199 protein-coding genes, 6 pseudogenes and 1 riboswitch (2 of these 206 running past the window's edge) are annotated in these 227782 nt (G+C 70.7%); of the genes and pseudogenes, 87 read left to right on the plus strand and 118 right to left on the minus strand.

Annotated elements, in window-relative coordinates; genetic code table 11:
- Nucleotides 1-101, plus strand: partial view of an SMC family ATPase gene (locus tag QFZ58_RS31070; protein ID WP_307128187.1) — the final stretch only. Its footprint begins 3043 nt before the window's first position; the window shows 101 of its 3144 coding nt (coding positions 3044-3144); the start codon falls outside the window, past its left edge; the stop codon is at nucleotides 99-101.
- Nucleotide 102: 1 nt separating this feature from the next.
- Nucleotides 103-456, plus strand: a pseudogene (locus QFZ58_RS31075) (rhodanese-like domain-containing protein); the annotation flags it as partial.
- Nucleotides 457-481: 25 nt separating this feature from the next.
- Here QFZ58_RS31075 and QFZ58_RS31080 read toward each other — a convergent pair.
- The 3 genes from QFZ58_RS31080 to QFZ58_RS31090 all read right to left on the minus strand — a co-directional run bounded on the left by QFZ58_RS31080 (nucleotide 482) and on the right by QFZ58_RS31090 (nucleotide 3826).
- A complete protein-coding gene (locus QFZ58_RS31080) occupies nucleotides 482-1354 on the minus strand; it encodes an ATP-grasp domain-containing protein (RefSeq protein ID WP_307128188.1) in 873 nt (290 codons plus the stop codon).
- Nucleotides 1355-1462: 108 nt separating this feature from the next.
- Complete coding sequence (locus tag QFZ58_RS31085; protein ID WP_307128189.1) at nucleotides 1463-3148, minus strand: DUF885 domain-containing protein; 1686 nt, start codon at nucleotides 3146-3148, stop codon at nucleotides 1463-1465.
- Between the two features lie 150 nt (nucleotides 3149-3298).
- The gene (locus QFZ58_RS31090; RefSeq protein ID WP_307128190.1) at nucleotides 3299-3826 is read right to left on the minus strand and encodes an Lrp/AsnC family transcriptional regulator; all 528 of its coding nucleotides are present in this window, start codon (nucleotides 3824-3826) and stop codon (nucleotides 3299-3301) included.
- Between the two features lie 59 nt (nucleotides 3827-3885).
- Between QFZ58_RS31090 and QFZ58_RS31095 the strand changes: the two genes are divergently transcribed.
- Entirely contained in the window at nucleotides 3886-5136 is a 1251-nt protein-coding gene (locus tag QFZ58_RS31095) for a PLP-dependent aspartate aminotransferase family protein (RefSeq protein WP_307128191.1), read from the plus strand.
- Here QFZ58_RS31095 and QFZ58_RS31100 read toward each other — a convergent pair.
- From QFZ58_RS31100 to QFZ58_RS31110, 3 genes are all read right to left on the minus strand, one after another.
- Complete coding sequence (locus tag QFZ58_RS31100; RefSeq protein WP_307129056.1) at nucleotides 5036-6460, minus strand: GNAT family N-acetyltransferase; 1425 nt, start codon at nucleotides 6458-6460, stop codon at nucleotides 5036-5038. The genes QFZ58_RS31095 and QFZ58_RS31100 overlap by 101 nt on opposite strands.
- A gap of 272 nt (nucleotides 6461-6732) precedes the next feature.
- Nucleotides 6733-8337 carry an alkaline phosphatase gene (locus QFZ58_RS31105; RefSeq protein ID WP_307128192.1) on the minus strand — a complete coding sequence of 535 codons (1605 nt, stop codon included), beginning with the start codon at nucleotides 8335-8337 and terminating at the stop codon, nucleotides 6733-6735.
- 134 nt (nucleotides 8338-8471) lie between these two features.
- Nucleotides 8472-9929: a PLP-dependent aminotransferase family protein gene (locus tag QFZ58_RS31110; protein ID WP_373428616.1), complete on the minus strand. Its 1458-nt coding sequence runs from the start codon at nucleotides 9927-9929 to the stop codon at nucleotides 8472-8474.
- A gap of 47 nt (nucleotides 9930-9976) precedes the next feature.
- Here QFZ58_RS31110 and QFZ58_RS31115 point away from each other — a divergent pair.
- Nucleotides 9977-10822, plus strand: a pseudogene (locus QFZ58_RS31115) (DMT family transporter); the annotation flags it as partial.
- Between the two features lie 141 nt (nucleotides 10823-10963).
- Here the strand turns inward: QFZ58_RS31115 and QFZ58_RS31120 are convergent.
- Nucleotides 10964-11794 (minus strand): alpha/beta fold hydrolase, encoded by an 831-nt coding sequence (locus QFZ58_RS31120; RefSeq protein ID WP_307128193.1) that lies wholly within the window; start codon nucleotides 11792-11794, stop codon nucleotides 10964-10966.
- Between the two features lie 145 nt (nucleotides 11795-11939).
- On the opposite strand from QFZ58_RS31120, the gene QFZ58_RS31125 reads away from it, so the two are divergent.
- Both QFZ58_RS31125 and QFZ58_RS31130 read left to right on the plus strand, forming a co-directional pair.
- Nucleotides 11940-12824 (plus strand): RNA polymerase sigma-70 factor, encoded by an 885-nt coding sequence (locus QFZ58_RS31125; protein WP_307128194.1) that lies wholly within the window; start codon nucleotides 11940-11942, stop codon nucleotides 12822-12824.
- A 372-nt stretch (nucleotides 12825-13196) separates the two neighbouring features.
- Entirely contained in the window at nucleotides 13197-13970 is a 774-nt protein-coding gene (locus QFZ58_RS31130; RefSeq protein WP_307128195.1) for a GntR family transcriptional regulator, read from the plus strand.
- Nucleotides 13971-14122: 152 nt separating this feature from the next.
- Here the strand turns inward: QFZ58_RS31130 and QFZ58_RS31135 are convergent, their stop codons facing one another.
- The 3 genes and pseudogenes from QFZ58_RS31135 to QFZ58_RS31145 form a co-directional block, all read right to left on the minus strand.
- Nucleotides 14123-15280 (minus strand): ROK family protein, encoded by a 1158-nt coding sequence (locus QFZ58_RS31135; RefSeq protein ID WP_307128196.1) that lies wholly within the window; start codon nucleotides 15278-15280, stop codon nucleotides 14123-14125.
- Between the two features lie 106 nt (nucleotides 15281-15386).
- Nucleotides 15387-15568: pseudogene (locus QFZ58_RS31140) on the minus strand (DNA-binding response regulator); the annotation flags it as partial.
- Nucleotides 15556-15753: a hypothetical protein gene (locus QFZ58_RS31145; RefSeq protein ID WP_307128197.1), complete on the minus strand. Its 198-nt coding sequence runs from the start codon at nucleotides 15751-15753 to the stop codon at nucleotides 15556-15558. The pseudogene QFZ58_RS31140 and the gene QFZ58_RS31145, both read right to left, overlap by 13 nt.
- 132 nt (nucleotides 15754-15885) lie before the next feature.
- On the opposite strand from QFZ58_RS31145, the gene QFZ58_RS31150 reads away from it, so the two are divergent.
- Nucleotides 15886-16353 (plus strand): hypothetical protein, encoded by a 468-nt coding sequence (locus QFZ58_RS31150; protein WP_307128198.1) that lies wholly within the window; start codon nucleotides 15886-15888, stop codon nucleotides 16351-16353.
- Between the two features lie 390 nt (nucleotides 16354-16743).
- On the opposite strand, the gene mug is transcribed toward QFZ58_RS31150, so the two are convergent.
- From mug to QFZ58_RS31180, 6 genes are all read right to left on the minus strand, one after another.
- Entirely contained in the window at nucleotides 16744-17292 is a 549-nt protein-coding gene (mug, locus tag QFZ58_RS31155; protein ID WP_307128199.1) for a G/U mismatch-specific DNA glycosylase, read from the minus strand.
- A 22-nt stretch (nucleotides 17293-17314) separates the two neighbouring features.
- Complete coding sequence (gene purB / locus QFZ58_RS31160) at nucleotides 17315-18757, minus strand: adenylosuccinate lyase (RefSeq protein ID WP_307128200.1); 1443 nt, start codon at nucleotides 18755-18757, stop codon at nucleotides 17315-17317.
- A 117-nt stretch (nucleotides 18758-18874) separates the two neighbouring features.
- The gene (locus QFZ58_RS31165) at nucleotides 18875-19711 is read right to left on the minus strand and encodes an SGNH/GDSL hydrolase family protein (RefSeq protein ID WP_307128201.1); all 837 of its coding nucleotides are present in this window, start codon (nucleotides 19709-19711) and stop codon (nucleotides 18875-18877) included.
- A gap of 225 nt (nucleotides 19712-19936) precedes the next feature.
- On the minus strand, nucleotides 19937-20956 hold the full coding sequence (locus tag QFZ58_RS31170; protein ID WP_307128202.1) for a hemolysin family protein: 1020 nt from the start codon (nucleotides 20954-20956) through the stop codon (nucleotides 19937-19939).
- On the minus strand, nucleotides 20953-22290 hold the full coding sequence (locus QFZ58_RS31175) for a hemolysin family protein (RefSeq protein ID WP_307128203.1): 1338 nt from the start codon (nucleotides 22288-22290) through the stop codon (nucleotides 20953-20955). Before QFZ58_RS31175 ends, QFZ58_RS31170 begins: the two co-directional genes overlap by 4 nt.
- 488 nt (nucleotides 22291-22778) lie before the next feature.
- Nucleotides 22779-23246 (minus strand): GNAT family N-acetyltransferase, encoded by a 468-nt coding sequence (locus QFZ58_RS31180; RefSeq protein ID WP_307128204.1) that lies wholly within the window; start codon nucleotides 23244-23246, stop codon nucleotides 22779-22781.
- 220 nt (nucleotides 23247-23466) lie between these two features.
- On the opposite strand from QFZ58_RS31180, the gene QFZ58_RS31185 reads away from it, so the two are divergent.
- Nucleotides 23467-23694: an antitoxin gene (locus tag QFZ58_RS31185; RefSeq protein WP_307128205.1), complete on the plus strand. Its 228-nt coding sequence runs from the start codon at nucleotides 23467-23469 to the stop codon at nucleotides 23692-23694.
- Complete coding sequence (locus QFZ58_RS31190; RefSeq protein WP_307128206.1) at nucleotides 23691-24062, plus strand: fic family toxin-antitoxin system, toxin component; 372 nt, start codon at nucleotides 23691-23693, stop codon at nucleotides 24060-24062. The genes QFZ58_RS31185 and QFZ58_RS31190 overlap by 4 nt, the downstream gene beginning before the upstream one ends.
- Before the next feature lie 16 nt (nucleotides 24063-24078).
- On the opposite strand, the gene QFZ58_RS31195 is transcribed toward QFZ58_RS31190, so the two are convergent.
- Genes QFZ58_RS31195 through bioB form a run of 4 tightly spaced genes read right to left on the minus strand, consistent with a single transcriptional unit; the run spans nucleotide 24079 to nucleotide 28032 of the window.
- The gene (locus tag QFZ58_RS31195) at nucleotides 24079-24756 is read right to left on the minus strand and encodes a class I SAM-dependent methyltransferase (RefSeq protein ID WP_307128207.1); all 678 of its coding nucleotides are present in this window, start codon (nucleotides 24754-24756) and stop codon (nucleotides 24079-24081) included.
- Nucleotides 24757-24814: 58 nt separating this feature from the next.
- Nucleotides 24815-25522: a dethiobiotin synthase gene (gene bioD, locus QFZ58_RS31200; protein ID WP_307128208.1), complete on the minus strand. Its 708-nt coding sequence runs from the start codon at nucleotides 25520-25522 to the stop codon at nucleotides 24815-24817.
- Between the two features lies 1 nt (nucleotide 25523).
- Nucleotides 25524-26828: an adenosylmethionine--8-amino-7-oxononanoate transaminase gene (locus QFZ58_RS31205; RefSeq protein WP_307128209.1), complete on the minus strand. Its 1305-nt coding sequence runs from the start codon at nucleotides 26826-26828 to the stop codon at nucleotides 25524-25526.
- Entirely contained in the window at nucleotides 26821-28032 is a 1212-nt protein-coding gene (gene bioB, locus QFZ58_RS31210; protein ID WP_307128210.1) for a biotin synthase BioB, read from the minus strand. Before bioB ends, QFZ58_RS31205 begins: the two co-directional genes overlap by 8 nt.
- A 143-nt stretch (nucleotides 28033-28175) precedes the next feature.
- Between bioB and QFZ58_RS31215 the strand changes: the two genes are divergently transcribed.
- The gene (locus tag QFZ58_RS31215) at nucleotides 28176-29324 is read left to right on the plus strand and encodes an 8-amino-7-oxononanoate synthase (RefSeq protein WP_307128211.1); all 1149 of its coding nucleotides are present in this window, start codon (nucleotides 28176-28178) and stop codon (nucleotides 29322-29324) included.
- Between the two features lie 478 nt (nucleotides 29325-29802).
- A complete protein-coding gene (locus tag QFZ58_RS31220; RefSeq protein WP_307128212.1) occupies nucleotides 29803-30234 on the plus strand; it encodes an ATP-binding protein in 432 nt (143 codons plus the stop codon).
- A 45-nt stretch (nucleotides 30235-30279) separates the two neighbouring features.
- Here QFZ58_RS31220 and QFZ58_RS31225 read toward each other — a convergent pair whose 3' ends face one another.
- Nucleotides 30280-31194, minus strand: a complete 915-nt coding sequence (locus QFZ58_RS31225) for a LysR family transcriptional regulator (RefSeq protein WP_307128213.1) — start codon at nucleotides 31192-31194, stop codon at nucleotides 30280-30282.
- A gap of 72 nt (nucleotides 31195-31266) precedes the next feature.
- Here QFZ58_RS31225 and QFZ58_RS31230 point away from each other — a divergent pair, with 72 nt between their 5' ends.
- On the plus strand, nucleotides 31267-31908 hold the full coding sequence (locus QFZ58_RS31230) for a LysE family translocator (protein WP_307128214.1): 642 nt from the start codon (nucleotides 31267-31269) through the stop codon (nucleotides 31906-31908).
- A gap of 105 nt (nucleotides 31909-32013) precedes the next feature.
- Here QFZ58_RS31230 and QFZ58_RS31235 read toward each other — a convergent pair whose 3' ends face one another.
- From QFZ58_RS31235 to QFZ58_RS31245, 3 genes and pseudogenes are all read right to left on the minus strand, one after another.
- Entirely contained in the window at nucleotides 32014-32484 is a 471-nt protein-coding gene (locus QFZ58_RS31235) for a C40 family peptidase (protein ID WP_307128215.1), read from the minus strand.
- A 3-nt stretch (nucleotides 32485-32487) separates the two neighbouring features.
- Nucleotides 32488-32665, minus strand: a riboswitch (cyclic di-AMP (ydaO/yuaA leader).
- 365 nt (nucleotides 32666-33030) lie between these two features.
- Nucleotides 33031-33339, minus strand: a complete 309-nt coding sequence (locus QFZ58_RS31240; RefSeq protein WP_307128216.1) for a hypothetical protein — start codon at nucleotides 33337-33339, stop codon at nucleotides 33031-33033.
- A 6-nt stretch (nucleotides 33340-33345) separates the two neighbouring features.
- A pseudogene (locus QFZ58_RS31245) lies at nucleotides 33346-33651 on the minus strand (ATP-dependent Clp protease proteolytic subunit); the annotation flags it as partial.
- A gap of 755 nt (nucleotides 33652-34406) precedes the next feature.
- Between QFZ58_RS31245 and QFZ58_RS31250 the strand changes: the two are divergent.
- From QFZ58_RS31250 to QFZ58_RS31280, 7 genes are all read left to right on the plus strand, one after another.
- Complete coding sequence (locus QFZ58_RS31250) at nucleotides 34407-34709, plus strand: urease subunit gamma (RefSeq protein WP_104790628.1); 303 nt, start codon at nucleotides 34407-34409, stop codon at nucleotides 34707-34709.
- A gap of 13 nt (nucleotides 34710-34722) precedes the next feature.
- Entirely contained in the window at nucleotides 34723-35034 is a 312-nt protein-coding gene (locus QFZ58_RS31255) for an urease subunit beta (protein WP_307128217.1), read from the plus strand.
- Nucleotides 35027-36748, plus strand: coding sequence for an urease subunit alpha (locus QFZ58_RS31260; RefSeq protein ID WP_307128218.1), 1722 nt, complete (start codon nucleotides 35027-35029; stop codon nucleotides 36746-36748). Before QFZ58_RS31255 ends, QFZ58_RS31260 begins: the two co-directional genes overlap by 8 nt.
- Nucleotides 36749-36765: 17 nt before the next feature.
- Nucleotides 36766-37431: an urease accessory protein UreF gene (locus tag QFZ58_RS31265; protein WP_307128219.1), complete on the plus strand. Its 666-nt coding sequence runs from the start codon at nucleotides 36766-36768 to the stop codon at nucleotides 37429-37431.
- A 33-nt stretch (nucleotides 37432-37464) separates the two neighbouring features.
- Nucleotides 37465-38142 (plus strand): urease accessory protein UreG, encoded by a 678-nt coding sequence (ureG, locus tag QFZ58_RS31270; RefSeq protein ID WP_307128220.1) that lies wholly within the window; start codon nucleotides 37465-37467, stop codon nucleotides 38140-38142.
- On the plus strand, nucleotides 38139-38906 hold the full coding sequence (locus tag QFZ58_RS31275) for an urease accessory protein UreD (protein WP_307128221.1): 768 nt from the start codon (nucleotides 38139-38141) through the stop codon (nucleotides 38904-38906). The genes ureG and QFZ58_RS31275 overlap by 4 nt, the downstream gene beginning before the upstream one ends.
- Before the next feature lie 325 nt (nucleotides 38907-39231).
- Nucleotides 39232-40809 carry an alpha/beta hydrolase gene (locus QFZ58_RS31280; protein WP_307128222.1) on the plus strand — a complete coding sequence of 526 codons (1578 nt, stop codon included), beginning with the start codon at nucleotides 39232-39234 and terminating at the stop codon, nucleotides 40807-40809.
- A 119-nt stretch (nucleotides 40810-40928) separates the two neighbouring features.
- On the opposite strand, the gene QFZ58_RS31285 is transcribed toward QFZ58_RS31280, so the two are convergent.
- The 7 genes from QFZ58_RS31285 to QFZ58_RS31315 form a co-directional block, all read right to left on the minus strand.
- Nucleotides 40929-41978 carry an NAD(P)-dependent oxidoreductase gene (locus tag QFZ58_RS31285; protein WP_307128223.1) on the minus strand — a complete coding sequence of 350 codons (1050 nt, stop codon included), beginning with the start codon at nucleotides 41976-41978 and terminating at the stop codon, nucleotides 40929-40931.
- 65 nt (nucleotides 41979-42043) lie between these two features.
- Nucleotides 42044-42757: a 1-acyl-sn-glycerol-3-phosphate acyltransferase gene (locus QFZ58_RS31290; protein ID WP_307128224.1), complete on the minus strand. Its 714-nt coding sequence runs from the start codon at nucleotides 42755-42757 to the stop codon at nucleotides 42044-42046.
- Nucleotides 42758-43325: 568 nt separating this feature from the next.
- A complete protein-coding gene (locus QFZ58_RS31295) occupies nucleotides 43326-43484 on the minus strand; it encodes a hypothetical protein (protein WP_014157621.1) in 159 nt (52 codons plus the stop codon).
- Nucleotides 43485-43550: 66 nt separating this feature from the next.
- Nucleotides 43551-44501: a cytochrome c oxidase assembly protein gene (locus QFZ58_RS31300; protein ID WP_307128225.1), complete on the minus strand. Its 951-nt coding sequence runs from the start codon at nucleotides 44499-44501 to the stop codon at nucleotides 43551-43553.
- A 111-nt stretch (nucleotides 44502-44612) separates the two neighbouring features.
- Complete coding sequence (locus tag QFZ58_RS31305) at nucleotides 44613-45638, minus strand: 6-phosphofructokinase (protein WP_307128226.1); 1026 nt, start codon at nucleotides 45636-45638, stop codon at nucleotides 44613-44615.
- A 203-nt stretch (nucleotides 45639-45841) separates the two neighbouring features.
- A complete protein-coding gene (locus QFZ58_RS31310) occupies nucleotides 45842-46570 on the minus strand; it encodes a type 1 glutamine amidotransferase (protein WP_307128227.1) in 729 nt (242 codons plus the stop codon).
- Between the two features lie 34 nt (nucleotides 46571-46604).
- Nucleotides 46605-47843 carry a MurT ligase domain-containing protein gene (locus QFZ58_RS31315; RefSeq protein WP_073750015.1) on the minus strand — a complete coding sequence of 413 codons (1239 nt, stop codon included), beginning with the start codon at nucleotides 47841-47843 and terminating at the stop codon, nucleotides 46605-46607.
- 114 nt (nucleotides 47844-47957) lie between these two features.
- On the opposite strand from QFZ58_RS31315, the gene def reads away from it, so the two are divergent.
- A complete protein-coding gene (def, locus tag QFZ58_RS31320; RefSeq protein ID WP_307128228.1) occupies nucleotides 47958-48503 on the plus strand; it encodes a peptide deformylase in 546 nt (181 codons plus the stop codon).
- Between the two features lie 14 nt (nucleotides 48504-48517).
- On the opposite strand, the gene QFZ58_RS31325 is transcribed toward def, so the two are convergent.
- Nucleotides 48518-49168 (minus strand): TetR family transcriptional regulator, encoded by a 651-nt coding sequence (locus tag QFZ58_RS31325; RefSeq protein ID WP_307128229.1) that lies wholly within the window; start codon nucleotides 49166-49168, stop codon nucleotides 48518-48520.
- A 179-nt stretch (nucleotides 49169-49347) separates the two neighbouring features.
- On the opposite strand from QFZ58_RS31325, the gene QFZ58_RS31330 reads away from it, so the two are divergent.
- Nucleotides 49348-50574, plus strand: coding sequence for an acyl-CoA dehydrogenase family protein (locus QFZ58_RS31330; protein WP_307128230.1), 1227 nt, complete (start codon nucleotides 49348-49350; stop codon nucleotides 50572-50574).
- Nucleotides 50575-50623: 49 nt separating this feature from the next.
- Here the strand turns inward: QFZ58_RS31330 and QFZ58_RS31335 are convergent, their stop codons facing one another.
- From QFZ58_RS31335 to QFZ58_RS31345, 3 genes are all read right to left on the minus strand, one after another.
- The gene (locus QFZ58_RS31335; protein ID WP_307128231.1) at nucleotides 50624-51115 is read right to left on the minus strand and encodes a glutathione peroxidase; all 492 of its coding nucleotides are present in this window, start codon (nucleotides 51113-51115) and stop codon (nucleotides 50624-50626) included.
- A gap of 32 nt (nucleotides 51116-51147) precedes the next feature.
- A complete protein-coding gene (locus QFZ58_RS31340; protein WP_307128232.1) occupies nucleotides 51148-51690 on the minus strand; it encodes a GNAT family N-acetyltransferase in 543 nt (180 codons plus the stop codon).
- 64 nt (nucleotides 51691-51754) lie between these two features.
- On the minus strand, nucleotides 51755-52330 hold the full coding sequence (locus QFZ58_RS31345) for a helix-turn-helix domain-containing protein (protein WP_307128233.1): 576 nt from the start codon (nucleotides 52328-52330) through the stop codon (nucleotides 51755-51757).
- A gap of 145 nt (nucleotides 52331-52475) precedes the next feature.
- On the opposite strand from QFZ58_RS31345, the gene QFZ58_RS31350 reads away from it, so the two are divergent.
- Nucleotides 52476-52910 (plus strand): hypothetical protein, encoded by a 435-nt coding sequence (locus QFZ58_RS31350; protein WP_373428617.1) that lies wholly within the window; start codon nucleotides 52476-52478, stop codon nucleotides 52908-52910.
- On the opposite strand, the gene QFZ58_RS31355 is transcribed toward QFZ58_RS31350, so the two are convergent.
- From QFZ58_RS31355 to QFZ58_RS31365, 3 genes are all read right to left on the minus strand, one after another.
- Nucleotides 52864-54198 (minus strand): chloride channel protein, encoded by a 1335-nt coding sequence (locus tag QFZ58_RS31355; RefSeq protein ID WP_307128235.1) that lies wholly within the window; start codon nucleotides 54196-54198, stop codon nucleotides 52864-52866. The two genes, QFZ58_RS31350 and QFZ58_RS31355, sit on opposite strands and share 47 nt — an antisense overlap.
- 292 nt (nucleotides 54199-54490) lie before the next feature.
- Nucleotides 54491-55441, minus strand: coding sequence for a DUF389 domain-containing protein (locus tag QFZ58_RS31360; protein WP_307128236.1), 951 nt, complete (start codon nucleotides 55439-55441; stop codon nucleotides 54491-54493).
- Nucleotides 55442-55816: 375 nt separating this feature from the next.
- The gene (locus tag QFZ58_RS31365; protein ID WP_307128237.1) at nucleotides 55817-56509 is read right to left on the minus strand and encodes a hypothetical protein; all 693 of its coding nucleotides are present in this window, start codon (nucleotides 56507-56509) and stop codon (nucleotides 55817-55819) included.
- A 48-nt stretch (nucleotides 56510-56557) separates the two neighbouring features.
- Between QFZ58_RS31365 and QFZ58_RS31370 the strand changes: the two genes are divergently transcribed.
- Nucleotides 56558-56788, plus strand: a complete 231-nt coding sequence (locus QFZ58_RS31370) for a DUF6011 domain-containing protein (protein WP_373428618.1) — start codon at nucleotides 56558-56560, stop codon at nucleotides 56786-56788.
- Between the two features lie 84 nt (nucleotides 56789-56872).
- Here the strand turns inward: QFZ58_RS31370 and QFZ58_RS31375 are convergent, their stop codons facing one another.
- Nucleotides 56873-57748: an acyl-CoA thioesterase II gene (locus tag QFZ58_RS31375; RefSeq protein ID WP_307128238.1), complete on the minus strand. Its 876-nt coding sequence runs from the start codon at nucleotides 57746-57748 to the stop codon at nucleotides 56873-56875.
- A 35-nt stretch (nucleotides 57749-57783) separates the two neighbouring features.
- Complete coding sequence (locus QFZ58_RS31380) at nucleotides 57784-60297, minus strand: RNA helicase (protein ID WP_307128239.1); 2514 nt, start codon at nucleotides 60295-60297, stop codon at nucleotides 57784-57786.
- Nucleotides 60298-60451: 154 nt separating this feature from the next.
- Here QFZ58_RS31380 and QFZ58_RS31385 point away from each other — a divergent pair, with 154 nt between their 5' ends.
- Together QFZ58_RS31385 and QFZ58_RS31390 are read left to right on the plus strand one after the other, a co-directional pair.
- Nucleotides 60452-61243, plus strand: coding sequence for a metal-dependent hydrolase (locus tag QFZ58_RS31385; protein WP_307128241.1), 792 nt, complete (start codon nucleotides 60452-60454; stop codon nucleotides 61241-61243).
- A 72-nt stretch (nucleotides 61244-61315) separates the two neighbouring features.
- A complete protein-coding gene (locus tag QFZ58_RS31390) occupies nucleotides 61316-62851 on the plus strand; it encodes an ATP-dependent DNA ligase (protein WP_307128242.1) in 1536 nt (511 codons plus the stop codon).
- A 45-nt stretch (nucleotides 62852-62896) separates the two neighbouring features.
- Here the strand turns inward: QFZ58_RS31390 and QFZ58_RS31395 are convergent, their stop codons facing one another.
- From QFZ58_RS31395 to QFZ58_RS31415, 5 genes are all read right to left on the minus strand, one after another.
- Nucleotides 62897-64258 carry an NAD(P)/FAD-dependent oxidoreductase gene (locus QFZ58_RS31395; RefSeq protein ID WP_307128243.1) on the minus strand — a complete coding sequence of 454 codons (1362 nt, stop codon included), beginning with the start codon at nucleotides 64256-64258 and terminating at the stop codon, nucleotides 62897-62899.
- 170 nt (nucleotides 64259-64428) lie between these two features.
- Entirely contained in the window at nucleotides 64429-66210 is a 1782-nt protein-coding gene (locus QFZ58_RS31400; protein WP_307128244.1) for an ABC transporter ATP-binding protein, read from the minus strand.
- The gene (locus QFZ58_RS31405; protein WP_307128245.1) at nucleotides 66207-68207 is read right to left on the minus strand and encodes an ABC transporter ATP-binding protein; all 2001 of its coding nucleotides are present in this window, start codon (nucleotides 68205-68207) and stop codon (nucleotides 66207-66209) included. The genes QFZ58_RS31400 and QFZ58_RS31405 overlap by 4 nt, the downstream gene beginning before the upstream one ends.
- A 254-nt stretch (nucleotides 68208-68461) precedes the next feature.
- Nucleotides 68462-69886, minus strand: coding sequence for a Gfo/Idh/MocA family protein (locus tag QFZ58_RS31410; protein ID WP_307128246.1), 1425 nt, complete (start codon nucleotides 69884-69886; stop codon nucleotides 68462-68464).
- Nucleotides 69887-70171: 285 nt separating this feature from the next.
- Nucleotides 70172-70615 carry a MarR family winged helix-turn-helix transcriptional regulator gene (locus QFZ58_RS31415; protein WP_307128247.1) on the minus strand — a complete coding sequence of 148 codons (444 nt, stop codon included), beginning with the start codon at nucleotides 70613-70615 and terminating at the stop codon, nucleotides 70172-70174.
- A gap of 128 nt (nucleotides 70616-70743) precedes the next feature.
- Here QFZ58_RS31415 and QFZ58_RS31420 point away from each other — a divergent pair, with 128 nt between their 5' ends.
- Nucleotides 70744-72549, plus strand: a complete 1806-nt coding sequence (locus tag QFZ58_RS31420; protein WP_307128248.1) for an ABC transporter ATP-binding protein — start codon at nucleotides 70744-70746, stop codon at nucleotides 72547-72549.
- 72 nt (nucleotides 72550-72621) lie between these two features.
- Entirely contained in the window at nucleotides 72622-73263 is a 642-nt protein-coding gene (locus QFZ58_RS31425) for a hypothetical protein (RefSeq protein ID WP_307128249.1), read from the plus strand.
- A 322-nt stretch (nucleotides 73264-73585) separates the two neighbouring features.
- On the opposite strand, the gene QFZ58_RS31430 is transcribed toward QFZ58_RS31425, so the two are convergent.
- Nucleotides 73586-74647 carry an NAD(P)-binding domain-containing protein gene (locus QFZ58_RS31430; RefSeq protein WP_307129059.1) on the minus strand — a complete coding sequence of 354 codons (1062 nt, stop codon included), beginning with the start codon at nucleotides 74645-74647 and terminating at the stop codon, nucleotides 73586-73588.
- An 88-nt stretch (nucleotides 74648-74735) separates the two neighbouring features.
- Between QFZ58_RS31430 and QFZ58_RS31435 the strand changes: the two genes are divergently transcribed.
- Together QFZ58_RS31435 and QFZ58_RS31440 are read left to right on the plus strand one after the other, a co-directional pair.
- Complete coding sequence (locus QFZ58_RS31435) at nucleotides 74736-75158, plus strand: secondary thiamine-phosphate synthase enzyme YjbQ (protein ID WP_307128250.1); 423 nt, start codon at nucleotides 74736-74738, stop codon at nucleotides 75156-75158.
- Nucleotides 75159-75225: 67 nt separating this feature from the next.
- Nucleotides 75226-76770 carry a recombinase family protein gene (locus QFZ58_RS31440; protein ID WP_307128251.1) on the plus strand — a complete coding sequence of 515 codons (1545 nt, stop codon included), beginning with the start codon at nucleotides 75226-75228 and terminating at the stop codon, nucleotides 76768-76770.
- Nucleotides 76771-78056: 1286 nt separating this feature from the next.
- On the opposite strand, the pseudogene QFZ58_RS31445 reads toward QFZ58_RS31440, so the two are convergent.
- A pseudogene (locus tag QFZ58_RS31445) lies at nucleotides 78057-79243 on the minus strand (dihydrofolate reductase family protein).
- Nucleotides 79244-79448: 205 nt separating this feature from the next.
- Between QFZ58_RS31445 and QFZ58_RS31450 the strand changes: the two are divergent.
- Nucleotides 79449-81515: a hypothetical protein gene (locus QFZ58_RS31450; RefSeq protein WP_307128252.1), complete on the plus strand. Its 2067-nt coding sequence runs from the start codon at nucleotides 79449-79451 to the stop codon at nucleotides 81513-81515.
- Nucleotides 81516-81714: 199 nt separating this feature from the next.
- Here the strand turns inward: QFZ58_RS31450 and QFZ58_RS31455 are convergent, their stop codons facing one another.
- Nucleotides 81715-83115, minus strand: a complete 1401-nt coding sequence (locus QFZ58_RS31455; RefSeq protein ID WP_307128253.1) for an endonuclease NucS domain-containing protein — start codon at nucleotides 83113-83115, stop codon at nucleotides 81715-81717.
- A 424-nt stretch (nucleotides 83116-83539) separates the two neighbouring features.
- Between QFZ58_RS31455 and QFZ58_RS31460 the strand changes: the two genes are divergently transcribed.
- Entirely contained in the window at nucleotides 83540-84217 is a 678-nt protein-coding gene (locus tag QFZ58_RS31460) for an SLATT domain-containing protein (RefSeq protein ID WP_307128254.1), read from the plus strand.
- Nucleotides 84218-84505: 288 nt separating this feature from the next.
- On the opposite strand, the gene QFZ58_RS31465 is transcribed toward QFZ58_RS31460, so the two are convergent.
- The 6 genes from QFZ58_RS31465 to QFZ58_RS31490 form a co-directional block, all read right to left on the minus strand.
- A complete protein-coding gene (locus QFZ58_RS31465) occupies nucleotides 84506-84742 on the minus strand; it encodes a transposase (RefSeq protein WP_307128255.1) in 237 nt (78 codons plus the stop codon).
- A 255-nt stretch (nucleotides 84743-84997) separates the two neighbouring features.
- Nucleotides 84998-86455 carry a hypothetical protein gene (locus QFZ58_RS31470; protein WP_307128256.1) on the minus strand — a complete coding sequence of 486 codons (1458 nt, stop codon included), beginning with the start codon at nucleotides 86453-86455 and terminating at the stop codon, nucleotides 84998-85000.
- A gap of 649 nt (nucleotides 86456-87104) precedes the next feature.
- Nucleotides 87105-88385: a TIGR02679 family protein gene (locus tag QFZ58_RS31475; RefSeq protein WP_307128257.1), complete on the minus strand. Its 1281-nt coding sequence runs from the start codon at nucleotides 88383-88385 to the stop codon at nucleotides 87105-87107.
- Complete coding sequence (locus QFZ58_RS31480) at nucleotides 88382-92638, minus strand: TIGR02680 family protein (protein WP_307128258.1); 4257 nt, start codon at nucleotides 92636-92638, stop codon at nucleotides 88382-88384. The genes QFZ58_RS31475 and QFZ58_RS31480 overlap by 4 nt, the downstream gene beginning before the upstream one ends.
- Complete coding sequence (locus tag QFZ58_RS31485; protein WP_307128259.1) at nucleotides 92635-93960, minus strand: TIGR02678 family protein; 1326 nt, start codon at nucleotides 93958-93960, stop codon at nucleotides 92635-92637. The genes QFZ58_RS31480 and QFZ58_RS31485 overlap by 4 nt, the downstream gene beginning before the upstream one ends.
- Nucleotides 93957-95585, minus strand: coding sequence for a TIGR02677 family protein (locus QFZ58_RS31490; RefSeq protein WP_307128260.1), 1629 nt, complete (start codon nucleotides 95583-95585; stop codon nucleotides 93957-93959). Before QFZ58_RS31490 ends, QFZ58_RS31485 begins: the two co-directional genes overlap by 4 nt.
- 711 nt (nucleotides 95586-96296) lie before the next feature.
- Between QFZ58_RS31490 and QFZ58_RS31495 the strand changes: the two genes are divergently transcribed.
- Nucleotides 96297-97292 (plus strand): hypothetical protein, encoded by a 996-nt coding sequence (locus QFZ58_RS31495; protein WP_307128261.1) that lies wholly within the window; start codon nucleotides 96297-96299, stop codon nucleotides 97290-97292.
- Nucleotides 97293-97588: 296 nt separating this feature from the next.
- Here the strand turns inward: QFZ58_RS31495 and QFZ58_RS31500 are convergent, their stop codons facing one another.
- The 3 genes from QFZ58_RS31500 to QFZ58_RS31510 form a co-directional block, all read right to left on the minus strand.
- A complete protein-coding gene (locus QFZ58_RS31500) occupies nucleotides 97589-98605 on the minus strand; it encodes a hypothetical protein (RefSeq protein WP_307128262.1) in 1017 nt (338 codons plus the stop codon).
- Between the two features lie 178 nt (nucleotides 98606-98783).
- On the minus strand, nucleotides 98784-99185 hold the full coding sequence (locus tag QFZ58_RS31505; protein WP_028442535.1) for a hypothetical protein: 402 nt from the start codon (nucleotides 99183-99185) through the stop codon (nucleotides 98784-98786).
- Between the two features lie 7 nt (nucleotides 99186-99192).
- Complete coding sequence (locus tag QFZ58_RS31510) at nucleotides 99193-100356, minus strand: hypothetical protein (protein ID WP_307128263.1); 1164 nt, start codon at nucleotides 100354-100356, stop codon at nucleotides 99193-99195.
- 145 nt (nucleotides 100357-100501) lie between these two features.
- On the opposite strand from QFZ58_RS31510, the gene QFZ58_RS31515 reads away from it, so the two are divergent.
- Nucleotides 100502-100693 carry a hypothetical protein gene (locus tag QFZ58_RS31515; RefSeq protein ID WP_307128264.1) on the plus strand — a complete coding sequence of 64 codons (192 nt, stop codon included), beginning with the start codon at nucleotides 100502-100504 and terminating at the stop codon, nucleotides 100691-100693.
- Nucleotides 100694-101054: 361 nt separating this feature from the next.
- Here the strand turns inward: QFZ58_RS31515 and QFZ58_RS31520 are convergent, their stop codons facing one another.
- Complete coding sequence (locus QFZ58_RS31520) at nucleotides 101055-101858, minus strand: endonuclease I family protein (RefSeq protein ID WP_307128265.1); 804 nt, start codon at nucleotides 101856-101858, stop codon at nucleotides 101055-101057.
- Between the two features lie 665 nt (nucleotides 101859-102523).
- Entirely contained in the window at nucleotides 102524-103987 is a 1464-nt protein-coding gene (locus QFZ58_RS31525; protein WP_307128266.1) for an amino acid permease, read from the minus strand.
- 715 nt (nucleotides 103988-104702) lie between these two features.
- Here QFZ58_RS31525 and QFZ58_RS31530 point away from each other — a divergent pair.
- The 5 genes from QFZ58_RS31530 to QFZ58_RS31550 all read left to right on the plus strand — a co-directional run bounded on the left by QFZ58_RS31530 (nucleotide 104703) and on the right by QFZ58_RS31550 (nucleotide 108547).
- A complete protein-coding gene (locus QFZ58_RS31530; RefSeq protein ID WP_307128267.1) occupies nucleotides 104703-104849 on the plus strand; it encodes a hypothetical protein in 147 nt (48 codons plus the stop codon).
- 26 nt (nucleotides 104850-104875) lie between these two features.
- Complete coding sequence (locus tag QFZ58_RS31535) at nucleotides 104876-105283, plus strand: FhaA domain-containing protein (RefSeq protein WP_307128268.1); 408 nt, start codon at nucleotides 104876-104878, stop codon at nucleotides 105281-105283.
- A 224-nt stretch (nucleotides 105284-105507) separates the two neighbouring features.
- Nucleotides 105508-105672 (plus strand): DUF4158 domain-containing protein, encoded by a 165-nt coding sequence (locus QFZ58_RS31540; protein ID WP_307128269.1) that lies wholly within the window; start codon nucleotides 105508-105510, stop codon nucleotides 105670-105672.
- Nucleotides 105673-105696: 24 nt separating this feature from the next.
- Nucleotides 105697-107106, plus strand: coding sequence for a DUF4158 domain-containing protein (locus QFZ58_RS31545; protein WP_373428619.1), 1410 nt, complete (start codon nucleotides 105697-105699; stop codon nucleotides 107104-107106).
- 28 nt (nucleotides 107107-107134) lie between these two features.
- On the plus strand, nucleotides 107135-108547 hold the full coding sequence (locus QFZ58_RS31550) for a transposase (protein ID WP_307128271.1): 1413 nt from the start codon (nucleotides 107135-107137) through the stop codon (nucleotides 108545-108547).
- 121 nt (nucleotides 108548-108668) lie between these two features.
- Here QFZ58_RS31550 and QFZ58_RS31555 read toward each other — a convergent pair whose 3' ends face one another.
- Nucleotides 108669-109502: a zinc-binding dehydrogenase gene (locus tag QFZ58_RS31555; RefSeq protein WP_307129060.1), complete on the minus strand. Its 834-nt coding sequence runs from the start codon at nucleotides 109500-109502 to the stop codon at nucleotides 108669-108671.
- A gap of 189 nt (nucleotides 109503-109691) precedes the next feature.
- Here QFZ58_RS31555 and QFZ58_RS31560 point away from each other — a divergent pair, with 189 nt between their 5' ends.
- A complete protein-coding gene (locus tag QFZ58_RS31560; protein WP_307128272.1) occupies nucleotides 109692-110267 on the plus strand; it encodes a TetR/AcrR family transcriptional regulator in 576 nt (191 codons plus the stop codon).
- A gap of 313 nt (nucleotides 110268-110580) precedes the next feature.
- Here the strand turns inward: QFZ58_RS31560 and QFZ58_RS31565 are convergent, their stop codons facing one another.
- Entirely contained in the window at nucleotides 110581-111003 is a 423-nt protein-coding gene (locus QFZ58_RS31565; protein WP_307128273.1) for a nuclear transport factor 2 family protein, read from the minus strand.
- A gap of 184 nt (nucleotides 111004-111187) precedes the next feature.
- On the opposite strand from QFZ58_RS31565, the gene QFZ58_RS31570 reads away from it, so the two are divergent.
- Nucleotides 111188-112072 carry a helix-turn-helix domain-containing protein gene (locus QFZ58_RS31570; protein ID WP_307128274.1) on the plus strand — a complete coding sequence of 295 codons (885 nt, stop codon included), beginning with the start codon at nucleotides 111188-111190 and terminating at the stop codon, nucleotides 112070-112072.
- Between the two features lie 570 nt (nucleotides 112073-112642).
- Here QFZ58_RS31570 and QFZ58_RS31575 read toward each other — a convergent pair.
- Nucleotides 112643-113281, minus strand: coding sequence for a TetR/AcrR family transcriptional regulator (locus QFZ58_RS31575; RefSeq protein ID WP_307128275.1), 639 nt, complete (start codon nucleotides 113279-113281; stop codon nucleotides 112643-112645).
- Between the two features lie 194 nt (nucleotides 113282-113475).
- On the opposite strand from QFZ58_RS31575, the gene QFZ58_RS31580 reads away from it, so the two are divergent.
- Nucleotides 113476-114438 carry a zinc-binding dehydrogenase gene (locus QFZ58_RS31580; RefSeq protein ID WP_307128276.1) on the plus strand — a complete coding sequence of 321 codons (963 nt, stop codon included), beginning with the start codon at nucleotides 113476-113478 and terminating at the stop codon, nucleotides 114436-114438.
- Nucleotides 114439-115058: 620 nt separating this feature from the next.
- On the opposite strand, the gene QFZ58_RS31585 is transcribed toward QFZ58_RS31580, so the two are convergent.
- Nucleotides 115059-115427 carry a helix-turn-helix domain-containing protein gene (locus QFZ58_RS31585; protein ID WP_307128277.1) on the minus strand — a complete coding sequence of 123 codons (369 nt, stop codon included), beginning with the start codon at nucleotides 115425-115427 and terminating at the stop codon, nucleotides 115059-115061.
- A gap of 109 nt (nucleotides 115428-115536) precedes the next feature.
- Between QFZ58_RS31585 and QFZ58_RS34590 the strand changes: the two genes are divergently transcribed.
- Nucleotides 115537-116301 (plus strand): LLM class flavin-dependent oxidoreductase, encoded by a 765-nt coding sequence (locus QFZ58_RS34590; RefSeq protein ID WP_373428683.1) that lies wholly within the window; start codon nucleotides 115537-115539, stop codon nucleotides 116299-116301.
- Between the two features lie 72 nt (nucleotides 116302-116373).
- Nucleotides 116374-116724: a DoxX family protein gene (locus QFZ58_RS31595; protein ID WP_307128279.1), complete on the plus strand. Its 351-nt coding sequence runs from the start codon at nucleotides 116374-116376 to the stop codon at nucleotides 116722-116724.
- 338 nt (nucleotides 116725-117062) lie between these two features.
- On the opposite strand, the pseudogene QFZ58_RS31605 reads toward QFZ58_RS31595, so the two are convergent.
- From QFZ58_RS31605 to QFZ58_RS31625, 5 genes and pseudogenes are all read right to left on the minus strand, one after another.
- Nucleotides 117063-117473, minus strand: a pseudogene (locus QFZ58_RS31605) (hypothetical protein); the annotation flags it as partial.
- Nucleotides 117474-117783: 310 nt separating this feature from the next.
- Complete coding sequence (locus tag QFZ58_RS31610; RefSeq protein WP_307128280.1) at nucleotides 117784-118188, minus strand: FKBP-type peptidyl-prolyl cis-trans isomerase; 405 nt, start codon at nucleotides 118186-118188, stop codon at nucleotides 117784-117786.
- A gap of 373 nt (nucleotides 118189-118561) precedes the next feature.
- Nucleotides 118562-120079 carry a glycerol kinase GlpK gene (gene glpK, locus QFZ58_RS31615; RefSeq protein ID WP_307128281.1) on the minus strand — a complete coding sequence of 506 codons (1518 nt, stop codon included), beginning with the start codon at nucleotides 120077-120079 and terminating at the stop codon, nucleotides 118562-118564.
- 27 nt (nucleotides 120080-120106) lie between these two features.
- Complete coding sequence (locus QFZ58_RS31620; RefSeq protein ID WP_307128282.1) at nucleotides 120107-120952, minus strand: MIP/aquaporin family protein; 846 nt, start codon at nucleotides 120950-120952, stop codon at nucleotides 120107-120109.
- Between the two features lie 506 nt (nucleotides 120953-121458).
- On the minus strand, nucleotides 121459-121632 hold the full coding sequence (locus tag QFZ58_RS31625) for a hypothetical protein (protein ID WP_307128283.1): 174 nt from the start codon (nucleotides 121630-121632) through the stop codon (nucleotides 121459-121461).
- 454 nt (nucleotides 121633-122086) lie between these two features.
- Here QFZ58_RS31625 and QFZ58_RS31630 point away from each other — a divergent pair, with 454 nt between their 5' ends.
- The 5 genes from QFZ58_RS31630 (at nucleotide 122087) to thpD (ending at nucleotide 128032) form a co-directional block, all read left to right on the plus strand.
- On the plus strand, nucleotides 122087-124048 hold the full coding sequence (locus QFZ58_RS31630; RefSeq protein ID WP_307128284.1) for an acyl-CoA dehydrogenase: 1962 nt from the start codon (nucleotides 122087-122089) through the stop codon (nucleotides 124046-124048).
- Nucleotides 124049-124772: 724 nt separating this feature from the next.
- Nucleotides 124773-125336, plus strand: a complete 564-nt coding sequence (ectA, locus tag QFZ58_RS31635) for a diaminobutyrate acetyltransferase (protein WP_307128285.1) — start codon at nucleotides 124773-124775, stop codon at nucleotides 125334-125336.
- A complete protein-coding gene (gene ectB / locus QFZ58_RS31640) occupies nucleotides 125336-126604 on the plus strand; it encodes a diaminobutyrate--2-oxoglutarate transaminase (RefSeq protein WP_307129061.1) in 1269 nt (422 codons plus the stop codon). The genes ectA and ectB overlap by 1 nt, the downstream gene beginning before the upstream one ends.
- Before the next feature lie 123 nt (nucleotides 126605-126727).
- Nucleotides 126728-127126: an ectoine synthase gene (locus QFZ58_RS31645; RefSeq protein ID WP_307127669.1), complete on the plus strand. Its 399-nt coding sequence runs from the start codon at nucleotides 126728-126730 to the stop codon at nucleotides 127124-127126.
- A gap of 3 nt (nucleotides 127127-127129) precedes the next feature.
- A complete protein-coding gene (gene thpD / locus QFZ58_RS31650) occupies nucleotides 127130-128032 on the plus strand; it encodes an ectoine hydroxylase (protein ID WP_307128286.1) in 903 nt (300 codons plus the stop codon).
- A gap of 284 nt (nucleotides 128033-128316) precedes the next feature.
- Here the strand turns inward: thpD and QFZ58_RS31655 are convergent, their stop codons facing one another.
- The gene (locus QFZ58_RS31655; protein WP_373428684.1) at nucleotides 128317-129198 is read right to left on the minus strand and encodes a SigB/SigF/SigG family RNA polymerase sigma factor; all 882 of its coding nucleotides are present in this window, start codon (nucleotides 129196-129198) and stop codon (nucleotides 128317-128319) included.
- Between the two features lie 269 nt (nucleotides 129199-129467).
- Between QFZ58_RS31655 and QFZ58_RS31660 the strand changes: the two genes are divergently transcribed.
- On the plus strand, nucleotides 129468-130649 hold the full coding sequence (locus QFZ58_RS31660; protein ID WP_307128288.1) for a PP2C family protein-serine/threonine phosphatase: 1182 nt from the start codon (nucleotides 129468-129470) through the stop codon (nucleotides 130647-130649).
- Between the two features lie 51 nt (nucleotides 130650-130700).
- On the opposite strand, the gene QFZ58_RS31665 is transcribed toward QFZ58_RS31660, so the two are convergent.
- A complete protein-coding gene (locus QFZ58_RS31665; protein ID WP_307129062.1) occupies nucleotides 130701-131192 on the minus strand; it encodes a MarR family winged helix-turn-helix transcriptional regulator in 492 nt (163 codons plus the stop codon).
- 306 nt (nucleotides 131193-131498) lie between these two features.
- Between QFZ58_RS31665 and QFZ58_RS31670 the strand changes: the two genes are divergently transcribed.
- Nucleotides 131499-131891: an STAS domain-containing protein gene (locus tag QFZ58_RS31670; protein WP_307128289.1), complete on the plus strand. Its 393-nt coding sequence runs from the start codon at nucleotides 131499-131501 to the stop codon at nucleotides 131889-131891.
- Here QFZ58_RS31670 and QFZ58_RS31675 read toward each other — a convergent pair.
- The 7 genes from QFZ58_RS31675 to QFZ58_RS31705 all read right to left on the minus strand — a co-directional run bounded on the left by QFZ58_RS31675 (nucleotide 131888) and on the right by QFZ58_RS31705 (nucleotide 140567).
- Nucleotides 131888-132664 (minus strand): class I SAM-dependent methyltransferase, encoded by a 777-nt coding sequence (locus QFZ58_RS31675; protein WP_307128290.1) that lies wholly within the window; start codon nucleotides 132662-132664, stop codon nucleotides 131888-131890. The genes QFZ58_RS31670 and QFZ58_RS31675 overlap by 4 nt on opposite strands.
- A gap of 159 nt (nucleotides 132665-132823) precedes the next feature.
- The gene (locus tag QFZ58_RS31680) at nucleotides 132824-133237 is read right to left on the minus strand and encodes an SRPBCC family protein (protein WP_307128291.1); all 414 of its coding nucleotides are present in this window, start codon (nucleotides 133235-133237) and stop codon (nucleotides 132824-132826) included.
- A 242-nt stretch (nucleotides 133238-133479) separates the two neighbouring features.
- Entirely contained in the window at nucleotides 133480-136266 is a 2787-nt protein-coding gene (locus tag QFZ58_RS31685; RefSeq protein WP_307128292.1) for an FUSC family protein, read from the minus strand.
- Entirely contained in the window at nucleotides 136263-136733 is a 471-nt protein-coding gene (locus tag QFZ58_RS31690; RefSeq protein ID WP_307128293.1) for a MarR family winged helix-turn-helix transcriptional regulator, read from the minus strand. Before QFZ58_RS31690 ends, QFZ58_RS31685 begins: the two co-directional genes overlap by 4 nt.
- A 522-nt stretch (nucleotides 136734-137255) precedes the next feature.
- A complete protein-coding gene (locus tag QFZ58_RS31695; RefSeq protein ID WP_307128294.1) occupies nucleotides 137256-137537 on the minus strand; it encodes a hypothetical protein in 282 nt (93 codons plus the stop codon).
- A 282-nt stretch (nucleotides 137538-137819) separates the two neighbouring features.
- Nucleotides 137820-139148, minus strand: coding sequence for an enolase C-terminal domain-like protein (locus tag QFZ58_RS31700; RefSeq protein WP_307128295.1), 1329 nt, complete (start codon nucleotides 139146-139148; stop codon nucleotides 137820-137822).
- Between the two features lie 81 nt (nucleotides 139149-139229).
- Entirely contained in the window at nucleotides 139230-140567 is a 1338-nt protein-coding gene (locus QFZ58_RS31705) for a gluconate:H+ symporter (protein WP_307128296.1), read from the minus strand.
- A gap of 184 nt (nucleotides 140568-140751) precedes the next feature.
- Between QFZ58_RS31705 and QFZ58_RS31710 the strand changes: the two genes are divergently transcribed.
- From QFZ58_RS31710 to QFZ58_RS31720, 3 genes are all read left to right on the plus strand, one after another.
- Nucleotides 140752-141540 carry an IclR family transcriptional regulator gene (locus QFZ58_RS31710; RefSeq protein ID WP_307128297.1) on the plus strand — a complete coding sequence of 263 codons (789 nt, stop codon included), beginning with the start codon at nucleotides 140752-140754 and terminating at the stop codon, nucleotides 141538-141540.
- Nucleotides 141541-141828: 288 nt separating this feature from the next.
- Entirely contained in the window at nucleotides 141829-143385 is a 1557-nt protein-coding gene (locus tag QFZ58_RS31715) for a glycoside hydrolase family 43 protein (protein WP_307128298.1), read from the plus strand.
- Nucleotides 143386-143560: 175 nt separating this feature from the next.
- Nucleotides 143561-144157, plus strand: coding sequence for a DUF998 domain-containing protein (locus QFZ58_RS31720; protein ID WP_307128299.1), 597 nt, complete (start codon nucleotides 143561-143563; stop codon nucleotides 144155-144157).
- Nucleotides 144158-144220: 63 nt separating this feature from the next.
- Here the strand turns inward: QFZ58_RS31720 and QFZ58_RS31725 are convergent, their stop codons facing one another.
- From QFZ58_RS31725 to QFZ58_RS31740, 4 genes are all read right to left on the minus strand, one after another.
- Complete coding sequence (locus QFZ58_RS31725) at nucleotides 144221-144784, minus strand: DoxX family protein (RefSeq protein ID WP_307128300.1); 564 nt, start codon at nucleotides 144782-144784, stop codon at nucleotides 144221-144223.
- A gap of 149 nt (nucleotides 144785-144933) precedes the next feature.
- Nucleotides 144934-145305, minus strand: coding sequence for a VOC family protein (locus tag QFZ58_RS31730; protein WP_307128301.1), 372 nt, complete (start codon nucleotides 145303-145305; stop codon nucleotides 144934-144936).
- Nucleotides 145306-145439: 134 nt separating this feature from the next.
- A complete protein-coding gene (locus QFZ58_RS31735) occupies nucleotides 145440-146921 on the minus strand; it encodes an aminotransferase class I/II-fold pyridoxal phosphate-dependent enzyme (protein WP_307128302.1) in 1482 nt (493 codons plus the stop codon).
- Between the two features lie 100 nt (nucleotides 146922-147021).
- Nucleotides 147022-147909, minus strand: coding sequence for an SDR family oxidoreductase (locus tag QFZ58_RS31740; protein WP_307128303.1), 888 nt, complete (start codon nucleotides 147907-147909; stop codon nucleotides 147022-147024).
- Between the two features lie 229 nt (nucleotides 147910-148138).
- On the opposite strand from QFZ58_RS31740, the gene QFZ58_RS31745 reads away from it, so the two are divergent.
- Nucleotides 148139-148336 (plus strand): hypothetical protein, encoded by a 198-nt coding sequence (locus QFZ58_RS31745; protein WP_307128304.1) that lies wholly within the window; start codon nucleotides 148139-148141, stop codon nucleotides 148334-148336.
- Nucleotides 148337-148605: 269 nt separating this feature from the next.
- Here QFZ58_RS31745 and QFZ58_RS31750 read toward each other — a convergent pair whose 3' ends face one another.
- The 12 genes from QFZ58_RS31750 to QFZ58_RS31805 all read right to left on the minus strand — a co-directional run bounded on the left by QFZ58_RS31750 (nucleotide 148606) and on the right by QFZ58_RS31805 (nucleotide 160256).
- Nucleotides 148606-148782 (minus strand): hypothetical protein, encoded by a 177-nt coding sequence (locus QFZ58_RS31750; RefSeq protein WP_307128305.1) that lies wholly within the window; start codon nucleotides 148780-148782, stop codon nucleotides 148606-148608.
- A 217-nt stretch (nucleotides 148783-148999) separates the two neighbouring features.
- Nucleotides 149000-150631 carry an NAD(P)/FAD-dependent oxidoreductase gene (locus tag QFZ58_RS31755; protein ID WP_307128306.1) on the minus strand — a complete coding sequence of 544 codons (1632 nt, stop codon included), beginning with the start codon at nucleotides 150629-150631 and terminating at the stop codon, nucleotides 149000-149002.
- Nucleotides 150632-150725: 94 nt separating this feature from the next.
- Nucleotides 150726-151196 (minus strand): SRPBCC family protein, encoded by a 471-nt coding sequence (locus QFZ58_RS31760; protein WP_307128307.1) that lies wholly within the window; start codon nucleotides 151194-151196, stop codon nucleotides 150726-150728.
- Nucleotides 151197-151266: 70 nt separating this feature from the next.
- Complete coding sequence (locus QFZ58_RS31765; protein ID WP_307128308.1) at nucleotides 151267-152076, minus strand: SDR family oxidoreductase; 810 nt, start codon at nucleotides 152074-152076, stop codon at nucleotides 151267-151269.
- Nucleotides 152077-152179: 103 nt separating this feature from the next.
- Nucleotides 152180-153130, minus strand: a complete 951-nt coding sequence (locus QFZ58_RS31770; protein WP_307128309.1) for a polysaccharide pyruvyl transferase family protein — start codon at nucleotides 153128-153130, stop codon at nucleotides 152180-152182.
- Complete coding sequence (locus QFZ58_RS31775) at nucleotides 153127-154224, minus strand: FUSC family protein (RefSeq protein WP_307128310.1); 1098 nt, start codon at nucleotides 154222-154224, stop codon at nucleotides 153127-153129. Before QFZ58_RS31775 ends, QFZ58_RS31770 begins: the two co-directional genes overlap by 4 nt.
- 133 nt (nucleotides 154225-154357) lie before the next feature.
- Entirely contained in the window at nucleotides 154358-155152 is a 795-nt protein-coding gene (locus QFZ58_RS31780) for a SigB/SigF/SigG family RNA polymerase sigma factor (RefSeq protein ID WP_307128311.1), read from the minus strand.
- Nucleotides 155153-155363: 211 nt separating this feature from the next.
- Nucleotides 155364-156026: an HAD family hydrolase gene (locus QFZ58_RS31785; RefSeq protein WP_307128312.1), complete on the minus strand. Its 663-nt coding sequence runs from the start codon at nucleotides 156024-156026 to the stop codon at nucleotides 155364-155366.
- A 115-nt stretch (nucleotides 156027-156141) separates the two neighbouring features.
- A complete protein-coding gene (locus tag QFZ58_RS31790) occupies nucleotides 156142-156612 on the minus strand; it encodes a DUF5709 domain-containing protein (RefSeq protein ID WP_307128313.1) in 471 nt (156 codons plus the stop codon).
- Nucleotides 156613-156658: 46 nt separating this feature from the next.
- Nucleotides 156659-156985: a plasmid stabilization protein gene (locus QFZ58_RS31795; RefSeq protein ID WP_307128314.1), complete on the minus strand. Its 327-nt coding sequence runs from the start codon at nucleotides 156983-156985 to the stop codon at nucleotides 156659-156661.
- A 293-nt stretch (nucleotides 156986-157278) separates the two neighbouring features.
- Nucleotides 157279-157767, minus strand: a complete 489-nt coding sequence (locus QFZ58_RS31800) for a hypothetical protein (protein ID WP_307128315.1) — start codon at nucleotides 157765-157767, stop codon at nucleotides 157279-157281.
- Complete coding sequence (locus tag QFZ58_RS31805) at nucleotides 157764-160256, minus strand: molybdopterin oxidoreductase family protein (RefSeq protein ID WP_307128316.1); 2493 nt, start codon at nucleotides 160254-160256, stop codon at nucleotides 157764-157766. Before QFZ58_RS31805 ends, QFZ58_RS31800 begins: the two co-directional genes overlap by 4 nt.
- A 257-nt stretch (nucleotides 160257-160513) precedes the next feature.
- On the opposite strand from QFZ58_RS31805, the gene QFZ58_RS31810 reads away from it, so the two are divergent.
- From QFZ58_RS31810 to QFZ58_RS31820, 3 genes are all read left to right on the plus strand, one after another.
- A complete protein-coding gene (locus QFZ58_RS31810) occupies nucleotides 160514-161299 on the plus strand; it encodes a VOC family protein (protein WP_307128317.1) in 786 nt (261 codons plus the stop codon).
- Between the two features lie 160 nt (nucleotides 161300-161459).
- Nucleotides 161460-162548 (plus strand): glutamate--cysteine ligase, encoded by a 1089-nt coding sequence (locus QFZ58_RS31815; RefSeq protein WP_307128318.1) that lies wholly within the window; start codon nucleotides 161460-161462, stop codon nucleotides 162546-162548.
- Between the two features lie 167 nt (nucleotides 162549-162715).
- A complete protein-coding gene (locus QFZ58_RS31820) occupies nucleotides 162716-163555 on the plus strand; it encodes a class II glutamine amidotransferase (protein WP_307128319.1) in 840 nt (279 codons plus the stop codon).
- A 37-nt stretch (nucleotides 163556-163592) separates the two neighbouring features.
- On the opposite strand, the gene QFZ58_RS31825 is transcribed toward QFZ58_RS31820, so the two are convergent.
- Complete coding sequence (locus tag QFZ58_RS31825) at nucleotides 163593-164114, minus strand: hypothetical protein (RefSeq protein ID WP_307128320.1); 522 nt, start codon at nucleotides 164112-164114, stop codon at nucleotides 163593-163595.
- Nucleotides 164115-164428: 314 nt separating this feature from the next.
- On the opposite strand from QFZ58_RS31825, the gene tkt reads away from it, so the two are divergent.
- Nucleotides 164429-166621 carry a transketolase gene (tkt, locus tag QFZ58_RS31830; protein WP_307128321.1) on the plus strand — a complete coding sequence of 731 codons (2193 nt, stop codon included), beginning with the start codon at nucleotides 164429-164431 and terminating at the stop codon, nucleotides 166619-166621.
- Nucleotides 166622-166628: 7 nt separating this feature from the next.
- On the opposite strand, the gene QFZ58_RS31835 is transcribed toward tkt, so the two are convergent.
- The 4 genes from QFZ58_RS31835 to QFZ58_RS31850 form a co-directional block, all read right to left on the minus strand.
- The gene (locus QFZ58_RS31835) at nucleotides 166629-169490 is read right to left on the minus strand and encodes an NHLP bacteriocin export ABC transporter permease/ATPase subunit (RefSeq protein ID WP_307128322.1); all 2862 of its coding nucleotides are present in this window, start codon (nucleotides 169488-169490) and stop codon (nucleotides 166629-166631) included.
- Complete coding sequence (locus QFZ58_RS31840) at nucleotides 169491-171764, minus strand: NHLP family bacteriocin export ABC transporter peptidase/permease/ATPase subunit (protein ID WP_307128323.1); 2274 nt, start codon at nucleotides 171762-171764, stop codon at nucleotides 169491-169493.
- Nucleotides 171761-172567, minus strand: a complete 807-nt coding sequence (locus QFZ58_RS31845; protein ID WP_307128324.1) for an HlyD family efflux transporter periplasmic adaptor subunit — start codon at nucleotides 172565-172567, stop codon at nucleotides 171761-171763. Before QFZ58_RS31845 ends, QFZ58_RS31840 begins: the two co-directional genes overlap by 4 nt.
- Nucleotides 172568-172645: 78 nt before the next feature.
- Entirely contained in the window at nucleotides 172646-172873 is a 228-nt protein-coding gene (locus QFZ58_RS31850) for a type A2 lantipeptide (RefSeq protein WP_307128325.1), read from the minus strand.
- 804 nt (nucleotides 172874-173677) lie between these two features.
- Between QFZ58_RS31850 and QFZ58_RS31855 the strand changes: the two genes are divergently transcribed.
- Entirely contained in the window at nucleotides 173678-176383 is a 2706-nt protein-coding gene (locus tag QFZ58_RS31855) for a cellulose binding domain-containing protein (protein ID WP_373428620.1), read from the plus strand.
- 13 nt (nucleotides 176384-176396) lie between these two features.
- Nucleotides 176397-176687: a hypothetical protein gene (locus tag QFZ58_RS31860; RefSeq protein ID WP_307128326.1), complete on the plus strand. Its 291-nt coding sequence runs from the start codon at nucleotides 176397-176399 to the stop codon at nucleotides 176685-176687.
- A gap of 71 nt (nucleotides 176688-176758) precedes the next feature.
- Here QFZ58_RS31860 and QFZ58_RS31865 read toward each other — a convergent pair whose 3' ends face one another.
- On the minus strand, nucleotides 176759-178939 hold the full coding sequence (locus QFZ58_RS31865) for a discoidin domain-containing protein (protein WP_307128327.1): 2181 nt from the start codon (nucleotides 178937-178939) through the stop codon (nucleotides 176759-176761).
- Between the two features lie 697 nt (nucleotides 178940-179636).
- Here QFZ58_RS31865 and QFZ58_RS31870 point away from each other — a divergent pair.
- The 3 genes from QFZ58_RS31870 to QFZ58_RS31880 all read left to right on the plus strand — a co-directional run bounded on the left by QFZ58_RS31870 (nucleotide 179637) and on the right by QFZ58_RS31880 (nucleotide 181647).
- Complete coding sequence (locus QFZ58_RS31870) at nucleotides 179637-180368, plus strand: hypothetical protein (RefSeq protein ID WP_307128328.1); 732 nt, start codon at nucleotides 179637-179639, stop codon at nucleotides 180366-180368.
- Between the two features lie 160 nt (nucleotides 180369-180528).
- Entirely contained in the window at nucleotides 180529-181233 is a 705-nt protein-coding gene (locus QFZ58_RS31875; RefSeq protein WP_307128329.1) for a class F sortase, read from the plus strand.
- Nucleotides 181234-181473: 240 nt separating this feature from the next.
- Nucleotides 181474-181647, plus strand: coding sequence for a hypothetical protein (locus QFZ58_RS31880; RefSeq protein WP_307128330.1), 174 nt, complete (start codon nucleotides 181474-181476; stop codon nucleotides 181645-181647).
- A 39-nt stretch (nucleotides 181648-181686) separates the two neighbouring features.
- Here the strand turns inward: QFZ58_RS31880 and QFZ58_RS31885 are convergent, their stop codons facing one another.
- Both QFZ58_RS31885 and QFZ58_RS31890 read right to left on the minus strand, forming a co-directional pair.
- Nucleotides 181687-182241 (minus strand): DNA polymerase ligase N-terminal domain-containing protein, encoded by a 555-nt coding sequence (locus QFZ58_RS31885; RefSeq protein WP_307128331.1) that lies wholly within the window; start codon nucleotides 182239-182241, stop codon nucleotides 181687-181689.
- Nucleotides 182242-182397: 156 nt separating this feature from the next.
- Nucleotides 182398-182925 carry a DUF4232 domain-containing protein gene (locus QFZ58_RS31890; protein WP_307128332.1) on the minus strand — a complete coding sequence of 176 codons (528 nt, stop codon included), beginning with the start codon at nucleotides 182923-182925 and terminating at the stop codon, nucleotides 182398-182400.
- A 72-nt stretch (nucleotides 182926-182997) separates the two neighbouring features.
- Between QFZ58_RS31890 and QFZ58_RS31895 the strand changes: the two genes are divergently transcribed.
- Nucleotides 182998-183990: an aldo/keto reductase gene (locus QFZ58_RS31895; RefSeq protein ID WP_307128333.1), complete on the plus strand. Its 993-nt coding sequence runs from the start codon at nucleotides 182998-183000 to the stop codon at nucleotides 183988-183990.
- Between the two features lie 9 nt (nucleotides 183991-183999).
- Here the strand turns inward: QFZ58_RS31895 and QFZ58_RS31900 are convergent, their stop codons facing one another.
- The 3 genes from QFZ58_RS31900 to QFZ58_RS31910 all read right to left on the minus strand — a co-directional run bounded on the left by QFZ58_RS31900 (nucleotide 184000) and on the right by QFZ58_RS31910 (nucleotide 186666).
- Nucleotides 184000-185196 carry a serine/threonine-protein kinase gene (locus QFZ58_RS31900; RefSeq protein WP_307128334.1) on the minus strand — a complete coding sequence of 399 codons (1197 nt, stop codon included), beginning with the start codon at nucleotides 185194-185196 and terminating at the stop codon, nucleotides 184000-184002.
- Between the two features lie 273 nt (nucleotides 185197-185469).
- Nucleotides 185470-186159, minus strand: a complete 690-nt coding sequence (locus tag QFZ58_RS31905) for an HAD family phosphatase (RefSeq protein WP_307128335.1) — start codon at nucleotides 186157-186159, stop codon at nucleotides 185470-185472.
- Nucleotides 186160-186183: 24 nt separating this feature from the next.
- Nucleotides 186184-186666, minus strand: coding sequence for an Lrp/AsnC family transcriptional regulator (locus tag QFZ58_RS31910; RefSeq protein WP_307128336.1), 483 nt, complete (start codon nucleotides 186664-186666; stop codon nucleotides 186184-186186).
- Between the two features lie 153 nt (nucleotides 186667-186819).
- Here QFZ58_RS31910 and nadE point away from each other — a divergent pair, with 153 nt between their 5' ends.
- From nadE to QFZ58_RS31925, 3 genes are all read left to right on the plus strand, one after another.
- A complete protein-coding gene (nadE, locus tag QFZ58_RS31915) occupies nucleotides 186820-187662 on the plus strand; it encodes an ammonia-dependent NAD(+) synthetase (RefSeq protein WP_307128337.1) in 843 nt (280 codons plus the stop codon).
- A 307-nt stretch (nucleotides 187663-187969) separates the two neighbouring features.
- Nucleotides 187970-189499: an FUSC family protein gene (locus QFZ58_RS31920; protein ID WP_307128338.1), complete on the plus strand. Its 1530-nt coding sequence runs from the start codon at nucleotides 187970-187972 to the stop codon at nucleotides 189497-189499.
- Between the two features lie 147 nt (nucleotides 189500-189646).
- A complete protein-coding gene (locus QFZ58_RS31925) occupies nucleotides 189647-190726 on the plus strand; it encodes a lactonase family protein (protein ID WP_307128339.1) in 1080 nt (359 codons plus the stop codon).
- A gap of 361 nt (nucleotides 190727-191087) precedes the next feature.
- Here the strand turns inward: QFZ58_RS31925 and QFZ58_RS31930 are convergent, their stop codons facing one another.
- The 5 genes from QFZ58_RS31930 to QFZ58_RS31950 all read right to left on the minus strand — a co-directional run bounded on the left by QFZ58_RS31930 (nucleotide 191088) and on the right by QFZ58_RS31950 (nucleotide 196327).
- Complete coding sequence (locus tag QFZ58_RS31930; protein ID WP_307128340.1) at nucleotides 191088-192014, minus strand: sirohydrochlorin chelatase; 927 nt, start codon at nucleotides 192012-192014, stop codon at nucleotides 191088-191090.
- Between the two features lie 137 nt (nucleotides 192015-192151).
- Nucleotides 192152-193168: a BadF/BadG/BcrA/BcrD ATPase family protein gene (locus QFZ58_RS31935; RefSeq protein ID WP_373428685.1), complete on the minus strand. Its 1017-nt coding sequence runs from the start codon at nucleotides 193166-193168 to the stop codon at nucleotides 192152-192154.
- Complete coding sequence (locus tag QFZ58_RS31940; protein ID WP_307128342.1) at nucleotides 193153-193830, minus strand: uracil-DNA glycosylase; 678 nt, start codon at nucleotides 193828-193830, stop codon at nucleotides 193153-193155. Before QFZ58_RS31940 ends, QFZ58_RS31935 begins: the two co-directional genes overlap by 16 nt.
- A 56-nt stretch (nucleotides 193831-193886) precedes the next feature.
- Entirely contained in the window at nucleotides 193887-194972 is a 1086-nt protein-coding gene (locus tag QFZ58_RS31945; protein WP_307128343.1) for an exo-alpha-sialidase, read from the minus strand.
- Between the two features lie 296 nt (nucleotides 194973-195268).
- On the minus strand, nucleotides 195269-196327 hold the full coding sequence (locus QFZ58_RS31950; RefSeq protein WP_307128344.1) for a LacI family DNA-binding transcriptional regulator: 1059 nt from the start codon (nucleotides 196325-196327) through the stop codon (nucleotides 195269-195271).
- Between the two features lie 212 nt (nucleotides 196328-196539).
- Between QFZ58_RS31950 and QFZ58_RS31955 the strand changes: the two genes are divergently transcribed.
- The 12 genes from QFZ58_RS31955 to QFZ58_RS32010 all read left to right on the plus strand — a co-directional run bounded on the left by QFZ58_RS31955 (nucleotide 196540) and on the right by QFZ58_RS32010 (nucleotide 212475).
- Complete coding sequence (locus QFZ58_RS31955; RefSeq protein WP_307129064.1) at nucleotides 196540-197784, plus strand: ABC transporter substrate-binding protein; 1245 nt, start codon at nucleotides 196540-196542, stop codon at nucleotides 197782-197784.
- A 2-nt stretch (nucleotides 197785-197786) separates the two neighbouring features.
- Complete coding sequence (locus QFZ58_RS31960) at nucleotides 197787-198716, plus strand: carbohydrate ABC transporter permease (RefSeq protein WP_307128345.1); 930 nt, start codon at nucleotides 197787-197789, stop codon at nucleotides 198714-198716.
- Between the two features lie 4 nt (nucleotides 198717-198720).
- Complete coding sequence (locus tag QFZ58_RS31965; protein WP_307128346.1) at nucleotides 198721-199617, plus strand: carbohydrate ABC transporter permease; 897 nt, start codon at nucleotides 198721-198723, stop codon at nucleotides 199615-199617.
- 52 nt (nucleotides 199618-199669) lie between these two features.
- On the plus strand, nucleotides 199670-202084 hold the full coding sequence (locus tag QFZ58_RS31970) for a glycoside hydrolase family 3 N-terminal domain-containing protein (protein WP_307128347.1): 2415 nt from the start codon (nucleotides 199670-199672) through the stop codon (nucleotides 202082-202084).
- 161 nt (nucleotides 202085-202245) lie between these two features.
- Nucleotides 202246-203349: an endo-1,4-beta-xylanase gene (locus QFZ58_RS31975; RefSeq protein WP_307128348.1), complete on the plus strand. Its 1104-nt coding sequence runs from the start codon at nucleotides 202246-202248 to the stop codon at nucleotides 203347-203349.
- A 35-nt stretch (nucleotides 203350-203384) separates the two neighbouring features.
- Nucleotides 203385-204653, plus strand: a complete 1269-nt coding sequence (locus tag QFZ58_RS31980; protein ID WP_307128349.1) for a glucarate dehydratase family protein — start codon at nucleotides 203385-203387, stop codon at nucleotides 204651-204653.
- A gap of 67 nt (nucleotides 204654-204720) precedes the next feature.
- Nucleotides 204721-206259: a sodium:solute symporter family protein gene (locus tag QFZ58_RS31985; RefSeq protein WP_307128350.1), complete on the plus strand. Its 1539-nt coding sequence runs from the start codon at nucleotides 204721-204723 to the stop codon at nucleotides 206257-206259.
- A gap of 84 nt (nucleotides 206260-206343) precedes the next feature.
- Entirely contained in the window at nucleotides 206344-209538 is a 3195-nt protein-coding gene (locus QFZ58_RS31990; protein WP_307128351.1) for a glycosyl hydrolase 115 family protein, read from the plus strand.
- 25 nt (nucleotides 209539-209563) lie between these two features.
- Complete coding sequence (locus QFZ58_RS31995; RefSeq protein WP_307128352.1) at nucleotides 209564-209968, plus strand: hypothetical protein; 405 nt, start codon at nucleotides 209564-209566, stop codon at nucleotides 209966-209968.
- A 211-nt stretch (nucleotides 209969-210179) separates the two neighbouring features.
- On the plus strand, nucleotides 210180-211286 hold the full coding sequence (locus QFZ58_RS32000) for an NADH:flavin oxidoreductase/NADH oxidase (protein WP_307128353.1): 1107 nt from the start codon (nucleotides 210180-210182) through the stop codon (nucleotides 211284-211286).
- A 29-nt stretch (nucleotides 211287-211315) separates the two neighbouring features.
- Nucleotides 211316-212044 carry a class I SAM-dependent methyltransferase gene (locus QFZ58_RS32005; protein WP_307128354.1) on the plus strand — a complete coding sequence of 243 codons (729 nt, stop codon included), beginning with the start codon at nucleotides 211316-211318 and terminating at the stop codon, nucleotides 212042-212044.
- Between the two features lie 44 nt (nucleotides 212045-212088).
- Nucleotides 212089-212475 carry a helix-turn-helix transcriptional regulator gene (locus tag QFZ58_RS32010; protein ID WP_307128355.1) on the plus strand — a complete coding sequence of 129 codons (387 nt, stop codon included), beginning with the start codon at nucleotides 212089-212091 and terminating at the stop codon, nucleotides 212473-212475.
- Nucleotides 212476-212537: 62 nt separating this feature from the next.
- On the opposite strand, the gene QFZ58_RS32015 is transcribed toward QFZ58_RS32010, so the two are convergent.
- Both QFZ58_RS32015 and QFZ58_RS32020 read right to left on the minus strand, forming a co-directional pair.
- Entirely contained in the window at nucleotides 212538-213914 is a 1377-nt protein-coding gene (locus QFZ58_RS32015; protein WP_307128356.1) for an FAD-dependent oxidoreductase, read from the minus strand.
- 71 nt (nucleotides 213915-213985) lie between these two features.
- Nucleotides 213986-214672, minus strand: a complete 687-nt coding sequence (locus tag QFZ58_RS32020; protein WP_373428621.1) for a DUF305 domain-containing protein — start codon at nucleotides 214670-214672, stop codon at nucleotides 213986-213988.
- A 157-nt stretch (nucleotides 214673-214829) separates the two neighbouring features.
- Between QFZ58_RS32020 and QFZ58_RS32025 the strand changes: the two genes are divergently transcribed.
- Nucleotides 214830-216320 (plus strand): LVIVD repeat-containing protein, encoded by a 1491-nt coding sequence (locus QFZ58_RS32025; protein ID WP_307128358.1) that lies wholly within the window; start codon nucleotides 214830-214832, stop codon nucleotides 216318-216320.
- A 201-nt stretch (nucleotides 216321-216521) separates the two neighbouring features.
- On the opposite strand, the gene QFZ58_RS32030 is transcribed toward QFZ58_RS32025, so the two are convergent.
- The 5 genes from QFZ58_RS32030 to QFZ58_RS32050 all read right to left on the minus strand — a co-directional run bounded on the left by QFZ58_RS32030 (nucleotide 216522) and on the right by QFZ58_RS32050 (nucleotide 219961).
- A complete protein-coding gene (locus QFZ58_RS32030) occupies nucleotides 216522-216716 on the minus strand; it encodes a hypothetical protein (protein WP_307128359.1) in 195 nt (64 codons plus the stop codon).
- Between the two features lie 161 nt (nucleotides 216717-216877).
- On the minus strand, nucleotides 216878-217579 hold the full coding sequence (locus QFZ58_RS32035) for an HAD family hydrolase (RefSeq protein WP_307128360.1): 702 nt from the start codon (nucleotides 217577-217579) through the stop codon (nucleotides 216878-216880).
- A gap of 29 nt (nucleotides 217580-217608) precedes the next feature.
- On the minus strand, nucleotides 217609-218301 hold the full coding sequence (locus QFZ58_RS32040; RefSeq protein WP_307128361.1) for a phosphatase PAP2 family protein: 693 nt from the start codon (nucleotides 218299-218301) through the stop codon (nucleotides 217609-217611).
- 34 nt (nucleotides 218302-218335) lie between these two features.
- A complete protein-coding gene (locus QFZ58_RS32045) occupies nucleotides 218336-219271 on the minus strand; it encodes a M56 family metallopeptidase (RefSeq protein ID WP_307128362.1) in 936 nt (311 codons plus the stop codon).
- A gap of 87 nt (nucleotides 219272-219358) precedes the next feature.
- The gene (locus tag QFZ58_RS32050) at nucleotides 219359-219961 is read right to left on the minus strand and encodes a DUF5134 domain-containing protein (RefSeq protein ID WP_307128363.1); all 603 of its coding nucleotides are present in this window, start codon (nucleotides 219959-219961) and stop codon (nucleotides 219359-219361) included.
- 196 nt (nucleotides 219962-220157) lie between these two features.
- On the opposite strand from QFZ58_RS32050, the gene QFZ58_RS32055 reads away from it, so the two are divergent.
- Entirely contained in the window at nucleotides 220158-220706 is a 549-nt protein-coding gene (locus QFZ58_RS32055) for a GNAT family N-acetyltransferase (protein WP_307128364.1), read from the plus strand.
- A 69-nt stretch (nucleotides 220707-220775) separates the two neighbouring features.
- On the opposite strand, the gene QFZ58_RS32060 is transcribed toward QFZ58_RS32055, so the two are convergent.
- On the minus strand, nucleotides 220776-221459 hold the full coding sequence (locus tag QFZ58_RS32060; RefSeq protein WP_307128365.1) for a glycerophosphodiester phosphodiesterase family protein: 684 nt from the start codon (nucleotides 221457-221459) through the stop codon (nucleotides 220776-220778).
- A 247-nt stretch (nucleotides 221460-221706) separates the two neighbouring features.
- Here QFZ58_RS32060 and QFZ58_RS32065 point away from each other — a divergent pair, with 247 nt between their 5' ends.
- Genes QFZ58_RS32065 through QFZ58_RS32075 form a run of 3 tightly spaced genes read left to right on the plus strand, consistent with a single transcriptional unit; the run spans nucleotide 221707 to nucleotide 224956 of the window.
- The gene (locus tag QFZ58_RS32065; protein WP_307128366.1) at nucleotides 221707-223104 is read left to right on the plus strand and encodes a DUF6421 family protein; all 1398 of its coding nucleotides are present in this window, start codon (nucleotides 221707-221709) and stop codon (nucleotides 223102-223104) included.
- Nucleotides 223105-223130: 26 nt separating this feature from the next.
- Nucleotides 223131-223898, plus strand: a complete 768-nt coding sequence (locus tag QFZ58_RS32070; RefSeq protein WP_307128367.1) for an SDR family NAD(P)-dependent oxidoreductase — start codon at nucleotides 223131-223133, stop codon at nucleotides 223896-223898.
- Nucleotides 223895-224956, plus strand: coding sequence for a low specificity L-threonine aldolase (locus QFZ58_RS32075; RefSeq protein ID WP_307129065.1), 1062 nt, complete (start codon nucleotides 223895-223897; stop codon nucleotides 224954-224956). Before QFZ58_RS32070 ends, QFZ58_RS32075 begins: the two co-directional genes overlap by 4 nt.
- Before the next feature lie 100 nt (nucleotides 224957-225056).
- On the opposite strand, the gene QFZ58_RS32080 is transcribed toward QFZ58_RS32075, so the two are convergent.
- Nucleotides 225057-225779, minus strand: a complete 723-nt coding sequence (locus QFZ58_RS32080) for a 1-acyl-sn-glycerol-3-phosphate acyltransferase (protein WP_307128368.1) — start codon at nucleotides 225777-225779, stop codon at nucleotides 225057-225059.
- A gap of 219 nt (nucleotides 225780-225998) precedes the next feature.
- Between QFZ58_RS32080 and QFZ58_RS32085 the strand changes: the two genes are divergently transcribed.
- The 3 genes from QFZ58_RS32085 to QFZ58_RS32095 form a co-directional block, all read left to right on the plus strand.
- Nucleotides 225999-226325 carry a thioredoxin family protein gene (locus QFZ58_RS32085; protein WP_307128369.1) on the plus strand — a complete coding sequence of 109 codons (327 nt, stop codon included), beginning with the start codon at nucleotides 225999-226001 and terminating at the stop codon, nucleotides 226323-226325.
- 196 nt (nucleotides 226326-226521) lie between these two features.
- Nucleotides 226522-227028, plus strand: a complete 507-nt coding sequence (locus QFZ58_RS32090; RefSeq protein WP_307128370.1) for a flavin reductase family protein — start codon at nucleotides 226522-226524, stop codon at nucleotides 227026-227028.
- Between the two features lie 200 nt (nucleotides 227029-227228).
- On the plus strand, nucleotides 227229-227782 hold the 5' portion of the coding sequence (locus QFZ58_RS32095; RefSeq protein ID WP_307128371.1) for an electron transfer flavoprotein subunit beta/FixA family protein. It continues 232 nt past the right edge of the window; 554 of the gene's 786 nt are visible here — the first part of the coding sequence; its start codon is at nucleotides 227229-227231; its stop codon lies beyond the right edge, outside the window.

Consider the following 227782-nt stretch of genomic DNA (forward strand, 5'->3'; position numbering starts at 1 on the left):
TGGCCGACCTGCGCCGCCGGATCCCGACGCAGCTCGAAGTGGTGAAGGAGAGGCACGGATCGACGGTCCGCCACCGGGCTGCCGGCACACCTAACGCCTGATTCCGCCGGCGGTGATTCCGGCTTCGTCGTCCTGGACTCGCGGTCGGCCGCTGCCTGGGACCAGGGTCACCTGCCGGGAGCCGTTCACCTGCCGACGGCCCTCGTCACCGAGCAGGCGGCCGGTCTGCTCGACCCGGCCGTCCCGGTGGTCACGTACTGCTGGGGGCCGGGCTGCAACGGCGCCACCCGTGCCGCGCTCGCCCTCGCCGAGCCCGGCTACCAGGTCAAGGAGATGCTCGGCGGCTACGAGTACCGGGTGCGGGAGGGGGTCACCTTCGAGACCGCGGAGGGGCAGGAGCGGCGCACGGCCGACCAGCTCACGGCTCCGGTCGACGCCGAGGACTGCGGCTGCTGAGCCGGAAGACGGCGCGCTGCGCGGCTCAGGCGCCCAGGAGGGCGGTGAACAGGCTTGCGCCGCTCTCACCGGCGGGCAGCCCGCTGACCTGACCGTCCCCCACCTCCACCACCCGCCACACGCCGTCCTCGCGCAGGGCCAGGTCGGTCGTCACCCAACGGCAGCCGAGACGGCGCACGGCCTCGCCGACGGCGTCGAGCGCGGGTGTTCCGACCCGGCCGGGCGTGTCCGGGTGGGCGGTCACCAGTACCGGTGATCCGTCCACCCACCACACGCGAGCCTCACCGCCCGCCACGAACGGCTCGTAGGCACGCAGCCCCACGCCACCGGCCAGGTACTCGCCCTGCAGTCCGACGAACCGGCCGACGACGGAGGCGAGCTGCCCCGTGTCGGACAGCTCCGGGACGAAGCACGCCTCCAGCCACTCGTGCTTGCGGGACTTCACGAAGTCCTTCACGATGCCGGGCCCGGGGCCCAGCCGCCCGGCGAGCCGGGACCAGGCGGCGGCTTCGGGCAGGGTGGCGCCGGCCGGCAGCGCGCACCAGACGCTGCGCGGAGTCAGGGACTCGAACGTGTCGTACCAGCCCGGGAGTTCGTGGGCGGTGCGGTAGGCGGCGGTACTCGTGAGGAGGGAGCACCCACGTGCGGCGAGCGCCTGCTCCAGGTCCTCGTAACGGCCTGCCGGGATCATCCAGCCCCGGTACCAGTACGGCCCCGGGTCCCGCCGTCCGGCCCGGCCCAGGGCCTCGTCCACGTCCCCGGAGAGCAGCGCGTCGTGATCGACCAGGGTGACCTGGGCGCCGGCCTCGCGCGCCGCGACGGCCTCATGGGCGAACGCGGGGTCCGGGCGACCCGGGTGCAGAGGGTCGCGGCAGAACAGGAAGGCGGGCGGCACCATGAGGGACTCGTTCCTCGATCCGTCGGGGACGCGGGAAGAAGGGGCGGGCTGACGGGCAGGCGGGCCCGGCCCGGGCCCGCGCACCCGACCGGACCCGCCACCCCGTGATCAGAGCCGGGACAGTTCCTCCACCAGGTCGTCCAGCCCGAGCGACCCCTGCGAGAGGGCTGCCATGTGCCAGGCCTTGAGGTCGAACGCGTCGCCGTGCGCCTTGCGGGCGTTCTCGCGTCCCAGCAGCCAGGCCCGCTCGCCCAGCTTGTACCCGATGGCTTGCCCGGGCATCGACAGGTAGCGGGTCAGCTCGCTCTCCACGAAATCGGCCGGGCGGCCGCTGTGGCTGCCGAAGAACTCCTGGGCCAGGTCCGGTGTCCACCGCTCACCCGGGTGGAACGGCGAGTCTGCGGGGATCTCCAGCTCCAGGTGCATGCCGATGTCCACGATCACCCGGCAGGCCCGCATCATCTGGGCGTCCAGATAGCCGAGCCGGCGCTCGGCGTCGGGCAGGAAGCCCAACTCGTCCATCAGGCGCTCCGCGTACAGCGCCCAGCCCTCGGCGTTCGCGCTGACCTGGCCGATCGACGCCTGGTACCGCGAAAGGCTCTCGGCGACGTGCGTCCACTGCGCGATCTGCAGGTGGTGGCCCGGCACGCCCTCGTGGTACCAGGTGGACACCAGGTCGTACACCGGGAAACGGGTCTCACCCATGGTGGGCAGCCAGGTGCGGCCGGGGCGCGAGAAGTCCTCGGACGGGCCGGTGTAGTACGGGGCGGCGGCCCCTCCCGCAGGGGCGATCCGGGACTCCACCTTGCGTACCCGCTCGGCGAGCTCGAAATGCGTGCCGTCCAGGGCCTCGATCGCCTCGTCCATGAGGCCCTGCAGCCAGGCCCTGACCTCCTCCACGCCCTCGATGTGCTTGCCGTGCACGTCGAGGTGGGCGAGTGCCTCCCAGGGCCCCGCGCCCGGGAGGATCTTGCCTGCCTCCGTCTTCATCTCGGCCAGCAGACGGTGGTACTCGGACCAGCCGTACGCGTACGCCTCGTCCAGATCCAGGTCCGTGCCGTTGAACGAGCGCGCCCAGCGGGCGTAGCGCTCACGGCCCACGGTGTCGGGAGCGCCCTCGATCGCGGGGGCGTACACCTCGCGCATCCAGTCGCGCAGAGCGATGAGCCCCCCGGCGGCCTGACCGGCGGCCTCGTCCAGCTCCGCCCGCAGCGCGTCCGGTCCCTGGGAGACGATGTCCTGGAAGAACCCGGGGCCGTCTTCCCCGGCCCAGGCGCCCAGCTGTCCGATGAAGGTGGCGGTGGGACGCGGGCCCGCGTACAGCTTGCGCTCCAGGCCGAGCGCCAGCGAGGCACGGTACCCCTCCAGCGCGCCGGGGACCGCCCGCAGGCGTGCCACGACGTCCGCCCAGTCCTCGTCGGTGGCGGTCGGGGTGGAGGTGAACACCTCACGGAGGCTGTGCACCGGTGAGTGGATGTTGGAGACGGCCCGCAGGCCCTCCTCCGAGTCGAGGATGGCGAGTTCGGCCGTCAGCCGCTCCCGCAGCAGCCGGGCGCAGCGCCGCTCCGCCTCGGCCTCGGCGCCGGGGACCCGCTCGGCCGCATCGAGCTCCGTCAGGGTGCTCCGGATGAGCCCGGCCATGGCGGCCTGGCCGGCGGGCGAGAAATCGGGCAGCCGGCGAGAGCTTTCTGCGACACCGAGGTACGTACCGGTGATCGGGTCGAGTTCGATGAACGCGTCGACGTAGGCGTCGGCGACCTGGCGCGGCAGCGCGCTGCTCGGTGTATCTGACATGAAGACATTCCTCGTACGGCGGAGGCCTCTGCGTCACGGGTATGGAAATGAGGCCCGGGAAGATTCCTTCGGCGTATCGGGGCTCCTGCAGGAAAGAGCGCAGGAGGACCCTTGCGGCGACGGAGGGTCCCGCGCCGCCCGCGGGGTTCTCTACGATGCCGAGGCGTCGGGCTGTGAGGGCGCCCCCGCCGGGCCCTGCGCATCCCCTGCCGGCGGCAGCAGGGGGCCGCACTCCCACTGCTGGAAGATCAGCCGGGTCTCCACCCGTGCCACCTCGCGGCGCGAGGTGAACTCGTCCAGCACCAGCCGTTGCAGATCCGCCGTGCCGGCGACGGCCACGTGGACCAGGTAGTCGTCCGGACCGGTGAGGTGGAAGAGCGCGCGGGACTCCGGAAGCGCCCGGATCCGTTCGACGAACGGACCGATGAGTTCCCGGCGGTGCGGACGGACCTGGACGAGGAGCAACGCCTCCAGGCCACGGCCGAGCCGCGCCGGGTCCAGCCGCAGTTGGTGCCCCAGGATCACCCCGGCGCGGCGCAGCCGGGCCACCCGGTCCAGACAGGTCGACGGAGCCACCCCCACCTCGGCGGCGAGCTCCCGGTACGTCGTCCGTGCATCGTTTTGCAGGAGTCGCAGAATGTGGAGATCCACCGGGTCCAGAGCGACAGATTCGGACATCTGTCGAACGTAGCACGGGCTACGCCCCCCAATGGCCGGTTCTTGTTCAAAGTAGTGACATGGACACCGAAGCCTCCTCGCTGACATCCTCGGCCCCCCTCCGGTCCAGGGCGCTCGCCACCGAAGCCGTGCACGCCGGACGCGACGATCTCGCCTCTCTCGGTCTGCACGCCGCGCCGATCGATCTGTCCACCACCTACCCGTCGTACGACTCCCGCGGCGAGGCGGAGCGCATCGACGCGTTCGCCTCCACCGGAGCGAGGCCGGACGGACCGCCTGTCTACGCCCGTCTGGACAACCCGACGACGGCACGCTTCGAAACGGCACTGGCCCGGCTGGAGGGTGCCGCGAGCGCCGTCGCGTTCGCCAGCGGAATGGCGGCGCTGACCGCCGTACTGCTGGCCCGTGCGAGTGTGGGCCTGCGCCACGTCGTGGCGGTGCGCCCCCTGTACGGCTGCAGCGACCATCTGCTGAGCGCGGGGCTGCTCGGCACCGAGGTCACCTGGACGGACCCGGCGGGGATCGCCGAGGCGATCCGCCCGGACACGGGTCTGGTGATGGTGGAGACGCCCGCCAATCCGACGCTCGCCGAGATCGACATCCGGGCCGTGGCCCACTCCTGCGGCTCCGTGCCCCTGCTCGTCGACAACACCTTCGCCACGCCCGTACTGCAGCGGCCGGTCGAACACGGTGCCCGGATCGTGCTGCACAGCGCCACGAAGTACCTCGGCGGTCACGGTGACGTGATGGGCGGTGCCGTCGCCTGCGACGAGGAGTTCGCGGCGACGCTGAGGCAGATACGGTTCGCCACCGGTGGTGTCCTGCATCCGCTGGCCGGCTACCTGCTGCTGCGTGGCCTGTCCACGCTGCCGGTGCGCGTCCGCGCCGCGTCGGCGGGCGCGGCCGAACTCGCCCGCAGGCTCTCGGCCGACCCCCGCGTCGCCCGGGTGCACTATCCGGAACTGGGCGGGGCGATGGTGTCCTTCGAGGTGTACGGCGATCCGCACCGGGTGATCGCGGGGGTCCGGCTCATCACTCCGGCCGTCAGCCTCGGCAGCGTCGACACGCTGATCCAGCATCCGGCCTCCATCAGCCACCGCATCGTGGACGAGGGAGACCGGCAGGCCGCGGGCGTCGGGGACCGTCTGCTGCGCATGTCGGTCGGTCTCGAGGACGTGGAGGATCTCTGGGCCGACCTCTGTCAGGCGCTCAGCGAGGGAGCCGAGGGGCCTGTTCCGCCGGCTCGTGAGGGGAAAGCGGCCGTGCGGGAGAGGGAGCCGGGACGGGCGACGCGGCCAGCCTGGCGGTGATGACCAGGGTGCCCTCCTCGATCTGGTAGTCGAGCGGCAGCGAGAGCGCGCGCATGGCCGCGACCATTCCCGTGTTGCGGGCCTGGGTGACGGCGTACACGCTCTCGCAGCCGGCCTCGACGGCCAGGGCCACCAGCCGGCCGAGGAGTTCGGAACCGATGCCGCGGCGCTGCCAGTCGTCCTCGACGAGGAGGGCGACCTCCGTCTCGTCGCCGTCCCACAGCAGGTGGCCGAGCCCCACCAGCCTGCCGGAGGCCGTCTGCACGGCCAGCGTGCGGCCGAAGCGGGGGCTCAGCAGGTGGTCCAGGTAGCGGTCGGCGTCACCGACCGGGCCGTGGTACCGCAGACCGAGGGTCTGCTCCGAGCAGCGGTCGTGCATCGCGCGGGCTGCGGCGAGGTCGCTGCGGTCCGCGCGCCGCACGGTGATCTCGTTGCCCTCGGGGAGGGTGAGGACGTGCTCACTGCGCGGCACCCGCGGGCCGAGTCGCGCGTCGAGCTCGACCAGGGCACGCGCGCGGGCGAATTCGGTCGGCGTGAAGGGGAGGTACGGGCGCTCCACGGTGATGACCCCGCCCGAGGGGTCGCGCAGCCGCATCACGGTCTCCTCCAGGACACCTTCCACGGGTGCACTCTCTCCCGTGGCACGGCCGGTGATCGACAGGGCAGGCAGCGAGTGGATGGTGCAGCGGCCGAGGAGCTGACGCAACGCAAGTGGCAGCTCGGCCGCGTCCAGGGCCGTGCGGGTGGCCAGGCCCAGCACCCGGGTGGGCGTGTCCACCAGGTCGTGCGCGTCCGCCCGCTCGATCCAGGTGGAGGAGCCGCCGGCTGCGGAGATCTCCCGGGTGAGCTGCTGGGCCGGCAGCGCCGCGGGCGCCCGCAGCAGGAATTCGTCCACCGTCCCCTGGGCGAGCGGGTGGGTCTGCAGGGTGAGGATGTCGATCCGGTGCCGGGCGAGAGCGATGCAGAGGGCGGCCAGGGCCCCGGGGGTGTCCCGCACCGTGGTCCGCATCCGCCACAGCACCGTCTCGGCCGGCTCTCCGGCCTCGGAGTGCGCGTCCGCGCCGGCGGGCCCCGGATCCCACCCGGTGCCCGTACCGGCGGCCGGGGGCGGGGCGTGGCTGTGCCGCCGTGCCCACCACGTGTGGAACGCCGTCGTGGCGACCAGGGCCGCCGCCGAGGCCATGAGCAGGTACGGGCCGTCGGGCTGGTGGCCGATCAGGTTGGCGATCGCGTCTGCCACGGCAACCGCCGTGAAGAGGGCGGCGAGTTCGATCAGATCCCGCCGCCAGTGGTGCGGACGGCGGGTGCTCTTCGCGGATGTCACATCAGTCATGGCCCCACTGTGACCGAACGGTGTTGCCTGATCACGAACGCGTTGTGACTGATGGGTTACGCGTCGATCCGGTCGCCTTCCGGCGCCTTTCGCGCGTCCCCGGAAGGGGTCCGGCGTCCCGGGCCCCTGCCGGGGACGCGGCCGGCACAGCGGCCTGCCGCACCAGCGGGGGGCCGTCGTCGGCGGCGTACACCGAGAGAAGGCATCGGCCTGGCCGCGGTCCTCCCGCCGTCCTGGGGGACAATCACGACCCACGTCCCGGCTCACTGGCCCGTGCGACCCGGCTGCAGCACCTTGCTGAACAGGACCGTGCCACCCTGCGCCCGCAGCCGGACCGTCAACTCCCCGCTGCCGCCGTCGATGTCGACCTCGCCGAAGAACTGCGGCGACTCCATCGGTGAGACGTTCGCGCGGTCGGGCGCCCGGACGAAGACCCGCTCGGGGCCGAAGGTGCCGTCGAGCGCGTTGGCCGGAAAGCCGCCCGCGGCCAGAGGCCCGGACACGAACTCCCAGAACGGTGCGAAGTCCTTGAAGGCCGCCCGCTCCGGCGCGTAGTGCTGAGCGGAGGTGTGGTGCACGTCGGCCGTCAGCCAGACGGTGCCGGTGATCCGCCGGTGCTTGATGTGCCGCAGCAGCTCGGCGATCTGCAGCTCCCGGCCCAGCGGCGCTCCCGGGTCCCCCTGGGCGACAGCCTCGAAATCCATGGCACCGTCCGGAACGACCAGTCCCAGGGGCATGTCGGCGGCGATCACCTTCCACACCGCACGCGACCGCGACAGTTCGCGCTTGAGCCAGTTCAGCTGCTCGGCGCCGAGGATGCCCGTCGTGTCGTCGGCCTGCCTGCCGGGGGAGTTGGCGTTGCGGAACGACCGCATGTCCAGGACGAACACATCGAGCAGCGGGCCGTGGCGCACGACGCGGTGCATGCGTCCGAGCCGTGAGGAGCCCGGCGACAGCGGGGGGCGCGGGGCCGACAGCCCCGAGACGGGGAAGTACTCACGGAACGCCCGCATCGATCGTCCGGCAAGGACGTCCACATCCTTCTCGGCGTAGCGGTCGTCGTCGAGGATCTGCCCCGGGTACCAGTTGTTGCGCACCTCGTGGTCGTCCCACTGGATGACCGAGGGCACCTGTGCGTTGAAGGCCCGCAGGTTGCCGTCGAGAAGGTTGTACCGGAAGTTCCCGCGGTACTCGTCGAGGGATTCGGCGACCTTGGACTTCTCGGGGGTCGTGATGTTCCGCCAGGTCCGCCCGTCGGGCAGCGTCACGCTGGGCTCGAGCACGCCGTCCGCGTAGATGTTGTCGCCGCTGCACAGGAAGAAGTCCGGGTCGCGCCGCCGCATCTCGTCGTACACCCGGTAACCGCCGATGTCGGGGTTGATGCCCCAGCCCTGGCCCGCGATGTCGCCGGACCACAGGAAGCGCACCCCGTCCCGGCGCCTGGCGGGGGCGGTACGGAAGGTTCCGTACACCGGCCTGCCGGTGCGGCGCGGGTCGTGCGGGTCGGCGAGCGTCACGCGGTAGTGCACCTGCTCGCCGGCCGGCAGGCCGTACAGCGGTGTCGTCCCGGTGAAGTCCGTGCCGGCGCCGATGAGGGGGCCGTGCCATGTGCGGGCCCGCCGGAAGGACTCGGTCGCGGACGTCTCGACCAGCATCCGGGCCGGACGGTCAGAGCGCACCCATACCAGCGCGGACGACGCCGTCACGTCGCCCACCTGGACGCCCCAGTCCGCGCTCGGTCGGCCCGAGAGTGCGAAAGCGGGCGCCGCGGTGAGAGCGGCGGGGAGAGCGGCCGCGGCCGGGACGAGGAGTGAGCCACGCAGTACGGTGCGGCGGCCGGGGACCGGTGTACGAGGTCCGTGTGACATCGGGTACGCCTCCAGAGGCGACAGAACTGGCGGGCCGCCGGAACGGCGGGGCAGTCGGTGCTGGTTGCCGGTACATGCCTAGTCCCCTCCGGCGGCCGGCACGCCAACCCCGGGTGAACAGCGGGGCCGCGCCCTCAGCCCGCAGTGACAGCCGCGGACAGCAGTGCGAGGCCCTGCCGGATGACGGCCGGGGTGAGATGCGCGTAGCCGAGGACCAGCGGGATCGTGTCGTCCTCGGGGCCGGCCGATCCGTAGTCGCTCAGCGGGCGCAACGCGATCCCGGCCCCGGCAGCCTTGCGCAGGAAGTCCGGCCGGGGACCGAACCGTCCCGGCAGGCGGGCGATGATGTGCAGGCCCGCCGCGATGCCGCTGACCTCCGCCCCGGGGAAGTGCTCGGTGAGCGCCGCCGTCATGGCGTCCCGGCGCTCCCGGTAGGCGCGCTGGCACCGCCGCAACTGGCGGTCGTACGCGCCCCGGGCGACGAAGTCCGCGAGCACGGCCTGATCGATGGAGGGGTTGCCGAGGTCCATCGTGCGCTTGCGCGCGACGAGGTCGTCCGTCATCGACGCCGGGGCGACCAGCCAGCCCAGCCGCAGACCGGGGGCGAGTGACTTGCTGACCGACCCGGTGTACACGACGTGCTCCGGGTCCAGCCCCTGCAGCGCTCCGACCGGGGCCCTGTCGTAGCGGAAGTCGCCGTCGTAGTCGTCCTCCAGGATCACACCCGAGGTGCTGCGGGCCCAGTCGAGCAGCGCTCCGCGCCGCTCGGCGGAGTAGGCGATACCGGTGGGGAACTGATGTGCGGGGGTCGTGACCGCGGCGCACGCGCCGGAGCGCAGCAGCGGCGCGACGGCCAGCCCCTCGTCGTCGAGCGGCAGTGGCGTCGTCGTCAGTCCCGTGGAGGCGAAGAGCGACGCGTGTTCGGGGCTGCCGGGGTCCTCCACGCCGACCACCGAACCACCACGACCCCGTAGGACGAAGCCGAGCAGCGTCGTCGCCTGCGCCACGCCCGAACACACCACCAGGCGCTCCGGATCGGCGACCACCCCGCGTCGCCTGGCCAGCAGAGCGGCCAGCGCTTCGCGGAGCTCCGGCAGACCGCGTGGATCCGGGTAGCCGAGTGAGCTGTGCGGAAGCCGGTCCAGGACCGCACGCTGGGTGGCCGACCAGGCGCTCCGCGGGAAGAGGGAGAGGTCCGGGGTGCCGGGCCGGAAGTCCACCCGCGCGCCGGGCGCGCGGGGTGCGAGGTCTCGCGCCCCCTGGGCGGCGGGCCGCACGGCACCGCTGACCCAGGTGCCCGAACCGCGGCCGGAGCGCAGGTAGCTCTCCGCCGTCAGCTGCTCGTACGCCTCGGTCACCAGGCCGCGCGAGACCCCCAGGTCGGCGGCGAGCTCGCGGCTGGCCGGAAGACGGGTCCCCGCCCGCAACCGGCCCGAGCGCACCGCGTCACGCAGCGCGGACTGCAGTGCCCGCCCACGCTGACGCGCCGGGACGGAGACGGAGGGCAGGAGCAGCTCCCAGGCTGCGGAGACGGGCGGGCGGTGCGCGTCCTCATTCCCGGCGTGCGGTGGATTGGTCCCCGAAGAGGTCATGGAAGTGGACCTTAATCCGGTCCACGCACCTGCCTAGCGTCGTTTCCATGAACGCCACCTCGCTCCGCGGAGCACTCCTCGCCGCCTTCGCCTGCATCCTGGTGGGCGCGTCCTTCACAGCGAACAGCGTCCTCGGCGACTATCCGTACGCGGGCGGCCAGGCGCTGAGGTACGGCCTCGCCGCACTGCTGCTCCTGCCGGTCCTCCGTCGGGGAGGCGGCCCGGGCCTGACTCCGCTGCGCACGTTGACGGGTGGGCAGTGGGGCCGCCTGGGCGCTCTCGCCGCCATCGGCATGCTGGGCTTCAACCTCGCCGTACTGGCGGCAGAGCGCTCGGCGGAACCGGCTGTCCCCGGGGTGTTCGTGGGCTGTGCGCCCATCGTGGTGAGCGTCGTCCTCCCCGTCATGGAGGGACGCCGTCCCTCCCGGGCGGTCCTGTACGCCGCCTGTCTCGTCGCCGCCGGTGCCTTCACCGTGCAGGGCTGGGGCCGGACCGATCCGGCGGGCATCCTCTTCTCCGTGGGAGCGCTCGCCGGCGAGGTCGGCTTCGCGGTACTGGCCGTGCCGGTGCTGCGCCCGCTCGGCCCGGCGCTGCTCTCGGCGACCGTCTGTGTGATCGCCGCGGTGGAGTCGGCACTGCTCGGCCTGATGGCCGACGGGGCGGGCTTCCTGCCGGCTCCCACCACGGAGGAGGCGCTGGCCCTGCTGTGGCAGGCAGCCGTGGTGACGGTGGTCGGCTTCGTCTGCTGGTACAGCGGGATGCGACGCATCGGTGCCGAGCGCGCCACACTCTTCTCCGGGCTGATCCCCGTCTCGGCCGCGCTCACGGCCCCCCTGGTCGGGGCCGGGACGTACGGAGTGGGGCAGGGTGCCGGGAGTCTTATGGTCGGGGCGGGGGTGGCCCTGGGCTCAGGCGTCCTGGGACGACGCGCGGGCGGCGCCGCCGGCCGCGTGCCCCGGAGGAAGGGGAGGAACGCCGCGGTCCTCGGAAGCGTGCCGGGTGAGCGGGAGCGGTGTGCTGCGGGCCGCGGCGCCTCAGCGACTGGTGTCGAGAATGATCCGCGCCACCGCCGCGGGGTCGTCGTTCATGGGGACGTGGCCGCAGCCGGGCAGACGCACGAGCCGGGCGTGCCGGATGACGCGCCCGGCCCGCAGGCCCTGCCGGCGCGGGAGCAGGCGGTCCTGGCTGCCCCAGGCGATGGTGACGGGAACACCCGGCACATCGTCGGTGAAGGCGGCCCCTCGACCGGCCGTCAGGGTCTGGTGGAAGCCGGTGGCTCCGCGCAGAGCAACGGTTTCCGCCACGACGGCCTCAGGTGAGCGCCGTCCGGGCCGTGTGTAGATGGTGCCGGTCAGCGCGGCCCGGCCGGGGGCGCTGCGCGCCAGCCGCTCGATCAGGGGCATCGGCAGGGTGAGCGCGGCCCCGCGCATCGCACGCAGCACTCCGAAGGCGTAACGGCGTTCGTGTCCGGTCCAGAAACCGGCGGGCGACAGCGCGGTGACGGAGCGTACGAGCCTGCCGCGGCCCAGCACCAGGGCGAGCAGGCCCCCGAGCGAATTCCCCGCCACGTGCGGGCGCACCACGCCGAGTGCGTCACAGAACGAGGCGAGCACCCGGGCCACGGCCGCCACGTCGTACGAGAGACCGCCCGACAGCCCCGGCGACGCACCGAATCCGGGCAGGTCCACGGCTATGACATCCCGCTCGGCGGCCAGGATCCCGAGCACGGGCCCCCACGCCTGGTGGTGGTGGCCGATGCCATGGAGCAGCAGCAACGGAGCGCCGGTGCCGCTCCGTTCGTACGCCAGGGAAACCGTGCGCCGGCCGACGGCCGAGTCGACCGCGAACGAGACCGTGGTGGCCATGCTGCTCCTCAGGACGAACCGGCCACCTCTACGGAGCCGGGTAGTAGACACTCCGTCAGCAATACCTACCGCCGGGTAGCCCGGAGTTCAAGGGGTGGGGTGATACCTGCTGGACATCGCACGGTGTCTCGGCTGGGATGGGGGAGTGACCGCCGACACCCTGACGGAACTCTTCGAGGAGCACCGACCCGTCCTCACCGGAGTTGCCTACCGCATGCTCGGGCGCGTCGCCGATGCCGAGGACGTGGTGCAGGAGGCGTGGTTGCGCTGGTCCACGGCGGATCGCGACGCCGTGCGCGAGCCCCGCGCGTTCCTGGTCCGGATCACCACCCGGCTGGCCATCGACCGTCTGCGCCATCTGCGGTCCAGGCATGAGACCTATGTGGGGCCCTGGCTGCCCGAGCCGGTGATCACCGATTTCGGGCCCTCCGTCCCCGACACCGCGGAACAGGCACTTCTGGCCGACTCCGTGTCCCTCGCCGTGCTGGTCGTCCTGGAATCCCTCTCCCCGCTGGAACGCGCGGTCTTCGTGCTGCGCGAGGCCTTCGGCTTCCCGTACGCGGAGATCGCCGCCACCCTGGATCGTTCCGAGGCGGCGGTACGGCAGCTCGCGGGCCGGGCCAAGCGGCATGTGGAAGAACGCAGGCCCCGGTTCGACGTGGATCCGGACGTACGCCGCAACCTCACCGAACGGTTCCTCGCTGCCTCGTCCGGCGGGGACCTCGGTGCGCTCCTCTCCCTCTTGGCCCCGGACGTGCGGCTGGTCAGCGACAGCGGCGGCAAGTCGAAGGCACCCCGCCGGATCATCGAGACCGCCGACAAGGTCGGCCGCTTCCTTCACGCCGTGGGAGGGAACCGGCACCCGGACATGGAATTCTCGATCGTGGAGCTCAACGGTGCTCCGGCCCTCCTGACGGTCGTCGGCGGGAAGCCCGACACGGTCTTCCAGCTGGAAGTCAGGGGAGGGCGCATTCAATGCGCCTATATCATCCGAAATCCTGACAAGTTCGCTGGACTGTCCCGAGGCTGAGGCACGGGCTGCCCTGAGCGGCGGCTCGAGGGCGGCGTGCAGGGCGCGACGCGGCGAGATGCTGCGGTCGTCGTCGGCGCACCTCGGTCCGTTTCCGGCCCGTTTCCCCCGGTGGTCCTCGAGGCCCTCACGATGCCGTCGGCTGCGCACGCCCGGGCAAGCCCGGCCGGACATGGGGCTTTCCGCTGTCGAGGGCCACCGCCATGCGAACGCCCTGTGAACGCTCTGCGCCAACGGCCCGTTCCCCTCCGTTACCGCGCGACGATTGGTCTTGACCAAGGTGGTACGCCGTCCTAAAGTCTGAGCGTTAAGGCAAGAACCTTTAATAAATAACGTGGCGGAAAAGCCGCTGGGCGATTGCGGAGGACAAGGGTGGGGACCACGCAGCTGGAATCGGTACAGGAGCCGAAGTACTGGCACCTCAAGACCGTGCTCAGTGAGGCGCTCGACTCGGACTTCGCGGTGGGCGAGGTCCTGCCCAACGAGCGGGACCTCGCGGCGCGTTTCGGTGTCGCAAGGGCCACGCTCCGCCAGGCGCTGGAGCAGCTCGAGCTCGAAGGCAGGCTGCAGCGGCGCCGCGGGGTGGGCACGACCGTCGCCCCGCCCCGTGTCGGGGTGGCCGTCTCCACGGCGCAGCAGGACTGGGCGGGCGGCGGAACGGACGAGGCATGGCAGCCCGTCGAGTGCACGACCGCGACCGCTCCTGCCTCGGTTTGCGCCGTCCTCGACGTCGACGCCGAGGAAGCGGTGCACGTGGTGCGCCGCATCCGGGTGAGCCACGGCCAGGCGGTGGCAGCCGAACTGCTCTACGTCCCGAAGTCGTCCGTGCCCGAGCTCTCGGCGATCGACGCCCCCTCCGGCTCGGCCCGGGCCCGAAGCGTCCTGCGCGAACTGCACCGGCTCGGTCTGGACGGGCAGGACCGTTCGGTCGAGCTCGGCTCCGCCCGAGCGGACGACGCGAAGGAGCTGGACCGCCTCCCGGGGGCGCCGGTGCTCGTGGTCACGACGCGGTACTTCGCCGCCTCGGGAACTGCGGCGGTATCCGTGGCCACATACCGGGCCGACACCTGCCGACTGACATTCGGGGACTCAGGGGACCTCGAGATCAGCCACGAGAGCCAGGAACAGCAGCGGCAGGCCTCCTGACCCGCCTCCGCGCCGGGACCGGAACGCAGGCCCGGAACGCGGGTCCGAAGCTCAGGCCCGGAGCGTGCCTGCGCCCTGAGTTCCCGGGCCCGGACCTCCCACTCCCGGGCCGGGGGCTCGGAACAGGACCTGGTGGGTGCGGTGTGCCGCCGTCACCGGCGGGCCGTCACCGTCCCGTCCACGGCGAAGAGCTGCTCCTCGACGTGGTCCAGCGCCAGGCGCAGGGCTCCGGTGGCGACGGCTGCCTCGCCCAACAGCGAGAGAGCCACCCGGGGCGGCCGCAGACAGTAGCGGGCCAGTTCGTCGCGGAGCGGACCGAGTACGCCGTCCAGGCCGGCGGCCCAGCCACCGATCACCACGAGTTCGGGATCAAGTGCAAGGACCAGAGCCGCGACATCGTGGACGAGCCGCTGGATGAACCGCTCGACCGCGGCCTGCGCCCCGGCATCACCGTGACGAGCCTTGGCGAACACGGCAGCGACGGCGCGCTCGTCCAGCGGGTCCAGCGGGGTGTCCGTCGTGGAGAGCAGGTGCTCCGGAGTGACATCGCGGCCGAGCAGGTGCAGGGCGCCGATCTCGCCCGCCGCACCGCCGAACCCCCGGTGCAGCCGCCCGCCGATGAGCGATCCCGCCCCCGGGCTCAGGCCTGCCAGGACGAAGACGATGTCATCGGACTCGGTCGCCGCCCCCTTCCAGTGCTCGGCCACAGCAGCGGCGTTGGCGTCGTTCTCCACCAGGACGGGACAGCGGAAGGAGCGCCGCAGCCTCTCGCCGAGCGCGAGGCCTGTCCAGTCCGGCAGCGCCGTACCGAGCCGCACGGTGCCGTCGGCCTCGACGATGCCGGGGCTGCCCACGCCGACCGCGCGCAGACTGCTGCGAGCCACACCGGTGCGGCGCAGTACCTCCGCTATGACCGTGCGGACCTGGTCGAGCCTGTCGTCGGCGCAGGCCGTTTCGGAGACCTCGCGTGAGCCGGCGCCGACGATGCGGCCGTCCAGCCCTGACAGCAGGGCGGACACCCGGTGCGAGCCGATCTCGACTCCCAGCAGGAAGCCTGCCTCGGCACGGAACCTGAACCGCCTGGCAGGACGGCCCTGGCGCCGTGCGGCGCTCTCGTCGGGCAGCGCTTCGACGACCAGGCCTGCCTCGAAGAGGCCCTCCACGACACCCTCGACCGTGGGGCGGGAAAGCCCCGTGATGCGGGTCAGATCCGTGAGCGTCGGCGATTGGGCCCCTCGCAGGGCGTGCAGCACCACCGCGGAATTGATCCGCCGCAGGAGAGACGGGTCTCCACCAGTCAGCCGGCCCACGGTGTGTCCTCCCAGGTCGTGCACGTGTCTGCCGGATCGTACTCGTTGGTCCGGGCTGCGACGACCGGCCCCCGGAGTCGGTATCGAGAGGTGACCTGAGCGAGCTCGGGGCAACCGATCCGGACTCGTAGGCAGCGATCACCGCTCGCGTGCGGTCCCGGGCACCCAGGTGGCCCGTGCCTCGCTGGTCCCGTACTCGGCGGCGAGTCGGCGGGCCGCAGCGGGGAACGGCGACGACTCGCCTTCCGCCACCGGCCGGACCGCGTGCACGATCTCTACCGGCCGGGCGCCGCCGCCACCCCGGAAAGCATCCCGCTCTCGAACTCAGCGGTGAGCGCGCCGCCTTGGAACAGTCCTACTTCGACCTCTCGGTGCACGAAGTGGAGTTCGGCACCACTGCCCTTCCCGCCGGTCGAGATCATGGGCCGGCACAGCCGTGCCCGCCGGCTGGTGGACGGTGCGGTGCGGAGCATGGACGCCTGACATGACTACCGGGAACGTGCAGCGTTCCGGCCGGCTTGTGCCAACGGTTCTCCGAAGGCGTGCGAGACCGTGAGGCCTGCCGTGGGAAGTCATGTGTCAGTGGGGGAAGGTTTACTGACGGTATGACCACCGCACACCACCTTCGCCTCATCGACGGTATGCGCGCCAGGGACTTCCCCTCGCAGCGTGTCGCATCGGGCTCGGGAGTCAGCGGCCCGGGCTTCCACACGGCGTACCTGCACGGGGAGGAGGAGCAGTGGGGCGAAGATCGCGGCGACGTCGGACAACGAGACGGCGACGAAGCGGAGCAGTTCGAGCGCCGGGCGCAGTGCCTGGCGGCACACGACGCCCTGCTCACGCTGCTCACGCTGCGCTGGGGTGCACCACAGGTCGTCAGTCTGTGGAGCGCGCAGGAGCGGATGACGGCAGGCGAGGTGATGGCGGAGCCGTGGGCCGAACTCGTGGCGAGCTGCGAGTATCTCCCGCTGTGGCGGGTCGAGGACCGTTGGATCGCCGTGGTCCTGCACATGGAGGACGAGGGGCCGGGCTGTGAGCTGAGTGTCCTGGTGACAGTTCTCGACCCGCCCTGAGACCCCGTCCCGCCGGCGGCCTTCACCCCTGCCGGACGGGCAGGTCGACGAAGGGCTGGGCGTAGGAGACCAGGACCGGGGCGGGGGGCACCGCGCCGGGGCGCGGTGACAGGTGCCGAGCGAGCGACATCGGGCATCCGGACCCAGCGAAGTGCGACCGCGGACATCCGACCCCGAGTCAGCACGGGTGGGCGTGGACCCGATGCGTTGGGCAGGGCGCCCGGCCCCGCGATGGCCCGAGTGCCTGGCCCCGCGGCCCGGTGCCGAGCGCCTGGCCCGGATGCGCCGCACGGGGACCGGAGCGCGGCATGGCGTAGCCGGCTCCGGGACAGGCGGTGAGCACATGAGCCTCACCAGGACACCGGGCACAGGGCACGGGACGCGATGAGGCTAAGGCGACGTGTGGGACCCCGCGGCTGCGCGCAGGCGGGCGTACTCCTCCGCCATCGTCCTCACGGTCCAGTGGGCGTTGAGGCCACTCGGGTTCGGCAGCGCCCAGACGCGGGCCCCACCGACGCGCCGCTCCTGCGGGCCGATGCGCGCCCGGCGGTCACCGAAGGCCGTGCGATAGGCGGTGACGCCGACCACGGCCAGCCACTGCGGGGCCAGCTCCTCCACCTTGGCCGAAAGCGCCCTTCCCCCCTCACGGAACTCCTCGGCGCCGATTTCGTCCGCCCGGGCGGTGGCCCGGGCCACCACATTGGTGATGCCCAGCCCGTAGCGTGGCAACTCGCCCTGCTCCGACGGCTTCAGCTGCCTCGGAGTGAAGCCCGACTGATGCAGCACCGGCCAGAACCGATTGCCGGGGTGAGCGAAGTGGTGACCCGTGGCGGCGGACATGAGGCCCGGGTTGATTCCGCAGAACAGTACGAGCAGGCCATCCGCGACCACGTCGGGCACGACGCGGTCGCGGGCGGCGAGAAGCTCCTCAGGCGTCATTGCGGGATACGGTGAAGCGCCGTCAGAGGATGGAGCCGGGGGCGTAGCCGGCGGCTTCCGGGTGCTTTTCGGTGATCTCCTGGATCCGGGAGACCAGCGCGGTGACCTGGTCCCCAGCCGCACCGGTGAACGAGAGCTTGTCCGCCATCAGGGCATCGAGCTGGCCACGGTCCAGCGGAATGCGGTCATCGGCCGCCAGTTTGTCCAGCAACTCGTTACGCTCGGCGCCTTGTTCCCGCATGGCAAGCGCCGAGGCGACCGCGTTCTCCTTGATGGCCTCGTGGGCGACCTCGCGGCCGACTCCCGCCCGCACCGCACCCATCAGCACCTTGGTCGTGGCGAGGAACGGCAGGTAGCGGTCCAGTTCACGCGCCACGACGGCGGGGAACGCGCCGAACTCGTCCAGCACGGTGAGGAAGGTCTCCAGCAGACCGTCGAACGCGAAGAAGGCGTCCGGCAGGGCGACCCGGCGGACCACGGAACAGGACACGTCGCCCTCGTTCCACTGGTCACCCGCCAGCTCACCCGTCATCGACGCGTAGCCGCGCAGGATCACCATCAGTCCGTTGACACGCTCGCAGGAGCGGGTGTTCATCTTGTGCGGCATCGCGGAGGAACCGACCTGACCCGGCTTGAAGCCCTCGGTCACCAGCTCGTGCCCGGCCATCAGGCGAATGGTCTTGGCCACCGACGAGGGCGCCGCGGCGAGCTGCACCAGCGCGGTCACCACGTCGTAGTCGAGCGACCGGGGGTAGACCTGGCCGACGGAGGTGAAGGCGTGCGCGAAGCCGAGATGTCCCGCGATCCGCTGTTCCAGGTCCGCGAGCTTCCCGGCGTCGCCGCCGAGCAGGTCCAGCATGTCCTGGGCCGTGCCCACGGGGCCCTTGATGCCGCGCAGGGGGTACCTGCCCAGCAGGTCCTCCAGCCGCCCGTACGCCACCAGCAGTTCGTCCGCGGCGGTCGCGAAGCGCTTGCCCAGCGTGGTCGCCTGGGCGGCGACATTGTGCGAGCGGCCCGCGAGGACCAGCTCACGGTATTCGGCCGCCAGCTTGCCGAGCCGGGCCAGAACCGCGACCGTACGGTCGCGCATCAGCTCCAGCGACAGCCGGATCTGCAGCTGCTCGACATTCTCGGTGAGGTCCCGGGACGTCATGCCCTTGTGGACCTGCTCATGGCCGGCGAGGGCGTTGAACTCCTCGATCCGCGCCTTCACGTCGTGGCGGGTGATCTTCTCGCGCTCGGCGATCGAGGCCAGGTCGACCTGGTCGATTACTCGCTCGTAGTCGGCCAGCGCCGCGTCAGGGACCTCGATCCCGAGGTCCTTCTGAGCGCGCAGCACCGCCAGCCACAGCTGACGTTCCAGCTTCACCTTCTGCTCGGGGGACCAGAGGACGGCCAGCTCCGTGGAGGCATAGCGGCCGGCCAGGACATTGGGGATGCGAGGCTTCGCAGACACAGCAGTCACGTGTCCGGATTCTACTGGCGGTTTCTGCAGGCCGGAGCCGCGGGCCGGTATGTGCGTTCCTACGAAGCCTGCCGGACTCTCGCGGCCGCCGCACCCCGCCGTGGGCGGGAGCAGCTGTCAGCCGTCCAGCCGGCGCCAGCCGGTCACCGGGCCGGGGGCCGCCCCGTCTCCGGGGGTGATCCAGAAAGCCTTCCCGAGTCCGGCGTCGAACTGGGCGCCGGCCCGCCCGTCCCCGGACGACCGGCCGGTGAGCCGGCGGCCTATCCACGGCATCAGGTGCTGCCGGGCGAACCGGACGTCGTCCACCCGCCGACGGGCCCAGCGGGCAGGCGGCGACACGGGCATCGGGATCTGCCAGTCACTCTCGGGCGGCAGGCCCAGGGTCTGCCACACCGCTTCCGCGACCCTGCGGTGCCCCTCGGCCGTGAGGTGCAGACGATCGACGTCCCACATCCGGGGATCACCGAGCGACGGAGCGCCGTACAGGTCGGTCACGAGCGCGCCGTGGCGCGCGGCGAGGTCGTCGACCAGGGCGAACAGTTCTTCCATGCGCGGGCGGAAGCGTTCCATCACCGGACCGTTGCGCCCGGGACTGCGCATGAGCACCAGCGCCTTGCAGGCCGGTGCGAGACGCTCCACCGCCTCCTCCAGCCGACCACGCACCATGCCCATGTCGCACTTGGGCCGCAGGGTGTCGTTGAGACCTCCGACGAGGGTGATCACGTCCGGCTGCAGCGCTGCGGCGACCTCGACCTGCTCATCGACGATCTGGCCGATGAGCTTCCCGCGCACGGCGAGGTTGGCGTACCGGAATCCCGGAGTGTGGGCAGCGAGCCGGGCGGCGAGGACATCGGCCCATCCGCGGTACGAGCCGTCGGGCAGCAGGTCCGACATGCCCTCGGTGAAGGAGTCGCCGACCGCGACAAGACTGGTGTATGGGGCATTCAGTTCCATGGCGATGCGATCGTACCCCGGGGCGGAAGTGCGCAGACCGCACAGCGTGGAAGGCGCCACGCGCACCTGGACCGCACCCGCACCGCAGACGGGAGACCCGGACGCGGAGGACGGGCGCGGGAGGCAGGGACGCCGGGGCGGGAGTCCCCCCCCGGGGCGCGGGGAACGTGGGGAAGGGGCGCGACCGGAGCCGCGCCCCTTCCCCCGCATCACCGGACTCCGGCGTCAGCGTGCCTGGGCCCTGCCCACCAGCTCACGCAGGACGTCCTCCATCGTGACCATGCCGGCCAGCCGGCCGTCCTCGTCCAGGACGGCTGCCAGATGCGTGCGGCTCCGGCGGAGCGCGGTGAGGACGTCGTCGAGCGGTGTCGCCGCCCGCACCCGGGCGATCGGCCGCAGTGCCGTCACAGGGAACGGGACGTCGCGGGGCGCGGCGTCCAGGGCGTCCTTCACATGCAGGTACCCGATGATCCGCTGTTCGCTGTCCATGACCGGGAAACGCGAGAAACCCGACGCTGCGGAGAGCCGCTCGAGCTCCTCCGGTGTCGTCCCGACCCTCGTGTACAGCACACGGTCGACAGGCAACAGCACGTCCCGGACCGGGCGACGGCCCAGCTCCAGGGCGTGACGCAGCCGCTCGGCCGAACGGTCGTCGACGAGTCCGGCCTCCCCGGCGTCCTGTACGAGCCGCGCCAGCTCGTCGTCCGAGAATGTCGCCGACACCTCGTTCTTGGTCTCCACCCTCAGGAGCTTGAGCAGGGCGTTGGCGAACGCGTTGATCGCGAAGATCACCGGCCGCAGAGCCCGTGCGAGCGTCACCAGCGGCGGCCCGAGCAGCAGCGCGGTGCGGGCGGGCTCCGCCAGTGCGATGTTCTTGGGCACCATCTCGCCCAGCAGCATGTGCAGGTACGTCGCCACGGACAGGGCGATGACGAAGGAGATCGGGTGCACCAGCCCGTGCGGCACGCCTACCGCGTCGAAGACGGGTTCCAGCAGGTGGGCGATGGCGGGTTCGGCGACGATACCCAGGACCAGCGTGCAGAGCGTGATGCCCAACTGCGCGGCTGCGAGCAGCGCCGACACGTGCTCGAGGCCCCAGATGACGCTCCGCGCCCGCCGGTTCCCGGCCTCCGCCTCCGGCTCGATCTGGCTGCGGCGTACCGAGATCAGGGCGAATTCGGCGCCGACGAAGAAGGCGTTGACGACCAGGGTCAGCAGGCCGATGAAGAGCTGGACGGCGATCATCGTTCGTCCTCCGTCGGCCCGTCGGTACCGGGCAGTGGTGCGTGGAGCAGAGCCCGCGCGGCGCGGTGGCCCGAGGCGTCCACCACGTCGATCCGCCAGCCGCTGAGCTCGACGGTGTCGCCGACCACCGGGATGCGGCCGACGCGCGTGGCCAGCAGCCCCGCCAGTGTCTCGTAGGGCCCGTCCGGCACACGCAGTCCGATGGTCCGGAGCTGGTCCGTGCGAGCCGCGCCGTCGGCGGACCAGAGTGTGCGCCCGTCCGCGTCCTCGCCGGCGGGCGCCAGGTCGGGCGTCTCGTGCGGGTCGTGCTCGTCGCGCACCTCGCCGACGACCTCCTCGACGATGTCCTCCAGGGTCACGACGCCTGCCGTGCCGCCGTACTCGTCGATGACGACGGCCATGGCCAGCTTGCCGGACAACCGGTCCAGCAGACGGTCCACAGTGAGGGTTTCCGGCACGAGCAAGGGCTCGCGCAGCATGTCCGACACCCGCTTGCGAGGCCGCTGCTCGGCCGGAACGGCCAGCACGTCCTTGATGTGCGCGACTCCGACCACCGTGTCCAGATTGCCGCGGTACACGGGGAAGCGGGAGAGGCCGGTGGCCCGCGTGGCGTTCGCCACGTCCTCGGCGGTCGCCTGGACGTCGAGGGCGGTGACCTGGACCCGCGGAGTCATGACGTTCTCCGCCGTCAGCTCGGAGAGGTTGAGGGTGCGCACGAACAGTTCAGCCGTGTCGGCTTCGAGCGCCCCCTCCTTCGCGGAGTGGCGTGCCAGCGCCACCAGCTCCTGCGGGCTGCGCGCGGACGCGAGCTCCTCGGCCGGTTCGAGGCCGAAGCGGCGCACGATGCGGTTGGCCGTGTTGTTGAGGTGGCTGATGAACGGCCGGAAGACCGCCGTGAAGACGCGCTGCGGGGTGGCGACCGTCTTGGCGACGGCCAGCGGCGACGAGATGGCCCAGTTCTTCGGGACCAGCTCGCCCACCACCATCAGGACCACGGTCGACAAGGCGGTGCCGATCACGAGTGCCAGCGAGGAGGACGCCCCGGGTGACAACCCGGTCGCTTCCACCGGCCCCCGGATCAGCGCGGCGATGGACGGCTCGGAGAGCATGCCGACCACCAGGTTGGTGACGGTGATGCCGAGCTGCGCGCCGGAGAGCTGGAAGGTGAGGCTGCGTACGGCCTTGAGCGCTCCTGCCGCACCCCGCTCTCCCCGCTCGACGGCCCGTTCGAGCTCGCCGCGCTCCACCGTGGTCAGAGAGAACTCCGCCGCCACGAAAGCACCGCAGGCGAGGGAGAGCAGCACCGCCACGAGGAGCAGAAGCATTTCGGTCATCGGTTCACCTCCGTCCCATGGTCGGGCAGGGGCCGGAGGTTCGCTCGACGTCGGCGGTATCGACTACTGGGAGGCTCGCCCATGGGCGGACGCTCACACCTTTCAACGGGATGGACGGTTGCCGACCTATAGTAAAGGACCGGCAAAATGCGGGGCGTGCCGGTCGGCCCCGGTTCCCGCACTCGCCCCATGATCTCAGTACGCGTGCGAGGCGCCGCATCCCTGCGGCCGGGACGCACGCGCGGAGCGCATCACGTACCCGCCCAGAGCTGACCGCGCGGAGCGAAACACGTACCCGCGCAGAGCGAATCCACCCCTGCGGAGCGAAGAACCGTCCGCCGACCCCGATCCGCCGACATCGGGCGCGGCCCGCCGACGGCCGGCTGCGGCAGCGGTCGACGCTGCCGCTGGGGGCCGGCGCACGGCCCGTGCCCGCATACACCCGTGCCGTGTCCCGCGCCCACGTGCGTACGTGCCGAGCCTGTCCCTCACCGGGGGCGTGCAGCCGATCCCGGCCGGACGGACCGGCTGAGGTCCCGCAAGGGCTTGACCCAGCGCCTCCAGTGGTCCTCGCGGTGGTAGCCGGCCGACGCCCACGTGCGGTGCGCCCGGTCGTTCTCCTCGAGGACCATGGCGTCGACCCGGCGTCCGCCCAAGGCGACGAACCGCCGCTCCGCCGCTTCCATCAGGGCTGCGGCGACCCCCTGGCGGCGGAAGTCCGGATGGACTGCCAGCCGGTAGGCGGAGCACCGCCAGCCGTCGAAGCCGGCGATGACGCTTCCGGTGAGGACGCCGTCCCGCTCGGCGAGCAGCAGGGCTTCGGGGTCCCTGGAGATGAGCCGGGCCACTCCGTCGTGGTCGTCGCTGATGCTCGTTCCTTCTGCGGCTTCGCGCCAGAAGGCCAGCACGCGCTCGATGTCGGTGAGGCCGGCGCAACGGATCTCCAGATCGCCCATGGGATGAGCCAAGCAGAGCGCCGGCTCCGCGACCAGGCATTTTCCCGGGCTGCCCCAGGTGCCTCGCCGACGCACCCGTACGCTCCCGTGACGGGCGCACGACGGCGTTCCACCCACCCGCACGCAGCCCGTCACGCGTGTGTACGGCCCGTCATGCGTGTGTACGGGGCACGTCCCGCTCCCCTTGCCTCTGCTAGCGCGTAGGCGCTAGCGTGATGTCGTGCCCAAGACTCAGCTGAACGTTCGAGTGGACGAGGCCACCGCCGAGGCAGCGCGTCAACGCGCGCTGCAGCGGGGGATGAGCGTGAACCGCTACATAGAAGAGCTCGTCAAGCAGGATGCGGGCGAGGTGGGACACACCTTCGTCGAGGCCGCGGCCGACTTCATGAAGCAGTACGAGTCGGTGTTCGCCGAGGAGTTCGACCCGGAGCGCAAGGGCACCCGTTGAACCTCCGGATCGACCTCGCCTGGCTGCTCATGGTCGCCGAGCACAAGACGCCCGGCGATCCGCAGGTTGTCGACTGGGGTGCCCTCGTCGCCGCGGTCAGCCGCCACGAGGCGGAGATCTTCGGCAGCCCTGTCTACAGCGATCCGTACTCCCGCGCGGCGGCGCTTCTGCAACTGCTCCTCCATGTGCCCGCGCTCGAACACTCGAACGCCATGTTCGCGTCCGCCGTCGGCTACGGCTATCTCGTGGCCTCGGGACTGAAGGTCATCACCTCGCCCGAGCAGGTGCGTGACCTGGCCAGGCTGGTGAAGGAAGGCAAGGCCGACGTTCGGGCCATCGCCGACGAACTGCGCCAGTGGAGCCGGTGAGGGGCCGGGGAACGCCTCAGTCCTCCGCGAACGGCCGGTGGGCCACGCCGAGCACGCACGGTGAGGTCGGCAGCTGCACGCCCCTGTCCGGAATCCGCAGTCGGCGGTAGGCCACCGGCTCGAAGCCGGCCGCCTCGATCGCCGCGACGGTGTCCCGCGCGGTGTGACAGCCCCCGAACAGCAGCGGCCAGACGGTGCGGTCGGCCACCCGCTGAGTCACGGCAAGGGCGCGGCCGGGTGCGAGCGTGTGCTCGAAGAAACGCAGCTCGGCGCCCGGCCTCAGCACGCGCTTGATCTCGGCGAGCGCCCGTGGCAGGTCCCGTACGGTACACAGGACCAGCGAGGCGACCGCCGCGTCGAAGGCCTCGCTCTTCACCGGCAGCGCCTCGGCCGTCCCCGGCACCACGTCGACCGGGACCTCGGCACGCAGCCCGGCGCCGGCTGCCAGCCGGCGCAGGCCGCGCTCGGGTTCGATCGCGACGACCTCGGAGACGGACCCCGGGTAGTGCGCGAAGTTCAGACCGTTGCCCGCGCCGATCTCGATGACCCGGCCCGAGAGGCCGGACAGGAGTTCCTCGCGATGGGCGGCGATTCCGCCTTTGAGGTCGGCGGCCACGCTCATCCGGGCGTAGAAGCGGGAGAAGATCGGGTGGTGCACCGCGTCCGGCGGGATCTTCGTGCTGCGCAGACGCATGACGAACCTCCTTCGGGGGCAGGTACGACTACCTCGATTGTCCCCCGCGCGGGCCCGCTCAGCCGCTCGCCGGCCCATTCGGTGCCCGTCGGTTCCCGCCGAGCTCCGGCGCCAGCCAACTCGGTGCCCGCGTACGGAAGTCGGCGGGAGGCAGTGCACCCGCCCCGGCCGGAACCCAGCCCAGCAGCGGGGCACCGGCCGAGACCGGGAGGTCGTCGATGTTGCACCGGGCGGCCAGGTCGGGTTCGGCGGGCATACTGCCCACCACGACCCCGGGACATGTGAGACCGCGCGCCCGGAGCGCCTCCGTCGTCAGCGCCGTGGCGTTGAGAGTTCCCAGCCCGGCGGGTGCGACGACCAGCACGGGAGCGGCCATCAGGCGGGCGGCGTCGGCGAGCGTGGAACCTTCGCCGTCGAAGCGCACGAGCAGCCCGCCCGCGCCCTCGACCAGGACCAGATCGTGGTCGGCCGCCAGCTTCTGCGCCGCTTCGGCGATCTCGTACGGGCGTACGGGGGCGAGGCCGGCCCGGCGCGCGGCCGTCCCGGGAGCCAACGGTTCGGGGAAACGCGCCAGTTCGACGGCCGTCACATGACCGCCGGCCAGCCGGGCCACCTCGGCCGCGTCCCCCGGTGCCCCGGGGGCCAGGCCGGTCTGGGCAGGCTTGAGCACCGCCACCCGCCGGTCCCGGAACGCCGCGGCCACAGCCGCCGTCACGATCGTCTTGCCGATCTCGGTGCCCGTCCCGGACACCACCAGAATCGTCATCTCATCCTTCCCCGGCCGCCGCACACACGGCCCTGCAGATCCGCGCCACGTCTTCGTCGCCCGTCACGTACGGCGGCATCGTGTACACGAGGTCGCGGAAGGGCCGTAGCCACACTCCCTCGCGGACCGCGGCCCGCGTCGCGGCCTCCATGTCGATCTCGTGATCGAGCTGTACGACGCCGATGGCGCCCAGCACCCGTACATCCTGCACCCCTGGCACACCGGCCGCCTCGGCGAGACCCTGCCGGAGCCCGGCGCCGATCCGTTTCACCTCCTGCTCCCAGTCCTGGCCGAGCAGCACATCCAGGGACGCGCAGGCCACCGCCGCGGCCAGCGGGTTTCCCATGAACGTGGGCCCGTGCGCCAGCACCGGTACCTCTCCGCTCGAGATGCCTTCTGCCACGCGTGACGTGCACAGGGTCGCAGCCAGCGTCAGGTAACCGCCGGTCAGCGCTTTGCCGACACACATGACATCCGGGGACACCCCCGCGTGACCGGCTGCGAACAACTGCCCGGTGCGGCCGAATCCGGTCGCGATCTCGTCGAACACCAGCAGTACGTCGTTCGCGTCGCACGCCTCGCGCAGCACCCGCAGATAGGCGGGCGAATGGAACCGCATTCCACCCGCCCCCTGCACCACCGGCTCCACGATCACCGCGGCCAGCTCATCGGCATGATCCGCGACGAGCTCCCGCAGATGCCGTACGTACGCCTCGTCGGGCTCCGCGTCGAAGCCGTCGGGCGGTGCGTCCGCGAAGACCTGGCGGGGGAGGGCCCCCGACCACAGTTCGTGCATCCCGCCCTCGGGGTCGCACACCGACATCGGCTGCCAGGTGTCGCCGTGGTAGCCGCCCCGCCAGGTCAGCAGCCGGTGCTTGCCCGGCCGCCCGGCCGAGCGCCAGTACTGCAGGCACATCTTCACCGCGACCTCGACGGAGACCGAGCCCGAATCCGCGAGGAAGACGTGCTGCAGCGGCTCCGGAGTGATCTCCACCAGCCGGGTCACCAGCCGGACGGCGGGCTCGTGCGTGAGCCCGCCGAACATCACATGGCTCATCCGGTCCAGCTGGCTACGCGCCGCCTCGTTGAGCACGGGGTGGTTGTAACCGTGCACGGCCGACCACCAGGAGGACATCCCGTCCACCAACTCACTCTGCCCGTACGCGGGTTCGGCGAGCCGGAGTCGCACCCCGGAGGCCGACTCCACGACCAGCGGCTCCTGGCGGCCGGGCATCGGGCCGTAGGGGTGCCAGACGTGAGCCCGGTCCAGGGCGCGCAGTTCGGCGGGCGCGAGCGGATCAGGCATTGGGCGCGAGGTCCGTGCCGGCACCGCGACGGCGCACCGTCACGAGGTCCCTGCGCAGCGCCGACGGGGCCTCGGACGCATCGGCGGTGGCCGAGGCGGGGGCGTCGTCCGCCGTGTCCGGGACCGCCGCCTCCGGGACCCGGGCCTCGCCGCAGGGGGCGCACCCGTTCTCGTGGGAACCGCAGCTGCCGTTCACATCCGCCCGATGGCCGGGCAGCGTCGTCGTGCCCGCTCCCTCGACCTCGAACCCGGCGTCGGCGATCATGTCGAGATCGGTCCGGCCCGACTGGCCCTCGCTGGTCAGGTAGTCGCCCAGGAAGATGGAGTTGACCAGGTTCAGGGCGAGCGGCTGCATCGAGCGCAGGTGGACCTCGCGCCCGCCCGCGAGCCGCACCTCCACGTCCGGGCAGACGAAGCGCACCATCGCCAGGATGCGCAGGCACCGCTGCGGCGTGAGGTGCCACTCCTTGGCGAGCGGGGTCCCCTCCATGGGAATCAGGAAGTTCACCGGCACGGAGTCGGGATCCAGCTCACGCAGGGAGAAGACGACATCGACCAGGTCGGCGTCGCTCTCGCCCATCCCCGCGATCAGACCGGAGCACGCGGACAGCCCGGCGGCCTGCGCCTGCTGCACGGTGTCCACCCGGTCGGCGTACGTGTGGGTGGTCGTGATGTCCCCGTACGTCCCCTCCGAGGTGTTGAGGTTGTGGTTGTACGCGTCGGCCCCCGCCGACTTCAGGCGGTCGGCCTGGCCCTGGGACAGCAGTCCGAGGCAGGCGCACACCTCGACGTCCTCGTGCTGCTCCTTGATGGCCTCGATGGTCTGCGAGACCCGGTCGACGTCCCGGTCGGTCGGCCCCCTGCCGCTCGCCACCAGGCACACGCGCTTGGCCCCGCCGGCCACTCCCGCCGTGGCGGCCTTGGCCGCCTCCTCCGGTTTGAGCCAGGTGTACTTGAGGATGTCGGCCTTGGAGCCGAGCCGCTGGGAGCAGTACGAGCAGTCCTCGGGGCACAGCCCGGACTTCAGATTCACCAGATAGTTCAGCTTCACGCGCCGCCCGAACCACTGGCGGCGTACCTTTCCGGCCGCGGCCACCACATCGAGCAAGTCGTCGTCAGAGGTCGCCAGCACGGCGAGCGCTTCGTCCCGGGTCGGCAGTTCGCGCCGCAGTCCCTTGTCCACCAGCGTGTTCAGGAGGTCCATGGCCCTGATCCTGACGTACGGCACCGGCATCGGCCAAGGAGGAACCGGACAGGAGAGGAGGGTGAGGGTGTGTGTATTGCCACACCCTGACCTGCTGCGCACCCCGCTAGGGTCTGTGAGCTGCCTACAAAAGGGACCGCCCCATGCCCTACGCCCCCTTCGCCTGGATCGATGACGAGGCGCGCCGCCGCGAGGAGGCCGGACTCGTCCGGACCCTGCGCCCCCGGACCGCCGAACCCGCTCTGCTGGACCTCGCGAGCAACGACTACCTCGGCCTGTCCCGCCATCCCGCCGTGACCGAGGCGGCGGCCGAGGCGGCCCGGACGTGGGGTGGGGGCGCCACCGGCTCGCGGCTCGTCACCGGATCGACCGCCCTGCACGCCGAACTCGAGCGCGAGCTGGCGGACTTCTGCGGTTTCGAGGCCGCCCTGGTGCTCTCTTCCGGCTACGCCGCCAATCTCGCCGCCCTCACCGCGCTCAGCGGCCACGGCTCGCTGATCGTCTCCGACGCGCGCAACCACGCCTCGATCGTCGACGGCTGCCGGCTCTCCCGGGCCGAGACCGAAGTCGTGCCCCACGCGGACCCGGAGGCGGTGCGCAAGGCGATCCACGCGCACGGCGGGCGGGCGCTGGCCGTGACCGATTCGGTGTTCTCGGTGGACGGCGACGCCGCCCCACTGACCCGGCTCGCCGACGTGTGCAGAGAAGGCGGCGCGGCCCTGCTGGTGGACGACGCACACGGCCTGGGAGTCCTGGGCGAAGGCGGCCGGGGTGCGCTCGCGGCCGTCGGTCTCGCCGGAGACGACGGCATCGTCGCCACGCTCACCCTCTCCAAGTCCCTCGGCAGCCAGGGCGGCGCGGTCCTCGGCCCGGCCCGGGTCATCGACCACCTGGTCAACACGGCCCGTACGTTCATCTTCGACACCGGCCTCGCGCCCGCGGCCGTCGGTGCGGCCCTGGGTGCCCTGCGGCACCTGGGGCGCGAACCGGAGCGGGCGGGCAGGGCGCGTGCCGTCGCCCTCGAACTGTACGAACGGCTGACCGCGGCCGGCCTGACCGCCGTGCGCCCCGATGCCGCCGTCGTGTCCGTCCGCGCTCCGTCCGCCGGCATGGCGGTGCGCTGGGCGGCGGACTGCCGCACGGCCGGGCTGGCGGTCGGGTGCTTCCGCCCCCCGTCGGTGCCGGACGGGGTCTCCAGGCTGCGGCTGACCGCGCGTGCGGACCTGACGCGCGAGCAGATCGAGACCGCCGTGGCCACGGTGGTGGGTGCGGCGCCCTCCCGGTCCAGCTGACCCCCGCGGGCGCCGGGCTCGTCGAGGAAGGAAGCCCGGGCCGCCGCGGGGAGCGCAGTGGCGTCAGGCCCATGTCCGTCGAGTGCCGTCCGGCCGGACGGTCGCCGCCGAGCGGGGCGGCCTTCATGCAGGCGTTCATCACCGCTCGCGCGTAGCCGGCGGTGCGGCCGGCGGTCCGAAGGAGACCCGGGGCCACTGACGTCTCGCGCCCTGAGTTCGCGGCGGCGTGCCGCGGGGCCGTGCTGCGCCGGTCTCCTCCCACCGTGCGAGAAGCCCCTTCCTGCAGGTCGCCCGGTGTGAAAGGGGCCAGTGTGGCGCCCGTATCCGGCTCGCGGGGCGGAGTTCACCGGATTGGGCGACAGATATATGCATATCTTGGTGGATCGCCGTTACAGGCGACGGCATCGATGGCACTCTGGCGCGAAGCGCAATCCAGGCCGATCGTGCGTCGGTCCGGGCGGAAAGGGACGGCCTCGCCATGGCAGACCAGCAGGAAGCTACCGTCACTCTGCCGAGCGATCCGGTGTCGGTCTCCGCGGCCCGGAGATACGTGGCCCGCGTCCTCACCGAATGGGGCCTGCCGGACGACACCGAGATCGCCGACGCCATCCGGCTGGTCGTCTCCGAACTGGCCACCAACGCCGTCCAGCACACGTTCGGACAGTCACCCACCTTCACGGTGGACCTCCGTCTCGACCGGGACGTCGAGCTCTACCTGGGAGTCACGGACAGCCACCCCCGCTGGCCCCGGCGACTGCCCGCCGCGGTCCAGCAGGACAACGGCCGCGGCATGGTGATCATCCGCTGCCTGGCCAAGGAGTGCGGCGGCCGGATCGGCGTCAGCCCCACCCAGGACGGGGGCAAGACCGTGTCGGTCACGCTGCCCTGGGCCGTGCCCGCGCAGCCCTGACGTCACCCGGCGAGACACGGCCGTACACACCGGGCCGGCCGGGTCTCACTGCGCGGCGGCCCGGCCGAAGCCGCTGCGCAGCAGGGCCCGCAGCGTGGCCGCCGCGGCGGTGTTGCGATCTCCCCGGTGGGCGACGGAGATCGTCCTCCGGAACTCCGGGGGCTCCAGTCGCCGTACCGCGACCGGCGCCGGGGACATCGCCGCGACCATCTCCGGCACCACCGCCACGCCGAGACCCGCGCTGACCAGCGCGCACACCAGTGCGTAACCGGGGGACTCGCACACCACGGCCGGGGCGGCCCCCGCCTCGGCAAGCGCCCGCTCCACCCCGCGCCGCGGAGGATGGAGGGGCGCGCTGCTGATCAGGGGGCGGCCCGCGAGTTCGGACACGGGCAGCGGCCCGCTGCCCTCGGACAGCATCTGGCCTGCTGCCGTGATGAGCACGAGTTCCTCCACGAGGAGCGGCTCGACGGACACCCCGGCGGGCAGCGGATCGGCGACCGCGGGTTCGTACGCGTGCGTCAGCGCCAGATCGACATCGCCCGCCGCCACGGCTGCGACCCCACCGGGTGGCTCGTAGTCCGTGACGGTCAGCTCCACGTCCGGGTGGGCGCGGCGGAAGGCACTGAGCACCGGCGGCAGCAGGTGGATCCCGGCCGTGGTGAAGGTGCCGACCCGCAGCCGCCCTCCCGACAGGCCCGCCAGCCGGGACAGCTCGCGCCGTGCCTGGTCCATCTCGTCCAGGACCCGTCGGGCCCGCCCGGCCAGCAGCTCACCGGCGGCCGTCAGACGCGCCCCGCGATGGTGGCGCACCAGCAGCGCGGCGCCGGCCTCCCGCTCCAGTTTCGCCAGCTGCTGGGAGAGCGCGGGAGCGGTGTAGCCCAGCCGCCCGGCCGCCCGTGTGATCGAGCCCGCTTCGGCCACCGCCACCAGCGCCGCCAGCCGCGTCGGATCGAACATTAAGCGTTCCTTTTGGCAGACCCAGAAGATTGCAAGTACACGCTAAAGGGGTGCCCGGGTCAGGGTGTACCCATGGACGCACAACTGCTCGCTTTCGTGGCGGTGGCCGCGGGAATGGTCGCACTGCCCGGCGCCGACTTCACCGTGGTCGTTCGCAACGCGCTGGCGTCACGGCGCTCCGGGGTGGCCGCCGCGGCAGGAGTCGCGGGAGGACTCCTGGTGCACACCGCGCTCGCCGTGGCGGGACTCGCCGCCGTGCTCGTGACGATGCCCGCCCTCTTCCGCACGGTCCAGCTGCTGGGCGGCGCCTACGTGCTCTACCTGGGACTCACCGCCCTCCACGCGGTACGACGGCGGGGCGCCGCCGGGACCACGGGCCACGAGGACACCGGAGCCGGTGCGCCCACCGGGGTGGCAAGGCCGCTCCGCCAGGGCTTCCTGACCAACGTCCTGAACCCCAAGGCGCCCGTGCTCTTCCTCAGCCTGCTGCCCCAGTTCGTCCCCGACGGGCAGCCGCCCCTGCCCAGAACCCTGCTGCTCGCCGCCGTGGTCGTGCTGCTGGCGCTCGTCTGGTTCCCGGCCGTGGCCCTGCTGGTGGACCGCCTCGGCCGGTGGCTGCGCCGGCCGCGTACCGCCCGTGCGATCGAGGGCGGCAGTGGTGCGGCGCTCACCGCGCTGGGACTCGCACTGGTCACCGCGCCCCTGCTGCACTGACTCGGGCGCGGTGCGGTCCGGTGCGGCCGGGCGGCCCGTAGACGTCGGCGCGCGTCAGCGGCCGTACCGCCGGCGTGCCTCGGCGGACCCTCCCACGGGCGCGCGTCAGCGGACCCTCCCGTACCAGACGGTGTTCGACCAGATCTTCTCCAGCCTGACCACGGCCCCGGTCTTCGGCGAGTGCCAGATCTTGCCTCCGCCGGCGTAGATGCCGACGTGGTAGACGCTGCGCCCGGAATGGAAGAAGACCAGGTCGCCACGTTGCCGCTTCGACCTGGAGACATGGCGTGTGGAGTTGTACTGCTGCTGCGCCGTACGGGGGAGTTTCTTCCCCACCTTGCGGAAGGAGTAGAGCGTGAGGCCCGAGCAGTCGAACCGGTGGGGCCCTGCGGCGCCCCACCGGTAGGGCGCGCCCTTCTTCGACGCGGCGATCCTCAGCGCCTTCGTCGAGTTGGTCGCGGCCTCGGCATCGTCGACGATGCCGGGCGCCAGCATGGTGGTGCCGACGGCGAGCGTGAGAACCGAGGCCGTACCGACCCGGGCGAACAGAGACGGGACATGAACCTGCGCAGTCATGCGCAACCCTTCGTCAGCCGCCTGTGAAGGATGACCTGTCGGGTTCGGGCTGGCGAAGTTGCCCGGCCGCACATGGCGGCTTCACCCCGAGAGCCGTCCGGAACGGATGTCCGGGCGGCCCGTTGTGCTCGGGTCCTCCACTCCTGCCGATCCACTTCTGTCGACCAGGCATCCGGACGGCGGCAGGACTCGGCGTCCGCCCGGACCGCCCCGCCGCGGTGGCGGGGGCTTGTCGTCCCACGGATCTTTACTCACCCGGTGCCGGATTTCCGAGCTGAAAGGGCGTTATGTGAGAGTCGTCACGACTGAACTGTTCGGGTGGACGGGCCGATGACCGAGCCCCGGCACCGTTGCCGGACCAGCCGCGTACCAGCAGCGGAACGGCTTGTTCCGCTTGGTGTCCGCGCGCGTTGCGCAAGTTGAACTGTCCCTCGTGAGGGGGTTCGTCTGAGCCGAACGAGGGAGAAAGATTGCTCGCCTCGCCGGGCGTGTCGGGGCAATGGGGCCGAAAGGGCTAAAGAGCCCGGCAGTCGGGGGAGGGGGCGCTCAACTCGTGGCAGCCGGAGGCATGGTGACCCGCCCGGCGCGCCGCTCTCCGTCCAGCAGGCGCAGCGCGCGGGCCAGTGTCTCCGCGTGGATCTGCGTCTCGCCCCGCTCATGCATCAGAGCCAGCGCGTCGCGCAGGGCGACGGCCCCGGAGGCCAGCGCCTGTGCCGCCCGGAGCGCACTGTACGTATCGCTGCCGCGGGCCGGATTGATCCGGCCGATCTGGTCGAGTGCTTCGAGGTAACGGTCGATGAATTCGCCCTCGGCGCGGGTCAGTGCGGGAAGTGGCGGGAACTGAGGGGTGAGCATCGCGGGTCACCTCGTGGGGTGCGGCGGCTGGGACGGACGGCGGTTCTCCATGACGTGGTCCACCAGGCCGAACGCCCTGGTGGCCGGGGCGTCGAGGATGGTGTCACGCTCGATGGCGGCACTGACTGTCCCGCGCGGAACGTCCCGTGCGACGGGTCGGCATCACGGTGAGCATCTCGCGCCCACGCACCAACTCGCGCGCCTCGATCCCGAGGCCGGAGGGCTGTCCCTGCACCGGCTCGTCAGAGCGGGTCACTGCATGACTACCCGGGCGCCGGGCAGGGCATGTCGACGTCCGGGTGTGCCGGGCGCCGGCACCCGACTGTCCGAGGCGGAAGGAGGCCGCGGCCGATCGAGCAGCTGATCCGTTCCGTGTCCTCGATCGACCCCGTGCCCTCCGATCCTGGCGAACGCCGCCGCTTCGGGACCGCCGCGGAGCGCCCGCGAGCGCGGTCGCCGTGGCCCGGCCGTGCTCGCGGTGCTCCGCGGCGCGGCCACGGACCGGAACAAGCTCGCGTCCCGTCAGCGGTACGGGCACCAGGAGGCCGTGTACGGCGCGGTGGGCCGCCGGGTGCCCTGACCGGCGTACGCACCGCCGCCGTATACGACGCCGTCCTCGGGTCGAGGTGCGGGCCGCCTCCGCGCCGGCTCGCCTCGCGGGTGAGGGCCCGGACCTCATCCGATGACCGGTCGGGCGGAGCACCGGCGACGGCGCGGACACGCGTGCGGGCCGGACAGGCCCGTGGCCGCCCACCGGCCGGCCGGGTGTCACGGACGACGGCGTCGGCGCCGTGCGTCGCCGTCCGGACCGTGACCGCGCGGACCCGGCTCCGGGGTGCGGAAGGCGTTGTGCGGCGGACCGGGCCCCAGGCCCACCGGAGAGCGGCCTGCGCGGTCCGAAGTCCATGGAAGAGCAAAAGATCAGTTAACGCGCCGGAAAAACTTGCGCCCTAACGTGCAATACCTGGCCGCGGAATCCCCTTCATCGTTCAACAGAGTGTTGAAAGGCGGATAGGGTCCCGCTGCGCCCGGGGCCGGTACCGGGCGGAAGACGAAGAGGTGGAAGCGTGCAACTGACTCCGCACGAACAGGAACGCCTGCTCATCCACGTGGCGGCCGACGTCGCCGAAAAGCGCAGGGCCCGCGGGCTGCGGCTGAATCACCCCGAGGCGATCGCTCTGATCACCTCGCACCTCCTGGAAGGCGCCCGTGACGGCCGGACGGTCGCCGAACTGATGGCCTCCGGCAGGAAGGTGCTCACCCGGGACGACGTCATGGACGGCATCCCGGAGATGATCCACGACGTCCAGGTCGAGGCCACCTTCCCGGACGGCACCAAGCTCGTCACCGTCCACGAACCGATCGTCTGACGGGGGGACGCCCATGATTCCCGGAGAGATCCTGTACGCGAACGACCCGGTGCCCCTCAACGAGGGACGTCCCGTCACCCGCCTCACCGTCCTCAACGCCGCGGACCGACCCGTCCAGGTCGGCTCGCACTACCACTTCGCCGAGGCCAACCCCGGCCTCGACTTCGACCGCCCGGCCGCCCGCGGTCTGCGGCTCAACATCGCGGCGGGGACAGCCGTGCGGTTCGAGCCCGGTGTCCCGGTCGACGTCGAACTCGTCCCGCTCGCAGGCCTGCGCGTAGTTCCCGGACTGCGCGGCGACATCGGAGGCTCCCTAGATGCCTGAACTCAGCCGTGCCGTCTACGCCGATCTGTTCGGCCCCACCACCGGCGACCGCATCCGGCTCGCCGACACCGACCTCGTCGTCGAGATCGAGGAGGACCGCTGCGGCGGCCCCGGACTGGCCGGGGACGAAGCCGTGTTCGGTGGTGGCAAGGTGATCCGGGAGTCGATGGGCCAGGCGCGTACCACCCGGGCCGAGGGCGCACCCGACACCGTTGTCACCGGTGCCGTCATCATCGACCACTGGGGCATCGTCAAGGCCGACATCGGCATCCGCGACGGACGGATCACCGGTATCGGCAAGGCCGGCAACCCGGACACGATGAACGGTGTCCATCCCGAGCTGGTCATCGGTCCGGAGACCGAGATCATCGCCGGCAACGGCAAGTTCGTCACGGCGGGCGCCATCGACGCGCACGTCCACTTCATCTCACCGACCCTGGTCGACCAGGCGCTCGCCACCGGCATCACCACGCTCGTCGGGGGCGGTACCGGCCCGGCGGAGGGCAGCAAGGCCACCACCGTCACCCCCGGCCCGTGGCACCTGGCCCGGATGTTCGAGGCGCTGGAGGGGTATCCCGTCAACATCGGCCTGCTCGGCAAGGGCAACACGATGTCCCGTGAGGCCATGCACTCCCAACTGCGCGCCGGAGCCCTCGGATTCAAGATCCATGAGGACTGGGGGGCGACCCCCGCCGTCATCGACGCCTGTCTGAGCGTGTGCGAGGAGACGGGCGCCCAGCTCGCCATCCACACGGACACGCTCAACGAGGCCGGGTTCGTCGCCGACACGCTGGCGGCCATCGCGGGGCGGACCATCCACTCGTACCACACGGAAGGCGCGGGGGGTGGGCACGCCCCCGACATCATCACCGTGGTCTCGGAGCCGTACGTCCTTCCCAGCTCCACCAACCCCACGCGTCCGCACACCGTCAACACCATCGAGGAACACCTCGACATGCTGATGGTCTGCCACCACCTCAACCCCGCGGTCCCGGAGGACCTCGCCTTCGCCGAGTCGCGGATCCGTCCCTCGACCATCGCGGCCGAGGACATCCTCCACGACCTCGGCGCGATCTCGATCATCTCCTCCGACTCCCAGGCGATGGGGCGCATCGGCGAAGTGGTTCTGCGGACCTGGCAGACGGCCCACGTCATGAAGCGCCGACGCGGCTCCCTGCCCGGCGACGGCCCCGCCGACAACCACCGGGCACGTCGCTATGTCGCCAAATACACGATCAACCCGGCGGTGGCCCAAGGGCTGGACCGGGAGATCGGCTCGGTCGAGACCGGAAAACTCGCCGACCTGGTGCTGTGGGACCCGGCGTTCTTCGGCGTCAAGCCCCAGACGGTCATCAAGGGAGGCCAGATCGCCTACGCACAGATGGGAGACGCCAACGCCTCCATCCCCACACCCCAGCCCGTCCTGCCCCGTCCGATGTTCGGCGCCGTGGGACGTGCGCCCGCGGCCAACTCCGTCAACTTCGTCGCCGAAGCGGCAGTCGCGGACGGGCTGCCGCAGCGGCTGGGCCTCGGCAAACGGTTCGTGCCGATCACCAGCACCCGGGGAATCACCAAGGCGGACATGCGGGAGAACGACGCACTGCCGCGGGTCCACGTCGACCCCGACAGTTTCGCCGTCACCATCGACGGGGAACGGGTCGAGCCCGCACCGGCCGCCGAACTCCCGATGGCCCAGCGGTACTTCCTCTTCTGAGGGCGGGCAGGCATCCCATGACGACACGCGCCGCCCTCCTGATCCTCGCCGACGGCCGGTTCCCCGCCGGGGGCCACGCCCACTCCGGCGGGGCCGAACCGGCCGTCAAGGCGGGACACATCCGCGACGCCCGGGACCTGGCGGACTTCTGCCTGGGCCGGCTCCACACCACCGGACTCACCGCGGCGGCACTCGCCGCCGCGGCGGCCCGCGGACTCGACCCGCTCGCCCTCGACGAGGCCGCCGACGCCCGGACTCCGTCGCCCGCGCTGCGGACCGTGGCGCGCAAGCTCGGCCGCCAGCTCATGCGGGCCGCGCGGGCCACCTGGCCCAGCCCCGAGCTCGACGCGCTCGCGGCAGCCCGGCCCCGCGGCGCCCATCAGCCCGTCGTGCTCGGTCTCACCGCACGCGCGGCGGGCCTGGGCCCCGAGGACGTCGCACACTGCGCCGCGTACGAATCCGTCAGCGGCCCGGCCACCGCCGTGGTCCGGCTTCTCTCCCTGGACCCGTTCGAGGCCACCGCCGTCCTCGCCCGTCTCGCACCCGCACTCGACCGGGTCGCCGAACAGGCCGCCGCAGCCGCCCGGAAGGGCGTCGGCGCGCTGCCCGCCGCCTCCGCCCCGCTCCTCGACATCACCGCCGAGGCGCACGCGGCCTGGCCGGTACGCCTGTTCGCGTCCTGAATCCCCTGCCCATCCCCACCAGGAGCCGCACCCATGCACCTCGATCACACCCACCACGGCCCCGCAGCGGTCAGCGCCGACGCCGTACGCCCCGACGGAGCCCGGCGCGCCCTGCGCATCGGCCTCGGCGGACCCGTCGGATCCGGGAAGACCGCGACCGTCGCAGCCCTCTGCCGCGCCCTGCGCGACCGGCTGTCCATCGCCGTCGTCACCAACGACATCTACACCCAGGAGGACGCCGCCTTCCTGCTCCGCAACGCTGTGCTGCCACCCGAGCGCATCCAGGCCGTGGAGACCGGGGCCTGCCCCCACACCGCCATCCGCGACGACATCTCCGCCAACCTCGAAGCCGTCGAGGACCTGGAGGACTCCGTCGGCCCGCTCGACCTGATCCTCGTCGAGTCCGGCGGCGACAACCTCACCGCCACGTTCTCCAAGGGGCTCGTGGACGCCCAGATCTTCGTGATCGATGTCGCGGGTGGCGACGACATCCCGCGCAAGGGCGGCCCCGGCGTGACCACCGCCGACCTCCTCGTCATCAACAAGACCGACCTGGCCCCGTACGTCGGCTCCGACCTGGAGCGAATGGCTCTCGACGCCGCCGCCCAGCGGGGTGAACTCCCGGTCCTCTTCACCTCCCTGACCACCGTGGACGGCGTCGCGCCCGTGGCCGACTGGGTGCGGGCGCAGCTCGCCGCCTGGACCGCATGAGCGTCGAGGCCACCGCCCGGATCACCGCGGTCCCCGACGGCCGCGGCTCCACCGCTCTGCCCGTACTGGAGAGCGACGGGCCGCTCGCCGTGCGCCGCACCAGAGCCCTCGAGGCCGCGTTCGCGCGCGTCACCGTCGTCGGCGCGATGAGCGCGCCCCTCGGCGGGGACCGGCTGACCATCGAGGCGCGGGCCGACGCCGGGGCCCGGCTGCTGGTGGACTCCGCCGCAGCGACCGTGGCGCTCCCGGGCCCCGGGCCGGACGCGGGCCCCGCGTCGTACGACATGAGACTGAGCGTGGGGGAGGGGGCGGTGCTCCGCTGGCTTCCCGAGCAGCTCGTCTCCGCCCACGGCAGCGAGCTCGCCATGACCACACACGTCGAACTCGCCGCCGGGGCGAGTCTGGTGCTGCGGGAGGAGCAGATCCTGGGCCGGTACGGTGAGAACACGGGCAGCCTCTCCACCCGGCTGACGGTCCACCTGGCCGGACGGCCGCTGCTGGACCAGCAACTGGCGTACGGGCCCGCCGCACCCGGCGGCTGGGACGGCACGGCCGTTCTGGGCGGTCACCGGGCCGTCGGCCAACTCCTGCTCGTCGACCCCGCGTTCCAGGACAGACCTCCTGGTCCGCGACCTCTCGGCCCCAGTGCCGTGCTCACCCCGCTGGCCGGACCCGCCGTGCTGATGACGGCGCTCGCCGCCGACGCCCGGCTGCTGCGTGGCGTACTGGACGAGGCACTGCACGAGCTGTCCCACGGAGCGTGAACGGCCCGCCGGGTCCGGGCGGTGTCCGCGGAGCCCGCGAGCCCGCCGACGGCGCCCGGCGCGGCACCGCCCGGAGCGGGTGACACACCCCCACCATGCCGCCGGCACGGCGCTGCGGCGCCCTGCCGCGCCCGCACCGCACGCCGCGGGCCGGTCGGCCCTGCTGCCCATGGTTCGCTCAGCGGGACGCGGAGCACCGGTTATTGGTTCGGTAAAGAAACACGTGTACGCCCTGTTCTCAGCAACCCCACAGACGAAAGGATCCGCTGGACGCACGAACACCTGCGCCGCCGCGAGCGGCGCACCACCCAGGGGGAGGTTCCACTTGAGACGCACAGCAGTGCTCGGCTCGGCCGGCACTCTGATCGCGGGCACGCTCATAGCGGGCGCGATAGCCGCGCCCGCCGCAAGCGCCGACAGCCGTCACCACGGCAACCCGGAGGCGCGCGGCGTACAGCTCGCCGCAGCCCGGGCGGAGAGAGCCGGCATCGACTGGACGGACTGTCCGGCCGACTGGGCGATCTCCGCGCCCATCCAGTGCGGTTGGGTGACCGTGCCGCTCGACTACGCGAAGCCGAGCGGCAAGCAGATCCGACTCGCCGTCGACCGTCACGTCAGCACGGGCACGAAGGCCGAGCGTCAGGGGGCACTCCTCTACAACCCCGGGGGCCCCGGCGGCTCCGGCATGGCGTTCCCGAAGCGCATCGTCACCAAGAACCCGCTGTGGGCGAACACCGCGAAGGCATACGACTTCGTCGGCTTCGACCCGCGTGGTGTCGGCCACTCGGCACCGATCTCCTGTGTGGATCCGCAGGAGTTCGTCAAGGCGCCGAAGGCCGACCCGGTGCCCGACGACGAGGCCGACAAGCGGGCGCAGCGCAAGCTCGCCGCCGAGTACGCGGACGGCTGCGCCGAACGCAGCGGCGACATGCTGCCGCACATGACCACGCCCAACACCGCTCGCGACCTGGATGTCATCCGTGCCGCGCTCGGTGAGAGGAAGCTCAACTTCCTGGGCGTCTCCTACGGCACCTACCTGGGCGCGGTCTACGGCACCCTCTTCCCGGACCACGTACGCCGCATGGTCGTCGACAGCGTGGTGAACCCCGAGAAGAGCAACATCTGGTACGAGGCCAACCTCAACCAGGACATCGCCTTCCAGACCCGGTGGGACGACTGGAAGGCGTGGGTCGCAAAGAACGACGCCGCCTACCACATCGGCGACACCCCTGAGAAGGTCGAGCAGGCGTGGCTGACGCTGCGCGCGGCGGCCAAGAAGAACCCGATCGGGGGCCTCGTCGGACCCGCCGAGCTCATCGGCTTCTTCCAGAGCGCTCCGTACTACGACTCCGCCTGGGCGCCCGTCGCCCGGACGTGGAGCGAGTACCTGGGTGGCGACACCCAGGCGCTGATCGACGCGGCGGCGCCCGACCTGTCGGACGTCGCGGGCAACGCGTCCTCGGAGAACAGCAACGCCGTGTACACGGCGGTGGAGTGCGCGGACGCCAAGTGGCCCACCAGCTGGCGGAAGTGGGACCGCGACAACACCCGGCTGCACGAGGATCACCCGTTCATGACCTGGGCCAACGCCTGGATGAACCTCCCTTGTGCGACCTGGCCGTCCAGGCAGCAGACCCCGCTGGACGTCCGCACCGGCAAGGGACTGCCTCCGGTGCTGATCGTGCAGTCCACCCGTGACGCCGCCACTCCGTACGAGGGCGCCGTCGAACTGCACCAGCGCTTCAAGGGCTCCCGCCTCATCACCGAGAAGGGCGCCGGTTCCCACGGTGTCACCGGACTGGTCAACCCCTGCGTCAACGAGCGGGTGGACACCTATCTGCTCACCGGGAAGACCGACCGGCGCGACGTGACGTGCACCCCGCACGCCACCCCGAAGCCGTGACCGGCCGCTGACACCCCAGGGGCGGCCGGACCCAGGTCCGGCCGCCCTCACCGGCCCCGGCTCAGGCCGGTTCACCGGCTGCCTCCGGTCCGCCTCGCCGCCCTCGCTCCGCCCCGGCCTCACCGCTCCCCGAACCAGGCGTCCTCCGCGGCGTAGTCGAAGAGGTCGCCGTGCGGGTCGTACGCCGCGGCCATCGCGGGGAACGCGGCACGCCAGTCGTCGTCGTACCGCCGCAGCCGTCCGGTCAGCCACTCGACCGTCGCCGGCAGCGACTCGGCATAGCCCGTCACCGGCACGTATCCCAACTCCCGCTCGGCGGCCGACATGTCGTAGACGACCGGATGCTCCGCGGTCCAGGGGGTACGGCCCAGGCCCGCCTGCGGGGCGGCCGGCTCCAGCAGGACCGTCTCGCTCCGCCACCCCATGACCGCGTCGACCGCCTCGCCGATCTCGGCGACGGTCGGGGCGTAAGGATCCGCGGCGTTGAGCACCCGCGTGCCGGGCCGCAGAGCCGCGAGCCGCACCAGTTCGGCGATGTTGGAGACATGGGCCGGGCCGAACCTGCTCGTTCCACCATGGGCGAGCACCCGGCGACGACGGCCGTCGAGCACCCGCTTGACGAAGTACAGCTCGCGCGGCGTACGACCGTGCGGACCGTGGACAGCGCCCGCGCGCAACACGGTCACCGGCAGCCGGGCGGAGGCGGCTATGAGGGCCTGCTCCCATGCGATCTTGCGCGTGCCGTAGGTCGCCGGGCCGGGCGCGACCGTCGGACAGTCCTCGGGGATGGGCACCGGGTACTGCGGGAAGCCGCCGGGCTCGTCCTGCGTGTCGAAGCTGCGGCCCCGGCCGTCCGCGTACACGGCGCCGCTGGAGATGGCGACCGCCGAACCGATCCGGTCCGAGAGGCGCGTCAGCTGTGCGGCGTGCTCCTCGCCGAAGGCGATCATGTCGACCAGGACGTCACAGCCGTCGCCCAGTGCCGTGGCGAGCGCGCCCTTCTCACCGCGGTCGAGTAATGCGACGCGCACGTCCGCGTCCCAGGTGCTGTCGCGACGGCCCCCGCGCGAGGCGGCCGTCACCTCCCAGCCGTCCCGTGTCAGGGCGCGCACCGTGGCCCGCCCGATCTGCCCCGTGGCACCCAGTACGAACGCTCGTCCTCTGCTCATGCGGGAACGCTACGGCGATCGCGTCCCGCCCGGCCAGGGTGATCGGCCGACAGCAGATTCTTCGCTCAGCGTTGCCGGCGCGGGAACTTCCTGGGCTGCTCGGCAGTGTGCGCGGCCTTCACCTTGGACGCGTACTCATCGACGTACTCCTGGTCGGACAGGCCGAGGATGGCGTACATGATCTCGTCCGTGACCGCCCGGATCGCTGCCTTCTGGTCCTCCAGGCCGGCATAGCGGGAGAAGTCCAGCGGCTTCCCGAAGCGGATGGTGACCTGCTTGATCCGGGGCATGGTCTGCCCAGGCGGCTGGATCTCGAAGGTGCCGACCATCGCGCAGGGAATCACCGGGACCCCCGCCCTGATCGCCATGACCGCGACCCCGACCTTGCCCTTGTACAGCCGTCCGTCGTGGGAACGGGTGCCCTCCGGATAGATGCCGAGCAGTTCCCCCCTGCTCAGCACCCCCAGCCCTTCACGGATCGCCGCCTGTCCCGCCTCCTTGCCCGATCGGTCCACCGGAATCTGGCCGATGCTGTGGAAGAAGGCCGCAGTGAGCCGCCCCTTGATGCCGGGACCGGTGAAGTACTCGGCCTTGGCGAGGAAGGTGATCCGGCGCTTGATGATCGCGGGCATCAGGAAGTGGTCGGAGAACGACAGGTGATTGCCCGCGACGATGGCCGCCCCGTCCTCGGGAATGTGTTCCAGCCCTTCGATGCGGGGCCGGAACACCAGACGGAGCAGGGGCCCCAGGACGACGTACTTGAGCAGGTAGTAGAACACGATCTCTCCCCAAGTCTGCTGGATCGGGCCATGCGGTCGCGCTCTGTCAGGACACGGGAGACTCCTACGGCATCTCGGACCCGCCACCCGTCTCCGCCGATCGATCGTAGCCCGGTATCGGGCAGCTTCGACCGGGGATGCGTGCCACCGGCGACGGCGAAGGGCGGCTCGGCCATCCGAGGCCCTGGTCGCCCGGGGGCCGCGGCAAGACGCGCCGGAACGCGGCGACCGACCCGGACACCGGGGCAGAGGGAGAGCGGGGGAGGGCGGGGCAGACCCTCCCCGCCGAGCGGATCATGCGGGGCGGACCAGGGGAAGACGCGCGGACGGGCCAGGAGCAGGGTCTGCCGCAGCCGCAGCCGCAGCCGCAGCCGCAGCCGCACACCGCAGGGCCGTACGGTTCGCGCTCGACCGACGGCCGTGCCGGACAGCGCTCAGGTGGAAGAACCGACGAGTTCCGGAACGCCTCCTACGCGGCCGCCCTCGAGGCGAACCACCGCGGACCCCGGACGAGGCCGCCGGCAGCGGCCCCGTGCCGGTGCCGCTGCCGGAGCGCTCGGGCGCCGGCTCAGGTGTCCCGGGTGGCGAGCATGCCCAGGGTGGCCAGCCCCAGCACCACCCAGCCGAACCAGAGCCAGCCGTTGCTCCCCAGCGCCACCGTGTACGCCGTCACCGCGACGAGCGTTCCCACGGTGAGCACTCCCATGGTCTTCGTGGATCCGGGCATGAGCACACGCTCCTCACCGGCCGCACGGCCGTTGCAGCCATGGTCACCCCGCAGGCACCTTCGCCGCTACTGTCCGCGGGCCTGCAATGAGGCGAGATACGCGTTGTACGCGTTCAGCTCCTGGTCGCCGTCCCTGTCCGCCGCACGGTCGGAGCGCTTGGCCGTCCGCTGCTCGGAGCGGTACCACTGGAAGACCAGCGCGATCAGCACCAGGACGGACGGGATCTCGCTGAAGGCCCAGGCGATGCCCCCCGCCGCGGACTGGTCGCTCAGCGCGTCGACGCCGAGGGAGGCCGGGGGGTTCTCGTACGCCCGGACCATCGGCTGGCTGGCCATCATCAGCGCGATGCCGAAGAACGCGTGGAACGGCATACCGGCGAAGAGCTCCAGCATCCGCATCACGTACCCGGGCCGGTGCGGTCCGGGGTCGACGCCCATGATCGGCCAGAAGAACACCAGGCCGACCGCCAGGAAGTGCACCATCATCGCGATGTGGCCGGTCTTCGAGCCCATCAGGAAGTCGAAGAGGGGGGTGAAGTAGAGGCCGTACAGGCTCGCGATGAAGAGGGGGATCGTGAACACCGGATGGGTGATGACCTTCATGTAACGGCTGTGGAGCAGCTTGAGCAGCAGCTCGCGCGGACCGGTGCGGCCCCGCCCCGCCACCGGCAGCGCCCGCAGCGCCAGCGTCACCGGGGCGCCCAGGAGCAGCAGGATCGGCGAGACCATGCTGATGACCATGTGCTGCACCATGTGGACGCTGAACATGACCATGCCGTAGTCATTGAGCCGCGTGCACATGGCCAGGGCGATCGACAGCACGCCGAGCACGAAGAACACCAGCCGGTTGACCGGCCAGCCGTCGCCCCGCCTGCGCAGGCGCAGCACCCCGTAGCCGTAGAGGGCCAGCGCGGCGACGCAGCCGATCAGGAAGAACGGGTCCGCGGAGAATTCGAGCCCACGTCCCAGCGTGAACGGCGGCAGATCCATGTTCGTGCCGTGCCCGCTGTGCTCCATCTGTTCACTCCCGCTGGGGACGTCCCCGTTTCGTGCCGGTTGTCCGGTCCAGAGTAGAACTGCCCCCGGCCGCAGATGCGGCCGGGGGCAGTCCATGGAGCGCCGCGTCCGTCAGAGGACGACCTGTGCCTCGGCGTAACGCTCGGCCGGGACCGTCTTCAGGGTCTCCACGGCCGCGGCCAGGGGAACCATCCTGATGTCGGTACCGCGTAGCGCCGTCATCATGCCGAATTCGCCGCGGTGCGCCGCCTCCACCGCGTGCCAGCCGAAGCGGGTGGCGAGGACCCGGTCGTACGCGGTCGGGGTACCACCGCGCTGGACGTGGCCCAGTATCACCGGGCGGGCCTCCTTGCCGAGGCGCTGCTCGAGCTCGCCGGAGAGCTGCGTCGCGATGCCGGCGAAGCGCTCGTGACCGTAGATGTCCTTCTTGCCCTGGTCGAACTCCATGGAGCCCGCGCGCGGCTTGGCGCCCTCCGCGACGACGACGATCGCGAACTTCTTGCCGTCCGAGAAGCGCTGACCGACGAGGGCGGTCAGCTCGTCGATGTCGAAGGGCCGCTCGGGGACCACGATGGCGTGGGCGCCCGCCGCCATGCCCGAGTGCAGGGCGATCCAGCCGGTGTGCCGCCCCATGACCTCGACGATCAGCACCCGCTGGTGCGATTCGGCAGTCGTCTTCAAACGGTCGAGCGCCTCCGTCGCGACCCCTACGGCCGTGTCGAAGCCGAACGTCACATCGGTGGAGGCGATGTCGTTGTCGATGGTCTTGGGCACACCGACGATGGGCAGCCCCGCCTCGGAGAGCAGATTGGCCGCCTTCAGCGTGCCCTCGCCGCCGATGGGGATGATCGCGTCGAGGCCGAGGTCGGCGACGTGGCCCTTGGCCCGCTCCACGCCGTCACGCAGATGCGCGGGCTGGACCCGGGAGGAGCCGAGAATGGTGCCGCCCCGGGCGAGGATTCCGCCGACCGCGTCGAGGTCGAGCTTGCGGTAGTCGCACTCGAGGAGGCCCCTCCAGCCGTCGTGGAAGCCGATGACCTCGTCGCTGTGGTCGACCACTGCACGGTGCACGACGGAACGGATGACGGCGTTGAGGCCGGGGCAGTCGCCGCCGGAGGTGAGCACACCAATTCGCATTGCCCGGAGAACCTTTGCAACGTGGGCCGACGACCGGACCACGTCGTCCGGTTGGATCCCCGCCACCCTACCGGCGCAAGGGGGCGGGACCGAAACCACCGTCCGACTGCTGGACGTCCACCGGCCGTCCACAAGACCTCCCGGGCGTGCACGCCCTGTCGGCAAGAGGGCCACCCGGGAGGCTGACGGACGGCCGGTGGACGTCAGGCGGGCTGGGTCGCCGAGGCGATCCGCTCGGCACGCAGCGCCTCGTACCACCGGTCGTCGGTCGGCGGCAACGCGTTCACGTCGAGCGCCAGCTTCAGCAGGTGGTCCGCGATCAGCGGATTGCGCGCCAGCACGGGACCGTGCATGTACGTGCCGAAGACCGTGTCGTTGTACGCGCCCTCGGTACCGTCTCCCGTGCCGTTGCCCCGGCCGATACGCGTACGGGCGAAGGGCCTGGCGGTCGGGCCGAGGTGGGTGACGCCCTGGTGGTTCTCGAATCCGGTCAACGGCGGCAGCCCCAGGTTCGGGTCGATGTCGCCGAGCACGTCGCCGACACACCGCGCGCCCTCGCCCCGCGTGGAGACCACGTCGAGCAGGCCGAGGCCGGGCTCGCGCTCGCCGAGGTCGTTGATGAACTCGTGGCCGAGGATCTGGTAGCCCGCGCAGACCGAGAAGATGATCGCGCCGTTGGACGCGGCCCTGCTCAGTCCGCCGTCGCGGCGCAGCCGCTCCGCCGCCAGGCGCTGCGGCCGGTCCTCACCGCCACCGATCAGGTAGATGTCGCCCGAGGTCGGGATGGGCTGGTCGCTGCGTACGTCGACGCGCGCCACGTCGAGGCCGCGCTGCCGCGCCCGGCGCTCCACCACCAGGGCGTTGCCCTGGTCGCCGTAGGTGCTGAGGAGGTCGGGGTAGACCCACACCAGCCGCAGACCGTTGTTGCTCATGCTTCGTCCTCTCCGGGGGTGGCCCGCGCGGGGGTCAGTTGCCGACACGACGGCGCAGATCCTGGAAGGCGGTGTAGTTGGCGATGACCTCGATGCGGCCGGGCGGGGCCATCTGGACGGCCTCGTCCAGGGTCTCGCAGACGCGGAAGTCGAGTCCGGCGACCTCGAGGCGGACCGCGAGGTCCAGCTTGCGGTCACCGAGCACGAAGATCGGGTGGCCGTACAGCTGGGTGTAGTCGACGTCCCACAGCCAGGAGGTGTCCGTGCCGTCGGCGCCCCGGGCGTTCACCGAGAGGATCACCGGCGTGGGCGGCGGATCGATGAGGGAGAACGTCTCCAGCCAGCCCGCGGGGTTCTTCGCCAGCAGCAACCGCAGCTCACGGCCGAGGAAGGAGACCACGTCGTACCGGCCCGCCACGGCCTGCACCTGGTACATGCGCTCCAGCGCCACCTGCGGCGGCACGCCGAAGACGGCGGCCACGGCGGCCGAGCTGGTGGCGTTGGCCTTGTTGGCCCGGCCCGGCAGCTGCAGGTGGATCGGCCACGCCGAACCGTGCGGGTCCAGGACGTAGTCGCCGTTGAGCGCCCAGCTCGGGGCGGGGCGGCGGAAACCGCACTCGCCGCAGAACCAGTCGTCGCCGGGGCGCTGCATCACGCCGCCGCAGGACGGGCAGGACCAGGCGTCGTCCTTCCACGCCTGTCCCGCCGCGACCCACACGACGTTGGGCGAGGAGGAAGCCGCCCAGACGATCAGCGGGTCGTCCGCGTTGGCCACGATCACGGCCTTGGAGCCGGAGAGGCCCTCACGCCACTTCTCGGCCAGCATCCGGGTCTCGGCCGCCCGGTCCAGCTGGTCGCGGGAGAGGTTGAGCAGCGCGATCACCTTCGGGGTGGTGTCGCGGGCGACCCCGGCGAGGTACTTCTCGTCGACCTCGATCACGCCGTACTTCGCGTCCGAACCGCCCGCCAGCGCGGAAGTGATCCCCGCGGGCATGTTGGCGCCGAGCGCGTTCGACACGACGGGGCCCGCGGCGCGGAGCGCCTCGGCGATCAGCCGCGTGGTGGTGGTCTTTCCGTTCGTCGCGGACACGAGGATCACGTCCAGGTGCTGCGCCAGCCGCCCCAGCAGGTCGGGGTCGAGCTTGAGCGCCACCCGGCCGCCGATCACCGATCCGCTGCCGCGCCCCGCAGCGCGCGACACCGCCGCCGCGGCCTTGCCCGCCGTCACGGCGAGCTTGGCCCGCGGCGACAACGGCTCCGTGTTGCCTGCCATCGTCCTAGATCCTCCTTGCATCGGTCCGCGCCCAGCCTATCGATGTCCGGCGCCACGACCGCACCGCGGCACCACGCGGAACGTGGAGGTGACGTGGAACGTACGCTTCTGCCCATGCGAAACCGCCCGATCCCCGGCAGTTCCGGTCTCGTGCACGCCATGAGCCTGCTCGGCGACCCGGTGCTCCACAGCCCCTGCGAGGACGTCAGCGACTTCGGCCCCTCGCTGGCCCGGCTGGTCGAGGACATGTTCGCCACCATGTACGCCGCCCAGGGCGTCGGGCTCGCCGCCAACCAGATCGGCGTCCCGCTCAAGGTGTTCGTCTACGACTGCCCGGATGACGAGGAGGTGCGGCACCTGGGCCATGTCGTCAATCCCGTACTCGTCGAGGCGGACGGGATCACCGTACGCGGCCCGGAGGGATGTCTTTCACTTCCCGGCATCGAAGCCGGTACCCCGCGTTTCGACCGTGCGGTGGTCGAGGGCATGACCGTGACGGGGGAGCCCGTGCGGATCACGGGTACGGGCTGGTTCGCCCGCTGCCTCCAGCACGAGTGCGACCATCTGGACGGCCGCGTCTACACGGACCGGCTGACCGGGCTGCGCCGCGCCAGGGCACTGCGTGCGGCCCGCCGTGCGCCGTGGGGGCGGGCCGGCTGACGCCGGCCGTCGCTTCAGAAGCCCGGGCCGCCCGGCAGGTCGCCCGCGTCGGCCAGCCTGCCCCAGATGAGGTCGGCGAGGCTGCGTACCAACTGCTCGCGGGAACACGGGCGGTCGCCCAGCCACCAGTCCCCGGCCGCGTGCATCATGCCGACGATGCCGTGGCCCCAGATGCGGGCCATCTGCTCGCTGTCCGGGCCGAGGTCGATCCGTTCGACGATCACCTTGCCCAGCTCCTCGCCGAGGCGGCGCAGCAGGGGGGCGGAGTGCCGGCCGACGTCGAATCCCTGTTCAGGTGCGGGGGCCGCGTCGTCGGCCGGGTGCATGAGGAACCGGTAGACCTGCGGGCGCGCCTCGATCGCGGCGAGGTAGGTGTCCAGCGTCGCCTCGACGCGCGCGCGCCGCTCCGCGGGGGCGTCGAGCGCGGCCCGCAGGGCACTCAGCAGGGCGTCGGTGTGGCGCTTGGCGAGTGCGCGGTACAGCCCGCCCTTGTCGCCGAAGTGGCGGTAGAGGATGGGTTTGGTGATCCCGGCCTCCGCGGCGATCGCGTTCATCGACGCCTGCGGGCCGTCCCTGAGCACCACCCGGTCCGCGGCCTCGAGCAGCTCCCGGCGGCGGCGCTCGGCCGCGGTCCGCTGCCGTTCGGCCCCTCGTGTGGTCTCCATCGTGTCTCTCCCCGCCCCGGCCGGCTGTCCTGCGTGCGCTCCTGGCGCCCGGGAAACGTAACACCCCGCCCCGCTGCGCGCGGATCCGCGGCTGACCGGTTGACAGTGGCTACTTGTCGGTAACAGACTGTTGTTACCGCGAGTAACGTACGGTTGATCCGGAAGTGCATGGAGGGAACATGGCCGAGTTCACGCTCGAGCTCAACGATGACCAGAAGCAGGTCCGTGACTGGCTTCACGGCTTCGCCGCCGACGTGATCCGCCCGGCCGCCTCGGAGTGGGACGAGCGTGAGGAAACGCCCTGGCCCGTCATCCAGGAGGCGGCCAAGGTGGGCATCTACTCCCTCGACTTCTATGCCCAGCAGTTCTTCGACCCTACGGGTCTCGGCATCCCCGTGGCTATGGAAGAGCTCTTCTGGGGTGACGCGGGTATCGCCCTGTCGATCGTCGGGACGGGCCTGGCCGCCGTCGGCGTCCTCGCCAACGGCACCGAGGAGCAGATCGGCACCTGGATCCCCCAGATGTACGGGGACGCGGACGACGTGAAGGTCGCCGCCTTCTGTTCCTCCGAACCTGACGCGGGCTCGGACGTCGGCTCGATGCGCACCCGCGCGGTGTACGACGCCGCCAAGGACGAATGGGTCCTCAACGGGACGAAGACGTGGGCGACCAACGGCGGCATCGCCAATGTCCATGTCGTCGTCGCGGTCGTCGACCCGGAGCTCGGGTCGAAGGGGCACGCCTCCTTCATCGTCCCGCCGGCCACGCCGGGCCTCTCCCAGGGGCAGAAGTTCAAGAAGCACGGCATCCGCGCCTCCCACACCGCCGAGGTCGTCCTCGAGGACGTCCGGGTGCCCGGACACTGCCTGCTCGGCGGCAAGGAGAAGCTCGACGAGCGCCTGGCCCGCGCCCGCGAGCGCGCCGCGGCCGGCGGCGAGCGGGTCAAGAACGCGGCGATGGCGACGTTCGAGGCCTCCCGCCCGGCCGTCGGCGCGATGGCCGTCGGTACGGCCCGCGCCGCCTACGAGGTCGCCCTCGACTACGCGAAGACCCGGACCCAGTTCGGCCGCCCCATCATCGACAACCAGGGCATCGCCTTCCAGCTGGCCGACATGCGTACGCAGATCGACGCCGCCCGGCTGCTGGTCTGGCGCGCGTCCTGGATGGCGAGCGCCGGCAAGCCGTTCACCTCGGCGGAGGGGTCGATGTCGAAGCTCTACGCGAGCGAGACGGCGAAGTCCGTCACGGCCCAGGCCGTGCAGATCCTCGGTGGCAACGGCTACACCCGGGAATACCCCGTGGAGCGCATGCACCGGGACGCGGCGATCTACACCATCTTCGAGGGCACGAGCGAGATCCAGCGCCTGGTGATCGCCCGGACCCTGTCGGGGATGCCCATCCGCTAGCGCGGCGCAAGGGCCGGACCGGATGCCGGTCCGGCCCTTGCGCGTTTCGTCACCGCTGCGGCAGCTGCGCCTCGATGGCCGCGACGACCTCGGGAGCCTCCGGCTCGGTCCGCGGGCGGATGCGGGCCACCGGCTCACCGGCCGGGGAGATCAGGAACTTCTCGAAGTTCCACTGGACGTCACCGGCCGCACCCTCGGCGTCCGCGAGCTTCGTCAGCTCGGTGTACAGGGGGTGCCGCTCCTCGCCGTTGACGTCGGTCTTCTCCAGGAGCGGGAAGCTGACCCCGTACGTCGTGGAGCAGAAGGTCTGGATGTCCTCGGCGGTGCCGGGTTCCTGGCCCGCGAACTGGTTGCAGGGAACCCCGAGCACGGTGAAGCCACGGTCCCCGTACTCCTTCTGCAGCCGCTCCAGCCCCGCGTACTGCGGGGTGAGGCCGCACCGGGAGGCGACGTTGACCAGCAGGACCGCCGAGCCCTTGTAGGCGCCCAGGGTGGTCGGCTCGCCGGTGAGGGTGCGGAGCTGGATGTCGTGCAGGGACATGGGTGTTCTCCTCGTTAGCGTGACGTCACTGCTCATTGTGCGGGTCGCGGACCCAGGGGGCCGACGGTCTTGTAGTAGAACGTGGTCGACCTGAGGACCCCTTCGGGGTCGCCCGCGTACGCCGGGACGGACCCGCATTCCGTCCAGCCCGACGAGCGGTACAGCTTCTCGGCCGGGCTTCCGGTCTCGGTGTCCAGGATCAGCAGCGTCAGTCCCTCGTCGGCGGCCGACCGCTCCACCGCCGCGAGCAGGGAGCGGCCGATGCCGTGTCCGCGGGCCGACGGGCGAACCATCAGCTTGGCGACCTCGGCCCGATGGCGGGCGTTGGGCAGAGCCGGTTTGACCAGGCCGATCGAGCCGACCACCCGCTCGCCGTCCCGGGCGATCCACACCTGGTGGTGTCCGGCGTCGACGGAGGCGGCGCGTTCCCGCCACCAGGTGGCGGCGGTGCCCCGGTCGAGCGGTGCCAGAAAGCCCACCGAGGAACCGCCTTCCACGGTCTCGATCAGCAGAGCGGCCAGTTCGTCGGCATAGGTGACGAGTTCGGGTCCGGAGACGGGGACGATCTCGGTCATGGAGCGGACCTTTCGTGTTCACGGCCGGCGCCATGCCGGCCGGTGACGAGCCGGCGGGGCGACGTCACGGCAGGACGATCATCAGGGCGTAGCGGACCCGTTCCGGGCCGGGGCAGCGGAACCGGGAGGGCCCGCGCAGACGGAAGCGCAGACAGTCCCCGGGACGCAGGGTGTGCACGGTGGCGTCCACGGTGATCTCGACCGTGCCCTCGAGTACCCAGATGTGCTGCTCCACACCGGGAACGGGCGCGTTCTCGTACGAGACGACGGAGCCCGCGTCGAGCGTGCCCTCGACGAGCTCCGCGCGCAGCCCCGCGTGCGGAGGCGAGACGGAGCGGCGCACGAACCCGGACCGCTCGTCCCGCCACACCAGCTGCTGCGCGGCCCGCACCACCTGGGGGGGTTCCGCCTCGACCTCCATCAGCAGGCGCGACATCGTCCGCCCGTACACCGTGCAGAGCTGACCGAGCACGGCGGCCGTGGGACTCAGCTCGCCGCGCTCCAGGCGCGACAGGGTCGAGCGGCTCACCCCGGCCCGGCCCGACAGCTCCTCCAGGGACCAGCCGCGTTCGGTGCGCAGCTCTCCCAGCCGGGCCGCGAGCCGGGTGTCGACCGACTCCGGTGCGGGCTCTTCTCTCATATCCGGGATCATATCCCTGGGTGGAGACGAAAGGGGAGCCGTCCGCATGCCGATCGGGTGATGGCGTGTCAGCCTGATAAGGGGCGTATGAGCCGCAAAACGGCACGCCCGTGCCGCGCATCGGCTGCACATCTAGGAGGACGACATGGCTGGAAGCATGAGTGGGTCACGAACGGGTCACGACTCGACGGGAACGCGCAAAGCCGCCACGTCCGGCTGGACCGTCTTCGCGGCGGTGATGATGATCTTCGGCGGAGCCATGGCCGTCTTCGAGGGGATCGCCGCCATCGCCAAGGACGACCTGTTCGTCTCGACGCGCAACTACGTGTTCCAGTTCAGCCTGACGGGCTGGGGCTGGGTGCATCTCATCCTGGGAATCGTCGTCGTCCTCGCCGGATGCGCACTCTTCAGCGGTGCCCTCTGGGCGCGCGCCGTCGGTGTCCTGCTCGCGGGACTCCTGGCCGTCGCCAACTTCCTGTGGCTCCCGTACTACCCGTTCTGGTCCATCGTCCTCATCGCGATCAACGTCTTCGTCATCTGGGCGCTGTGCGCGGGGCCGCAGAGGGACGCTCGAGCCTGAGCACGAGGACGTAGGAGACCACGACGGCGACGATCACGAGCGGCATCGCGGTGACGCCCTCGGATCCCAGCAGCAGCGTCGCCAGCAGCACCGACGTCATCGGCAGCCTGAGCATCGCCACGCACATGGCACCGATGCCCATCGCGAAACCCGGCACGGCGTCGAGTCCGGGCAGGTGGGACAGTGCCAGCCCGCCCGCCGCTCCGAGGAACATCGAAGGGAAGATGGGGCCGCCCCTGAAGGCGCTCAGCGACGCGGAGTACGCGAGCGCCTTGCAGACGATCAGCACGAGGAGTGTCCCCACGGTGTACGTGGCGTCCTCGGCGAGCAGACCGCCGAGGGCGTCCTGGCCCGAGTACAGCACCTCGGACGCGTTCCTCCCCGTGCTCTCGGCGTAGAGGAGCGCGAGTACACCGACGGTCAGGCCCATCACCACGGTCGCGATCATCCGCCGCTGCGCGACCCGTTCCCGCAGGGCGAGGGAGAGTCTCCTGATGCCCGTGCCCGTGACGGCCGCGGCGACTCCGAGGGCGACGGCCCAGGCGAACTCGGCGACGGTGGGCTGCGAGGTGTGCGGCACGTGGGGGAGAGCCAGGGAGTACGTCCCCAGCCCGGTCCACGACCCGAGGCCGATGAAGATGAGCGAGCCGATGCCCGAGGCGAGGAGCCCCGGCACGAGCACGAGGCCGAGCGTCATCCCGGCGAGACCGGATGCCTCCATCAGCAGGAACGCGCCGAGAAGCGGTGATCCCAGCAGGGCGCTGACGGCGGCGAAACTCCCTGCCGCCGCCACCATGGCGCCGGCGCTCGGCTGGATGCCGGGTTTGAGCAGGCGCACCGCGTACGCGGCCAGCCCACCGCCGAGGGCGATGAGGGGGGCCTCCGGGCCGAGGACCGCACCGAGGCCGAGGCTCGCCAGGGCGGCGAGCGCGACCCCCGGGAGTTCCGCGGCCGTCGGTGCACCGGTGTTCACGAAACCGTGGGCCGGTTCGTGTCCGCCCGTCCCCGGGAGGTGGCGGACGGCCGCTCCCGTCAGCAGGCCGGCCACGGCGAGCAGGGGCACCGGCCACCACGACGGCGTGCCGTCGAAGCCCAGCGCGCGGGGGAGGTCCTCGTAGGTCAGGGACTGGAGCTCGTGGACGAGCGCCAGGAAGCCGAACGCCGCGGCGGAGACGGGGATTCCGAGGGCGGCCACCATGAGCAGGAGTACCGCGTACCCCCGGCTGCGGACCACCGTGAGCGGATCCGGGGCCTCCGCGCCGGGTGCTCCGACCGGTTGGGCCGACATGGCCATGGTCTCCTCGGTCTCGGGTCCCGGCAGGGCCGTACTGCCCGCCGGGTCCCCACGGTGATACCACGATGTCCCCTCATATCCGCTATGCACCCGCTGTCGAGGGGAGGTGAATCAGGGGCGGCCACGTCACACCGTCCCCGGCTGCGGGGAGGCGACCCGCGGCCACCACATCGACCGGCGCCCGGTGGTCCCGCCCGTCCGGGCGGAGTACCGCTCGGGACACGATTCCGGTGGCCGGGCGGGATCCGGCCACCCGGATCGGCGAGGGTCCGGCGGGCCCGCGGCCTCAGCCCCGGCCGCCGTCCCGGGTCCGGCCCACCCTCCGCCAGATCGCCCGCTGGCACCTGAGAGCGGCCGCGCCCACCACGATCAGCACCGTGATGTTGACCAGGAGCTGGATGAGCGAGCCCCGTGCCTCCGACCAGCTGGCGAATGCGGTGGAGACGCTGATGGCCGCGGCGGCCGGGATGGTCGTCACGGAGATGAACACCCCGAGCAGGGCGCTCGTGCGGGCCTCCGTGAGGGAGACGATGCCCACGACGCCGGCCAGGGCCGCGACGGCGAAGGAGAAGAAGTTGGGGGTGTTGATCAGGTCCGAGACCGGACGCAGTCCCAGGTCGAAGGCGTCCGACTGAAGACCGAACGCGCGGATGAGCAGGCTGAAGAGGAGGGTGACCGCGATCGTCAGGAGGAGGCCCCCGCACAGGGCGGACAGCCCGGTGCGGACCATGGCGCGGTTCCTCCTGTCGATGCCCAGGGCCACGGCGACGATCGCCCCGTACTCGGGGCCGACGACCATCGCCGCGACGATCAGGATCTGGGAGTTGGTCACGATGCCGACCGAACCGATGAGGCCCGCGATGACCAGGTAGAAGTAGAAGCTCGGTGCGTACCTTCCCTCGGACCGGATGCGCGCCTCCACCTGGTCCCAGACCGGCGCGTTGGCGAGCGCCCCCAGCCCGCGTGTCGCGCTTTCCGAGGCCCGCCCGGAGAAAGCCATGTCCACCGGCTCGATGACGAGAGATCCGCGCAGGTCGACCTGGAGCTCCCGCAGGCCGCGCAGGACTTCGTTCGCGGCCCCCGTCAGCACGTCGCACGCGACGGAGTCGCCGTCGGGGTTGCGTACGGCGCCCCGCTGCACGATCAGGTTGAGCACGTACGGGTCCCGCGCGAGCAGCTCCTCGACCCGGTCGGTGAGGTCCACGGGGCTGACGGCGCGGACGTGGATCATGTCCACGCCGCACCGCCGCGAGGCCGGGGGAACACTCCGGGTACGGCTGTCGGGCAGTGGCCGGCGCGAGGGTACGCCTGATATTCGACGGTCATGCGCCGATACCCTCCCATAGTGGGGCACGGTCCGGTGGTCGACCTGCAGACGCGTGCGCCGGTTTCGCGCGGGGCGTCGTCGACCGGTTCGCCGCACCCGGCCCGGCTTGCCGAGCGACTTCGCCACGCTGCCCGACTGCGAGCGCGGGGGCTCCGTGCGACTGCCACCCGACGGTCGCGGGCCGTACCCGCGATCAGCTCCACCATCCGCACCGCCGTGCCCGCCACGCGGTTCATACCGGCCGACGGAGCCGGCGAGGTGCTCGGCCGGCGGCGGGGCCGGCCGTCACTCCTTCTTGTCGTCCCACTCCCGGCCGAGCAGCCAGCTGTCGAACGTGCGCAGCACGGCCACGAGCGCCGCCCCCAGACGCCAGTCGTATCCGGGCGCGTGCAGGTGCAGCGCGTCGCCCTTCGACCTGAACTCCAGCGGCACCTCCCCGCCCGCACGCCACACGATGCGACGCGGCCCACGCGCCGCGTCGCCGTCACCGCTGAACAGGCTTAGTACAATGATCAACGTCTGGAGCGGGGAAAGCAGCCACCACACGAACCACCAGAAGGTCCGGCCCTTGAAGCCCACCGCGTCCACGCCGCCCGCCGGCGTCACCGTCCAGCGGGTACGCAGGCCCCTGCCTCGCAGTGCCTTCTCGCGGACGATCGTGCCGATGGGCTCGCCGTGCGCGCCGAGCACCTGATACGTCGCGACACCGCTCCCGGCCGACACGGTCACCAGGGTGGCCAGCCGCTGCCGGCGGTGCTCGTCCGCCCACAGCACGAAGGAGCGCGCACCGCTGCCCCGTGCTGCCCGGTACGCGGGTATCCCGCCCGGCGGCAGTTCGCGCTCCACGTACGCCACCACACGCTCCGGCCCCGAGCCGTCCGCGCACAGCACCAGCTGCACCGCCGGAGCAGGCGCGCCGGCCTCGGCCACCGCCCCCGCGCCGCGTGGCACGGGCCCCGTCCTCAGTACCCTGCTCACCGCTGTGCCTCTCCGTGATGTGTCGTACCCGCCTGAGAGGATCCGTAGGTGGAATCCCCCGAACCCCTGCCCGCCCTCTTCCCCGGACCGCAGCCGGAAGCCCGCCGCCGCGAGGCCCCCCGCCCGGTGCGCTGCGCCCTGTGCGGGCGCCCCCTCACCGGCACGGAGTCACGCCGCACCGGCCTGGGCCCGGCCTGCGACGCCAAGCTGCACCCCGCCGGGCCGGACATCCGCACCCGACGGCACGGGGTGGACCAGGACCCGCTGCCCGGCACCTGATCCGCACCGAGCAAGCACCGCTAGGGCGTGTTTCGAAAGTCCCGCCTGCCCTTCGGGCAGACGACGCTACTTTCGAAACCCGCCCTAGGCGTCGCCGAGCCGCCGGAAGAGCCCCTCCTGCACCACGGACACCAGCAATTGTCCCTGGCGGTCGTAGATACGACCTCGCGCCAGACCCCGGCCGCCCGTCGCGATCGGCGACTCCTGGTCGTACAGGAACCATTCGTCCGCACGGAACGGCCGGTGGAACCACATGGCGTGGTCCAGCGACGCCATGTCGAAGCCCCGCGGCCCCCACAGCGGCTCGACCGGGATCCGGACGGCGTCCAGCAGCGTCATGTCGCTCGCGTACGTCAGCGCGCAGGTGTGCACCAGTGGGTCGTCCCCCAGCGGGCCGACCGCGCGCATCCACACGGCGCTGCGCGGGTCGGCGTCCTCGGTCTCCTCCCGTGTCCAGCGCAGCCGGTCGACGTAGCGGATGTCGAAGGGCTGCCGACGGGCCATCCGCTCCAGTGCCTCCGGCAGTGCGCCCAGGTGCTCGCGCACCTCGTCGGCGACCGTCGGCAGCTCCTCCGGGCCGGGGACCGTGCGGGCGGGCGGCAGCTGGTGTTCGAAGCCCGCCTCCTCGGGGCGGTGGAACGACGCCGTGAGGTTGAAGATCGTCCGGCCCTGCTGCACGGCCGTCACCCGCCGGGTGGTGAAGGACCGGCCGTCCCGCACCCGCTCGACGTCGTACACGATGGGCACGCCCGGGCGGCCGGGCCGCAGGAAGTAGGCGTGCAGCGAGTGGACGGGGCGGTCCCCGTCGGTCGTGCGGCCGGCCGCGACCAGCGCCTGCCCCGCGACCTGCCCCCCGAAGACCCGCTGCAGGGACTCCTCGGGGCTGCGGCCACGGAAGATGTTGACCTCGATCCGCTCCAGGTCGAGCAGGTCGACCAGGCGCTCGGCGGGGTTCGTCATGCGGTGCGTCTCCTCTTCGCCTGATCGGTGCCCGGTCACAGCTGACCCACGGCCGTGACCCGGACGACCGCCCGGCCCTCCTGGTCGGAGGCCGCCAGATCGACCTCCGCGCCAATGCCCCAGTCGTGGTCGCCGGCCGGGTCGGCGAAGGCCTGCCACACCCGCCACAGACCGTGCTCCGGGTCCTCGTCGATCTTCAGCAGCTTCGGGCCACGCGCGTCCGGACCGGTACCGAGGTCGTCGTGCGCGTCCCAGTAGCCGTCCATCGCCTCGCCCCAGGCGTCCTCGTCCCAGCCCGAATCGGCGTCCAGCTCGCCCAGTTCGCGGACGCGGTCCAGTGCGGCCAGCTCCACCCTGCGGAACATCGCGTTGCGCACCAGGACCCGGAAGGCGCGGGCGTTGGCCGTGACCGGCTTGACCTCGTCGGCCCGTTCCTGCGCCTGCTCGGCGGTCTCCACGTCCGGGTTGGCCAGCTGCTCCCACTCGTCCAGCAGACTGGAGTCCACCTGACGCACCATCTCGCCGAGCCAGGCGATCAGGTCCTCCAGGTCCTCGGACTTCAGGTCGTCCGGGATGGTGTGCTCGAGTGCCTTGTACGCGCTCGCCAGATAGCGCAGCACGATTCCCTCGGTACGGGCCAGCTCGTAGTTCGACGTGAACTCCGTGAAGGTCATGGCCCGCTCGAACATGTCCCGGATCACCGACTTCGGCGACACCGGGTGGTCGCTCACCCACGGGTGGCTCGTGCGGTACACGTCGTACGCGTGCCAGAGCAGCTCGCTCAGCGGCTTCGGGTACGTGACCTCCTGGAGCCGCTCCATCCGCTCCTCGTACTCGATTCCGTCCGCCTTCATCTGCCCGACGGCCTCGCCCCGTGCCTTGTTCTGCTGGGCGGCGAGGATCTGCCGCGGGTCGTCGAGCGTCGACTCGACGACGGAGACCATGTCCAGGGCGTACGAGGGGGATTCGGCGTCCAGCAGGTCGAAGGCGGCCAGGGCGAAGGTGGACAGCGGCTGGTTGAGCGCGAAGTCCTGCTGCAGATCGACGGTGAGCCGTACGATCCGGCCCTCGGCGTCCGGCGTGGCGAGCTGCTCCACCACACCGCCGTCGAGCAGCGACCGGTAGATGGCGATGGCCCGCCGGATGTGCCGCAGCTGCGCCCTGCGGGGCTCGTGGTTGTCCTCCAGCAGGTGACGCATCGCATCGAAGGCGTTCCCCGGGCGGGCGATCACCGAGAGCAGCATCGTGTGCGTGACCCGGAAGCGCGAGGTCAGCGGCTCCGGATCGGACTGGATCAGCTTGTCGAAGGTGGTCTCCGACCAGGCGATGAAGCCCTCGGGCGCCTTCTTGCGGACCACCTTGCGCTTCTTCTTGGGGTCGTCGCCCGCCTTCTTGACGGCCTTCTCGTTCTCGATGACGTGCTCGGGGGCCTGTGCGACGACGAAGCCGGCGGTGTCGAACCCGGCCCGGCCGGCGCGGCCGGCGATCTGGTGGAACTCCCGCGCGCGCAGCGTACGCACCCGGGTGCCGTCGTACTTGGTGAGAGCGGTGAAGAGCACGGTGCGGATCGGTACGTTGACGCCGACGCCCAGGGTGTCCGTACCGCAGATCACCTTCAGCAGGCCCGCCTGCGCCAGCTTCTCGACCAGGCGGCGGTACTTGGGGAGCATCCCCGCGTGGTGCACTCCGATCCCGTGGCGGACATAACGGGACAGGTTCTGGCCGAACTTGGTGGTGAAGCGGAAGTTGCCGATCAGGTCGGCGATCTTCTCCTTCTCCTCCTTCGAGCACATGTTGATGCTCATCAGCGACTGGGCGCGCTCGACGGCCGCGGCCTGGGTGAAGTGCACGATGTAGACGGGCGACTGCCGGGTGTCCAGCAGTTCGGTGAGCGTCTCCGTGATCGGGGTCAGCCGGTACTCGTAGCTCAGCGGAACCGGCCGCGTCGCGGAACGCACCACGGAGGTCGGCCGCCCGGTCCGGCGGGTCAGGTCCTGCTCGAACATCGAGACGTCGCCGAGCGTCGCCGACATCAGCACGAACTGTGCCTGCGGAAGCTCCAGCAGCGGGATCTGCCAGGCCCAGCCCCGGTCCGGCTCCGCGTAGAAGTGGAACTCGTCCATCACCACCTGGCCGATGTCGGCGTACTTGCCGTCACGCAGCGCGATGGAGGCGAGCACCTCCGCGGTGCAGCAGATGACCGGGGCGTCGGCGTTGACCGAGGCGTCGCCGGTCAGCATGCCGACGTTCTCCGTACCGAAGAGCTTGCAGAGGTCGAAGAACTTCTCCGAGACCAGGGCCTTGATCGGGGCCGTGTAGAACGTCACCTTGTCCTGGGCCAGCGCGGTGAAGTGGGCGCCGGCCGCCACCAGGCTCTTCCCGGAGCCGGTGGGGGTCGAAAGGATCACGTTCGCGCCGGAGACCACCTCGATCAGTGCCTCCTCCTGAGCCGGATAGAGGGTGATGCCCTGCGATTCGGTCCATGACGAGAAGGCCTCGAAGAGGGCGTCCGGGTCGGCGGTCGGGGGCAGCTGATCGATAAGGGTCACACCCCCATCTTGCCTGGCCCGTGTCCGGATGAGGGAACCGGAGGACGGCGCGAAGATCACGGACGATACGCTGCCCACTCAACTCGGCCGCCCTGCCCGGGCAGTGGCGGCCCGGCCGAGCACAGGGCCGGATCACGACGGGGGCGGAACAGCCATGATGGGACCGGCACACTCATTGTCAGGGGCGGCGGCCTGGCTGGGGGTGGGCGCCGCGGCCGCGGCGGCGGGCCACACGATGCCCTGGCCCGTCCTCGCCGTGGGGGCACTGATCTGCGCCGGCGCCGCACTCGCCCCGGACCTCGACCACAAGTCGGCCACCATCTCCCGTGCCTTCGGACCGGTCTCCAAGGGCGTCTGCGAGATAGTCGACAAGCTTTCGTACACCGTCTACAAGGCGACCCGGGGCCCCGGCGACCCGCGCAGGAACGGCGGCCACCGCACCCTCACCCACACCTGGCTCTGGGCGGTGCTGATCGGCGCCGGAGCCTCGGCCGCCGCCGTCTTCGGCGGCCGTTGGGCGGTCCTGGGCATCCTCTTCGTCCACCTCGTGCTCGCCGTCGAGGGCCTGCTGTGGCGGGCGGCACGGGTGTCCAGCGACGTCCTCGTGTGGCTGCTGGGCGCCACCAGCGCGTGGATCCTCGCAGGAGTGCTCGACCAGCCGGGCAACGGCTCGGACTGGCTCTTCGACGCGCCCGGCCAGGAGTACCTCTGGCTCGGGCTCCCCATCGTGCTCGGCGCCCTTGTCCACGACATCGGCGATGCGCTGACCGTCTCGGGCTGCCCGATCCTGTGGCCGATACCGCTGGGCCGCAAGCGCTGGTACCCCATAGGTCCGCCGAAGGTCATGCGCTTCCGGGCCGGCAGCTGGGTGGAGCTCAAGGTGCTGATGCCCGCGTTCATGGTGCTCGGGGGAGTGGGCGGAGCCGCGGCCCTCAACATCATCTGACCGCCTGCACGCTTTTCCCGCCGGACGGTGCGCCCGCTGCCGTGAGCGGCGACGGTGTAGCACCATGACCGTATGCTGCTCGCCCGCCTCGCACACGTGTCCCTGGAGGTCGCCGCGGCGTCGGCGCGGACCCGGAAGACCGGCCTGCTGGCCGAACTCTTCCGGGAGGCCGGTCCCGAGGACGTCCCGGTCGTCATCCCGTACCTGGCCGGACGCCTCCCGCAGGGGCGGCTCGGCATCGGGTGGAGCGCCCTGGGCGATCCGGTGGCGCCCGCGGACACACCCTCGCTGACCGTGGCGCAGACCGACGCGGAACTGTCGGCGATCGGGGCGCTCACCGGCCCCGGCTCGCAGGCCGCCCGCAAGGAGCGCGTGCAGCGGCTCCTCGCCGCGGCCACCGCCGAGGAACAGCACTTCCTGCGGGGCCTGCTCACCGGCGAGGTGCGCCAGGGAGCGCTGGACGCCGTCGCGGTCGACGCCCTGGCCGGAGCCACCGGGGCGCTCCCCGCCGACGTACGGCGGGCCGTCATGCTCGGCGGCTCGCTCCAGGCCGTCGCCCGGGCGCTGCTCGCGGACGGCCCCGAGGCGCTCGCCGCCTTCCGGCTCACCATCGGCCGGCCGGTCCTGCCCATGCTGGCGCACACCGCACGGTCGGTCACCGAGGCGATCGGCAAGCTGGGGCCCTGTGCCGTGGAGGAGAAACTGGACGGCATCCGGGTGCAGGTGCACCGGGACGGGCCGAAGGTACGGGTCTACACCCGCACCCTCGACGACATCACCGACCGGCTGCCCGAACTGGCCACCGCGGCCGTCGGCTTCCCGGCCGACAGCTTCGTCCTGGACGGCGAGGTCCTCGCGCTCGCGGACGACGGCAGGCCCCGCCCCTTCCAGGAGACCGCCGCCCGGGTGGGCTCCCGCCGCGACGTGGCCACCGTCGCGGCCGCGGTCCCCGTCAGCCCCGTCTTCTTCGACGTACTCTCCGTGGACGGACGTGAGCTCCTGGACCTCCCCTTCGCCGAGCGGCACGCGGAGCTGGCAGCGCTGGTTCCCGAAGCCATGCGGGTGCGGCGCGTCGCCGTGACGGACCCCGCGGACGCTGCGGCGTGCGAGAGCGCGGTGGCCTTCTTCGAGGAGACCCTGGCGCGGGGGCACGAGGGCGTGGTGGTCAAGGGGGAGTCCGCTCCCTACAGCGCGGGCCGGCGCGGCGCGTCCTGGCTGAAGGTGAAACCCGTGCACACCCTGGACCTCGTGGTGCTGGCCGCCGAATGGGGCCACGGAAGGCGCACCGGGAAGCTGTCCAACCTGCACCTGGGGGCGCGGCGGGAGGACGGTACGTTCGTGATGCTCGGCAAGACGTTCAAGGGGCTGACGGACACGATGCTCGCCTGGCAGACCGAACGGCTCCGGCAGCTGTCCACCGGTGACGACGGGCACGTGGTCACCGTCCGTCCGGAACTCGTCGTCGAGATCGCCTACGACGGGCTGCAGACGTCGACCCGCTACCCCGCGGGGGTCACCCTGCGCTTCGCCCGGGTGCTGCGCTACCGCGAGGACAAGGTGGCGCAGGAGGCGGACACGGTCGACACCGTGCTGTCCCGGCAGACATGACGGCGGCCCCCGCCGGGCGGCAGGGACCGTGGTCCGACATCAGGTTCAGCCGCGGCCACCCGCCGACGCGGTGTGCGCGTGGATCTGTTCCGCGGTGAGATAGGCGTCCGTGTACTCGAAGTCGCGCAGGGTGGCGGGCTGGCGGGCCTGGAAACCGGTGCGTACGAAGTCGTCCCCGGCGATCGCGTTCAGCATCCAGTTGGTCAGCACCCTGGTCTTGGCGACGTTGGTCCGGAGCGCCGACCAGTGGTAGCCGCGCGCCACCGCCTGCGCGGGGAGGCCCTTCAGCTCGATGCCCAGGGGCTTGGACACGGCGTCCCGGCCGCCGAGGTCCACGACGAGACCGAGATCCTTGTGGACGTAGGGACGCAGCGGTGTGCCCCGCAGGGAGGCGATGATATTGCCGGCGAGCGCACGGCCCTGGCGCATGGCGTGCTGCGCGGTCGGCGGGCAGATGGCTCCGTCGCCCTTGGCCAGGTCCGGTACCGCCGCCGCGTCGCCCAGCGCGAACACGCCGCCGGCTCCGGGCAGCGTCATCTCGGGAGTCACCGCGAGCCGGCCGCGTACCGTCTCGGCGTCGAGTGTGGCGACGAGCGGGCTGGCCGCGACCCCGGCGGTCCAGATCAGCGTGCGGCAGGGCAGCACCCGGCCGTCCGTGAAAGTCACCTTCTCGGGCCCCGCCTCGGCGACCGAGACCCCCAGCGAGACCTCGATCCCGCGCTTGCGCAGGATCTCCAGGGCGCTGAGCCCGAGCTTGTCGCCGAGCTCCGGCATGAGTTTCGGCGCGATGTCGATCAGGTGCCACTTGATCAGCTTCGGGTCCAGCCGCGGGTAGTGCCGGACGGCGCTGGCCGTGAGCCGCTGCAGACACGCGGCCGTCTCCGTGCCCGCGTAACCGCCGCCCACCACGACGAACTGAAGCCGTGAGGCACGCTCGGCCTCGTCGTGACTGGCGTCGGCCAGGTCGAGCTGGGAGATGACGTGGTCGCGGATGTAGGCGGCCTCGGCCAGCGTCTTCATGCCCCGGGCGTTGTCCACGAGGCCGGGGATGTCGAACGTCCGGGTGACGCTTCCGGCAGCCAGCACCAGGTAGTCGTACGGCTCGTTCACGATCTCGTCGGTGATCTTGCGGATGACACAGATCTTCGCCTTGGTGTCCACCCCGATGGCCCCGCCCGGCACGATGCGCGTGCGGTGGCGCCGGCTGCGGCGCAGGGAGACGGCGACCGACTGCGGGGTCAGCACACCGGAGGCCACCTGTGGAAGCAGGGGCAGGTAGAGCTGGTACGAGAACGGCGTGACGAGCGTGATGTCCGCCTCGCCGGGAGCGAGGCTGCGTTCCAGCCGGCGCACGCACTCGATCCCGGCAAAGCCGGCGCCGACAACGAGAATCCTGGGTCGTGCCACGGTCTGCGTCCCTTCTCGGGCTTACGCGGTCATCGCTCGCCTGCCCCGGATCCGGGGCCAGTCACTCCTCATCCTTACCGGATGAGGCGGAGTTCGCCTCTTGTGCGGCGGGCGCGGCCCGGCCCCGCACCGGCCGCGGGTGACATGGCCCGGAGCCGGTGCGCAGGCGCTCACCCGTGCCAGGACCGCCAGAGTGCCGCGTACGCGCCGTCGGCCGCCACCAACTCGTCATGGCTGCCCAGCTCGCTGATCCTGCCGTCCTCGACGACCGCGATCACGTCCGCGTCGTGCGCCGTGTGCAGCCGGTGCGCGATCGCGATCACCGTACGGCCGTCCAGCACCCGGGCCAGCGAGCGCTCCAGGTGCCGGGCCGCCCGCGGGTCGAGCAGTGACGTGGCCTCGTCGAGCACCAGCGTGTGAGGATCCGCCAGTACCAGCCTGGCCAGGGCGATCTGCTGCGCCTGCGCCGGAGTGAGAGCGAGGCCGCCCGAGCCGACCTCGGTGTCCAGGCCGCCCTCCAGGGCCCCCGCCCAGCCGTCCGCGTCGACCGCCGCGAGGGACGCCCACAGCTCCGCGTCCTCGGCGCCCGTGCGGGCCAGCAGCAGGTTGTCCCGGAGCGACCCGACGAAGACGTGGTGCTCCTGGTTGACCAGGGCCACGTGCGCCCGGACGCGCTCCGCCGTCATCCGCGACAGTTCGGCCCCGCCCAGCGTGACCTCACCCGTACGGGGGGCGTAGATCCCGGCCAGCAGCCGTCCCAGGGTGGACTTGCCCGCGCCGGACGGGCCGACCAGCGCGAGGCGCGTACCCGGGGCGACGTCCAGCGACACCTCGTGCAGGACGTCCACACCGGCGCGGTAACCGAAGCGCACGTGGTCCGCCCGCACCTGCCGGCCGTCCGGGCCGACCAGGTCGTCACCCGCGTCCGGCTCGATCTCCCGCACGCCGACGAGCCTGGCCAGGGACACCTGGGCCACCTGCAGCTCGTCGTACCAGCGCAGGATGAGACCGATGGGGTCGATCATCATCTGCGCCAGCAGCGCGCCCGTGGTCAGCTGCCCGACCGTGAGCAGGCCCTCCATGACGAACCAGCCGCCGAGCAGCAGTACCGCGCCGAGAATCGTCACGTACGTGGCGTTGATGACGGGGAAGAGCACCGAGCGCAGGAACAGGGTGTACCGCTCCCAGGCCGTCCACTCCCCGACCCTGCGGTCCGACAGCCCGATCCTGCGGGCTCCCAGCCGGTGGGCCTCCACGGTCCGCCCCGCGTCCACGGTCTCGGCCAGCATCGCCGCCACCGACGCGTAACCGGCGGCCTCGGAGCGGTAGGCGGACGGAGCCCGGCGGAAGTACCAGCGGCAGCCGGTGATCAGCACGGGCAGGGCGATCAGCACCGCCAGGGCGAGGGGCGGGGCCGTGACCGTGAGCGCACCGAGCAGCAGCCCGACCCACACCACACCGATCGCCAGCTGCGGCACGGCCTCACGCATCGCGTTGGCCAGCCGGTCGATGTCCGTAGTGATCCTGGAGAGCAGGTCTCCGGTACCGGCCCGTTCGAGAACACCCGGCGGCAGCCCGACCGCCCGCACGAGGAAGTCCTCGCGCAGATCGGCCAGCATCTCCTCGCCGAGCATCGCACCGCGCAGCCGCATGGTCCGCGTGAAGACGGTCTGCACGATCAACGCCAGGGCGAACACGGCGGCCATCCGCTCCAGGTGAAGGTCGGTCACCCCGTTCGAGAGGTCCTCGACCAGCCCGCCCAGCAGGTACGGCCCGGTGATCGACGCGGTGACCGCGATCGCGTTGACGCAGACGAGTGCCGCGAACGCTCTCCGGTGACGCCGCAACAACGAGCGGACGTACGTCCGTACGGTCGCCGGTGCGCCGACCGGCAGGGTCGTCGCCGACTCCGGGGCGGCCGGGTCGTACGCCGGTGGTGCGACGCCGATCATGCCCTCTCCTCGATTTCCTCGATCGCCTCGACCGACCCCAGGGTGTCGATTCCGGCGAGCTCCTCGGATGCGGCGGGTGCCGCGATCTCGTCGTCGGACTCACGGGTGACGACCGCCCGGTAGCGCGGCTCCTGCACCAGCAGTTCGCGGTGGGAGCCGACCGCCACGACCGTGCCGCCGTGCACCAGCACCACACGGTCGGCGCAGTCCAGCAACAGCGGGGACGAGGCGAACGCCACCGTCGTACGGCCCTCACGCAACCGCTTGATGCCCGCGGCCACCCGGGCCTCCGTGTGGGAGTCGACGGCGGACGTCGGCTCGTCGAGGACCAGCACCTCCGGGTCGGTGACCAGCGAACGGGCCAGCGCGAGCCGCTGGCGCTGGCCCCCGGACAGGGACCGGCCGCGTTCGGTGATCCGGGTGCGCATGGGATCGCCCTCCGTGTCGAGCGACGCCTGGGCCAGCGCACTCAGCACGTCACCGCACTGGGCGGCGGTCAGCGCGTCCTCGGCGCTGACCGCCCCGGAGGACGGTACGTCGAGCAACTCCCGCAAGGTGCCGGAGAGCAGTACCTGATCCTTGTCCTGGACGAGTACCGCGGCCCGGGCGGACTCGAGCGGCAGCTCATCCAGCGGCACGCCGCCGAGCAGGACCGACGGGACCGGCGGGGACGTGTCCTCGGCCTCGCCGTGGACCGTGTCCCCGGTCTCGGGGTGGGACGTCTCCGCGGCTCGCTGCGCTTCTCCCGTCCCGGCCCGCGGCGTCTCCCCGGTCCCGGCGTGCCGCGTGGTTCCGGTCGCGGCGTGCTGCGCGTCTCCGGTCCCGTTGTGTGACGTGTTCCCGGTCTCGGCGTGCCCGCCGAGACGCTCGGCGAGCCGGCCCGCCTCGTCGGGATCACCGCAGACCACGGCGGTGAACAGGCCCCGCGGCGCCATCAGTCCGGTCACCGGGTCGTAGAGATCACCCTCGGGCGCCATGGCGTCCATCGTCGAGGGCCGGGCGCTGCGCCGCAGCGACAGCACCCGGACCGCGCGCTGGGCGGACGGCCGGGAGAAGGAGTACGCCATGGCGATCTCCTCGAAGTGCCGCAGGGGGAAGAGCATCAGCGTCGCCGCGCTGTACACGGTGACCAGTTGACCCACGTCGATCCGGCCGTCGCCGGCCAGCGTCGCCCCGTACCAGACCAGTGAGATCAGCAGAGCCCCGGGCAGCAGCACCTGGATCGCGGAGATGAGCGCCCACATCCGCGCGCTGTGCACGGCGGCCTCACGGACCTCCTGGGAGGCGCGCCGGTAGCGGCCCAGGAACAGTTCCTCGCCCCCGATGCCGCGCAGCACCCGCAGCCCGGCGACCGTGTCGGAGGCCAACTCGGTGGCCCGGCCCGCCTTCTCGCGCTGCAGGTCCGCCCGCTGGGTGGCCCGGGGGAGCAGTGGCAGGACGGCCAGTGCGAGGACGGGTACGGCGACGGCCACCAGCACGCCGAGCGAGGGCAGGTACAGGACGAGCCCGACGCAGATCAGGACGAGCGCGGTGGCGGCGGCCACGAAGCGCGACAGTGCCTCGACGAACCAGCCGATCTTCTCCACGTCTCCCGTGGAGACGGCGACGACCTCGCCCGCCGCGACCCGCCGCGTCAGTGCCGAGCCGAGCTCGGCCGTCTTGCGGGCCAGTAGTTGCTGGACGCGCGCCGCGGCGGTGATCCAGTTGGTGACCGCCGTCCGGTGGAGCATCGTGTCGGCCACGGCGATGAGGACGCCCAGGAGGACGATGAGCGCCCCGGCCAGGGCGAGACCCCTGCCGGACCGGTCGATGACGGCCTGGACCGCCAGCCCCACGGTGAGCGGCAGCCCGGCGATCGCACACTGGTGCAGCAGCCCCCAGGAGAGGGACTTGAGCTGGCCGGTGAGCTGACTGCGGCCGAGCCAGAACAGAAACCGTGGGCCTGAACGGACATCGGGGTCGCCGGGATCCGAGTACGGAAGATCGCGAATCTGCATGACGTCCCAAGGATCGGAAGGGCGGAGACCCGTGGCGGGCCGCGTGGAACATGGGGGACCAAACCGTGCAAGGTTCGCGTCCCGCGCCCGTCCGAGGCAACCGATTAATCGCGCCGGAGCGGCGGAGACCGTCTCCGGGTGACCGGTGCGGGTCCCCGCGCGGGTGTGGCCTCGGCCCCTGTCCTCGCCTCGCGGCCTCGCCCCGCGGACTCGTCCGCGGGGCGAGGCCGCGAGGAGCCAGGACCCGGTCCGCCCTACTCCGCGGGCCGCTCGGAGTCCATGCCCGGCCGGGACTTCTCCCACTCGCCACGGGTGAAGTCCGGTATCTGCTGCGGAGCGCCCTTGGCCTTGACGGAGAGGTGACTCAGCGGCACCGGCGCCGTCCAGGTGGCCGCGTCGTACACGTCGAAGTCGGGCGCGAGCCCGAGGCGCATGCACTGCATCAGCCGGAACACCAGCATGTAGTCCATTCCCCCGTGCCCACCGGGCGGATCGGCGTGTTCCTTCCACAGCCAGTGGTCGAAGTCGGCGTAGGCGGAGAAGTCCCCCCACTGGTCGTCCGTGTGATCGGGCTCGAGGTAGATCCGCGCCGGGTAGTCCTCGAAGACCCCCTTCGTGCCGCCGAGACTGTTGATCCGTGAGTACGGGTGGGGCGTCGACACGTCGTGTTCGAGGCGGATCACGCGGCCCTTGGCGGTCTGGACGAGACTGATCGTCCGGTCGCTCTCGATGTACGTCTCCTTCCAGCTCGGGTCACCGGCCGGCATGTGCTTCTCGCGGTACTCGGCGAGACCGAGCGAGGGGGAGCCGACGCTGGTGATGCTCACCGCGCGGTCACCCCGGTTGATGTCCATGTAGTTGGCGACCGGCCCGAAGCCGTGGTTGGGATAGAGATCGCCGCGCAGCCGGGTGTGCCACAGCCGCCGCCAAGGGCCCTCGTAGTAGTCGGGGTCGAACATCAGGCCGCGCAGATCATGGTTGTACGCGCCCGCGCCGTGCAGCAGGTTCTCCAACTGCATGCAGTGCCGGCGGGTCCGCTCCGAGAGATCGACCAACTCCCAGAGCTGGTCGAGCCGCAGGGCGACAGGACACTCGACGCCGACGTGCTTGCCGTTGAGCATGGCGGTCTTCGCCATCTCGAAGTGGAAGTCCCAGGGCGTCGCCACGTAGACGAAGTCGATGTCCCCGCGCTTGCAGAGGTTCTCGTAGTCGTCCTCCCCCTTCGTGTACACGGCGGGGGCCGGCCTGCCCGCCGCTGTCACCTTCGCGGCCGCCCGCTCGGCCTTGGCCCGCACGGGGTCGCAGACGGCGACGACCCGGACGCCGGTGACGGCGAGGAACAGGTCGATCATGCTGCCGCCGCGGTTGCCGAGCCCCACGATGCCGACCCGCACGGTGGAGCGCCGACCGAAGGGCACCCCGGCCATGGTCGCGCCCCTGCGGGCGGGGGTGGACGCGGGGGAGCCGGCGCCGGCCGGAGGGCGGTCCGCCGCCGAGGCCGTACCGCTGCCGAGTGTTCCGAGGCCGAGCCCGGCACCGGCGACGCCGGCTGCTCCGGCCGTGGTGCGAAGCACCGAACGACGGCTCAGCGAGCCGTCGTTCGCGGTCCGGTGGTCCTGGTTCCGGTCGTGGTCGTGGTCCTGGTTCCGGTCCTGGGCCTGTGAAGCGTCGTCATTCATCGAGCCTCCAGAAAGGGGGATCCGACGGTGCGCGTACGGTCCGGAACCTGGAAGGGCGTGACGGTTCCCGAACCTCGTCAAGGACCCTGGACGGCGGGAACACCGATCCGCAAGGGACGCGATTGGACTCTCGCGCCCAAACCATGGACTTTCCCATGGCTTTCCCGCGGCGCAGAAAACGCCCCCTCGACGTGGCCGCGGAGGGCCCGGGGGCGTCACCGGGGCGACGGAGTCAGGCGGCCTGCCCTGCGGCCCACAGGGCCCGCCGAGCCAGGGGTGACGGCCTCAGCAGCGGCGCTCAGGCATCCCGTCGACCAGAGCGGTCATCAGACCGCCCAGCACCTCGCGCTGTTCGGTGGTCAGGGGGGCCAGGATCTCTTCCGCTGCCGCCTTGCGCGCGTCGCGCAGCGAGCGGAGCACAGTCCGGCCCGCATCGGTCATCTCGATGCGGACCACCCGGCGGTTGGTCGGATCGGGGACACGGCGCACCCGGCCGCTCGCCTCCAGGCCGTCCACCAGGGTGGTCACCGCCCGCGGGACGACGTCCAGCCGCGCGGCCAGGTCGGCCATCCGGGGCGGCCCGTCGTAGTGCGCGACCGTGCGCAGCAGACGGAACTGCGCCGGTGTGATGCCTATCGGCTCCAGTTGCCGGCCCTGGATGCGCTGGAGGCGGCGCGTCAGTCTCAGCAGCTGCTCGGCGAGGAGGCCGTCGGAGTCGGGGGAGTCCATGAGGGAACAATATCAGGACCTTGTTCATTGTGAGTAGAGGTAACAATGAGCTAAGCTCTCACATCTGCACACCCGTCGCCGCACGCCTCCGTTCCGCGCCTGCCGGCCACATGCTGTCGAAGGAGCCCATGAAACCCGACGAACCCCTGTGGACACCCCCCGCCGGAGACGCCGGGCAGCCGCCCGCCGAGCTCCGCCGCATCTTCCGCCTCTTCCACCCGTACCGCGGCAGACTCGCGGTGGTCGGGCTGCTGGTCGGCGCCTCGTCACTGGTGTCGGTCGCCTCCCCGTTCCTGCTCCGCGAGATCCTGGACACCGCGATCCCCCAGGGGCGCACGGGACTGCTCACGCTGCTCGCCCTCGGCATGATCCTCACCGCCGTGACGAACAGCGTCTTCGGCGTCCTGCAGACCCTGATCTCCACGACGGTCGGCCAGCGCGTCATGCACGACCTGCGGACCGCCGTCTACGCACAGTTGCAGCGGATGCCGCTCGCCTTCTTCACCAGGACCCGCACGGGCGAGGTCCAGTCGCGCATCGCCAACGACATCGGCGGTATGCAGGCGACGGTCACCTCCACCGCGACCTCGCTGGTCTCCAACCTCACCGCGGTCATCGCCACCGTGGTCGCCATGCTCGCGCTCGACTGGCGCCTCACGGTCGTCTCGCTGCTCCTGCTGCCGGCCTTCGTCTGGATCAGCCGCCGTGTCGGCCGGGAGCGCAAGAAGATCACCACCCAGCGCCAGAAGCAGATGGCCGCCATGGCGGCGACGGTCACCGAGTCGCTGTCGGTCAGCGGCATCCTGCTCGGCCGCACCATGGGCCGCTCGGACTCGCTCACCCGGGGATTCGCCGAGGAGTCGGAGCGCCTCGTCGACCTCGAAGTGCGCTCCAACATGGCCGGACGCTGGCGCATGTCGACGATCGGCATCGTGATGGCCGCCATGCCCGCCGTCATCTACTGGGCCGCCGGACTCACGCTCCAGTCGGGTGCCACTGCCGTGTCCCTCGGGACCCTGGTCGCCTTCGTCTCCCTTCAGCAGGGGCTCTTCCGGCCCGCGGTGAGCCTGCTCTCCACCGGCGTGCAGATGCAGACGTCCCTGGCCCTGTTCCAGCGGATCTTCGAGTATCTCGACCTCGAGGTAGACATCACGGAGCCCGAGAAGCCCGTGCGGCTCGAGAAGATCCGCGGCGAGGTCTCCTTCGAGGACGTCACCTTCGGCTACGACGAGAAGAGCGGCCCGACCCTGAGCGGCATCGACGTGACCGTGCCCGCCGGCACGAGCCTGGCTGTCGTCGGCCCCACCGGTTCCGGCAAATCAACCCTCAGCTACCTGGTACCGCGGCTCTACGACGTGACGGGCGGCCGGGTCGCGATCGACGGTGTCGACGTGAGGGACCTCGACTTCGACACGCTCGCCCGGGCCGTCGGCGTCGTCTCGCAGGAGACGTATCTCTTCCACGCCTCGGTCGCGGAGAACCTCCGCTTCGCCAAGCCGGACGCCACCGCGGAGGAGATCGAGGCCGCGGCCCGCACGGCTCAGATCCACGACCACATCGCCTCCCTGCCCGACGGTTACGACACCCTGGTCGGCGAGCGCGGCTACCGCTTCTCGGGCGGCGAGAAACAGCGGCTCGCGATCGCCCGCACGATTCTCCGGGACCCGCCCGTGCTCATCCTCGACGAGGCGACCAGCGCCCTCGACACCCGTACGGAACACGCCGTCCAGCAAGCGATCGACGCGCTCTCCAAGGGCCGCACCACCCTCACCATCGCCCACCGTCTGTCGACCGTCCGGGACGCGGACCAGATCGTCGTCCTGGACAACGGCCGGGCTGCCGAGCGCGGGACGCACGAAGAACTGCTCGAGCGGGACGGCCGCTACGCCGCGCTGATCCGCCGCGACAGCCACCTGGCCCCTACGGTCACCTGAGGGGGCAGGCCGCCCCGCTGAGGGAGCAGCCCCGCTGTGGAGGCGGCCCTCCGTGCGGCATGATCGCCGCCCATGAGAGCACTGCTCGGGGTACCACTCCCCGGACACCGCCCCTCTGACAACGGCGGCAGCGGCAACGGCCAGGACGACGCGTGGGTGAACGACGACGGCGATGTGCTGTCGGTGCACTACTTCGGCCTACCCCCGGATCTTCCGACGGGCCTGGACGACGGTCCGGCACTGCGCAGCACACTCACCCACCGGACCGCGCAGGCGGGCGGCGGGCTGATCGAGGCGTCGGTGAAGAGGCTGGGCGAGCTGCCGGCCCTCCGGCAGATACTCAAGCTGCCACTGCCCCGGCGGACCACCGGACAGGCGTTCATCGGCAGTTACACGGTGCCGCGTGCGGGCTGCAGCACGGTGGTCGAGGTCCAGGCCCCGGAGCGGGGGATGACAGGCAGGCGGGAGGCCGTGATCCTCGCCGAGGTCGGCCCCGACCGGTACTACCGGCCGCACCCGTACGCCCCGGACGTGCAGGGTGGCCTTCCCTTCCACGCAGCCGACCATGCCCGGTGGGACGAGAAGTTCCCCGACCATCCGCTCAGCCGGGTACGCCGTACCCTCGACGCGCTCGCCCAAATGGTCACCCTGAAACCTGCGTTCGCCGCACGCGCGCCCTTCGCCGGCCCTGCTGCCCATGACGCCGGGGTGTGACGAGCAGCTCGCCCGCGGCAGCGCCGCCGCTCGCGTAGGCCGGGGCGGCGACGCCCACGCGGAGAAGTGGCCGGCCGAGCCCGCCCACCGACGGAGCGCTCCGGCCAGCAACCGCGTGGCCGGGCGGACGGGCATCAGACCGGCGCTCCGGCCAGCAACCGCGTGGCCGGGCGGACGGGCATCAGACCGGCGCTCCGGCCAGCAACCGCGTGGCCGGGCGGACGGGCATCAGACCGGCGCTCCGGCCAGCAACCGCGTGGCCGGGCGGACGGACATCAGACCGGCACGCCGGCCAGCAACCGCGTGGCCGGGCGGACGGACATCAGACCGGCACGCCGGCCAGCAACCGCGTGACCGAACGGACCGCCGCCCGCCCGGCCCGGTTGGCGCCGATCGTGCTGGCGGAGGGCCCGTACCCGACGAGATGCACGCGCGCGTCCCTCACGGCCCGGGTGTCCTCGACCCGTATCCCGCCACCCGGCTCCCGAAGCCGCAGGGGTGCCAGGTGATCGACGGCGGCCCGGAAGCCGGTGGCCCACAGGATCACATCGGCCTCGACCGCACGGCCGTCGGCCCAGACCACTCCGCTCGGAGTGATCCGGTCGAACATGGGGAGCCGATCGAGGACTCCTTCGGCGCGTGCGCGCCGGACGGCATCGTTCAGCGGCAGCCCGGTCACACTCACCACGCTCTGCGGAGGGAGGCCGCGCCGCACACGTTCCTCCACCATGGCCACGGCCGCCCGCCCCTGTTCCTCGCCGAAGGGGCCCTCCCGGAACACCGGAGGCCGCCGCGTCACCCAGTGCGTGGCCGCGGCCACCTCGGCGATCTCCATGAGGTGCTGGGTGCCCGAGGCGCCGCCACCGACCACGACCACCCGCAGGCCGGCGAACTCGGAGGGACCCGGGTAGTTCGCGGTGTGCAACTGCCGCCCCCGGAAGGTCTCCTGGCCGGGATAACGCGGCCAGAAGGGCCGGCCCCACGTGCCGGTGGCGTTGATCAGCGCACGCGTGGCGTACTTACCCTCGGACGTCTCGACAAGCAGCCGGCCGCCCTCACCCTCGCGCACGGCGCTCACCTCGACCGGCCGGTGCACCCGCAGGCCGAAGCGCTCCTCGTACGCGTCGAAGTACGCGCCGATCACCTCCGACGACGGCCGGCCGTCGTCGGCGCCCGCGAGCTCCATGCCGGGCAGGGAGTGCATACCGTGCACCTTGCCGTACGTGAGGGAGGGCCAGCGGAACTGCCAGGCGCCACCCGGCCGGGGGGCGTGATCGAACACGACGAAGTCCCGGTCCGGCCCGAAACCGGCGCGCCCCAGGTGGTAGGCGGCGGACAGGCCGGCCTGTCCTGCCCCGATCACTACCACGTCCAGCTCGCGCACCCCAAAGTCGTTCACCCTTCTACCAACTCTGGGCGGGTCCTGGATCTTCCCGGCGGCGCACCCGTACCACCGGCGTCAGAATGGGGCCATGCCCGATTCCTTTGCCACCCACGTCCTGCACATCACCACCGGACGGACCGAGACGGTCACCGACCTGACGGCTGAGTGCGAACGCTTCCTCGCCGACGCCGCTCACGGCCGGGACGGCCTGCTCAACGTCTTCGTGCCCCACGCCACGGCCGGTATCGCCGTCCTGGAGACCGGAGCCGGCAGTGACGACGACCTCCTCGCGGCCCTGCAGACCCTGCTCCCCGCCGACGACCGCTGGCACCACCGCCACGGCAGCCCGGGCCACGGCCGCGACCACGTCCTGCCCGCCCTCGTGCCACCGCACGCCACGCTGCCGGTGATCGGGGGGCGGCTGGAGCTCGGGACGTGGCAGTCGGTGTGCCTGGTGGACACGAACATGGCTAAAGACAACCGTCAGGTGCGTCTGAGCTTCCTGGGCTGACCAAGATCGTTCAGCTGGGTCGTGCCGCCGATTCTCCGTACCATGCGCGCTCGAACGGAGAGAAGAAATGCGCGGTACGGACCTCAATGCGATCGAACGACCCTACGACGGATGCGGCAAGTGCCTGCTCGGAGTGCGGCGGCTGTCGCGCGTGAAGCTGGCGACGTCTTCGCCTGAGCGCCAGCGCGAGAACGTCCTCGCTGCCGCCGCCTCCGTCGGTGCCCACATCATCGGCTGGGCGGACGACTGGGAGGTCTCCGGCGCCACCGATCCCGTGACCCGTCCCAGCCTGGGCCCGTGGCTCCGTGACGAGAAGGGCCCGTACGACGGCTTGGTCGCCGCAGCGGTGGACCGGCTCGGTCGCAACGTCGTCGACTGCCTGAACACCGGCTACAAGATGCGGGACGAGAAGAAGATGCTCGTCACGTACGGGCACGACGGAGCCTGGAACCTCGACGACCCCGCCGACGAGAACCGTTTCACCATGGAAGCCTGGGGCGCGCAGATGGAACTGCGCGCGATCCAGCGCAGGAACCGTGACGCCACCGTCAAGACCCGTGCCGCCAGCCGCCCGAAGGGCAAGCCGTCGTACGGCTTCCAGTACGTGCGGAAGGTAATGGGAGGGAAGATCGATCAGGTCGAACTGCACCCGCATGCGTCGGAAGTGCTGCGGAACGTCGCCCGCCGCATCCTTGCCGATCCGGACAACGTCACCTGCAGCAGCGAGGCCGCGCGTCTCAACCGTGCCGGGGAACCGTCACCCGCGGATCACCTGGCCGTGATGTACGGCAAGCCGGCAGGTGGACGACCGTGGTCGCCGCAGAGCCTGAAGAACATCCTTCTGTCGGAAGCCACCCTCGGGTATCTGATGCACCGCGACAGGCCCGTCCTCGGCAGGGGGGACGGTCACCCCGTACGGCTCTGCGAGGGGCTGTGGGACCGGGCCACACACGAGGCGCTCAGGAGCGCCATCCTCTCCCGGAAGGCTCCCTGGACCCGCCGCTCCAACCGCGAATACCTGTTGACCACGGTCGCCCTGTGCGGGCAGTGCCATACGCGGCTCTACACCCAGACGTCGCAGGGCGCCCCACCGCGCTACACGTGTACGGCGCGGAACAAGGGCTGGCTTCAGGCGCAGCACTGCCGACCTGCACCCCTCATCAACGCTCACCTTCTGGACGCCTACGTCGAGGAGTGGTTCCTCCGAGAGTTGGGTGACGGCGTGATCTACGAGACGGTGTATGACCCGGGCAACGGCATCGCCGAGCGCGTGGCGGAGAACCGGGCCAGCCGTGAACGGCTGCGAGCCGACCGTGACGCCGGGCTGTACGACGCCCCGGACGACGCGGTGTGGTTCCGGGACCGATACGCCGCTTTGGGACGGGAGTTGGCCGCTCTCGAGGCTGAGCCGAGGCGGGCGCCTGGCATGGTCCGGCGGCCGACCGGCGAGACGGTCGCCGACCGTTGGTTCCGCGCTGCGGATGTACAGGCGCGAAAGGAGATCCTGATCGACTTCGGTGTACGGGTGACGCTCTTCCCGGCCAGTGCTCCCGTTCGCTGGGTGCCCGGCTTCATGCACGGTCCCGAACAGGACCCGATGGCCCTGCTATAGGGAAGAGGCTCCCGGGTGGCGCTGAGCGCGCTGCCCGGGGGCGTCAGCGTCGGGCTGCCGGGGCCGAGCAGTGATGCGCCCCCTTACAGGCCGATGTCGGCCGGGCCAAGCCGACCTTCTCCGGGATCCTTTGGGAGTGATGCACGGCGACGAGGTGAGTGATGTGACGCAAGCTGCAGAGCGGTGATGCGTGAGAAGGCAGTGGCGGAACTGCAGGTCGAGAAGACGACCTCCGGTGTGCAGTGGTTGATCAAGTCCTGGGATCGGCAGATCGACCGAGCGATCGCAAAGGCGTTGCCGGCGGAGCGATGCCTCGGATCTGTCGGATCAGGCGAGTGGGTACGGACTCTGTTGGTCGACGAGGTATCGGTGCGCATCACAGACGCAGATGCCGTGCTTATCGGCCGAGCAGGAGTCGAGGAGGAAGCGGGCGAGCGATGTCCTTGCCGAGGTGGCGATGAGGCTCGATCGAGCGAGCAGTACGGCTGACTCTGCGGATGCCACTTCGGCGGTGTATGCCGAAAGTCCTTCATGCGGATCAGTCCAGGAAAGGCTCCGCAGGCGGCGCTCCTGTTCAGCTTTCAGGCTGTGCCGGAGAGCGGACCTGTTCTCATGCGGTCGACATCCTGGGCGTTGAGTCTTCAGCTTCGCGATCTTGTTCGTAGTGGTGCTTTGAGGGAGGGGGGATTGGAAGCACGAGTCCAACTTCGTCGAGTGGATGTCCGCACGCGGTCAGGCGTTGAGGTGGCTCTGGCTCAACCAGTAGTGCGACGCCTCTCCTGGGGAGACCCGGCAGTGCCATTGCGGTTGGCCGCATAGCGCGAGCCTCGCGGACTTGTCGGGTGGGGGAGAGGCGTAGAGCTTCCTCTGCTCCAAGCGTGACAATCGTCCGACCCGATGAGGCAACGCACAGCCCGACTTCAGAGGGTTCCTGTCCACGACCACGGCCGTGACCCGGATGGGTCTGATGCAGCGTTGGGTGACAGGTTCAGTCACGCGGCCTGGAGAGCCGGAGCGGTCATGATGGTCTCGTATTCGACAGGGTCAGCCGGCCGAGAACGCTGCCGCCGACCCGGTGGCCGACGACGCGTTCACCGGCGTCCAGGGCGAGCTCGGTATCACGGCGGTCTGCCGACTGACCGGCCGTTCCCGGGCCGCCCACTACCGCCGGCTGCGGTCCCTGCCCGAGCGGGAGTCCAGGAAGCCGCAGGTCCAGCCCTCGGCCCCCACGCCCGAGGAGCGGGCGGCGGTCCTGGAGCTGATGAACTCGGGCGAGAATCCGAGGATCAGAGGAGGTGCCGGTTCGGCGCTTGGGCAGCGTTTGCGTACTCAGGCAGTGCAAGAACTGCGACGCCGGCTTCTTCGAGGGTTTCGGTGCCATCGGCGCCGACGACGAACGTATCGGGTTCGCTCCACGCGGTGACGACGCGGCGGAGGCCCACGTCGCGGATGAGCTGAGCGCAGGGGCGAGGCCGGGATGCCCGCCTGGCGCAGGGCTCAAGAGAGCTGTAGATCGTGGCGGTGGCGAGCCGGGCGTCCTCGGCGGGGAGCTTGGCGAGGGCTCCTTCCTCTGCGTGGTCGTGGGGGTCGCTCTCGCGGGAGTAGCCGCGGGCGAGTTCGGTCCCGTCGGCCGCGACGATGACCGCCCCCACGCTGAAAGCGGTCTCCGAAGGCGGGCAGAGGGCGGCCAGCTCACAGGCGAGGGCGAGCCAGTTGCGGTCTGCGGTGTTGGGCTCGCGGCCGGTGCCGGGGGCGCCGGCTGAAGGGGTGGTGCTCATCGGGGCTCCGTTGAGGTGTCCTTGGGGGCGTACCTCAGGAGTACCACGTCGCCGATCTGGCGGGTCTCGAGAAGTCGGAGGCGGGCGGCGGGCCCGCCGGGATAGCTCGCTGGGCCGAGCATGCGCACTGCATCCGGCTGACCGACCAGGAGCGGGGCGATGACGAGTTGGAGCTCGTCGGCTAGAGCTGCTTCGAGGAGCTGCGTGTGAACGGTTCCGCCACCCTCGACCATGAGCCGCCTGACGGCGTACTCGTCGCCGAGGATGTCGAGCGCGGCCGGCCATACGGCCTCAGCGGGGACGCTCTGAACGTTAGCCAGGTCGCCGAGGTTGGCGCGAACTTTCGCGGTGGCCTCGTGGCCCACGGCCAGGACGAGCTTGTCGCCTCCGTGGTGCCAGAACTTCCAGCCGGGGTCGAGGTCGCCCGTTCTGGTGATGGTGACCTTCAGCGGGTACTCCGGCTCACCGGAGGCGACCCGGGACGCCCTGCGTTCCGCCGAGTTGACGAGGAGGCGGGGGTTGTCGGCGCGGAGTGTGCCGGCGCCGACAAGGATCGCGTCGACACTGGCTCGTACGGAGTCGACGCGTTCGAAGTCCTCCCTGTTGGAGAGCAGGAGCCGGTCCTCGCCCGGGCGGGTGTCGAGGTGACCGTCGATCGATACAGCTGCGGACAACAGGACGTACGGGCGGGGCACGGTATCTCCAAGCGGTGTGCGGGGGTGACTCAGGCGGGATGCAGAACGATGCGGTCGAGTGAGGCGCGAAACTCGGCGACACCGTCCTCGCCGCGTGCTGCACGAGCACGGCCGTGCTCTTTCCCGACGCCCAGCGCCGATCGTACGAGGCCGTTTCAGGCGAATTCCAGTGACGACCTCGGGAGCAGTGTGTAACCATCCGTGAATGGAACAGGCCGAAGGCTTCCCCGATCAACTCACCATTACAAAATCTGAGTTGGGCAGGGTACTGCAAAGTGTTCTGCCATCGCGGCTGGCTAGGTTTGAGGCTGAGCGTCAGTCGAACCGTGGCAGCCCGGGTGACAGTGGTTGGGTTCCGCTCACAGTGGAGCAGTGGAGGTCGGTACTTTTCGAAGCAGGGCTTCCGCAACAATGGACTTGGCTGCGTGATGCAACGCAGCGGGTGGTTTCGTGCCGTGACCGCGCGTCGAAGTCTGTCGGGAGAAGGCTGCCCGGGTGGGCCGACGAGATGTGTGAACTCTGGGCAAGCATGCATGCGACGCTCGGCGAGATGACCAGATTCCTGCCTCCGGATGATCAGCTCGGGGAGCTTGCCCTTGCTGAGCAACTGGTCGACAGCGCCAGGCGCTTTGGAGCAGCAGTGCTGGGCTGTGCGATCAACCAGTGGGACGCAGGACTTTGGGAGACGGCTCGTCTGCACAGAATTGTGGCGGACGAGAGGAGCGCGGCGTTGCTGAATGCTTCGTGCTCCTCGGTGACCAGCACAGGACTCGTCTACGAACGTTGGGTGGGGCTGTCGACAGCCGAGCTGGCAGAGGGGGACGGTCTCACATTCACTGCCAGGCTCACTGCAGCCTGGAGCAGCGCCCAAGAGGAACTCGACCAGCGTCTACGCAGGCAGTCGGCGCATCTCATCAATAGCTCGACGACACTGACCCCGTCCCTACGCCGACATCTGGTCCACTTGAGCACGAATGCATTCCCGCTGGAAGCTCACCGGGTTGCCATCGAAACTCGCGACCTGGTCGTCGAAGCACTCAAGTCCGACGAGGCCGGCTGCCTTCAGGTCTTGCAGTCCTATTGGGAAGCAGAACCCGAACTTCGAATGGCATTCGCGGGAGTATCAAAAGCTTATGAAGAAATCTCTGCTTCACAGAACGACGAGTACCGATTGGACTCCGTCACTAATGCGTACCGTTACGCGATGGAAGGCGATGTACGCCGCACCGCGCGAGTAACGCTGGCACTGATGAACCTCCTGCCGCCCACGGAGGTCGCGTCACGCCCCGCTGCCGTGGCTCCTGACCGATACCTGACCCTCGGGCCGCTACTCGATCTGCTGCGCAGACATCCGCAGCAGCCGATATGTGTCGCCCTAGCCTCGTCGATCAAGACCGCATGGCGGAACCCGATAGGCCATTGCGAGGTCTCATGGGATGCGGAACGAGGTACGGCTTTGCTTGCAGGTGAGCCGGTAGATTGGGAAGATATCCTGACGGCCGCGGAGTGGTCGCAGGCTGTGTGCAGGGCTTTTGACCATGGGGTCGAAGTAGCCCTTGCGGTCGCTACGCTCAACGATCCGTTCGCCCGGGGCGCCGTTCCAGAGAGCACCCGCAACCTGCTCATTTGTGACGCCGTTGGCTCCACGGGAGTGCACCTGCTGAAGTTGCGGAGAGCCCCCGGCAAGCTGACTTTGACGGTCCGTAACGTCACATCTCGAAACATCCTCGACCTTCTCGGCGCCGTGGCGGCTGCCGCACCTCATGCGTCGGAAGTGGCCCGCTGGGAAATTAGAGAGGAAGGCGGAACGCTACCGCTGTTGGTCGATCGTGCCTGGGTCGAAGCGGTCCTTGGGCAGGCCGGCGAAGCAGGGAAGATGCTCTTGCCGGATGACGTTCTGCCTCTGATGATGAATGTGCTCCTAAATGCTGAAATTGCACCAGCTTTGGCTGCCTACAGTGTTATCGAGGTTGGAGCAGCGCAGGTGCTAGGCGAAGCGGATCTGCTCACAGAACGTCTGAAGGTTTCCGACTCTGTAGCGATGTCGAACCTGCTCTTGCGCGTGGAGCACGTTCGACGTGCCATCCAGTGCACGGCCAAGGTGCTCGGGTTTGAGGTCGGCAGCAACATACTCAGGTACTTCGAGCGACAGCTCGCTCAAGTGGAACGTGATGTGAGCACAAAGCCTGGAACCTTGGCACTTCGGGCTCTCCAGCCGATTCGCGACGTGCTCCGGGCACGCCACGTCGACCTGCCATGGCCATCCGGTTAGGCGTCGCCCATCCCTGCATCGGGCAGCGAGCGCACCTATGAGGGGTGGATCGACGGGTACGCTGAAAGTTGTCTTAACGGAGTTTGGTGGAGTCGAGGGTCACCAACTTAGACAACTGCGGAGCATGCGCTAAGCGCTTTATGACTTACCCGTTCGGTGTCGTGTCGTACGCGCGGTGCTTCCCAGAGGCGGTCGCTTCTCAGGTGTCGAGTAGTTGCCGGAGAGCGTCCGTGCCGAGGCGCTTGTCCGCATCGGCGACAGCCCCGTTGAAGCGGACGCCTTCGGTTCCGAGGATTTCTGCGGGGGTGTCCGTTCGGGTTTGGTCCGCCCACTGGAAGCCGTTGCTGACGCGTCCTGCTGCATTCAAGACACGCCAGGGGCTGGGACATTGGCCGCAGGTACTCAGGTGTCTTCCGACCGGAACGGCGTGGCTGCCTATCACTGCTGCCACGTCACCGTAGGTGGTCCATCGTCCGGCAGGGACTGCGCCCAGCAGGGTGTGCAGCTCCGTCCAGTCTTTGCGGGTGCCGTTGAGTTGCTTGGCCAGCCCTGAGAGGTTGAGTCCTGCCAGGGTGGCCCATTCTTCGCTGTCGACATCGCTGGGGACCTGACTGGTGTCGACGTCCCACCATGTTGTGCCCTGTATGCCGTCGGGGGTGCGGCTCGTCACGCTCGTGAAGATGTGGTTGGCCAGTCCGGTGGGGGAGTAGGACGCGCCGTCGGCTTCCCAGATCAGCGGCTGGGCAGTGTTGTTGGTCCAGATGGCGGTTGCTCTGCTGCTGTCCTCGTCTACCCAGGCGTTGATGGCATTACGGATGGCTTCGGTTGTGCCATGGCGCGGTGTCATGAGCAGTTTGGTGCCTTCGGGCAGCAGGCCCGCACCGACGAGTACGTGGACGGCGTTGCGTGAGCGTGCGCGTTCCTGCAGCTTCTTGGCTGCCGCCTCGCCTTCAACTCGGGCAGGTGCGAGCGTGAATTCCTCTACCTCCGGGGTCGGATAGACCTTGGTGAAGCCGGCGACGACGTGTCCCTCCACCTTCCACAGCCCCACCTGGATGAGGTCGATGTCGAGGCTCATTTCCGACAGCCAGACCACGGAGTGGGTGACCTGCTTGGGGAAGTCAGCGGCGATGATCACCTGTCGGGGGCGCTGGAGCAGCTCCGGGCTCCACTCCCCGTCCACATGATCGAGCAGGCGCTGCCTGCATGCATCGAAGTCGAGGTCCTGCCCCCTGCGCGACAGGAAGCCGCGGTGCGCCTGGGCCAGGGTGCTGAGGTCGAACCGGGACACCAGGGCGGCGTAGGTGATCGCCTGGAGGTGCACGTCCCGATCAGCCGTTCCGCGCTTCAGCTCGACCACGACGAGGCGCCCTGTTGCGTCCAGTCCCAGGACGTCCAGCCGGTCGCGCGCCGGCACGCCGTCCGTGTCGGCCCACCGGTCGTACTCCGCTGTAACGACGAGCACCGACTCCCCGAGCAGCTGCGGGTGCGCGATCACCCACTCCTGCAAGTGCTGCCTCTCAAGGAGGCCTTCCGCAGCCAACCCGGTGCGCGCGATCGGTGTGGCCGCCTCGCCCATGACGGTGAAGAGGTGATCCACGATGGCCTCCTGGTGCAACCGGCAGCTCGACGTTCAGAGCTTACGTGGGCCGGATCGCTCCTCATACAGTCCTGCTTGCCGGGCACCAGATCGGCCTCGGCACCTTCTGGAATCGATTCCGAGATTGGCTTGCTCTTTCCAGGGCATTCACGGCGACGCCGTATTGCGGAGAGGATTATCCGCAAGGGCGGCCTGTGAGAAGCGACGTAGGGGCGCTGACCTGAGCGGCGGCTCTGCGGCATCTTGTCCCCGCTTTCCTCAACCTGCTGAAGCAGGGGAGGGCCAGGGCAGGCAGGATCGAGCGCGGTCTGAACGGGAGGTAGCTCAAGTCGGTTGGAGTGTCGGTGGTCGCCGCCATACTCAGAAGATGTGCAACTCACTTTCAGGCGCATGTCCAGCAGTCCTCGTCCGAGTAGAGAACGAATTGACACCCGAGAGCGACGCGGTGCCTGACCGCGACCCGTACCTTCTGGCGCAGATGCGAGAGGCCTTCGGGCGCGTGGTCTTCAGCCACAAGACCCATGAGAAGCAAGCGGACATCTGCTTCACTAAGCACCGGTGGCAGCAGGGTGTCCTCATTGCTCTCACCGCGATCAGCACGGGCACCTTCTTGGCGGCGGTGGTCGGCCTGCTCGGCAACGCAGTGTTCACGAGCCTCGTGACCTCTTCTATCGCGCTCCTGGTCAGCTGGATGAGCCTTGGGACGAAGACCTTCAAGTTCGAGGAGGAGTCCGAGGCCCACCGCGGCATCGCCTCTCGGCTGTGGGACGTCCGAGAGTTCTACACTTCCCTCATTGTCGGCCTGATGTCCGGCACCCTCTCCAACGCGGAGGGCCGGGAGCGGCGGGACGAGCTGCAGCAGGCCGCGCGCGCCCCGGCCGCGTGGTCGAGCGCGATACCGACCGTCCCGAAGGGCAGGTCGCCGACAGGCTCGTACGCGAACGCCAGTATCGGCACGCGCTTCGTTTCCGATTTCCCCCGGGGCATACCCGGCACTTCGGCTTACCGGGACGTCGGATCTCTTCTACGCGGTTGGCGGACAGGCTGCCAGCATCGCGCTGTGCGCAGCGGCCGACGGTCTTCGGGCCGTCCCCACATCTGAGATCTTGCGCCTACGGCAGCCGAGTGCGCCCGGCTTCCGTAGGCGTGATACCTCATCATGTCCGGTGTGCGGGCAGAGACCGTGCCTCTGAAACGATGCGCTCCTCAGCGGAGCTGAGAGGGCTGGCGAGCGCGAGGTGAGCCAGGCCGGAGAGGCACTGGAGGGCCTGGTGGGCCAGCTCTCGGTCCACGAGCGCGAACTGGATGGTGGTGCGGCGCAACGCGGGGGGTACATCATTTTGACGGCAGGTTCGCCTGCGACAGGTACGCCCCAGCCCTGCGCAGGACCTCATTCTCCTGCTCCAGGAGCCGGATGCCTTGCGGGCCTCGCGCAGCTCGGCCGACTCGCCCGACACGGTGCGGGCCCGGCGTCCTGGTCGGTGTCGGCGCGGCGCAGCCACTTCGACAGGGTGATCGGGTGGACGCCGAAGTCGGCGGCGATCTGTTCCAGCGTGACGCCGGGCTCACGGTTACGCGCGACCCGCAAGACGTCCTCGCGGAACTCCTTGGGATACGGCTTGGGCACTGCAACATCCTTCCAGGTCGCCTCTCAGCAAGCCAGGTCAGGTGTGACCTGATCATGCAGCAGTCGCTTCTTCCTGTTCAGAGCGTCGGGGTGTCGCGGGCGCGGGTGGTTTCGAAGGGGCCCGGGAAGCGGGTTGGCTCCCCGATGGCTCCCAGGGATCGAACCGCCCGCACCCTGCCATTGACGCCTCTCCGTACGTGGCGCGGCGATCGGGTGTAGGTCCACGAGGCTGAGGCTGGATCGACACGGAGGCCGTCAGCGTCCTGGCGGAGGTGCCGGCCACGCGACTCCGTCGACCGCCGCGCCGAGGAGGTCGCCCAGCCGATGCCAGGCGCCCGGGCCGGCGTGCGACATGGGGCTTGCTGCGAACCGCTGCCAAGCCGCGTCACTGTCGCCGAGCACCTCGGAGACGTAGGCCGCGACTGCAGGATGAGTGGTGTCATAGCGCGGGCCGCGTGCTTTGACTGCTGACCAGGCAGGCAGCAGCCGGAGCAGCTCCGGAGGGCACTCGAGCCGGGCCAGCATGATCTCGGCCCAGCTTCCGCGCAGTTCGGGTCCGCCGCCCAGGCGCCTGCGCAGGTGCAGGGTGAGGTCGAGCAGAGTCTGCTGCGGGGCGGAGTGGCGGGCCAGTACGTCGTCGAAGGCGAGGGACTTTCGGTAGGAGCGGGCGGCGAAGGAGAGCAGGGCCTCCTCGACGAGCGCGTCGTTCCCCGTGTGCCGGTCCAGGTACGCGACGAGAACGGCCTCGTCGGCGTCGGCAAGCTGTCTGAACCGGATGCTTTGAGGGTCGCCGAGGGAGGCCGTGCGTCGGCCCGGCAGGGCAGGGACGGGATCCGTGACGAGCGGCATGATGGTGGCCATCAGTTTCTCGGCCCGTTGGTTCTCTTCCCACGCGGAATGGTTGGAGGGGTAGCCGTATGCGCTGGACCGGGTAGCCAGGGACCGCCTGGTGTCCTCAACTACAAGACGCGCCCTCTGCCGCGTCTCCTCCGTGACTTCGGGGAGATGGACGAGGAGTGCGTGCAACCAGCCGAGGTCGCGCACGACCCGATAGCGCGAGGCGGGTTCCGGTTCCCAGAGGTTCAGAGCAGAAAGGCAGATGGTTGCGAACCGCGTGGCGAGGGCGGCGACGAGCTCCTGGGACGCCAGCCATTCTCGGGGCCGGCCGTAACGCCGGGCCTCTCCGGGGTTGAGGAGGAACCGCCAGGTCTGGCTTCCTGCCCGCTCCACCCAGTCGACGGCGAGGCGGCAAAGAACGGTCTGGATGGACTCGGACTGCATCTCCTCGTCGAGGAATCGTTCCACGTAGTCGCGCTCGTCCTGGGACGCGGCCGCCAACGCGTCGGCGTAGCGCTCCCGAGCCTGCGTGGGCGTCAGCCCGTCCCGGCAGGACCGGGAAATCCGGGTGACGAGGACCGCACGCTCGAAGGACTCCAGGTTGTGTGCCGCGACTTCCTCCAACAAGGCTGGTTCTACGTGCCACGGTATGGATCCGAGCAGGTGCTCACGCACCACGCGGTCGGCTGCGGGGTGCGTTGCGGACCATTCCAGCAGGCGGCGGTGATGTTCGGTCTGGACCCGTAGGACGCCGTCCCACATGCTTTCCCAGGCGTCGGATGCGGCGCGGTGACGCTCCATCCACGCGTCGACGTCTTCTTCGCCGTCAAGCTTGTCCGGCCCGAGCGGTAGGCAGTCGATGGCTGCGACGAACACGTCCTCGTGCAGGCCGTGTTCACCAAGAACGACCTGGGCGGGCGTCGGAACCTTTAGCAGCTCGGGGGCGATGGGCAGGCGCGATGTCGACCGCCGGCGGAGCTCAGCGACGACGGCGTGGATGAGTGCTGCGCCACCCTCTCTCCGGCCAAGGGCACCGAGTCGCGGCTCAGGGCACTTCTGCAGGACCTGCGCCCTGTATGCCTCCGGGCAGGCTTGGTGCGACAGAGCGACGCGGGTCAGGTCCATGCGCTCGGACGTCGTGTGCGGGCGCGGTTCGCGACTGAGATCGCTCTCCACTGCCATGGCCAACAGCCACTCGGGCGCGGACTTTGCGAGCGGTCCTGTAAGAAGGGACATGGCCAGGCCGTCCCGATCCGTGCCCGGGGGCGCCGCGCGAATCGCCTCGACAGCCATGCGGGTAGGCGGGGAATCGTCGGACGCCCGCGCGATGACCGTACGCAGGAAGTCGTGAGGAAGAGACAGGCGTGGTTTGGCCGCGGCCATCGGACTCCAATCGTCGGCACCGCCCCGCGACGTGATCCTCTGGTCAGCGCCACCCGGGCACGGTGTCGTATCAGGTGTGAGCGTCAATGATGCCGAAAGGGACTGACAATCCAGGTGAGTTCGGCATGATGCTGACGTCGCACTACACCTGGCATGACAGGTCTGCCACCAACAGATCGAGGGTGGCCTCCTCGTGGAGCGCGACGCCGAGGGCGGTCATGGCGGGGGCGAGGTCTGGGTCCCAGTCTGCGTCGACCGGCCCGCCGTCGAGAGCCAGTTGAGGGATGGCCTCGGATTGACTGCGAGCGGCCAGGCGCTCGTAGTCCGCAGTGTCCATGCGCCACGGCAGGGCTTCGTAGCGGCGGATCACCCGGTTGGCCAGCGCGATCCCCGGCCAGTCGAAGTCGCCGTGGTACGCGAAGCGGCAACCCGTGGCGGCGAGGGCGTCGAGAAGCGTGACGACCACGGTGGCGGCACTGCCGGAGGTGCACACGATGGGCCGGACGCAGGCGGCGTCCGCCGCGGCTTCCACAACACGCGGATTCTCACAGATGTGAATGAGCGTTGCGGCGGGGAGCTGCAGCCGGAAGTCACGGAGGTCGCGTGGTGTGACATGAACTTCGCAGTGATGGTCGGCCCGCTCCCGCAGAGCACGCTCCCGCCAGCCCTCGCCGACGGGTCGCAGCCCGTAGGTGAGCACCGTGCTGGAGACCTCGTCCGGCGTGACGGACACCAGCCGCCACAGAGCGCGTCGGCCGGCGGCGTCGTCGGGGAACTCGGTGCCATGGGCGAGGGCGACGCCGCGTTGGACGACGCGTGCGAGCCAGGTGCCGTCGTCAAGGCCGTGGGCGGAGCCGGTCGTCATGGCTGCGAGTTCTCCTCGGCCGCGCGTGCCGTTGCGTTCAGTGCCTTCGGGGCCGAGGAGAGCGGTGAGGACTTGGACCGCCTGCTGGAGTGTCCATATCGCCGCTTCAGGTGTCACTCCTTTCGGAACACCGGTACGGCGCAGCAGGTCGTACCACTGCTGAGGCCATTCCTGGTCAGCGAGCGGGGAGGCGTCCAGTGACGAAGAAAGGGACGACCACACCCGCTCCCGCCGCGCCGCCACGTCCGCGCGGGCGGCACGGCGGTCGGTGAGTGGCGGTCCGAGTTCTTCCAGAGTCCGTCTGAGTCCGAGTCCGGCGGCTGAAGCGCGTAGCCGTGCGTCGAGCACGTCGAGCCGTATGGTCGCAGCGGCACCTGTGAGGGGTTTGCCCAGTAGGAGGGACAGATCGTTGCGTTCCTGGGCGTTCATCGCGGTCAGCCGGAGCGAACCCGTGGCCTGTACGCCGTTGCTCTCCAGGCGTTTACGTGCTCCCTGCCACAGCCGGGCGAGTCCGGGTCCCTTCAGCCAGTCGCGCGTTGCGGCGGGCAGCCCGCTCATACGGACACCAGACGCCGGTGCCGACCGTTCCAGGTGTAGTGCAGGGTGGCCACCCCGCGTACGTGGGGATCACGAAGGCACTCGTAGATGTGCAGGGACGGAACCTCGGGCCAGTTGCCCATGAGCCGCTCGCTGGTGAGGACGAAGTCGAGATCGAGGTCGACGAGGATACGGCCCAGTCGGCCGTGGGTGGGTTCATCGACCTTGGCGAAGGCGTCGTCCAGGAGGATCAGGCGTGGTGCGTGAGGTGCCGATTCGGCGAGGCTGCTGAAGTGGGCGGCTGCTGCGGCGAAGAGCACGAGGTAGGAAAGCACGCGTTGTTCGCCCTGGCTGAGCCCCGTCCGGCCGGTCAGTTTCCTATGGCGGCCTGGGGCCGCGTCCTCGACCACGAAAGTGTGGAAGCGGAACCAGTCGCGGTAGTCCAGCGCGGTCCGCAGATGGGCGGCGTAACCGGCCGATGGGTCGGCACGGCGGGCGTCCTCGATCCGGCGTTGCAGCACCTCGCGCAGCTGCTCGGTCTGCTCGCGCGTCCTGAGGCTCGACGGACTGCGCAGCAGCTCGACGGCCGCGCGTACATCCGCGTCCACATCCTCGTCCAGCTTCCACAGCAGCTCGACGCCGAGGCCGTGGGAGGTGCGCACGGTCCGCAAGGTGTCGTTGAGAGCCGCGACCAGGTTCGCAGCGGTGATGACCTGCGCCGAGAGGTGGTCGCCTAGCTCGCCGGTCAGGAACCGCTGGAAGACCTCACGTTCGCGCTCGGTGAGCCGCCCTCGGGCCTCCGTGGCCTGAACCGCGATCCGCTCGCCCACAGCCGCGACGTCATGAGACCCGTGGTCGTCGACCAGCCGGCACACTTTGATCCCGTCGCGCTCCTCCAGCTGCGCATCGAACCCACCGGCCAGTTGATCTCGAAGATCGGTGTGACGGTTGAGCAGGGTGCTGTCCGACACCTCGCCCTTCGGGCGGCCGAGGGCTTGCTCCACGGCGTCGGCGAGGGCCCGCAGCGCTCGCAGACGGCTGCGCACGTCCGCGCCGGGATCGTCCGACACGTACTCGGGCAGCGAGGACCGGTCGAGGCCGGCGCCGAGCACCACCTCCGGTCGGCCGAGAGCAGTGCGAAGAGCGCTGCCGGTGTCGATGACCGTCGTTTCCTGGTCCGCCAGGGTTCCGCGCAGGCGCTTCTCGTCCTCTTCCGCGCGCACGCGCTGGTCGTGGAGGTCGTCGCGGGCTTTCTGCGCCCCGGGCAGGGCGCGGTCGGCGTTCGCGATGCGCTGTTTGGCCTCCTGCTCGCGGGAGAGGATCTCTTCCTCGGACGATCCGATGGCCTCTTCGCGGGTACGCAGGTCCTGCTCAGCGGTGCGCAGTCCGGCGAGGTTGAGCCGGTAGCTCTCGTCCGCGGCCAGGCGATCCCCTTGGGCTCGTCCGTACCGGTCGGCATCGGCCTGGTTGGTACCGAGCCGCCCACCAGTGCCGCTGACGGCCCTGCGCAGATGCCCGATACCGCCGAGCAGGCCGGTCAGTGCGGTGCGCACACTGTCTAGGGTGGCCGGGTCGCCGGGCAGGTCGTGGGCGGTCGCAGTGGAATCCGCCTCGGTCCGCGCCGATACCGCGAGAGCGCGTGTCTCCTCGGCCAGCCGCGCCGCGCGGGTCGCCTTGGCGGTCAGGCCGCGCAGGGTCCGTTCTGCTGACTCGGTTCTGCTCCATGCGTCCGCGAGATTCCGCGCCCTGGGGAAATCCCGTTCTGCGAGCGTGAGAGCCCGACGCGTGGCATCGGCTACGGCGAGCGCTTCGCGAACGTCGTCCAGCCGCTGTTCCGTCTGCGTGGTTCGCTCCTCCAACTCGGCGAGGATGCGACGCCGAGTCTCGGCCCGTACGGCGGCCCCAACGTACTCGGTGTCGCCCTTGTCGTAGCGACCGTTGAGTATGCCCAGACGCCAACTGCCGTCGAAAAAAACCGCATTGTGTGCGGAAGTCTCTTGTGTCGATGCGAGTGCAATGCTGGCCAGCAGACCCTCAACCTGCTCGGTTGTGATGCCGCAACCCGGTTCAGGGGCTGGGCGCAAGGCCGAGGCGAGAGTCGGTCCGTCGGACAGCACGGGACCCTGCTGGAGAAGAGTGTCCCGGATGCGTGAATCGAGCAGGACGCCGTCCGCACTCACCCACGCGTCCAGGATTCCACTCGCCTCCAGCGCCCCTTCCAGACCAGCTCGGTCGGTCGGCGCCAGCTCGTCCACGAAGTCCACGAGCCGGTAGAAAGGTGCTCCACTGCCCGGCTTCCTCGCGGCGGCACGATGGTGTGGGGCCGGCGGCTCGGGGTCGGTACGTCGCTCCCAGTCCCGCTTCTGCTCCGCCAGACGGTCGAGTTCCTCACCGAGTCGGCCGACGTCGAGCGCCAATGTGTCCCGGCGTCCGGTGAGTTCCTCGCCGTACGGCTCCAACGCGGCCTGAGCGGTCCGCCACGCCTGGCTGTCGATGGCGGGCGGCAGTGTGCGGTCTACGAACGGCGCGTCAGTAGAGGTCTCGTGGCCGACAGTGGCGTGGACGGCGTCCAGCGACGGCAGGTCGGGACCCAGTGCAGTCCGAGTGCGCACCGCCCACTCGGCGACTTGACAGGAGTAGGCGCCGCTCTCCTCGGCGACCTTCTGACGGCTGCCGTCGAGGTGGCCGACGGCCTCTTCCGCCTCGCCCTCTAGCCGTTCGCGCTCGGCATCGGCCTGAGCTGCCGCGCCCCGGGCCTCGTCCGCCCGTGCGATGAGGCGGGTCACCTCCTGAACCATCCGGGCCCGATTTCTCGCGACCGTCTCGGCGTCCTGCAACTGGTCCTGCCAGGACCGCAGTCCTTCCTGAGCCGTGACCGTGTCCACGCGGGCCGCCGACCGGTGCCGTACGGCGCGCGTCTCCCCGTCCGGAGTCGTCAACGCGGTTTCGGTGGCCTGGGCGAGAACCGTTCGCGGCAGGGCCACCGCCTCGCCGAGATGGCCGGTGGGAAGCCCGGCCTTTTCCGCCTGCGTCAGCAGCTCCCGATGTTCGCTTCCCAGCTCGGCCAGTCGGCTTCCGAGGTGTTCGACGCCTTCGGCCAGTCGCTCGGCCGAGCCCTCCTCCGTATCGTGCGCGTTGCTCAAGGTCGTGAACGCAGCCGCGGCGGCGGTGTGCAGCGCCTCCACCGTGCTGCGGCGCTCCGATAGTTCGCGCAGGCTGCGGTAGGCGTGACTGGCGTGCAGGGCGGCCAGGTCGGTCCGGGCGTTCTGCTCTTCGTCGCGCAGGGTCTCCAGTCGGCCCTCCGACTCCTCCTCCTGCGTCCTCAGGTCGCTCGTCCGCTGTGCGGCGTCTCCGGCCGCCCGGCGCCGCTGTGCGAGGACGCCCAGCTCGTGGCTCACGCTCTGGGCGGAAGTGCGCAGGACCCCGGCCAGGTAGCCGCGGTAACTGGTGAGAAACGTGCGCAAGGCCGCGTCGGTGCGTTCCAGGCGGCCGAGTTCGTCCCGTACGGCGTCGAGGTCGTGGAGGTTGCGCGCTACCTTCTCGACCACGTCCTCGTCGAGCCCTGGCAGGGTCTCGCTCAGCAGGGAGACCAGACCCCCGTGTTCGATGCGGTCGCCGACTGTCGGGCGCCGCAGCCGGTGGAGGAGCTGTGTGAGGTTGCGGTAACGCGTCGCGTCGGTGATGCCGAACAGTTCCCGGGCCACTCGTGAGCGGTGCTGGACCGCACGGTCGGTCGTGTTGTCGGAGCCGACGATCTCCTTGAGCCGGTCGACCGGTAGCGGCTTGCCCGCCTCGACCAGATGCAGGTCCTCACCGATCCGCAGCGGGGTGACGAAGAACGTCGGCAGCGCCTTCTGCGTCGACTTCGAGGCGCGGATGGCGGCGCCGAGCGTCAGGTGGCGGTGACCGCCGTCGTCGGCTGTGCCCCGGAACTCCACCCACAGATACCCGAGACGGTTGGTCTGCTCGAACCCGTCCAGCATCAGCCACGCGAGCGTGGTGCGGCCGGTGCCTGTCGCGTCCAGTGCCCGGGAGTCGCCGTCCAGAAGGTACGGAAGCAGCATCTCCAGGGCCTTGGACTTGCCCGCACCGTTCTTGCCACGCAGCAGCAGCCGTCCGTCGCCGAAGGAGAACTCCTGCTCGTCGTACTGCCAGACGTTCTGGATGCCCGCCCGGTGCAGCCGGAAGCGGGTGCCGCCGTCTCTTGTGGGGCCGACGGTTGTCGCAGCTCCGGAACGCGGCAGCGGAACGAGGCCACGCGCGTCGGTGGTCATAGCGGCAACTCCTCCTGAACGTCTGTGTCCTTGCCGACTGAGGTGGCCGGGCGCACCATGACTTGGGTGGCGTAGCGAGCCGCTGCAGCCAGCAGCACCCAGCCGTCGCCCCCGGGCCGTGCGCCATGGACATCGGTCACCGTGCGTCCTTCCGATGCCTCTTCGACGTACCCCTCCGGCAGTCCTTCGCCCTCGGCGCGCAGCTGGCCCGCGCGGGCCATCAGCCGCATGCGGACCAGCAAGTCCAGTACGGCCTCTCGCAGGGAGGGAAGGTCTTCCAGGTATCCGCGTTGCCAGTTGCTGCGTTGCCCGTACTCGGTGATGAGCTCGGCGAGCACCTCGTCCACCAGGCCGTCCGAGACGGCCACCCCGATGATGAGTGTCCCGCCGGTCGCCGGATGCCCCGGTTCCTGCGGCCGAAGGCGTTCCACGAGCCGTTCCGCCAGCAGCAGCGCGGCCTGTGCGACGGTCCCCGTGCCCGGCAGGTGCAGATCCGTGAGTTCTTCCTCGGGGTCCACCAGCACCACGCCCTCGGCACGGATCTCCATCTCCAGACCAAGGAGTTCGGAGAAAGCCTGGGCCTCCCGGCGCTGCCGGGTGCGCAGCCAGTCACGCTCGGCGTCAGTGAGCTCGTCGAGGTGGACGACGGGTGTCTCGACGAGCATCCGGCGCACGTAGGTGCGTGGTCCGCCGAAGCCCGGGTCCGCTGCCCGCCGGACCAGGTCGGCGCCGTTCCGAGCCTGGGAGAGCGGGCCGGCGACGACCACGCGTGCCAGCTCCCGGTCTATCGTGATCAGGGCTTCTCCGCCCGTCTCCTGCGCGAGTGCGGCCACCTGGCCCTCGGTCTCGATGAGCACGCCCCAGTCGACGAGCTGGCGCAGTGCCGCGACCAGGGTCCGCTTCCCAGCCGCCCGGCCCGTTCCCTCCAGCTCGATCCCGGCGTCGGCCGAGGCGGCCCTGATGTCGGCGACCAGGTGGGACAGCAGCATCTGCTCGGGCGCGGTCACCAGCACGGACAAGGCCAGCGCGAGGCAGGCGTACGTGGGTGGGGTGAACGGGGTGCCGGTGGAGCGCTCCAGCCGATGACCCGAACCCGCCCCCAGCCCCGCCTTGAACAGCCGGGCGTAGGAGCTGTCGACCAGCAGGCGGTAGCCGAGCACCTGCTGGAACCGTTTGCCCAGCCAGTCGGCGTGCCGGCGGATCAGCGGGAAGAGGTCGGCGTGGGGGCCGTCCGACGCGACCAGCGGGTGAGCGAGCAGCAAGCGGGCAGCGGTGCGGCGCTCGGCTGCCAGGGCTACGTCGTGAGTCGAGGGGAGGGTCATGACACGCTCGCCTCCGCTTCGCCGTCGACCGCGGCGGAGGTGCGGCCGATGTCCAGCTCCAGGTCGTCCAGCAGCAGGTCGCCGTCGGCCGAGTACAGCATCGTTCGCGTGCCTGCCGTCCGGCGCACGGTGAGGCGGATACGCAGTTCGGCGTCTTCACTGCTGGCCGACTCGAGGTCGAACCCCGCCGTCCTCTCCCCGTCCGTGCTGACGGGCCTGCTGAGCTGTGCGTTTCCGAGCGCCGTGGCCAGCAGCTCCAGGAGCAGCCCGAGCGCCGCCGAGGTGAGTCGTACGTCGGCGAACCGGCCGGACGCACTGCGCAGTTCGTCGGCTGCCGCTGCTCTGGCCGCTGCCCGCTGACGGGCTGCCTCCCTCAGCAGCCGCTTCTGCGCGGAGTGGTCCTCTACCGCTGAGGCCCGCCCCCGCTGGGCCCGGCTGCCTCGCTCGCGCAGGGCCACCGGTACCTCGACCACGGGACCGGTCCACCAGCTCGTGTAGGCGGGCACCACCTCGTCGGTGGCCGGAGGTATGCCCAGATGGCGGGCGCCGTACAGCCCGAAGGCGGCGACGGCGATGTCGTGTGCGTCCTGCGGCGCCGCTTCGTCGAACCAGCGGGCCAGCCGCAGCAGATCCTTGCGCCGGGACATCCCCCCGGTGGCCGACCGCAGCATTCGCTTGGCGTTGGCGAGCAGCGACTGCAACGCGCGCAGAGTGGCATCGCGTAGCTGGTCGACCTGGCTGCCCTGGCCGTCGGTGTTGCTGAACCAGCCGCGCAGGCCCTCCCAGTCCGCGAATTCGCGGCCCCGGCTGCGCTGGATCCGGATGTCAGGGCGGCTTTCGCTCTGCGCCTGCGTCGAGATCCCGTTGAGTCCCTGGGCGTGGGAGTCCAGCCGGTCCAGCAGAGCCGGGATGTGCGGCCACAGCGTGTCCAACGCCGCCGAGATCCGGGGCGCTCGGAACGCCACGTCCTCCGTGATCGCCTCGACGTAGTCCAGGAGCAGTTCCTTGAAGCCCTGGTACTCGGCGCTGTCCAGGTCGTATCGGGACAGCACCTGGCCGAGGTAGGCGTAGAAGTCGCGTATGGAGTCCGCGAACTCGGCGAACTGCACGAACAGCGTGCTGATTCGCTCCAGCCCGTCCTGCGGCTCGACGCCGCCCGGCGCGGTCACGAGGTCGGCCAGCTCCCGTAGTCCGCGCTCGACCAGGGCCAGCAGTTCGTTGCTGACCTCGCGGGCGGCGTCGGCCTCGGTCAGCACCCCGTCGGCGTCCCGCTGGATACGTTCGCCCAGTTTCGACAGCTGGTAGCGCGAGCGGGAACGCTGGTACTCGCTGATGCTGGACGCGTTCACCGTGCGGCTGCTGCGCAGCAGGTTTCCCCAGGCCACCAGCTGTTCCAGCCGGACTGTGAGGGTGTCGGCGTCGAGCCCCGCGGCGAAAGTTCCGGCCTGGCGCAGTTTCACCATGATGTCCGGGACGGCGAGATCCGCCAGCAGCGTTCCGCAGAAGACCCGCATGATCGCGACGTGCTCCAGCCGCTCGGGCGCGCTGAGGTACGTGTACGCGTTTAGCCGCCGCCGTGCCTCCTCGTCGGAGTCCTGGCCCGGACCGGATTCTGATGCCCCCATGCCGGTGAGGTTACGCGGAGCAGCCGGGCGCCGTCGTTGAGTGGCCGAAAATGCCGCGGACGTGTGCCAGGCTTGATTGTTGCGAAGTCCGGCTGCATCAACTGGACGTGACGGGCAACCCGCCCCCGGCCAGCTCTCTCACGAGCTGGTAGATCCTTTTCCGGCAGATGCGCTTGCGATAGATAGGCCGCAGTCCCCCGCAGGATCTCGTTCTCCTGCTCCAGCAGTTTGATCCGCCGCCGTGCTTCCTGAAGTTCCGTATTCTCCTGACTGGCCGTTCCGGGCTTGGTCCCGTCGTCGATGTCCGTCCGACGCATCCACTTCCAAAGCGTCATCGGGTGGACTCCAAAGGCGGTGGACACCCGTTCGACCGTCAGGCCCGCGCCGCGGTTCCTTGCGACCCGCACGACGTCTTGGCGGAACTCCTCCGGATGAGGCTTGGACACAGCGAAATCCGTCCCACCCGCCCCACAAGGCGCACCAGTTCGGATGTCACCCGATTCGTGTGGCAGACCCGCTGAATATCTGCTTGCGAAGCGCGGGGTATGCGCTACCCTGCGGGCAGGAATGGAGCCTGGGACGGTGCCTGGGCCACCTCCGATCGTCTTGAGGTACGGAGCGTCGGAAAGCGCCCTCGCCACCACCTCCTACCCGCTTCCTGCCCACCTGTTCTGTCCGGCCGTCGTGTGCCGGACGGCCGAAAGGCGTTCCGTGACCATCTACTCTCAGCACGCCACCCGTGGAAAGACGCAGATCCTGGCGACCTTCGAGGGTCCGGACGGCGTTGTATCCAAGACTGTGACGAGTCTTGCCGAGCCTCGCCTCGGGGGCCCGGTCGTCGACGCCCTCAATCGAATTTCCGCCTTCGCTACCGTCCCTGTCAGCATCCACGACTGCCGGGAACGGCGTGTGGGCTATTACCCGCGTACGCAGCTTGCCGCGCTCACAGACCCTGCCGCCCGCACCGCTCTTCTCGATGGTTCCCACAGTCTGTGGTTCGAGTACGTCTGCCTACGGCTTCATCAGGCGCTCGTCGACCTGGAAAGCGCCATGGCGGCTCTCCCCGACACGGTCAGCAGAGCGATCCGGGCCGAACTGGAGGCAGAGAAGCACGGATTGCAGACAGGACTCGCGGACTTCTCGGGAACTTCCTCGGAGGAGGATCCGGGGACCGAGCGCTGCTGGGAATTCGGCCACCCCTTCGTGAAGTACGACGACGGGCTGGACACGCTGAGCGACGAGACGCGCGAGCAGCTCGACCGGCGTGAGTCGGAATTCACCTCGGAGGAACGGGAGAAGGCGGTTGCTGCCCTCCGGGTGCTGGTCACCGCGCACTCCCAGGGCGGTGACGTGTGGGCTTCACTCGACGACCCCAGCTGTCGCCTCTTCGTGGAGCCGTATGACTCCGACGGCTTCTACCTGACGATCGAAGCGCCGGAACCAGGCGACGACGAGGCTTCGTGGGAGATCGAGGTCAGCCGTTGGGTGCCGGACAATCCCGACGAGGAGCCCGGGAACCACACCAGCGCGACAGGCCACGCCGTAGTCGGATGCGCCCTTCCGGTCGCGCCGACCGCCGAGGAGATCGCTCACTTGCTGAAGTCTGTGGACGAGAAGCCGCTGCTGCTCGCCGAGTGGGCTGAGACGCCCGTGGGAGCGGTACTCGCAGGGACGGCGATGGTGGTGACCGAACGCTACGACTCGTAATCCGGGTCGGCAAGGAAGCCGTGACGCCGGCGTGATGGGCTGGGAACGGCCCGCCACCGCATGCCGAGCGGATGCTTCAGCCGTGGTGGTCGCCCCGCGAGGTGACCACCACGGCTGGCCCGGCGTGCGTTGCCATCCGGATGGGCTGGGGTTGTCCTGGCGGAGTTTGGTGGAGTCGAGGGCTAGCAACTCGGACAACTGCGGAGCATGCCTATAGCTGGAAAGCGGGCCCCTCCTCAGAGTCCGACCCCGGCCCAGGAGGGGGGCCGAGATGCCGCTGCGCTGTCCAGTCTGCGTCAGGGGCAGCCGGGAAATCGGGGTATGGGCAGCGGGTTCGGTAGCGGGTGGCGCGTCCAGCCGGTGTCGTGGTCCCAGTGCAGGACGTGGGTCTCGTCCAGCAGGCAGCCGACCCAAAGGCCGGTGATGCCGGCCGGTACGTTCGGAGACCGCTGGGGCAGCAGGCCCGGGGCGGCGAGACGGTGCCATGCGGAGGAACGCATCCAGGTGAGCCAGAAGAACACCTCTCGGCGCGATCGGTCGGAAGCCGCGTTGAGCTTCAGGGCCAGGTCCTCGTGCAGCCCGAACTCGACTTCCAGCAGGTCCACCAGTTCCGTTCCGCCGTCGGCGTCAGCGATGGGCGACGGCTTCGTCGGGAGCGCGGTCCGCCAGGTCAGGGATCGTGCGAGGGCGATCCGTTCGCTCACCTCGCGGCGGGCCAGTTCGGCTAGTTCAGCATCGGTGTGGCGACCGGGGAAAAGGGCTTGCGTCGTCTCGGCCGACTTCCGTTCGTCCTCGGCCCGGCGTTTCTCCAGTGAAGCGAGGAAGTCCGGATCGAACGACCACAGTACGGGGCCCATCTGGGGAGGTTCCGGGAGGGGAGAGGGCGGTGGGGGCTTTCCCAGGTGTCGGTTCTTCTCGGCCTTCCCGGCCCAGTGAACCGGGTTGAAAGCCGGCATCTGGTCGCACCCTGTCAGCAGGCTGGCGCTGATGTAGCCGGTACTCGTGTCGCTGGGCACGGAACAACCGGAGGCCACTCCAGCATTGCCCAGGACGCCGTACGGGCACGCCTCCTCATGGAATGGCTGCTCGATACAGGCCGTGCCGGGGCCGAAGCGGTTCACGCCACGCCGTTCCAGCTCGGCCAGGGCCGGGCTGACGACGGTCAGGGCATCCTTGAAACGAGGGTGCCCCTTGCGGCCCCCGTAGGTTGCCTTCGCTGTGCTCTCGAACACCACATGCCAGCCCAAATTTAACTCGGGCATCGCACGTTCCCTGAGGTACGGCTCCCAGGAGCGCCGGTTCTGCTCAGCCACACTGCTGGTCACCTGTGTGACCTCAACCGCCCGATCAGCGCCGCACATGAAGTCGAAGCGCCCGTTGAGGTCAGCGCGCACCTCATGGAAGTCACCGCACCGAGGGCAGTGGTCATACGGTTCGACGATCTCACCCGTGCAATGCCGCAGAACACCTGCCGCCCTCAGCTCTACAGGATCACTCGCCCGGGGCATGAGCCTCGACCGTCCCGGCAGGCGCGTCCCAGGGGAGTACAAGCTGTTCCAGGGGCAGACGGGACACCGTCCTGAGCAAGTCATCCCGGCGGTACCCGAGCCCCGCGGCAAGCAGAATCCGCACGTGCTGATCCAGTTCCTCGATCATCACCGCGGGCAGGCCGATGGCCTCCGAGATGACCCACGCATCCCGCAGGAGCAGCGCCAGATCGGTATCGCCAACCGGCAGATGGACATGCAGCTCCCACGGAGGGACGGTCTGCAGAGGGCCCCGTACCGCCCGGCTCCGCCGCGCGAGCAAGCGCCGACCGGCCACTTGGAGAGCACGCAGCACCGCCATTTCGGCCATGGCCGCCGCCACGGTTTCACGAGGGCTCTGGTTCATGATTCTCCTACTGGATCTCGGAGGCGTGCCGCGGCTGGAGGAACGGGATCAGCGGGGCCGGCATCACGGCGGGGGATCCGAGCAGCTCCCATTGGCAGTCCGGCATTTTGCCGTCGAGGTCGCGCAACGACCGCCGCATCATCAACAGGATCAGGGTGTCCGACGCCCGGTCCGTGGGGGACCAGTGGCGGTCTCCCACCTGGGCCATCAGCACCAGCCCCGACACGAAGGCCCTGCCCATCAGCCAGGCGAGGGCCGCGTCGCCCAGCTCGCCGGTCTCGAGCTCCGCCTCGACCCGTGCGCACAGGTCCAGCGCCCACTCGCGGGTCGCCCCGCTCACCTCCCAGGCGTCCCGCAGGTCCTCCAGGGTGGCCGTCTCCGCCAGACCCAGCAGGGCGCCGCGGACGTCACCGTCGGGAACGGTGCTCATCCCGCCGTCCGGAAGGAACACCTCCTGGGCGGCATCAGGGATTTCATCGACCGTGTACTCGGCCAGTGACGCCCCCGGGTTGCCCCACCCCGTCGGCTGCACGGCACGCAGCACGTCGCCGATCCCCTGCGGCGTGACGGCGGCACCTCCACGCAGCACCGTGGTCAACGCGGCAGCCGTGACCTCCCCGCCGGACAGGCTCGGAGGTTCCGGGTTCGCGTCCAGGTCGGCCAGCTCGGGAGGGGGCCACACCACCCCCCGGTCACGCATGTACCGGGCGATGCCCTCATCGATCCGACGCATCCGCGCGGGAACGAGCCGCACCCGCTGCCCTGAGGCGACCACCTCGTCGGCGACGCGCTCCGCCCACTCCTCCTCGTTCTCCGCCTGTTCCGGACCTTCCTCGCCGAGCCCGGCGCCCAGGCCCCGGACCACCTTGCCGAAGGCGTCCCGCACGGTCTCCTCCGGCACCGGGTGCCCCTCGCCGAACAGCGCCAGCGCCAGATGAGAGGGGCGAGCGCCCCTCCGCGCCAGCCGGGCGAGCGCCACGACCAGACCGAATGCCTCGTCGTCCGGAACCGACGCGCTCCCGCGTCCGCGGCCCAGCGCCCGCTTCGTATGTTCCGGCAACAGCCCCGCCCGCCGCCACGACGCAAGCTGCTTCGCCGACACCACGAAACCGTGCCGACGCGCGTGCTCGACGAGCTGCTGATCAGCGGAGACCGGACCAGGAGAAGACATGCCGCGAACCTACCTACTTCCGTTGGAAGAGTCCGCGCCTTCGGGAAATAGAGACCCCCCACCTTTACCCGGGCCGGGCGCGCCGGGTCTGGTGACCTGGGGGAACCGCCGCAGCGCACGGCCCGGCGGCACATTAGGAGGAACCATGCTCACTGCACTGACCGCCCTGCTCCCGACCACCGGGCCCTTGCTCTGGGTCCTGATCACCGTCCTGCACATCTGGATCACCGTGTACGTCGTCATCGTCGGAGTCGCCCTGCTGCACCCCCGCCGCTCCCGCCGGAGGGAAGCCCGCCAGATCCTCGACTGCCACCTCCTCGTCCTCAGGCCTCTGTGACCCTGCTGTAGAAGTGACCGCGGGGTTGTGGCAAGGGCCGGCCCCGGCCCTTGCCATCCGGATAGGCTGGTGTTGCCTTAACGGAGTTTGGTGGACACGAACGTCTCGAATCACAACCGTCAGGTGCGGCTGTCGTTCCTCGGTTAGCCAGTCGCTTTGGTGGGTCCGTAGAGGCGAAGTCCGGCCGTACCAACTGAGCGGAGGGTGTCACCGCACTCGAAGCGTGGGAAGGACCCCGGGCGGTAGAGCTGAAGAACCGCGCGGAGGGGCTGATCGACCAACTGGGATGAGCCCCGGCTGCCGGGCCCGAGGGTTCATCTCCCCGTGGAGGCGGGGAGATGAACCCACCTTCCGGGGCGCTCTACCAGATCGCCTCGACCCACTCCGGGTGGTCGATGAAGGGGTTGCGGTTCTTCTGGTAGGTGTCGAAGATGACCTGGTTGCGCTTCTCCTCGAACGCGCTCGGCGGATCCTGCTCGTTCCACTGCTTCAGCACGGAGAGGCGGCCGTGGTACGGGACACTGCCGTTGGAGACCGAATCGTTGGGCTCCAGATCGGCCCAGGCGTCGTCCCCCTCGTAGCGGACGGCCATGTAGAGGATCATGCGGGCCACATCTCCCTTGTCCGCGTTGCGCGGCTCGAAGGAGTTGGAGTCCGTATAGCTGCCGGCCGCGCCGCTGACCGCGCTGCCGCCGTAGTCGAAGTCCTTGTTGGCGCGGATGCTGTTGACCTGTACGTCCGCGGGACGCAGGTGGTGGAGGTCGGTGCCCGGGCCGGACGAGGTGCCGAAGTTGCCGTGCGACTGCGCCCACACGTGCTCACGGTTCCAGTCGCCGACGTCGCCGCCGTTGAGGGCCTTGCTGCGCGAGACCCCGCTGTACAGAAGGATCACGTTGCCGCTGTTGTTCGGGTCCTGGTCGGTGACCTTGAGCGCGTTCCAGACCGCGTCGTACGAGATCTTGGTCTGGGGGCTGATGATCGTGTGCAGCGAGGACTTCAGGCTCGTGCCCGTCTTGCCGATCGCGTTCTTGTAGTACGTGCTGTCGTACGCGGTGGTCGTGGCGCTCGCGGGACTCGCGGCGACCGTCGGAAGGGTCAGGCCGATCAGGACGGTGGATATGGCTGCCGCCGCCACCTTCCATCTGCCTATCTGCGCAACGGACATGGGGGTGCCCTTTCCCGGGGACGGCACGCGTTGGAATGCGGTGCCACCTCAACGGCGCCTCGTTCTACGCGTGTTGACTTTTTGTAACGGGGAGCATGGCACGGAGCGGCGCCCCGTCACGTAACCGGGAGGAGGCGTTTCCGTGACGTTCTCGCATACGTCGGAACTGTGGAGGTCTTCGGACCGAACTACGAGCGCCGCGTGGGTCCTGGCGACCACTGGCTCGGATCGGCGAGCAGGATTCAGGGAGCCCACTAGCCCACTACGGCGGCCGCACCTGCTGACCCCGGGCTCGGCTGGATGTGGCCGATCGTCGTCGGCCTGCCATCCGGCCGAGCACTTCATCCTGAAACAATCAGCTATTCAGCAGCGGCTTCGTTCCGTTTCGGAGGGTGCGAGGAGGCACGGTGATCAAAGCCGGGGACACCCCGGAGCGCGTGGCGCCGGCCAGGGCCTCGGCACTCCGCGCCGCGCGCGGCTGGCTGACCCGCCGTGGCGCCGACGGTGAGTTTCGTCCCACCCGGTACGCCGGTTGACGGACATCGTCAACCGGCGTACCCGGGGCCAGCCGGTCAGTGGGGCTGAGGGGGTGATGTCGAAATTCGACATCGGCGGCCTGCCGACCGGGCGTGCGCCCTTACGGCGCGAGCCGCGCTATGGGCGGATCACTTCTCCACGGAGGCCAGACGGGAACGACGTATGCCGTACACGGCGTAGAACACGAGGCCGACAGCCATCCAGGCACCGAACACGATCCAGGTGTCCACGTCGAGGGTGTACATGCTGTAGCCGCAGAAGACGAAGCCCAGAACGGGGAAGAGCGGGCCGAAGGGCACCTTGAACGTGCGGTCCATCTCGGGCCGGTTGTGGCGCAGCACGACCACTGCGATGTTGACCAGGGCGAACGCGAAGAGCGTACCGATGCTGGTCGCGCTGACGAGCTTGCCGAGCGGGATGGCCGCCGCGAGGACACCGCAGAAGAGCGAGACGATCACCGTGTTGACACGAGGCGTTCCGGACTTGGGGTGCACCTTGCCGAAGACCTTGGGTACGAGGCCGTCGCGGGACATCGCGAAGAGGATGCGGGTCTGGCCGTAGAGCACCGTCAGGACCACGCTCGCGATGGAGATGACCGCGCCGCCCGCGAGCAGGGTGCCCCAGAAGCCCTGTCCGGTGACATCGTTCATGATCGCGGTCAGGGTCGCCTCGGAGCCCGCGAACTTCCTCCAGTCCCACGCGCCGACCGCCACGGCGGCGACGAGCACGTACAGCACGGTGACGATGACCAGGGAGAGCATGATCGCTCGCGGAAGGTCGCGCTTGGGGTTCTTGGCCTCCTCGCCGGCGGTGGAGGCGGCGTCGAATCCGATGTAGGAGAAGAAGAGGATGGCGCCCGCGGCGCCCACGCTTCCGATACCGAGCGGCATGAAGTCGCTGTAGTTGCCCGACTTGAAGCCCATGAAGCCGATCGCGCAGAAGAGGACGAGCGAGGCGATCTTAACGAGGACCATGATCGTGTTGGCGCGAGCGGACTCCTTGGCCCCGCCCAGCAGGAACATCATGGCGAGCACGACGACGATCAGAGCGGGGAGGTTGAATATGCCGCCGTCGCCGGGGGGTGCGCTGAGCGCCGTGGGAAGGGTGACGCCGAGGGTTCCGTCGAGCAGTTGGTTGAGGTAGTCACCCCAGCCGACCGCGACGGCCGCGACGGACACGCCGTACTCCAGGAGCAGACACCAGCCGCAGACCCATGCGACGAGTTCACCCATCGTTGCGTAAGCATACGAGTAGGAGGAGCCGGCCACTGGAATGGTGCCGGCGAGTTCGGCGTACGAGAGGGCCGAGAAGAGCGCCGTGAGTCCGGCGAACACGAAGGCGAGCGTGACGGCAGGGCCGGCCTTGGGAACGGATTCGCCGAGGACCACGAAAATTCCGGTGCCGAGCGTGGCACCGATGCTGATCATGGTCAGCTGCCACATGGAGAGCGAGCGGCGGAGGCTGCCGCCCTCACCCTGTCCACCCTCGGCGACCAGGCGTTCTACCGGCTTGCGCCGGGTGAGGGCGGAGAGCACGGATGACTTCGGCGTGGGGGCCGTCGTATCGGGCGCGACTGTGCCTTGGTCCAGCACTGGGGGGCTCCTTCATCGCTGCGGGTCAGTGGACGGGACCTGCGGCGGTGACACGGGCGTCACGAAAGAGACCCGAGGGGGATGGGGAACCGCTGAGCAGACGGTCGCCGCCACTCCTGGTACGAGGCATGAGCCTAAGCCCCGGAGTTCGCGCCAGTAATGCAGGGTTGTTGCGCATCGGCGGATGATCATTGCGCATTTCCGTTACAGGCGGGGAAACATTGTCCCGCACCGCATGAAACGACACATTGGGGTGTCCGGGGTGTACGGGCTCCGCACGCGGGTAGGCGCTCCTCGCGCCGGCTGACCCACTCGGTGGGTCAGCCGGCGCCGTCACGGTCGGAGGCGTCCATGAGCCGGCCGCCCCCTGGGCGCTTGACGTGCGGCCCGGTCCGAGATCGGAACCCCCAGCGATCCCGGCCGCCCGGCGTTGCTGGAGTCCCGGGCCGTTGTACGCGCCCCGGTGCGGCTTCGTGGTGGTGGACACCGGGTTCGCCCAGTAGTCGCGGCCTCCGTGGCCGCTGATCACGGAGCCGTTGTTCAGGGCGGGGGACGTGGTTCGCAGCTTGTGACCGTCGACGGACTGGATCGTGTCGCCGCCGGTGCCGGGGTTCACGAAGTGCGGGTCGCCGACGATCCCGTTTCCGTGACAGCGCGCGACATACAGGCGGTGGCCCCGGGTAGGCGGACGGTACACAGTTCGCAGGAGGAACCCATGTCCGGATTGGTTACGCGCATCAAGCAGTTCTCCCGCACCCCGCAGGGACGCCGAGCGATCGCGAGCGCCCGCCGCGCCGCCGCCGACCCGCGTAAGCGCTCCCAGGCCCGCGGTCTCATCGGTCGGTTGCGCGGGCGCCGGTGACGGGGGGCGATCGGGAGGGCAGGCGGATGGCCAAGGGAGGTCTGACACGCTGGGAACGGGTGCTGGAGCGCTGGGAAAGCGCTCTGGTCCCCAGGACCCACCACGATGAGCCCGTCGAACTCCTCGACGCGCTGCGGCGAGAGTGTGATTCCCGGGCCGTCGTGTGCAGTGAGAGCAGAGTGGTCGTGCCCAACGCCTACGAGGTGGAACTGGACGCCCGCGTGCACGAGGAGTTGGTGCGGCAGACCGGCGGCGACGTGGGAGAGGCGCTGACCGACGACCTGGCACGGCACGGCGAGCGCATGGGATACGAGTGGGTGGGGCCGCTCACCCTGCGCGTCAGTCCCACCGATCGCCCGTCCGGTGATCCCTACCGGGTGAGCAGTGCCCCCATGCCGCACGTGCGTGCGGACGCCTTCCCGGCGGAAGGTTGATCCTCGCGGTGGGTCCGGCCGGTACCCGGTGGATGGGCCGAGGCCCTCGCCATGGCGCCGCGGTGCCGCAGGTCCCTGCGCAGGGCCGCGTGTACACGGGGTGCCGGTAAGAATGCTGTCACCAGCCGCAAACGGCGGTGCTCTTTGGAGGGCGTCACCCGTGTGGGTGAGTCCTGGGCTGTACGGCTGCGGTGGGTGAAGCTCTGCGGGGACGATCGTCGATCGTGGCCCGTACTCCGCTGGACCTGGATGAACCCGTCGAGCACTGGACGCTACTGAAAGACGAGCAGGCGCTCGTGTCCGGCAAGCGTGGTGCGACGCGACTGGGCTTCGCGGTACTGCTGAAGTTCTGCACGCAGTACGGCCGGTTTCCCCGGAATCGGGTATAGCTGCCTGGTGAGGGCGTGGAGTTCGTGGCCCGGCAGGTACAGGTTCCCGCCTCGGAGCTGGGTTTCTACGACTGGACGGGCCGCACGGTCGAGTACCACCGTGCGCAGGTCCGGGAGCACCTCGGCTTCGGTGAGTGCAGCGTCGCGGACGCGGAGAAGCTGACGGCGTATCTGGCCGGGCACGTTGCGCACAGGGAACGCAGGCCCGAGCAGGTCCGGGTGGAACTGCTGGCGCGCTGCCGCACTGAGAGTATCGAGCCGCCCACGGCGGGCCGGTGTGACCGGATCGTGGCGGCTGCTCTGCGGGCGGCCGAGGAGTCGCTGACGGCCCTGATCTCCTCACGGCTGACCGTGGAGAGTATCGAGCGGATCGTGGCTCTGGTGGCCGGCGCCGACCAGGACGACGCCGGACCCGCGGGCGGCGGCGCGGAGGGCGAGGACGCGCCGCCGGTACTGGCGAAGGTCAAGGAAGCGCCGGGCAACGTGAGCCTGGAGACGATGCTCACCGAGATTGACAAGCTCCTGGCGGTGCGGGCGATCGGTCTGCCACGGGATCTGTTCGTCGACGTCGCGCCGAAGGTTGTGGCCGGCTGGCGGGCGCGGGCCGCGGTGGAGTCGCCTTCCCATCTGCGGACGCACCCGGTGCCGCTGCGGGTGACCTTGCTGGCCGCCTTGCTGCACGAGCGGGAGCGGGAGCGGGAGATCACGGACACGCTGGTGAAGCTGCTGATCTCCACGGTGCACCGGATCGGGGCGCGGGCGGAGAAGAAGGTCACCGAGCAGCTCATCAACGCGTTCAAGAAGGTGTCGGGCAAGGGGAACATCCTCTTGAAGCTCGCCGAAGCGTCGCTCGGCGCCCCGGAGCGGGCGGTCCGTCAGGTCATGTTCCCGGCGGTGTCCGGGGGTGAGGCGACGCTGCGGGAGCTGGTGCACGAGTTCAAGACCCGGGGGCCGGTCTACCGGCGCACGGTGCAGACCACGCTGAAGGCGTCGTACACCAACCACTGCCGGCGCGGGCTGAGCAGGCTGCTGGACGTGCTGGAGTTCCGTTCCTCCGACCATGCTCACCGGCCGGTGATCGAGGCCCTGGCGCTGGTGGCGCGGTACGCGAACGCGGGAACACGACCTACTACCCGCTGGGTGAGACGGTGCCCGTCCACAAGGCTATGGGCGGGGACTGGGCGGAGGTCGTGCACCGCGCCGACAAGCGCCGTCGGCGCCGGGTGGTGCGCATGGTCTACGAGGTCGTCGCCTTCCAGGCCCTGCGCGATCAGCTCAAGTTCAAGCAGATCTGAGTGGTCGGCGCCGACGAGTGGCGCAACCCGGACGAGGACCTGCCACAGGACTTCGAGGCCCGGCGGGAGGAGAAATACCGGGAGCTGCGCAAGCCGCTGGACGCCGCCGTGTTCATCGGCGAGCTGCGCGGGCAGATGACGGCCGAGCTGACCCTGTCAACGACAAGATGCCGAAGCTGTCCTGGCTGGACATCGCCGAGCGGAAGTCCGGGGCAATCCGGCTGACGGCGGCCGAGGCCCAGCCCGAGCCGCGCAACCTGCGCAGGGTCAAGGCCGGGGTACAGAGGCGTTGGGGCATCGTGCCGCTGGTCGACATGCTGAAGGAAGCGGTGCTGCGGACCGGCTGCCTGGACGCGGTCACCTCCGTCTCCGGTGGCGGCAGCCTCTCGCCGGAGGTGCTGGCGGAACGCCTGCTGCTGGTGATCTACGCGTACGGCACGAACACCGGGATCAAGGCCGTGGCGTCCGGCGGCCACGGCCACACCGAGGACGAACTCCGCTACGTACGCCGCCGCTACCTGTCCGCCGAGGCCGCCCGTGCCGTCGCCGTCCAGATCGCGAACGCCACCTTCGCCGCCCGCAGTACCGAGTTGTGGGGTCAGGGCTCGACCGCGGTCGCCTCCGACTCCACACACGTGCGCGCCTACGACCAGTACCTCTTCGCCGAGTGGCACTCGCGCTACGGCGGCCGCGGGGTGCTCATCTACTGGCATGTGGAGAAGAAGTCCCTGGCCATCCACTCCCAGCTGATCAACTGCACCGCCTCCGAGGTGGCCGCGGTGATCGAGGGCGCCATGCGGCACGGCACCACCATGGGCGTCGAGGCGAACTACACGGACTCGCACGGCCAGTCGGAAATCGGCTTTGGCATCACGAGGCTGCTGAACTTCGACCTGCTGCCCAGGATCAAGCGGATCAACAAGGTGAAGCCGTACCGGCCGGTGGCCGGCGAACCGGACGCCTACCCGCAGTTGGCCCCTGCGCTGACCCGCCCGATCCGCTGGGAACTCATCGCTCAGCAGTACGACCAGATGGTCAAGTACGCCACGGCGATCCGTACCCGCACCGCGTCCACCGAGGCGATCTTGCGGCGCTTCACCCGCAACGCCTCCCACCCCACCTACGCGGCGATGCTGGAGGTCGGTCGCGCCCAGAAGACCATCTTCGTGGCCCGCTACCTGCGGCTGCGCGATCTCCAGCGGGAGATCGAGGAGGGCCTGAACGTGATGGAGTCCTCCAACGGCGTGAACTCCGTGATCGCCTACGGCAAGGGCGGGGAGATCGCCTCGAACCGGCGCGACGAGCAGGAGATGTTCGTGCTGTGCCTGCGGATTCTGCAATCGGCCCTGGTGTACGTGAACACCCTGATGCTCCAGGACGTCCTTGGCGAACCCGAGTGGGCCGACCTCCTCACGCGCGCCGACCGGCGCGGGCTGACCCCGCTTTTCTGTTCCCATGTCCGTCCGTACGGAGAGGTCAATCTCGACATGGACGCCCGCCTCAACCTCACCGCGGTCACGGTGCCTGGCCCCCGTACGGCGGGCGATGATGAACCGGCCAACGAGCCTATGGACGCGTGAGCCGGTCCAGTCCCGTCACCGCGCGCACGACGGGCAGCCGTAACCGGCGGGACTGGCCAACCCTTGAATCGGAACAGCCGGGCGGCATGCCCTCCTGGGCACGCCGCCCGGCTGTGGTCAGTCAGTAGGCCGCCGCCGGCTCTACATCCAGGACCGCCTTGCCCGCGATTCGCCGGTCCAGCAGCGCTTGGGCGGCCTCGGCGACACGGTCCCAGGAACCGCGCCAGTCGACCTCTGGGGAGAGCCTCCCCGCTGCCACGAACTCCAGCAGGGTTGCCAGGTCCGGGCCGACCTCGTGGACGTCGCCGAACGTGTTCATTGTCTTGGACGGCCCCGCGGAGTACAGCGAGTACGGCGCGAACACCGCCGGTTCGTCGGAAGCCCAGCCAATGTTCTGCACACCTCCGCCCGGGGCGAGGAGTTCCCAGGCTGCGGCCAGCTGTTGGCCGCCGACATTGTCGAGGATGAGGTCCACCGGCTGGTCGATGCCTTCCAGGCCAACCACCACTTGGTGGGCGCCCAGCTTGGCCAAGCCAGCGGCACGCGTCGACGACCCCACCGAGGCGATCACATGGGCACCCCCCAGGGCAGCGAGCTGGACCGCGTAGCGGCCGACGCCGCCGGCCGCGCCGGTGATCAGTACTCGTCGGCCCAAGATGGAGCGGGAGCGCAGCGTGCGTAGCGCAGTGATGCCGGCCATCGGCAGCGCGGCGGCGTCAGCGAGGTCGACCTGGGCGGGAACCTCGGCCACCGCAGTGGTGTCCACGACCATCCGCTGGGCCCACGCGCCGGCTCCGAACGCCGTGACCCTGGCTCCTACGGACGGTCCGGTGCCGTCCGTCGCGGCACGTACGACGACACCGGCGGCGTCGTAGCCGTGAACGGTCCCGGCCGGAAGTCGCCCCGCGAACGCCACCTCGCCGCGGTTGAGTGAGATGTGCTGGACATCGACCACCAGCTGATGCGGTGCTGCCTGGGGTTCTGCGGCCGGCCCAAGACGCAGGGATCCGGGAGCGTCGGGATCGACGACGAGGGCGTGCATGACCATGAGGCCTCCCTGTAGACGTGCATTATGCGGACCGTCAGTCCGTTTAATTGTCACGGTAGTATGCGGACTAACAGTCCGTCTAGCTGAGGGGTGCCGATGCCTGAACAGCGGGCCGAACGCGCTGACGCGGTCCGTAACCGTCGCGCGGTGCTACGCGCGACTGAGCAACTCTTGACCGAAGGCGGCGGGGACCATGTGTCTCTCGACCGTGTTGCCGCCCTTGCCGGAGTTGGGAAAGGCACCGTCTTCCGGCGCTTCGGCAACCGCGCCGGACTGCTGCAGGCGCTGCTGGAGGAGAGGTCCCGGGAACTGCGCGACGCGGTCGGGAACGGGCCCCCACCCCTGGGGCCCGGAGCGCCCACATCGGAGCGACTGCTCGCCTTCCTGGATAGGCTCGGTGCGATCGCCGAAGGCAACGCCACCTTGCTGTCCGCGCACGGGCAAGCCTGCGCGGAGGACAAGTACGACGATCCCAGCTACCAGCTCTGGTACCGCCATCTGAGCACCTTGTTCGCCGACGGAACTCCAGATCTCGACGCCGGCTTCCTGGCCCACGCCGTACTCGCAGTCTTCGACGGCGACCTGATCCGCCGCATGACACCGCCTGACGACCCTCGCCGCTTCACCCGTTCCGTCCAGCAGATGGCCATGGCGCTCCTCCGCCGCGACTGATCGTCGGAGTGTCCAGCTATCGCAAGCGCGGCGTCGGCTTCACCTCGCTGCACGAGGCGCTCGACACGACCACGCCCGGTGGGCGCATGGTCTTTAACGCAAACAGCCCTGGACCAACGTGATCACCAACGCCCTGGCACGGCTCGAAGCTCTACCTGACCCAGGCTGACCAGCACGTTCGCGTCCCTTCGAGCAACACCACCCCGACCGGAGCCGTGGAACCCGGCGCCCACCCGACGCGACAGCCGGGCCCTCCGCCTGCCAGCCACCAGGAACAGATGTACTCGGCCGGATACGTGAAGGGGTGGTGACGTCAGCGGGTGCCGGCCTCGGCGCGCGCGTAGAACGCGGCGAGCTCGTTGGGGTTCTTGGTGTAGACGTCGATCTTGCGCACCGTGCCGTCCTCGACGTGGTGGATCTCCACCATGGTCAGCGGGAACTTCTCACCGGTGGTGTGGGCCGTGAGTGTCCCGATGACGCCGGCGGGGCCCTCGAACACCTCGGCACCGGTGATGGCGACGTCGGCGTAGCCCATCATCGCGCCCAGGACCGCCTGCACGAACACCTCGCGGCCCTGGTGCACACCGCCGTAGGGAAGCTGGTTCGGCTCGTCGACGATCACGTCGGCGGCGAGCTTGGCCAAGACACCCGGCACATCGCCCTTGCTCAATGCGACATACAGCCCTCGCACGACATCCGCGGGGCTCTCCGCAACCGTCTCGGTCTGGTCGCTCATCTTGTGTGTCCTGTCCGTGTTCGGGTGCCGCCGACCGGGGCGCGTACGCCTCTGCGCCGGTCGGGCCCCGGGAGACCGGGGCACGCACCATGCAACGGCAGACGGCCGTGACGGGGGAGTCTTTGCTGTGAGGGGTACTGGCAGGGACCCCCAACCCTCGCGCGGTCTGCCTACCCTGATCCTCATGGACAACCGGGACGCAGTCAGCGCATTCCTCCGCTCCCGACGCGAGAGGATCACCCCCGAGCAGGCGGGTCTGCCGGCGTACGGTCAGCGGCGGGTGCCCGGACTGCGCAGGGGCGAGGTCGCCGCGCTTGCCGGGGTGAGTGTCGAGTACTACACACGCCTGGAGCGCGGCAGCCTCCGAGGCGTCTCCGACAGTGTGCTGGATGCCCTCGCCCAGGCCCTTCGGCTGGACACCACTGAGCGCATGTACCTGTACGACCTGGCGCGCGCTGCCGGCCCGGCGCCCGGCGCGCTGTCACGCAGGCGGGAAGTCCGGCCGGCGGTGCGGCCGAGTGTGGCGCGGATCGTCGAAGGCATGCCGGGGATGGCGGCGTGTGTGATGAACAACCGCCTTGATGTACTGGCCGCCAACCCGCTGGGCCGGGCCCTGTACTCGCAGATGTATGCCGACTCGTCCTGCGGGGCGAACATCGCCCGGTTTGCGTTCTTCAATCCGGCAGCCAGACGGTTCTACGCCGACTGGGAGCGCATGGCCCGCTTCGCCGTGGGCGCGCTGCGCGTTGAGGCGGGGAAAAGCCCTTACGACCGGGAGTTGTCGAATCTGATCGGTGAACTGTCCACCCGCAGCGACGCCTTCCGCGTGATGTGGGGATCCCACGATGTGCATGTTTTCCGCACGAGCACCAAACGCCTCAACCATCCGCTCGTCGGCGACCTGGAACTCGATCAGGAGACCATGAGCCTGCCCGACGGAAGCGGCCTGAGCGTGGTCGTCTACAGCGCGCCCCCCGGCACCGCAGCCGAGGACGGCCTGAAGCTGCTCGCGAGCTGGTCCGCCACGACCGGACGGGAACAGGACGCCCGATCCACGAGTGAACCGTGAGGCTGTCCGCCTTCCGTCTCACTTGCAACGAGAACGAGATCCGGAGCGAGGATCCTCCGGACGAGCAGCTTTCCTCGGGCTGAGAAGAACCGCGGTCCGTGCGCTCGACCTCAGTTGCGACGCGGGACAGAGCGACGATCCTGAACGCGGTCGGGCCTCGTTCGTCGCGTCCTGGCGGGCAATGCGGAGCCAAGCGTGCCCTTGTCGGCCGGCCTCGCCGCGAGTGCCCACCACAGCCGGGACCTATCCGGCCAACCCGGGTCGAGAGGGCTGAACGTGCCGTTATCACCACGCTGTTCGGGAGTGAGCGCGAGACCGAACAGGGTCCGAACCGGACCGTCACTGCACAGTGACCCGTCCACAGCTCGAACAAGGCATCCGCCCGGCCCGTCATCGACGCGTGCAACTCCGCGCGGAAGCGTGGCACCGTCGCGAACTCCTCGATCGTCGCGCCGTCCCATCTTTTCGATACTGCCGCAGTAGATGCGTACACCTCGCCCCAGAGGCCGGAAGCCCCCGCCGCAGGACGCGGTGATCACGGCAGGGGCTCTGGGGCAGTAGATCCGGCATTTACCGCGGCAAGCCGTGCAGTGCTGCGGATGCCAGTCGTGCCGCTGGTGGTAGTGGCGCGTGCTGGGGGCAGGCTCCGAACGCCTGGATCACCAACCCTGCGAAACGTCGGGAGGCCGTGACCTGGGTGGCGGTCGATGTGGCGTGGATCCCCTTGTTGGCCACGAGTATGAGAATCAGGTCGTCCAGGATGAAGTCGGACCGTAGGTGCCCAGCGTCCTTGGCTCGCCGGGCCAGTTCGGCGACTGCTTTCAGCGTGTACTCACGGCCCGCGGCGACATCCGTTACCCCCGGGAAGGTCGACAGGAAGGCTTCGGTGAAGCCCCGATCGCGGGCGTGCAGCTCACACATCTTCTCGATCACCAGGCACAGGCCACGCCACGGATCAGGATCTGCGCACCCCTCGTCGACGATGGCGCGGCATGCGTGCAGCTGGTCCGCGAAGGCTTCGGCGACCAGCATCTGCTTGGTCGGGAAGTGACGGTACAAGGTGGCAGGTCCCACCCCGGCACGCCGCGCGATCTCCCGCATCGGCACGTCCAGGCCGTCAGCGGAGAACAGCGCTCGGGCCGCGTCGAGGATGCCTTTCCGATTGTCCAGCGCGTCGGAACGCAGGGTATGAGGCAAGTGGTCGGTCACCACTCTCACTTTACCTAAACGGACGGTGGCGTCCGTTACCGTCCAGAACGTAGAAACGCACCGAGATCATCGCGGCGCGCGGCACCGGGACCGATGCTCGGCCGCGGCGTGAAGCCCCTCCCCGCCAAGCGGCGATCGGTGGCGGGCATGGAGCAGGACCGTGCCTGAGCGGTCCGAGAACATGGGAGACGACATTGAAGGCAATCGCGATCCAGACGTACGGAGGCCCTGAAGGCCTGGCTGTTGTCGACCTGCCGGTACCCGCACCTACTGCCGGGCAGGTGCTGATCGACACCGAGGCGGTGGGCGTCGGTGGTGTCGACACCGTGATCCGAAGCGGGGCTCTGGCCGCCTACGGCTTCAAGGAGGGCCACATCCCGGGTGGCGAGGTGGCGGGCACCGTGACCGCAGTCGGTGACGGCGTCGACGCATCGTGGATCGGCCGGCGGGTGTGGGGCTTCACCGGCACCGGCGGAGGCTACGTCGAACAGGCCGTCGCGCCGGTCGAGGAGATCCTTCCCCTGCCCAGTAGCCTGTCCGCCGTCGACGCGGTGACGCTCGGCAGTTCCGGTGTAGTGGCTCACTTCGGGCTTCGCCACGCCCATTTCGCTCCCGGGGAGACGGTTTTGGTGCGTGGTGCGGCCGGCAGCATCGGGATCATGACCGTCCAGCTCGCCGCTCGCGGTGGTGCCGCCGCAGTGGCGGTCACGACATCGTCGGCCGAGCGCGGCGAGCGGTTGCGCCGCCTCGGCGCGACCCACGTACTGGAGCGCTCCGGCGACGGAGGGGAAGAGACTCCCGCAGGCTATGACGTCATCATCGACGTTGTGGCCGGTGAGGACATGCCGTCGTTCCTCGACAGGCTCAACCCGAACGGCCGCATGGTGGCCGTGGGCGCTGTCGCAGGTCAGCCGCCCGCAGATTTCGGCACGAAGCTCATGGCGGCGTTCCAGAAGTCGCTCTCATTCGCCACTTTCAGCACAGCCACCGTTACCCGAGCCGACCGACGTGCCGTGCGCAGCGAACAGTTCGCCGCCGCCAGCCGCGGCGAGATCGAAACGGTGGTGCACGAACTGCTGCCACTGGACGGAGCGGCGCTGGCGCACCAGAAGATGGACGCGGGCGAGGTCTTCGGCAGGATCGTGCTGACACCGTAGCTTCCGCGCTCCCCATCTGTGTGGGTGTCCTTCTCGTGCACCGTGGGGCCGGGCCGGTACTGACTTCGGCCACTTCCTCGACTGTACGGCCGGTGCACGCGAGGAAGAAGCCTCCGGGGGTCGCTTCGCCGAGGGCCGCTGGCCGTTTGCCCGGAACGTCGTCAGCGACGGCACGCCCGTCTCCGGATCGATGAAAAGGGCCTCGTTCTCCGGGTACCCGGCATCCGCCGCGGCGGCGCCTCGCAGCTTGTCCTCCGGCTGCTGACGGAAGAGCTTGGCGTCGAACTCGGCGTTCTCGCCCGGGCCAACACCGCGAAGAAGTGACACAGCTTCACGCCGCCGTCGCGGTCGCCCACGGCGAACTCCTCACGCTTCGACGGCAGATTTCAGGCTGAGCCACCCGGCCGGCCGGGTGGCACCCTGCGCCCGTTGCGGGACCCGGACGCGGCCGGACTCGACGACGAGGACGGCGCGGAGGGCTGCCGACGGTGAAGGATTCCTCTGGGACGAGTGGCATGCGGTGTCGTGCCAGGACCGGCGGCAACGGCCCAAGACGGGCCCCGCTGCATGCCAGTTGCCGCCACACCAGACAATCGGTCGGATTGACCGAAGGGCGCAGCCTAGGCGTCTTTCGCCTCAGCCGCCTCATGAAAGCTGACGATCGCTTCACCGTTGGATCTCGCCCATTCGGTCAGCTTGGTGATCGGCTCCTCGAGCGTGCGTCCGAGCTCGGTCAAGCTGTATTCCACACGTGGTGGCGCTTCGGCGTACACGCGCCGCTCGACCAGCCCGTTGTCCTGGAGCCGGCGCAGCGTCTGCGTCAGTACCTTGCGTGAGACGCCTCCGATCAGTTCGACCAGATCGCCGTGCCGTAGGGGACCGTCACTCAGCGCAAAGAGCGTGACCACCGCCCATTTGCTGGCAATGATCTCGATTGCCAGGCGAGCGGGGCAGTCGGCGAGGAAGACGGTTCCGGGACGGAGGCTCACGAGCTGAAGGGTACCTTCAGGTACCTATCGGCTGCCTACCGTCGAAGATATGCAGCGCACCATCCCGATGGGTGCCGAGGTCGAACTCGGCATCTTCTCCCTCACCGACATGGTCCCGGGTGACACCGGCTCGCAACGAGTCCGCGACATCGTGGACGTCGGCGCCCTCGCAGACCAGGCAGGGCTCGACGTGTTCGGTGTCGATGAACACCGCACACTCCGGTTCGCGGTGTCCTCGCCCGCAGTCGTCCTCGCCGCCGCCGCCGTCGCCGCCAAAACTTCCTTTATCACCCTGACCGGCGCCGTCTCGGTCCTGAGCGTGCTCGACCCCGTCCGTCTCCACCAGGACTTCGCCCAGCTCGACCTGGTCTCGGACGGTCATGCCGAGATCACGGCGGGCCGCAGCGCCTACACCGAGCCGTTCGACATCTTCGGCGTCGACATGGAGCACTACGACGAACGCCGAGAAACTCGACCTGCTGCGCATCCTCGCCACCCAGGGCGATGTCACATGGGCGGGGCGGTTCCACCCAGCGCTGAAAAACGCCACCATCGTCCCCCACCTGAACCGCACGCTGCCGGTACGGCTGGCTGCCGGATGGTCAACGGACAGCTCCGACGTCGCACCCGCAGCGCGGAGCGATTCCGGCTGAACCGTCGGCTCAGCCGTCACCGTGCCGGGGGTTTGCCCACCACCCCGCACCCGCATGCCCGCCCGGACGAGCGCGTGCGTGCATCTTCACCTACCGGTGGATCCACGCCCATGCCAAGCAATCATCCATGTCCAACCCGACCACCTACCTCCTTGTCCACGGCGCCTGGCACAACGGGCACTCCTGGAACCGCGTCGCCCGCTGCCCGAAAACGAGCGTGACCCGCGAAGCGGAGCACGACCAGGTCATCCGATGTGTACTACTCCACCCCACCGAAGAGTTGAGGTATCACCATGTTCATCGCCTATGCCATCGTCGCCGCGTTCATGTCGGTGGTGCTTCTGGCCTCAGCCGGTGCCAAATTCACCCGGCCGAGGCGGCTCGTCGACCAGATGGCCACCCTAGGCCTGCCCTACAGGGTGTTGCCGTTCCTGGGCGCCGCTCAGGTCGCCGGCGCGGGCGGCCTCATCATCGGACTCTGGCGGGGGCCTCTCGGAATCGCCGCCGCCGTCGGCCTGACGCTCTACTTCATCGGCGCGGTCGCCGCACACCTGCGCGCCGGTGACTACAAGGGCGCACCCCCGGCAGCCGTCCTTACGCTTGTCGCCGTCGTCCTCATCGCATTGCGCGCCGCCACCCTCTGACCGCCCGCCCATGCCTGACAGGGAAGGGGAGAATCCCGGCGCCGCCGCAGTTCCGCACCGTGCCCGGCCCCGGAACGGCGGCCGTCACCCCTGCGGCGGTGGGGACATCGGAACTCGAAAACCGCATCTCGTCGCGGATGCGGAGACGTTTGTACCGGTGGCGTCGGGTGGGTCTGCTCGACGACCCAGCGGGTCCTGCCCAGTGATCCAGGGCGTTTCTCCCGCACCCTGGGAGAACTTCACCGACCGCTTCGGCCTGAGCGCAGGCCACATGCCGGGCACTGGCATCCGGGCGACCCGGAAATCCTGATCATGATGGACTCCGGGTAAGACGTCGCCTACCTCTCCCACGCTCTCGCGGACCTTCCGGTCGTGCTGGTCGGACGCCTGCGTTCGGACCGCGTCATGCTCTCAGGCGCCATGCCCTCCGTGACGCTGAGCTCCTGGGTCCCTATGACGGACAGCAGTTCAAGTTGCTCGGCTCCTGGGCTTCCGGGCGGGGCGGTGAACCACAGCAGGCGTTGGCGTGCGTCCTCGCTGAAGAGGTTGTAGCAGTCGAGTTCGATGATGCCGAGCGTGGGGTGGACGATCTTCTTGTGGTCCATGCGGCGCACCGCGACGTCGTGGGTGTCCCAGAGGGCTGCGAACTCCTCGCTGCGGCGGCGTAGCACGGCGATCATCCTGGTGACCTCCGCGTCCCGGCCGCGTCGGGCGGCCGCTGCTCGGAGGTCGGCCACGAAAACCCGGGAGACCAGTATCGAGGTCCACTACGGCTATGGCTGCGGGGGCTGAGCCGACTAGTTGACCGCTGACCAAACCCGCCATCCGCCCGCGCTTCGAGAGCGGATGGCGGGACGTGGGCAGATGGCGTCCCCGGCGCGTTCGCCGACCGCGGCTACAATTTCGGCATGTAGCGCCACATCCTCCGGGCCTGCGGCACCACACCCAAGACCGCCCGTCGCGGTGATCACGCATTCAGCGATGTGTAGCGAGGATCTCGACCTCTGCGTCCATCGCGCCCCCGGGCCCTTCAGGAGCGCCAGGTTCGAGCCGAGCCGGTCAAGCCGGCCTCGCTCCGGCGGGCCCGCCCACGACCGTGAGCAGGTCCACGACGAAGATCAGCGTCGAGCCCGCCGGGATCAACGGAGAGGGTGACTGCCTGCCGTAACCGAGACGCGGGGGCACGATGATCTCGCGCCGGCCGCCGACCTTCATTCCCCTCACTCCCCGGTCCCAGCCCTTGATGACCCTGCCACCGCCCACGGCGAACTTGAACGGCTGGTCCCGCTCCCAGGAGGAGTCGAACTCCCTTCTGGACGCGAACGTGACCCCTACGTAGTGAACCCGGACGACCCTGCCCGGCTGCGCTTCGGGCCCGTCCCCCACCACGAGGTCTCGGATCGTCAGCTCGGTGGGAGCGTCACCCTCCCGAACCTCGATTTCGGGCTTCGTCAGGTCGCTCATCACGGTCCCATCGCTCGCCACCGGAATCCCCGCACGGGCCGGCCGGACACATGGACATTCCATGCGGCAGGCGATCACGCTACCGGCAGGGCCCATGAAGACGTCCACCCAACTGTGGCACAGGGAGTTGAGGTGGTGCCGATGTGGGGTGGGGTGGACGTGCGCGACCTTTCGACTCGAAAGACGTTCGCACCCGTACCCAGTTCCCGCGGGTAGTGCCAGGTCACGGTGGTGACAGCTACGCGAGACGACGGGGCCAACGGGCAGCGATACCGCACCACTGCTTGAGGCCGGGCAATGCACCGGCCGGGCCCCTGCACCGCCTCGGCTGCGGAGGCGGTGCGGTACAGGGGTTACCGCATCGAGGAGGTGGTCACGGAACCTTGACCCAGTCGAGGGTGCGCTCCACGGCCCTCTTCCAGCCCGCGTAGCCTTCCGCACGCTGATCCTCGGACCACTGGGGCGACCACCGCTTCGACTCGTGCCAGTGGGTACGCAGCTCGTCGGTGTTCTGCCAGAAGCCGATGGCCAGCCCCGCCGCGTAGGCGGCGCCGAGAGCAGTCGTCTCGGCCACGACCGGACGGCTGACCTGGACGCCGAGGACGTCGGACTGGATCTGCATGCAGAGGTCGTTGGCGGTGACACCGCCGTCGACCTTGAGCACGTCGAGATGGACGCCGGAGTCCTGCTCCATGGCTTCGACCACATCGCGGCTCTGGTAGCAGATGGCCTCCAGAGTCGCCCGTGCCAGGTGGGCGTTGTCGTTGTACCTGGCCAGGCCGACGATCGCTCCGCGGGCGTCGGAACGCCAGTAGGGCGCGAACAGGCCGGAGAACGCGGGAACGAAGTACATGCCCCCGTTGTCCTCGACGCTTCGGGCCAGCTCCTCGCTCTCGGGCGCCGACTTGATGATCTTCATCTGATCGCGCAGCCACTGCACCGCGGACCCGGTGACAGCGATGGAACCCTCCAGCGCGTAGACCACCGGGCTGTCGCCGAACTGGTAGGCGACCGTGGTGAGGAGACCGTGCTGCGAGCGGACCAATTCGGTGCCGGTGTTGAGCACGAGGAAGTTGCCGGTCCCGTAGGTGTTCTTGGCTTCTCCGGGGGCGAAGCAGACTTGACCGACGGTGGCGGCCTGCTGGTCGCCCAGGACGCCACAGATGGGAATGGCGGCACGCAGCGGTCGGGAGGTGCGGGTGGAACCGTAGGCTTCCGGGTGCGACGAGGGGTTGATCTTCGGAAGCATCGCCCGGGGGATGCCGAAGAAGCCCAGGAGCTCCTCGTCCCAGTCGAGCGTCTCCAGGTTCATCAGCATGGTGCGGCTCGCGTTGGTCACGTCGGTGGCGTGGATACCGCCGTCAGGGCCGCCGGTCAGGTTCCACAGGACCCAAGCGTCCGTGTTGCCGAAGATGGCGTGCCCGGCCTCCGCCGCTTCCCGTACGCCGTCGACGTTCTCCAGGATCCACTGGATCTTGCCGCCGGAGAAGTAGGTCGCCGGCGGCAGCCCGGCCTTGCGGCGAATGACCTCTCCCTGTCCCGAGCGTTCGAGGTTCGCCGCGATGGCGTCGGTGCGGGTGTCCTGCCACACGATGGCGTTGTAGTAGGGCCGCCCGTTGCGCGGGTCCCAGACCACCGTCGTCTCACGCTGGTTGGTGATCCCGATGGCCACCAGGTCGCTCGGCGACAGACCGCCGTACCGCAGGGCGTTCTGCATGACCGAGTTGGTGCGTTCCCAGATTTCCACCGGGTCGTGCTCCACCCAGCCGGAGCGGGGCAGGATCTGGGCGTGCTCCAGCTGGTGCTTGGCGACCTCGTTGCCGCCGTGATCGAAGATCATGAATCGGGTGCTGGTGGTCCCCTGGTCCACCGAGCCGATGAAGTCCGCCATGGTGTGTCACCTCTCCGGCTGGTGTCGTCAGTCCTCGGGCGCCGGGACACGGCCCGGCGGTTCGGGTTCCGCGGACGGCAGGAACCGTCCGACGAGGCCCTTGTAGAGACCGGCGCCGAGCAGACCGCCGACCAGCGGGCCCACGATGGGTACCCAGAAGTAGAAATTCCCGTACTGGTCCCGCCACGCGCCGCCGTAGCCGGTGATGAAGCTCGCCAGCCGGGGGCCGAAGTCACGGGCCGGGTTGATCGCGTAACCCGCGTTGGTGCCGAAGGCCATGCCGATCGCGACCACGACCAGACCGATGATGAACGGAGCCAGGTTCGCGCCCGGCGGGGTGTTCAACAGGTCCGTGATGGCCATGATCAGCAGCAGCAGGATGGCGGTGCCGATGACCTGGTCGCGGAACGCGCCCCATTCATGGATCGGCAGAGCCGGATTGCCGTTGGCCGGCAGCGTGGAGAACACCGTCTGCGTCTTGGTGGTGTGCCCGGGATCGGCCTTCGCCAGTGCCTCGCTGTAGTTCCAGCGGACGATGAGGGCGGCCACGAACGCACCGGCCGTCTGCGCCAGCGCGTAGGGAGCCACCTTGCTCCACGGAAACCCCTTGAACGCAGCCAGGGAGACGGTCACCGCGGGATTGAGGTGGGCCCCGCTCAGCCGGGCCGCCACATACACGCCCAGCGTGACACCCAGCCCCCACGCCCAGGCGATGCTGTCGTGGTTCCCGAGCCCGCCGGCCGGGTCCGTCAGGGCTCCGCCTGCGACTACCTGGGCCACGACACCGCACCCGAAAAGGATGAGGATCAACGTGCCCGCGAACTCGGCGGACAACTCGCCGACCAATCCGGACTTCTTGCGTTGCTCAGCCATGGACGCTCACTCTCCGCCGACTGAGCCGGCTGTCGACTATCCGAGCAGTGTCAGCAGGCTAAGACGTGTGATGGAAAGTGGCATATCGGGATGACTCGAACATCGAGGCCGGTTCGAGGGGCCCATCACGACGCCAAACCGCCCCGGGTGCAGGCCGTCGGACGGTTGGGGGCCGTCCGGGCGGGGTGAATCAGCTGCGGGAGCGGGCGGCTATGACGCTGGCCCGATCGGGTGGGAAAGGGGGTTCCTCGCGAGGTGCGGTAGGGCGCCCGGCGACGAGATCGACAGGGAGGACTTCGGGACTACGCCTGCAGCCGCGACAGCGTCGCCGGTCTCCACGCGGCCGGGGTACCCGTCCTGGCAGGCACCGATGCCTCTCCGGCCCCGCCTCCATCCCGAACCCCGTCACCCATGGCACAGCCTGCACCATGAACGTGTCCCTCCTGGTCGAGGCCGGGCCTGACGGCGACCGAAGCCCCGCGGGCCACCGCTGTCCTGGCCGCCCGTCACGTCGCCTGACCGACCGCGGAGCCGTGCCGCCCGGCCTGCGCGCCGACCTGCTCCTGCTGTTGACCGTCGCCCGCCTCCTGGCCCCGGAGGGCAGCCACAACCCGATGCGTGCCGTCCAGAAGGAGGCCGCCGCCGTCGGGCAACCGGTACGCGGGAATGGCGAGTTGCACGGGCTCTACGCTCCTCGCGGCCTGTCGGGTCAGGGCGTCCAAGGTGTGGTGCCGCTGCGGAAGCACGTGCTTTTCGACGGATGCGGCCTGGCCCGCGGCCAACGGGGTGGCCCGCGGATGCGTGTAGTCAGCAGGCACTCCGTCGGGGTCGGCGTACCAGAGGGTGGCCATCCGGCCGAGCGGTCGGGCGAGGTGTCGAGACTCTGCAGGACGGAGGCGTGCGGCTCGGTGACGCGGGACCAGTCGAGTGAAGCCCGGACGTGGCCCGACGAGCCGAACAGCATGACGAATTCCTCGTATCATGCGTGCACGTGCTCCCGAAAGCCGGTGTGGAGAGCGCCGTGGCTGCGCAGGCTCACCGGGCAGAGCCCGACCGCATCCGCGCTTCCCTCGTACCCGGTCCGAGAGCCCCCGGCGGCTGCTTGATCATCTCAGGGCGGGGTAGCGAACTGGCATGGCCACTGACAACACATCCACTACCGCAAGCGGTTACGTGCAGCCTGAAGTCGATGCCCGGGCACTGACCGAGGTGCTCGACGGCGAGTACACCGAGATCCGCGACCTCGTCCGGACCAACCTGGTGACGTACGCCTCCGTCCTCGAGGAGGCCGACGAGCTCGGTGTCGACGCGTTCCGTGAGCGGGTGCGTGAGCTCGTGGTCGAGATGGCTGCGACAGGTCAGACCGGCATGGGTTTCCCGAGGAAGTACGGCGGGGGCGGCGACATCGGAGCTTCGATCGCCGCGTTCGAGACGCTCGCCTTCGGCGACCTGTCGGTGCTGGTGAAGGTCGGCGTGCAGTTCGGACTCTTCGGTGGCGCGATCCTGCATCTGGGCACCGAGCGCCACCACGACGCCTATCTGCCGGACCTGATCACCGGGCAGCTGATGGGTTGCTTCGCGATGACCGAGACCGGGCACGGATCCAATGTCCAGGCACTCGGCACCCTCGCGAGGTACGACGCCGCCTGCCAGGAGTTCGTCATCACCACTCAGGGCGACCAGGCGCGCAAGGACTACATCGGCAACGCGGCCCGCCACGCCGAGCTGGCGGTCGTCTTCGCCCAGCTGGAGGTGGACGGGAAGTCCGAGGGTGTGCACGCGTTCGTCGTGCCGATCCGGGCCGGCGGCGAGGTGGCGCCCGGCGTCCGGATCGAGGACGACGGCCGCAAGATGGGCCTCAACGGCGTGGACAACGGCCGCATCTGGTTCGACGGCGTGCGGGTGCCGCGCGAGGCGCTGCTCAACCGGTTCGCCGACGTCACTGCCGAAGGCGTCTACGAGAGCTCGATCGAGAACCCCGACCGGCGCTTCTTCACCATGCTCGGCACACTGGTGCAGGGCCGCGTCAGCGTCGGCGGCGCCGGCGTCAACGCCGCCAAGGTCGCCCTGACGATCGCCACGAAGTACGCCGTGCGGCGCCGGCAGTTCGAAGCGGCACCGGACGCGGAGGAGCAGGTACTCCTCGACTACGGTCTGCATCAGCGCCGTCTGCTGCCGCTCATCGCGCGTACGTACGCGTTGCACTTCGCGCAGGACGTCGTGCGCACGCAACTGCACGAGGTGTTCTCCGGCGTCGAGGACGACGCGCAGGCACGGCGCAGGCTGGAGTCACGGGCCGCCGGTACCAAGGCGCTCGGTACCTGGCACGCCACGCGGGTCGTCCAGGAGTGCCGCGAGGCGTGCGGCGGTGCCGGTTATCTCACCGTCAACCGGTTCGCCGCCCTCAAGAGCGACAGCGACATCTTCACCACGTTCGAGGGCGACAACCACGTCCTGCTGCAGCTCGTGGCCAAGGGCCTGCTCACCCATTACGCGGACGAGTTCGAGGATCTCGACCAGATGGGCATGGTCCGCCACGTCACCGGCCTCGCGGTCGAGACGATCATCGAGAAGACGTCCGCCCACAAGCTGCTCGAGCGGGTACGTGACCTGCTGCCCGGTGGTGACGAGTGGGACCAGGCAGCCGGCCTGCTCGACTCGGACTACCAGCTCGCCATGCTCCGCTACCGCGAGGAGCACATGCTCGCCGGCGTGGCCCGCCGGCTCAAGCGCGGGATCGACCAGAAGCGTGCTCCCGGCGCCGTCTTCTCGCAGGTGCAGGACCACGTCATCGCGGTCGCCCACGCACACGTCGAGCGGCTGGTGCTCGAGGCGTTCGTCGACAAGGTGCGTGCGCTGCCCGAGAGCGGCAACAAGGTCGCGCTGGGCTTGCTGTGCGACCTGTTCGCCCTGTCGACGATCGAGGCGGACCGGGCCTGGTTCATGGAACACGGCCGGCTGACCGTCCAGCGTTCCAAGGCGATCAGCCGTGAGGTGAACGACCTCTGCCGCAAGATCCGGCCTCTCGCGGTCGGTCTCGTCGACGCCTGGGGCATTCCGCCCGAGATGCTGCGCGCGCCGGATCTGGTGGGCTGACCCGGCTACAGGGCTGCTCCGCGCAGCCATGACCGGCACAACCGGCCTGCCCGCCCACCCGGGCGGGGGAAAGGCCGGCTGTGTTCGGCTGTTCCATGGTTACGGCGGGGCACGGTCGAGGTGGATGTCGAGTACGACGGATTGCTCGACTCCGAGAACGCGTGCGACCGGAAGACGCCGTCAGGGAAAAGCGGCGGCAATTCCAATGTTTCCAGCAGTCGAATGTATCGAGATCGGGCTGATGGTTGTGTTGTGACGACGAGGCGACCGGTGTCCGTCCGCATGGGCGCTCCTTGTCCTGCTCGCGTGGTGATGCAGTTGCGTGCGCGATAGGGATTCACCCGGCTGGCGGTCTCGCCGCAACGAATACATACTGCAGCCGACTTGCGGTGGACGCACCGAACGAACGGCGGGGCCCGAGAGGGCCGGCAGTGAGCTTTCTGCCTGTTTTTTCGGTCGACGTCTGTGACGAAACACCTCCTGTGGCCCGGGGGAGCCCGTCGGCCTATCATGATTCGGCAGAGCTCCGAAGCAAAGCAAAATGACGATGCCGAGATGCGTGTGGACTGTTATCCTGAATGCGCATTTCGAAGGGCGTATTCTCCGTGTGGCGAATTGGGTGTGTAATTCGCTGGTCAGTGCTTTTCCTTGAAAGGGCCGTCAGGCGCCCCTCATGGGAAATGCTCCCGCCTTGTGCAGTGCGGTGAGACGGAGGTGTGATTCCATGGTGAGGCCGACGGAACACATGGAAGAGCCCACGATCGAGGACGGTGCTTCGGCGTGGCGTATCGCACGCGATTCTCGCGTGCTCGACGTGAATTCTTCCTACAGCTACCTGCTGTGGTGCCGTGACTTCGCGGCGACCTCCGTGGTCGCCCGTGACGAGAGGGGCAGGGCCGTCGCCTTCGCGACGGGGTACATCCGGCCCGAGCTGCCCGGCACGCTCGTCATCTGGCAGATCGCCGTGGACGAGGATCGGCGCGGACGCGGCCTGGCCGGGGCCATGCTGGACCACCTCGCCGCCCGCCTGCGGTCCCGGGGCACCCTCCAGCGCTTGGAGACGACGATCGGCGCAGAGAACGAGGCGTCGCACCGGCTGTTCCTCTCATTCGCGGAGCGGCACGGAGCGGCACTGGAACGGGAGCTGCTGTTTCCCGCGCGACTCTTCCCGGACGCGCACGAGTCCGAACACCTGTACCGCATCGGGCCACTGGCCCGACCGCGACCGCCTGTCCCGTCGTCCGTAGCTCAGCACTCGGGAACTCGCCGCACTAGGAGCGCGTCATGATGACGACTGATCCGCATGCCCTGAGCGTCTTCGAGACCCTGGAATCGGAAGTACGCAGCTACTGCCGCGGCTGGCCCGCCGTCTTCGACCGGGCGCAGGGTGCCCGGCTCACGGACGAGGACGGGCACTCGTACCTGGACTTCTTCGCGGGTGCCGGTTCGCTCAACTACGGGCACAACAACCCGGTGCTGAAACGCGCGCTGATCGACTACATCGAGCGTGACGGCATCACCCACGGCCTGGACATGGCCACGACGGCCAAGCGGGCGTTCCTCGAGACGTTCGAGAACGTGATCCTGCGCCCGCGTGACCTGCCGTACAAGGTGATGTTCCCCGGCCCGACGGGTACGAATGCCGTCGAGTCGGCGCTGAAGCTCGCCCGTAAGGTCAAGGGCCGCGAGTCCGTCGTCTCGTTCACCAACGCCTTCCACGGCATGTCGCTGGGCTCGCTCGCCGTGACCGGCAACGCCTTCAAGCGGGCCGGTGCCGGCATCCCGCTGGTGCACGGCACCCCGATGCCGTTCGACAACTACTTCGACGGCCAGGTTCCCGACTTCCTGTGGTTCGAGCGCCTCCTGGAGGACCAGGGCTCCGGCCTGAACAAGCCCGCCGCGGTGATCGTCGAGACCGTGCAGGGTGAGGGCGGCATCAACGTGGCCCGCGCCGAGTGGCTGCGGGCGCTGCAGGAGCTGTGCCACCGCCAGGACATGCTCCTGATCGTCGACGACATCCAGATGGGCTGCGGCCGGACCGGCGGCTTCTTCTCCTTCGAGGAGGCCGGCATCGTCCCGGACATCGTCACGCTGTCGAAGTCCATCAGCGGCTACGGCCTTCCGATGTCCCTGTGCCTGTTCAAGGGCGAGCTGGACATCTGGGAGCCGGGCGAGCACAACGGCACCTTCCGCGGCAACAACCCGGCCTTCGTCACCGCCGCCGCCGCCCTCGACGCCTACTGGGCCGACGGCCAGATGGAGAAGCAGACCCTGGCCCGCGGCGAGCAGGTCGAACAGAATCTGCTGGCCATGGCCGAAGAGCATCCGAAGAGCGGGGCCCGGGTCCGTGGCCGTGGCCTGGTCTGGGGCATGAAGTTCACCGACCCGGAGCGCGCGTCCGCCGTCTGCAAGCGCGCCTTCGAGCTGGGCCTGCTGCTGGAGACCTCCGGCCCGGAGGGTGAGGTCGTCAAGGTCCTGCCGCCACTCACCGTCTCGGCGGAAGAGCTCGATGAAGGGCTTCGGATCCTCGACGAGGCCGTGCGGGGAACCGGTTGAGTACGTCGTCGCGCAGCGTTCGTCCGAGAAGCCGGGCGACCCGTCGGTCGCTCCTGCCGCACCACCGGACGTGGGACGAGGCAAACGTGGAATGAGGTACCGGAAGAAAGGCACCATCACACCGTGATCGTCCGATCGTTCAGTGACATCGAGAACACCGACCGGCACGTCAAGTCGGCTTCCGGCACCTGGGAGAGCAAGCGCATCGTGCTCGCCAAGGAGAAGGTGGGATTCTCGCTCCACGAGACCGTCCTCTACGCGGGCACGGAGACGTCGATGTGGTACGCGAACCACATCGAGGCCGTGCTGTGCACCGAGGGCGAGGCCGAACTCACCAACGACGAGACCGGCGAGAAGCACTGGATCTCGCCGGGCACGATGTACCTGCTGGACGGGCACGAGCACCACACGCTGCGGCCCAAGACCGACTTCCGCTGCGTCTGCGTCTTCAATCCCCCCGTCACCGGACGGGAGGACCACGACGAGAACGGTGTCTATCCGCTGCTGACAGAGGAGGGCTGAACCATGACCACCGATGTACGCACCGTACGAACCGACCTCTACCCCACGCGCGGCGCCGCCGAGATGACCACTCCCCGCCAGGACCCGGTCATCTGGTCCGCGCCGGGCGCGCCCGGGCCGGTCACCGCGAAGGACCTCCAGTCCTTCGAGCACGACGGCTTCCTCGCCGTCGACCAGCTCATCACCCCCGACGAGGCGGCCGTCCACCGGGCCGAGCTCGACCGGCTGGTCGCCGACCCGCAGGTCCGTGCCGACGAGCGTTCGATCATCGAGCCGAAGTCGCAGAGCGTGCGGTCCGTCTTCGAGGTCCACAAGCTCAGCGAGCTCTTCGCGAACCTGGTCCGCGACGAACGTGTGGTGGGCCGGGCCCGTCAGATCCTCGGCTCCGACGTGTACGTCCACCAGTCCAGGATCAACGTCAAGCCCGGCTTCGGGGCCTCGGGCTTCTACTGGCACTCGGACTTCGAGACCTGGCACGCCGAGGACGGCCTGCCGAACATGCGCACGGTGTCCGTCTCGATCGCGCTGACCGAGAACTTCGACACCAACGGCGGGCTGATGATCATGCCCGGCTCGCACAAGTCGTTCGTCGGCTGCGCGGGCGAGACACCGAAGGACAACTACAAGAAGTCCCTGCAGATGCAGGACGCCGGCATCCCGTCCGACGAGGTGCTGACGAAGATGGCCGACCGCCACGGCATCAGGCTCTTCACCGGCAAGGCCGGCTCGGCCACCTGGTTCGACTGCAACGCGATGCACGGCTCGGGCGACAACATCACCCCCTACGCCCGCAGCAACGTCTTCATCGTCTTCAACAGCGTGGACAACACCGCCCAGGAGCCCTTCGCGGCTCCGATCCGCCGGCCCGAGTTCATCGGAGCCCGCGACTTCACCCCGGTGAGGTGAGACCACCGACGTGTACGCCCTGTTCCCGGCGGCCCCGGCCGCCAGGATGCAGGAACATCGGCTTCGCTCCCGGACCCTTGCGCACTCGCCGGTGAGCGACGGCCTCGGAACCCTTCGGGCCCGGATGCCGTCGCTCACCGCTGCCGATGTCCGGTCGGCCCTCGACCACGCCGGGTCGGGTGGCGGCGGCGCGGGGCAGCTCCCCGGGCCGTTGTCCGCCGGCGAGCGCTCCAGGGCGACCACGCCGGGTGCCGGTAGGACGCCGGCTCCGGGTGTGGACGGGATCAGGCCAGCATGCCTGCGCGAAGCTTGTTGAGCGTGCGGGTGAGGAGGCGGGAGACGTGCATCTGGGAGACGTCCAGCTCGGCGCCGATCTGTGACTGCGTCATCTCCTGGCCGAAGCGCATCTCGATGATGCGGCGCTCGCGGTCGTCGAGCTCCCCCAGGAGCGGGGCCAAGGCGTGCAGGTTCTCCACCGTCTCCATGGCGGAGTCCGGCTCGCCCAGGATGTCGGCGAAGGTGCGGGACGCCGTGCCCGGCGCCTCCCCGGCGTCGGTCGGCAGGTCCAGGGAGCCCGCTGTGTAGCCGTTCGACGCGATGACGCCCTCGATGACCTCTTCCTCCGTGAGACCCAGGTGCTCGGCCAGTTCCTTCGCCGTCGGGTCGCGGTCCAGGGTGGTGGTGAGCTCGTCCCTCGCCTTGGCCAGATCCACGCGGAGTTCCTGGAGCCGCCGGGGGACGTGGACGGCCCAGGTGGTGTCACGGAAGAAGCGCTTGATCTCGCCGACGATGTAGGGGACGGCGAAGGTGGCGAACTCGACCTCCCGGGAGAGCTCGAACCGGTCGATGGCCTTGATGAGCCCGACGGTTCCGACCTGGGTGATGTCCTCCATGTCACCGCTGCCCCGGTTGCGGAAGCGGCGCGCGGCGAACCGGACCAGGGAGATGTTCATCTCGATGAGGGTGTTGCGCGCGTACTGGTACTCGCGCGTCCCCTCCTCCAGCACCTGGAGCCGTTCGAAGAACAGCGCCGACAGGGCGCGGGCGTCCTTCGGGGCCACCTTGCCCGCGTCCTCGATCCAGGGCAGCTCACCGAACCGCTCCGGCGAAGCCGCCGAAGCCGATGCCTCGTCAGTCCGTGTGGCCCTGGCAGTCTGTTCAGCAATCACGATGTGTTCCACCCTCCCTCGTCCCGAGCGCGCTTCCTGGCGAGCCCTTGCCCCGCTTCCGCGGACCCATGCGCGTCCGGACGTATTTTTCTTGCTGTGTGGAAACAGTTGTCTCCGGACATCGTAAGATGAACACCGCCCACCACCGGCGCGTCCTTTCGGATTCGTCGCGCCGGATCGGGTGCAGGCCCCCTACGCTGGAGGCCGACGGCCGGGGCCCTCGGACGGTCCAGGTCTCGGCGCGGCACGACGAGAAACAGGATCACGTGGACAGATTCGCTGCCGTCGAGCGGGAGCTGCGTAAGGCCGCACCTCATCTGCTCCTCGACGTCGTCACGGCGGCTCTGCGCGAGCAGTACGACGTACGGAGCGTGGAGCTGCGGCTCGCCGACTACGGCATGACCACGCTCCAAGTCGTGGCCGAGGCGCCGCTCTCCGAGCCGGTGCACGTTCACAACAGCCCGCAGGGGCGGGCCTTCGGGGCCCAGGAGCCGTATGTGGAGCCCCTTACGGCGCCCGGCACGGCGACCGTGCACCTGCCGGTGACCGTCCGGGGGGACCGCCTGGGTGTCCTCACCGTCGTCGCGCCGGAGAAGAACTGCTCCCCGGCGGACCTGGCGGGGATGCAGCAGATGTGTGAAGCGCTCGGCCACGAGATCCTGGTCGCCGAACGTGACACCGATCTTTACCTCATCGCGCGCCGAGCCACACGGCTGACCCTGGGCGCGGAGATGCAGTGGCAGCTGCTGCCCGGCCGCTCCGTGTCCCGCCCCGAATTCTCGCTGGGCGCCCATCTGGAACCCGCGTACGCGATCTTCGGCGACAACTTCGACTGGTCGGTGTCGGCCCATCACCTCACACTCACGGTCACCAACGGCATGGGCAAGGGGATGGAGGCGGCACTGCTGACCAACCTCGTCGTCAACGCGCTGCGCAACGCCCGGCGCGCCGGCCTCGACCTCCCCGGCCAGGCCAGCCTCGCCGACCAGGCCGTCTATACCCAGTACCGTGGCGCGCTCTACGCGTCGGTCCTGTTGCTGCGCTTCGATCTGGCCACGGGCGAGGTGGAGGCGGTGGACGCGGGCTCCCCGCGCATGTGGCGGCTGAGGGGAGGCAGCGTCGAGTCGGTCGGTTTCGACGCGCAGCTCCCGCTGGGCATGTTCGAAGAGACGGAGTACGTCACGGAGCGCCTGCGCGTGGAGCCGGGTGACCGGCTGCTGATCGGCAGTGACGGTGTCTACGAGACCGCGTCGGCGGCGGGGGAGCACTACGGGCAGCGTGCCCTCGCGCGGTCACTGTCCGCGCACCGGTTCCTGCCGTCCGAGCAGGTGCCCCTGGCGGTGCTCCGCGACCTGCGGGACTACCGGGGTGCCACACCGCTGGACGACGACGCCCTGGTGGTCTGCATGGACTGGTTCGGCCGGCAATCCGCCGCCGGCCACGCGTAGGGGAGACGGGGACCGACCGGGCGGCCGGCGGGGTGGCCGGTCGACCGGTCCCTATCCGGTCGACCGCAAGGGTCTCGCCCCGTCGCTGTCCTGCCCCGAGGCTGCGTTGCGGAAGGCTCTGAGGCCTTCGAGGAGCGCACGACGCGCCTTGACCGGCATGGCGTCGATCGTGGACATCAGCACCTTCTCCCTGCGCATGCGAAGGTCGACGAGGTAGGCCCTGCCGTGACTGGTCAGCCGGAGCTCCAGCTCCCGTCGGCTCACCGGGCTGGGGGCGCGCTCCACGAAGCCCGTGGCCTGCAGGCGGTCGCACAGCCTGCTGACCGAGGGGGAGGCCGATCCCAGAGCTTCGGCGAGCATCCGCAGATTGATGCCCTCCTCCTTGTCCAGCGTGTACAGCACGCGGAGCTGGGAGGGAGAGACCGGGCCGGTGGGCACGGCCTCACGTCCGTGCTCCCAGAGGACTTCGAGGAGTTCGACGAACTCGGAACCCTCACGGACCGCATCCCGGGACCTGTGGTCGGGTTCGGGGCTCAGGCCCATATTGATGACACTCCGATCCGGCATCGCCTCACTCGTCCGTCTGGCCACCGGACCGGGCGATCGAGCCGGGCATCCGATGCGCTCGTACGGAAAGCCAGACTAAGGTTCCGGGACACACGCGCGGCCCCGCATATCGTACCCCCGTCCGCAACAGGCTCTCGGGACCACGGCCGGCCCCGTGAGTTTCCGCATGACAACAGTTGCCCATAGGGTACGGTTCGGCGCTCAATACCTGATGCGCGATCTTCCAGCGGGTTCCAGCCGCTCACGACGGCGCCCCGCTCCCGGCCTGGAGCACTGACACCCATGACGCACAGCCCCCCTCTCACCCTCACCGTCAGGTACCCGGAGGAGGCGATCGCCATCCTCACCGTCGCCGGAGAAATCGACGTGGACAGCGTGCCCGCCCTGCGGACCAGGGCTCTGGAGGTGATCAGGCAGGGCAGGCCGCACCTGGTCCTGGACGTGGCGGCCGTGGGATTCTGTGACTCATCCGGTCTCAACGCGATGATCGCCATCCTGCGGTACGCGAAGGACCGGCACGGGTCCCTGTCGTTGGCCGGTGCGCCACCCCACCTCACGAGGCTGCTGGACGTCACGGGGGTCGGCGACCTGATACCCGCACTTCCCACGACGGCCGAGCTCCAGACCCGCATCATGCCGCCCGGCGGCACACCGGAGGGAAAGGAGCCCCTCTAGGCGGGAACGTCTTCGCCGCGGGCCTCCGTGCCCCGTGACGGCTTGCGCCATACGGAGACGTGCTTCGTGGAGTCCTCGGTGAACTGCGCCCTGTCCCAGTCCGCGACGCGCAGTTCCAGCTCCAGCCCCGCGATCCGTGCCATCAGGTCGAGCTCCGCCGGCCACGCGTACCGCTGCCGGGAGCTCCCGCGCCGGTAGCGGCCGTCCTCGCCGTCGCGGGTGAAGTGGTGCGAGACGAGGAGCTGCTCGACCAGGTCGAAGGTGTCGAAGCCGAGATGCCGCTCCGAGACGTCGAACGGTACCGCGACCTGCCCGGGCGGCAGGAACCGCAGCGGTGGCACGCCCAGCTCGATGACGAATCGGCCGCCGGGCGCCAGGTGCCGTGCGGCGTTACGGAAGCACTCGACCTGCTCGTCCTGCGTGAGCAGATTCCCGATCGTGTTGTAGACCAGATACGCCAGGGTGAACCTGCCGGGGACGACGGTCGTGGCCATGTCCCCGAGGGTCACCGGCAGCGTGTCCTCGTCCACCTTGCGCCGCAGGACCGCAGCCATGTGTTCGGAGAGTTCGATGCCCACGACCTGTACGCCGCGTTCCCGGAGGGGAACACCCACTCGTCCGGTTCCGATGGCGAACTCCAATGCCCGGCCGTCCCCGGCGAGTTCGGCGAGGAAGGTGAGAGCCGGCTCGAGAACGGTGGCCGAGGAGTTCTCGGTCTCCTCGGCGTCGTAGCGTTCGGCGGTCGCGCGGTTCCACAGCTCACTGCTCGTCATGGGCGGTCACCTTGCCAAGCACGGTGGTGCGCTGTCGACGTATTTGTTTCCGCGCCCGCACCTCCGCCCCCGCACCGTGGAAGTGGGCACGGGGCGTTCGCCGACTCCCGCCCGAACGGCATCAGTTGTCAGCATTCTCATGGGCCTGGGACGCGCCGGTCAGCCGGCCGCGTCGTCGATGCGCAGCCGGACCTGCTCCTCGAGGCGCCGGAGACTGGTGTCGAGGGCGTCGTGCACGGCCTGCTCGCCCGGGTCGTGGCTGTCCTCGAAGAACGACAGGTGCACCGTCACCTCGCTCGCCCCGCTGCCGATGCCGGCGACCTGGAGCCAGCCGGTGTAGCTGCCCTGGGCGCGGGTGCCCCATTCGAGCCGCATCTGGTCGGGCTGGGCGCGCAGCAGGGCCTGGGTGTTCTCGTCGGTGCGGTCCTCGTGGACGGTGACGGCGGGCAGCTCTTCCGCGTGCACGTGCAAGGACTGCGGCAGCCACGTGTCCAGCCGGTCGACGTCCGCGGCCCGGTCGAAGACGTGCTCCGGCGGTGCGGGCATCGTGCGGGCACGTTCGTATTCGGTCATCGCTCCACCGTTCGTCGGTTTCGGGTCGTACGACGGACACATGCCCGGCCTGCCGGGGCGGAGCCGCGTGCCGCCCCGATCCCACCCGTTCGCCCGGGCAGGGGCCGCGGAGCGTGGGAGGCCCCGGCCGGACGGAGATCCGGCCCGAACCGTGGGGCTGGAGCTCCGGCCGCCGGCGTGGAGGTCGCGCCTGGCGACCCGTCCTGGCGTCCGGTCGCCTCCCGGCGCACGGACAGCCCTCGCTACAGCCGCATGTCGTGCCCGACGTGCCCGGCCTCCCGGGTCCGCGGCACGTACAGGAATTTCGCGTGCGGGGTGTGGGACGCCGCCGACACGATGAGCGTGTGGCTGCCCGGCCGGAGCCCGTCGACGCGGTACCGGCCCGCCCGGACGGGCCCTGCGGTGACCCGCTTCCCCCGGGCGTCGATCACGGTCACCCATCCGGCACAGCCGGCGGGATGCAGGGCGCACCGCACGGCGCCGGCGACGGTGACTCCGCCGAACGCCGAGGGGTTCGCCTCCGCCGGCACCACGCCCGCCGGCGCTGTTCCCCCTGCCGAGGCCGTTTCCGTGCGTGGCACGGCAGCGGGTGTAACGATACCGGCGGGGTCACCGGAACCGGCCGTGGCCCGTGTCGCCGGCCGCACGGACCACTCCGCCACGAGGGCCTGCGTGCGGCGTTCCATCGGTGAACTCGCCATGCCCGTAGGTGAGGTGCTGTGTACGGTGAGCCCGCACCGCTCCGCGTACCCGGCCAGCGTCTCGTCGAGCGCCGCCAGCTCCCTCAGCGTCGTGCGGATGCGTGAGGCCCGTGGGCCGGGCGGTGCCGTGTCCAGTTCCGCCGCGAGCTCCCTTGTCAGCGGGCTCACCCGGTGCCAGCAGCCCTCGGGGTCACCGGTGGCCAGCGAACGGTCCAGGGCCTGCAGCGAGCAGGTCAGCGTCGTCGTGATGAGCGCGAACCGTTCGGCCGACCGGGGCGCCAGGTCGATGTCCATGTCGGCCGCCGCCGCGAGGGCGCGGGCGTGACCGGTGGCCGTGGTGAGCAGCGCGGTGCGGTTGTCCGCGTCACGTCCCCGTACGCCGAGCGGCATCCGGACCAGCGGACGGGCCAGGCTCACCACCTGGAACAGGGCTGAGTCCACGGCGCGAGCGGCTCCGCGGAGCCGGACGGGGGCATCGGGATCCTCCCACCGCAGGGCGAGCTGCGAGACGAGGCCGTCGACAGCGGACACGTAGCCGCGCTCCGCCTCCTTCGTGATCCTTCGGCTGGACAGCGGGAAGACCAGCGCGGCACACGCGGTGGCGACGAGTATGCCGAGACCGTTGTCCACCAGGCGCTCGCCGAGCAGGTGGTCCATGCCCTCGTAGGGCGTCGTCAGCCCGTACAACTGCACCAGGGCGACCACGAGTCCGACGACCCAGAGCGCGTACGCGCGCTGCATCCCCCAGGCGCCGAACGTGAGCCCCGCCACGATGATCGTGAGCGTCCCGTAGACGTGGCCGGGGCCCACCAGGTGAAGCAGGGCCACGCCGATCACCGCGCCGATCACGGTGCCCGCCATGCGGTGGCCGAACTTGCGCAGACGCTCATGAGTCGTGTTCGTGCCGAAGAGGGTGATCATCACGCCGACCAGTCCCCAGTAGAAGCGGTGCGGGTCGATGGCGTCGGTGATCGGGCAGACGACGGCGGCGGCGATCCCGGCGTGCAGCGGTGCGCGCACGAAGGGGACCGCCCGTCGCCAGCTCGTCCCCGACCGCGCCGCGAGCACGCGCTGAGCCGCGGCAGCCGACCCGGCGGGCCGGTCGCGTTCCAGGGCGACGGTCGGCTGGAAGGGAACCTTCGCCGGAGACTCCGGCGAGCTCCAGCCCAGCGCGAGCCAGTGGGAGAGCGATCCGGCCAGGGAGTCGAGGAGGTGGGCGACGCGGTAGGCCAGTTCGACGGTCTCCGCCTGCCGGCTTCCCCCGTCGGGCAGACGGAGCACGTGGTCGGCCTGCCGGCGGATGCGTTCGGCTGCGGGGCGCAGACCCTGGGCGCTGCCCAGAGGTGTGTCCCGCGCGATCACGAGGCCGACGGCCATGGCCTCGCGCAGGGGCGGCGGCACGTCGAGACGGGCGAGGTCCTGTACGGCCCGGCCTATACCCCGCAGGGCCAGTTCCGCGTCGAAGAGGTGACGGTGCAGCAACTCAGCCATGTGGGGGTCGGCGGCGACCTCCGGCTGGGCGAGCCGGCCGTCGATGGTCACGGTGGTGACGTTGAGGTGGTGCAGTGAACGCGCCATACGGCGCACGGCCCGTTGCCGATCGGCGTCGGGATCCAGTGTGTCGACGGCCGCGTCGGCCACCCGGCGGGCCTCCACGACGAAGGCACGCTGGGTGCGCAGCAGGTCCTCACGGGGCATGGGGTAGCACAGCAGCAACCGGGTCACGAGCACCGCCGCGGCGGACACCACGGCGACGGCGAACGCCTTGCCCGCCATGGCCGCCGGGATGTTCGCCATCATGCCGACCATCAGGCCGTTGAAGAGCATCATGCCCGTGAGCAGGTACAGGGGGCCGAACCGGGCAAGGAAGAAGGTCAGCGCGAGCGCGCCGACCATCAGGCTGATCTCCAGGCCCCGGTCGTCGTGCAACTCGGCGGCCAGCCAGAGGACGGCGGAGTAGGGGATCGGCATCCACAGGATGGCGCGGGTGAGCCGCTGCCAGGTGTTCTCGGCGACGGCGAAGGCGCTCATCAGGCCCATCATCCCGCCGACCATCATGCCGGTCATGACGGGAATGCCGAGGGCCCGGGCCATCACGTGACCGACCGCGAGGGCGGTCACCATGGCGACGAGGGTGCGCCAACCCGCCTGCAGCTGCCCGAGGCCGGGATCCGCCGCGAGCACCCAGTCCCACCGGCGTCGGGGTCCGCCCACCCGGCGCGGCGCGACGGCGCGTACGGCACCTGCCGCGGGCGCGGGGGTGCCGACGGGACGTGCGGGCGTGAGTCGCGGTGCCGTGTCCGGCGGTGCGGTGCCTGGGCTGGTCAATTGGGCTCCGAATCCATCGCGTTCAGCAAGGTGGTGAGGGCATCCCGGGCGGTGCCCACGGCGCGCTCGGAGTCGTCGACGCCGGCGTCGAGGCCCCGCAGGAGCGCCGCGGCCATCCGCCTGCGTCCCTGCTCGAGCAGGTCCCGGCCCGCCGGCGTGAGAGACGCCTCCACGACGCGTCGGTCGGGTGCGCGGCGTTCACGCGACACCAGGCCGCGGTCGCCGAGACCCTGCAGGAGCACGGTCACGCGCGGCTGGGCCGTACCCGTGTACGCGGCGAGGGCGGTCACGCGGCAGGGGCCGTCCTCCAAGGCGTCGAGGACGGCGACCTGGCTGCGGGTGAGACCGAAGTCGCCGGACCGGAAGAGCGTCTGTGCGAGTCGCCCGATGCCTCTGAGGAGTCCCCGTGCGGCGCACTCGATGCGCTGCTCGTCGGTGGGACCTGCCAGGGACGCCGATTGATGCATATACCAAGTATATAAATGTCAAGAGAGGTGCTGGAACCAAGCCGGGGCAAAATGCCCGGCTCGCCCCGAAGTGCCATGAGGTCTGCCGCCCTGCTCTGTGCGTGGGCCAGGGCGGGCCAGCTGACGGCGGCCGTGGGTCGCGCTTCCGGCGGGACGACCGGACCGCCCATGTCGACGAGCTGGAGCGCGTCGTCGTCGGCATCGGGCGGCCGCACGGTGATGGGCTGCGGGGGCGTGGCCGTTACGCAACGTGACGCGCGCCACCCATATGGGTGTGGATCGGGTGTTTGTCGCCGCGCCGGTGGGTAAGGGGCTCGGTGATCCCCGGACGTCGCAATCCGGTGGATGACGCATGAAAGCCACAGAGAGAGGGAAGTCCGATGTCCTCGAAGCGACGTCGCAAGAAGAAGGCCCGCCGGAAGCACGGCGCGAACCACGGCAGTCGTCCGCAGTGCTGAGTGGGTGCGCCCACGCGGCGGGGGGTGGCACACGTGCCACCCCCCGCATGCGTCTCCGGCGGCATCACGGCAGCACCCCCTGGCCCCCGGCGGGGGAGGCGGACCCCACGAGGACGCCGTCCGCCGGGCGGGGCGGGTCTGCTGTCCGGGAGTTGACCCTGCTGTCCGGCAGCGGGGTCGACCTTGTCCGGAACGCGAGCGGCGCGGTGTCTCCGGACGCGTGCTCGATGCCGATCTCGCTGCCGTTCGCCACCCCTGCCGACGTGAGGCGGCGGCTGTAGTTGCCGGGCTGCGTCCCCTGACCCGGATCGCCGGCCCCGGGCGTCCCTGACGCCTCATCAGTCACGCGGTGGGCGCACATCGGCGCGCATCTGCATCGGGCACCCGGCGGGCGAGATCGGCAGCCGTTGCCGCAGGAGGGGCTCCGGGTGTGCGGGCCGGGGCTCGTCGGCCTCTCCGGAAGGAGCCCTGCCGGCCGCGAGGCGGGGCCCGTTCCGGGGGAGCGGGCAGGTGTCCGGGACATCGCACCTGCGTAGGCCCTGGGGTTTCCACCTCCCGCGACCGAGGCCTTCGCGACTGTGGCCTCTCCGGGCTGCCCCTCCCGGCGCAGCCTCGCCCGCGACCGGTTTCAGCGCACCAGGCAGGGGCGCTTGGCGTCGAACGTCCATCCCGGCACGAGGTACTGCATTCCGGCTGCGTCGTCCCGCGCCCCCAGAGCCTCCTTCCGGTAGAGCTCGTGCGCCGCGAGGAGGCGGTCCATGTCGAGCCGGACGCCCAGTCCGGGGGCGTCGGGGACGGCGATCTCGCCGCCGACGATCCGCGGCGGGGTGACGGTGAGCCGTTCCAGGCCCTCCTGCCAGATCCAGTGTGTGTCCAGGGCGTTGTACTCACCCGGGGCCGCGGCGCCGCAGTGCGTGACCATGGCGAGAGAGATGTCGAAGTGGTTGTTGGAGTGGCAGCCCCAGGTCAGGCCCATCGAATTGCACAGCTGGGCCACGCGCACGGAGCCCTGCATCGTCCAGAAGTGCGGGTCGGCCAGCGGGATCGACACCGACTGCAGGGCGAGGGCGTGGGTCAGTTGCCGCCAGTCCGTGGCGATCATGTTGGTCGCCGTGGGGAGCCCCGTGGCGCGGCGGAACTCGGCGAGCACCTCGCGCCCCGAGTAGCCGTCCTCGGCCCCGCAGGGGTCCTCGGCGTAGGCGAGCGTGCCCACCAGCGGCGAACACAGCTCAACTGCCTCGCGCAGCGACCACGCGCCGTTCGGGTCCAGGGTGATCCGGGCCCCGGGGAAGCGCTCCTTGAGCGCCCGTGCGGCCCTGACCTCCTCGGTGCCCGCCAGGACCCCGCCCTTGAGCTTGAAGTCCTGGAAGCCGTACAGGTCGTACGCCGCCTCCGCCTGGCGCACGATCGCCTCCGGCGTGAGGGCCTCCTCGTGCCGGAGGCGGTACCAGTCGACGTCCGAGCCGGGCTCGCGGACGTAGTCCAGGTCGGTGCGGCCGGGGTCGCCGACGTAGAAGAGGTAACCCAGCACCCGGACGGAGTTCCGCTGCAGGCCGTCGCCGAGCAGGGCCGCGACCGGTACGTCGAGGTGCTGGCCGAGCAGGTCGAGGAGCGCCGACTCGACGGCCGTGACGGCGTGCACGGTCGTTCGCAGGTCGAACGTCTGGGCACCTCGTCCGCCCGAGTCGCGGTCCGCGAACCGGTCCCCGATCTCGCGCAGAACGCGTTTGTAGTCGCCCACCTTCGCGCCCACGACCAGGGTCTCGGCGTCGCGCAGCGTCCGGGTGATCTTCTCACCGCCGGGTACCTCTCCCAGGCCCGTACGACCCTGCGAGTCCTGCAGGACGAGGATGTTGCGGGTGAAGAAGGGGCCGTGCGCGCCGGAGAGGTTCAGTTCCATGCAGTCGCGGCCGGCGACGGGGTAGACCGCGAAGCGCGTGATGGTCGGCTGGCTCATGGGTACCGGATTCCTTGGGTCGGAGGGAGGGAGGGATGCGAGTGACGGGGGAGGGGGCCGTCACGGCCGTCACCGGGGTTCTCAGAGGCTGAGGACGTCAAGAGCCCACTCGGCGGCCAGGACGCCGCCCAGGCCGAGGACCGCGAGTACCGTCGTGTAGCCGGTACGCACCTTGATCGCCTCGATGACCGACAGGTTGAAGTACTCCTTGAACAGCCAGAATCCCGGGTCGTTGACATGGGAGAAGGCGATCGACCCGCACGAGACGGCGAGGACCATCATCTCGGGGTGGGCTCCGCTGCCCGCGAGGAGCGGCAGCACCACGCCGGAGGCCGTGACGACGGCGACCGTCGCCGAACCGAGCGCGACGCGGAGGATGGCGGCGATGAGCCAGGCCAGGATGATCGGCGAGATCGACCAGCTCTCGGTGACGTCCTTGATGTAGTCGGATATGCCGCCTTCGACGAGGACGTTCTTGAAGGCGCCGCCCGCGCCGATCACCAGCAGGATCATCGCCATCGCCTGTGCCGCCGAGGTGCAGGACGCGCTGACGTCCGCGAGACTGCGGCCGATCCGGGGACCGAACGCCCAGATCGCCAGGAGGAGGGTCAGCAGGAGCGCGATCGGTGCCGAGCCGACGAAGGCGACCACGTGCAGGAACGGGCTCTCGCCGGACGTGGCCATGTCGGTCACGGCCGCGCCCGCGATCAGCGCCACCGGGAAGAGGGCCACGAACAGTGACCAGCCCATGCCCGGCATCTCCTCGTCCGTGAACTCGCGGTCGCTGACGAGGCCCCTGGGTATGGAGGGGTTCAGCGCCTTGACGAACGGCAGGCGCGGCCACAGGAGCGCGATGAGCGCCCCGACCGGTACGGCGATGAAGAGGCCGTAGAAGAGGGTGTGGCCGACGGAGGCGTGGAAGGTCGCGGCCACGGCGGTGGGGCCGGGGTGCGGAGGCAGGAAGCTGTGCATGGTGGACAGCGCGATCGACATCGGCAGGCCGACCCACAGCAGGTTCGCCCCGGTGACCCTCACGAGCGTGAAGGCGATGGGCACGATGATGACGAAGGCGACCTCGTAGAACATCGTGACACCGATGAGCATGGACGTGATCACCATGGCCACCTGGACCCAGCGGGGGCCGAAGGCGTCGAGGAGCTTGCCGGCTATGCGCTGTGCGGCGCCGGAGTCACCCATGACGCGGCCCACCATGGCGCCGAGCCCGATCGTGAGCATCGTGTCGCCGATCTGATCCCCGATGCCCGCCGACAGGACGTCCGGGACGTCGGCCACCGGAATGCCCTGCACCAGTGCGACGCCGACCGCGACGACGAGGAGCGCGGCGAAGCCGTTGAGTTTCAGCCGGGTCATGAGGATCAGCAGCACCAGAACGCTGACCCCGACCACGAGGAGCGGCATGTCAGTTCCCCTTCGAACTGTCGGACGATCGATGTGCCGAACAGGCGGCCGACTGTGACCTCGTGCTGCACCGCTCCACGATCACATCTCCATATGCAGATGGCGTATATGTATGAGAACGGAGGTTAGGTGGGTGACCTGAGCGGGGTCAATGGGTACGGTGGCGCGGATTTACGATGTGGCCATGCCGGAGAACAGCGGGGTCCGTTCAGTGAAGTCGGCGGCCCGTACCGTCGCGCTGCTCGAACTGCTCGCAGCGCGGGGCGACCGTCCCGCGCGCCTGGACGAACTCGCCGAGGAGCTGGGCGTACCACGCAGCAGCATGTACCAGTTGCTGCAGACGCTCATCGCCTGCCGCTGGGTGCGCTCCGACACGACCGGCTCGCTCTACGGCATCGGGATCCGCGCTCTGCATACGGGCACGAGCTACCTGGACAGCGACCCGCACGTGCGCACGGCCCGTCCCTACCTCGACGAGGCCTCACGCGTGCTCGGCGAGACGATCCACCTGGCACGCCTGGACGGCCCCGACGTCGTCTACCTCGCCACCCGCGAGTCCCACGAGTACCCGCGAACCATCAGCCGGGTCGGACGCCGGATCCCGGCCCATGCCGGAGCCCTCGGCAAGGCGCTGCTCGCTGAGCGTCTGGACGAGCAACTCCCGCTGCCTGCAGGAGAGTTGGCGGCACTCACGGAGAACACGCACACCGGGCACGCCGCCCTGCTCGCCGACCTCGCCGCTGTGCGCGGGCGCGGCTACTCCATCGACCGGGAGGAGACGGTCACCGGCATCGCCGGCTTCGGCTTCGCCCTGCGGTACGACTCACCCGCCACCGACGCCATCAGCTGCTCGGTGCCGGTGGGCCGACTCGGCGAAGAGCACGCGGCCCGGATCGTCGCCGTCATGCGGGAGACGCGCACGAAGATCGAGAGTGTCCTGTCCCCCGTCCCGGGCGCTCCCGACTGGCGCTGATCCTCGCGCGTCCCGCTTCGCGCCGGATCCCTCCGGCGTCGGGCACCGGAGTGTCCACGGGCCCGGAACCGGTCGCCACCGGCAAGGGCGATGTCCACCCACCTCATGGACGGCCACGACCCGCCATCGACAGACGGGTGACCTCACGACGCCCGTGACCTGCTCGGATGTGAAATTCCCGGGACAGGTCGCGTGTCCGTCTGTGACTCTCGGAGTGTTTGCAGTTCCCGGCAAGAACGGCCCGTGGCGCCCCGGCCCCTGACGGACGTGGCACACGTGGGCGGACCGATGAAAGGATTCACTGTGTCGAGCGTGCCCGAGACGGGTAGCACCTTCACCAATCCCGTGATCCCCGGGTTCCACCCCGATCCCAGCGTCTGCCGCGTGGGGGACGACTACTACCTCGCCTGCTCCAGCTTCGAGTACTTCCCCGGTGTGCCCCTTTTCCACAGCCGGGACCTGGTGCACTGGACCCGGATGGGCAACGCCCTGGACCGGCCGTCGCAGTTGAGTCTCCCGCGGGACACGGCCTCCTCCAAGGGGATCTACGCCCCCACCCTTCGCCACCACGACGGCCGCTTCTGGCTGATCACGACGAACGTGAGCGACGGCGGCAACCTGCTGTTCCACACCACGGACCCGGCCGGCCCCTGGTCCGAACCGATCCGGCTGCCCGGGGTCGAGGGCATCGATCCGGATATCGCCTGGGACGAGGACGGCAACTGCTGGTGCACCACCGCGGGCGTCGCGCAGATCCGCATCGATCCGTACACGGGGGAGTCCTTCGGTGCGCCACGCCGGATCTGGTCCGGCACACCCGGCGCCAAGGCGCCGGAGGCACCGCACCTGTACCGGATCGGCGCCTACTGGTACCTGCTCATCGCCGAAGGCGGCACCGAGCGGTGCCACGGCGTCTCGATCGCCCGGGGCCGCACGTCCGACGGCCCGTTCGAGCCCTGCCCGGCCAACCCGGTCCTGACGCACCGCGGCACCGACCTCCCGGTCCAGAACACCGGCCACGCCGACCTGGTCCAGGGCCCCGACGGGTCGTGGTGGATGATGCTGCTCGGGGTACGACCGCTCGGCGGCAGCCCGGGCTGGCACGTGCTCGGCAGGGAGACGTTCCTGGCCCCGGTGACCTGGGTCGACGACTGGCCGGTCGTCGGTGAGGTGGCGCCCGTCATGCCCGCGCCCCCGTGGCCCCTCCAGCCGGCCGCCACCGTGCCGGTCCGTGACGACTTCGGCCTGGCGGAGCTCGCCCCGGTATGGATATCCCCTCGGGACCGGCCGGCCGACGCCTGCACCACCGGGGAACGCCCCGGGTGGCTGACCCTCCGGGGCCGTGGCACCTCACTCGACGCCCCCGACGTGACGTTCGTCGGCCGGCGCCAGGAGCACCTGTCCTGCCGCGCCCGGACCCTGATGGACCCGGCTGAGGGCGTCGGTGGACTGGCCGTGCGCCTCGACGAGAGCCACCACTACGACATCGAGGCGGGGTCCGGCGAGGTCCGTGTGATCGCCCGCATCGGCCCGCTGCGCACTGTGGTGGCGTCCCGCCCGCTGCCCGCCGGACCGCAGGTCCTGCGGATGGAGGTGTCCGCCACCAGGGCGCCGGTCGACGCGCGGAGCGGCCCCGACGTCCTTGTCCTCGGCGTCGAGGAACCGGACGGCACCTTCGCCGAGCTGGCCCGGCTCGAGGGCCGCTACCTGTCCACGGAGGTCGCCGGCGGCTTCACCGGCCGGGTCATCGGGATGTACGCCTCGACCGGCACCGTCCACTTCGACTGGTTCGACTACGAGCCGCTGCCCGACACGATCCGAAGGGCGCCCTCGACCGGGGAGTGAGCCACGGAGTGGGCCGAACGGCGGAAGGACGCCTCCAGCCACGCCGATCGGCGGAAGGACGCCTCCGGCCGCCCCGCAGCACCTGGCCTGCGTCGCGGTCGGGGCCCGACCGATCGGCATGCCCTGCCTGGCGTGTGCGCGGGGGAGGGGTGACCGGGCGTTCTACGGTGGGCTGATGCGACCCGTTCCCAAGTGGGCCCTGCTTTCCTCGGCATGCGCGCCCGTCCTCCTGGTCGGAGGGTGGGCGCTCGCGGCACTGCTGGAGGGGCCCGCCTACGATCCCGCCTCGCAGACCATCAGTGTGCTGGCCGCCTACGGCGCGGCGGGGTCCTGGGTGATGACCGGAGCGTTCGTCGCGCTGGGCATCTGCCACCTGCTCACCGCCTGGGGGCTGCGCCCGGCCGCCCCCGCCGGTCGCGCGGCGCTGGCCGGCGGGGGAGCGGCGGCGTTGGCGGTGGCCCTGCTCCCTGCGCCGAGCAGCGGAGGGTCCCTGCATCACGGCTCGATCGTCGTGGTCGGGTTCACCCTCCTCGCGGTGTGGCCGGTCCTGGCCGTCGACCGCGGCGGAGGGGCGCCCTGGGGGCTGCGGCCGGTGCCCTCCGTCGTGGTGACCGCTCTGATGGGCATCGGTGCGGGCTGGTTCCTCATCGAGCTGAACCGCCACGGCGCGGCCGGTGTCGCCGAACGCCTCGTGACGTGTTTCCAGTCTGTGTGGCCCCTGGTCGTCGTCGCCTCGTGCCTCTCCCGTCCCGGCGATGGCGGCCCGCCCTAGGGACCGGGACGGGGCCGGTCGGGGCAGGCGATACCGCTTCCCGCCCCGTCAGGACGACGTACGTCAGTTCCGGACCAGCAGCACGAGCCCGGCGCTCACCGCACCGAGTGCCACGGCAGTACTTCCGTAGGCGAGGCGGTGGGCCCGCAGGCCCGGCAGGAAGCGGTCCGCCGCGATCCGGCCGGGTCCGGTGAGGGCGAGCGCCGCCGCACCGGCGGCCAGCAGCACTTCGTACTCGACGCCCTCGGGAGCGAAGAAGCCGCCGCCCCACTTCACGGCGAGGGCGTTGATCATGGTGCCGAGGACGGCGGCGCCGGCGAGCGGGGTGAGCAGCCCGCACGCGAGGCCGAGCCCGCCGAGGGTCTCGCTGAGTCCGGCGATCAGGGCCATCGCCTCGCCGGAGGGGTAGCCGCTCATGGTGAAGAACTGGCCGGTGCCCTCCAGGCCGCCGCCTCCGAACCAGCCGAAGAGCTTCTGTGCTCCGTGCGCGGCGACGGTCAGTCCCAGGGCCAGCCGCAACAGGAGCAGCCCGCCGTCATAGGCGTTTGGCGAGGCGCCGCCGTTCCGGGCGCCGTCGTACTGGGCGACACCGGAGGGGGAGCCGGTGGTGTGGAGGGTGGCAGACATGGGCGCAGGTCTCTCTGTCGCGGACATCGAAGAGCTCGAAGCTTGAAACTTCAAGCGGCGTCTCGAACCTAACAGGTGTGTGAAAGTTCAAACAACCCGCACCCGATGTCACCCGCAGCCCGCCCCGGTACCCTCTTCGGCCTCATCCGTCACTGCCGGCAGAGGCAGAACGGGTGGCCCGCCGGGTCCGCGTACACCCGGAAGCCGCGCTCGCCGCCGTGGTCGTCGAGGTCCAGAGGCGTGGCTCCGAGGGCCAGTACCTCTTCCTCGGCCCGCTCGATGTCCACCACGTCGAAGTCCAGGTGCGCCTGCTGGGAGTCACGGTCCGCGCGCGGCCACTCCGGCGGCTTGTGGCCGGGCGCCTTCTGGAAGGAGATGCGGGCACCGCCCGGCACGCGGAGGTCGTACCAGTCGTCGTTGTCGTTCTTGATCTCGCCGCCGAGGACGGCCTGGTAGAAGTCCGCGAGCGCCGCGGGATCGGGGCAGTCGAGAGCGACGAGAGAGTAGGTCGCGACAGGCATGCCAGGTCCTTTCGTCCGTCTGTCCGAGGTCAGTCCGTCTGTCCGAGGTCAGTCCGTCTGTCCGAGGTCAGGATGGGAGGAGACTCCGAGGGATGCAGCGGGAGCCGGAGGGGCCAGAAGGGCCGGGTTGCCGCTCAAGGCCCTTCACCGTCCGCGCAGACACGGACGGTGCCCAGCGTGGGATCGGCGGGGTCGGGGACGTTCATGCCGGCCTCGACGCCCGAGCGCAGATAGCGCAGCAGCGGCTCGGTGAGCCGTTCGCCGGGCAGTACCGCGGGGATGCCGGGAGGGTACGGAGTCATCATCTCCGCGGCGATACGGCCCACGGCCTTCTCCGCCGGTACGTCCTCGGTCGCGGAGAAGTACGCGTCCCGGGGCAGGCACACCTGGTCGGGACGCAATTCGTCGGGACCGGGTACGTCGACGGGGGGCGCGGGCGCCAGGGTGTGGGCCTGGCGGGACAGTTCGCGCAGGGCCGTCAGCAGCCGGTCGGCGGTGCTCCGGTCGTCGGCGTGGGTGAACTGGGCGCTGATGCGGCGGTGGTCGACCAGGTGCATGTCGATGTGGTGGTGGGTGCGGATCCAGTCGGCCGCCCGGTAGCCGTTGGTGCCGAGTTCGCTGATGTCGATGATGACGGGAAGCGGGTCGAACTCCGTCGCCCTGCCCGGACCGCAGAAGTCGTCACGTCCGTTGACGTGCATCCCGTCGATCTCTTCGATGCGCTGCCGGACGTCGGCCGCCAGTTCCAGCGCGTGCGACATCAGGTCGTGGCCCTCCAGCGCCATCTGGCGCCGCCAGCCGTCGATCCCCGCGTACAGCAGGACGGACGGGCTGGTGGTGCCGAGCAGATCCGCCCGCGAGGCCAGGGTGTCGTGGTCGACGAGATCGCCCTGGAGGTGGAAGACGGACCCCTGCTCCAGGCCGCTGCCCATCTTGTGGACGCTGGTGACACAGACGTCCGCACCGGCGTCCATGGCCCAGGAGGGCAGGTCCTCGTGGAACGGCAGATGTGCACCCCACGCCTCGTCGACGATGAGGGGCTTGGAGCGCCGGTGGCACACCTCGGCGATGGCGCGCAGATCGGCTGCCGAGCCGTACGGCGTGGGACTGGTGACCAGGGCGCCGCGGGCCTCGGGGTGGGCCTCGAAGGCCTTCTCGTAGGAGGCCGCCGACGGCGGATGGGCCAGATGCCGCTCGGTGTCCCACTGCGGCTCCACCCAGACGGGCTCGACGCCCGAGAGGATCAGCCCGGCGACGACGGACTTGTGCGCGTCCCTGCCCACCAGGAGCTTCTGGTGGGGGGCGGCGACGCTGAGCATGGCCGCCTTCACCGAGAGCGAGCTGCCGCACGTGGAGAAGAAGGTGTGCTCGGCATGGACGGCGTCCGCCATCAGGTTCTCGGCGCGCTGCAGTACTGCGGACTTCCCGCGCCGGTCGTCGAGTCCGCCCGTGGCGAGTACGTCCCCGAAGAACACGGCGTCGCCGAGCACCGCCCGCACGGCGGGCGCGGCTCCGCGCGCCTGCTTGTGGCCGGGAGGGGAGAAGCCCAGCTCGCCCTTCTCCTTGTACGCGGCCAAGGCGTCCAGCACGGGCGCTTCATGATGATTTGCTTGCATACGGTGACGCCTTCCCGGCGAAGTCCCGGCCAATCACGGTCCTCGGCGGATCACGGTGCCGGGGCCGATAACCTGCCCCGGCACCTCGCCGCGGGCACGGTCAGGGCAACGGCGTACCACCGGTCGCGTTCATGATCTCGCCGGTGATGAAGGTCGCGTTCGACGAGGCGAGGAAGACGTAGGCGGGCGCCATCTCGGCCGGCTGGGCCGGACGTCCCAGAGGGCTCTGCTTCCCGAACTCCGTGGTGTCCGGCATCGTCGCCGGGATGAGCGGGGTCCAGACGGGGCCGGGGGCCACCGCGTTGACGCGGATGCCGTCGGAGGCGAGCATCTGCGCGAGGCCTTGGGTGAAGGTGACGATGGCCCCCTTCGTCATGGCGTAGTCCAGGAGATGGGGGCTGGGCTTGTACGCCTGGACCGACGTGGTGTTGATGATGGAGCCACCGGCCGGAATGTGCGGCAGGGCCGTTTTGCACAGCCAGAACATCCCGTAGAGGTTGGTCCGCACCACGCGGTCGAACTGGGAGGTGGAGATGGCCGCGATGCCGTCGGGCTGCGACATCTGGTACGCCGCGTTGTTCACCAGGATGTCGATGCGGCCGAATTCCGACACGGCCCTCTCGATGAGCGCCCGGCACTGCTTCTCGTCCCGGATGTCGCACGCCACCGGGACCGCCTTGCGGCCCGCCTGCTCGACCAGCCGGACGGTCTCCTGCGCTTCCTTCTCCTCGGACGGCAGGTAGGTCAGCAGAACATCCGCGCCCTCGCGTCCGAAGGCGAGGGCCACTGCGCGCCCGATGCCCGAATCGCCTCCCGTGATCACGGCCTTGCGGTCGAGCAGGAGCCCATGACCCGTGTAGGAGTCCTCGCCGTGGTCCGGTGGCGGATCCATCGGCCCGGTCCAGCCCGGGTGCTCCTGCTCCTGCTGAGGGAAATCGGGCTGCGGATGCCGGCGCGTCGGATCCTGCGGCTGTTCGGCGTCGCTCATGATGTCGTGCTTCCTTCCCCGGGGCCCGCACACGCGGGCGGCTGAAGACGTGCCGCACGGGTTCCCCCGTGGCGGCGAAGCAATCCGCCCCGGTCGGGTGAACGCGTGCCGGCCCGGCGCTGGAGAGGGCCGGGGACAAAGACGCGGTGCGCACCGGCCGGGCCATGTGTCGAAGCCGCGCAGCGGGGGACTCGGACGGTGCACATCCGTGACGCCGGAAGGAGCGGGAATGTCCAATCCACAGCAGCCGGAGCTGCGGCGCAGCGGGAAAGGCGCCGCCACTCCCCAGGAAAGCGAAGCCACCAAGGCGGCACAGGCCGGGACACGGCACGGAAAGGGCGGCGGAGCGCACGGGACCGACCGTGGTTCCAAGGGGGGCGGCAAGGGCGGCGGGCGCCCGCCGGAGCAGGAGCCCGATCACCCCTGAACGGCCCGCCCGCGCCCGCCCGGCGACTCTTCGGTCCTGCCGGGCGGGCGCGGGCGTGCGTCGGGACCCGTCACGTGCCGACCGGGACCCCGGCGATCACGGAGAACTCCAGCCGTTGCGCCGCGAGGACTCCGGCGAACGGCGCGAACGGATGGAAGCGGCAACCGGAAGCGGCACACCTGCTGGGCGAACGCGAACGCGTAGTCCCCGTCCCCGCAGGAACGCTCCCACGAAGGGTGCGGGTGTCCGCCACGGGGCGGGACCCCCGGTCAGGCGTCGTCCTCGCCGGTGGACTCCTGCGCCTCCGTGTTCGGTGTGAGAGCGTCCCCCTTCTTCGGGCGAGGGCCGTCCCGGGTCACGTCCCGAGCGGCGTGCTCCGCCTCCTCGGTCAGTTCCTCGGTCGCCGTCCTGGGCTCGTGCTCACGCTCGTGCTTGTGGTGTGTCATGGACTCCTTCTCCTGTTCCGAGCGGTTGCGGGCAGGCTCCTGCGACCGATTCTGCGTGCCGTGCGGCTGGCACGCGCATCAGCGGCGGCCGGCCGGGTCCGTACGGTTACCCCCACCGGGACGGGTCATTCGTCGTGGACGAGCGCGGGAGCGCGTCAGCACCCTCTCCCCGCTGGGACGGCAGGGCGGGCGGCGTCCGTGTCCGTGCTGCCCCGGATCAGCCCGTCCGGCTCTCGCCGGTCCTGCCCCGGTGGGCGAGCAAACGCTGGGCCGCGCTCAGTACGGCGTTGGTGCCCCGCGTGGCACGGAGCGCCGCCCGCGCGGCGTTGGCCCCCGGGGCACCGTGCACCCCGCCGCCCGGATGTGCCGAGGCGGAGGCCAGGTAGAGGTTCTTCACCGGTGTCTCCGGCCGGCCCGTACCCGGCACGGGCCGGAAGACCAGCTGCTGGTGCATACCGGCGGTGCCCCCGTTGATCGCTCCGTTGTGCAGGTTGCCGTCGGCGGCCTGCAGCGCGGCCGGGGAGAGGATCCGCCGCTCGCGGACGAGTGCGCGGAACCCGGGAGCGTACCGCTCGACCTGCTGCTCCATCCGGTCAGCCATCGCCTGCTGCTCCGCCCGGTCCCACCGCCCGGACAGGCTGTCGGGCCCGGCGTCGGCCTTCACCAGGTGCGGGACGTGGGTGTAGGCCCACGCCGATTCGGTACCGGCCGGCGAACGGGTCGCGTCCGCGGTCGTCATCTGGCCCATCAGCAGGAAGGGCCGGTCGGGTACGAGGCCCCGGGCGATCTGCGAGGCGAACCTCGTCAGCTCGTCGACCCCTTCGGCGATGTGCACGGTGCCCGCCGAGGCCGCCTGCGGACTCGTCCACGGCACCGGCCCGTCCAGAGCCCAGTCGACCTTGAACGTGGCGAAGTCCCACTGGAACCGTCGCAGATCGCCGAGGACCCGGGGCGGCAGATGCTCAGCGGCGACCAGCTCCCCGTACAGGCAGGGCGCCGATACGTCGGCCAGAACCGCCTTGCGTACGGGAATCGCCTCCCGGGCCGCCGTACGGACACCCTCGGCGCGGCCCTGACGCACCACCACCTCGGTGACCCGCTGCCCGCACCGTACGACGCCGCCGCGCGCCTGTAGTCGCTGGACGAGGGCCGAGGTGAGCGCGCCCGCGCCGCCGACGGGTACGGGGAACCCGAAGAACTGCCCCAGCATGGCCATCAGCCAGCCGAATCCACCGCTGCCCGCAGCCTCGGGTGCCAGGTCCGCGTGCAACGCGTTGCCCGCCAGCAGGAGTCGGCCGCCCTCACCGGTGAACTCCTCCTCGCCGAACCGCCGTACCGGCAGGACCAGGCTGCGGGCCAGCCTGAGTCCGCCCGCAGCCCGGAGCCGTGCGGCCAGCACCGCGCCGGCCCGCACGGGCGGGAACGGCGAGAAGAGGGCGCGGACGATGTCGTCGCCGATCCGGTCCCAGATGTGGCACAACTCCAGCCAGCTCCGGCCGTCACCGGGGGCGAAGCGCTCGAGCCCCGCAGCGGTCACCGCCCTGTCACGGTCCAGCACCGCGCAGCTGCCGTCGAGCAGGGGGTGCGCCAGGACGTGCGGAGCGTGGCTCCAGCGGAGTCCTTCGCTGCCCAGGTCCAGCCCGGCGAGGACCGGAGAGGCGGCGGCCAGGGGATAGAAGGAGCTGAACAGGTCGTTGACGTAGTCGGGGTGGACGCCCCTGTCGCTGCGCACCGCGCCGCCAGGGGTGTCCTCGGCCTCCAGCACCTCCACGGCCCAGCCTGCGTCGGCGAGCAGATTCGCGGCGACCAAGCCGTTGGGGCCGCTTCCGATCACCACTGCGTCGACCATCGTGTTGCCCTTCGCCGGGGGGAGAGACAGCAGGAGCCGGGTACCTCCGGCCGGTGGCGATCACCACCGGCCGCCGTGGATCGGCACCTGCACGTCAGGAGATACCGCGGAGGACCGCGCCCCGCTCGTCCGTCGCGTCCTCGACCACCCGGGCCAGCCGCGCCAGCATGGAGCGGTGCCGGATCTGGAGCAGGCCGTCCAGCAGCGTGTTGTGCAGTACGCCTCCGATGCCGCTCAGCGGATGTTCGTCGACGATCACCAGCGTCCTGTCCTCACCCCAGGGCCTGATGTCGAAGGCGATGCGCGCGGTCCCCAACCGCCCGCTCTCCGCCTCGAGTTCCAGGGCGCCCGGCCGGTCGACGCGCCGGACGGTGGTGCGGCCGGTGAATTCCTGCGGTCCCAGGCGGACGGTGTAGGTGATCGACGAGCCGAGCTCCGGCCACCGGCCTTCCGCCGGGCGGGAGTCGCTGGTCCCCACCACCCATTTCCCGTACTGGTTGGCGTCCTCCAGGACCGCCCACAGGGCGGACGGGGGACGGTCGATGAGGTGATGACGGACAGCCATGGTTCCTCCTGGATGAGTACGTTCCGGTCGCCGGCTTCGCCGGGGACCGGCGCGCCGGGGGGTGCCGGCCTCAGGGACGGCGCCAGTCCCCGGAGCGCAGATGGGAGCCCGCCTGCGGCCCCATGCGCAGCATTCCGCCGTCCACGACCCAGGAGGCGCCCGTCGTGTAGGACGATTCCGGGCCCGCGAGGAAGGCGACGACCGAAGCCACTTCGCGGGCGTCCCCCGGGCGGCCGAGCGGGATGCCGGGCCGGTCGGTGCTCATCACGTCGGCGTCCTCCTGCCCCGTCATGGGGGTGGCGATCTCGCCGGGAGCCACGGAGTTCACCGTGATGCCGTACTCGGCCAGCTCCAGGGCCATGACCTGGGTCAGCAGGCCCAGACCGCCCTTGGCGGCGCAGTAGGGGGCTGCCCCGACGCGCGGCTGGTGCTCGTGGACGGAGGTGATGTTGACGATGCGGCCGCCGCTCGCCTGGGTGATCATGCGGCGAGCGGCCCGCTGGGAGCAGAGGAACGGTCCCACCAGGTCGACGTCGAGCACCTCGCGGACGGTCGCGTGGTCCAGCTCGAGGAAGGGCGTCGAGGTTCCCGTGCCCGCGCAGTTGACCAGGACGTCGACGCGGCCGAGCTCGTCCGCGAGGGTGTCGACGGCCTGCGAGGCCCCGGGCAGGTCGGTGAGGTCCAGACGGGTCGTCGCGGCACGGCGGCCCGCCTCCCGGACCTCGTCCGCCGTTGCCTCCGCCCCGTCCTGGTCGGTGTGCCAGGTGATACCGACGTCCATGCCCTGCTGTGCCAGCTTCACGGCCACGGCCCGTCCGATACCGGAATCGCCCCCGGTCACCAGGGCGACGGGGGCAACGGGGCGGGAGTTCTCGCTCATCGATTCCTCCGGTGCTGGGGGGCGGGCCGGCGCGGCGCGCACACTGCTCGGACCGGGTACCACCGTGATCTGCCGTCAAACATCACCTGCCGGGGGCCGGACTTCACCGCACGGCTCCGCCCCGCCCGCCCCGGGAGCCCTCGGGGCGTGAGGCGTCGAGCAGCCCGGCCCTGCGCCGGGCGGCCGCGGCCCCGCAGGCCGGGGAGAGGCACCAGGACCACCAGTCGTCCAGTGCCCGCACGGACAGGTCCTCGCAGGGGATCACAGCCGGCCAGCGCAGGGCCCTCGCCTGGGCCGACACCTTGGCCCCGCCCCGCACCGGGTCGACGACCAGCGCGGGGACGCCCGCACGCAGCGCCAGCACCATGCCGTGCAACCGGTCGGTGACCATGACGTCGAGCCTGGCCACCAGGGCCGTGTACTGGTCCGCCGTCCGGCACAGATGCCGGTCGTCGCGGGCCAGCCGGGTGTCCGCGTCGACCCGTGCGCAGTCCTTGCCGGTGAGCCAGGGGAGCAGGACCCCGGCCACCCCGTCGTGGCCGCGCCGGTCGCCGTACTCGCCCTGGCCGTACGTCAGAGCGATCCCGGCCACGGGCGGCGCCGGGCCGGCCGGTGCGGCCGCCGCCAGATCCGGCAGCGGCCCGCTGCCGGCGCCGTCGCGCGCCACGATGCGGTGGAAGCCCCGGGCCGCCGGGCCGTCCGGGTCCACCACGCTCACCCCGACGGCCAGCCGCCTGCATGCGGCGTACCGGCGGTGCAGCGCGGTGACCTGCTCGCCGTGCACGGGCCCGCACACGAACAGCAGTTGTTCGTAGGACTCGGGACGGGCCGCGTCGAGGGTGAGCCGACCGGGTTCGAAGACGGGGCTCCATGCGGTGTCGTGCTCGATGCCGAGGTCGTCGAGCGCCTGCGACACGGCGCGCTGGGCGAGGGCGTCCCCGGCGGTGACCTCGCCGTCCAGGAAGCTGAACCAGCCGGTGACCAGCACGCGGCCCCACGCGGTACGGGGGAGGAGCAGGTCGGCCAGGGTCGCCGCAAGGCGCTGCTGCGTCATCGCGCCGCAGTCCTCGGGTCCGTTGCCGTGGTGCCGGCCCGGTCCTCGGCGGGTGCCAGGTCGTCGAGCAGGGCCTGGGTGTCGGCCAGCAGGCTGCCGATCGACGCCGTGACCTCGGGCACCGTCCCGGACAGGGTGCCGTGCATGGCCACGTGGGCCTCGTGCGCCCGCGCCAGGTGATCGCCGCGTTGCCGTCCCAGTTCGTCGTCCGGGCCGCGCTCCATGATCGTCCGGTCGATGCCGCACACCTCGGCGGCGGCCGTGAGCAGGGCGCTCAACTCGGTGAGGGTGCTCTCGGGCGGCCGGGGAAGCCGTCGACGGTCGGACGCCGTCTCCAGGAGCGTCAGCGTCAGTGTCAGCAACCGGTCACTGACCCGCGTCCACACGGTGTCCCACGTCTGCGGCGGAGCCGGGCGGACGCTGCGCCGGAAGCGGTGGCCCGGATTGAGACGCACACTCTCGTCCGCCCAACCGCGGGCCTCGCGCAGATCGGCCAGGGTTCTGTAGAGGGCCTGGGCGCTCTCGTACCAGTCGGCGGCCCGCGCCTCGTCGTAGTCGTCGGTGTTCTCGGCGATGTCCCGCAGGAGGTCCGCGCAGGTGCTGGGCAGCGCGCAGGCCAGCCGGCTGACCTGGAGGGAGTGGACGGGCGGCAGCACCAGTGCGTTCACGGCGATGCCCACCGCGGCGCCCACCGCCGTCTCCAGCAGACGGTGTCCGACGGCGGACAGCGAGTACGAGCCGTAGGCAAGGACGAACAACGCGGTGGTGGCCGCGTACAGCCCCTGCTGACCGACCGGGGCGCAGTTGCCGAGGAGTACGGCCACCGGGAGCACGACGACCATGGCGGTCATGGTGTCCCCGGTGAGGGCGGCGGCGCCGGCGGCGAGCAGGGTTCCGGAGGTGATCATGAGGAGCAGCTCGACGGCCGTCCGCACCGACCGGTAGACGGTTCCCTGCACCAGTGCCACTGCGGTCCAGGGCGCCATGAGCGCCATGGGCGCCTGCAGCCACCACCCCGTGAGTGCCCAGGCCAGTGCCGCGGCGCCGGCGGCTTTGAGCGACTGGACCATCATGTACCGGTCGGGCCTGGTCACTCCCCGGGCCAGGGACCGGAGCCACGGCCTCACCGCGGGCAGGAAGTCGTGGGCGAGCAGGGTATGGACGACGCGGACGTCCGTACGGGGCGACCGGCACCTCGGGGGGCGGCGGCCGGTCCGGCGGGGTGGGTCACCGAGCCCCCTGCAGTGTCTGGGCGCGCAGTTGTTCGCAGCACTGGCTGAGCAGCCGGGAGACGTGCATCTGCGAGATGCCGAGCGTCTCGGCGATGCTGACCTGCGTCATGTCGCGGAAGTAGCGCAGGTACAGGATCGTCCGCTCGCGTTCGGGCAGCCGGCGCAGTCCCGGCTTGACGGCCTCGCGGTCCACGGCGACGTCGAGGGCCGGATCGCAGTGGCCGAGCGTGTCCCCGAGCGAGTAGCCGTCGTCCGTCCCCGGGAGTTCGGCGTCGAGGGAGAGGGTGCTGTAACTGTCCAGGGCCTCGAGCCCCAGCAGGACGTCCTCCTCGCGCAGGCCGGTCTCGGCGGCGATCTCCGCGCAGGTGGGAGCGCGTCCCTCGAGGGTCTGGGCGAGGTCACGCCGGGCGACGCGCACACGATTGCGCAGGTCCTGGACGCGCCGGGGTACGTGCACGTCCCAGGTGTGGTCACGGAAGTGGCGCTTGAGCTCCCCGGTCACCGTGGGTACCGCGTACGTCTCGAAGGCCTTGCCACGAAAGGGGTCGTAGCGGTCGACGGCTTTGACGAGGCCCATGGCCGCCACCTGTCGCAGGTCGTCCATGGTTTCACCGCGGTTGCGGAAGCGGGATGCCAGGCGATACGCCATCGGCAGCCAGGCGCAGATCGTCTCGCGCCTCAGTTCGTCCCGCTCGGCTCCGTCCGGCAGTGTGCGGAGCCGCCGGAAGGCGGCATCGGTCGACGGGCTGTCGTCGTGCGGACGCGGTGTGCTGGTGGACGAATCGGCCATGGTGCTCACTCCCTCGACGGTGCTGATGCCGGTAACCGTGGGAGCACACCGCATCGGACGGGTCCCGCCCGGAGCCGAACTCCCACGGGCGTACCTCATTGTCCGAAGCACAGAACACACCATACCCGCTGAAATATAGGCCAAACGCGCAAGTCGACGCCGCCGGGGGGAGCCCACTTCGCGGAGCCGGCGCGGCGGACCGTGCACCGGATCAGGCCGATGCGAAGGGGCTGTGGTCCAGATGGGCGAGCAGGTCCGCCGCGTCCTCGTACACCGCCTTCGCACCGGCGTCCAGGAGGTCATGCTGCGGGATGCCACCCGAGAGCAGGGCCACGGCGCCGACACCCGCGCGGACTGCCGTGCGCATGTCCCACACGGTGTCGCCGACGAACACCGCTTCTCCGGCATCCGCCCCCGCCAGCTCCAGCGCGTGGTGGACCGGCTCCGGGGCCGGCTTGCCCTCGGACACGTCGTCGGAGCTCGCCGTGTCCAGAATGGCGCTGTCGGCATCGATGGCCGCCCTCAGCGCTTCCAGCTCGGAGCCGCTCGCGGAGGTGACGAGCACGATGCGCCAGCCGCGCCCGGCGAGCGTCCGCAGCAGGTCGCCGGCGCCCTCCAAGGCGGGGAGCCGGTCGAAGTAGGTGCCGTAGAGGGTCTTGTGGGCGGCGCTGATGGCCGCGTCCTGGTCGCGGTCGCGGTCCTCTCCGAGCAGCCGCTCGATCAGGTCGCCGGAGCCGAGGCCCACCGCCCGGTGGATCGCGCGCATCGGCACCGCGTGGCCCGCCTGCCGGAACGCCTCCCACCATGTGACGACGTGCAGGTGGTTGGTGTCGGCGAGAGTGCCGTCCACGTCGAAGAGTGCAGCCCTTGCCATGTCCTACCGCTTTCCTCACTGTGCCCCGGCGTCCGTCCGCCGGCGGCTCCCCATGCGACGCCTGTGCCCGCCACGTCCCGTCACGGGATACCCGCCCGGCGTCGCGGCCCTGCCGTCAGATGCCCGAACGCCCGTCGTCCTCCTCGTCGACGACGTGCACGGCGGCTTCCTCGGCCGACGCGGCCCCGCCGTCGATGCCGACGTCCTCGGCGAACACATCCGTGTGCCGGTCCGCCCCGTCGGCGGCCGTCAGCCTTCCCGCGCGCACGTCGCCGCTGATCTCCTCGAGCGGCTCCCCCTCGCCCTGCGCGAGGTCACCGATGCCGTCGCCCTCGGGCGGATCCGGCTCACCGACCTCCTGGGCGAGCCGCTGGTCGAGCGATTCCCCCGCCCGCTCCTCCGCGCCGGTCGTGCCGTACTTGTCCACGCCCAGCGGCCGTTCGGGAGGCGAGTAGCCCTCCTCCATCTGGTCGTCCAGATCTCGTTCACCGAGTGCGTTCTCCATGTCGAGCTCGTCACTCGGCGGGTTCTGCACACCGTCGTTGGGAGGCTGGTAGACGTCGTCGCCGCGTGCCCCTTCGGACATGGCTCGCTCCTTTCCTGTTCCTGCCGTGCGCCGGAGGCACGACCTGTCAACGGCCGAGGGCCCGGCGGAGCTCGTCCTTGTTCATGGAGGAGCGGCCGTCGATGTTCTTCTTCTTCGCCTCGGCGTAGAGCTGGTCCCTGGTGGGCCCCTCCGCGCCGCGGTGGGAACGTTCGCCGCCGCGCTGCGGGGCGGACTTCCGGTCCTGGGTGGAGGTCTTGCTCGCGGTCTTCGACTCGCCGGACCTGGCGCGTTCCTTGTTCACGGTCCTCGCGGCGATCTCCTTGGCCCGCCCCTCGGACGTGCCCCGCTCCTCCTGGCTCTCCTTGATGTGCTCGTACTGCCGCTCGCGCTTCGCACTCGATCCCGCAGGCATGTCGTACTCCTTCTCTGTGCGGTCCGCGGCCGGGGTGTCCGGGGCCCGCGGATCCGGGACGCGGGGCCGGCACGACAGACGCGTTTCCGCTGTGCGGCCGGCTAAACGGAGCAGCCGGCGGCCGGCTCTCCGGGACGGCGCGGCGGCCTCCGTGCCGGGGGCCGCCGCGTACGTGCCACCGGGAGCATCGGGGCAGCGTCGGGGGCTGTGGTCTCAACCCTCCAACGCCTGGGCTCCCGCGTACGCCGGGAACCTGTCGTCAGGAGTACCCGTGAAAACGTGACCGAACCGGGTCACATGCTCGTGAGGATCTGCGGGGACAGGTTCTTCAGCATGGTGTTGGACCAGCGCATCTGACGCAGCGTCCGCGGGTGGCAGGAGGAGACCAGCTCCAGCAGGCCGGAGTCCCTCGAAGCCTGGGCGACCTGGGCCAGCATCTCCCAGTGGACGGAGTTCTCCGCCGCGTCGAGGTGGAGGTCCCGAAGATCACGCAGGAGGAGCAGCCCGGGCGCGGACCACCGGCCGGCCGTCCCGGTCACCGTCTCGCGCGGTGCCGGCACCGGCCCCCGGCCCGGTTCCGCCGGGCCGTCCAGGTCGAGTCCGTAGGCGCCCGCGATGTCGGCCAGCCGCTGGACGTGCTCCCGCGACCATGCGGCGAGATCGGCGGAGACGTGGTGCACCTCGTGCTCGGTGCGGTGGCGCTCCCCGACGGCCGTGAGCCGCCGGGCGAGGTGTTCCTCGCCGTGGTGCAACGCGCGCACGACGAGCGCGGTGCCGTTCACCGCGTGCCCCCATGGGCTGCTCGCCAGGGCTCCGCCGCGCCCTGCAGGACCCGGACGCCGGGGCTGCCGCCCTCGGTCGCGCGGACCCGGGCCGTGCCCGCCGGTGCGGACGCGGTGGTGGTGGGTGCGGGGGACGGCGTGCCGTCGCTCTTCGCGATCAGCGTGAGAGCCGCCGCCGCGGTCTTGAACAGCGGCTGTTTGGACACCGGGTCCCAGTCCGTGATCGTCGTCTCGTTGGCCGCCCGCGGTGGTGTCCTCCCGTCGGGCGCCGATCCGCCCGGGGTGTCCCAGTAGCCGTAGTGGAACGGCACGAACAGCACACCGGGCCGAAGGTCCGTGACGCGCACCCGCCCGCGTACCGCGCCGCGCGGGCTGCGGACCTCCACGAGGTCGCCCTCGGCCAGGTCCCGCTCGCGCGCGTCGGCGACGGAGACCTCCACCCACACGTCCGGAGCGGCGGCGTTCAGCTGCGGCACGCGACCCGTCTTCGTACGCGTATGGAAGTGGTAGAGGGTGCGTCCGGTCGTCAGCTGGTACGGGTACTCGCCGCTCGGCGCCTCGTGCGGCGGCAGGTACTCGGCGGCCTTGAGCACGGCCTTGCCCTCCGGGTTCAGCGACCGGTACTCGACCGCCTCCACGGGCGCGCCCGTCACCAGGTCCTTCCCGTAGGACTCGCAGACGTCCGGATGGGCCCAGCTGATGCCGTCGGCGTACAGCCGGTCCGTCCCCTCGGGAGACCCCTCGCCGCAGGGCCACTGGACACCGCTGCCCCCGCGCAGCCTGCCGTAACCGAGACCGGTGTAGTCGCACGGCCGCCCGGCGCTGCAGCGCTTCCACGCCTCGAACGCGGTTTCCGGGTCGTGCCAGCCGATGAGCGGGGCCCCGTCCTTGTCGCGGAAGTCCATACGGCGCGCGTAGTCGAGGAAGATGTCCAGGTCGGGGCGGGCTTCGCCGGGCGGCTCGACGGCCTTGTCCGACAGGTGCACCGTCCGGTCCGCGTTGGTGAAGGTGCCGGTCTTCTCCCCCCAGGTCGCCGCGGGCAGCACCACGTCGGCCAGTTGCGCCGTCTCGGTGAGGAAGATGTCCTGCACCACCGTGAACAGGCGGTCCTGACCGAGGACACTGCGGATGCGGGACAGCTCGGGAAGCGAGACGGCGGGGTTGGTGCCGCTGATCCAGAGCATCCTGACCGAGCCCTGCTCGGCGTACCGGAAGATCTGCATCGCGTGCGTGGGAGGTGCGAAGTGCGGGATCGTCGAGGGCTCCACGTTCCACACCTTCGCGAGGTCCGCGACGTGCTCGTCGTTCTGCCAGTTGCGAAAGCCCGGCAGGTCGCCGTTGGCCCCGCACTCGCGGGTGTTCTGCGCGGTGGGCTGGCCGTTCATCTGCAGGACACCGGCGCCGGGGCGGCCCAGCATGCCGCGGAGAAGGTGCAGGTTGTTGATCTGCACCGCGGCCGCCGTGGCCTGGTGCGACTGGTAGACGCCCTGCAGCACGGTGGACAGCAGCCGCTCCGCCGTACCCAGCATCTCGGCCGCCTCCTGGATCGCCGCGGCGGGTACGTCGCAGATCCGCTCCGCCCACCGGGGAGTGCACCGCTCCACGTTCCCGGCGAGCTCGTCGAAGCCGACGGTGTGGGCGGCGACGTAGGCGTGATCGACCCTGCCTGAGCGGATGACCTCGTGGAGCAGCGCGTTCAGGAGGGCCACGTTGGTCCCCAGGCGCGGGGCGAGGTGCACCGTCGCCCGGCGGGCCACCTTTGTGGGCCGGGGGTCCACGCACAGCAGGCGCGGAGGGTCGGCACCCTCCAGCCGGTCCAGGATCCGCATCCACTGGACCGGCTGTGTCTCGGCGAGGTTGTGGCCGAACAGGGCGATCACGTCGGCGTGGTCGATGTCGTCGTAACTGCCCGGCTGGCCGTCGCAGCCGAAGGACTCCTTGAGGGCCTCGGCGGCCGTCGCGGTGCACAGCCGGGTGTTGCCGTCGAGGTGGTTGGTGCCGATGCCGGCCCGGGCCAGGACCGCGAGCGTGTAGTACTCCTCGAGGAACAGCTGACCGCTGGTGTAGAAACCGATCGAGCCGGGGCCCTGCTCGTCGAGCAGCTCCCGGGAGCGGGCGGTCACCAGGTCCATCGCCGTGTCCCAGTCCGTCTCCACCAGCTTCCCGCCGCGCCGGACCAGCGGCCTCGTCAGCCGGTCGGCCGACGCGTTCGCCTGCCAGCCGAACAGGTCCTTGGGGCCCAGCCTGCCCCGGTTGACCCGGTCCACGGCCCGCCCGCGAACACCCACCATGCGGCCGTCCTTGACGGCGACGTCCATCGCGTCACCGTCCGAGTGCAGGATCGAGGCGGTCTGCACCCAGCGCTCCACCTGCTCCGGTTCCACGCCGTCGGCCAGGCACATGTCGACCCGGGCGGGCCAGGGATCGTCACGGCCGTGAGGTGTCCTTCCGCCCCAGGGCTCCGAGATCCGGTCGACCGACACGTCCATGCCCACCTCCGCAGCCCCACCGTGCCCGGTCGCACGACCGCCCACGAGTACCCCCGATCGGCACGGGCTAACGGGGGTACGGTCCGCCGGGTACAGCGGTGAGGCGCGGGCCGCGTGCCCCGCCGCGCCTGGCACCGGGACGGCCGACACGACCCCGAGATCATGCTGCCGCGAGCGTCCCGGCAGGTACGTTCGCAGACGCGTCCCCGGTCAGCGGATGTCCGGCGCACGCCATGCACGCCGAGGAGCGGATGTTGATGTCGGTCGAGGAGAACGCCGTGCCGGTACGGGGCGCCCCGTGCTGGATGCACCTGATGGTGAGCGACCTGCGGGGCGCGGAGGCCTTCTACGCCTCCGTCCTGGGATGGGACTTCGGGCGCAGCACACTGGGCGAGGGCTATTCGACGGCCCTCGTCGACGGCCGGCCGGTCGCCGGGATCGGCGTCCGCACACCTGGCTGGGACCAGGCCGCGGTCTGGACCCCGTACTTCGCCGTCGACGATGCGGACCTGACCGCCGCCAGGGTGCGCGAGCGGATGGCCACGGTCGCGGTCGGCCCTCTGCGCAAGGGCCGCGGACGCGCGGCGCTCGCCTCCGACCGGGACGGCGCCGTGTTCGGCTTCTGGGAGGGCCCCACACCGGCATGGGCGGTGGGGGAGGGGAGCGCCCCGCCCCGGCTGGAACTGCTGACCCGCGACGTGTTCGAGGCGGCCATCTTCTACGGCGAGGTCTTCTCCTGGCCCGGCGCCGCCGGCGGCATCGAAGTCGTCTACGAGGACGAGCGCGTCGTCGTCCGGGTGTCCGGCCGTCCCGTGGCGCTCCTGTACGGCGGCGCCGTCGAGCGGGATCCCGACCCGAGGATCCGGCCCAGGTGGGTGGTCCACTTCGACGTCGACGACACCGAGCGGGCCGCGGCCTGCGCGGTCGACGCGGGCGGGACGGCCACTCCCGCCGTCCCCGGGCCCGGTGCCCCGGGTCCCGGATACGTCATCCGGGACCCGGAGGGCGGACTCTTCACCGTGTCGCCCCGCGTGGGCCGCTGAGCGTGCGCGCGGGGCAGGGGTGTTCCGGCGGTGTGCGGGCAGGAGGCGGTGCAGGAAGACGACGAGGACAATTGAGGGGACCGTCGCGCGTGGGGGCCACTGCCCGGCCGGGCAGTGGGTGTCCCCCTCGAGTGGGCGGCCCGGGATAGGCGGTGCTCCGTTGCGTTACGTCGGTGTCGAGGAGGAACTTCTGCTGGTGCACACGGACACCTTCGAGCCGTGTGCGATGGCGGCCGCGGTCCTGGCCATGGCCGACCGGGCAGGGGCGGAGGACGACATCTTCCAGAAGGAGCTGCAGAGGCAGCAACTGGAGTTCGCCACCCGCCCGCAGTCCGACATGAGTGCGCTGGAGGCGGAGATCCGCCGCAGACGGCGGGAGTCCGCGGAGCACGCGGGGAAGCTGGGCGCGTCCGTGGTCGCCCTGGCGACCTCCCCGCTGCCCGTCGGCCCGGCCATCAGCGCGGACGAGCGGTACCGCTGGATGCAGCAGGAGTTCGGGCTCACCGCGCTGGAACAGCTGACGTGCGGGTGCCACGTGCACGTGTCCGTGGAGTCCGACGAGGAGGGGGTGGCCGTCGTCGACCGGATCAGGCCGTGGCTCGCCCCGCTGCTCGCCATGAGTGCCAACTCCCCGTTCTGGCAGGGTCTCGACACGGGCTACCGGAGCTATCGGAGCCGCGTCTGGGGGCGTTGGCCCTCGGCGGGCCCCACGGAGGCGTTCGGGTCGGCCGAGCGGTACCACGACCACGTAGCGGACATGATCGCCACCGGTGTCGTACGCGACCCGGGCATGGTCTATTTCGACGCCCGGCTCTCCCACAACCACCCGACGGTCGAGGTGAGAGTCGCCGACGTGTGTCTGGACGCGTCGACCACCGTGCTGCTGGCCGTACTGGTCCGCGCACTGGTCGAGACGGCGGCGCGGGAGTGGCGGGAGGGCGTACCACCCCGGCCGGTCGGCACGGGGCTGCTGCGCCTGGCGTCGTGGCGAGCGGGGCGCTCGGGCCTGGACGAGGCACTGATGCACCCGGACACCATGACGCCCGTCCCCGCTCAGGACGCCTTGGAGGAGCTGCTCGCCCACGTGAGAGGGGCACTCGAGGACGTGGGCGATCTTCAGCTCGCCCAGGAGGGCATGAGCCGCCTCCTGCGCACGGGCAACGGCGCACGCCGGCAGCGGGAGCTGTTGCAGCGCACCGGGGACCTGAAAGCGGTGATAGCGGACTGCGTCCGCCGCACCCAGGAGTGAGCGGGCGGCTCCCCGTGCGGCCCGCGGGGATCGCCACCGCGCCGACGCGGCGGCCGGCCTGCCTGGTTTGCCGCCCGGCCGGGGCCCTGGTTCGCTGGTAGCGGGGGAGCGTACGCGGGGATGCCCGTGCCCGGTCCGCGGGGGCGGGCGGAGGAAGGGACAGCGACATGTGCCGATGGCTTGCGTACGCGGGTTCGCCCGTCCTGCTGGACGACGTCCTGTACAAGCCGGCGCACTCGGTGATCGACCAGAGCCTGCACTCGAAGCTGGGTGTCGAGACGACGAACGGTGACGGGTTCGGTATCGGCTGGTACGAACCGAGGTCGGGGGACACCGCCCCGGCGGTGGTGCGCGACATCGGCCCCGCCTGGAACAACCGCAACCTCCGGGAGATCGCCAGGCACGTCCGGTCACCGCTGTTCTTCGCGCACGTGCGGGCGTCCACGGGGAGCGCCGTGCAGCAGTCCAACTGCCATCCGTTCCGCCGCGGCCGGTGGATGTGGATGCACAACGGCGCGGTGAAGGACTTCGACCGGATCCGCCGCGAGATGTGCCTGGCGGTCGACCCGGCGCTGTTCTCGTCCATCGAGGGATCGACCGACTCGGAAGTGCTGTTCTACCTGGCCGTGACGTTCGGTCTCGATCAGGACGTGCCGGGCGCGGTGGCGCGCATGGCCGGTTTCGTCGAGCGGCTGGGCGAGGATCACGGCATCGAGCATCCGCTGCAGATGACGGTCGCCGTGGCCGACGGCCGGCGGCTGTGGGCCTTCCGCTACTCGAGCCAGGGCCAGTCGCGCTCGCTCTTCTACAGCACCCGCGCGGAGACCGTGCGCACCCTCCACCCGGACCTGGCCCTCATGCGCGAACTGTCCGACGACACCCGGCTCGTGGTGTCCGAGCCGCTCGGTGACCTGCCGGGCGTGTGGAACGAGCTGCCCGAAGCCACGTACACGGTCGTGCCCGCGGGGGACGGCGACTACATGCCGTTCGTCCCGGCACCGGCCTGACACCCCGCGGGCCCCGCGGCGGGCCGCCGCCCTGCGGTTACGCGTGGAAGCGCGCCGAATCCTTGGCGACGCACGCCCGGATCAACGCGGCCAGTCCCAGATGGACGCCGGCCAGGTCGATGTCCTCGTGCACGGCCCGGTAGCTCACCGTGGCCGCGTCGCCGGAGCCGTAGGGAGGACGGCCCGTCGCCAGGACCGCCGCCAGCCTCTCCGCCAGGCCGGCGAACAGCTTCAGGGCACTGCCCGGTGGGAACGGCCCGCCGTCCCGGACCGCACCGCTCAGTGTCGGCCCCGCCACGTACTCGGTGGCGAGCCAGTAGGGCGGGCCGTCGAGCGACGCCTCGATCAACTGGGCGGTGCAGGCGCTGCGGACGGCCTCCACGGTGGCGGCCTCGCGCCGGAAGCGAGCCGGCGCCTCCGGGTGCTCACCGATCTCGTCCCGGATCACCTTCACCGCCACCAGCCGCCCGCCGGGGGACCGGCCGAGGAACACCTGCCCCATCCCGCCGGCGCCGAGAGGGGCAAGGAGCAGGTACGCGCCTATGCGCGGGGGATCCATCGTCCACCGGCACGACTGCGCCACATCCACCCCCCTGCGCGGCCCGGCGTACGCCGGATCCCGGAGCCCGCGGAGCCTTCGGCCGCACTCCGGGCCTGAGGAGCCGCCCCCGGGGTAGGCGACCGGACGACGGGCCACCCTCGACCGCCGGCCACGCGGAACGCGCGCGCGGCGGACGCCGGGAGCCCTCACCGCTCCGCCGGGCCCGCTCCGGGTGCGAAGGGCGATGAGGGAACCGAGGATGCGAAGGGTGGCGAGCCGTACGGACCGGCGCCGTCGTACCGAGAAGCGACATCCCGAGGGAGACGAAGACCATGGCGCCCGAGCGATCCTCTTCCGGCAGCACGGCCTCGCGCGACCCCGGCCTCGCCCGGCCGGTGGCCGCACGAGCGGGGTGGGGTGAGGTGGACCTGCGCGCGGTGGACACCGTACGCGTGCTGGCCGCGGACGCCGTCCAGAAGACGGGCAACGGACACCCCGGCACGGCGATGAGCCTCGCACCGCTCGCCTACCTGCTGTTCCAGCAGGTCATGCGGCACGATCCGGCCGACGACCAGTGGCTGGGCAGGGACCGCTTCGTCCTCTCGTGCGGCCACACCAGCCTCACGCTGTACATCCAGCTCTACCTGGCGGGCTACGGCCTGGAGATGGAGGACCTGAAGGCGCTGCGGACCTGGGGGTCGGCGACCCCCGGGCACCCCGAGTACCGGCACACCCGGGGCGTCGAGATCACCACCGGCCCGCTCGGCCAGGGCATGGGTGCGGCCGTCGGCATGGCGATGGCCGCACGCAGGGAGCGCGGACTGCTCGACCCGGACGCCGCTCCCGGCGCCAGCCCCTTCGACCACCACGTGTACGTGGTCGCCTCGGACGGCGACATGATGGAGGGCGTCGCCTCCGAGGCCTCGTCACTCGCCGGCCACCAGCGACTGGGCAACCTCATCGCGTTCTACGACTCGAACCACATCTCCATCGAGGACGACACCGACATCTCCTTCAGCGAGGACGTCCCCGCCCGCTACGCCGCCTACGGCTGGCATGTACAGACGGTGGACTGGACGCGCACGGGAGACTACGTCGAGGACGTGGACGCGCTGCTGGCCGCGATCGAGGCGGCGAAGGAGGAGCGGGACCGCCCGTCGTTGATCATGCTGCGCACGATCATCGGGTGGCCCGCGCCGACCAAGAGGAACACCGGCAAGGCCCACGGGTCCGCGCTGGGCGACGACGAGGTCGCCGGCACCAAACGCCTGCTGGGCTTCGACCCCGAGGCGTTCTTCGCGATCGAGGACGAGGTCCTCGCCCACACCCGGGCGGTGGGGGAGCGGGCCCGTCAGGCGCGGAAGCGCTGGGACTCCGGCTACCAGGACTGGCGGACCGCGAACCCGGACCGGGCGGCGCTGCTGGACCGGCTGCGTGAACAGAGGCTGCCCGAGGGCTGGACCGAGGCGCTGCCCGTGTTCCCGGCCGATCCGAAGGGCATGGCCACCCGCAAGGCGTCGGGTGAGGTGCTCACCGCACTCGCGCCGGTCCTGCCGGAACTGTGGGGCGGCTCAGCTGACCTCGCCGGCAGCAACAACACCACCATGAAGGACGAGCCGTCCTTCGTCCCCGCCGACCGGCAGACCGAGGAGTTCAAGGGCGGCCCCTACGGACGGACCCTGCACTTCGGCATCCGGGAACACGCGATGGGCGCCGTACTCAACGGCGTCGCCCTGCAGAGCCTCACCCGCCCCTACGGCGGTACGTTCCTGACGTTCAGCGACTACATGCGGCCCGCGGTACGCCTCGCGGCCCTGATGAAGCTTCCCGCCACCTACGTGTGGACCCACGACTCGATCGGCCTGGGGGAGGACGGCCCGACACACCAGCCGGTCGAACACCTCGCGGCCCTGCGCGCGATCCCGGGGCTCGACGTCGTACGCCCGGCCGACGCGAACGAGACCTCGGTCTGCTGGCGGACGATCCTGGAGCACACCGACCGGCCCGCCGGCCTGGTCCTGACCCGGCAGAACCTGCCCGTGCTGGAGCGGGGGGACGGGTCCCTCGCCCCGGCCGAGGGCGCGGCACGGGGGGCCTACGTCCTCGCCGGGGAGCCCGGGGACGGCGCTCCCGACGTCATCCTGGTGGCGACGGGGTCCGAGGTGCACATCGCCCTCGACGCACGTGCCCTCCTCGCCGCCGAGGGCCTCTCCGTACGCGTCGTCTCGATGCCCTGCCGCGAGTGGTTCGCCGCCCAGCCCGCCGCCTACCAGGACGAGGTGCTGCCACCGGACGTGCGCGCCCGGGTCAGTGTCGAGGCGGCCGTCGGCCAGGGCTGGCGCGAGGTGGTCGGCGACGCCGGCCGGATCGTGAGCCTCGAGCACTACGGCGAGTCCGCCGACTACCAGCGGCTCTACGAGGAGTTCGGCTTCACCGCGGACGTCGTCGCCGCGGCCGCCCGCGACAGCATCGGCGACGCGGCCGCCGCCCCCGTGCCCGGCGGCCGGCGCCCCGCCTCGGGCTGAGGGGGTCTCAGCGCATCTGACGCCGCACCAGCTCATGGAGCCGCCCGCCCGTGTCCGCGAGCAGTTCGGCGGGCGGCCCCTGCTGGACGACACGGCCCTGCGACATGACGATCACACGGTCGGCGTCCAGCACCGTGGACAGCCGGTGGGCGATGACGACGCGGGTGGCCCGCAGGGACCGGGTGCTCTCGATCACGGTGCGCTGGGTCTCGTTGTCGAGCGCGCTGGTGGCCTCGTCGAAGAACAGGATCCGGGGGCGCCGGACCAGAGCCTGGGCGATCATCAGACGCTGGCGCTGTCCCCCTGAGACAGCACCGCTCCCGGAGATCATCGTGTGCATTCCCATCGGCATGCGCTTGATGTCCTCGGCGAGGCCGGCCATGGCGGCCGCCTCCCAGGCCTCTTCCTGGGTGAAGACCTCGGCGCCGCAGATGCAGTCCAGGATCGACCCGGACAGCGGCTGGGCGTGCTGCAGGACGACCCCGCACTGGCGGCGCACCGCCGCCCGGTCGAGCGCCGCCAGGTCCTGGCCGTCGTACAGGACGCTGCCCGAGGCCGGCTCGTCGAAGCCGATGAGCAGCCTCAGCAGCGTCGACTTGCCGCACCCGCTGGGGCCCACGATCGCCACGAACTCGCCGGGGTGCACCGTCAGCGACAGGTCGTCCAGCACCAGGGGACCGTCGTCGGTGTACCGGAAGGAGACGCCCCTCGCCTCGATCGCCCCGGACAGGGCGCCCGGCTGCGTACCGGAGTCCCGCACCTCGGGCGCCTCGTCCAGCACCGGCTTGATCTGCTCGAACATCGGCAGCACGGAGGCGGCGGACACGAACGCCCCCGTGAGCTGCGTGACCGCTGTCAGCAGCATGGTCACCGAGGTGTTGAAGGTCAGGAACTCACCGGCGGACAGCGAACCGCGCGCCGGACCCGCCAGCAGGACGAACATGACCAGGGAACACAGCGGAAGGTAGGCGGCGTTCAGGACCGTCGTGAGGTTCTTGATCCGGCCCGCCCGCTTCTGCAGATCGCGGCTGCGGGCGAACTGTTCCGCCCACGCCCCGTACGCGAAGCTCTCCGCCGCGGCGACCCGCAGCTTGGGCAGCCCGCGCAGCGTCTGGAACGCCTGGTTGTTCAGCTTGTTGCCGAGCTCGACCAGGCGGCGCTGCCAGCGCAGCTCCCACATACCCATGGTGAGGAACACCCCCGCGATGACCACCAGCATCGCGACGGCGGTGAGTGCGAGCGGCACACTGAACCAGAGCAGGAGGCCCAGGTTCACCGCCCCGAGCGTGCCTGCCTGCACCGCGACGGGCCCGATGCCGGACAGCACCCGGCGGATCGCGCTGACACCCATCGCCGCACTCGCCAGCTCTCCGGTGGAGCGCTCGGTGAAGAACTTCGCCGGCAGGCGCAGCAGCCGGTCCCACACCGCGGGCTGGAGCGTGCTCTCGATGCGGCCCTCCATCCGCAGGATGGTCAGGTTCTGCAGGAGCATGAAGGCCGCGGAGACGACACCGGTGACGATCACGGCGAGCGAGACCTGCACGATGAGGGAGTTCTGCGCGTTCGGTACGTACACGCCGAGCACCTGGCCCGTCGCGATCGGCACGAGGGAGCCGAGCGCGACCGTCACCAGGCCGGCCAGGACCAGGTTCCGCAGATCGCCCCGCGTGCCGCGCAGGCTGAAGCGCAGCAGCTGCCACTTGCCGAGCGGCCGCTCCGGGAGCGGCCGGTAGAACATGACGGCGCGCTCGTCCAGCTCCTGTGCGGTGGCACTGTCGACCCGGGCGCGACGGCCCGTCAGCGGGTTGACCACGTCGTACCCGCCACGGCGCCACAGCAGGGCGACCGGTGCCCCCGAGGCGGCCCGGTGGCCGACCAGGGGGCCGGAGTTCTCCCGCCACCAGCGCCCGGCGAGGCGGACCGGACGGGTACGGATCCGCGAGGCGACCGCGACCCGTTCGACCGGGTCGGTCCGCTCGCTCACCCCACCGCTCGCCGCGCGTTCCGCGAGCGTGATGCCCGACTCGCGCGCCACCAGCCGGCAGGCCGCGTAGACCGCGTCCTCCGTCGCCCCCGCCGTCCGGGACGGACTCCTGCCGGACCGGCCGATCGAGGACAACAGCGCCTGATCGGCCTCCTTGCGGACGGCTTCGCCCGCCTTCATGCCGGCCGCCGTGCGGTCCTCGTGCGCACGCTCCGACTGCTCGATCCAGCGGTCCAGCGTCGACAGCAGTCGGTACTGCTGGTTGACCATCCCCTGCCACATCGCGCCGTCGACGAGCAGGTCACCGGCGGCCTCGGAGCTGAACGCGGCCCCGTACTGCACGCTGCCGGGCGACACCGGAAGCCAGAGGACGTCGTCGTCACCGATCGTCTCGTCGAGCGCGGTCCGGCCCTCCAGCGGAGCCTCGAAAAGCACTCGCCGGCCACGTCCGACGCCCAGTGAGAAGGCGTGTTCCAGCGCATCCGTCGCCGCGTCCCCGGTCGCGTGGGCGCTGCCGTACCCGTACCCGTGGTCGTAGCCCTGGTCCGGTGTCGCGGGCGGGTACAGCTCCCGCAACGGGATGCGCCGCAGTGCGCACTCCCGCAGCGGCCGTCCGACCAGCGTGTGCTGCGGTCCCTCCACCGGTCCCAGGACCAGGGTCCCCGGCTCCAGACGGCCGAGGAAGTGCCAGTGCCCCTGGGCCGCGGCGTCGACCGCGAAGAGGTCCAGGGCACCGCCCACCACGAGCCACAGCACCTGGGGCCCTTCGAGCGAAAGGCTGCGCAACCCGGTGCAGTCGATCGGCGCGCCGAGGCCCCCCAGCGCCGCGACGACCGGGTCGTGCGCAGGGGCCACGGTGCCGTCGAGGTGGTGTACGGATGTCACCTAGTGCTCCCTGACCAGCTCGGCGTACGGGCCGCCCGCGGCCACCAGGTCCTCGTGCCGGCCGCGCTCCACGACGGATCCATGGTCCAGCACCACGATCTCGTCGCTGTCGCGGACCGTGCTCAGCCGGTGGGCGATCACGACGCAGGCGCAGCCGCGCCGCCGCAGGTTGTCGATGATGATCTGTTCGGTCTCCGCGTCCAGCGCACTGGTGACCTCGTCCAGCACCAGGATGCTGGGGCGGCGCACCAGCGCCCGTGCTATCTCGAGGCGCTGACGCTGCCCGCCGGAGAAGTTGCGGCCGTCCTGCTCCACCCTGCTGTGGATACCGCTCGGGCGGCGGGCGACGACGTCGTACAGAGCGGCGTCCTCGAGAGCGGCGACGACGGCGTCGTCGGGGACCGAGGGGTCCCACAGGGCCACGTTGTCACGGACCGTCCCCTCGAACAGGAACACGTCCTGGTCCACGAAGGACACGGAAGCGGCCAGTGCGCCCCGGGGTATGTCCTGCAGGCGCTGCCCGTCGATGCGGATCGTGCCCTCCCACGGGCTGTAGAGCCCCGAGATCAGCCGGGAGACCGTCGACTTGCCACTGCCCGACCCACCGACCAGCGCCACCTGCTGTCCCGGCCCGACGGACAGCGAGAAGCCGGTGAGCAGCGGTTTGTCGAGCGGGCTGTAGCCGAAGGTGATGTCTTGCAGGGTCACATGGCCCTTGAGGCGGCGGGTGCTCGCGGCGGGCTCCCGGCGTGAGTACAGGGCGTCGACCGGGAAGTTCTCGACGTCCTTCAGACGGGCCACGTCGGCCGCGAAGTCCTGGATCCGGCCCGCCACGCCGTTGAGCCGGGTGACCGGTGCGGTGAAACGGGTCACCAGCGCCTGGAAGGCGACGAGCAGACCGATCGAGATGTGCCCCTCGACGGCGCGCAGGCCGCCGATCCACAGGATCAGCGCACTGTTCAGCGTCGCGAGTGCCGGGGCGACGACGCCCAGCCACGCGCTCGGCACCCCGAGACGCTGCTGCTCCTCCAGCGTGGTCGCGTGCTGGCCGGCCCAGCGGCGGAAGTAGCCGTTCTCCCCGCCGGTCGCCTTCATCGTCTCGATCAGCTGCAGACCGGTGTACGACGTGTTGGTCAGCCGTGCGCTGTCGGCCCGCAGTTTCTGGGTGCCGGTGGCCCGCAGACGTACGACGATGCGCATCGCCACCACGTTGAGCAGGGCGATGCCCACGCCGATGACGGTCAGCTGCGGATCGTAGGTCCACAGCAGGAACGCGTAGAGCAGGACGACGATGCCGTCCACACCGGCCGCGGTGAGGTCCCGGGCGAGCGTCTCGGCGACCGCGTCGTTCGACTGCAGCCGCTGCACGAGGTCGGCGGGGCTGCGCTGGGCGAAGAAGGTGACCGGCAGCCGCAGCAGATGGCGGAAGAAGCGGGCGCTGGAAAGCGTGGAGGAGATGATGCGCCCGCGCAGCAGGTTGGCCTGCTGCAGCCAGGTCAGTACGAGCGTGAGCGCGACCATCACGCCCATCGCGGTGAACAGCACCCCCAGCAGGGAGGTCTGTTCGCCGATCAGGAACATGTCGATGTACGTACGGCTGAGGGCGGGCAGCGCCGCGCCGACCGCCACGAGCAGCAGGCTGGCGAGCAGTGCGGCCAGCATCGTTCCGGAGGTGCCGCGCAGCCGGGCGGGAAGCGCGCTCATGACACCGGGCTTCCGGCCGCCGCGCCGGAAGCCCTCACCGGGTTCCAGCACGAGCACGACCCCGGTGAAGCTGGTGTCGAAATCCTCGGCCGGTACGAAACGGCGGCCCTTGGCCGGGTCGTTGATGTACACGCCCCGCCGCCCGAGACGGCGCCCCGTGCCCTCGTACACGACGTAGTGGTTGAACTCCCAGAACAGGATGGCGGGGGCCCGGACCTCGGCGAGAGCGGCGGTCTCCATCTGCATGCCCTTGGCCTGGAGTCCGTAACTCCGGGCCGCCTTGAGCACGTTGCTGGCCCGCGAGCCGTCGCGTGAGACACCGCAGGCGATGCGCAGCTCTTCGAGCGGCACGTGCCGGCCGTAGTGGGCGAGGACCATGGCGAGCGAGGCCGCGCCGCACTCGAGCGCCTCCATCTGAAGCACGGTGGGAGTGCGCACGGTCTTCGGCCGGCCGGTCTTCGGCGCGGACCTGGGTCGCCGCCTGCCGGCGGGCGCGCTCGCGGGACGGTGTCTGCCGCGACCGGCGGGGGGCAGCTGCTGCGCTGCGGGGGAGGGGCGCGGGGCGGTCACGGGAGCAGCCAATCGATCGGGCGCTGGTCGGCCAGGTGGACGGATCCGTCGGCCGGGGTCATGGAGCCGAGTGCGTACGGCGGCCCCTGCGCCGAGGACCACCGGTAGCCGGACTTCGTGGCGGCCGAAGGCTCCAGCCGTACCAGGACGGCCATCGGCCTGCCGTGCCGTGAGAACTCCTCGCCGAGCTGGGCGTCGCCGAGGAAGCGGGTGATCTGCTGCTGTGTGCGGGCCGTCCTGCCGACCGCGGCCACCCGCCCGCGCAGCACTCCGTACTGCTGGGTGGGTACGGACTGGACGGTGACGTCCACCGGGGCGCCGACCCGGATCCCGGAGGCACTGCTGCCCGGTACGTAGAGCATGACGACCAGGGGGTCGTCCGGGCCGTCGACGCGTTCGACGCTCGCCACGTCCGCACCGGTGGTGACGACCGCGCCGATCGTGGCCGTCACCGTGGTGAGCCGGCCCCCGTCGATCGTGCGGACGACCCGCTCGCCCTGCTGTGTACGGACCTTGAGCAGGGGGGTGTCGGCCGGGAGGGTCTCGCCCTCCTCGGCGAGCACCTCGGTGATCTGGCCGGACACCGGGCTCTGCAGGACGTAGCTGCCCCGGGCATGGGTGAGGATGCCGGGGGCGCCGACCGTGGTGGAGAGGGAGCCGGTGACGGCCCAGAAGCAGGCGGCGGCCATGACGACCACGGTGACACCCAGGACGAGCAGGCCCTGCGGGCGGGCGAAGCGCACCGGCAGGTCGAGCTGCTCGGGCGACTGCAGCTTGGTCAGCGCCTGTTGGCGGAACTGCACGGCTCTTTCCTCACCTGTCAGCGGTCGGCACCGAGCCCCGGAACCGACGGGTTCCGGGGCTCGGTGGGTGCTGCCGTCTCAGAGACCGGCGATGAGGCCGGTGGCCAGGCCGGTGACCGCGCCGGTGTTCACGCCGGTGGTCGACTCGACCAGGCCGGTGACCGAACCGACGACGCCCGAGACCGGGGCGATGGAGTCGGCGGTGGCGGTGACGTTGCCGAGCACGGTGCCGATGAGGCCGCCGGACACGTTGTCCAGGTCGTTGTCGGAGATCTCGAGGGTCTCGACCTGGGGGGTGAGGTTCATGTTGAGTACTGCCCTTCGTATGGAAATTGCCTAGGTACGGGAACCCGTGACCGGACTTCCGTATGGGCCAGGATCAAAGCATGCCGATGCGTGCGACGGCTAATCGAAGGGCGAGGAATCGGCGGTTACCGACGCGCTCGAATCGTCACGCGTGCAGGTATGTCCATTCTCTGGATCCGATTTCTTCACGAGCTTCACCGAATGAATTCCGGTCATGCGCGGGCCGGCATCGGCGCAACTGGGGCAGATCCGGCTCAAACGACCCGGAAACCGGTCTGGACCTGGTGTTTCGTGGCAGGTGCCGTGACTGGTGTGCGCACGCCGTGTGCAGGTTCTCCTCCGCCCGCCCGCAGCTCCGTATTCGGGCGGGCGGTGCGGGGGAGCCGTGCGGCCGGACCATTCAGGACGGAAGAAAAGATGAGGCGCGCTCTCCTTTCGCGTGCGGAATTCGGGTGGGGGATTGTGTGCGCTGTTCGTGTGCGGTGATCGTGTGTGGTCGTCGTGGATGGTTGCCGGATGAATGGAGTTTCTTTCCGCTTCTCGTGTCCGTCATTCACACGGCCTCCGGACATGTGAGGGAACGGTGCCGTCGCGGGCCTGGGCGCGGCGTGTCGCGCGGCCTCCCAGGGCACCCGCCCCGCAGGGGGACGCCTTCCGGACCGACACCTCCGATGAAAGGTGTCGTCGCCCTTCTCTCGGGCGATGCGCGGCGCTACCATCGGCTTGCTCTTGGGAGCGCTCCCACTTCTGCTGTCACATCCGTACCGCCGCTGAGCGGCGGTCCAGCTCGGAGAGGACGTTTCCGTGCGCTCCAGCGCAAGACCCTTCGCCGCCCTACTGGCGGCCCTCGCCCTGACGGCGGGATTGTCGATCACCGCCACCCCCGCCGCAGCGCACCCGGACGAGGCGTCCGCCGTGGCGCAGGCATCCGATGTGTCCGTGGCGGCGGACACCTATACCTGGAAGAACGCACGGATCGACGGTGGGGGCTTCGTCCCGGGCATCGTCTTCAGCCGGTCCGAGAAGAACCTTGCCTACGCCCGCACCGACATCGGCGGCGCCTACCGCTGGGACCAGGCGGGCAAGCAGTGGAAGCCGCTGCTGGACTGGGTGGACTGGGACAGGTGGGGCTGGTCCGGAGTGGTCAGCCTCGCCTCCGACACCGCCGAGCCCGACAACGTGTACGCGGCCGTCGGTACGTACACGAACAGCTGGGACCCGACGAACGGCGCGGTCCTGCGCTCCTCCGACCGCGGAGCCTCCTGGAAGGCCACCGCGCTCCCCTTCAAGCTCGGCGGCAACATGCCGGGGCGCGGCATGGGCGAGCGGCTGGCGGTCGACCCCAACAAGAACTCCGTGCTGTACCTGGGCGCGCCCAGCGGCAACGGGCTGTGGCGCTCGACCGACGCCGGGGTCACCTGGTCGCAGGTGAAGGCCTTCCCGAACCCGGGGAACTACGCCCAGGACCCGTCCGACACCAGTGGGTACGGCAACGACAACCAGGGCATCGTGTGGGTGACCTTCGACGAGCGCTCGGGGAGCGCCGGCAGCGCCACCAAGGACATCTACGTCGGTGTCGCCGACAAGGACAACACCGTCTACCGGTCCACGGACGGCGGCGGCACCTGGTCGCGGATCGCCGGCCAGCCGACCGGGTACCTCGCGCACAAGGGCGTGCTCGACTCCGCGACGGGCTACCTGTATCTGACGACCAGTGACACGGGCGGTCCGTACGACGGCGCCAAGGGCCGCATCTGGCGCTACGCCACGGCGACCGGCCAGTGGACGGACGTGAGTCCGGCCGCCGAGGCCGACACGTACTACGGCTTCAGCGGACTCTCCGTCGACCGGAAGGACCCCGGAACCCTGATGGCCACGGCCTACAGCTCCTGGTGGCCCGACACCCAGATCTTCCGCTCCACGGACAGCGGCGCGACCTGGACGCAGGCCTGGGACTACACCGGCTACCCCAACCGCTCGAACCGGTACACCCAGAACATCTCCTCCGTGCCCTGGCTCAGCTGGGGCGCCAACCCCTCGCCCCCGGAGACCGCGCCCAAGCTGGGGTGGATGACGGAGTCGCTGGAGATCGACCCGTTCGACTCCGACCGGATGATGTACGGCACGGGTGCGACGGTATACGGCACCGAGAACCTCACTTCCTGGGACGCCGGTGGCAAGTTCGCGATCACCCCGATGGTGAAGGGGCTGGAGGAGACCGCGGTCAACGACCTGGCGAGCCCGCCCTCAGGCGCACCGCTGCTGAGCGCGCTCGGTGACATCGGGGGCTTCCGGCACACAAATCTCGACGCGGTGCCCAGCATGATGTTCACCTCGCCCAACCTCGACTCGACCACCAGCCTCGACTTCGCCGAATCGTCCCCCGGCACGGTCGTACGGGTCGGCAACGCCGACGCCGCCCCGCACATCGGCTTCTCCACCGACAACGGGGCCAACTGGTTCCAGGGCTCCGAGCCCTCCGGAGTCACCGGCGGGGGCACGGTGGCCGCCGCCTCGGACGGCAGTGGATTCGTGTGGAGCCCGGACGGCGCAGGCGTCCACCGGACCACCGGATACGGCAACTCCTGGGCCGCGTCGACGGGGATCCCCGCCGGGGCGGTCGTCGAGTCCGACCGGAAGAACCCGAAGAAGTTCTACGGATTCAAGGCCGGCACCTTCTACGTGTCGGCCGACGGCGGCGCCACCTTCACGGCGAAGGCGAGCGGACTGCCCGCCGAGGGCAACGTCCGTTTCAAGGCGCTGCCGGGAGCCGAGGGTGACATCTGGCTCGCGGGCGGAACGGCCTCGGGGTCCTACGGGCTGTGGCGCTCCACCGACTCCGGCACCAGCTTCACCGAATTCACGGGTGTGGAGCAGGCCGACAGCGTGGGCTTCGGCAAGGCGGCCTCCGGAGCCTCCTACCAGACGGTCTTCGTCAGCGCGAAGATCGGTGGCGTGCGCGGCATCTTCCGCTCGACCGACGCGGGGGCGCACTGGACGAGAATCAACGACGACGCGCACCAGTGGGGCTGGACCGGAGCCGCGATCACCGGTGACCCGCGGGTGTACGGACGGGTGTACGTCTCCACCAACGGGCGCGGCATCCAGGTGGGAGAGTCCTCGGACACCGGCGGCGGCACGGATCCCGGAACCGACCCGGACCCGGACCCGGAGGAGCCCCCGGCGGGCGCCGACTGCTCCGTGTCGTACACGGTCACCAATCAGTGGCCCGGAGGCTTCCAGGCCGACGTGCTGGTCACCAACACCGGCAGCGCGGCGTACGACGGCTGGCAGCTGGGCTGGTCCTTCGCGAACGGGCAGAAGGTCACGCAGATGTGGAACGCGACCTCCCGGCAGGACGGTGCCCGTGTGACGGCGACCGACGTGGGGTGGAACGGGAAGGTGGCCGCCGGTGCCTCGGCCGGCTTCGGCTTCTCGGGCACCTGGACGGGCAGCAACTCCGAACCTGGCGCGTTCACGCTCGACGGTGCGGCCTGCTCCGTCCACTGACGCTCACGGAACGGTGCGGGGGGACGGTCCACCGATCCCCCGCACCGGCTTCGACGAGGTGGCGGCGGCCGCCGGGCGCGCGGCCCACGGCCTGCTGAACGCCTGCGCGGTACTCGCCCCGGACGTACGTGCCCCTGCCCTGATGCTGCCCGCCGTGCACGACGGCCACGGCGCTTTCCCGCAGATGTACGGCGCGCGGGACGGCGAGGCGTTCCTCGTCCGGCCGGACGGCCACCTGGGGCTGCGGGCTCCCGCGGAAGGCCCGGGGCGCGTGGCCCACCTGGAGCTACTCCTCGGGACGTGACACGGGGCCCGGCAGTGACTGCCGGACCCCGTGCCGTGCGCCGTACCTGACTCGGCGCGTGTCACCCCGCCTCAGGGAAAGGACACCACCTGGGACGGGACGGTCGATGTGCCGGACGTGGGGGATCCGGTGTTGTTGATGACGTGCTCGTACTGGCCCTGGCCGCCCAGCGACACCACCAGCAGGTCATGGAACTTCACGCCGGCTTTCACGGGCGCCTGGAATCCGTGCTGCTGACGGATGGTCGGGTCCACGTTGAAGTAGCAGTAGCTGCCCATGCCCCAGCCCTCGTGGGTGGTGACCGAGTCGGCCACCTTGTACGCGGCGTACCCCTTGATGTCCCCGTTCTGGATGGCGGCCTGGTTGGGCGCGTCGTAGGCCTTCTCGTTCTGGAAGAAGATGGTCTTCCCACGCTCGCCGTACCACTGCACGTCGTACTTGTTGAAGTGCTCGACGAACAGGCCGGTGGCCAGCACGTCGTCACCGTTCACGCGGAGCCCGTAGTCGGACCGGTTGGTCTCCCAGCCGACCCCGTCGCCGTGGTCGGCGCGCCAGAGCCAGGTGTGGTCGACGATGGTGTCGTCGCTGTTGATCACCATGCCGGTGGTCGCCTTGCCGGCGCCTGCGCCGCCGACCCGGACGAAGACGTCCTGGACGGTGGTCGGGTTGGCCGCGTGGTCGGCCGACGCGTCCTCGGGTCCCACCTGGACGAGCACCTGGGAGTTCTGCGTGCCGGCGTCGATCAGCAGGCCGGCCAGCTTGACGCCGTCGACGTCACCGACCTTGACCGCGGTCACCCCGTTGTCCGGGATGATCGTCGCCAGACCGAGGCCGAGGGCGACGGTGTTCGCGCGGTTGATCTCGATGGGCTGGTCGACGTGGTAGATGCCCGGGGTGAAGAGCAGGTGCAGCCCCTGGCGTACCGCGGCGTTGATGGTCTGGGCGGTGGCGCCCGGCTTGACCACGTAGAACTGGCTCAGCGGGATGGACTCGCCCTGCGGGGTGCCGCTCCACGAGACGCCGCGCGCGTTGGTGCGCTTGGCCGGGACGAAGACCTTGTAGGTGTTGCCGTCGAGGTAGAGGAAGGGCTTCTCACGCGAGACCGGGGTGTTGGCCAGCGTCGTGTAGGGGGGCTCGGGGAAGCTCTGCGCGGGCGCGCCCTCGACACCGGAGAAGGTCATGTTCCACACCCCGTTGCCCCAACTGCCTATGGAGCTGTCGCGGGTGTACCACTGCTGCTGCGAGTACGGGCCGACCTGGCCGTCGATCTTGCTGTCGGCGATGTAGCCGCCGCTGGCCCAGCCGTAACCGTTGGGCGCGAGGTTGAGTCCGCCCTTGACGTGCATCCGGCGGAAGGGGGCGGCCTGGGAGACGGCCCAGCGGTTGGTGCCGCTGACCGGGTTGAGGGCGAGGTTCTCGGCCGAGCGCCAGAAGTTCTGGGTGGCGTTGCCGTTGAACCAGCCCGCGTCGACGGTCACGTCACCGTTGAAGGTGGTGTCGTCGGGCTTCAGGCCGAGACCCGCGATGGAGGTGTAGAAGCCGATCTGGGCGTTGATGTTGTTGTACGTGCCCGGCTTGAACATCAGCGCGTAGCGGCCGTTACCGAACTGGGCCGACTCCTGCTGCTTGAAGATCTCGTCGACCTTGGCCTGGATGTTCGGCGTCGAGGGGTCGAAGACCAGGACGTTGGGACCGAGGTCGCCACCGCCGGGGATCTGCGGGTCGCCCCCGCCACCGGTCGTGCCGAACACCTGGAACTCCCAGAGTGAGTATCCGTATGCGCTGGCCCGGGCGGTTCCGGTCAGCCGGACGTAACGGGCGGTGCCGGAGACGTTGAGCGTCTCCGTGCCGCCCGGGCCGGTCGTGGTGGAGTAGGCGGTGCTCCAGGTGCTGTTGTCCGAGGAGAACTCGATCCGGTAACCGGTGGCGTAGGCCGCCTCCCACCGCAGCACGATCTGGCTCACCGAGGCTGCGGCGCCCAGGTCGACCTTGATCCACTGGGGGTCGGAGAAGGCGCTCGACCAGCGGGTCCCGTTGTCACCGTCGACCGCGGAGGCGGCGGGGGTCCCGCCGTTCTCCTGGCTGGAGGAGGTGACCGTCCTGCCCTGGGAGAGCAGCGTGGGTGCCGCGCTCGCAGGGGCCTGCGGGACGAAGGCGAGGAGGGAGAGGACGAGACCGGCGACAACGGCGAGCACACTGCCACGCCTTCTGTCCGGTGCCAGGGAGATGCGGAATATGGGGGGTGCGTGCATGGGGGTCTCCTGAGTCGTGGGGCGGGTACACGACGCGTACAGCCAGAGAGCGCTCTCTCCGGCTGTGCGAGATACTCCACCCTTGTTACGAACGCGTCAAGAGATGTGCAACAGCAGATGTACCGGGGCCTGTTGGCGACAAGAACTGATGGGATGGTCGTGGTGACCGCCCCGTGATCCGGGCCCTCGGTGTCGTGGTGCGAGGCCGCGCAGGGGATCGGTTCAGGAAATGGCGGGCCGCGTGGCCGTGCAGGAAGTGGCGGGCGGCGGTGCGGGGCCGCACGCGCGGGCTGCCGCCGCTCGGTCCCGGCTCGTCCGGGCGTGCCAGGATGCGAACCGGTCCGTCCGCCGATCAGGGTGACGCGGCCCCGGCGGTCCGCGACCGGCGCGAGGGGGTACCTACCGTGGCGCGTGCGTCGGCAGCGCCTACACCGGTGATCACCCGTGTGGCGCGTGCGTCGGCAGCGCCTACACCGGTGATCACCCGCCGCCCAAACCCCCGCCCGGCGTGGCGTGCCGTCCAACGGGTGATATCCCGCTCCATGTCACACGTTGAGCCCACGGCGTAGCTCCAATGCGGTGTCCCCGAGTGGTGCGCCCCCGGATTTCGGCTGACGGTGGATCACGTCGCACCCGCGATTTCGATGAGCCGGCAACCGGTCGGTCAGCGTGGGTACGGCGAAAGGACTGTGTATCCATGCGCTCTGCCCGCACCCTGTTCGCATCGGCCGCCGTCACGGCGGTCCTCGCGGTCTCCGTCCCCGCCGCATACGCCGTGACCTCGGCCGACGGCTGGGACAAGGACAGCGGCTCTTCCTCCAGCAGCAACGACGACCGCGACAAGCCGGACTCGTGGAAGCACGAGAAGCCCGAGGGTGGTGTGCACGCCGGTGGCGGCGCGCTGGCCGGCATCTCGGCCGACGACTGGCAGAAGGACAAGGAAGAGGACTCCGAGGCCGGTAACAACGACGACCGCGACAAGCCGGACTCGTGGAAGCACGAGAAGCCCGAGGGTGGTGTGCACGCCGGTGGCGGCGCGCTGGCCGGCATCTCGGCCGACGACTGGCAGAAGGACAAGGAAGAGGACTCCGAGGCCGGTAACAACGACGACCGCGACAAGCCGGAGTCCTGGAAGCACGAGAAGCCCGAGGGTGGTGTGCACGCCGGTGGCGGCGCGCTGGCCGGCATCTCGGCCGACGACTGGCAGAAGGACAAGGAAGAGGACTCCCAGGCCGGTAACAACGACGACCGCGACAAGTCGGAGTCCTGGACGCACGAGAAGCCCGAGGGCGGTATGCACACCGGAGGCGGCGCCATGGCCCTGTCCGGCAGCAGCCTGGCCGCCGGCTCGGTGCTGATGCTCGGTGGCATCGGTGCCGCCGCGTACCGGATGCGTCGCCGCAACGCCTCGGGTACCGCGGCCGTCTGACAGACCTCCGCGCACCCTTGACCGAACGCTGTCGCGGCCGCCGCCCTCCCGGGTGGTGGCCGCGCAGACTTTCCCGCTCGGTCTGCCCACGACTCTCCCGCGTCGTCACCCGCGCCCCGTTCTTCCCCCGCCCTCCTCGTACGCGAAAGGCAGTGCCCGTATGACCGCCCAGCAGCCGTCCGAACCGGATTCCGCCTCCCCCGCCCCCGGCCGTTCACTGCTGTGGCCCGCCGCGGCGGTGGGGCTGGGCTTCCTCCTCGTCTACAACTCCTTCGACGCCTCGGCGGGAGTCCAGCCGCCCACCACCGTGTCGTCCGCCCCCGCCACCACCGCCCCCGGCGCCACCACGCCTGCCGCACCCACACCATCCGCCTCCGCGTCCACGGCGGGCCCCGGGCTGCCGAGGTCCGAGCCCGAACGCATCTCCATCCGGGACATCGCGGTCGACGCCCCCTTCACACCGCTGTCCATCGGCTCCTCGGGGCGGCTGGACGCCCCACCCGCGGACGACAAGAACCTGGTCGGCTGGTTCAAGGACGGGGCCACGCCGGGCGAGCGCGGTACATCGGTCGTCGCCGGTCACGTCGACACGAAAACAGGTCCCGCCGTGTTCCTGTACCTCAGGACGCTCAAGAAGGGGAGCGCGGTGGACATCACCCGCGAGGACGGAGTGGTGGCCACCTTCAAGGTGGACACGGTCGAGACGTTCAGCAAGGCCGACTTCCCCAGCGACCGCGTGTACGACGACAACGGCACGGCCCAGCTGCGGCTGATCACCTGCGGCGGGGAGTACGACAAGAGGGCGAAGGACTACAAGGACAACGTCGTGGTCTTCGCCCACCTGGCCTCCGCCAAGAAATCCTGACGCCGCTCCGGGCCGCTGGAGGCACGGACGGGAGAAGCCCCCTCGCGGAAGCGAGGGGGCTTCTCCCGTGCGGTGGTGACCGAAGAGCCACTGCTCCTGGCCAGGCCCGACGAGCGGCTCGGCGCCCGCCTCGCACCGGAGCGCCGGCCCGTCAGGGGTGCGATCCGTCACGTGCCATCCGTCCGGCGTGCGGCCCGTCCGGCGTGCGGTCCGGCTCCCTGAGCGGGTACGCAACGCTGGATGCGGGCCGAACCGCTCACGGCGCCGTCCGCGCCGGGGGACGAGGGGCCCGGGGAACCGCTCCACCAGGCCGTCCGCGGCATCCGCGCGGAGGGGGCCCACCGGCCGGAGCGGCTCGCGGCCGAACCGGTGCGCTCGCGCGATCCGGTCCTGCGGGCGGGGCCGTCCGGCTGATCCGGCAGCGCCTGTACGGCGGGCTGCCGGCCCGACCGCTCAGCGGGCGTTCTCCCGCTCCGCCGCCGCGACCTGGTGCAGGGTCCGGCCGGTGCGGGCCGAGCGGGCGTGGTACGGGTCGGGGGTGCCCGGCCGGTCGTGGACGGCCTGCCGGTCGTTCGCCTTGATCAGCAGCCAGGCCTCCGGCCCCTGGGCGTCGGCCTCGTCGCCCACGTGGAAGCGGGTGAGAGCGAACTCGCCGTGCAGTTTCGTCCCGGCGAGCCAGAAGGTGGCGTGCCCCCGCTCCAGTGCCTCGCCGATCGGGACGGGCGTACCGGCGGGGTCGTGGCTGAGCGACCGGTAGGTGCCCTGGTCCCAGACGATGACGGTGCCGCTGCCCTGTGCCTCCTGCGGTACGACGCCCTCGAAGGTGCCGTACTCCAGCGGATGGTCGTCGGTGGGAACGGCCAGCCGCTTGTCGCGGGGGTTGTCCGACGGCCCGCGTGGGACGGCCCATGACCTGAGTACGCCGTCGACCTCGAGCCGGAAGTCGAAATGCATGCGCCGGGCATCATGGATCTGCACCACGAAGCGCCGTGTGCCCTCGGTGTCCACGACCGTGTCCTTCCGACGGGAAGCGGTCGGACGGTGCGTACCCTGCCCGGTCCCCGGGGCCGCGTGGGTCCCGCACAGTCCGTCACCTCCACTGTGCCGCCGCCGGCCGCGCACCGCACGGGGGCGGCGCTGCCACGGACCCGCGGGCCGCACCGGTCAGTCCGTGTGCCGCTCGAGCGCCGCGTCGGCCGCGGTCCGTGAACCGTGCCACCAGGTCGTGACCGGCTCCCAGACCCGGATTCCGTCCGGGGCCCCCAGCGAGGCGGCGTCGAAGGTCCGTCCGCGGTGCGCGGGGTCCCCGGCGACCGTCAGCCGGTCCACCACGCGAAGCTCGGAGGCCGACGGGTCCAGGGTCCGTACCGCCGCGTACACGGTGCTGCCCGCCGGGACGCGGTACGGCGCGCTCCCGCCGGCGGGGACCGGGAGCGCCGGACCGTCCAGATCGCCGAAGACGACCGTGGGGACGCGGTCGACGGCGCAGGCCTGCCCGCCGTGGTTGGTGACGCTGATCCGCAGGGTCTCCGGCTGGTCGGACGCCGCGGCGGCGACGGTCAGACCGCTTTCCCGGCAGGGGGGAGCGGGTGCGGTGGCCGCGGCAGGGGAGGCCGTCGAGGCACCCACGGAGGACGCGAGGGCGAGGGCGGCGAAAACGGCGGGAACGGTGGGTACGTAACGGATGCGCATGAGTTGTCCGTTCCCTCGCCCGCCGCCTTCTACACACCGTCACCGGCTTCGGTCACCACGCACCGACGTAGCATGATCCGCATGGAGCAGCGCACACTCGGCAGGACCGGCCGTGACGTATCGGTCGTAGGACAGGGCACCTGGCAGCTCGGCGGGGACTGGGGCGAGGTGGTGGAGGCCGACGCCTTCGGCGTCCTGGACGCCGCCGTCGAAGCGGGCGTCACCTTTTTCGACACCGCGGACGTGTACGGCGACGGACGCAGCGAACAGCTCATCGGCCGCTACCTCAAGGACCGGCCGGACGCGGACGTCTTCGTCGCCACGAAGATGGGCCGACGCGCCGATCAGGTCCCGGACAATTACGTCCTCGACAACTTCCGTTCGTGGAACGACCGTTCGCGCGCCAACCTCGGCGTCGACACGCTCGATCTCGTACAGCTGCACTGCCCGCCGACGAGTGTCTACTCCTCGGACGCGGTCTACGACGCCCTCGACACCCTGGTCGCCGAGCAGCGGATCGGCGCCTACGCGGTGAGCGTCGAGACGTGCGCCGAGGCGCTGACGGCCATCGCCAGGCCCGGCGTCGCCAGTGTCCAGATCATCCTCAACCCCTTCCGCCTCAAGCCGCTCGACGAGGTGCTCCCGGCCGCCGTCGAGGCCGGCGTCGGCATCGTCGCGCGGGTGCCGCTCGCCTCCGGACTGCTGTCGGGGAAGTACACGGCGGACACGGTCTTCGCACCCGAGGACCACCGCACGTACAACCGCCACGGCGAGGCGTTCGACCAGGGTGAGACCTTCTCCGGCATCGACTACGCGACCGGCGTGGCCGCGGCGGCGGAGTTCGCCGCACTGGCGCCCGAGGGCGCCACACCCGCGCAGACCGCGCTGCGCTGGATCATCCAGCAGCCCGGTGTCACCAGCGTCATCCCCGGGGCACGTTCCGTGGAGCAGGCCCGAGCCAACGCTGCGGCGGCCTCTCTCCCGGCCCTGCCGCAGAGCACCCTCGACGCGGTGCGCGACCTGTACGACCGCAGGATCCGCGCGGAGGTCCACCCCCGCTGGTGAGCCGGGCGCTCAGTCCTCGTCGCCGCCGTCGCCGTCCTGCCGGGGGCTGTCCCCGGCGGGAGCGGCCGGATCGGCGGACGCCGGCGTCCCGGCGGCCGGAGAGGCCCCGGCGGCCGGAGAGGTCCCGGGACCTGGAGTGTCCGCCGCACCGGAGTCCGGTGAGAACAGGACCGTCCCCAGGTACACCGCTGCCAGGAAGGCGACCGTCCCCGCGACGGCGCTCGCCACCCGGGGCCGGCGGCGGATGGCCTCGCTCGTGCTCATCCGCCGCGTGGTCGCCGATCTGATCGCCCGCGGTGCGGGGGCGGCCCGTCTGCGGCCGGTGGCCTGCGGCAGCCTGTACGTCGAGACGCCGGCGGCGGCCTGGCCGGCCGGTGCGGCAGCCGCCGCCGGGGGTGTGGCCGCGGGCGGAGCGGCGGGGAGGTGGTGGGGCATGGGTTCGGGGCGTCCGCGCCAGGCGTCGGTGCGGAACCAGTCCGAGACCTGCTGCGCACTCGGCCGGTCCTCAGGCTGCTTCGCCAGCAGGCCCAGCAGGTACGAATCGAAGGCGGGGGAGATGTCGACCCCCCGCTGTCTGACCGGCACCGGTGGGGTGTCCACGTGCTGGTAGAGCGTCGCCGTCGCTGTGTCCGAGCGGAACGGCGGCTGCCCCACCAGAAGTTGGTAGATGACGCAGCCCAGGGAGTACATGTCCGACGCGGAGTCGGCGGTGCGGCCGAGGGCCCGTTCGGGAGCCAGGTACAGGCTGGTACCGACGATGTGCCCGGCGGTGGTCAGGGCAGTGGACGGGTCGTCGACGAACTGGGCGATGCCGAAGTCCCCGATCTTCACGGACCCGTCGGCGTCCAGCATGAGGTTGCCGGGCTTGATGTCACGGTGGACGATCCCCTGCCGGTGCGCCGCGGCCAGTCCGGCCGCGGCCTCGCCGGCGATGCGGGCCACCTGTTCCGGCCGGATCTGCTCCTCGGTGTCCAGCAGATCCCCGAGGCTTCTGCCCTCGACCAGTTCCATCACCAGGAAGAAGCGGTCCTCCCAGGAGCCGAAGTCGAAGACGGCGACGAGGTGAGGGTGGCTCAGGCGCGCGGCGGTCTGTGCCTCCAGGCGGAACCGCGCGGTCGACGAGGCATCGGCGTGGTCGCCCAGCAGCAGCTTCACGGCGACGGCCCGGCCCAGTACTTCGTCCGTCGCGCGCCACACCTCACCCATGCCGCCACGGCCGATGGGGGATATCAACCGGTACCGTCCAGCTACCAGCACCTGTGCACACCAATCTCGAACTGTGGCCCGCTCCGACTGCCGCGGCGGCGACCCGGTCGGGCTCGTGGGCTCGGTTCGGTGCGTGGGGCACGCGGCATGATCAGGATATCCGTCCGCGGGACCTCTTCTCGCCCGGCCGGGCGACGCCCCCCTGGTTCCGGCCATTCGCCGGGCCGGGAGGGGTCGTTGCCATGCAGGGCCGGGGGCGTCGCCCGGCCTGGATCAGCCGGCGGTGAGCCAGTCGAGTACGGCGGTCGCCCCGAACTCCGCCTGTCCGCCCGGGAAGAGCAGTTCCGCGGACCTGAACACCGCCTGGTCCGCAGCCGTTCGCACGTAGGGGACCGCGATACAGCGCATTCCCGCCGCATGGGCCGCCTGCACACCCGGAACGGCATCCTCGACGACCACACAGGCAGCCGGCTCGGCACCCAGCCGCCGGGCGGTCTCCAGGAACACGTCGGGCGCGGGCTTGCCGTGCGCCACCTCCTCGGCGGACACGTACAGCGGGAAGTACGCGTCGAGCCCGGTGACCGCGAGGGTGGCCCCGATCGCCGCCCGGGACGAACCCGAGGCCACCGCCATCGCGACGCCGTCCTCGTGGAGCCGCTCGACGAGGACGCGCATCTCGGGGAAGACCTCGGTGGAGGTCCCGGCGAGCTCCAGGTAGAGGGCGTTCTTGCCGGCCAGGAGTTCGTCGACCGGCGCCCCGATCCCGTACTCCGCGCGCAGGACGGTGAGCGTCTCGCGCGTGCCGATACCGATGAAGCGGGAGTGGTTCTCCCAGCTGAAGTCCCGTACGCCGTAGCGCGCGAGGAGCCGGCGCCCCGCCTCGTAGTAGTTGGGTTCGCTGTCGACGAGGGTGCCGTCGAGGTCGAAGAGGACACAGGGGGCCACGGCGCCGGGAGAGCTCATGAGCCCCAGGATGCCCGACAGCGATCAGCCGGTGCTGCCCGCCGCCCGGCCCACCGCTTCCACCAGTGGCAGGACGCGGTGCGTCACCCGCTCGCGCAGGGCCACCTCGGTCCGCGTCCTCACCACGCCCGGGAGCTGGATCAGCTGCTGGATCACGTCCTCCAGATGGCCGTTGTCCCGGGCCACGACCCGTGTCAGGAGATCGCCTCCGCCGGTGGTGGAGAACGCCTCGATGATCTCGGGAACGCCCGCGAGGGCCTCACCCACCTCGTCCAGGTGCCCCTGGGTCACTTCCAGGTGCACGAAGGCGAGCACCGGGTGGCCGAGCGCGGCGGGGGAGAGGGACGGTCCGGTACCGGTGATCACCCTGTCCCGTTCGAGCCGGTCCAGACGGGCCTGCAGGGTGCCGCGGGCCACGCCCAGGATGCGCGCGTACTCGCGCACGCTGGTGCGTGGCTGCTCGATGAGCAGGCGCAGGATGCGGGTGTCGAGAGCGTCCACCGCCATGTCCGGTCGTTCTCCTCGCGACTCGGTGATCCGTCGCCCGACTGTACCCAGGGCGCAGCCGTCCGGCCCGCCGCGGTCCCGCTGCGGGGGCACCCGCAGGCCTGCCGTCACCCCGCACCGCCGCCGTGTGTTTCCCGCTATTACAGTGAGCGGATGGTGAACCAAAGGGAGCAGATCCTCGCCGAACTCGGCGCCAAGGCGACCATCGTCCCCAAGGTCGAAATCCGGCAACGGGTCGACTTTCTCAAGGACTACCTGCGATCGACGCCGGCCGAGGGCTTCGTGCTCGGCATCAGCGGCGGACAGGACAGTACGCTGGCCGGCAGGTTGTGCCAGCTCGCCGCCGAGGAGCTGCGGGCCGAGGGGTACGAGGCGACCTTCGTCGCGGTGCGGTTGCCCTACGGCGTGCAGGCCGACGAGCACGACGCGCAGATCGCGCTGGACTTCATCCGGCCCGACCGGTCGGTCGCGGTGAACGTCAGGCCGAGCTCGGACGCCGTCGCCGCTGAGGCGGCGCTCGGTGTGCGGGAGCTGCTGGGTGGCGAGCCCACCTTGCGGGACTTCGTGCGCGGCAACATCAAGGCCCGCGAACGCATGGTGATCCAGTACGCGATCGCCGGGCAGCTGGGCCTGCTCGTCGTGGGCACCGACCACGCGGCCGAGGCGGTCACCGGCTTCTTCACGAAGTACGGCGACGGTGGCGTCGACGTCACCCCACTCACCGGACTGACCAAGCGGCAGGGCGGCGCTCTGCTGCGCGAGCTGGGCGCCCCGGCGAGCACCTGGGAGAAGGTGCCGACCGCCGACCTCGAGGACGACCGGCCCGCGCTGCCCGACGAGGTGGCACTCGGCCTGACGTACGCCGAGATCGACGACTACCTCGAAGGTGCCGACGTCACGCCGGAGGTGGCGGCGAGGGTGGAGTCGGTCTACCTCGCGAGCCGGCACAAGCGGACCGTCCCGGTCAGTCCGCTCGACGACTGGTGGCGGAGCTGACCCGACGCCGGAGCCCGTCGGCCCGGCTGCCCTGCGGCGCTCCCGGAGCGGGCCCGCACGACGGCCGCCCCCGCCGTGCTCCGGCGGACGCCGCCCTGGAGGGCGGCGGGAGACGAGCCGGACCGGCCGGGGCCGGAAATTTCGGCCATTGGCCGACCGGTGGCGTGGAAGATGGCCGTGCGGCTGTGCCAATGGCGCAGCCGCACGGCCACGTGTTGAGCCGGTAGTCGATGGCATGGTCTGATGGTCCCGTCGATGGCGCTGCGGATTCCGTGGCGCCCTTTTTCGTGCGAAGGGGCGGAAAGCAGTGCTGAAGAGGGTGTTCGCGGCTCCGGATCCAGGTCGGCTGCGACTGCGCAGCGGTGCCCGGGCCGTCCTCGGCATCGGTCTGGCCGTTGTCGTGTGCGGCCTGGCGGGCCACTCGCTCGTCGGAGCCGTCACCGGAGGTCTCGCGGCACTGCTGGCCCTCTTCACGGTGACCGACCCCACCGTGCGCGGTCAGGCGGTCACCACGGCGCTGCTCCCCGCCGTGGGGCTCCCGGTGCTGGCGCTCGCGGCCGTGTTGCACGACCACCCGGTGGCGCGTGACCTGGCTTTCCTCGCGGTGATGGGGGCGGGCGTCTACGCCCGGCGATGGGGGCCCCGCGGCCACTCCCTGGGCGTGTTCGCCTTCATGGCCTTCTTCGTCACACAGTTCCTCCACACCCTGCCCGGGCAGCTCCCCGAGCTGTACGAGGCGGTGGCGCTGTCCCTGCTCGCCTCGTCCGCGGTCCGCTTCGGCCTGTGGTGCTACGAGCGGCGGCTGCCCGTCGCCGCCGTACCCCATCCCGTGGCAGGCCGGGGGCTGAACCGCGCCACCACGCGCCAGGCGGTCCAGGCGACCGTGGGCGGCGCCCTCGCGCTCCTGGCGGGCCAGTTCCTCTCCGACGAGCGCTGGTACTGGGCCGTCGGTGCCACCTGGTGGGTGTTCGTGAACACCACCTCGCGCGGCGAGACGCTCGTGCGCGGGTTCCGCCGGGTGCTGGGGACGCTGATCGGAATCCCGGTCGGCCCGCTCGTCGTCGTGCCGCTGCACGGGGCCGCCGCCCCCACCGCCGTCCTGGTGGCCATCGGCGTCTTCGGGATCTTCTACTCGGCGGCCGTCTCGTACACCTGGATGATGTTCTCGGTGACGGTCATGGCAGGGGCGCTCTACGGGCTCCTCGGGGTGCTGAACCCCGCGCTGCTCGCGCTGCGCCTGGTGGAGACCGGAGTCGGGGCGCTCGGTGCGATGGTGGCGGTGCTCCTCGTCCTGCCGGTCACCACCCATGCCACCACCGACGCGTGGATCCAGCGTGCCCTTCGCTGTGTGCACGCCTGCACCGCGGAGGCCGCGGCGCGCCTGGCGGGCTCCGCGACCGCGGACCCCTCCCCACGCGTCGCCGAACTGGAAGCGCTCCTCGGCCGGGTGCGGCTGTCGCTCGGCCCGCTGGTGCATCCGCTGAGCCCGCTGCGCGCCCGCAAGGCACGGGCCCGGCAGGTCCTCGAGCTGCTCGACGCCTGTGCCCGTGAGGTCCGCGGCCTGGCGTCCGTCGCGGCGGACCCCGAGGCGTCCCACGACGCCCGTCTCGCCGCGGCGTGCTGGCGCGTCGAGGCTTCGGTGGAAGCGCTGACCACGGCGGAACGCGGGCCGTACCGCGGCTCGGCGTCCACCACGCGGGCTCTGCCGGCCGAGGCCGGCGCGGAGCCCGTGGTCGTCCAGCCCGCGCTCGCTCACCTGCACAGCATCGAGAGGGCGCTCGCAGAGCTCGCCGCCCCCCTGCAGAGCTCCCCGCGCGCGCCCCTGGTCGGAGCCTGACCTCGCGTCTCCACATCCGCGTTCCCGCGTTCCCCGTTCGCCGCACCGTCCGACTCCCCTTTGCCGCCCCGGAATGGTCTGTACCAAAAAAGGCTGCCTGCTACGGTCGGAGGGAAGATCGCGACGGACGTGAAGAGGGGTAGCGCGATGGGCAGCAGCAATGCCGGGCGGGCATTCATAGGGTCGTTCACCTCGGCGGGCGGACACGGGATCACCGCCGTCGCCGTCGACCGGGACACAGGAGCGCTCACCGTGATCGCGAGCACGGACGCCGTCGCGGACCCCTCCTACCTCGTGGTCGGCCGCGCTCCCGAGACGGGTGGCACAGTGCTGTACGCGGTCAGCGAGGGGGCCGACGGGGCCGCGGCCGCGTTCGCCGTGACCGGCGACGACGCACCCCGGCTCATCGGTGAGGCGCTGCCGGTGGACGGCAGCAGCCCCACGCACCTGTCCCTCGCGGCCGGTCACCTGCTCACCGCCAACTACGGCTCCGGCAGCGTCACCGCCCTGCCCGTGCGGGCCGACGGTTCACTCGGTCCGGTGGCCTCCGTCCTGCGGCACGAGGGCAGCGGGCCGGACCCGGACCGCCAGGCCGGCCCGCACGCGCACCACGTGGTCGCCGACCCCTCGGGGCAGTGGGTGCTGAGTGTCGATCTCGGGACGGACTCCGTACGCGTCTGCGCCCTCGATCCCCGCACGGGCGCACTGCGGCCGCACACCGAGACGGCGATGCGTCCGGGTACCGGGCCGCGCCATCTGGCATTTCACCCGTCCGGGGGACACGTCTACGTCCTGAACGAGCTGGAACCGACTCTGACCGTGTGCCGCTGGGACAGTGCCGGCGGCCGTCTCGACCCGGTCGGCGAGACGCCGGTCCTGCCCCATGACGCGTACACCGCGGGCGCGGGGGGCGGCGAGCGCACGTACCCGTCCGAAGTCGTGGTGTCGCACGACGGACGGTTCCTGTGGACGGCCAACCGGGGCCACGACAGCATCTCCGTGCTCACACTCGACGAGACGGCCGAGAAGCCGGCCCTGGTCGCGGCCGTGGGCTGCGGCGGGCACTGGCCCCGCGACCTCACCCTCGACCCCGGCGGCCAGTGGCTGTACGCCGCGAACGAGCGCTCCGGAGACGTCAGCTGGTTCGCCGTCGACGCGGAGACGGGGATCCCGGCCCACGCGGGCTCCCTCGACGCCCCGGCCGCCTCCTGCGTGGTCTTCGCCTGACGTCCGCGCCTGACACCGGCGCCTGACGTCCGCGCCTGACACCGGCGTCACGGCCGGGCTTCTGCCGCACGCCCCCCGGATGCCCCCGCGCCCCCGGCGGGCCACGTGTTTCCGGCCCGGCGCAGGGCGCTCCGCCTGCCGCTCGGCGCCTTCGGCCCGCCGCTGTTTCCCGGTCCGCAGCGGGCATCCGCCGTGCCCGCCGGGATGTGTGCCTCCGCGCCGGCGACGCGCCTGCGCGCCCGGGAGACGTCTCCCCGCCCGCGACGTGCCCGTGCGTCCGGCGCCGGACAAGCGAAAGACGGCACGGACCGGAGTGCCGGTCCGTGCCGTCCCTCCGGGCACGGGGCGGGGCGGGCGCCGATCAGTGCGCCGGGACCGCTCCCTGCGGCGTCGCCGGCGTGATGCCGAGCGTCGTCGCGTACAGCGACAGCACGAGCTTGCCGATGGCCGGGTAAGCGCCCAGCGGCTCGGCAGTCGCACAGCCGGCCTCCTTCGCCGCGGCTTCCAGCAGGTCGGCGTCGATCTCCGGGCCCACGAGGTACGGTGCGAGCGCGAGCTGCGCGGAGCCGGAGCTCTGCAGCTGCTCGGCGATCGAGGCGACCGAGCCGTCCACGTCCAGGGCCGCGGCCATCACCGGCACCGCCAGGCGGGCGGCCAGCAGCATGCCGGTGATGCCGGCGGCCTGCACGGCCTCCTCGCCGCCGACCGTGGCCAGCACGATGCCGTCGGCCGCGGTCGCCACGGTGAACAGCCTGGCGCGGTCGGCGCGCGCCAGCCCGGCCTCCGCAAGGCGCACGTGCAGCGCCTCGGCGAGCAACGGGTGCGGCCCGAGCACATCCGTCAGCTCGGCCTGCGTACCGCTGTCCATGACCGCCTGCCGTATGCGCCGCAGCAGCGCGCTGTCCGGCCCCGCCAGCAGGGGCACCACGACGGCGGACGGGCCCTCGGGTACGGCGACCTCGCGGCCGGCCGCGACGGCCTGCTCGTAGCGCGCGGTGCGCTCGGCGGCGGCATCGGCGAGTACGGAGGCGAGCGCGGGGAACTCGGCGTCGTCACCGTCGAGATGACCGATCCGGGCGTTCAGGCCGGGCAGCTCGGAGCGGGCGATGCTGATGACTTCCTCGGCCAGGCTGCGCGTGGCCGAGGAAGGGGTACCGGGAACGGCGAGAACGAGCGCGGCAGCGCCCTCGGGTGCGACCACGGGCTCCGGGCGGCGGTGCCGTCCGGACTGGCGAGGTCGCGGCATTCGTACAGGCAGGCCGGAAGCGGGCCCAGTGGGGGTGCTCATGGCGTCGCATGCTACTGGCTTTGCCCGCACCCCGGATCGGGGAGGGGGCAGTCGGGCGCCTTCTGTCCGTTTATGCCTGTTGGGCGGCATACCGGGCAACTGCCCTGCTCTGTCCGGACAGATCGCTGCGCAAGCCTTTACGCCACCCCGGGCACGCAGAGCAGCGTCGGGTGGACCGGCAGCCGCAGCGTCGAGCGGGCGAGTGCGCGCGCGATCTCCAGGGAGCCGTGCAGCGGATCGCCCGCTGCGGGCACCACCCGCGCCTGCGGAACCTGTCGGGCCAGCTCGCGGCGCACCGGTTCGAGGAGCGGGTCACCCATCCTGAACAGGCCACCCGTCAGGGCGATGTCGAACCCCACGCTCGTGGCGGCACCGGAGCCCCCAGGTCCGGGGCAGGCGGCCGCCGCAGCCTCGGCGACATGCGCGGCAGCCTGCAGCAGGATTCCGGCGGCCACGTCGTCAGCCGCGGCGCAGGCCGCGACCTCGGGAGCGAAGGAGGCGAGCAGCGCGGGACGGTCCGTCCGCGGGTAGAGCAGGCCGGGAAGGCCGGACGCTGCTCCGAACACGGCCTCGAGGCGCGACAGCAGCGCCGGGGAACCGCCGGCACGGCCGTCGTGGGCGCGCATCGCCGCGTCGAGCCCTGCCCGGCCGATCCACGCGCCGCCCCCGCTGTCACCCAGCAGATGGCCCCAGCCGTCGACCCGGCGCCAGGTCGTGAGGTCGGTGCCGAGAGCGATCATGCCGGTGCCGGCCGCGACGACCGCCCCCGGTCGCTGGCCCAGCGCCCCCGCGTACGCGGTCACCGCGTCGGCCGCCAGTGCCACCCGCCGTACGCCCAGGGCCCCGGCGAGCGCGCCGGGCAGCCGTGCGCGCAGTTGATCGCCGAGCGTCGCCATGCCGGCGGCTCCGACCACCGCGGCGGCAACCGCCGCCCCGGGGCCGGCCCGGTCGAGCAAGTTCCGGGCCACGGGCAGCAGTTGGTCCAGCAGATGCTCCGCGTCGATGCCGCCCGGACCCGTACGTACCGGTTCCGCGCAGACGGCCGTGGCCACCGGGTGCGCGGACTCCACCACACCGAGCGCCACCCGCAGTCCGGATCCGCCCGAGTCGACACCGAGGACGAACGGACCCGCCGCGGTCACGGCAACTGCCAGTCGACCGGCTGTGCCCCCTGGCGCTCCAGCAGTTCGTTGGTCCGGCTGAACGGGCGCGAGCCGAAGAAGCCGCGGTCCGCCGACATGGGGGAGGGGTGCGAGGACTCGATCGCCGGAAAGTCGCCGAGGAGCGGCCGCAGATTGCGGGCGTCGCGCCCCCACAGGACCGACACCAGCGGGGTGCCCCGGGCCACCAGTGCCCGGATGGCCTGCTCGGTGACCTCCTCCCAGCCCTTGCCACGGTGAGCCGCCGGCCGCCTGGGCGCCGTGGTCAGGGCCCTGTTGAGCAGGAGTACCCCCTGGCGCGTCCAGGGCGTCAGATCACCGTTCGAGGGCCGGGGAAGGCCAAGATCCGCCTGGAGTTCCCGGAAGATGTTCTCCAGGCTTCCCGGCAGCGGGCTGACATCGGGTGCCACCGCGAAGCTCAGACCGATCGCGTGCCCCGGAGTCGGGTAGGGGTCCTGCCCGACGATCAGGACGCGCACCTCCTCGAACGGCTGCTGGAACGCCCGCAGGACGTTTGGCCCCGAGGGCAGGTAGGTGCGCCCCGCAGCGATCTCCGCGCGCAGGAAGTCGCCCATCTCGGCGACGCGTTCGGCCACGGGCTCGAGGGCCGACGCCCACCCCGGCTCGACGATTTCTTTCAACGGTCGTGCTGCCACGGGGCGCACTCTACTGGTGCTCCACCGGTGTGACGACCACACCGGTCACCTGCCGGTCAGTGGAGCACCGCCGCCCGTACGCACAGGACGTCGGGCAGATGCGAGGCGAGCTGCTGCCAGCTGTCGCCGTCGTCCGCACTCGCGTACACCTCGCCGTTGCGATTGCCGAAGTAGACGCCGGCCGGGTCCGCGTCGTCCGTGCAGAGCGCGTCGCGGAGCACCGTGCCGTAGTGGTCGCCGTCCGGAAGGCCGCGCGTGAGCGGCTCCCAGGTCCCACCCGCGTCCTGGGTACGGAACACCCGGCAGCGGCGGTCGGCGGGGACCCTGTCCGCGTCGGCGTTGATCGGGAAGACGTAGAAGGTGTCCGCGCGGTGCGGATGGGCGGCGGCGGCGAAGCCGAAGTCCGAGGGCAGGCCGGCGCCGATGCCGGTCCAGTTGTCCCCGGCGTCGTCGCTGCGGAAGACGCCCCAGTGGTTCTGCAGATACAGCCGGTCGGGATCGGCGGCGTCCCGGGTGACCTTGTGCACGCACTGGCCGAACTCGGGGTCCGGATCGGGCAGGAAGACCGCGGAGACCCCCTTGTTGGCCGGTGCCCACCGCTCGCCGCCGTCCGCGGTGCGGAACACTCCCGCCGTGGAGACCGCGACGGTCACCGCGTTCGCGTCCCTGGGGTCGGTCAGGACCGTGTGCAGGCCCTCACCGCCCCCACCGGGCACCCACTGGGATCTCGTCGGGTGCTCCCACAGCGATCGGACCAATTCGAAGGACTCACCGCCGTCCTCGGAGCGGAAGAGCGCGGCGGGTTCGGTGCCCGCGTAGACGACGCCCGGGGCCTCGGGACCGGCCGGGTGCAGCTGCCACACCCGCTCCAGCGATGCCTCGGTGAACTGCGGGAACTTCACGGCCGGCTGCTTCGGTTCGACCCACGTCGCGCCCAGGTCGTCGGAGTGGAACACCGACGGTCCCCAGTGCGCGCTGTCCCCGCCGACCAGCAACCGGGGCGCCTTTCCGCGGGTGTCGATCGCGATCGAGTAGATGGCCTGGGCGTTGAAATGCGGCTCACCGAACTCCCACGCGGTGCCGCGCCTGCGGCCGATGAAGAGACCCTTGCGGGTGCCTACGGTGAGCAGTACGTCGGTCATGACAGAGACCTCCCGAGACGCCGTTGTGCCGGATACGGGTCAGTCTGCACCCGGCCACTGACAGTGGCCCGCACATACGGCATCCGACCAGGTCGCAGCGGCGACGGCCGGGTGTCCCACCGTCACCCGGGCACGCTCGGGCATGCTCGGGAACGCAGTTCCGCGGCGCGGCGGGGCCTGTCCCCGCGGGTCGCCGCGGGCCGCCCGCACCGCGAGGCGACGGGACCCCCGCACCGCGGGCCGACGGGCCCCCGCCGCCCCGGCCGGACAGCCTGCCTCCGCGCACGCCGGAACAGTCAGCGTGCCGGCGGCGCCGTGCTGCTGCGGATCACCAGGCTCGTCGCCAGGTCGACCCGGGTCGTGGCGGGCTGCCGCCCCCGGCCGAGGTCCAGGACCAGGCGCGCGGCCGTCTCCGCCATCTCGATGAGAGGCTGGCGCACGGTGGTGAGCGGCGGGCCGATCCAGCGGGTGAGCGGCAGGTCGTCGAACCCGACCACGCTGAGGTCCTCCGGGATCCGCAGCCCCAGTTCGCGGGCGGCCTCGTAGACGCCCAGTGCCTGCAGGTCGTTCCCGGCGAAGATGGCGGTGGGCGGTTCCGGCAGGCGCAGCAGCTGCAGAGCCGCCGTGTAGCCGTCCTCGTGGTTGAACTCGCCCTCACGGACGAGCCCGGGGTCCATCGGCACGCCCGAGGTCTCCAGGGCGGCGCGGTAACCGTCGAGACGGGCGCGGCTGCACATCATCCGGGCCGGTCCGCCGATGATGCCGATCCGCCGGTGGCCCAGACCCGTCAGATGGCGTGTGGCGGCCAGGCCGCCCTGCCAGTTGGCCGCTCCGACCGACGGGATGTCGTCCCCCGGGTCACCTGCCGGGTCGACCACGACGAACGGGATCGAGCGGCTGTTCAACTGGGCGCGCTGGCCCGCGTCGAGGTCCGAGAGCACCAGGATGACTCCGGCGGGCCGACGCGCCAGGACGCCGTCCACCCAGGTCTGGCCCGGAGTGAGCCTGCCGGCGCTCTCCGAGAGCACCAGGCTGAGACCCTCCTCCCGGGCGACGTTCTCGACGCCCCGGACGACCTCCATCGCCCAGGCGCTGTCCAGCTCGTGGAAGACGAGATCGATGAGCTGGGACTGCTGGGAGGCGCCGCGCCTGCGGCGGTAGCCGTGCAGCAGCAGCAGTTCCTCGACCTTCGCGCGCGTGCCAGGGGCGACGTCGGCGCGCCCGTTCAGCACTTTCGAAACTGTCGGAGCCGAAACTCCGGCCGCTCGGGCGATTTCTGCCAGCGTGGCGGTGCTCTCCGACGACTCGTCGACGGACACCTTCTCCTGTTGGGGCTGGACCTTTGCAGGGCTCATGTGCGAATCGTAGCCTCCCGCCGCCTCGACCGGCGCGTGGGCAGGGATCGTAAATGCTTGCTCCTACCCTCTTGACGGGCCCGAAACACGACCGTACGGTTCCGGCAACATTCGAAAGGCACGCCGAAACATTCGATAGAGGTGCGGTCATGCGGTCGGGTATTTTCAGTCAGGGCACACGTACGACGAGATGGGCCGCAGCGGGCGCGGCGATGGCGATGGCCGGTCTCCTGGCCGGCTGTGGTTCAGGGGCCGGCGGATCGGACAACGGCACCCTCACTGCATACGTCTACGGTGACGACGCGGTCAAGGTGCAGCAGGCCGCGGTCGACACGTTCAACAAGACGTCCGACGTCAAGGTGAAGCTGGTGTCGGTCCCCGGTACCGACTACGTGAACAAGCTGCGCAGCGCCATGGGATCGCCCAGCGCCCCGGACATCTTCTTCAACTGGGGCGGCGGATCGATCAAGCCGTACGTCGACTCCGACGACCTCGTCGACCTCACCTCGACGGTCAAGGACGACCCGACCCTCAAGGACGGCTTCCTGCCGTCCATCATGACCGCCGGCGGCCTCGACGGAAAGGTCTACGGGGTGCCGATGCGCGGCATGCAGCCCGTGATGCTCTTCTACAACAAGGCCCTCTTCGCCGAGCACAAGCTCGAGGCCCCCAAGACCTGGCAGGACCTGCAGAAGGCCATCGCCACCTTCAAGGCCGCGGGCATCACCCCCTTCGCCCTCGGCGGCTCCGACAAGTGGCCCGAACTGATGTGGATGGAGTACCTCCTGGACCGCATCGGCGGCCCCGAGGTCTTCCAGAAGATCCAGAACGGCGACACAGAGGGCTGGGGCGACCCCGCGGTGCTCAAGACGGCCCAGACCGTCAAGGAGCTGATCGACGACGGTGCCTTCGGCAAGAACTTCAACTCGGTCGACTACGGCAACGGCGGAGCTCCGACCCTGCTGAACAAGGGCAAGGCCGCGATGCACCTCATGGGCTCGTGGGAGTACTCCACGCAGCTGGGCAAGGCCCCCGAGTTCGCCAAGAAGGACCTCGGCTGGACCGCGTTCCCGACGGTGGCCGGCGGCGTGGGCGACCCGGCGAACGTGGTGGGCAACCCCACCAACTACTGGTCCGTCAACGCGCGGACCAAGCACAAGGACGCCGCGATCGCGTTCCTGAAGACGATGGCGTCCAAGAGCTACTCCAAGGCCCTCGTCGACAACGGTGACATCCCCACCACCTCCAACGCCGCCTCGATGCTGAGCACGTCGCCCAACCCCGAGTTCGCGAACGACCAGTACGAGATGGTGCAGAAGGCCCCGAGCTTCACCCTCTCGTGGGACCAGGCGCTGGAGGCCCAGTACGCCACCCCCCTGCTCACCGAAATAAGCAAGCTGTTCGCGGGCAAGACCACGCCCGAGCAGTTCGTCGAAGCGATGAAGGCCGCCAAGTAACGATGTCAGTCCACACTCCGCATGCGAAGCGCCGCGGAGACAGGAAGGCGGCCGTCGGCAACGTCGGCCGCCCCCCGGTCGGCTGGGCCGTGCCCGGCATCCTGTTCTTCGCCCTCTTCGCGATCGTCCCTCTGGCGATCGCCGTCTATCTCTCCTTCACCACCTGGGACGGGCTCGACTCCCCGACCCTGACGGGTTTCGACAACTGGACCCGGTTGTTCAAGGACTCCGAATTCGGCCAGGCAGCCTGGCTGACCCTCCTGCTCACGACGATCAGCTGGGCCTTCCAGACGCCGGTGGCACTGCTGCTGGGTGTCTGGGCGGCGGGCCGCCAGCGCACCCGGGCCGTGCTGTCCGCGATCTTCTTCATCCCGCTGCTGCTGTCCACCACCGCGATCGCCATGCTCTTCCACGCCCTGCTGGACCCGAACTTCGGCGTGATCAAGGAGATCGGCCCCTGGCTCGGCATCGACCCGAACGTCATGGGATCGTCCACCGGCGCGCTGCTGGTGGTGGCGTTCGTCGGCGGCTGGCAGTTCATGCCCTTCCACACGCTGATCTACCAGGGCGGAGCCCGGCAGATCCCCGAGGTCCTCTACCAGGCGGCGTCCATCGACGGCGCGGGCATGGTCCGGCAGTTCTTCCACATCACGCTGCCCCAGCTCCGCCACACCATGACGACCTCGTCGGTGCTGATGATCGTCGGCTCGCTGACCTACTTCGACACCGTGCTCATCATGACCAAGGGCGGCCCCGGCACGGACACCACGATTCTGCCCTACCTGATGTACCGGACCGGCTTCCAGACCTACGACCTGGGCTACGCGGCGGCCATCGCCACCGCGCTCGTCATCGTGGCCACCGGTCTGTCGCTGCTCCTGGTCCGCTTTAGCGGCTTCGGATCCATGCGGTCCACCCGGGAAGGTATGTGACGAGATGTCTATCGACACCCGCCCCGCTGCACCGCAGCGCACCGCGTCCGCCCCGCGGCGGCTGAGGAGCGTGTCCCGCCCCCGCCGCAGGACGGGCAACCCCGTGGCCGGCATCGGTTCGCTGATCTGGCTCGTCATCGTCCTCGTACCGCTCTACACGCTGGTCTCCTCCTCGCTGATGCACCAGGACGAGGCGCTGAACGGCGATCCGCTGGCCTTCCCGACGGACCCGACGTTCGACAACTACACCACCGTGCTGGACAGCGGGTTCCTCACGCTGCTCGGCAACACCGCCGTCGTCGCGGTGGCCACCGTCGCCATCGTCCTGGTCCTCTCCGTGCCGGTGGCGTACGTGGCGGTGCGCACCCGCAGCCGTCTCTCCTCGCTCGCCTTCCGGACCTTCCTGCTCGGCGTCGCGATCCCGGCGCAGGCGGTGATCGTGCCCCTGTACCTGCTGATCGGCAAGATGGGGCTCTACGACAGCCTGTGGGCGATCATCCTGCCCACCGCCGCCTTCGCGATGCCCGTCGCCGTCCTGGTGCTCAGCGGCACGATGCGGGACGTCTCCGAGGAGATGTACGAGGCGATGTCGCTCGACGGCGCCTCGCCCGTGCGGATGCTCTGGCAACTGGCGGTCCCGCTCTCCAAGGGCGGGATCAGCACCGTGGCGATCTTCTCCGCCCTCCAGGCGTGGAACGGCTTCCTGTTCCCCCTGATCCTCACGCAGTCGGAGGAGAACCGCGTCCTGACGCTGGGGCTGTTCAACTTCATGACCCAGTTCGGAGTGAACATCCCCGCGGTACTGGCAGCGATCGTCCTCTCCGTCGTACCCATCTTCGCCGTGTACCTCGTGGCCCGGCGGGCGCTCGTCAACGGACTGATGGGGGTGGGCGGCAAATAGGACACCCCTGCCGCTCCGGACCACCGTACTCATGAGAGGAACCCCTGCCGCCATGGCAATCCACCCTGTCCCGCACGCCCGTCAGGCCGAGCCGGCGCCCGCCGTCGACGGCCCGTGGCGCGACCCTTCACTCAGCCCTGAGGCGCGCGTGGCCGACCTGGCCGCCCGGATGACCCTCGAGGAGAAGGCCGCCCAGCTGTACGGCGTCTGGGTGGGCGCCGACGCCGATGGTGACGGAGTCGCACCGCACCAGAACGACATGGTCGACCCGGTCGACTTCGAGGAGCTCACCACCCGCGGACTCGGCCAGCTCACCCGGCCGTTCGGCACCGCCCCGGTGGACCCGGGCGTCGGCGCCGTCGCGCTGGCCAGGGCCCAGGCCGACATCGTCGAGGCGGGAAGGTTCGGCATCCCGGCGGTCGCCCACGAGGAGTGCCTGGCCGGATTCACGGCCTGGGGGGCCACCGCCTATCCGGTGCCGCTCGCCTGGGGCGCGGCCTGGGACCCGGAACTGGTGGCCGAGATGGCGCGGCGGATCGGCGCCGACATGCGGTCCGTGGGTGTCCACCAAGGGCTCGCTCCCGTCCTCGACGTCGTACGGGACCTGCGCTGGGGCCGTGTCGAGGAGACCATCGGCGAGGATCCCTACCTGGTCGCGACCATCGCCACGGCCTATGTCCGGGGCCTGGAGTCCTCCGGGATCGTCGCCACGCTCAAGCACTTCGCCGGATACTCCGCGTCGGCCGGAGCCCGCAACCTCGCGCCGGTCAGGGCGGGCGGCCGGGAGATGGCCGATGTGATCCTGCCGCCGTTCGAGATGGCGGTCCGCGAGGGCGGCGCCCGTTCGGTGATGCACTCGTACGCCGAGATCGACGGGGTTCCGGCAGCGGCCGACCCGGCCCTGCTCACCGGCCTCCTCAGGGACACCTGGGGTTTCACCGGGACGGTGGTGGCCGACTACTTCGGCATCGGTTTCCTCGAGACCCTGCACAAGGTCGCCGCCGACCGCCCGGACGCCGCCCGGCTCGCCCTCACGGCCGGTGTCGACGTGGAACTGCCCACCGTGCGCAGTTACGGTGACGCGCTCGTCGCCGCCGTACGCGAGGGTGCCGTGTCCGAGGAACTGGTGGACCGCGCCCTGTACCGCGTCCTGCTCCAGAAGTGCGAACTCGGCCTGCTCGACCCGGACCGCACGGTCCTGCCGGCCGTCCTCGAAGGCGTGGACCCGGACCGGGCGCGCGGAACCGTGGACCTCGACCCGCCGCAGAACCGGGCCCTGGCCCGGCTGCTCGCCGAGCGGTCCTGTGTCCTGCTGGCCAATCCCGAAGGTGCCCTGCCGCTGAGCGGCGCCGGACGGATCGCGGTCGTCGGACCGCGCGCCGACGACCCGCTGGCCATGCTCGGCTGCTATTCCTTCCCGAGTCACGTGGGGGTCCAGCACCCCGAGGCGCCCATGGGTATCGCCGTACCGACCCTGCTGGAGGCGCTCCGCGAGGAGTTCCCCGGCGCCGGCGTCGACTACGCGCAGGGCTGTGACGTGGACGGCACGGACGCCTCCGGGATCGGGGCCGCCACCGCACTGGCGGCCGGTGCCGATGTCTGTGTCGCCGTGCTCGGCGACCGGGCCGGGCTGTTCGGCCGCGGTACCTCCGGGGAGGGCTGCGACGCGGCGGACCTGACGCTGCCCGGTCTCCAGGCCGAGCTGCTCGACGCGCTGCTCGCGACGGGCACCCCCGTCGTCCTGGTGCTGCTGACGGGACGTACGTACGCACTCGGCGGCCGGGCGGACCGGCTGGCCGGCTGCGTCCAGGCCTTCTTCCCCGGCGAGGAGGGCGGCTCCGCCCTGGCGGGAGTCCTCTCGGGGCGGGTCAACCCCTCCGGGCGGCTGCCCATCGGCGTCCCCGTCGGCTCCGGCGGGCAGCCCTGGACCTACCTGCAGCCGCCGCTGGGCCGGGTCAACGGGGTCAGCAACCTCGACCCGACGCCGCTCTACCCCTTCGGCCACGGGCTCTCCTACACCTCGTTCGCCTGGGAGCCCGGCCCGGATGTCCCCGCCGAGCTGCCCACCGACGGCTCCACCGACCTCGAGCTGACGGTCCGCAACACCGGCGACCGCGAGGGCGCCGAGGTGGTCCAGCTCTACGTCCACGACCCCGTCGCCCAGACCACCCGTCCCGAGTCACGGCTCATCGGGTACGCCCGCGTGCCGCTCGCCGCGGGGGAGTCCCGCCGGGTGCGCTTCCGCTTCCACGCGGACCTGGCGTCGTTCACCGGGATCGGCGGGCACCGGATCGTCGAACCGGGTGAGCTGGAACTGCGCTTCGCCGCCTCCAGCGACCACTCCGACGTCCGGCACACGGTGCGGCTGCGGCTCACCGGGCCCGAGCGCACCGTCGACCACCGGCGGCACATGGTCTGCGCGACCTCCGTCGAGCCGGTGCCCGCCGAGGCGGTCCGGTCCGCGTAGCGAACCGGCGGGCAGGGGGCGCCCCGTCCCCTGCCCGCCGCTCCGCACACCGTCCTGGAGTGCGGAGCCGATGTCGAAACTTTCGAAGGCCGTCAGGTCGCCACCCGTGCCGTACCCCGGCGGGCTCCGCGCCGACGCGCCACTATGGAAAGGTATTTGTCATGATCAAGGCAACTCGCTCGGTCGCGGTCGGTTCCGCCGCCGCCGCGCTTCTGGTCTCCGCCCTCTCGCTGACCAGCGCGTCCGCCGCCACGGAGGGCGCCGAAAAGCACAGCAGGCCCTCCCACCACACCGCGCCGCAGACGCTCGGCAGCCTCGGCCTGAAGGCCGGGTTGCGGATCGGTACGGCGGTCGACACCTCCGCCCTGGCCGAGGACGCCCCCTACAGGGCCGAGGTCGCCCGTGAATTCTCCTCGGTCACCCCCGAGAACGTCATGAAGTGGGAAGTGGTCGAACCGCAGCGAGGCACGTACGACTGGGCCGCCGCCGACGAACTCGTCGACTTCGCGAAGAAGAACGGCCAGCTAGTCCGCGGCCACACCCTGGTCTGGCACAGCCAGCTGCCGGCCTGGCTGAACAACGGCGACTTCACCACCGAGGAACTGCGGGAGATCCTCCACCAGCACATCACCGACCAGGTCACGCATTTCAAGGGCAAGATCTGGCAGTGGGACGTCGTCAACGAGGCCTTCAACGACGACGGCACGATGCGGGACAGCATCTGGCTGCGGAAGCTCGGCCCCGGCTACATCGCCGACGCCTTCCGATGGGCCCACGAGGCCGATCCCAAGGCACGGCTGTTCATCAACGACTACAACATCGAGGGCGTCAACGCGAAGAGCACCGCCCTCCACAAGCTGGTGACCGACCTGCGCAAGCAGCGCGTACCGATCCACGGTGTAGGCATCCAGGGCCACTTGGGCGTCCAGTACAGCGCGCCGCACGACATCGCCGACAACATGCTGCGCTTCGACCGTCTCGGCCTGGAGACCGCCGTCACCGAGGCCGACGTCCGCATCCCCATGCCGGCCGACAGCACGAAGCTCGAGGCACAGGCCGAGGGCTACGGCGTACTGCTGCGCGGCTGCCTCCTCACCCCGGGCTGCAACGACTTCACCGTGTGGGGCTTCACCGACACCTACTCCTGGGTCCCGGACACCTTCCCCGGCCAGGGCGCGGCCAACATCCTCGACGAGAACTACGTCCCCAAGCCCGCCTACGGCACCCTGCGCCAGACCCTGACGCTCGCCGCCGGCCGGCACTGAACACGCACCACACCCAGGGAACGGAAGGCGACGGAATGACGACGGACCTCCGGATCACAGGAGTGAGGATCACTCCCGTTGCCTTCCGGGACCCGGCACTGCTGAACGCGGTCGGTGTGCACGAACCCTTCGCGCTGCGCGCGATCGTCGAGGTCGACACGGGCGAGGGCCTGGTCGGTCTCGGCGAGACGTACGCGGACGACGGGCATCTGAGCCGGCTGCGGGCAGCCGCGGCGGCGGTCACCGGTATGGACGTGTACGCGCTCGGCGCGATGCACCGCGCGGTGGCCGCGGCCCTGGCCGGCGACGACGGAACCGGTGGATCCGGGCTCACCGGGATGATCACCAGCAGCAGCGCGGTCGACCGGGTCTTCTCCCCGTTCGAGGTCGCCTGCCTGGACATCCAGGGGAAGGCGGCCGGCCGGCCCGTCAGTGACCTGCTCGGCGGCGCCGTACGCGACAGCGTCCCCTTCAGCGCCTACCTCTTCTACAAGTGGGCCGGGCACCCGGGAGCCGAGCCCGACGACTGGGGCCCGGCATTGGACCCCGAGGCCGTCGTCGCCCAGGCCCGGCGCATGACCGACGGCTACGGCTTCTCGGCGATCAAACTGAAGGGTGGGGTCCGGCCGCCCGAGGAGGAGATCGAGGCGATCCTGGCCCTGCGTGAGGCCTTCCCCACGACACCGCTGCGCCTCGATCCCAACGCCGCGTGGACGGTGTCCACCTCGATCGAGGTGGCCCACCGTCTGGAGGGGGTTCTCGAGTACCTGGAGGACCCGACCCCCGGCCTCGGCGGCATGGCACGGGTGGCACGGGAGACACCGATACCGCTCGCCACCAACATGTGCGTGGTCGCCTTCGAGCATCTCGCACCCGCCGTGGAGCAGGGATCGGTCCAGGTGGTGCTCTCGGACCACCACTTCTGGGGCGGACTGCACCGGTCCCGGCTCCTCTCCGGGATTTGCGACACCTTCGCGCTGGGCCTGTCGATGCACTCCAACTCGCATCTGGGCATCAGCCTCGCCGCGATGACCCACCTGGCCGCGGCCACACCGAACCTCACCTACGCCTGTGACACCCACTGGCCGTGGAAGACCGAGGAGGTCGTGGTCCCCGGCGCGCTCACCTTCGCCGACGGGGCGGTACGCGTCCCCCGGGGGCCGGGACTGGGCGTCGAACTCGACCGCGACGCCCTGGCCCGGCTGCACGAGCAGTACATCGCCTGCGGGCTGCGCAACCGGGACGACACCGGCTACATGCGGCGGATCGACCCGTCCTACGAAAAGAAGTCGCCTCGTTGGTGATCCGGTGCGGCCGTGCGGCTCCCCCGGCCGGCCGCACCGGAGCACGGACGCACATCAAGGAGTTCGCATGGCCCCGCTCGACTGGGCCGCCCTGGGCGGCTATTTCCTGGTGATGCTCCTCATCGGCCTCTGGTCGCACCGCCGCGTCGGCGACGTGAGCGACTACTTCACCGGCGGCGGCCGGATGCCCTGGTGGCTCTCCGGCATCTCCCACCACATGTCCGGCTACAGCGCCGCCGTGTTCGTCGCGTACGCGGCCATCGCCTACAGCTACGGCATCACCGTCTACGTATGGGCCTTCCTGCCGCTCGCCCTCGGAACCGCCGTGGGCGCCTGGCTGTTCGCCCCGCGCTGGCAACGGCTCAGGCAGCGGTACGCCGTCGCCTCCCCGCTGGAGTACCTGGCCAAGCGCTACAACGTCCCCACGCAGCAGGCACTCGCCTGGAGCGGAGCCCTGCTCAAGGTCTTCGACGTGGCCGCCAAATGGGCGTCCGTGGCCGTGCTGCTCAACGTGTTCACCGGCATGTCGATGACCGTGGGCATCCTGATCACCGGCATCGTCACCCTGCTCTACTGCACCGTGGGCGGCCTGTGGGCCGACGCGCTCACCGACTTCGGGCAGTTCGTGATCCAGGGCGCCGCCGCCCTCGCCATGGTCTGGGTCGTCCTGGACCGCCTCGGTGACGGCATATCGGGCCTCGCGACCATCTGGGACAAGCTGCCGGACGGTCACGGCCGGCCGCTCGTCGGCCCGTACACCGCGACCTTTCTCGGCGCGTACGTCGTGGTGAAGCTCTTCGAGTACAACGGGGGCATGTGGAACCTGGCCCAGCGGTACATGGCCACGGACTCCCCGAAGGCCGCCCGCCGTTCGGCCGGGCTCTCCGCGCTGCTGTACGTCGTGTGGCCGGCCGTGCTGCTCTTCCCGCCCGTCGCCGCGGCCGTACTGCTGCCGGACATCGCCGACCCGCAGAAGGTCTACGCGCTGATGGCGCAGTCGTACCTGCCCGCGGGGCTGGTGGGCCTGACGCTGGCCGGTATGTTCTCGCACACCATGGCGATGGCCTCCTCGGACGCCAACGCGGTGTCCGCCGTGGTGACCCGCGACATCATCCCCGCCGTGGTGCGCCGCGCCCGCGACCTGTCCCCGGCCACCGGGCTGCTCATCGCCCGGGTGTGCACCGTCGTCTTCATCACCATCAGCATGGTCGTCGCCATCGAGGCGGATCACTTCGGAGGCGTGCTGGGCATCATCGTGGGACTGGTCGCGGCGGTGATGGGCCCCATCTCCATCCCGATGCTGCTGGGACTGCTGCCCGCCTTCCGCCGGTTCGGACCGCGAGCGGCCCTGTCCTCCTGGACGCTGGGACTCCTCGGGTACGTCCTGGTGAAGTTCGTCCTGGACAGCACGGACCAGACGCTCGTGATCGTGACTCCACTGGTCACCTCGCTCGTCGTGTACGTGGTCGTCGGCCTGATCACCCCGGAACCCGACGACACCGCCGACGCGATCGTGGCCGCCCTGTCACCCGGACCCGGCGGTGACGACGAGCAGGTCGCCGCCGTCGCCCCGCAGCCCGCTGCCGCGACCGGCACCGCCGACTGACGCGAGCCCCACCCCCCGCACGCACCACCACGGGCTCACGCCCATCCAATTTGTCATCAGTGTGAACAAAATGGGGAGAGCAGTATGGACAAGCACGACCCGCACACCACCGGCCGCAGGGCCGTCCTCGGGGCCGGCCTCGGATTCACGGCACTGGCCGCGACGCCGCTCGGGTCGCTGATGGGCCTCGCCGGTGAGGCGGCCGCCGCTCCGGGTGGCACCGGTCCTGCCGGCCGGCCCACCGACCCGGGCGCGTACATCTCCTTCACGCCCCGCTCGGGAGCCTTTCCGCTCGTCAGGGCGGGCAAGGCGGCCCCGATCGTGGTCAGCGACGACGACCACGCGGGCGTCGTCCGGGTGGCAGGCGACCTCCAGGCCGACATCGAGCGTGTCAGCGGCGTCCGCCCCTCGCTCTCCCGGGCCGCGAAACCCCGGGGCAGGGAGATCGTCCTCGTGGGCACCATCGGACGCAGTCCGCTCATCGACGGGCTGGTCGCGGCAGGAAAGCTGGACGTCTCCGCCGTGGCCGGCAGGTGGGAGACGAGCCTGCAGACCGTGGTGGAGAAGCCGATGCCCGGCGTCGACCGCGCCTTCGTCATCGCGGGCAGCGACCAGCGTGGCACGATCTTCGGCGCCTACGACGTGTCCCGGGGCATCGGTGTCTCCCCCTGGTACTGGTGGGACGACGTCCTTCCCGTGCACCGCGACGCGCTGTACGTCCTGCCCGGCAGGCACACCCAGGGCACCCCCGCGGTGAAGTACCGCGGGTTCTTCGTCAACGACGAGAACCCGGCGCTCGGGACCTGGGCCCCCGCCTTCTTCGGCCCCGGCAAGGCCCCCGGCCACGAGGGCGGCTTCAACGCCGGCTTCTACGCCAAGATCTTCGAGGTGATGCTGCGGCTGAAGGCCAACTACCTGTGGCCGGCGGTCTGGGGCCGTGCCTTCGCCGAGGACGACCCGCAGAACCACGCCACCGCGAAGGCGTACGGCGTCGTCATGGGCACCTCGCACGAGGCGCCCATGATGCGGGGCATCGAGGAGTGGAACAGGCACGCCGTCGCGGCGGTCCGCGACAGCGCGGGAAACATCACCACCCCCGGCCACGACCCCTACGGCGGCACCGGCGAATGGTCCTTCCGCCGCAACGCCGAAGCCGTCACGGCGTACTGGAGGGAGGGTGTCCGCCGCATGGCGGACGAGGACTTCGAGGGCGTGGTCACCCTCGGCATGCGCGGCAACGGCGACGTCAGTCTGCCGGACGGCGACGGGATCGAGCTGATGAGCGAGATCATCGCCACCCAGCGCGCGATCCTCGCGGACGAGCTCGGCAGCGACACGGCGGTCCCGCAGGTGTGGACCCTCTACAAGGAGGTCCAGCGCTACTGGGACCGCGGACTGCGCGTCCCCGACGACGTCACGGTGGTCCTCACGGACGACAACTGGGCCAACATCCGCAAGTTGCCGGACCTGGAGAACGACGACCGCAGCGGTGGGTACGGCCTGTACTACCACTTCGACTACGTCGGTGTGGGACGCAACTACAAGTGGGTCGACACCACCTCGCTCCCCAACATGTGGGACCAGCTCCACCAGAGCGCGGCGTACGGCAACCACGGACTCTGGGTCACCAACGTCGGCGACCTCAAGGGCAACGAACTGCCCACCCAGTTCTTCCTGGAGTACGCCTGGAACCCCGACCGCTGGCCCCTGGAGAGCCTGCCGGAATGGGAGGAGCGGTACGCCGCGCAGAACTTCGGCGAGAAGCAGGCCGAGGACATCGCCGGGATCCTGCGCGCCTACGCCGCCCTGCAGTCCCGCCGCAAGCCCGAACTGCTCAACCGGAAGATCACCGTCGACCCGTCGAAGGACCCCGCGAAGGACTCCTCGGCCATCGTCTACGACGACCGGGCCACGCCGTTCAGCCTCGTCGACTACCGCGAACTGGAACGGGTCACCGAGGACTGGCAGCGGCTGGACGCCGCTGCCGAACAGGTCCGCCGCAGGCTTCCGGCCTCCGCCCAGGACGCCTGGTACGAACTGGTCGGCTACGCCGTCCGGGCGACCGCCAACCTGTACGTCCTGCGGGAGGCGGAGTTCACCAACCTGCACTACGCGCCGCAGGGCCGCGCCCTGACCAACCGGCTGGCGGCCGCCGCGGAGGCGGGGCTGGCCGAGGACTTCGCCCTGGCGCGGCGCTTCGACACCGAGGTGGCGGACGGGAAGTGGAAGGGTTTCCAGAGCCAGCCCCACATCGGGTACGGCGATGTGGACCGCTACGGCCCGAACGCGCCGTGGCAGCAGCCCGAGCTGAACAACGTGGCGATCGCCGACGAGATCTTCCCGGCGGTCCGGCGCATCGAGCTCCCGGCGAAGGCGGAGATGGGTGTGGCCGTCGACGGTTCACCGGCGTGGTGGCCCGCCGCCGGACAGGACGGGGCCGAGCCCGTACTGCCCGTCTTCAGCCCTTACCAGAGCCAGCCCGCGCAGTACATCGACGTCTTCAACCGCGGCAGCGAGCCCTTCGGCTACCGCATCCGCACCGGTGCCCCCTGGCTGATCGCGGACCGCACCCGGGGCCGGGTGGACGCCCAGACCCGGGTCACCTTCCGGGTGGACTGGACGCGGGCCCCGAAAGGCGTCTCGCGGGTACCGGTCACCGTCTCGGGTCCCGGAGGGAGCGAGGTCGTCGTCCAGGCGGTGATCGACCGCCCGCGGGTGGAGCGCGGGCAGCTCACCGGATTCGTGGAGGCCAACGGCTACGTCTCCGTCGAAGCCGATCATTTCCACCGGGCGGTCGGCCGCGACGGGATCTCCTGGCGGCGCATCCCCGGTATCGGACGCACCGGCTCGGGCATGGAGCCCTTCCCGGTCACCGCCGCGCGCCGGACCCCCGGGGGCGAGGGGCCCCGGCTCGAGTACCGGGTCAGCCTCTTCACCACCGGACCGGTCACCGTCTGGGCCTACCTGTCACCGCGCAACAACGCCCTGGCGGCCGACGGGCTCAGGTACGCCGTCTCCTTCGACGACGACGCGCCGCAGTCCGTCGACGTGACGACGGTCACCGGGTCCGACGACGGCACCATGAATCCGCAGTGGGCCCGCAACACCTCTGACAACGTCAACCGCACCGCCACCGTGCACCACATCGGCCGTGCGGGCGCGCATGTGCTGAAATTCTGGATGGTCGATCCGACGGTGGTGCTCCAGAACCTCGTGGTGGACACCGGCGGCCTCAAGCCCAGCTACCTGGGCCCGCCGGAGAGCCTCCGGCTCGGCTGACCGGAACAGGACGAGGAGGCGCGGGATGAACATCGAGATCCAGGACACCGAGGGACGGGGTGGGACGCTGGAGGTGGTCCCCGCCACGGCCGGGGGAGCGCCCGGGGTCGGCATCCTGGCCCGGGGACCGTCGGTCCGCGCCTCCTGGTCCTGTTCCCCGGCGGCGGCCAGGGAGCTGGCCGCCGCACTCGTGCGGGCCGCCGCGGAAGCGGAGAGCTCCCTGACGGAGGAGCCCGTCACCGTCAAGGCGCGTGACCTGCAGCGCGGCGACGTGCGGGACGGGAACCGGTTCATGACGGTGGAGGCCGTCAGGACGGACGGGGCGAACGTCCAGGTGACCTGGAGCTCCGGCGGCGGGCGCAGCTGGAGCCAGATGTACGCGGCCGAGGCCGACATCACGCTGCGGCGCCGGCTGCGTCCGGGCAACTGAGGCCGCGCGGGCGTGGGAGCGGTCGGGCGGCCCGGGCCGTGGGCGGGGCAGGCCGTGGGCGGGGCAGGCCGGGTACGGGAGACTTCGTAATTCGATGAGTGCCGTAGTACGGTGTTCATCGTAGTACGGTGAATCTCGTACGAAGTGCGGTCCGGCGCGCCCGGGCCGGACGCCCTGCCTGCCGTCGCGTCCCGAGGAAGCGGAGACCCCCGTGAGTTCACTCTTCGAGCCCTGCACCCTGCGCTCGCTGTCCGTTCCCAACCGCATCTGGATGGCACCGATGTGCCAGTACAGTGCGGAGGCGTCCGGGCCCGAGACAGGCGTGGCGAACGACTGGCACTTCACCCACTACGCCGCCCGCGCGGCCGGGGGCACCGGCCTCGTCCTCGTGGAGGCGACGGCCGTCAGTCCCGAGGGCAGGATCAGCCCCGCCGACCTGGGGATCTGGAACGACCGCCAGATGGAGGCGTTCCGCCGTGTCACCGGCTTCCTCACCCGGCAGGGCACCGTCCCAGGCATCCAGCTCGCCCACGCCGGGCGCAAGGCCTCGACCGACCGCCCCTGGCTCGGCGGCGGCCCCATCGAGGCCGGGTCCCCGGGTGGCGAGGGCTGGCAGCCGGTCGCCCCGAGCCCCCTCCCGTACGACGAGGGCCACCCGGTGCCCACCGAGCTCACCGTCGACGGCATCCAGGAGATCGTCGGCCAGTTCGCGGACGCCGCCCGCCGGGCGCTCGCGGCCGGGTTCCGCGTCGCCGAGATACACGGCGCGCACGGCTATCTGATCGGCCAGTTCCTCTCCCCGCACAGCAACCGCCGCACCGATGCCTACGGCGGCTCGTTCGAGAACCGCACCCGCTTCGCCCTCGAGGTCGTGGACGCGGTGCGGGCCGTGTGGCCCGACGAACTCCCGCTGTTCTTCCGCGTCTCCGCCACCGACTGGCTGACCGAGAACGCGGAGGACGCGCGCGAGGGATGGACCGCCGACGACACCGTCCGCCTCGCACGCGAACTGCGCGCACACGGCGTCGACCTGCTGGACGTCTCGACCGGAGGGCTCGCGCCCAAGGCGCGGATCCCCGTGGGCCCGGGATACCAGGTGCCGTTCGCCGAGCGTGTGCGTACCGAGGCGGGCCTCCCCGTGGCCGCCGTGGGACTGATCACCGACCCCGTGCAGGCCGAGAAGATTCTGGCGGACGGCAGCGCGGACGCCGTCCTGCTCGGCCGGGAGCTGCTGCGCGACCCCTACTTCGCCCGTAGCGCGGCTCGTGCGCTCGGCGGCGACGTGCGGGCGCCCGAACCGTACGGCTACGCCGTCTGACGCGCTGTCAGACGGTAGGCTGGGGGCCGATGTCCACTGCACACGGCCCCACCTTCCGAGAACTGGCCGAACAGGCGCTCTCCTCGACGATGCGCGGGTACGACCTGCTCGCCCCGAAGTTCGACCGGTCGCCCTACCGGACCCCGGACAGGGTGCTCGAAGCTGTCGGCCGCGCGGTGCGGCCGCTCGGGCCATTCGACCGGGGCCTGGACGTGTGCTGCGGCACCGGAGCGGGTGTGGGGGTGCTGCGGGGGCTGTGCCGGGAGCGTGTCACCGGCGTCGACTTCAGCGCAGGCATGCTCGCCGTCGCACGGTCGGCGCACACCCCGGCGGCCGGCGGACCGGCGGTCGACTGGGTGCGGGCCGACGCACGGGCGCTGCCCTTCGCGCCCGTCTTCGATCTGGCCCTGAGCTTCGGGGCGTTCGGGCACTTCCTGCCGGCGGAGCGCCCCGACCTCTTCGCCCAGGTGCGTGCGGCCCTGCGACCGGGCGGCCGCTTCGCCTTCCCGGTCGGTGCGCCACCCGCGGTGGGCTCGCTCGCCTACTGGTCGCTGTTCGGCTTCGATGCGGCCATGCGGGTACGCAACGCGCTGTGGCGTCCACGGTTCATCATGTACTACCGCACCTTCCCGCTCGCCGGCGTGACGGATGATCTCGAACGGACCGGCTTCGCGGTACGGCTGCTTCCGCTGGAGGAACTGGGCCGCAGGCCGGACGGCAGCCCCCGGGCCCGCCTCGTGGTGGCCACCCGGCAGTAGAACGGCGACGGCTCTCGTACGAAAACTACGACGACTCTCGTACAATGGGTGTTCCTGGACGAAGTGGAGCCGCCGTGACGAACGCCGCCCGTGTGCTCGCCCATCCCTCGCGCGAGGAGATCCGTGTCGAGGGCGTGCTGCACGCGCTCTCCGACCCGATACGGCTGCGCATCGTGCGTCAACTGGCCCGTGACGCCGACGAGCTGGCCTGCTCCCGCTTCGACCTCCCGGTCTCCAAGTCGACCAGCACGCACCACTTCCGCGTGCTGCGTGAGAGCGGCGTCATCCAGCAGTTCTACCGCGGCACCGCCAAGCTGAGCGGCCTGCGGACGGGCGACCTGGACGCCCTCTTCCCCGGCCTCCTGGACAGCGTCCTCGCCGCGGCCGACCGGCAGGCGGAACGCCTCGGCGAGGCAGCTCCGCAGGTCTGACGGGGCGACCGACCGATGGGACGAGACGCCCGGGCGGGTCCCGGCGCCTCCGGCAGCTCCCGTCACCGGCTCCCGCCCCCGGCCGCATCGAGCAGCCCGGACCAGTCGGCGATCTTCACCCGGCCACGGCCGAGCGAGTGCCCCAGCGCGGCCTCGGCCCGTTCGATCGACAGCCAGCCGTCCCATTCCACCGGCCGCAGCCCCGCCGCCCGCAGGGCGCCCAGCGGGTCGGCCGACACGTCCCTGGCGGTGAGCAGCGGCGCGTCCTCGACAAGCGAGGCGACCGTCTCCTTGGCGCACGACCTGTTCGACCCGATGACGCCGGTCGGGCCCCGCTTGATCCACCCCGCGACGTACTCGCCGGGCGAGGACACCCCGTTGCGGAGAACCCGGCCGCCGAGGTGCGGCACGGTGCCGCGGACCGCGTCGAAGGGCAGCCCCGGCAGCGGCGTCCCCCGGTATCCCACGGCCCGCAGGACCAGCCCCGCCTCGATGTCCTCGTAGACGCCGGTGTCCCGAACGCCCCCTGTGCCGTCGGGTGCCGTCCGCGCGAACCGTACGCCGGCGACCCGCCCAGCCCTCTCCAGCAGTTCCACCGGCCGCAGGAAGAAGCGCAGCCGGACGGAGCGCTCCCGGTCCGGAACCCCTGGCGGCGAGGCCGCCCATCCGCGGAGCACCTCCAGGTTGCGCCGTACGACAGCGGGCAGGGGCGGCGCCCCGGCCCCGCCCGCAGGCGCCGCCCAGGCAGGGTCCAGAGCCAGTTCGGCGCCGTCCACGAACGTCCGCGCCCCCGGCAGTGCGCCGAGTTCGCGCAGTTCCTTGGTGGTGAACCTGGCCTGCGAGGGGCCGCGCCTGCCCACGATGTGCACATCGCGCACCAGGCTGGCCCCGAGCGCGTCGAGCACGGCACGCGGTACGTCGGTGGAACGCAGCTCGGCCGCGCCCCGGGCGAGGATTCGGGCCACGTCGACCGCGACGTTCCCGACCCCGAGCACCACGGCCGCACGCGCCCGGAGCGTGAAGGCGTCCACGGCCGCGTCCGGATGGGCGCTGTACCAGGAGACGAAGTCGGTGGCCGAGAGACTGCCGGGCAGACTCTCGCCCGGAACGCCGAGCGGCCGGTCGGCCGAGGCGCCGACGCAGTAGACCACGGCGTGGTACAGCTCCTTCAGCCGGTCGGGTGACGGACCGCGCTCGCCGCCCACCTCGACATGACCGACGAAGGTGATCCGCTCGTCCTCCAGGACGGCCCGAAGACTGCTCTGCAGCGACTTGATCTTCTCGTGGTCGGGCGCCACTCCGTAGCGGACCAGCCCGTACGGTGCGGGCAGCCGGTCCAGCACGTGCACCCGCACGTCCGGCACCAGCGACTGCTGCACAAGGGCCTGGGCCGTATAGATCCCACTGGGGCCCGAACCGACGACGGCGACACGGAGCACGGCGCACCTCTTCCCGCGGATGCCTCCAGCATGGCACCGCGCGGCGGAACGGGGGAGGGGCGCGCGGGCCGTCAGGTCATCAGTCCGCGCATCCGGTCGATCTCCACGCTCTGCTGGGCGACCACGTCGTTGGCCATCTCCTCGACCAGGACGTCGTTGCCGTCCGCCAGCGCCTCGGTCGCCATGGTCACCGCCCCCTGATGATGGGTGATCATCAGCTCCAGGAACAGCTTGTCGAAGGCCTTGCCCCGCGCCGCGCGCAACCGCTCCAGCTGCGCCTCGGTCACCATGCCGGGCATCGCGGAGTGCTCGTGGGCCTCCTCATGCCCGTGACCACCGTTGTTTTTCAGCCATCCCTCCATGGCGCCGATCTCCGGCTTCTGGCCTGCCGAGATGCGCTCCGCGAGCCGTTCGACAGATGCGGACGCCGCTCGGCCGGGGACGAGAGCGGTGAGCACGAGCGCCTGCTCGTGATGGTCGATCATCATCCGGGCGTAGCGGAAATCGGCGGAGTTGGGGGTGTCGTCCCCGGCGGCCTTCTTCGCCTCCTCGGCCGAGAGCGTCCTGGCAGGCTCGCCCGGTTTCCCCGGGGCCACCACCGTGAGGCCCTTGTCCGGCCCGGCTTCCGTCCCCGCGTCGGAGCCGCCCGCGTCGCAGGCGCCCAGGGCCAGCACGGCGGCGGCGAGCGTCGTCGCCAGAGCGGTTGTGCGCACGCGCGTATTCCGACGGTGGATCAACACGGCGGCCTCCAGTGCCACATGGGTGTGTAGGGAACCGTCCTAACATCTTCCACCAGCCATTGATCAAAAACTTTCATTACGTCTCTGTTGCCATCTGTTGGTGTGTACACGAGAGGGACGATACTGCCGGGGTCCAGGAACCGTTCGCCTACGAACGGATACAAGGGAGGACGCAGTGACCTCGTTGCACACCACCAGCGTGCGGCGCAGACGTCTGGGTGTGGCGGCAGCCGCGGCCGGGCTCATCGCCACTCTGCTCACGGCCGGACCCGCGGCCGCGACGCCCGATCCCGGTGACACCGCCGCCACCCGCAGCGGTGTTTCCGTGAGCCAGCAGGCCGAAGCACGGGCCGCCATCGAGAGCGGCGACATACCCGGCGTGGACGAGATCGTCCACAGCGACAACATCGAGCACCTCACCAACGTCCCCAAGGACGCGCTGCAGGGACTCAACACGGACCTGGCCTTCCAGGGGAAGTACGCCTACGCAGGCAACTACGACGGCTTCCGCATCTTCGACATCAGCAACCCGAAGAAGCCGAGGACCGTCGCGCAGGTCCTGTGCCCCGGATCGCAGAACGACATCTCGGTCTCCGGCAACCTGCTCTTCCTGTCGACCGACTCCTCACGCAGCGACAACTCGTGTGCGAGCACGACGCAGCCCGCCACGGAGAAGTCCTCCTGGGAGGGCATGAAGGTCTTCGACATCAGCGACAAGCGTCACCCGGAGTACGTCGCCGCCGTCGAGACCGCGTGCGGGTCGCACACCCACACGATCGTTCCCGAGCGCAAGAACGTGTACGTGTACGTCTCCTCGTACTCGCCGAACGTGACGTTCCCTGACTGCCAGCCGCCGCACGACGGAATCTCCGTCATCAAGGTGCCGCGCAGCGCACCCGAGGACGCCCGGATCGTGAACTTCCCGGTGCTCTTCCCGGACGGCGGCAACCCGGGTGCGCCGACGAACCCCGGCGTCTCCAAGACCACCGGGTGCCACGACATCACCGTGCTGCCGTCGAAGGACCTGGCGGCCGGGGCGTGCATGGGCGACGGCCTGCTGTTCTCCATCGAGGACCCGGAGAACCCGAAGATCATCGACCGGGTGCAGGACAACGTCAACTTCGCCTTCTGGCACTCCGCGACCTTCAACCAGAAGGCCGACAAGGTCGTCTTCACCGATGAGCTCGGCGGCGGCGGCGCGGCCACCTGCAACGACGAGATCGGCCCCCACCGGGGTGCCGACGGCATCTACGACATCACCGGCCGGGGCGACCACCGCAAGCTGGTCTTCCGCAGCTACTTCAAGATCGACCGCCCGCAGGCCGACACCGAGGTGTGTGTCGCGCACAACGGCTCGATCATCCCGGTGAAGGGCAAGGACCTGATGGTCCAGGCCTGGTACCAGGGCGGTGTCTCGGTGTGGGACTTCACCAACTCCTCGAAGCCCGTGGAGATCGCGTACTTCGAGCGCGGTCCGGTCTCGACGGACGCGGTCACCACCGCCGGCCCGTGGTCGGCGTACTACTACAACGGCTACATCTACTCCAACGACATCGCCAAGGGCTTCGACGTCCTGAAGCTCGACGACCGGCGGACGGACCCGGCGAAGAAGGTACGGCTTCCGGAGCTCAACGTGCAGACGCAGCCGGACTACTTCGGCCGCTGACCCGTCCGCACCACCCGCTCAGGAGAACGCATGGTCCCGCCGGGCGGCTTCCGCCCGGCGGGACACGGCCCCCACCGCCGCCACGGTGGAGAGGGAGGTCATTAATTCATTGACCGACGAGCCGCGCGGGGACATGCTGTACCCCTGATTCCGGCGACGCGGGGGATCGCCGGAATCAGCGCAGCGTGACAGGGGCCACCCTCAGGCGGCCGGCCTGACGCTCGTACCCGCCGCCGCGGCCCACTCCACCAGCAGAAGCTGGTACTCCTTCTCGTCGTCCGGGGACAGCAGTCCGCCCGAGCGCTGCCACAGGGCGCGAATCTCGTCGTTGACCACGGAGACGGAGCGCACGGAGACGGGACGCACGGAGACCGGCGTGTTCGGATACGGGGACATGTAACCCAGATTAGGGCCCCGGCCGGACAGTTGGCCCTCTGAGGGCAGGGACATCCCTCACACCTCCTCCGGTATCCCTCACACCTCCTCCCGGAAACCTTCACGGCGGGTGCGCGACCTGCCACTGCGGGTACGGGCCGGCGGTCTCCGGGCACGCCGGTTCACGCGAGGTCCTGGACCAGTCCGAGGGCCCGGAGCCCGTCCGGCCGCTCCGCCACCGGCAGGTGGTCCACGAAACGCACGTCACAGCCGAGCGCCGCCGCGCCTCCGTCCGCGTGGCGGTCGTCGCCGACCATGACCACGTCCGCCGGATCGCGCTCCAACAGCGTGCACGCCGTGCGGAACAGGCGGACATCCGGCTTCTGGATGCCGTGTTCGCAGGACAGGACGTAGACGTCGATCAGCTCGTCCAGTCCGTGCGCGCGGAACACGGGCCGGAGGTCCCAGCCGATGTTGCTCACGACACCGATGGCGGTCCCGCTGTCGCGGAGGCCCCGCAGTACCGCGGGGGCGTCGGGGTACGGCTGCCAGGCGTCCGGGCTCATGTGGCGCTCGTACAGCGCGTCGTAGAGGTCCTCCTCCGGCAGCGCGGCCTCACGCGCGAGGCCCGTGTACGCCTCCCGGTGCAGTGGCGCGCTCCGGTCACGTGAGGCCCACACGGCGGCGAGATGCGGCGGGATCCGTTGCGGGGGCGGGCCGCCGGGCAGCGCCCCGGCAACCGTCAGCCGCCGTACGTACCGCTCGACGTCGGACGGCTCCATGGCCGGGCCGCGCTCGTCGAGGACGGCCCGGAACCAGGAGCCGACGTCCTCGACGCGGAAGAGGGTCCCGGAGAAATCGAAAAGCACACCCTTGATCTGCATGGGCTGATCATCCCGGCTGCGGGGTGGCCCTACAACGGCGCCCTTTCGCCGCCCACCGCCCGGCGGGCTGCGTACCCGGCAGCCGAGAGGGCGGCCACGGCCGCACCCAGCAGCAGCCCGCCCAGGACATCGGTCAGCCAGTGCACGCCCAGGTAGAGACGGGTCACGGCCACGCCCACGACGGAGACCACGGCCACCGCCAGTGCCGTCCACCACAGGAGCGGTGCCGTGCCGTACAGCCGCAGCAGCCACAGAAGCAGCCCGCAGGTCACCATCGCCGTCATGGCGTGACCCGAGGGGAAGGCGGCGTAGTGCGCCGAGTCCACGGGGTCCGGCCACTGTGGGCGCTCCCGTCCCACCGCGGCCTTCAGCCCCTGCTGCAGCAGGGTCGCGAGCGCGCTGGTCGCCGCCACCCACACGGCGAGGGGACGCGCTCCGCGACACCACAGGGTGACCACCACCACAGCGGTCAGGGCGCGCATCGTCCAGGGATCCCACACCCAGTCCGTGAGCACCCGGTTGACGTGCACCAGCCCCGGCTCGGTGACGGCCGCGCGGTGCAGCGTCTTCGCCACCGTGCCGTCCAGCGACATCAACGGCGACCATCGCACGGTGACGAGAACGGTCAGGACGGCGGAGAGAGAGGCGCAGACGACACCCGTGCCCAGCAGAAGTCTTCCGGTGTGCGAGGAGGGCGGCGGGGAGTGTGGAGGGGAGTGCATGGGAGTGATCCTCGCGGACGACCCGCGGATCCGGCTATCCCAGAGCTCTGAGTCCCGGCACGAACGCCACCAGCAGCGGCACGACCGGCACCAGGGCGGCCGCGGCCGTCAGCCGCAACCGGCGGCCCGCGGTGAGACGTTCCACCGGGGCGAGCAGCCGGTTGACCCGGAGCGGCACCTGGGCGTCCGGCGCGGAGAAGGGACCGAACACCCCGCGGTCCTCGTTGAGTCCGACCAGGGCGAGCGCGGTCGTCAGCCGGCCGAAGCGCCGTGACGCCACGTCGTCCGCCGCCAGTTCGACGAGGCGGTGCATCTCGTCGCGGAACGCGGCGAACACCGGGACCTGCGGGAAGCCGGTCGCGAGCGCGGCCGAGCAGTGCAGGAGCCAGTCGTGACGAGCCTGCGCGTGCCCCTGCTCGTGAGCGAGCACCGCATCGAGCTGACGGCCTTTCAGCCGTCCGAGAGCCGCGGTGGTGATGACGAGTTGGGGGGCAGCCCCCGGCAGCCACCAGGCATCCGGGCGTTCCCCCTCCAGCACCACGAGGCGCTCGCTGCCCGGTTCCTCGCCGGGCAGCAGCGGAGAGCGGACCAGCAGTTCCGTGCGCCGCCGCCTGCGGCGCAGCCGGGCCCGGTGGATCTCGCGCACGAGCATGGCGGCGGTCCACAGTCCGCCGAGCGCCAGCAGCACCGCGATGACCGCCGACCACGGCCCATACGCTCCGAGCGCGTAGGCCTCGACCACGCCGTGCGGGGCGGGGGCGAAGACGTGCCCGCGCACCGCCTGCCAGGCGGCCGCCGCGCTGAACGTCATCGAGAGCCCGAAGGACAGCAGGACCCCCGCCACCACGCACTGCCAGACCCACAGGGCCACGACCGGCTCGCGCTCCGGCCACCGCGCCCGCGCCATCAGGCCCGGAGCGACGACGGCAGCCAGTGCACCGAGCAGCAGCAGCGTGCAGGAGACCAACATGGGCGTCAGCCTATGAGTGCCGCGGCACCCACGGGTACGGCCGCGCGTGGCAAGTGACGCACGACACGGTTTGCCGTGGCCGCCGTCTCACAATGTGAGCAGCATGGCGAACATGGCTATGGCCATCGTCAGTCTGCACGCCGGAGTCAGGTCGAGCCCCCTGCCGATGCCGGCCGTACCGGGACCGCCGGGGACGGCCGGAACGCCCGCCGGGGTGGCCACCGGTACCAGCCGGCCCGCCGAGCGCAGTACGTAGAGCGCGTAGTAGGCCAGCAGGACTCCCGTCAGCAGGGGCACACCTCCTGCGGCCCCGGCGGTCCCCGCGGCGCCGTGCGCGAGGTGGCCGCCGTGTCCGCCGGGAACCGCCCAGGGGGCCATCGCCACGGCCATGTAGACCATGGCCAGGGACCCCACCAGGTGGTGCAGGTGGTGGCCGCTGTGCCGGGCGCCCACGAGAGCGCGCAGCGCCGCACCGCCGAACACCACCGCGTACACCGCCCACATCCGGTCCGGGAGCGGCAGCAGAGCCGCAGGCACCGTCATCGCGGCCATGCCGAAGCCCATCACCGCCTCGGCGCGTGCCGTCCTGCGTTCCTCTTCCGTGCCGCTGCGCGTACGCAGCAGGCAGTACGCGCCCGTGGTCGCGCACAACACCATCAGCAGCCAGCCGGACAGCGCCGGTCCGTGCACGGTGCACCTCCCCCTGGGGCGAATGACGCCGGTGTCGCCCCATCGATGCCCCACCCGGACCTCTCCTACCGGGGCGCATTGAGGTATTGGGGGAGCGCGACCCGGCCTGCGGGGCGGTCGAGCGGCTGCACGGCCCCGCCCGCGCGCCGTTAGTCTCGGACGGCACTGTCGGCAGCACACCACCGGAGAACGCCACATGGACACCGCACCCGCCCCTGGCCAGGCACAGCTGACCTTCCGCCATGCGACCGAGGACGATGTGCCGGTCCTCCTGCGACTCGTCGAATCCGCCTACCGCGGGGACGCCAGCCGAGCCGGCTGGACCACGGAGGCGGACATCCTCGAGGGGCAGCGCACCGACGCGGAGGGAGTGCGCGACGCTGTCACCGCCCCGTCCGGGCGCATGCTCCTGGCCGAGCGCGACGGGGAGCCGGTCGCCTGCTGCCAGCTCGAACACCGCGGCTCGGCGGCGTACTTCGGCATGTTCGCGGTCAAGCCCGAGCTGCAGGGGGCGGGCCTCGGCAAGGTGATCATCGCCGAGGCGGAGCGCGCGGTCCGCGCGAGCTGGGGCGTGAGTGAGATGCACATGACGGTGATCACCGTCCGTGAGGAACTGATCGCCTGGTACGAGCGCCGGGGCTACCGCCGTACGGGAGAGCTGACCCCCTTCCCGTACGGCGACGAGCGCTGCGGCATCCCCCGGCGCGACGACCTGGTGTTCGAGCTGCTGGTCAAGAAGTTCTAGCACCCCTCCGGCACTCGCCGGCCACGCCCTGCCCGGGGGTGGACGCAGCCGGTCACGGCGCCAGGGCGCTCAGGCGGTGAAGCGGCCGGCGCGACGGATCTCCGGGTGGTCGGTCGTCGCGCCGTCCAGTCCGAGCGCCCGCGCCAGCCGCAGGTGGTCCTGCGTGTTCACGACCCAGCCGATCACCCTCAGGTTCTGCGCGTGCGCCTCCTCGACCACCTCCAGCGTGAGGCGGCGGATGTTCAGGGCCAGTGTCGCGGCGCCCACCGCCTTCGCCCGCTCCACCACATCACCGCCCCAGCGGCTGGCGACGAGGACCGTCCGCACCCCGGGAACCAGCTGCGCGATCCCGGCGACCGCCTCGTCGTGGAACGAGGACACCTCGACCCGGCCGGCGAGCCCGCGCCGCACCATCACCTCGGCCAGTGCCCGCGCCGCCGCCACGTCCTTGATCTCGGCCTGCAGGGGCGAGCCGACCGCGTCCAGCACCTCCTCGAAGACGGGCACCCGCTCGCCCTGCCCCGCGTCGAGCCGGCGGAGTTCGGCCAGGGTCATGTCGGCGATCAGGCCGGTGCCGTCCGTCGTGCGGTCCACGGTCGCGTCGTGCATGACGGCGAGCGCGCCGTCCTTGCTCAGGTGCAGATCGAGCTCGATGGCGTCCATACCGGCCTGCTCCGCCTGCGTGAACGACCGCAGTGTGTTCTCCGGTGCGACACCCATCACCCCGCGATGACCGATGGTCTGAAAAGTCAAGGCACTCCCGCTTCCGTCCGCCGTTCCGGCCCCGTCCGCAGTTCCTGCCCACAGGTAACCAGTTCCGGCGGCCCGGAGGCCGGATGTCCCACGCTCTCAGCGGAAGAAGTTGTCGAGCTAGTGTCTGACAGGAAAAATAGCGGTGACCATGTGAAGTGGCAGGATAATTTTCAGAGCCCCACTTGTCTGGAGGAACGGCCCGCGGATACGGTTGCCGGACGCGAGGTTCTCCCGTGAAGGAAGTGTTATGACGGAAATTCTTGAGCAAGCCCCAGTATCCGGCGCGATAGCTGCTGCCCAGCGGGTCGTCGAGCACCCGGCCTGGCCCGCGCTCAAGAGTGCCGTGGAAGAGCTGCGCCCCTGGCAGTCGAAGGACGGATCCATCGACTTCTCCGCCGAGGGCGCACCCTCCCCGGAGCAGGCGACGGCCACCCTGGAGCGGGTGAGCTCCGCGATCGAGCAGCTCTCCCCGCTGCTCCCGCACGACGCCGACTACCACCGCGCGCTCGTGACGGACCTGGCCCGCTGGGCCGCGGACGGTTTCGGCGTCCCGGACTTCCTCGACTCCCTGCTCGCCTTCCAGCCCGCCAGGAACCGTGCCGACGGACTCCAGCACCTGGTCGTGTTCGCGATGTACACGCAGAACGGCAACCCCGACCGCAACCTCGAGGCGGTCGTGCTGCGGATGGTGTGGCCCGAGTGGCTCGCCGACCTTGAGGCCACGCGCTACGACAACCCCCTGTTCTGCGGCATCACCTTCGAGGACTTCACCTCGGGCTACGACACCAACTCGGCGGTGCTCTTCCCCGAGACCATCGCCGTGCGCGAGGCCCCGGAGCGCTTCAGCTGGGGCGGCATCTTCTGCGACCGCGAAGCCGCCCGCTTCCGCCGGGTGACCGAGGCCTCCGTCGACCTCCTGGGTCTCGAACTTCCGGACGACATCCGTGAGATGGTCGGCGACCAGAAGCGCTGCGAGCAGGCCTTCGTCCTCTGGGACATGGTCCACGACCGCACCCACAGCCACGGTGACCTGCCGTTCGACCCCTTCATGATCAAGCAGCGCCAGCCGTTCTGGATGTACGGCCTGGAGGAACTGCGCTGCGACCTGACCGCCTTCAAGGAGGCCGTGAAGCTGGAGGCCGACGGGTTCGGTCAGGGCCGTGACGTGCAGTTCGCGGTGCTGTTCGACCGGATGTTCCGCTTCCCCGTCACCGGCGAGCGCGTACGCAACTACGACGGCCTCGGCGGTCAGCTCCTCTTCGCCTACCTGCACAAGCACGATGTGGTCCGCTGGACCGACAACACGCTGAAGATCGACTGGGCCCGCGCCCCCCAGGTGACCACCCAGCTCTGCGGTGAGATCGAGAAGCTCTACCGCGACGGCATCGACCGCCCCAAGCTGGTGCACTGGTTCGCCGCGTACGACCTGGTCGCGACCTATCTGGCCCCGCACCCCGGATCGCGCTGGGCCAAGGGCCCCGACGCCCTGGACCTGACACAGCCGCCGCGAAAGCTTGTCGACGACGTGCTTCCCGACGAGTTTCCCCTGAGCATGTTCTATGAGGCGCTCGCCAAGAAACTGAAGCACGTGATCGCCTCCACCAAGGGCATCACCGCGACGGACGCAGGGCGGGCAGCCGCGTGAACGCAGGTTCTGAGGAGGCGGTGGCCATGAACGCGACAGGCACGGGCGACAGGAGCGGTGCGCTCGAGGGTGCGGTGATCGCGGTGGCCGGAGCGGCCGGCCCGGCGGGCCGGGCCACCCTCCTGAGGCTGGCGGAGGCGGGCGCGACCGTGGTCGCCTCGGACGCCAACCCGGAGCGGCTCGCCGAGGCGGTGGACGCCGCGCGCTACGCACACGGCGGTGCGACCGTCACCGGCGACACCGTGGACCTGCTCGATCTCGACGCCACCCGGGACTGGGCCGTCAAAACCGAGAAGGAATTCGGCCGGATCGACGGCCTGGTCCACCTCGTCGGCGGCTGGCGCGGCAGCGCCGGCTTCGCCGAGACGCGCCTCTCGGACTGGGACTTCCTGGAGAAGCTGCTGATCCGTACCGTCCAGTCCACGACGCTCGCCTTCCAGGAACCCCTCCAGCGCAGCGACCGCGGCCGGTACGTGCTCGTCAGCGCCGCGGGGGCGAGCAACCCCACCGCCGGCAACGCCGCCTACGCGGCCTCCAAGGCCGCGGCAGAGGCCTGGACCCTCGCCCTGGGCGACGCCTTCCGCGCGGCGGGGGGCGACGCGGGGCCGGCTGCTGCTGCTGCGATCCTGGTGGTCAAGGCACTGGTGCACGACGCCATGCGCGCCGAGCGCCCGAATGCGAAGTTCGCGGGATTCACCGACGTCAAGGAGCTGGCCGAGGCCATCTCCGGCGTCTGGGACCGGCCCGCCGGAGAAGTGAACGGAAAGCGCCTGTGGCTGACCCCGCAACCATGAGGACCGACGCGCGACAGCACCACGATCCGCAGGTGCGCGGCTTCGCGAGTGACAACTACGCGGGCGCGCACCCGGAGGTCCTCGCGGCCCTCGCCCTCGCCAACGGCGGCCACCAGGTCGCCTACGGCGAGGACGACTACACCGAGCACCTCCAGCGGGTCATCCACAGCCACTTCGGCCCGACCGCCGAAGCGTTCCCGGTCTTCAACGGCACCGGCGCCAACGTCGTCGCCCTCCAGGCGCTCACCGACCGCTGGGGTGCGGTGATCTGCGCGGAGTCGGCCCACATCAACGTGGACGAGGGCGGCGCCCCGGAGCGGATGGGCGGGCTGAAGCTGCTCACCGTCCCGACCCCGGACGGAAAGCTGACGCCGGAGCTCATCGACCGCCAGGCCTACGGCTGGGACGACGAGCACCGGGCGATGCCGCAGGTGGTGTCCATCGCGCAGAACACCGAGCTGGGCACCGTCTACACCCCCGACGAGATCCGGGCCATCTGCGACCACGCCCACGAGCTGGGCATGAAGGTGCACCTGGACGGTGCCCGGATAGCCAACGCGGCCGCGTCGCTGGACGTGCCGATGCGCACGTTCACCAACACGGTCGGCGTCGACGTGCTCAGTTTCGGCGGTACCAAGAACGGCGCGCTGTTCGGCGAGGCGGTCGTGGTCCTTCAGCCGGACTCCGTCCGTGCCATGAAGCACCTGCGCAAGCTGTCGATGCAGCTCGCCTCGAAGATGCGCTTCGTCTCCGTCCAGCTGGAGGCGCTCCTCGCGCGTGACCTCTGGCTGCGCAACGCCCGGCACGCCAACGCCATGGCCCAGCGGCTCGCCGAGGGGGTCCGCGCCCTGGACGGCGTGGAGATCCTGTACCCCGTCGAGGCCAACGCGATCTTCGCCCGGCTGCCGCACGAGGTGAGCGAGCGGCTGCAGAAGCGCTTCCGGTTCTACTTCTGGGACGAGACGGCCGGCGACGTCCGCTGGATGTGCGCCTTCGACACCCGCGAGGAGGACGTCGACGCCTTCCTCCTGGCGCTCAAGGAAGAGATGGCCCGGTAGCCGCACGGCGAAACGGCCGGTCGCAATGGTCCGACCGGCCGCTTCGCCGTGTCCTGGCCTCCACGGGCCGCAGCGGGTCCGCCACGGCCCTGCCGGCCGGTCAGCCGCGCTCGCGGGCCTCCGCGGGCGTCGGAGCCGTACCTCCGAGGTGCGCCGGCACCCACCAGGTGTCACCCGCGTCCTTCGGGCGCACCGGATAGGCGCGCTGCGCCGCCTCGAGCAGTTCCTGCACCCGCTCGCGCAGCCGGCGGGTGATCGCACCGGCGTACTGGTCGGCGGGGGCCTCCATGGGCTCGCCGACCCGGATGGTGATCGGGGTGTGGCTGCGCCGGAAATTGCGTGGCCGGCCCTTGGTCCACAGGCGCTGGGTGCCCCACAGGGCCATCGGGATCAGCGGCACGCCGGCCTCCTGGGCCAGCCGCGCGGCGCCCGACTTGAAGCTCTTCAGCGTGAACGACTGGGAGATCGTCGCCTCGGGGAACACTCCGACGATCTCACCGGAGCGCAGCGACGCGAGGGCGTGCGCGTAGGCGTCCTCACCCTGCTTGCGGTCGACCGGGATGTGCTTCATGCCGCGCATCAGCGGTCCGGAGACCTTGTGCCGGAAGACCGACTCCTTCGCCATGAAGCGGACGAGCCGCTTCTGCGGCAGCGCGCCGAGTCCGGTGAAGATGAAGTCGAGATAGCTGATGTGATTGCTGACCAGAACCGCGCCACCGGTCTTCGGGATGTGCTCCGAACCCTGGGTGTCGATCTTCAGGTCGAGCGCCTTGAACAGCGTGCGAGCGGCGCCGATGACCGGCCGATAGACGAGTTCTGCCATCTGGATGAAGACCCTTCTTCAATGCCTGGGGTGGGTTCTCCCGGCGGAAGTTACGCAGCCGTAGGTTTTCGGCATTGGGGCGATCGTGCCCCATGTGCGACGCCGTGGCCAGCCCCAAAGGCCTCGGGGCGAGAGATTCTCGTCACGTGAAACCTCCGGGAATGTAACGCGGTGGCCCGGTGCTGACCCTTTGCGCAGAGCTCTGAGGAGGAGACCGGGATGGACGGGCAGACGATCGGCGACCCCCTGGACGCCGCGCAACTCGGTGCGCCGCTGGGGGAGCGGGCCACTCTCGTGCAGTTCTCGAGCGCGTTCTGCAGGCCCTGCAGCGCCACGCGGCGCACGCTCGCGGAGGTGGCCGGAATGGTCGACGGGGTCGCCCACATCGAGATCGACGCCGAGGCGCACCTCCCGCTCGTCCGCAGCCTCCGCATCAGCCGGACGCCGACCGTCCTCGTGCTCGACGCGGACGGGCGCGTCGTACGCCGGGCGGCCGGTCAGCCCCGTACCGCGGATGTCGTCGCGGCGCTGGGAGAGGCGATGTGACATGCCGTGACGCATCTCCCACATGACGGTCCGCGCTTGACTGCACACACCACTCATCGTCAGTCTGACGCTATGCCGCCAGAACTCCTTCTCTTCTGCCGGGTGCACGTGGACCTCGTGCGCCACGCCAGTGCGCGCTGTCCGGGTGCCTGAGGAACCCACGGCCCCGTACGCCCCCTCCCAGAAGGACTCGTCGATGACGGCCTCGCCCGACCTCGCCACTCCCCGAACGGCCACGCCCGAGCTCCTGCGCTCCGTGTTCCGGCAGCATGCCGCCGGAGTCGCCGTGATCACCGCCGCCGGCGAGCGGCCGGTCGGCTTCACGGCCACCTCGCTCAGCTCCGTCGCCGCCGAGCCGCCGCTCATCTCCTTCGGGGTGGGCACCTCCTCCTCCAGCTGGCCCGTCGTGGCGGAGGCCGAGCACGTCGGCGTACACATACTCGGGGAGCACCAGCGGGAGCTCGCGGCCACCTTCGCGCGCAGCGGCGCCGACCGCTTCGGCCCTTCCACCGAGTGGCGCCGCGGCCCCCAGGGGGTGCCCCTGCTCGGCGGTGTCGTGGCCTGGCTGGTCTGCCGGGTGGTGGCCCGTGTCCCGGCCGGGGACCACAGCCTCGTGATCGCCGAGGTGGTGGGCGGAGACCCGTCGGGCGGCGGTCGGCCGCTGGTCTACCACCAGGGTCGTTTCACTGCTCTGCGAGACTGACGGCGCGCAGGCGGCGCAGGGGCGGCCACGTTGGCAAGGTCACAGTTCCAAGCGCTTGCTTATGGGGAATGCACTGGATGTACTGACGAGTAATATTTCCTTCGGAGCCTCGGTCGCCCCGACCGGAAACCGCCCCACAAGGCGCCTATGCTGCGTGCAACAAGGCAGCCCAGAAATGACGATGCAGTAGGAGAGCCGGCGTGAGCTTGAGGATCGTTGTCTGTGTGAAGTACGTACCCGACGCCACCGGGGACCGGCACTTCGCCGATGACCTGACCCTGGACCGTGACGACGTCGACGGTCTGCTGTCGGAGCTCGACGAGTACGCGGTCGAGCAGGCGCTGCAGATCGCCGACGAGGCGGACGACGCGGAGATCACCGTGCTGACGGTGGGCCCCGAGGACGCCAAGGACGCGCTGCGCAAGGCCCTGTCGATGGGCGCGCACAAGGCCGTCCACGTCGAGGACGACGACCTGCACGGCACCGACGTCATCGGCACCTCCCTGGTGCTGGCCAAGGCTGTCGAGAAGACCGGTTACGACCTGGTCATCTGCGGCATGGCGTCGACGGACGGCACCATGGGTGTCCTTCCGGCGCTGCTCGCGGAGCGCCTCGGCGTCCCGCAGGTCACGCTCCTGTCCGAGGTCTCCGTCGAGGGCGGCACGGTCAAGGGCCGCCGTGACGGCGACGCCGCGAGCGAGCAGCTCGAGGCCTCCCTCCCGGCCGTGGTCTCCGTGACCGACCAGTCGGGTGA

It is taken from the genome of Streptomyces sp. B1I3 (assembly GCF_030816615.1).
Lineage (GTDB): Bacteria > Actinomycetota > Actinomycetes > Streptomycetales > Streptomycetaceae > Streptomyces.

Bases quoted from the DNA above. Each gene is read 5' to 3' on its own strand.
- QFZ58_RS31085 (WP_307128189.1), bottom strand. From the start codon at position 3,148: ATGTCAGATACACCGAGCAGCGCGCTGCCGCGCCAGGTCGCCGACGCC.
- QFZ58_RS31390 (WP_307128242.1), top strand. From the start codon at position 61,316: ATGCTGCTCGCCCGCCTCGCACACGTGTCCCTGGAGGTCGCCGCGGCG.
- QFZ58_RS31665 (WP_307129062.1), bottom strand. From the start codon at position 131,192: ATGGGCCTGAGCCCCGAACCCGACCACAGGTCCCGGGATGCGGTCCGT.
- QFZ58_RS31330 (WP_307128230.1), top strand. From the start codon at position 49,348: ATGGCCGAGTTCACGCTCGAGCTCAACGATGACCAGAAGCAGGTCCGT.
- QFZ58_RS31720 (WP_307128299.1), top strand. From the start codon at position 143,561: ATGCGACCCGTTCCCAAGTGGGCCCTGCTTTCCTCGGCATGCGCGCCC.
- QFZ58_RS31225 (WP_307128213.1), bottom strand. From the start codon at position 31,194: ATGTTCGATCCGACGCGGCTGGCGGCGCTGGTGGCGGTGGCCGAAGCG.
- QFZ58_RS31760 (WP_307128307.1), bottom strand. From the start codon at position 151,196: ATGGCTGTCCGTCATCACCTCATCGACCGTCCCCCGTCCGCCCTGTGG.
- QFZ58_RS31385 (WP_307128241.1), top strand. From the start codon at position 60,452: ATGATGGGACCGGCACACTCATTGTCAGGGGCGGCGGCCTGGCTGGGG.
- QFZ58_RS31220 (WP_307128212.1), top strand. From the start codon at position 29,803: ATGGCAGACCAGCAGGAAGCTACCGTCACTCTGCCGAGCGATCCGGTG.
- QFZ58_RS31630 (WP_307128284.1), top strand. From the start codon at position 122,087: ATGGCCACTGACAACACATCCACTACCGCAAGCGGTTACGTGCAGCCT.
- QFZ58_RS31570 (WP_307128274.1), top strand. From the start codon at position 111,188: ATGGACAACCGGGACGCAGTCAGCGCATTCCTCCGCTCCCGACGCGAG.
- QFZ58_RS32080 (WP_307128368.1), bottom strand. From the start codon at position 225,779: ATGGCAGAACTCGTCTATCGGCCGGTCATCGGCGCCGCTCGCACGCTG.
- QFZ58_RS31535 (WP_307128268.1), top strand. From the start codon at position 104,876: ATGGCCAAGGGAGGTCTGACACGCTGGGAACGGGTGCTGGAGCGCTGG.
- QFZ58_RS31565 (WP_307128273.1), bottom strand. From the start codon at position 111,003: ATGAGCGACCAGACCGAGACGGTTGCGGAGAGCCCCGCGGATGTCGTG.
- QFZ58_RS31715 (WP_307128298.1), top strand. From the start codon at position 141,829: ATGAAAGGATTCACTGTGTCGAGCGTGCCCGAGACGGGTAGCACCTTC.
- QFZ58_RS31610 (WP_307128280.1), bottom strand. From the start codon at position 118,188: ATGAGCGACCTGACGAAGCCCGAAATCGAGGTTCGGGAGGGTGACGCT.
- QFZ58_RS31295 (WP_014157621.1), bottom strand. From the start codon at position 43,484: ATGCCCGGATCCACGAAGACCATGGGAGTGCTCACCGTGGGAACGCTC.
- QFZ58_RS31450 (WP_307128252.1), top strand. From the start codon at position 79,449: ATGGAACAGGCCGAAGGCTTCCCCGATCAACTCACCATTACAAAATCT.
- bioB (WP_307128210.1), bottom strand. From the start codon at position 28,032: ATGGACCTCCTGAACACGCTGGTGGACAAGGGACTGCGGCGCGAACTG.
- QFZ58_RS31480 (WP_307128258.1), bottom strand. From the start codon at position 92,638: ATGACCACCGACGCGCGTGGCCTCGTTCCGCTGCCGCGTTCCGGAGCT.
- QFZ58_RS32005 (WP_307128354.1), top strand. From the start codon at position 211,316: ATGTCCACTGCACACGGCCCCACCTTCCGAGAACTGGCCGAACAGGCG.
- QFZ58_RS31175 (WP_307128203.1), bottom strand. From the start codon at position 22,290: ATGACCGAAATGCTTCTGCTCCTCGTGGCGGTGCTGCTCTCCCTCGCC.
- QFZ58_RS31970 (WP_307128347.1), top strand. From the start codon at position 199,670: ATGGCAATCCACCCTGTCCCGCACGCCCGTCAGGCCGAGCCGGCGCCC.
- QFZ58_RS31770 (WP_307128309.1), bottom strand. From the start codon at position 153,130: ATGACGCAGCAGCGCCTTGCGGCGACCCTGGCCGACCTGCTCCTCCCC.
- QFZ58_RS32035 (WP_307128360.1), bottom strand. From the start codon at position 217,579: ATGCAGATCAAGGGTGTGCTTTTCGATTTCTCCGGGACCCTCTTCCGC.
- QFZ58_RS31930 (WP_307128340.1), bottom strand. From the start codon at position 192,014: ATGAGCACCCCCACTGGGCCCGCTTCCGGCCTGCCTGTACGAATGCCG.
- QFZ58_RS31955 (WP_307129064.1), top strand. From the start codon at position 196,540: ATGGCGATGGCCGGTCTCCTGGCCGGCTGTGGTTCAGGGGCCGGCGGA.
- QFZ58_RS31870 (WP_307128328.1), top strand. From the start codon at position 179,637: ATGCGCTCTGCCCGCACCCTGTTCGCATCGGCCGCCGTCACGGCGGTC.
- QFZ58_RS31355 (WP_307128235.1), bottom strand. From the start codon at position 54,198: ATGTCGGCCCAACCGGTCGGAGCACCCGGCGCGGAGGCCCCGGATCCG.
- QFZ58_RS32090 (WP_307128370.1), top strand. From the start codon at position 226,522: ATGACGGCCTCGCCCGACCTCGCCACTCCCCGAACGGCCACGCCCGAG.
- QFZ58_RS31345 (WP_307128233.1), bottom strand. From the start codon at position 52,330: ATGAGAGAAGAGCCCGCACCGGAGTCGGTCGACACCCGGCTCGCGGCC.
- QFZ58_RS31150 (WP_307128198.1), top strand. From the start codon at position 15,886: ATGACCACCGCACACCACCTTCGCCTCATCGACGGTATGCGCGCCAGG.
- QFZ58_RS31675 (WP_307128290.1), bottom strand. From the start codon at position 132,664: ATGACGAGCAGTGAGCTGTGGAACCGCGCGACCGCCGAACGCTACGAC.
- QFZ58_RS32085 (WP_307128369.1), top strand. From the start codon at position 225,999: ATGGACGGGCAGACGATCGGCGACCCCCTGGACGCCGCGCAACTCGGT.
- QFZ58_RS31375 (WP_307128238.1), bottom strand. From the start codon at position 57,748: ATGACGAACCCCGCCGAGCGCCTGGTCGACCTGCTCGACCTGGAGCGG.
- QFZ58_RS31325 (WP_307128229.1), bottom strand. From the start codon at position 49,168: ATGGAGACCACACGAGGGGCCGAACGGCAGCGGACCGCGGCCGAGCGC.
- QFZ58_RS31490 (WP_307128260.1), bottom strand. From the start codon at position 95,585: ATGGGGGCATCAGAATCCGGTCCGGGCCAGGACTCCGACGAGGAGGCA.
- QFZ58_RS31275 (WP_307128221.1), top strand. From the start codon at position 38,139: ATGAGCGTCGAGGCCACCGCCCGGATCACCGCGGTCCCCGACGGCCGC.
- QFZ58_RS31765 (WP_307128308.1), bottom strand. From the start codon at position 152,076: ATGAGCGAGAACTCCCGCCCCGTTGCCCCCGTCGCCCTGGTGACCGGG.
- QFZ58_RS31310 (WP_307128227.1), bottom strand. From the start codon at position 46,570: ATGAGCAACAACGGTCTGCGGCTGGTGTGGGTCTACCCCGACCTCCTC.
- QFZ58_RS31620 (WP_307128282.1), bottom strand. From the start codon at position 120,952: ATGGCTGAGCAACGCAAGAAGTCCGGATTGGTCGGCGAGTTGTCCGCC.
- QFZ58_RS31550 (WP_307128271.1), top strand. From the start codon at position 107,135: ATGCCGAAGCTGTCCTGGCTGGACATCGCCGAGCGGAAGTCCGGGGCA.
- QFZ58_RS31995 (WP_307128352.1), top strand. From the start codon at position 209,564: ATGAACATCGAGATCCAGGACACCGAGGGACGGGGTGGGACGCTGGAG.
- QFZ58_RS31700 (WP_307128295.1), bottom strand. From the start codon at position 139,148: ATGAGCCAGCCGACCATCACGCGCTTCGCGGTCTACCCCGTCGCCGGC.
- QFZ58_RS31975 (WP_307128348.1), top strand. From the start codon at position 202,246: ATGATCAAGGCAACTCGCTCGGTCGCGGTCGGTTCCGCCGCCGCCGCG.
- QFZ58_RS31400 (WP_307128244.1), bottom strand. From the start codon at position 66,210: ATGATCGGCGTCGCACCACCGGCGTACGACCCGGCCGCCCCGGAGTCG.
- QFZ58_RS31315 (WP_073750015.1), bottom strand. From the start codon at position 47,843: ATGGCAGGCAACACGGAGCCGTTGTCGCCGCGGGCCAAGCTCGCCGTG.
- QFZ58_RS31985 (WP_307128350.1), top strand. From the start codon at position 204,721: ATGGCCCCGCTCGACTGGGCCGCCCTGGGCGGCTATTTCCTGGTGATG.
- QFZ58_RS31260 (WP_307128218.1), top strand. From the start codon at position 35,027: ATGCCTGAACTCAGCCGTGCCGTCTACGCCGATCTGTTCGGCCCCACC.
- QFZ58_RS31215 (WP_307128211.1), top strand. From the start codon at position 28,176: ATGCCCTACGCCCCCTTCGCCTGGATCGATGACGAGGCGCGCCGCCGC.
- QFZ58_RS31300 (WP_307128225.1), bottom strand. From the start codon at position 44,501: ATGGAGCACAGCGGGCACGGCACGAACATGGATCTGCCGCCGTTCACG.
- QFZ58_RS31705 (WP_307128296.1), bottom strand. From the start codon at position 140,567: ATGCCGCTCCTCGTGGTCGGGGTCAGCGTTCTGGTGCTGCTGATCCTC.
- QFZ58_RS31230 (WP_307128214.1), top strand. From the start codon at position 31,267: ATGGACGCACAACTGCTCGCTTTCGTGGCGGTGGCCGCGGGAATGGTC.
- QFZ58_RS31880 (WP_307128330.1), top strand. From the start codon at position 181,474: ATGCGGGCCGAACCGCTCACGGCGCCGTCCGCGCCGGGGGACGAGGGG.
- QFZ58_RS31900 (WP_307128334.1), bottom strand. From the start codon at position 185,196: ATGGGTGAGGTGTGGCGCGCGACGGACGAAGTACTGGGCCGGGCCGTC.
- QFZ58_RS31510 (WP_307128263.1), bottom strand. From the start codon at position 100,356: ATGTCTTCTCCTGGTCCGGTCTCCGCTGATCAGCAGCTCGTCGAGCAC.
- QFZ58_RS31990 (WP_307128351.1), top strand. From the start codon at position 206,344: ATGGACAAGCACGACCCGCACACCACCGGCCGCAGGGCCGTCCTCGGG.
- QFZ58_RS31910 (WP_307128336.1), bottom strand. From the start codon at position 186,666: ATGGCGGTGGACGCTCTCGACACCCGCATCCTGCGCCTGCTCATCGAG.
- QFZ58_RS31350 (WP_373428617.1), top strand. From the start codon at position 52,476: ATGGCTGGAAGCATGAGTGGGTCACGAACGGGTCACGACTCGACGGGA.
- QFZ58_RS31825 (WP_307128320.1), bottom strand. From the start codon at position 164,114: ATGGATCCCCCGCGCATAGGCGCGTACCTGCTCCTTGCCCCTCTCGGC.
- QFZ58_RS31505 (WP_028442535.1), bottom strand. From the start codon at position 99,185: ATGAACCAGAGCCCTCGTGAAACCGTGGCGGCGGCCATGGCCGAAATG.
- QFZ58_RS31875 (WP_307128329.1), top strand. From the start codon at position 180,529: ATGACCGCCCAGCAGCCGTCCGAACCGGATTCCGCCTCCCCCGCCCCC.
- QFZ58_RS31780 (WP_307128311.1), bottom strand. From the start codon at position 155,152: ATGGCCGATTCGTCCACCAGCACACCGCGTCCGCACGACGACAGCCCG.
- QFZ58_RS31670 (WP_307128289.1), top strand. From the start codon at position 131,499: ATGACGCACAGCCCCCCTCTCACCCTCACCGTCAGGTACCCGGAGGAG.
- QFZ58_RS31805 (WP_307128316.1), bottom strand. From the start codon at position 160,256: ATGGACGTGTCGGTCGACCGGATCTCGGAGCCCTGGGGCGGAAGGACA.
- QFZ58_RS31205 (WP_307128209.1), bottom strand. From the start codon at position 26,828: ATGCCTGATCCGCTCGCGCCCGCCGAACTGCGCGCCCTGGACCGGGCT.
- QFZ58_RS34590 (WP_373428683.1), top strand. From the start codon at position 115,537: ATGGTCCCGGGTGACACCGGCTCGCAACGAGTCCGCGACATCGTGGAC.
- QFZ58_RS31960 (WP_307128345.1), top strand. From the start codon at position 197,787: ATGTCAGTCCACACTCCGCATGCGAAGCGCCGCGGAGACAGGAAGGCG.
- QFZ58_RS31520 (WP_307128265.1), bottom strand. From the start codon at position 101,858: ATGTCCGTTGCGCAGATAGGCAGATGGAAGGTGGCGGCGGCAGCCATA.
- QFZ58_RS31420 (WP_307128248.1), top strand. From the start codon at position 70,744: ATGAAACCCGACGAACCCCTGTGGACACCCCCCGCCGGAGACGCCGGG.
- QFZ58_RS31790 (WP_307128313.1), bottom strand. From the start codon at position 156,612: ATGTCCGAAGGGGCACGCGGCGACGACGTCTACCAGCCTCCCAACGAC.
- QFZ58_RS31735 (WP_307128302.1), bottom strand. From the start codon at position 146,921: ATGCAAGCAAATCATCATGAAGCGCCCGTGCTGGACGCCTTGGCCGCG.
- QFZ58_RS32030 (WP_307128359.1), bottom strand. From the start codon at position 216,716: ATGTCCCCGTATCCGAACACGCCGGTCTCCGTGCGTCCCGTCTCCGTG.
- QFZ58_RS31515 (WP_307128264.1), top strand. From the start codon at position 100,502: ATGCTCACTGCACTGACCGCCCTGCTCCCGACCACCGGGCCCTTGCTC.
- QFZ58_RS31240 (WP_307128216.1), bottom strand. From the start codon at position 33,339: ATGCTCACCCCTCAGTTCCCGCCACTTCCCGCACTGACCCGCGCCGAG.
- QFZ58_RS31850 (WP_307128325.1), bottom strand. From the start codon at position 172,873: ATGAACCTCACCCCCCAGGTCGAGACCCTCGAGATCTCCGACAACGAC.
- QFZ58_RS31895 (WP_307128333.1), top strand. From the start codon at position 182,998: ATGATCCGCATGGAGCAGCGCACACTCGGCAGGACCGGCCGTGACGTA.
- def (WP_307128228.1), top strand. From the start codon at position 47,958: ATGCGAAACCGCCCGATCCCCGGCAGTTCCGGTCTCGTGCACGCCATG.
- QFZ58_RS31865 (WP_307128327.1), bottom strand. From the start codon at position 178,939: ATGCACGCACCCCCCATATTCCGCATCTCCCTGGCACCGGACAGAAGG.
- QFZ58_RS31595 (WP_307128279.1), top strand. From the start codon at position 116,374: ATGTTCATCGCCTATGCCATCGTCGCCGCGTTCATGTCGGTGGTGCTT.
- bioD (WP_307128208.1), bottom strand. From the start codon at position 25,522: ATGACGATTCTGGTGGTGTCCGGGACGGGCACCGAGATCGGCAAGACG.
- QFZ58_RS32010 (WP_307128355.1), top strand. From the start codon at position 212,089: ATGGGTGTTCCTGGACGAAGTGGAGCCGCCGTGACGAACGCCGCCCGT.
- thpD (WP_307128286.1), top strand. From the start codon at position 127,130: ATGACCACCGATGTACGCACCGTACGAACCGACCTCTACCCCACGCGC.
- QFZ58_RS31965 (WP_307128346.1), top strand. From the start codon at position 198,721: ATGTCTATCGACACCCGCCCCGCTGCACCGCAGCGCACCGCGTCCGCC.
- QFZ58_RS31255 (WP_307128217.1), top strand. From the start codon at position 34,723: ATGATTCCCGGAGAGATCCTGTACGCGAACGACCCGGTGCCCCTCAAC.
- QFZ58_RS31095 (WP_307128191.1), top strand. From the start codon at position 3,886: ATGGACACCGAAGCCTCCTCGCTGACATCCTCGGCCCCCCTCCGGTCC.
- QFZ58_RS31335 (WP_307128231.1), bottom strand. From the start codon at position 51,115: ATGTCCCTGCACGACATCCAGCTCCGCACCCTCACCGGCGAGCCGACC.
- QFZ58_RS31305 (WP_307128226.1), bottom strand. From the start codon at position 45,638: ATGCGAATTGGTGTGCTCACCTCCGGCGGCGACTGCCCCGGCCTCAAC.
- QFZ58_RS32075 (WP_307129065.1), top strand. From the start codon at position 223,895: ATGAGGACCGACGCGCGACAGCACCACGATCCGCAGGTGCGCGGCTTC.
- QFZ58_RS31925 (WP_307128339.1), top strand. From the start codon at position 189,647: ATGGGCAGCAGCAATGCCGGGCGGGCATTCATAGGGTCGTTCACCTCG.
- QFZ58_RS31795 (WP_307128314.1), bottom strand. From the start codon at position 156,985: ATGCCTGCGGGATCGAGTGCGAAGCGCGAGCGGCAGTACGAGCACATC.
- QFZ58_RS31415 (WP_307128247.1), bottom strand. From the start codon at position 70,615: ATGGACTCCCCCGACTCCGACGGCCTCCTCGCCGAGCAGCTGCTGAGA.
- QFZ58_RS31730 (WP_307128301.1), bottom strand. From the start codon at position 145,305: ATGCCTGTCGCGACCTACTCTCTCGTCGCTCTCGACTGCCCCGATCCC.
- QFZ58_RS31080 (WP_307128188.1), bottom strand. From the start codon at position 1,354: ATGGTGCCGCCCGCCTTCCTGTTCTGCCGCGACCCTCTGCACCCGGGT.
- ectA (WP_307128285.1), top strand. From the start codon at position 124,773: ATGGTGAGGCCGACGGAACACATGGAAGAGCCCACGATCGAGGACGGT.
- QFZ58_RS32040 (WP_307128361.1), bottom strand. From the start codon at position 218,301: ATGCACTCCCCTCCACACTCCCCGCCGCCCTCCTCGCACACCGGAAGA.
- QFZ58_RS31435 (WP_307128250.1), top strand. From the start codon at position 74,736: ATGCCCGATTCCTTTGCCACCCACGTCCTGCACATCACCACCGGACGG.
- QFZ58_RS31755 (WP_307128306.1), bottom strand. From the start codon at position 150,631: ATGGTCGACGCAGTGGTGATCGGAAGCGGCCCCAACGGCTTGGTCGCC.
- ectB (WP_307129061.1), top strand. From the start codon at position 125,336: ATGACGACTGATCCGCATGCCCTGAGCGTCTTCGAGACCCTGGAATCG.
- QFZ58_RS31285 (WP_307128223.1), bottom strand. From the start codon at position 41,978: ATGAGCAGAGGACGAGCGTTCGTACTGGGTGCCACGGGGCAGATCGGG.
- QFZ58_RS31820 (WP_307128319.1), top strand. From the start codon at position 162,716: ATGTGCCGATGGCTTGCGTACGCGGGTTCGCCCGTCCTGCTGGACGAC.
- QFZ58_RS31110 (WP_373428616.1), bottom strand. From the start codon at position 9,929: ATGACCTCTTCGGGGACCAATCCACCGCACGCCGGGAATGAGGACGCG.
- QFZ58_RS31475 (WP_307128257.1), bottom strand. From the start codon at position 88,385: ATGAGCGGGCTGCCCGCCGCAACGCGCGACTGGCTGAAGGGACCCGGA.
- QFZ58_RS31235 (WP_307128215.1), bottom strand. From the start codon at position 32,484: ATGACTGCGCAGGTTCATGTCCCGTCTCTGTTCGCCCGGGTCGGTACG.
- QFZ58_RS31785 (WP_307128312.1), bottom strand. From the start codon at position 156,026: ATGGCAAGGGCTGCACTCTTCGACGTGGACGGCACTCTCGCCGACACC.
- QFZ58_RS31890 (WP_307128332.1), bottom strand. From the start codon at position 182,925: ATGCGCATCCGTTACGTACCCACCGTTCCCGCCGTTTTCGCCGCCCTC.
- QFZ58_RS31710 (WP_307128297.1), top strand. From the start codon at position 140,752: ATGCCGGAGAACAGCGGGGTCCGTTCAGTGAAGTCGGCGGCCCGTACC.
- mug (WP_307128199.1), bottom strand. From the start codon at position 17,292: ATGACGCCTGAGGAGCTTCTCGCCGCCCGCGACCGCGTCGTGCCCGAC.
- QFZ58_RS31980 (WP_307128349.1), top strand. From the start codon at position 203,385: ATGACGACGGACCTCCGGATCACAGGAGTGAGGATCACTCCCGTTGCC.
- QFZ58_RS31530 (WP_307128267.1), top strand. From the start codon at position 104,703: ATGTCCGGATTGGTTACGCGCATCAAGCAGTTCTCCCGCACCCCGCAG.
- QFZ58_RS31810 (WP_307128317.1), top strand. From the start codon at position 160,514: ATGTCGGTCGAGGAGAACGCCGTGCCGGTACGGGGCGCCCCGTGCTGG.
- nadE (WP_307128337.1), top strand. From the start codon at position 186,820: ATGGTGAACCAAAGGGAGCAGATCCTCGCCGAACTCGGCGCCAAGGCG.
- QFZ58_RS32055 (WP_307128364.1), top strand. From the start codon at position 220,158: ATGGACACCGCACCCGCCCCTGGCCAGGCACAGCTGACCTTCCGCCAT.
- QFZ58_RS31265 (WP_307128219.1), top strand. From the start codon at position 36,766: ATGACGACACGCGCCGCCCTCCTGATCCTCGCCGACGGCCGGTTCCCC.
- QFZ58_RS31090 (WP_307128190.1), bottom strand. From the start codon at position 3,826: ATGTCCGAATCTGTCGCTCTGGACCCGGTGGATCTCCACATTCTGCGA.
- QFZ58_RS31690 (WP_307128293.1), bottom strand. From the start codon at position 136,733: ATGCATCAATCGGCGTCCCTGGCAGGTCCCACCGACGAGCAGCGCATC.
- QFZ58_RS31945 (WP_307128343.1), bottom strand. From the start codon at position 194,972: ATGACCGACGTACTGCTCACCGTAGGCACCCGCAAGGGTCTCTTCATC.
- QFZ58_RS32045 (WP_307128362.1), bottom strand. From the start codon at position 219,271: ATGTTGGTCTCCTGCACGCTGCTGCTGCTCGGTGCACTGGCTGCCGTC.
- glpK (WP_307128281.1), bottom strand. From the start codon at position 120,079: ATGGCGGACTTCATCGGCTCGGTGGACCAGGGGACCACCAGCACCCGA.
- QFZ58_RS31440 (WP_307128251.1), top strand. From the start codon at position 75,226: ATGCGCGGTACGGACCTCAATGCGATCGAACGACCCTACGACGGATGC.
- QFZ58_RS31170 (WP_307128202.1), bottom strand. From the start codon at position 20,956: ATGATCGCCGTCCAGCTCTTCATCGGCCTGCTGACCCTGGTCGTCAAC.
- QFZ58_RS31410 (WP_307128246.1), bottom strand. From the start codon at position 69,886: ATGAATGACGACGCTTCACAGGCCCAGGACCGGAACCAGGACCACGAC.
- tkt (WP_307128321.1), top strand. From the start codon at position 164,429: ATGGCGCCCGAGCGATCCTCTTCCGGCAGCACGGCCTCGCGCGACCCC.
- QFZ58_RS31195 (WP_307128207.1), bottom strand. From the start codon at position 24,756: ATGCGTCTGCGCAGCACGAAGATCCCGCCGGACGCGGTGCACCACCCG.
- QFZ58_RS31405 (WP_307128245.1), bottom strand. From the start codon at position 68,207: ATGCAGATTCGCGATCTTCCGTACTCGGATCCCGGCGACCCCGATGTC.
- QFZ58_RS31180 (WP_307128204.1), bottom strand. From the start codon at position 23,246: ATGGGCGATCTGGAGATCCGTTGCGCCGGCCTCACCGACATCGAGCGC.
- QFZ58_RS31745 (WP_307128304.1), top strand. From the start codon at position 148,139: ATGTCCAATCCACAGCAGCCGGAGCTGCGGCGCAGCGGGAAAGGCGCC.
- QFZ58_RS32070 (WP_307128367.1), top strand. From the start codon at position 223,131: ATGAACGCGACAGGCACGGGCGACAGGAGCGGTGCGCTCGAGGGTGCG.
- QFZ58_RS31740 (WP_307128303.1), bottom strand. From the start codon at position 147,909: ATGAGCGACGCCGAACAGCCGCAGGATCCGACGCGCCGGCATCCGCAG.
- QFZ58_RS31105 (WP_307128192.1), bottom strand. From the start codon at position 8,337: ATGTCACACGGACCTCGTACACCGGTCCCCGGCCGCCGCACCGTACTG.
- ureG (WP_307128220.1), top strand. From the start codon at position 37,465: ATGCACCTCGATCACACCCACCACGGCCCCGCAGCGGTCAGCGCCGAC.
- QFZ58_RS31165 (WP_307128201.1), bottom strand. From the start codon at position 19,711: ATGGAACTGAATGCCCCATACACCAGTCTTGTCGCGGTCGGCGACTCC.
- QFZ58_RS31950 (WP_307128344.1), bottom strand. From the start codon at position 196,327: ATGAGCCCTGCAAAGGTCCAGCCCCAACAGGAGAAGGTGTCCGTCGAC.
- QFZ58_RS31145 (WP_307128197.1), bottom strand. From the start codon at position 15,753: ATGCTCCGCACCGCACCGTCCACCAGCCGGCGGGCACGGCTGTGCCGG.
- QFZ58_RS31560 (WP_307128272.1), top strand. From the start codon at position 109,692: ATGCCTGAACAGCGGGCCGAACGCGCTGACGCGGTCCGTAACCGTCGC.
- QFZ58_RS31340 (WP_307128232.1), bottom strand. From the start codon at position 51,690: ATGACCGAGATCGTCCCCGTCTCCGGACCCGAACTCGTCACCTATGCC.
- QFZ58_RS31680 (WP_307128291.1), bottom strand. From the start codon at position 133,237: ATGACCGAATACGAACGTGCCCGCACGATGCCCGCACCGCCGGAGCAC.
- QFZ58_RS31750 (WP_307128305.1), bottom strand. From the start codon at position 148,782: ATGACACACCACAAGCACGAGCGTGAGCACGAGCCCAGGACGGCGACC.
- QFZ58_RS31425 (WP_307128249.1), top strand. From the start codon at position 72,622: ATGAGAGCACTGCTCGGGGTACCACTCCCCGGACACCGCCCCTCTGAC.
- QFZ58_RS31725 (WP_307128300.1), bottom strand. From the start codon at position 144,784: ATGTCTGCCACCCTCCACACCACCGGCTCCCCCTCCGGTGTCGCCCAG.
- QFZ58_RS32065 (WP_307128366.1), top strand. From the start codon at position 221,707: ATGACGGAAATTCTTGAGCAAGCCCCAGTATCCGGCGCGATAGCTGCT.
- QFZ58_RS31485 (WP_307128259.1), bottom strand. From the start codon at position 93,960: ATGACCCTCCCCTCGACTCACGACGTAGCCCTGGCAGCCGAGCGCCGC.
- QFZ58_RS31120 (WP_307128193.1), bottom strand. From the start codon at position 11,794: ATGGCCACCACGGTCTCGTTCGCGGTCGACTCGGCCGTCGGCCGGCGC.
- QFZ58_RS31905 (WP_307128335.1), bottom strand. From the start codon at position 186,159: ATGAGCTCTCCCGGCGCCGTGGCCCCCTGTGTCCTCTTCGACCTCGAC.